The 230,686-nt window shown below is 63.5% G+C and carries 199 protein-coding genes, 4 other RNA genes and 6 pseudogenes; 115 read left to right on the top strand and 94 right to left on the bottom strand.

All coding sequences use genetic code 11. The annotated features are described in order from the left end of the window. Positions 1 to 139 precede the first annotated feature (139 nt). The 4 genes and pseudogenes from NDY25_RS22865 to NDY25_RS07660 form a co-directional block, all read right to left on the bottom strand. Positions 140 to 2,367 (bottom strand): annotated as a pseudogene (locus NDY25_RS22865) (methyl-accepting chemotaxis protein). Next, positions 2,364 to 2,792: a type 2 periplasmic-binding domain-containing protein gene (locus NDY25_RS07670; protein ID WP_168957270.1), complete on the bottom strand. Its 429-nt coding sequence runs from the start codon at positions 2,790 to 2,792 to the stop codon at positions 2,364 to 2,366. Before NDY25_RS07670 ends, NDY25_RS22865 begins: the two are co-directional and overlap by 4 nt. Before the next feature lie 10 nt (positions 2,793 to 2,802). Further along, positions 2,803 to 3,987 carry a hypothetical protein gene (locus tag NDY25_RS07665; RefSeq protein ID WP_168957304.1) on the bottom strand — a complete coding sequence of 395 codons (1,185 nt, stop codon included), beginning with the start codon at positions 3,985 to 3,987 and terminating at the stop codon, positions 2,803 to 2,805. A gap of 505 nt (positions 3,988 to 4,492) precedes the next feature. After that, positions 4,493 to 4,894, bottom strand: a complete 402-nt coding sequence (locus NDY25_RS07660) for a Rid family hydrolase (protein WP_168957269.1) — start codon at positions 4,892 to 4,894, stop codon at positions 4,493 to 4,495. A gap of 127 nt (positions 4,895 to 5,021) precedes the next feature. Between NDY25_RS07660 and NDY25_RS07655 the strand changes: the two genes are divergently transcribed. Then, positions 5,022 to 5,948, top strand: a complete 927-nt coding sequence (locus NDY25_RS07655; protein ID WP_168957268.1) for a LysR family transcriptional regulator — start codon at positions 5,022 to 5,024, stop codon at positions 5,946 to 5,948. A gap of 70 nt (positions 5,949 to 6,018) precedes the next feature. Here NDY25_RS07655 and NDY25_RS07650 read toward each other — a convergent pair whose 3' ends face one another. Then, positions 6,019 to 7,755: a M14 family metallopeptidase gene (locus tag NDY25_RS07650; RefSeq protein ID WP_425526349.1), complete on the bottom strand. Its 1,737-nt coding sequence runs from the start codon at positions 7,753 to 7,755 to the stop codon at positions 6,019 to 6,021. A 225-nt stretch (positions 7,756 to 7,980) separates the two neighbouring features. Here NDY25_RS07650 and NDY25_RS07645 point away from each other — a divergent pair, with 225 nt between their 5' ends. The 4 genes from NDY25_RS07645 (at position 7,981) to NDY25_RS07630 (ending at position 13,673) form a co-directional block, all read left to right on the top strand. Continuing rightward, the gene (locus NDY25_RS07645; RefSeq protein ID WP_168957266.1) at positions 7,981 to 8,721 is read left to right on the top strand and encodes an ABC transporter ATP-binding protein; all 741 of its coding nucleotides are present in this window, start codon (positions 7,981 to 7,983) and stop codon (positions 8,719 to 8,721) included. A 10-nt stretch (positions 8,722 to 8,731) separates the two neighbouring features. Beyond that, positions 8,732 to 10,168, top strand: coding sequence for an ABC transporter permease (locus NDY25_RS07640; protein ID WP_256627859.1), 1,437 nt, complete (start codon positions 8,732 to 8,734; stop codon positions 10,166 to 10,168). Further along, positions 10,168 to 11,436 carry a DUF3526 domain-containing protein gene (locus NDY25_RS07635; protein WP_168957264.1) on the top strand — a complete coding sequence of 423 codons (1,269 nt, stop codon included), beginning with the start codon at positions 10,168 to 10,170 and terminating at the stop codon, positions 11,434 to 11,436. Before NDY25_RS07640 ends, NDY25_RS07635 begins: the two co-directional genes overlap by 1 nt. Positions 11,437 to 11,522: 86 nt before the next feature. Further along, the gene (locus NDY25_RS07630; RefSeq protein ID WP_168957263.1) at positions 11,523 to 13,673 is read left to right on the top strand and encodes a TonB-dependent siderophore receptor; all 2,151 of its coding nucleotides are present in this window, start codon (positions 11,523 to 11,525) and stop codon (positions 13,671 to 13,673) included. A gap of 28 nt (positions 13,674 to 13,701) precedes the next feature. Here NDY25_RS07630 and NDY25_RS07625 read toward each other — a convergent pair whose 3' ends face one another. The 5 genes from NDY25_RS07625 to NDY25_RS07605 form a co-directional block, all read right to left on the bottom strand. After that, on the bottom strand, positions 13,702 to 14,355 hold the full coding sequence (locus NDY25_RS07625) for a DUF2894 domain-containing protein (RefSeq protein WP_168957262.1): 654 nt from the start codon (positions 14,353 to 14,355) through the stop codon (positions 13,702 to 13,704). Then, complete coding sequence (locus NDY25_RS07620; protein ID WP_168957261.1) at positions 14,352 to 15,026, bottom strand: OmpA family protein; 675 nt, start codon at positions 15,024 to 15,026, stop codon at positions 14,352 to 14,354. The genes NDY25_RS07625 and NDY25_RS07620 overlap by 4 nt, the downstream gene beginning before the upstream one ends. Then, positions 15,023 to 17,704, bottom strand: a complete 2,682-nt coding sequence (locus NDY25_RS07615) for a DUF802 domain-containing protein (RefSeq protein ID WP_256627858.1) — start codon at positions 17,702 to 17,704, stop codon at positions 15,023 to 15,025. Before NDY25_RS07615 ends, NDY25_RS07620 begins: the two co-directional genes overlap by 4 nt. A gap of 10 nt (positions 17,705 to 17,714) precedes the next feature. After that, positions 17,715 to 18,452, bottom strand: a complete 738-nt coding sequence (locus NDY25_RS07610) for a DUF3348 domain-containing protein (RefSeq protein WP_168957259.1) — start codon at positions 18,450 to 18,452, stop codon at positions 17,715 to 17,717. A gap of 346 nt (positions 18,453 to 18,798) precedes the next feature. After that, positions 18,799 to 19,998, bottom strand: a complete 1,200-nt coding sequence (locus NDY25_RS07605) for an MFS transporter (RefSeq protein WP_180336500.1) — start codon at positions 19,996 to 19,998, stop codon at positions 18,799 to 18,801. 103 nt (positions 19,999 to 20,101) lie between these two features. On the opposite strand from NDY25_RS07605, the gene NDY25_RS07600 reads away from it, so the two are divergent. Beyond that, positions 20,102 to 21,013: a LysR family transcriptional regulator gene (locus NDY25_RS07600; RefSeq protein ID WP_256627857.1), complete on the top strand. Its 912-nt coding sequence runs from the start codon at positions 20,102 to 20,104 to the stop codon at positions 21,011 to 21,013. Between the two features lie 278 nt (positions 21,014 to 21,291). Further along, a complete protein-coding gene (locus NDY25_RS07595; RefSeq protein ID WP_168957257.1) occupies positions 21,292 to 21,504 on the top strand; it encodes a hypothetical protein in 213 nt (70 codons plus the stop codon). A gap of 177 nt (positions 21,505 to 21,681) precedes the next feature. Here NDY25_RS07595 and NDY25_RS07590 read toward each other — a convergent pair whose 3' ends face one another. Both NDY25_RS07590 and NDY25_RS07585 read right to left on the bottom strand, forming a co-directional pair. Continuing rightward, complete coding sequence (locus NDY25_RS07590) at positions 21,682 to 21,951, bottom strand: hypothetical protein (protein WP_256627856.1); 270 nt, start codon at positions 21,949 to 21,951, stop codon at positions 21,682 to 21,684. A gap of 9 nt (positions 21,952 to 21,960) precedes the next feature. After that, entirely contained in the window at positions 21,961 to 22,212 is a 252-nt protein-coding gene (locus NDY25_RS07585; RefSeq protein WP_006449501.1) for a YkgJ family cysteine cluster protein, read from the bottom strand. Between the two features lie 323 nt (positions 22,213 to 22,535). Between NDY25_RS07585 and NDY25_RS07580 the strand changes: the two genes are divergently transcribed. Further along, positions 22,536 to 22,703 (top strand): hypothetical protein, encoded by a 168-nt coding sequence (locus NDY25_RS07580; protein ID WP_167387198.1) that lies wholly within the window; start codon positions 22,536 to 22,538, stop codon positions 22,701 to 22,703. Positions 22,704 to 22,781: 78 nt separating this feature from the next. Here the strand turns inward: NDY25_RS07580 and NDY25_RS07575 are convergent, their stop codons facing one another. Beyond that, the gene (locus NDY25_RS07575) at positions 22,782 to 23,945 is read right to left on the bottom strand and encodes a zinc-dependent alcohol dehydrogenase (protein WP_168957255.1); all 1,164 of its coding nucleotides are present in this window, start codon (positions 23,943 to 23,945) and stop codon (positions 22,782 to 22,784) included. Between the two features lie 260 nt (positions 23,946 to 24,205). On the opposite strand from NDY25_RS07575, the gene NDY25_RS07570 reads away from it, so the two are divergent. Then, complete coding sequence (locus NDY25_RS07570) at positions 24,206 to 24,850, top strand: DUF4142 domain-containing protein (protein WP_168957254.1); 645 nt, start codon at positions 24,206 to 24,208, stop codon at positions 24,848 to 24,850. Between the two features lie 726 nt (positions 24,851 to 25,576). Here NDY25_RS07570 and NDY25_RS07565 read toward each other — a convergent pair. From NDY25_RS07565 to NDY25_RS07540, 6 genes are all read right to left on the bottom strand, one after another. Beyond that, positions 25,577 to 27,328 carry an ABC transporter ATP-binding protein gene (locus NDY25_RS07565; RefSeq protein ID WP_168957302.1) on the bottom strand — a complete coding sequence of 584 codons (1,752 nt, stop codon included), beginning with the start codon at positions 27,326 to 27,328 and terminating at the stop codon, positions 25,577 to 25,579. A gap of 26 nt (positions 27,329 to 27,354) precedes the next feature. Next, a complete protein-coding gene (locus NDY25_RS07560) occupies positions 27,355 to 28,506 on the bottom strand; it encodes a glycoside hydrolase family 1 protein (RefSeq protein WP_168957253.1) in 1,152 nt (383 codons plus the stop codon). Positions 28,507 to 28,597: 91 nt separating this feature from the next. Beyond that, positions 28,598 to 29,785: a UDP-galactopyranose mutase gene (gene glf, locus NDY25_RS07555; RefSeq protein ID WP_168957301.1), complete on the bottom strand. Its 1,188-nt coding sequence runs from the start codon at positions 29,783 to 29,785 to the stop codon at positions 28,598 to 28,600. After that, positions 29,782 to 30,966 (bottom strand): glycosyltransferase family 1 protein, encoded by a 1,185-nt coding sequence (locus NDY25_RS07550; RefSeq protein ID WP_168957252.1) that lies wholly within the window; start codon positions 30,964 to 30,966, stop codon positions 29,782 to 29,784. Before NDY25_RS07550 ends, glf begins: the two co-directional genes overlap by 4 nt. Positions 30,967 to 31,005: 39 nt before the next feature. Beyond that, positions 31,006 to 32,163: a UDP-glucose 4-epimerase GalE gene (galE, locus tag NDY25_RS07545; RefSeq protein ID WP_168957251.1), complete on the bottom strand. Its 1,158-nt coding sequence runs from the start codon at positions 32,161 to 32,163 to the stop codon at positions 31,006 to 31,008. A gap of 1,073 nt (positions 32,164 to 33,236) precedes the next feature. After that, positions 33,237 to 34,103: a glucose 1-dehydrogenase gene (locus NDY25_RS07540; RefSeq protein ID WP_115039637.1), complete on the bottom strand. Its 867-nt coding sequence runs from the start codon at positions 34,101 to 34,103 to the stop codon at positions 33,237 to 33,239. Between the two features lie 220 nt (positions 34,104 to 34,323). Between NDY25_RS07540 and NDY25_RS07535 the strand changes: the two genes are divergently transcribed. From NDY25_RS07535 to NDY25_RS07520, 4 genes are all read left to right on the top strand, one after another. Then, positions 34,324 to 34,965, top strand: a complete 642-nt coding sequence (locus NDY25_RS07535; RefSeq protein WP_104551126.1) for a DUF6766 family protein — start codon at positions 34,324 to 34,326, stop codon at positions 34,963 to 34,965. A gap of 141 nt (positions 34,966 to 35,106) precedes the next feature. Further along, complete coding sequence (locus tag NDY25_RS07530) at positions 35,107 to 35,292, top strand: hypothetical protein (RefSeq protein ID WP_168957250.1); 186 nt, start codon at positions 35,107 to 35,109, stop codon at positions 35,290 to 35,292. Positions 35,293 to 35,857: 565 nt separating this feature from the next. Then, complete coding sequence (locus NDY25_RS07525) at positions 35,858 to 37,138, top strand: sigma-54-dependent transcriptional regulator (protein ID WP_168957249.1); 1,281 nt, start codon at positions 35,858 to 35,860, stop codon at positions 37,136 to 37,138. Further along, positions 37,138 to 37,365: a hypothetical protein gene (locus NDY25_RS07520; RefSeq protein ID WP_168957248.1), complete on the top strand. Its 228-nt coding sequence runs from the start codon at positions 37,138 to 37,140 to the stop codon at positions 37,363 to 37,365. Before NDY25_RS07525 ends, NDY25_RS07520 begins: the two co-directional genes overlap by 1 nt. A 32-nt stretch (positions 37,366 to 37,397) precedes the next feature. Here the strand turns inward: NDY25_RS07520 and NDY25_RS07515 are convergent, their stop codons facing one another. Then, complete coding sequence (locus NDY25_RS07515; protein ID WP_168957247.1) at positions 37,398 to 37,781, bottom strand: response regulator; 384 nt, start codon at positions 37,779 to 37,781, stop codon at positions 37,398 to 37,400. A gap of 206 nt (positions 37,782 to 37,987) precedes the next feature. Here NDY25_RS07515 and NDY25_RS07510 point away from each other — a divergent pair, with 206 nt between their 5' ends. Together NDY25_RS07510 and NDY25_RS07505 are read left to right on the top strand one after the other, a co-directional pair. Beyond that, the gene (locus NDY25_RS07510) at positions 37,988 to 41,530 is read left to right on the top strand and encodes a CheR family methyltransferase (protein ID WP_168957246.1); all 3,543 of its coding nucleotides are present in this window, start codon (positions 37,988 to 37,990) and stop codon (positions 41,528 to 41,530) included. Between the two features lie 276 nt (positions 41,531 to 41,806). Beyond that, positions 41,807 to 42,379: a hypothetical protein gene (locus NDY25_RS07505; RefSeq protein WP_168957245.1), complete on the top strand. Its 573-nt coding sequence runs from the start codon at positions 41,807 to 41,809 to the stop codon at positions 42,377 to 42,379. Between the two features lie 527 nt (positions 42,380 to 42,906). On the opposite strand, the gene NDY25_RS07500 is transcribed toward NDY25_RS07505, so the two are convergent. The 3 genes from NDY25_RS07500 to NDY25_RS07490 all read right to left on the bottom strand — a co-directional run bounded on the left by NDY25_RS07500 (position 42,907) and on the right by NDY25_RS07490 (position 44,883). Beyond that, the gene (locus NDY25_RS07500) at positions 42,907 to 43,806 is read right to left on the bottom strand and encodes a manganese catalase family protein (RefSeq protein WP_168957244.1); all 900 of its coding nucleotides are present in this window, start codon (positions 43,804 to 43,806) and stop codon (positions 42,907 to 42,909) included. Positions 43,807 to 43,943: 137 nt separating this feature from the next. After that, positions 43,944 to 44,450 (bottom strand): YciE/YciF ferroxidase family protein, encoded by a 507-nt coding sequence (locus NDY25_RS07495; protein ID WP_074058568.1) that lies wholly within the window; start codon positions 44,448 to 44,450, stop codon positions 43,944 to 43,946. A 357-nt stretch (positions 44,451 to 44,807) separates the two neighbouring features. Next, positions 44,808 to 44,883: non-coding RNA, sX9 sRNA (locus NDY25_RS07490), on the bottom strand. A gap of 35 nt (positions 44,884 to 44,918) precedes the next feature. On the opposite strand from NDY25_RS07490, the gene NDY25_RS07485 reads away from it, so the two are divergent. After that, positions 44,919 to 45,125 (top strand): hypothetical protein, encoded by a 207-nt coding sequence (locus tag NDY25_RS07485; RefSeq protein ID WP_043907125.1) that lies wholly within the window; start codon positions 44,919 to 44,921, stop codon positions 45,123 to 45,125. Positions 45,126 to 45,147: 22 nt separating this feature from the next. Here NDY25_RS07485 and NDY25_RS07480 read toward each other — a convergent pair whose 3' ends face one another. Beyond that, positions 45,148 to 46,362 carry an FAD-dependent oxidoreductase gene (locus NDY25_RS07480; RefSeq protein ID WP_168957243.1) on the bottom strand — a complete coding sequence of 405 codons (1,215 nt, stop codon included), beginning with the start codon at positions 46,360 to 46,362 and terminating at the stop codon, positions 45,148 to 45,150. Between the two features lie 319 nt (positions 46,363 to 46,681). Here NDY25_RS07480 and NDY25_RS07475 point away from each other — a divergent pair, with 319 nt between their 5' ends. From NDY25_RS07475 to NDY25_RS07460, 4 genes are all read left to right on the top strand, one after another. Further along, positions 46,682 to 47,977 carry a sensor histidine kinase gene (locus tag NDY25_RS07475; RefSeq protein WP_168957242.1) on the top strand — a complete coding sequence of 432 codons (1,296 nt, stop codon included), beginning with the start codon at positions 46,682 to 46,684 and terminating at the stop codon, positions 47,975 to 47,977. Then, positions 47,974 to 48,750, top strand: a complete 777-nt coding sequence (locus NDY25_RS07470) for a LytR/AlgR family response regulator transcription factor (RefSeq protein ID WP_168957241.1) — start codon at positions 47,974 to 47,976, stop codon at positions 48,748 to 48,750. Before NDY25_RS07475 ends, NDY25_RS07470 begins: the two co-directional genes overlap by 4 nt. A 36-nt stretch (positions 48,751 to 48,786) precedes the next feature. Then, positions 48,787 to 49,158 carry a hypothetical protein gene (locus NDY25_RS07465; RefSeq protein WP_168957240.1) on the top strand — a complete coding sequence of 124 codons (372 nt, stop codon included), beginning with the start codon at positions 48,787 to 48,789 and terminating at the stop codon, positions 49,156 to 49,158. Between the two features lie 106 nt (positions 49,159 to 49,264). Continuing rightward, entirely contained in the window at positions 49,265 to 50,860 is a 1,596-nt protein-coding gene (locus tag NDY25_RS07460; protein WP_168957239.1) for an APC family permease, read from the top strand. A 523-nt stretch (positions 50,861 to 51,383) separates the two neighbouring features. Here the strand turns inward: NDY25_RS07460 and NDY25_RS07455 are convergent. Next, positions 51,384 to 52,076 carry a hypothetical protein gene (locus tag NDY25_RS07455; RefSeq protein ID WP_168957238.1) on the bottom strand — a complete coding sequence of 231 codons (693 nt, stop codon included), beginning with the start codon at positions 52,074 to 52,076 and terminating at the stop codon, positions 51,384 to 51,386. 315 nt (positions 52,077 to 52,391) lie between these two features. Between NDY25_RS07455 and NDY25_RS07450 the strand changes: the two genes are divergently transcribed. Next, entirely contained in the window at positions 52,392 to 53,321 is a 930-nt protein-coding gene (locus tag NDY25_RS07450; protein WP_168957237.1) for an oxygenase MpaB family protein, read from the top strand. Between the two features lie 137 nt (positions 53,322 to 53,458). On the opposite strand, the gene NDY25_RS07445 is transcribed toward NDY25_RS07450, so the two are convergent. The 5 genes from NDY25_RS07445 to NDY25_RS07425 form a co-directional block, all read right to left on the bottom strand. Beyond that, positions 53,459 to 55,528 (bottom strand): M13 family metallopeptidase, encoded by a 2,070-nt coding sequence (locus tag NDY25_RS07445; RefSeq protein WP_168957300.1) that lies wholly within the window; start codon positions 55,526 to 55,528, stop codon positions 53,459 to 53,461. Between the two features lie 147 nt (positions 55,529 to 55,675). Further along, entirely contained in the window at positions 55,676 to 56,371 is a 696-nt protein-coding gene (locus tag NDY25_RS07440) for a glycosyltransferase (RefSeq protein ID WP_168957236.1), read from the bottom strand. A 115-nt stretch (positions 56,372 to 56,486) separates the two neighbouring features. Next, a complete protein-coding gene (locus NDY25_RS07435) occupies positions 56,487 to 57,482 on the bottom strand; it encodes an aldo/keto reductase (protein WP_168957235.1) in 996 nt (331 codons plus the stop codon). Positions 57,483 to 57,705: 223 nt separating this feature from the next. Then, the gene (locus NDY25_RS07430; RefSeq protein WP_168957234.1) at positions 57,706 to 58,275 is read right to left on the bottom strand and encodes a flavodoxin family protein; all 570 of its coding nucleotides are present in this window, start codon (positions 58,273 to 58,275) and stop codon (positions 57,706 to 57,708) included. Positions 58,276 to 58,329: 54 nt separating this feature from the next. Beyond that, positions 58,330 to 59,265: a LysR family transcriptional regulator gene (locus NDY25_RS07425; protein ID WP_168957233.1), complete on the bottom strand. Its 936-nt coding sequence runs from the start codon at positions 59,263 to 59,265 to the stop codon at positions 58,330 to 58,332. A gap of 106 nt (positions 59,266 to 59,371) precedes the next feature. Here NDY25_RS07425 and NDY25_RS07420 point away from each other — a divergent pair, with 106 nt between their 5' ends. The 4 genes from NDY25_RS07420 to NDY25_RS07405 all read left to right on the top strand — a co-directional run bounded on the left by NDY25_RS07420 (position 59,372) and on the right by NDY25_RS07405 (position 64,165). Beyond that, positions 59,372 to 59,782, top strand: a complete 411-nt coding sequence (locus NDY25_RS07420) for a DoxX family protein (protein ID WP_006448565.1) — start codon at positions 59,372 to 59,374, stop codon at positions 59,780 to 59,782. A gap of 32 nt (positions 59,783 to 59,814) precedes the next feature. Next, a complete protein-coding gene (locus NDY25_RS07415) occupies positions 59,815 to 60,633 on the top strand; it encodes a DODA-type extradiol aromatic ring-opening family dioxygenase (protein WP_168957232.1) in 819 nt (272 codons plus the stop codon). A 317-nt stretch (positions 60,634 to 60,950) separates the two neighbouring features. After that, positions 60,951 to 62,195, top strand: a complete 1,245-nt coding sequence (locus NDY25_RS07410; protein WP_168957231.1) for a putative DNA modification/repair radical SAM protein — start codon at positions 60,951 to 60,953, stop codon at positions 62,193 to 62,195. Positions 62,196 to 62,725: 530 nt separating this feature from the next. Next, positions 62,726 to 64,165, top strand: a complete 1,440-nt coding sequence (locus tag NDY25_RS07405) for a UdgX family uracil-DNA binding protein (protein ID WP_168957230.1) — start codon at positions 62,726 to 62,728, stop codon at positions 64,163 to 64,165. 372 nt (positions 64,166 to 64,537) lie between these two features. On the opposite strand, the gene NDY25_RS07400 is transcribed toward NDY25_RS07405, so the two are convergent. Next, the gene (locus tag NDY25_RS07400; RefSeq protein WP_023905297.1) at positions 64,538 to 65,095 is read right to left on the bottom strand and encodes a fasciclin domain-containing protein; all 558 of its coding nucleotides are present in this window, start codon (positions 65,093 to 65,095) and stop codon (positions 64,538 to 64,540) included. 396 nt (positions 65,096 to 65,491) lie between these two features. On the opposite strand from NDY25_RS07400, the gene NDY25_RS07395 reads away from it, so the two are divergent. The 4 genes from NDY25_RS07395 (at position 65,492) to NDY25_RS07380 (ending at position 70,116) form a co-directional block, all read left to right on the top strand. After that, the gene (locus NDY25_RS07395) at positions 65,492 to 66,139 is read left to right on the top strand and encodes a hypothetical protein (protein ID WP_233366284.1); all 648 of its coding nucleotides are present in this window, start codon (positions 65,492 to 65,494) and stop codon (positions 66,137 to 66,139) included. A gap of 337 nt (positions 66,140 to 66,476) precedes the next feature. Next, the gene (locus NDY25_RS07390) at positions 66,477 to 68,114 is read left to right on the top strand and encodes a Na+/H+ antiporter (protein WP_043889481.1); all 1,638 of its coding nucleotides are present in this window, start codon (positions 66,477 to 66,479) and stop codon (positions 68,112 to 68,114) included. A gap of 299 nt (positions 68,115 to 68,413) precedes the next feature. After that, positions 68,414 to 69,358 carry an ABC transporter ATP-binding protein gene (locus NDY25_RS07385; RefSeq protein WP_168957229.1) on the top strand — a complete coding sequence of 315 codons (945 nt, stop codon included), beginning with the start codon at positions 68,414 to 68,416 and terminating at the stop codon, positions 69,356 to 69,358. Then, positions 69,355 to 70,116: an ABC transporter permease gene (locus NDY25_RS07380; protein ID WP_168957228.1), complete on the top strand. Its 762-nt coding sequence runs from the start codon at positions 69,355 to 69,357 to the stop codon at positions 70,114 to 70,116. The genes NDY25_RS07385 and NDY25_RS07380 overlap by 4 nt, the downstream gene beginning before the upstream one ends. 613 nt (positions 70,117 to 70,729) lie before the next feature. On the opposite strand, the gene NDY25_RS07375 is transcribed toward NDY25_RS07380, so the two are convergent. Further along, positions 70,730 to 70,996, bottom strand: a complete 267-nt coding sequence (locus tag NDY25_RS07375) for a DUF3297 family protein (RefSeq protein ID WP_006452586.1) — start codon at positions 70,994 to 70,996, stop codon at positions 70,730 to 70,732. Positions 70,997 to 71,160: 164 nt separating this feature from the next. Between NDY25_RS07375 and NDY25_RS07370 the strand changes: the two genes are divergently transcribed. Continuing rightward, a complete protein-coding gene (locus NDY25_RS07370; RefSeq protein WP_023902418.1) occupies positions 71,161 to 71,712 on the top strand; it encodes a DUF6630 family protein in 552 nt (183 codons plus the stop codon). A 410-nt stretch (positions 71,713 to 72,122) separates the two neighbouring features. Here NDY25_RS07370 and NDY25_RS07365 read toward each other — a convergent pair whose 3' ends face one another. From NDY25_RS07365 to msrB, 7 genes and pseudogenes are all read right to left on the bottom strand, one after another. Next, positions 72,123 to 72,407 (bottom strand): DUF4031 domain-containing protein, encoded by a 285-nt coding sequence (locus NDY25_RS07365; RefSeq protein ID WP_168957227.1) that lies wholly within the window; start codon positions 72,405 to 72,407, stop codon positions 72,123 to 72,125. Between the two features lie 8 nt (positions 72,408 to 72,415). Further along, positions 72,416 to 73,004 (bottom strand): annotated as a pseudogene (locus NDY25_RS22930) (hypothetical protein). A 409-nt stretch (positions 73,005 to 73,413) separates the two neighbouring features. Then, complete coding sequence (gene motB / locus NDY25_RS07360) at positions 73,414 to 74,628, bottom strand: flagellar motor protein MotB (RefSeq protein ID WP_168957225.1); 1,215 nt, start codon at positions 74,626 to 74,628, stop codon at positions 73,414 to 73,416. 10 nt (positions 74,629 to 74,638) lie between these two features. Continuing rightward, a complete protein-coding gene (motA, locus tag NDY25_RS07355; RefSeq protein ID WP_006452580.1) occupies positions 74,639 to 75,493 on the bottom strand; it encodes a flagellar motor stator protein MotA in 855 nt (284 codons plus the stop codon). Between the two features lie 161 nt (positions 75,494 to 75,654). Further along, on the bottom strand, positions 75,655 to 75,870 hold the full coding sequence (locus NDY25_RS07350; RefSeq protein ID WP_168957224.1) for a hypothetical protein: 216 nt from the start codon (positions 75,868 to 75,870) through the stop codon (positions 75,655 to 75,657). 52 nt (positions 75,871 to 75,922) lie between these two features. After that, positions 75,923 to 75,994: non-coding RNA, sX9 sRNA (locus NDY25_RS07345), on the bottom strand. A gap of 99 nt (positions 75,995 to 76,093) precedes the next feature. Then, entirely contained in the window at positions 76,094 to 76,558 is a 465-nt protein-coding gene (gene msrB / locus NDY25_RS07340) for a peptide-methionine (R)-S-oxide reductase MsrB (protein ID WP_168957223.1), read from the bottom strand. A gap of 379 nt (positions 76,559 to 76,937) precedes the next feature. Between msrB and NDY25_RS07335 the strand changes: the two genes are divergently transcribed. Then, positions 76,938 to 77,369, top strand: coding sequence for a hypothetical protein (locus NDY25_RS07335; protein WP_168957222.1), 432 nt, complete (start codon positions 76,938 to 76,940; stop codon positions 77,367 to 77,369). A gap of 113 nt (positions 77,370 to 77,482) precedes the next feature. Here the strand turns inward: NDY25_RS07335 and NDY25_RS07330 are convergent, their stop codons facing one another. Then, positions 77,483 to 77,962: an Lrp/AsnC ligand binding domain-containing protein gene (locus NDY25_RS07330; RefSeq protein WP_023902425.1), complete on the bottom strand. Its 480-nt coding sequence runs from the start codon at positions 77,960 to 77,962 to the stop codon at positions 77,483 to 77,485. Between the two features lie 149 nt (positions 77,963 to 78,111). Between NDY25_RS07330 and NDY25_RS07325 the strand changes: the two genes are divergently transcribed. Further along, the gene (locus tag NDY25_RS07325; RefSeq protein WP_168957221.1) at positions 78,112 to 79,401 is read left to right on the top strand and encodes a D-amino acid dehydrogenase; all 1,290 of its coding nucleotides are present in this window, start codon (positions 78,112 to 78,114) and stop codon (positions 79,399 to 79,401) included. Further along, positions 79,401 to 80,501 (top strand): alanine racemase, encoded by a 1,101-nt coding sequence (gene alr / locus NDY25_RS07320; RefSeq protein ID WP_168957220.1) that lies wholly within the window; start codon positions 79,401 to 79,403, stop codon positions 80,499 to 80,501. Before NDY25_RS07325 ends, alr begins: the two co-directional genes overlap by 1 nt. A 151-nt stretch (positions 80,502 to 80,652) precedes the next feature. On the opposite strand, the gene NDY25_RS07315 is transcribed toward alr, so the two are convergent. Continuing rightward, entirely contained in the window at positions 80,653 to 81,228 is a 576-nt protein-coding gene (locus tag NDY25_RS07315; protein ID WP_006452574.1) for a DUF3016 domain-containing protein, read from the bottom strand. 248 nt (positions 81,229 to 81,476) lie between these two features. Between NDY25_RS07315 and NDY25_RS07310 the strand changes: the two genes are divergently transcribed. From NDY25_RS07310 to NDY25_RS07290, 5 genes are all read left to right on the top strand, one after another. Next, positions 81,477 to 81,923 carry a hypothetical protein gene (locus NDY25_RS07310; protein WP_168957219.1) on the top strand — a complete coding sequence of 149 codons (447 nt, stop codon included), beginning with the start codon at positions 81,477 to 81,479 and terminating at the stop codon, positions 81,921 to 81,923. Further along, positions 81,910 to 82,200, top strand: coding sequence for a hypothetical protein (locus NDY25_RS07305; protein ID WP_168957218.1), 291 nt, complete (start codon positions 81,910 to 81,912; stop codon positions 82,198 to 82,200). The genes NDY25_RS07310 and NDY25_RS07305 overlap by 14 nt, the downstream gene beginning before the upstream one ends. A gap of 107 nt (positions 82,201 to 82,307) precedes the next feature. Beyond that, on the top strand, positions 82,308 to 84,341 hold the full coding sequence (locus NDY25_RS07300; protein ID WP_168957217.1) for a PAS domain-containing hybrid sensor histidine kinase/response regulator: 2,034 nt from the start codon (positions 82,308 to 82,310) through the stop codon (positions 84,339 to 84,341). A gap of 125 nt (positions 84,342 to 84,466) precedes the next feature. Continuing rightward, positions 84,467 to 84,775, top strand: coding sequence for a DUF3247 family protein (locus NDY25_RS07295; protein ID WP_168957216.1), 309 nt, complete (start codon positions 84,467 to 84,469; stop codon positions 84,773 to 84,775). 89 nt (positions 84,776 to 84,864) lie between these two features. Then, the gene (locus tag NDY25_RS07290; RefSeq protein WP_168957215.1) at positions 84,865 to 86,202 is read left to right on the top strand and encodes a PQQ-dependent sugar dehydrogenase; all 1,338 of its coding nucleotides are present in this window, start codon (positions 84,865 to 84,867) and stop codon (positions 86,200 to 86,202) included. 101 nt (positions 86,203 to 86,303) lie between these two features. On the opposite strand, the gene NDY25_RS07285 is transcribed toward NDY25_RS07290, so the two are convergent. Then, positions 86,304 to 86,564 (bottom strand): hypothetical protein, encoded by a 261-nt coding sequence (locus tag NDY25_RS07285; RefSeq protein WP_306308849.1) that lies wholly within the window; start codon positions 86,562 to 86,564, stop codon positions 86,304 to 86,306. Between the two features lie 567 nt (positions 86,565 to 87,131). On the opposite strand from NDY25_RS07285, the gene NDY25_RS07280 reads away from it, so the two are divergent. Together NDY25_RS07280 and NDY25_RS07275 are read left to right on the top strand one after the other, a co-directional pair. After that, positions 87,132 to 88,199: a class I SAM-dependent methyltransferase gene (locus tag NDY25_RS07280; protein WP_168957214.1), complete on the top strand. Its 1,068-nt coding sequence runs from the start codon at positions 87,132 to 87,134 to the stop codon at positions 88,197 to 88,199. Beyond that, entirely contained in the window at positions 88,196 to 88,909 is a 714-nt protein-coding gene (locus tag NDY25_RS07275) for a pseudouridine synthase (protein ID WP_168957213.1), read from the top strand. Before NDY25_RS07280 ends, NDY25_RS07275 begins: the two co-directional genes overlap by 4 nt. 147 nt (positions 88,910 to 89,056) lie before the next feature. On the opposite strand, the gene NDY25_RS07270 is transcribed toward NDY25_RS07275, so the two are convergent. From NDY25_RS07270 to NDY25_RS07260, 4 genes and pseudogenes are all read right to left on the bottom strand, one after another. After that, a complete protein-coding gene (locus tag NDY25_RS07270; protein WP_168957212.1) occupies positions 89,057 to 89,863 on the bottom strand; it encodes an SDR family oxidoreductase in 807 nt (268 codons plus the stop codon). A 125-nt stretch (positions 89,864 to 89,988) separates the two neighbouring features. Continuing rightward, positions 89,989 to 90,549: a DUF1415 domain-containing protein gene (locus tag NDY25_RS22925; protein ID WP_006450406.1), complete on the bottom strand. Its 561-nt coding sequence runs from the start codon at positions 90,547 to 90,549 to the stop codon at positions 89,989 to 89,991. A 60-nt stretch (positions 90,550 to 90,609) separates the two neighbouring features. Further along, a pseudogene (locus NDY25_RS22920) lies at positions 90,610 to 91,110 on the bottom strand (alpha/beta hydrolase); the annotation flags it as partial. A gap of 7 nt (positions 91,111 to 91,117) precedes the next feature. Further along, positions 91,118 to 91,603 (bottom strand): YajQ family cyclic di-GMP-binding protein, encoded by a 486-nt coding sequence (locus NDY25_RS07260; RefSeq protein WP_006450408.1) that lies wholly within the window; start codon positions 91,601 to 91,603, stop codon positions 91,118 to 91,120. Between the two features lie 107 nt (positions 91,604 to 91,710). Here NDY25_RS07260 and NDY25_RS07255 point away from each other — a divergent pair, with 107 nt between their 5' ends. The 5 genes from NDY25_RS07255 to NDY25_RS07235 all read left to right on the top strand — a co-directional run bounded on the left by NDY25_RS07255 (position 91,711) and on the right by NDY25_RS07235 (position 96,129). Then, positions 91,711 to 92,607, top strand: a complete 897-nt coding sequence (locus NDY25_RS07255; RefSeq protein WP_168957211.1) for a DMT family transporter — start codon at positions 91,711 to 91,713, stop codon at positions 92,605 to 92,607. Positions 92,608 to 92,769: 162 nt separating this feature from the next. Continuing rightward, on the top strand, positions 92,770 to 93,777 hold the full coding sequence (locus NDY25_RS07250) for a methionine ABC transporter ATP-binding protein (protein ID WP_023902439.1): 1,008 nt from the start codon (positions 92,770 to 92,772) through the stop codon (positions 93,775 to 93,777). Continuing rightward, entirely contained in the window at positions 93,774 to 94,469 is a 696-nt protein-coding gene (locus NDY25_RS07245; RefSeq protein ID WP_168957210.1) for a methionine ABC transporter permease, read from the top strand. Before NDY25_RS07250 ends, NDY25_RS07245 begins: the two co-directional genes overlap by 4 nt. Before the next feature lie 136 nt (positions 94,470 to 94,605). Further along, positions 94,606 to 95,409: a MetQ/NlpA family ABC transporter substrate-binding protein gene (locus tag NDY25_RS07240; RefSeq protein ID WP_006450412.1), complete on the top strand. Its 804-nt coding sequence runs from the start codon at positions 94,606 to 94,608 to the stop codon at positions 95,407 to 95,409. Between the two features lie 162 nt (positions 95,410 to 95,571). Next, entirely contained in the window at positions 95,572 to 96,129 is a 558-nt protein-coding gene (locus NDY25_RS07235) for a CcdC protein domain-containing protein (RefSeq protein WP_168957209.1), read from the top strand. A 366-nt stretch (positions 96,130 to 96,495) separates the two neighbouring features. On the opposite strand, the gene NDY25_RS07230 is transcribed toward NDY25_RS07235, so the two are convergent. The 3 genes and pseudogenes from NDY25_RS07230 to NDY25_RS07225 form a co-directional block, all read right to left on the bottom strand. After that, the gene (locus NDY25_RS07230; RefSeq protein ID WP_256627855.1) at positions 96,496 to 96,924 is read right to left on the bottom strand and encodes a hypothetical protein; all 429 of its coding nucleotides are present in this window, start codon (positions 96,922 to 96,924) and stop codon (positions 96,496 to 96,498) included. Next, positions 96,908 to 97,513 (bottom strand): annotated as a pseudogene (locus NDY25_RS23115) (hypothetical protein). The gene NDY25_RS07230 and the pseudogene NDY25_RS23115 overlap by 17 nt, the downstream one beginning before the upstream one ends. Positions 97,514 to 97,671: 158 nt before the next feature. Beyond that, a complete protein-coding gene (locus tag NDY25_RS07225; protein WP_006450414.1) occupies positions 97,672 to 98,343 on the bottom strand; it encodes an OmpW/AlkL family protein in 672 nt (223 codons plus the stop codon). 141 nt (positions 98,344 to 98,484) lie between these two features. Between NDY25_RS07225 and NDY25_RS07220 the strand changes: the two genes are divergently transcribed. The 6 genes from NDY25_RS07220 to NDY25_RS07195 all read left to right on the top strand — a co-directional run bounded on the left by NDY25_RS07220 (position 98,485) and on the right by NDY25_RS07195 (position 105,282). Next, a complete protein-coding gene (locus tag NDY25_RS07220) occupies positions 98,485 to 99,045 on the top strand; it encodes a DNA-deoxyinosine glycosylase (protein ID WP_168957207.1) in 561 nt (186 codons plus the stop codon). Between the two features lie 251 nt (positions 99,046 to 99,296). Further along, the gene (locus NDY25_RS07215; RefSeq protein WP_168957206.1) at positions 99,297 to 100,055 is read left to right on the top strand and encodes a DUF2884 family protein; all 759 of its coding nucleotides are present in this window, start codon (positions 99,297 to 99,299) and stop codon (positions 100,053 to 100,055) included. Positions 100,056 to 100,183: 128 nt separating this feature from the next. Next, positions 100,184 to 101,962 (top strand): dihydrolipoyllysine-residue acetyltransferase, encoded by a 1,779-nt coding sequence (locus tag NDY25_RS07210; RefSeq protein ID WP_256627854.1) that lies wholly within the window; start codon positions 100,184 to 100,186, stop codon positions 101,960 to 101,962. Beyond that, the gene (locus NDY25_RS07205; RefSeq protein WP_168957204.1) at positions 101,959 to 102,609 is read left to right on the top strand and encodes a hypothetical protein; all 651 of its coding nucleotides are present in this window, start codon (positions 101,959 to 101,961) and stop codon (positions 102,607 to 102,609) included. Before NDY25_RS07210 ends, NDY25_RS07205 begins: the two co-directional genes overlap by 4 nt. A gap of 16 nt (positions 102,610 to 102,625) precedes the next feature. After that, the gene (gene lpdA / locus NDY25_RS07200) at positions 102,626 to 104,458 is read left to right on the top strand and encodes a dihydrolipoyl dehydrogenase (RefSeq protein ID WP_115039682.1); all 1,833 of its coding nucleotides are present in this window, start codon (positions 102,626 to 102,628) and stop codon (positions 104,456 to 104,458) included. Between the two features lie 125 nt (positions 104,459 to 104,583). Beyond that, positions 104,584 to 105,282, top strand: a complete 699-nt coding sequence (locus NDY25_RS07195; RefSeq protein WP_168957203.1) for a DUF6624 domain-containing protein — start codon at positions 104,584 to 104,586, stop codon at positions 105,280 to 105,282. A gap of 77 nt (positions 105,283 to 105,359) precedes the next feature. Here the strand turns inward: NDY25_RS07195 and NDY25_RS07190 are convergent, their stop codons facing one another. Next, complete coding sequence (locus tag NDY25_RS07190) at positions 105,360 to 106,172, bottom strand: hypothetical protein (protein ID WP_168957202.1); 813 nt, start codon at positions 106,170 to 106,172, stop codon at positions 105,360 to 105,362. Between the two features lie 526 nt (positions 106,173 to 106,698). Here NDY25_RS07190 and NDY25_RS07185 point away from each other — a divergent pair. From NDY25_RS07185 to NDY25_RS07140, 10 genes are all read left to right on the top strand, one after another. Then, positions 106,699 to 107,064 (top strand): hypothetical protein, encoded by a 366-nt coding sequence (locus tag NDY25_RS07185; protein ID WP_005920882.1) that lies wholly within the window; start codon positions 106,699 to 106,701, stop codon positions 107,062 to 107,064. Positions 107,065 to 107,089: 25 nt separating this feature from the next. After that, positions 107,090 to 107,890, top strand: coding sequence for a F0F1 ATP synthase subunit A (gene atpB / locus NDY25_RS07180; RefSeq protein ID WP_104550628.1), 801 nt, complete (start codon positions 107,090 to 107,092; stop codon positions 107,888 to 107,890). A 72-nt stretch (positions 107,891 to 107,962) separates the two neighbouring features. Further along, complete coding sequence (gene atpE / locus NDY25_RS07175) at positions 107,963 to 108,265, top strand: F0F1 ATP synthase subunit C (protein WP_168957201.1); 303 nt, start codon at positions 107,963 to 107,965, stop codon at positions 108,263 to 108,265. Between the two features lie 113 nt (positions 108,266 to 108,378). Beyond that, a complete protein-coding gene (locus tag NDY25_RS07170; protein WP_006450423.1) occupies positions 108,379 to 108,849 on the top strand; it encodes a F0F1 ATP synthase subunit B in 471 nt (156 codons plus the stop codon). A gap of 3 nt (positions 108,850 to 108,852) precedes the next feature. Then, positions 108,853 to 109,380 carry a F0F1 ATP synthase subunit delta gene (locus NDY25_RS07165; RefSeq protein WP_006450424.1) on the top strand — a complete coding sequence of 176 codons (528 nt, stop codon included), beginning with the start codon at positions 108,853 to 108,855 and terminating at the stop codon, positions 109,378 to 109,380. Positions 109,381 to 109,427: 47 nt separating this feature from the next. After that, positions 109,428 to 110,975: a F0F1 ATP synthase subunit alpha gene (gene atpA / locus NDY25_RS07160; protein WP_055824757.1), complete on the top strand. Its 1,548-nt coding sequence runs from the start codon at positions 109,428 to 109,430 to the stop codon at positions 110,973 to 110,975. 113 nt (positions 110,976 to 111,088) lie between these two features. Then, complete coding sequence (gene atpG / locus NDY25_RS07155) at positions 111,089 to 111,952, top strand: F0F1 ATP synthase subunit gamma (RefSeq protein WP_006450426.1); 864 nt, start codon at positions 111,089 to 111,091, stop codon at positions 111,950 to 111,952. A 122-nt stretch (positions 111,953 to 112,074) separates the two neighbouring features. Continuing rightward, positions 112,075 to 113,481 (top strand): F0F1 ATP synthase subunit beta, encoded by a 1,407-nt coding sequence (gene atpD, locus NDY25_RS07150; RefSeq protein WP_023902450.1) that lies wholly within the window; start codon positions 112,075 to 112,077, stop codon positions 113,479 to 113,481. Between the two features lie 172 nt (positions 113,482 to 113,653). Then, complete coding sequence (locus tag NDY25_RS07145; protein ID WP_006450428.1) at positions 113,654 to 114,076, top strand: F0F1 ATP synthase subunit epsilon; 423 nt, start codon at positions 113,654 to 113,656, stop codon at positions 114,074 to 114,076. Positions 114,077 to 114,309: 233 nt separating this feature from the next. Next, positions 114,310 to 114,879: a chorismate mutase gene (locus NDY25_RS07140; RefSeq protein ID WP_168957200.1), complete on the top strand. Its 570-nt coding sequence runs from the start codon at positions 114,310 to 114,312 to the stop codon at positions 114,877 to 114,879. Positions 114,880 to 115,067: 188 nt separating this feature from the next. Here the strand turns inward: NDY25_RS07140 and NDY25_RS07135 are convergent, their stop codons facing one another. After that, complete coding sequence (locus tag NDY25_RS07135; RefSeq protein WP_168957199.1) at positions 115,068 to 115,451, bottom strand: GtrA family protein; 384 nt, start codon at positions 115,449 to 115,451, stop codon at positions 115,068 to 115,070. A 144-nt stretch (positions 115,452 to 115,595) separates the two neighbouring features. On the opposite strand from NDY25_RS07135, the gene glmU reads away from it, so the two are divergent. Continuing rightward, on the top strand, positions 115,596 to 116,960 hold the full coding sequence (gene glmU, locus NDY25_RS07130) for a bifunctional UDP-N-acetylglucosamine diphosphorylase/glucosamine-1-phosphate N-acetyltransferase GlmU (RefSeq protein WP_168957198.1): 1,365 nt from the start codon (positions 115,596 to 115,598) through the stop codon (positions 116,958 to 116,960). Between the two features lie 106 nt (positions 116,961 to 117,066). Beyond that, positions 117,067 to 118,032 (top strand): right-handed parallel beta-helix repeat-containing protein, encoded by a 966-nt coding sequence (locus NDY25_RS07125; protein ID WP_168957197.1) that lies wholly within the window; start codon positions 117,067 to 117,069, stop codon positions 118,030 to 118,032. A gap of 40 nt (positions 118,033 to 118,072) precedes the next feature. On the opposite strand, the gene NDY25_RS07120 is transcribed toward NDY25_RS07125, so the two are convergent. The 6 genes and pseudogenes from NDY25_RS07120 to NDY25_RS07095 all read right to left on the bottom strand — a co-directional run bounded on the left by NDY25_RS07120 (position 118,073) and on the right by NDY25_RS07095 (position 125,838). Continuing rightward, positions 118,073 to 119,425 carry a sensor histidine kinase gene (locus NDY25_RS07120; protein WP_168957196.1) on the bottom strand — a complete coding sequence of 451 codons (1,353 nt, stop codon included), beginning with the start codon at positions 119,423 to 119,425 and terminating at the stop codon, positions 118,073 to 118,075. An 8-nt stretch (positions 119,426 to 119,433) separates the two neighbouring features. Next, positions 119,434 to 120,775: pseudogene (locus tag NDY25_RS07115) on the bottom strand (sigma-54-dependent transcriptional regulator). A gap of 407 nt (positions 120,776 to 121,182) precedes the next feature. After that, positions 121,183 to 122,391 carry an ABC transporter permease gene (locus NDY25_RS07110; protein WP_168957194.1) on the bottom strand — a complete coding sequence of 403 codons (1,209 nt, stop codon included), beginning with the start codon at positions 122,389 to 122,391 and terminating at the stop codon, positions 121,183 to 121,185. A 63-nt stretch (positions 122,392 to 122,454) separates the two neighbouring features. After that, on the bottom strand, positions 122,455 to 123,753 hold the full coding sequence (locus NDY25_RS07105; RefSeq protein ID WP_168957193.1) for an ABC transporter permease: 1,299 nt from the start codon (positions 123,751 to 123,753) through the stop codon (positions 122,455 to 122,457). Between the two features lie 12 nt (positions 123,754 to 123,765). Then, entirely contained in the window at positions 123,766 to 124,485 is a 720-nt protein-coding gene (locus NDY25_RS07100) for an ABC transporter ATP-binding protein (protein ID WP_256627853.1), read from the bottom strand. Between the two features lie 81 nt (positions 124,486 to 124,566). Continuing rightward, the gene (locus tag NDY25_RS07095) at positions 124,567 to 125,838 is read right to left on the bottom strand and encodes an efflux RND transporter periplasmic adaptor subunit (RefSeq protein WP_168957191.1); all 1,272 of its coding nucleotides are present in this window, start codon (positions 125,836 to 125,838) and stop codon (positions 124,567 to 124,569) included. Between the two features lie 204 nt (positions 125,839 to 126,042). Between NDY25_RS07095 and glmS the strand changes: the two genes are divergently transcribed. Continuing rightward, a complete protein-coding gene (glmS, locus tag NDY25_RS07090) occupies positions 126,043 to 127,872 on the top strand; it encodes a glutamine--fructose-6-phosphate transaminase (isomerizing) (RefSeq protein ID WP_168957296.1) in 1,830 nt (609 codons plus the stop codon). Between the two features lie 291 nt (positions 127,873 to 128,163). On the opposite strand, the gene NDY25_RS07085 is transcribed toward glmS, so the two are convergent. Next, entirely contained in the window at positions 128,164 to 129,354 is a 1,191-nt protein-coding gene (locus tag NDY25_RS07085) for a hypothetical protein (RefSeq protein WP_256627852.1), read from the bottom strand. Next, positions 129,324 to 130,331 carry a hypothetical protein gene (locus NDY25_RS07080; protein WP_256627851.1) on the bottom strand — a complete coding sequence of 336 codons (1,008 nt, stop codon included), beginning with the start codon at positions 130,329 to 130,331 and terminating at the stop codon, positions 129,324 to 129,326. The genes NDY25_RS07085 and NDY25_RS07080 overlap by 31 nt, the downstream gene beginning before the upstream one ends. 736 nt (positions 130,332 to 131,067) lie before the next feature. On the opposite strand from NDY25_RS07080, the gene NDY25_RS07075 reads away from it, so the two are divergent. Both NDY25_RS07075 and NDY25_RS07070 read left to right on the top strand, forming a co-directional pair. Continuing rightward, on the top strand, positions 131,068 to 131,541 hold the full coding sequence (locus tag NDY25_RS07075) for a hypothetical protein (RefSeq protein WP_168957189.1): 474 nt from the start codon (positions 131,068 to 131,070) through the stop codon (positions 131,539 to 131,541). Between the two features lie 229 nt (positions 131,542 to 131,770). Continuing rightward, positions 131,771 to 132,913: a hypothetical protein gene (locus NDY25_RS07070; RefSeq protein WP_168957188.1), complete on the top strand. Its 1,143-nt coding sequence runs from the start codon at positions 131,771 to 131,773 to the stop codon at positions 132,911 to 132,913. Positions 132,914 to 133,085: 172 nt separating this feature from the next. On the opposite strand, the gene gloA is transcribed toward NDY25_RS07070, so the two are convergent. The 4 genes from gloA to NDY25_RS07050 form a co-directional block, all read right to left on the bottom strand. Next, on the bottom strand, positions 133,086 to 133,610 hold the full coding sequence (gene gloA, locus NDY25_RS07065) for a lactoylglutathione lyase (protein ID WP_168957187.1): 525 nt from the start codon (positions 133,608 to 133,610) through the stop codon (positions 133,086 to 133,088). A 221-nt stretch (positions 133,611 to 133,831) separates the two neighbouring features. Then, positions 133,832 to 135,172 carry a copper resistance protein B gene (locus NDY25_RS07060; RefSeq protein WP_251754770.1) on the bottom strand — a complete coding sequence of 447 codons (1,341 nt, stop codon included), beginning with the start codon at positions 135,170 to 135,172 and terminating at the stop codon, positions 133,832 to 133,834. Continuing rightward, the gene (locus tag NDY25_RS07055) at positions 135,169 to 137,004 is read right to left on the bottom strand and encodes a copper resistance system multicopper oxidase (protein WP_180336508.1); all 1,836 of its coding nucleotides are present in this window, start codon (positions 137,002 to 137,004) and stop codon (positions 135,169 to 135,171) included. The genes NDY25_RS07060 and NDY25_RS07055 overlap by 4 nt, the downstream gene beginning before the upstream one ends. 82 nt (positions 137,005 to 137,086) lie before the next feature. Next, positions 137,087 to 137,488, bottom strand: a complete 402-nt coding sequence (locus NDY25_RS07050; RefSeq protein WP_168957184.1) for a CopL family metal-binding regulatory protein — start codon at positions 137,486 to 137,488, stop codon at positions 137,087 to 137,089. A 133-nt stretch (positions 137,489 to 137,621) separates the two neighbouring features. Here NDY25_RS07050 and NDY25_RS07045 point away from each other — a divergent pair, with 133 nt between their 5' ends. Next, positions 137,622 to 138,725 (top strand): PLP-dependent cysteine synthase family protein, encoded by a 1,104-nt coding sequence (locus NDY25_RS07045; protein ID WP_168957183.1) that lies wholly within the window; start codon positions 137,622 to 137,624, stop codon positions 138,723 to 138,725. A 116-nt stretch (positions 138,726 to 138,841) separates the two neighbouring features. Continuing rightward, positions 138,842 to 140,866 carry a M3 family metallopeptidase gene (locus NDY25_RS07040; protein ID WP_168957182.1) on the top strand — a complete coding sequence of 675 codons (2,025 nt, stop codon included), beginning with the start codon at positions 138,842 to 138,844 and terminating at the stop codon, positions 140,864 to 140,866. 170 nt (positions 140,867 to 141,036) lie between these two features. On the opposite strand, the gene NDY25_RS07035 is transcribed toward NDY25_RS07040, so the two are convergent. From NDY25_RS07035 to fabA, 3 genes are all read right to left on the bottom strand, one after another. Beyond that, the gene (locus tag NDY25_RS07035; protein ID WP_233366290.1) at positions 141,037 to 141,492 is read right to left on the bottom strand and encodes a GIY-YIG nuclease family protein; all 456 of its coding nucleotides are present in this window, start codon (positions 141,490 to 141,492) and stop codon (positions 141,037 to 141,039) included. A 277-nt stretch (positions 141,493 to 141,769) separates the two neighbouring features. Further along, a complete protein-coding gene (fabB, locus tag NDY25_RS07030) occupies positions 141,770 to 142,978 on the bottom strand; it encodes a beta-ketoacyl-ACP synthase I (protein ID WP_256627850.1) in 1,209 nt (402 codons plus the stop codon). Then, positions 142,978 to 143,493: a 3-hydroxyacyl-[acyl-carrier-protein] dehydratase FabA gene (gene fabA, locus NDY25_RS07025; protein ID WP_104549324.1), complete on the bottom strand. Its 516-nt coding sequence runs from the start codon at positions 143,491 to 143,493 to the stop codon at positions 142,978 to 142,980. Before fabA ends, fabB begins: the two co-directional genes overlap by 1 nt. Before the next feature lie 205 nt (positions 143,494 to 143,698). Between fabA and dinB the strand changes: the two genes are divergently transcribed. From dinB to NDY25_RS07005, 4 genes are all read left to right on the top strand, one after another. After that, positions 143,699 to 144,778: a DNA polymerase IV gene (dinB, locus tag NDY25_RS07020; protein ID WP_104549311.1), complete on the top strand. Its 1,080-nt coding sequence runs from the start codon at positions 143,699 to 143,701 to the stop codon at positions 144,776 to 144,778. 183 nt (positions 144,779 to 144,961) lie between these two features. Further along, entirely contained in the window at positions 144,962 to 145,612 is a 651-nt protein-coding gene (locus tag NDY25_RS07015) for a phosphoglycolate phosphatase (protein WP_168957180.1), read from the top strand. A 232-nt stretch (positions 145,613 to 145,844) separates the two neighbouring features. Beyond that, on the top strand, positions 145,845 to 148,061 hold the full coding sequence (locus NDY25_RS07010; protein WP_484608296.1) for a TonB-dependent siderophore receptor: 2,217 nt from the start codon (positions 145,845 to 145,847) through the stop codon (positions 148,059 to 148,061). A 98-nt stretch (positions 148,062 to 148,159) separates the two neighbouring features. Then, on the top strand, positions 148,160 to 149,068 hold the full coding sequence (locus tag NDY25_RS07005; RefSeq protein WP_425510784.1) for an alpha/beta hydrolase: 909 nt from the start codon (positions 148,160 to 148,162) through the stop codon (positions 149,066 to 149,068). 112 nt (positions 149,069 to 149,180) lie between these two features. On the opposite strand, the gene NDY25_RS07000 is transcribed toward NDY25_RS07005, so the two are convergent. Both NDY25_RS07000 and NDY25_RS06995 read right to left on the bottom strand, forming a co-directional pair. After that, a complete protein-coding gene (locus NDY25_RS07000) occupies positions 149,181 to 149,573 on the bottom strand; it encodes a TfoX/Sxy family protein (RefSeq protein WP_168957177.1) in 393 nt (130 codons plus the stop codon). Continuing rightward, a complete protein-coding gene (locus NDY25_RS06995; RefSeq protein ID WP_168957176.1) occupies positions 149,570 to 150,052 on the bottom strand; it encodes a GAF domain-containing protein in 483 nt (160 codons plus the stop codon). The genes NDY25_RS07000 and NDY25_RS06995 overlap by 4 nt, the downstream gene beginning before the upstream one ends. Before the next feature lie 118 nt (positions 150,053 to 150,170). Here NDY25_RS06995 and bioD point away from each other — a divergent pair, with 118 nt between their 5' ends. From bioD to NDY25_RS06980, 3 genes are all read left to right on the top strand, one after another. Continuing rightward, positions 150,171 to 150,845, top strand: coding sequence for a dethiobiotin synthase (gene bioD / locus NDY25_RS06990; RefSeq protein WP_168957175.1), 675 nt, complete (start codon positions 150,171 to 150,173; stop codon positions 150,843 to 150,845). A gap of 138 nt (positions 150,846 to 150,983) precedes the next feature. Continuing rightward, positions 150,984 to 151,451 (top strand): helix-turn-helix domain-containing protein, encoded by a 468-nt coding sequence (locus NDY25_RS06985; RefSeq protein ID WP_168957174.1) that lies wholly within the window; start codon positions 150,984 to 150,986, stop codon positions 151,449 to 151,451. Positions 151,452 to 151,519: 68 nt separating this feature from the next. Next, a complete protein-coding gene (locus NDY25_RS06980) occupies positions 151,520 to 152,023 on the top strand; it encodes a PIN domain-containing protein (protein WP_233366293.1) in 504 nt (167 codons plus the stop codon). 199 nt (positions 152,024 to 152,222) lie between these two features. Here NDY25_RS06980 and NDY25_RS06975 read toward each other — a convergent pair whose 3' ends face one another. Both NDY25_RS06975 and queD read right to left on the bottom strand, forming a co-directional pair. Next, positions 152,223 to 152,585 carry a phasin family protein gene (locus tag NDY25_RS06975; RefSeq protein ID WP_006450461.1) on the bottom strand — a complete coding sequence of 121 codons (363 nt, stop codon included), beginning with the start codon at positions 152,583 to 152,585 and terminating at the stop codon, positions 152,223 to 152,225. Positions 152,586 to 152,778: 193 nt separating this feature from the next. After that, positions 152,779 to 153,132, bottom strand: a complete 354-nt coding sequence (queD, locus tag NDY25_RS06970) for a 6-carboxytetrahydropterin synthase QueD (RefSeq protein WP_043888904.1) — start codon at positions 153,130 to 153,132, stop codon at positions 152,779 to 152,781. 265 nt (positions 153,133 to 153,397) lie between these two features. On the opposite strand from queD, the gene NDY25_RS06965 reads away from it, so the two are divergent. Next, the gene (locus tag NDY25_RS06965; RefSeq protein ID WP_233366295.1) at positions 153,398 to 156,031 is read left to right on the top strand and encodes a TonB-dependent receptor; all 2,634 of its coding nucleotides are present in this window, start codon (positions 153,398 to 153,400) and stop codon (positions 156,029 to 156,031) included. Between the two features lie 111 nt (positions 156,032 to 156,142). Then, positions 156,143 to 158,428, top strand: coding sequence for a transferrin receptor-like dimerization domain-containing protein (locus tag NDY25_RS06960; protein ID WP_256627849.1), 2,286 nt, complete (start codon positions 156,143 to 156,145; stop codon positions 158,426 to 158,428). Positions 158,429 to 158,615: 187 nt separating this feature from the next. Here the strand turns inward: NDY25_RS06960 and NDY25_RS06955 are convergent, their stop codons facing one another. Continuing rightward, a complete protein-coding gene (locus NDY25_RS06955) occupies positions 158,616 to 160,004 on the bottom strand; it encodes a DEAD/DEAH box helicase (protein WP_168957170.1) in 1,389 nt (462 codons plus the stop codon). 308 nt (positions 160,005 to 160,312) lie between these two features. On the opposite strand from NDY25_RS06955, the gene NDY25_RS06950 reads away from it, so the two are divergent. Further along, on the top strand, positions 160,313 to 161,371 hold the full coding sequence (locus NDY25_RS06950) for a fumarylacetoacetate hydrolase family protein (RefSeq protein ID WP_180336499.1): 1,059 nt from the start codon (positions 160,313 to 160,315) through the stop codon (positions 161,369 to 161,371). Positions 161,372 to 161,426: 55 nt separating this feature from the next. Further along, positions 161,427 to 162,089 (top strand): maleylacetoacetate isomerase, encoded by a 663-nt coding sequence (gene maiA, locus NDY25_RS06945; RefSeq protein ID WP_168957168.1) that lies wholly within the window; start codon positions 161,427 to 161,429, stop codon positions 162,087 to 162,089. Between the two features lie 520 nt (positions 162,090 to 162,609). Here the strand turns inward: maiA and NDY25_RS06940 are convergent. Then, the gene (locus tag NDY25_RS06940; RefSeq protein WP_168957167.1) at positions 162,610 to 163,743 is read right to left on the bottom strand and encodes a PilT/PilU family type 4a pilus ATPase; all 1,134 of its coding nucleotides are present in this window, start codon (positions 163,741 to 163,743) and stop codon (positions 162,610 to 162,612) included. Between the two features lie 98 nt (positions 163,744 to 163,841). Between NDY25_RS06940 and NDY25_RS06935 the strand changes: the two genes are divergently transcribed. From NDY25_RS06935 to NDY25_RS06870, 14 genes are all read left to right on the top strand, one after another. Continuing rightward, a complete protein-coding gene (locus tag NDY25_RS06935; RefSeq protein ID WP_006449646.1) occupies positions 163,842 to 164,225 on the top strand; it encodes a DUF4398 domain-containing protein in 384 nt (127 codons plus the stop codon). Further along, positions 164,222 to 165,112 carry a hypothetical protein gene (locus NDY25_RS06930; protein WP_168957166.1) on the top strand — a complete coding sequence of 297 codons (891 nt, stop codon included), beginning with the start codon at positions 164,222 to 164,224 and terminating at the stop codon, positions 165,110 to 165,112. The genes NDY25_RS06935 and NDY25_RS06930 overlap by 4 nt, the downstream gene beginning before the upstream one ends. Positions 165,113 to 165,448: 336 nt before the next feature. Beyond that, positions 165,449 to 165,667 carry an HP1242/YdcH family protein gene (locus NDY25_RS06925; protein WP_168957165.1) on the top strand — a complete coding sequence of 73 codons (219 nt, stop codon included), beginning with the start codon at positions 165,449 to 165,451 and terminating at the stop codon, positions 165,665 to 165,667. 218 nt (positions 165,668 to 165,885) lie between these two features. Beyond that, complete coding sequence (locus NDY25_RS06920) at positions 165,886 to 167,256, top strand: pyridoxal-phosphate dependent enzyme (protein ID WP_074056614.1); 1,371 nt, start codon at positions 165,886 to 165,888, stop codon at positions 167,254 to 167,256. A gap of 89 nt (positions 167,257 to 167,345) precedes the next feature. Continuing rightward, positions 167,346 to 168,512, top strand: a complete 1,167-nt coding sequence (locus NDY25_RS06915; RefSeq protein ID WP_343243422.1) for a cystathionine gamma-synthase — start codon at positions 167,346 to 167,348, stop codon at positions 168,510 to 168,512. Between the two features lie 28 nt (positions 168,513 to 168,540). Next, the gene (locus NDY25_RS06910; RefSeq protein ID WP_168957163.1) at positions 168,541 to 169,923 is read left to right on the top strand and encodes a glycosyltransferase family 4 protein; all 1,383 of its coding nucleotides are present in this window, start codon (positions 168,541 to 168,543) and stop codon (positions 169,921 to 169,923) included. Positions 169,924 to 170,022: 99 nt separating this feature from the next. After that, positions 170,023 to 170,808, top strand: coding sequence for an ABC transporter permease (locus tag NDY25_RS06905; protein WP_023902501.1), 786 nt, complete (start codon positions 170,023 to 170,025; stop codon positions 170,806 to 170,808). Beyond that, the gene (locus NDY25_RS06900) at positions 170,805 to 172,091 is read left to right on the top strand and encodes an ABC transporter ATP-binding protein (protein ID WP_168957162.1); all 1,287 of its coding nucleotides are present in this window, start codon (positions 170,805 to 170,807) and stop codon (positions 172,089 to 172,091) included. The genes NDY25_RS06905 and NDY25_RS06900 overlap by 4 nt, the downstream gene beginning before the upstream one ends. 40 nt (positions 172,092 to 172,131) lie before the next feature. Next, entirely contained in the window at positions 172,132 to 174,525 is a 2,394-nt protein-coding gene (locus NDY25_RS06895; protein WP_168957161.1) for a methyltransferase domain-containing protein, read from the top strand. 51 nt (positions 174,526 to 174,576) lie between these two features. Then, positions 174,577 to 175,638, top strand: a complete 1,062-nt coding sequence (locus tag NDY25_RS06890; protein ID WP_168957160.1) for a glycosyltransferase family 4 protein — start codon at positions 174,577 to 174,579, stop codon at positions 175,636 to 175,638. Between the two features lie 20 nt (positions 175,639 to 175,658). Then, the gene (locus NDY25_RS06885; protein WP_256627979.1) at positions 175,659 to 177,410 is read left to right on the top strand and encodes a glycosyltransferase; all 1,752 of its coding nucleotides are present in this window, start codon (positions 175,659 to 175,661) and stop codon (positions 177,408 to 177,410) included. Beyond that, positions 177,407 to 178,051, top strand: coding sequence for a glycosyltransferase (locus tag NDY25_RS06880; RefSeq protein ID WP_256627848.1), 645 nt, complete (start codon positions 177,407 to 177,409; stop codon positions 178,049 to 178,051). The genes NDY25_RS06885 and NDY25_RS06880 overlap by 4 nt, the downstream gene beginning before the upstream one ends. A gap of 75 nt (positions 178,052 to 178,126) precedes the next feature. Further along, on the top strand, positions 178,127 to 179,161 hold the full coding sequence (gene gmd, locus NDY25_RS06875) for a GDP-mannose 4,6-dehydratase (protein WP_168957159.1): 1,035 nt from the start codon (positions 178,127 to 178,129) through the stop codon (positions 179,159 to 179,161). Beyond that, the gene (locus NDY25_RS06870) at positions 179,145 to 180,086 is read left to right on the top strand and encodes an NAD-dependent epimerase/dehydratase family protein (RefSeq protein ID WP_168957158.1); all 942 of its coding nucleotides are present in this window, start codon (positions 179,145 to 179,147) and stop codon (positions 180,084 to 180,086) included. The genes gmd and NDY25_RS06870 overlap by 17 nt, the downstream gene beginning before the upstream one ends. Positions 180,087 to 180,376: 290 nt before the next feature. On the opposite strand, the gene NDY25_RS06865 is transcribed toward NDY25_RS06870, so the two are convergent. The 7 genes from NDY25_RS06865 to NDY25_RS06835 all read right to left on the bottom strand — a co-directional run bounded on the left by NDY25_RS06865 (position 180,377) and on the right by NDY25_RS06835 (position 187,158). After that, on the bottom strand, positions 180,377 to 180,823 hold the full coding sequence (locus tag NDY25_RS06865; protein WP_218973899.1) for a hypothetical protein: 447 nt from the start codon (positions 180,821 to 180,823) through the stop codon (positions 180,377 to 180,379). A gap of 157 nt (positions 180,824 to 180,980) precedes the next feature. Beyond that, positions 180,981 to 182,531, bottom strand: a complete 1,551-nt coding sequence (locus tag NDY25_RS06860) for a hypothetical protein (RefSeq protein ID WP_256627847.1) — start codon at positions 182,529 to 182,531, stop codon at positions 180,981 to 180,983. A 677-nt stretch (positions 182,532 to 183,208) separates the two neighbouring features. Then, a complete protein-coding gene (locus tag NDY25_RS06855; RefSeq protein ID WP_023902509.1) occupies positions 183,209 to 183,625 on the bottom strand; it encodes a GtrA family protein in 417 nt (138 codons plus the stop codon). Then, complete coding sequence (locus NDY25_RS06850) at positions 183,622 to 184,572, bottom strand: glycosyltransferase family 2 protein (RefSeq protein WP_168957155.1); 951 nt, start codon at positions 184,570 to 184,572, stop codon at positions 183,622 to 183,624. The genes NDY25_RS06855 and NDY25_RS06850 overlap by 4 nt, the downstream gene beginning before the upstream one ends. After that, the gene (locus NDY25_RS06845; RefSeq protein WP_168957154.1) at positions 184,562 to 185,260 is read right to left on the bottom strand and encodes an NAD-dependent epimerase/dehydratase family protein; all 699 of its coding nucleotides are present in this window, start codon (positions 185,258 to 185,260) and stop codon (positions 184,562 to 184,564) included. The genes NDY25_RS06850 and NDY25_RS06845 overlap by 11 nt, the downstream gene beginning before the upstream one ends. Before the next feature lie 207 nt (positions 185,261 to 185,467). After that, positions 185,468 to 186,412 (bottom strand): electron transfer flavoprotein subunit alpha/FixB family protein, encoded by a 945-nt coding sequence (locus NDY25_RS06840; RefSeq protein ID WP_168957153.1) that lies wholly within the window; start codon positions 186,410 to 186,412, stop codon positions 185,468 to 185,470. After that, complete coding sequence (locus NDY25_RS06835) at positions 186,412 to 187,158, bottom strand: electron transfer flavoprotein subunit beta/FixA family protein (RefSeq protein WP_168957152.1); 747 nt, start codon at positions 187,156 to 187,158, stop codon at positions 186,412 to 186,414. The genes NDY25_RS06840 and NDY25_RS06835 overlap by 1 nt, the downstream gene beginning before the upstream one ends. Before the next feature lie 224 nt (positions 187,159 to 187,382). On the opposite strand from NDY25_RS06835, the gene rfbB reads away from it, so the two are divergent. Genes rfbB through rfbD form a run of 4 tightly spaced genes read left to right on the top strand, consistent with a single transcriptional unit; the run spans position 187,383 to position 190,838 of the window. Further along, positions 187,383 to 188,438, top strand: a complete 1,056-nt coding sequence (gene rfbB / locus NDY25_RS06830; protein ID WP_168957151.1) for a dTDP-glucose 4,6-dehydratase — start codon at positions 187,383 to 187,385, stop codon at positions 188,436 to 188,438. A gap of 53 nt (positions 188,439 to 188,491) precedes the next feature. Then, positions 188,492 to 189,379, top strand: coding sequence for a glucose-1-phosphate thymidylyltransferase RfbA (rfbA, locus tag NDY25_RS06825; RefSeq protein ID WP_168957150.1), 888 nt, complete (start codon positions 188,492 to 188,494; stop codon positions 189,377 to 189,379). After that, positions 189,376 to 189,933: a dTDP-4-dehydrorhamnose 3,5-epimerase gene (gene rfbC, locus NDY25_RS06820; RefSeq protein ID WP_168957149.1), complete on the top strand. Its 558-nt coding sequence runs from the start codon at positions 189,376 to 189,378 to the stop codon at positions 189,931 to 189,933. Before rfbA ends, rfbC begins: the two co-directional genes overlap by 4 nt. Then, a complete protein-coding gene (gene rfbD, locus NDY25_RS06815; RefSeq protein ID WP_168957148.1) occupies positions 189,930 to 190,838 on the top strand; it encodes a dTDP-4-dehydrorhamnose reductase in 909 nt (302 codons plus the stop codon). Before rfbC ends, rfbD begins: the two co-directional genes overlap by 4 nt. A 121-nt stretch (positions 190,839 to 190,959) precedes the next feature. On the opposite strand, the gene NDY25_RS06810 is transcribed toward rfbD, so the two are convergent. Next, on the bottom strand, positions 190,960 to 192,381 hold the full coding sequence (locus tag NDY25_RS06810) for a mannose-1-phosphate guanylyltransferase/mannose-6-phosphate isomerase (RefSeq protein ID WP_256627978.1): 1,422 nt from the start codon (positions 192,379 to 192,381) through the stop codon (positions 190,960 to 190,962). 27 nt (positions 192,382 to 192,408) lie between these two features. Next, the gene (locus tag NDY25_RS06805; RefSeq protein WP_168957146.1) at positions 192,409 to 193,755 is read right to left on the bottom strand and encodes a phosphohexomutase domain-containing protein; all 1,347 of its coding nucleotides are present in this window, start codon (positions 193,753 to 193,755) and stop codon (positions 192,409 to 192,411) included. A gap of 134 nt (positions 193,756 to 193,889) precedes the next feature. On the opposite strand from NDY25_RS06805, the gene NDY25_RS06800 reads away from it, so the two are divergent. Continuing rightward, positions 193,890 to 194,621, top strand: coding sequence for a CoA transferase subunit A (locus tag NDY25_RS06800; RefSeq protein WP_256627846.1), 732 nt, complete (start codon positions 193,890 to 193,892; stop codon positions 194,619 to 194,621). Further along, positions 194,621 to 195,259, top strand: coding sequence for a CoA transferase subunit B (locus NDY25_RS06795; protein WP_168957144.1), 639 nt, complete (start codon positions 194,621 to 194,623; stop codon positions 195,257 to 195,259). Before NDY25_RS06800 ends, NDY25_RS06795 begins: the two co-directional genes overlap by 1 nt. 23 nt (positions 195,260 to 195,282) lie before the next feature. On the opposite strand, the gene NDY25_RS06790 is transcribed toward NDY25_RS06795, so the two are convergent. Together NDY25_RS06790 and NDY25_RS06785 are read right to left on the bottom strand one after the other, a co-directional pair. Further along, positions 195,283 to 198,018 carry a rhamnan synthesis F family protein gene (locus NDY25_RS06790; RefSeq protein ID WP_180336507.1) on the bottom strand — a complete coding sequence of 912 codons (2,736 nt, stop codon included), beginning with the start codon at positions 198,016 to 198,018 and terminating at the stop codon, positions 195,283 to 195,285. Between the two features lie 109 nt (positions 198,019 to 198,127). After that, the gene (locus NDY25_RS06785) at positions 198,128 to 199,777 is read right to left on the bottom strand and encodes an electron transfer flavoprotein-ubiquinone oxidoreductase (protein ID WP_168957142.1); all 1,650 of its coding nucleotides are present in this window, start codon (positions 199,775 to 199,777) and stop codon (positions 198,128 to 198,130) included. A 126-nt stretch (positions 199,778 to 199,903) separates the two neighbouring features. Between NDY25_RS06785 and NDY25_RS06780 the strand changes: the two genes are divergently transcribed. Together NDY25_RS06780 and NDY25_RS06775 are read left to right on the top strand one after the other, a co-directional pair. After that, a complete protein-coding gene (locus NDY25_RS06780) occupies positions 199,904 to 200,512 on the top strand; it encodes an alpha-ketoglutarate-dependent dioxygenase AlkB family protein (protein ID WP_256627845.1) in 609 nt (202 codons plus the stop codon). Between the two features lie 530 nt (positions 200,513 to 201,042). After that, positions 201,043 to 201,119: non-coding RNA, sX9 sRNA (locus tag NDY25_RS06775), on the top strand. A gap of 22 nt (positions 201,120 to 201,141) precedes the next feature. Here the strand turns inward: NDY25_RS06775 and NDY25_RS06770 are convergent. The 4 genes from NDY25_RS06770 to NDY25_RS06755 form a co-directional block, all read right to left on the bottom strand. Next, positions 201,142 to 201,786, bottom strand: a complete 645-nt coding sequence (locus tag NDY25_RS06770) for an ABC-type transport auxiliary lipoprotein family protein (protein ID WP_023902523.1) — start codon at positions 201,784 to 201,786, stop codon at positions 201,142 to 201,144. Continuing rightward, a complete protein-coding gene (locus NDY25_RS06765) occupies positions 201,783 to 202,709 on the bottom strand; it encodes an MlaD family protein (RefSeq protein ID WP_023902524.1) in 927 nt (308 codons plus the stop codon). Before NDY25_RS06765 ends, NDY25_RS06770 begins: the two co-directional genes overlap by 4 nt. 2 nt (positions 202,710 to 202,711) lie before the next feature. Further along, complete coding sequence (locus tag NDY25_RS06760) at positions 202,712 to 203,548, bottom strand: ABC transporter ATP-binding protein (protein ID WP_168957140.1); 837 nt, start codon at positions 203,546 to 203,548, stop codon at positions 202,712 to 202,714. 93 nt (positions 203,549 to 203,641) lie between these two features. After that, positions 203,642 to 204,754, bottom strand: a complete 1,113-nt coding sequence (locus tag NDY25_RS06755; protein WP_006452291.1) for an MlaE family ABC transporter permease — start codon at positions 204,752 to 204,754, stop codon at positions 203,642 to 203,644. 203 nt (positions 204,755 to 204,957) lie between these two features. Between NDY25_RS06755 and NDY25_RS06750 the strand changes: the two genes are divergently transcribed. Next, entirely contained in the window at positions 204,958 to 206,217 is a 1,260-nt protein-coding gene (locus NDY25_RS06750) for a threonine/serine exporter family protein (protein WP_043888908.1), read from the top strand. Between the two features lie 59 nt (positions 206,218 to 206,276). Here the strand turns inward: NDY25_RS06750 and NDY25_RS06745 are convergent, their stop codons facing one another. Further along, the gene (locus NDY25_RS06745; RefSeq protein WP_023902528.1) at positions 206,277 to 206,741 is read right to left on the bottom strand and encodes an H-NS histone family protein; all 465 of its coding nucleotides are present in this window, start codon (positions 206,739 to 206,741) and stop codon (positions 206,277 to 206,279) included. A 144-nt stretch (positions 206,742 to 206,885) separates the two neighbouring features. Then, a complete protein-coding gene (locus NDY25_RS06740) occupies positions 206,886 to 208,580 on the bottom strand; it encodes a proline--tRNA ligase (RefSeq protein WP_168957139.1) in 1,695 nt (564 codons plus the stop codon). Between the two features lie 312 nt (positions 208,581 to 208,892). On the opposite strand from NDY25_RS06740, the gene NDY25_RS06735 reads away from it, so the two are divergent. Then, positions 208,893 to 208,971, top strand: a non-coding RNA gene (locus NDY25_RS06735) — sX9 sRNA. A gap of 4 nt (positions 208,972 to 208,975) precedes the next feature. Here the strand turns inward: NDY25_RS06735 and NDY25_RS06730 are convergent. After that, on the bottom strand, positions 208,976 to 209,380 hold the full coding sequence (locus NDY25_RS06730; protein ID WP_168957138.1) for a DUF4124 domain-containing protein: 405 nt from the start codon (positions 209,378 to 209,380) through the stop codon (positions 208,976 to 208,978). Between the two features lie 133 nt (positions 209,381 to 209,513). On the opposite strand from NDY25_RS06730, the gene pssA reads away from it, so the two are divergent. The 7 genes and pseudogenes from pssA to NDY25_RS06695 all read left to right on the top strand — a co-directional run. Further along, positions 209,514 to 210,287 (top strand): CDP-diacylglycerol--serine O-phosphatidyltransferase, encoded by a 774-nt coding sequence (gene pssA, locus NDY25_RS06725; RefSeq protein WP_023902531.1) that lies wholly within the window; start codon positions 209,514 to 209,516, stop codon positions 210,285 to 210,287. A gap of 51 nt (positions 210,288 to 210,338) precedes the next feature. Next, entirely contained in the window at positions 210,339 to 210,791 is a 453-nt protein-coding gene (locus NDY25_RS06720) for an alanine acetyltransferase (RefSeq protein ID WP_256627977.1), read from the top strand. Further along, positions 210,788 to 211,270 carry a ribosomal protein S18-alanine N-acetyltransferase gene (gene rimI, locus NDY25_RS06715; protein ID WP_023902533.1) on the top strand — a complete coding sequence of 161 codons (483 nt, stop codon included), beginning with the start codon at positions 210,788 to 210,790 and terminating at the stop codon, positions 211,268 to 211,270. The genes NDY25_RS06720 and rimI overlap by 4 nt, the downstream gene beginning before the upstream one ends. Before the next feature lie 116 nt (positions 211,271 to 211,386). Then, a complete protein-coding gene (locus NDY25_RS06710; RefSeq protein WP_256627844.1) occupies positions 211,387 to 211,602 on the top strand; it encodes a hypothetical protein in 216 nt (71 codons plus the stop codon). A 452-nt stretch (positions 211,603 to 212,054) separates the two neighbouring features. Then, complete coding sequence (locus NDY25_RS06705) at positions 212,055 to 213,188, top strand: pectate lyase family protein (RefSeq protein WP_168957135.1); 1,134 nt, start codon at positions 212,055 to 212,057, stop codon at positions 213,186 to 213,188. A 250-nt stretch (positions 213,189 to 213,438) separates the two neighbouring features. Then, positions 213,439 to 214,581, top strand: coding sequence for a pectate lyase family protein (locus NDY25_RS06700; RefSeq protein WP_256627843.1), 1,143 nt, complete (start codon positions 213,439 to 213,441; stop codon positions 214,579 to 214,581). A 171-nt stretch (positions 214,582 to 214,752) separates the two neighbouring features. After that, positions 214,753 to 214,942, top strand: a pseudogene (locus NDY25_RS06695) (pectate lyase family protein); the annotation flags it as partial. A gap of 960 nt (positions 214,943 to 215,902) precedes the next feature. Here NDY25_RS06695 and NDY25_RS06690 read toward each other — a convergent pair. The 3 genes from NDY25_RS06690 to NDY25_RS06680 form a co-directional block, all read right to left on the bottom strand. Continuing rightward, complete coding sequence (locus tag NDY25_RS06690; RefSeq protein ID WP_168957134.1) at positions 215,903 to 218,968, bottom strand: valine--tRNA ligase; 3,066 nt, start codon at positions 218,966 to 218,968, stop codon at positions 215,903 to 215,905. Between the two features lie 104 nt (positions 218,969 to 219,072). Continuing rightward, entirely contained in the window at positions 219,073 to 219,498 is a 426-nt protein-coding gene (locus NDY25_RS06685; RefSeq protein ID WP_023902615.1) for a DNA polymerase III subunit chi, read from the bottom strand. A gap of 121 nt (positions 219,499 to 219,619) precedes the next feature. Then, positions 219,620 to 221,104: a leucyl aminopeptidase gene (locus tag NDY25_RS06680; protein WP_168957133.1), complete on the bottom strand. Its 1,485-nt coding sequence runs from the start codon at positions 221,102 to 221,104 to the stop codon at positions 219,620 to 219,622. 107 nt (positions 221,105 to 221,211) lie between these two features. On the opposite strand from NDY25_RS06680, the gene lptF reads away from it, so the two are divergent. Together lptF and lptG are read left to right on the top strand one after the other, a co-directional pair. Then, positions 221,212 to 222,294: an LPS export ABC transporter permease LptF gene (gene lptF, locus NDY25_RS06675; RefSeq protein ID WP_006448521.1), complete on the top strand. Its 1,083-nt coding sequence runs from the start codon at positions 221,212 to 221,214 to the stop codon at positions 222,292 to 222,294. Continuing rightward, positions 222,291 to 223,397, top strand: coding sequence for an LPS export ABC transporter permease LptG (gene lptG / locus NDY25_RS06670; RefSeq protein ID WP_168957132.1), 1,107 nt, complete (start codon positions 222,291 to 222,293; stop codon positions 223,395 to 223,397). Before lptF ends, lptG begins: the two co-directional genes overlap by 4 nt. A 201-nt stretch (positions 223,398 to 223,598) precedes the next feature. Here the strand turns inward: lptG and NDY25_RS06665 are convergent, their stop codons facing one another. After that, entirely contained in the window at positions 223,599 to 224,066 is a 468-nt protein-coding gene (locus NDY25_RS06665) for an RDD family protein (RefSeq protein ID WP_168957131.1), read from the bottom strand. A 259-nt stretch (positions 224,067 to 224,325) separates the two neighbouring features. On the opposite strand from NDY25_RS06665, the gene xerD reads away from it, so the two are divergent. From xerD to purL, 3 genes are all read left to right on the top strand, one after another. After that, on the top strand, positions 224,326 to 225,297 hold the full coding sequence (gene xerD, locus NDY25_RS06660) for a site-specific tyrosine recombinase XerD (RefSeq protein ID WP_168957130.1): 972 nt from the start codon (positions 224,326 to 224,328) through the stop codon (positions 225,295 to 225,297). A 204-nt stretch (positions 225,298 to 225,501) separates the two neighbouring features. Further along, positions 225,502 to 226,299, top strand: a complete 798-nt coding sequence (locus NDY25_RS06655) for a DsbC family protein (protein ID WP_006448516.1) — start codon at positions 225,502 to 225,504, stop codon at positions 226,297 to 226,299. A 218-nt stretch (positions 226,300 to 226,517) separates the two neighbouring features. Beyond that, positions 226,518 to 230,564 carry a phosphoribosylformylglycinamidine synthase gene (gene purL, locus NDY25_RS06650; RefSeq protein ID WP_168957129.1) on the top strand — a complete coding sequence of 1,349 codons (4,047 nt, stop codon included), beginning with the start codon at positions 226,518 to 226,520 and terminating at the stop codon, positions 230,562 to 230,564. Positions 230,565 to 230,686: the final 122 nt, after the last annotated feature.

The raw sequence follows: 230,686 nt of genomic DNA, 5'->3' as shown, positions 1-230,686 counted from the left end.
CAACACTGCCGGATCACCACATCGCCTCAGCTTCGCAATCGCATGATCCCAAAACGAAAAACCCCCTCGTCTGCAGTGCGTGCAGAGAGGGGTGTCGAGCGTGCGGCGAGGCGTTCGGGTCGATCGATCGATCGACCCGCTATGCGACGTGTCGTACCAGCTGCTGTTCGGTGGCAGGCTCCAGTTGGAACTGCGAGACCAATTGCGTGAGCGTGCTGGATTGCTTCTCCATCGCCCGTGCCGCAGCCATGGCTTCTTCCACCAATGCCGCATTCTGCTGCGTGGTCTCGTCCATCTGGATGACGGTCTGGTTGACCTGCTCGATGCCGGCCGACTGCTCGCTGGAAGCCGCGGTGATCTCGCCCATGATGTCGGTGACGCGATTCACGCTGGCCACGATCTCGGTCATGGTGGTGCCGGCCTTGCGCACCAGTGCCGAGCCTTCGGCCACCTTGCCCACCGATGCAGCGATCAGCCCCTTGATCTCCTTGGCCGCACCGGACGAGCGCTGTGCCAAGGTGCGCACCTCGCTTGCCACCACGGCAAAACCGCGGCCCTGTTCGCCGGCACGTGCCGCTTCCACCGCCGCGTTCAAGGCCAGAATATTGGTCTGGAACGCGATGCCGTCGATGACGCTGATGATCTCGGCGATCTTCTTGGACGAGGTTTCGATGCCCGACATGGTGCCGACCACCTGGCTGACCACCTCGCCACCTTGCGAGGCCACGCCGGCAGCGCTGCGTGCAAGCGCGTTGGCTTGACGGGCGTGTTCGGCGTTTTGCTTGACGGTGGCGGTGAGTTCTTCCATCGAGGCAGCGGTTTCTTCCAGGTTGGCGGCCTGCAACTCGGTACGCCGCGACAGATCCTGATTGCCGGCGGCAATTTCACCGGCAGCGGTATCGATCTCCGAGGACGAATGCTGGATGCGCCCGACGATATCGGTCAGGCGATCCACCGTGGTGTTGGCATCGTCGCGCATGCGCGCAAAGACACCGGAAGAAGTGCCGTGCATGCGTGTGGTCAGATCGCCGCTGGCAATGGCCTGCAACACCTGCGACACCTCGCCAAGACTCTTGTCCGAGGTGCTCATCAAGTGATTGAGATCCACCACGATCTGGCGGAAATCGTGTTCGAACGCGGTCTCGTCGCCACGTGCGCTGAAGTCGCCCGCCGCCGCAGCCGAGGCCAGCCGCTTGATCTCGCCGTTGATGGACAACAGGCTGGCCCGCACATCGTTGATCGATTGGCTGATCACCGCTTTTTCGCCAGCGCAGCCGAGGCCAGCCGTTTGATCTCGCTGTTGATCGACAACAGGCTGGCCCGCACATCGTTGATCGATTGGCTGATCACCGCTTTTTCGCCCGGCAACGGCGCCAGCTGCTGCGACAGATCGCCTGCGGCATAGCGTTCGGTCAACGCAACGATCTGCATGGTCACTGCGAGATGGCTGGACACCAGCGTGTTGCTGGCGCGCACCATGCTGCCGAATTCGCCGGGAAATTCCTGCTCGGCAATACGGTGACTGACCATGCCGGCTTCGTGCTTGTCGCCCATCTCGGTCTGCGCCTGGATCACGCGACGCAGCTGACGCTGCATGCTGTCCATCGCCTGCAGGAGTTGGCCCACTTCGTCGTTGCGATCGATCGAGATGGTGTTCTCCAACTTTCCCGACGACACCGCATGTGCAATGCCGATCGCGCGATTGAGCGGCTGGGTGATGGCACGCGCCACGATCCAGCCAAAACCAATGCACACCACCGCGCCGACCAACCCCAGGATCAGGCCGCCCATGCTCGCGGTGATCGAACTGTCCAGTGCTTCCTGCACGGTGCCGCGAAACCGCGCATCGGCGCGCTTCTGCATGGCGGTGAGGGTGCTGCGATAGGTCTCCAGTGCCGGTGCCATCGCGCTCATCTGCTGCGCATCGGGCTCGCGCTGCTCCACGAACGCGGCAGCCACGCCGTGCGCAAGGCTGTAGTACTGATCGAACTCCTTGCCCAGGCGTGCCAGCTCTTTTGCATTGGCCGGGTCGGCCTTTTGCAATTTTATGTACGAGCCGTGGATCTCGTCGGCCACCGGCTTGGTGGCCGCCAACATATCGGCATCGCCCGCAGCGGCCGCGCCATTGAGCCCGTTAATGAGCTTGTCCAGCGCCGCCACGTTGCGCGTCATCGCATCGAGCATGGGGAAATGCACGTCGCGCACCGCTTCCAGCCGGTCGTTGTTGCGGTGAAACACCAGCGTACTGAAGGCCACATAGCTCGATAGGCAAATGGTCGCCACCGCTGCCGGCATCAGGATTTTCCAGAACAACGGTAGCGACAGAATGCGTCTCATGACTTGAGTCTCGAGCAGGTGGCGGGTCACGGCTTCAGGACGACCTTGACGCTGGCGTCCACTGCACTGGCGCTGATGTAACCGATGGCGCCCGGTGTGGCCGCAACGGCCTTCTTGACCGCGTCATCGCCGCTGACACGCTTGGGACGCTGCGCCTTGCCGGTGAACATCAGCTGGGACCAATACGACTTCAGCTGCGCCGAATCGCGCGAGGCCACTTTCTTGTAGAACTCATCGCGGGTGGCGACGCCTTCTTCCTGATCGATCGGCACGGCCGCGCCGCCGCCGGGCAGGCTGTTGGATTTGGCCAGGAAGATCTGCGACACCTGCGCAGCGCTCAGGCTGTCCGGGCCGCCCTTGGCCGACATCACCACCACGACATCGGCATTGGCACAGAACGCAGTCAGCGACAACGCAGCAAGCAGGGAGGCTGCAAAACACTTGGAAATGGTCATGGGGGCTCTCTTAGAACACGAAGTCGACGGACGCCGACAGCAGGTTGTAGCTGCCGCCCGGACGGAAGCCCGGCTGGATGTTGTTCAACGACCCGAACGAGCCCGCGTTGTTGTTGATGTGGCTGGCCTGCAACTTGAACGCGACGCTCTCACGCGCGTCCCAACGCAGCGCAGCGGTGAAGCTGTGACGGCCGCTTTCGGCCTGCGCCAGGGCGCGTGTCATCACCCCGACAGGATCCTGACCGGGGGCGATGGTCGGGCCTTTGCGATCGACATTGGCATAGGTGATCGACGGCGTCAGCGTGCCGAAACGCCCGCCCACACTGAGATAGCCGGAGGTGGTCTTGCCGTTGAGCGAAGGCGAGTAATCGGCGCGAATCACTTCGCTGCGCAGGAACCAGCTGCCCGGATCGTAGGCATAGCCAACGCTGGCGAAGCTGCCGTCCACGCCGTAGGTGGTCAGGCGGTCGGCCAACGCCGGGTTGATGCGCTGATAGACCGAGAACAGGCGGTCCAGCTGCGGGGTGTCGAAATCGGTGGTGCCCACGATGTAGGCGGCGCGGAACGTCGACGCACCGGATTCCAGGCCCAGCGCCAGGCCGCGCATGGCGTACACATCGGCCTTCTTCGAATTGATGCGGCCGTAAAAGCCCTGCACGCTGACCACGCTTTCGCCCGCATTGATGGTGTACACGCCTTCGACGCCGTCCATCGGCAGCAAGTAGTTGTAGACCTCGTAGGGCGGACGCACCCACGGCGTGGCGTAGCCGACGCGCTGGTACTCCGAGAGCATGTACAGCGGCGCAGTGATGCGGCCCAGGCGTGCGGCGAACTGCGGGCCGAACTGGTACTTCACATGCGCCAGTGTGACCTTGGGATCGTAATCGCCACGCTCGGCGTACTCACTGGTCACCTGCAACACGCCGGTGAACTTCTCGGTGAAGTTGGCATTGACCTGGCCGGCGATGCGCGAGTCCGGACGGGCCGAGGTGGAGTGACTGGCGCCTGCGCCTTCTTCGGTCTGGATGTCGGGCGTGAAGTCGGCCTGGTCCTCGGTCGAATGCATCACGCCCAGCGTGCCGAAGCCGCTGAAGGAAAACATCGCGTCCTGCTGCGCATAGGCGCAGGTCGACGAAACCAGGGCAATGGCGCCACTGAGAAGCTTGACGGTCACCTTATTGAAATCTCGGCTGATTGTGATGGACGCAGCGCCATGGCGGCGCGCGGGCAGAACGGTGATGGGCGTCGCAACACCCTGGATTGCGGTAGCGGCCGTCTGCATCGTTGCTTTAGCGAGATTTTTACAATTCAAATTGACTGGTTGAAATTTCGAAGGGCTGTAGAAATTGACGATAGTGATGCTCTATCGAGATGCCTGATTCACGGGTTTGAAACAGCTTGCGTCAGTATCTGCGGACATAATCGTCCGCAATTGTGGCCTGTCGGTTGCCGGCGCGATAAATGATGGAGTTAGAACGCCAAGGCCGTCTTTTATGCAGTCGAATTGGACAGTGCTGCTGTTGCCTTGAGCGCGCGCGATAACAAAATCGCCACGCACTGGCAAGCCAGGCGTGGCGATTCTTCGAGTTACTTCGATCGACCGTGTTAGTGATTTATCGCTAGTGGGAATTTCGCCATCAAGGACTTTTCAGTAGTACGCAGGAGCGACGAAGTAACCACCGACGAGTTACTGAAACCGGTTACTGCTGCTCCGCCGGCAGTTTGACCACCACCTTGATCTCGAACCGAAAACCAGCCAGCCAGGTCACGCCCACTGCGGTGACGGTGGGATAGGGCGCCGGGCCCCAGTAGCTGACCCACTTTTCCCACATGGCCTCGAAGACCACTTCCGGGTTGACCATGAACAAGGTGACGTCGACGACGTCCTGCGAGGTGCAACCGGCCGCTGCGAGGATGGCGTCGAGATTGTCGAAAGCGCGGGCGATCTCTGCGGCCAGCTCCGGTTCCGGCGAGCCGTCTTCGCGGCTGCCGACCTGGCCGGCGACGAACAACAAGCCCTCGGCGCGCACCGCCGGGGAATAGCGATGGCGCTCATACAGGGCGTGGCGCCCCTGCGGAAAAACAACGTCACGTGTTGCCATGGGGATCTCCATCAAGCGTCTAGTCGGAACAGACAGCCACGGTAAGCGCTTGCGCGGCTGTGATAAATCGGCAACCCCGGCCAACACTATTTGTAGAATCCAAACAATCTTGGAGTCGGGAGTGGCGATGGATCGGTTCGACGCGATGCAGGCGTTTGCGCGTGTGGTTGAGACCGGCAGTTTCACCAAGGCAGCCGAGACCTTGCACATGAGCCGGGCCAGCGTGACCCAGTTGGTGCAGCAGCTGGAGGCACGCCTGCGCGTGACCTTGCTCAACCGCACCACGCGCCGGGTGCATGTCACTGCCGACGGCGCGGCGTACTACGAGCGTGTGCTGCGGCTGCTGGCAGACATGGACGATGCGGAGACCAGCCTGTCGGATGCATCGGCGCTGCCGCGCGGGCGCTTGCGCGTGGATGTGCCCAGCCCATTGGCGCGCCTGATCCTGATGCCGGCGCTGCCGACATTTCATGCGCGCTATCCGGATATCCAGCTGGATATGGGCGTGAGCGACCGCCGCGTGGATCTGATTGGCGAGAACGTGGATTGCGTGGTGCGCGGCGGCATCATCACCGATCAATCGTTGATTGCGCGCCGTGTGGGCGACCTGCAGGCGGGTGTGTATGCGGCGCCTTCGTATCTGCAGCGGCTGGGCACGCCGGCGCACCCGCAGGAGCTGGAAAACACCCAGCATCGCTGTGTCGGTTTCATGCGTTGGAGCAACAACAAGACCGTGCCCTATGTCATGCAGCGCGGCAATGAAGCGGTGAATCTGCAGGGGCGTTACGTGGTGGCGTCCGACGATGGCAACGCCTATCTGGCCGCAGGCCTGGCCGGCATGGGCGTGCTGTGGTTGCCGGTGTACATGGCCAAGGCGCATGTCGCCAGTGGCGAGCTGGTGCAACTGTTCGACGACTGGTCACTGGAGCCGATGCCACTGTCGATCGCGTTCCCGCCCAACCGGCATGTCAGCGCCAAGCTGCGGGTGTTTATCGATTGGGTGATTGCGTTGATGGCCGAGCATGCACCGGTGGGGGCGCCTGCACTGCGGTGACCGGAGTGATGCGACAGAAACGCGCACTGCATTGCCGATCCCACACGATGGAATCGGCAATGCCGATGAATCATTCTGCCAGCTGACGCCGCACCGGATAACGCCAGCCATTGATCGCCGCATACGGCGAGCGTGCATAGATCCATTGCAAGCGTGCATCGCCATCGGCGCGGAATGCGGCATCGTCTGCAAGCTTGCGTTCGAACTCGGCGCGCAGGGTTGCGTCGCTGCGCAACACGCGCTCGGTGAAGTCCACCAGCTCGGCGCCGTACAAGCCACTGTCGGGGCTGCCCGCATTGCGGAAACGCCCGCTGGCCAGCAGCGAATCGCTGCTCTGCGGTTCCAGCAACGCTGCCGCCAGCATGCGCATCGGTTGATCGGCGGGCACGCGGATGCTGCCGGCGGCAAAGGTTTCCTGCAGGGTGTCGGCGTGCGGCGTCTGGATGCCGGCCTCCTTGACCACGCGGATCTGCTGCACCTTCACCTGGTGCGGTTGCTGCAAGCGTTCGAATGTAATGCCGTGTGCCTTGAGCAGTTCGACCACATCGTCGTTGCCGGGCGGAATCCACCAAGCGAGCGGGTAGCGCACCGCCTGGGTCTGGCGATAGCCGATCACCGGCATGGTCCAGGTTTCATCGCGGCCTTCCCAGCGCAGCTCCTGCCGGCCGGACACTGGCGAGAGCGCGCGGGTGTAGCTCACGCCTTTGAACGGCACATGGGCGATCGGCTGTTGCAGGCGTTCCCAGGCAACCATCAATTCCTGCGGGCGTGCGGCGCGATCGGCGCGCTTGGCTGCGTCGATTTTCCTGGCATCGCGGCCGACCACGCGCAGCGCTTCTTCCAGCAACACGTAGTCGCCGAGCACGCGCTGCCGGTACGACTTCAAACGATGGTTCTCCACCAGCACGGTGGGAATGCCGGCAAAATCGCCATACCCGGTGGAATAGCGCGGGCCTTCCGGTGCGTAACGCAGGCCCGAGCGCGGCTCGTCTTCGTCGATCAGGCTCGGGTAGATCGCAGGCTCATGGCCCTGGCTGCGCAGCGCGGTGTTCATTGCCGGCGTGAAGCGCTGCTGCAGCCAGTCGGCAGTGGCGCGCGAGCGTGCGTAGGTGCCCCAACCGGCGAAGGTAAAGGTGATGTCGTACTGATGATCCAGCCCGCCGCTGACATGCAGATCGATGTAGAGCGCCGGATCGAGTGTATGCAGCAACGCGACCATCGCGCGCGTTTCCGGCGCTTCCAGGTTGAGGTAATCGCGGTTGAGATTGATGCCGCGTGTGGTGGTGTTCCAGCCCATCTGTTGCGGGCCGCGCAGGGCGGCGCCGATCAGCGGGCCGCGTTGCTCGTGACCATCGGCATTGAAGATCGGCACGAACACGAAATCCACCTGGTCGAGCAGGTGATCTTTGCCGCGTTGGGCGATATCGCGCAGCAACATCAAGCCGGCATCCTTGCCGTCGATTTCGCCGGCATGAATGGCCGCCTGCGCCAGCACCACCGGCTTGCCGGGTGTGCCCTTGTGCGCGCGCACCAGCAGCAAATCGCGGCCCTCACTGCTCTTGCCGAATACTTCCAACGACAGCAGCGGCGAGGCGGCGACCAGGCGTTCCAGCCACGCGCGCGTTTCGTCATAGCTGGGCGTGCTGGCGAAATCGTTGCGCTCCACCGGCGTGCTCCACGGATCGCCCGGCTTGACGATCAATGCCTCGCTGGCGCCATGCCAGGCGCGCACCGGCGGCAGTGGTGCGCTGGTGTCGATGGTCTGCGCGTTGGCGTGTGCGGCAGCGAACAGCGTCGCCGCGAGCAAACTGGCGCAGGCGTGCCGGGAAGTACGGGCTGCGTGGGCGGTTGCAGCGTTGGCGGACGCGTATTGATTGCGTGGAGGGGCAGGTGAGCCGTGCAGGCAGGAGTGGCGCGTATCGGAGGTCATGTGCGGCGTAGGGGTCTCGATCGAAGGGGAAGAGCGCGGCGCTGCGCAGGCGCCTGCATCTAATGTGATAACATATCATTTCAGTAGGCGAGCTTTCTTATCATGCCCTTCAGCACTACACCGACCCCCGCGATTTGCGTCAGCAACCTCCACGTGGCCTACCGCGGCCGCGCCGTGTTGCAGGGGCTGAATCTGCAGGTCTGGCCGGGCAGTGTCTACGCCTTACTGGGCGGCAACGGCGCTGGTAAATCCTCCACGCTTTCCACCCTGCTCGGTTTCGTCAAACCCAGCTCCGGCAGCTTGCTGGTGGATGGCATCGACCCGGTCGCCACCCCCGGCGCTGCGCGTGCCCGGCTGGCCTATCTGCCGGAAAACGTCGCGCTCTACGAGCATCTGAGCGCAATCGAAAATGCCGACTATCTGCTTGCGCTCGCCGGCCAACGCCGCAGCCAAACCGAGATCGGCCAGGCGTTCGCCGCTGCCGGTCTGCAACGCGAAGCCTGGAGCCAGCGGCTGGCGGGATTTTCCAAAGGCATGCGCCAGAAAGTGGCGATCGCGGTCGCCACCTTGCGCCAGGTGCCGGTGCTGCTGCTGGACGAGCCCACCTCCGGTCTGGATCCGCGCGCCATCGCCGATTTCAACCGCCTGGTCAGCAGCGTGCGTGAGCGCGGCGGTGCGGTGCTGATGGTCACCCACGACCTGCTTGGTGCGGTGGATGTGGCCGACCGGATTGGGTTTCTGGAAAACGGACGTATTGCCGAAGAAATCGGCGCCGGCGACAGCGGCTTCGATGTGCGCACCTTGCATGCACGCTTCGCGCGCCCGCAGGATCAGGCTGCATGAGCGTTGCCGCATGAGTCCTGTGCTGTTGGTCGCGCGCGAAGAACTGCGCTTCATGGCGCGCAACCGTTCCGCCGCCATCGGTGTGGTGTTGCTGATGCTGCTCACGCTGGTGGCGGCGTTGACCGCCGCGCATCATCAGCGCGAGGTCGCCGAGTTCCGCGCGCGCCAGCAACTGGCCGCGCAACAGGCCTTCGAGGCGCAGCCGGATCGCCATCCGCATCGGGTGGTGCATTACGGTCACTTCATCTATCGCCCGCTGCCGGCTTTGGCCGCGTTCGATGCGGGCGTGGATGCGTTTACCGGCAACAGCATGTTTCTGGAAGGTCATCGCCAGAACACCGCCAACTTCGGCGATGTGCGTCAGAGCTCGCTGCTGGTGCGTTTCGGTCAATTGACGCCTGCCTTTGTGCTGCAGGTCTTGGCGCCGCTGATGCTGGTGTTTCTGGGCTATGGCGCGGTGGCGCGCGAGCAGGAAACCGGAACGCTGCGTGCGTTGTTGTTGCAGGGCGCGACGCGCCGGCAATTGTTCGGCGGCAAATATCTCGCGCTCGCCGCGGTGGCCGCTGCGTGCCTGTTGCCGGCCTTGGTCGGGCTGGTGCCCATCGCGTTGTTGCCGGGCCAGGCGCTGCGGGTCGCACTGCTGGTGCTGGCGTATGCGGTCTATCTGCTGGTGTGGTGCGCGCTGGTGCTGGCGGTGTCGATGCTGTGCCGGCGCGGCCGCGATGCGTTGCTGGTATCGCTGGCGGTGTGGGTGTGGCTGGCCTTGCTGGTGCCGCGCGTGGCACCGGATGTGGCCAGTGCCGCGTACCGATTGCCAACGCGCCTCGAAACAGACGTGGCGATCCAGCGCGATCTGCGCACGCTCGGCGACAGCCACAATCCCGACGACCCGCACTTTGCGCAGTTCAAGCAGCAGACCCTGACACGCTACGGCGTACAGCGCGTGGAAGACCTGCCGGTGAACTACAAGGGCCTGCTCGCACTGGAAGGCGAGCGGCTCACCTCCAGCCTGTTCGAACGGTATGCCGCACGCGATTCGGCCATCCAGCAGGAACAGAATCTGCTGGTGCGCACGTTCGCCCTGCTGAGTCCAACGGTTGCCCTGCGCGACCTCTCGATGACGTTGGCGGAAACCGATCTGCGCGCACATGAGCGCTTTCTTATCCAGGCCGAGCGTTACCGTTACAGGCTGGTGCAGCAGCTCAATCAACTGCAGGCCGACGCCGTGAGCATGGCCGACGACACCGCCCAGGATGCCGGCGCCGACCAACGCAAGCGCATCTCCTCCGCGCATTGGCATGAGATTCCGGTGTTCGCTTTCCAGCCCCCGGCCACAACAGAGGTGCTGCGTGCCGCAGGCATTACGCTTGGTCTGGTCGGTGCCTGGCTGCTGGCTGCGCTGTGCATGCTGATCGCAGCGGGCCGACGTGTGGGAGTGGCGCGCTGATGGTGCTGTGGAAGTACGAACTGCTGCTGTTGCTGCGCGCACCTGCCGCGGTGGCCGGATTGCTGTTGCTTGCCCTGTTGACGGTGTGCAGCCTGATCTCCGGCCAGCACGTCATCGCTGCGCAGCGCGACAACATCGCAGGCATCGCAGCGCTGCAGCAGGAAGACATCGCAGCGGTGGAGGACTATGTGGCGCGCACCAACGACGCTGGCAGCGCGGCTTACTACAGCTTCCACCCGACCTGGGATGTGCCCTCGCCATTGGCATTCGCCGCGGCGGGCATGCGCGATGTCTCGCCGTACATCCTGCGTGTTCGCGCGCTGGGTCTGGAGGCGCAGATCCACGATGGCGACAGCTACAACCCGGAGTTGGCATTGGCCGGGCGCTTCGACTATGCCTTTGTGCTGGTGTTTTTGCTGCCGTTATTCGTGATCGCGTTGCTGTTCGATCTGCGCTCGGGCGAACGCGAGGCTGGGCGCGCACGCATGCTGGCCGCGCTGCCGGGTGCCGGAGCCGCGTTGCTGGTGCGGCGCGTGGTGGTGCGTGCCGCTGCGGTGCTGGTGTGCCTGAGCGTGCCGTTTGCCATTGCCGCGAGCCTCAATGCAGTGCCGCTGCTGCAACAACTCGCGGTGCTGGCACTGAGCTGCGTCTATCTGCTGTTCTGGGTGTTGCTGGCGGTGCTGGTCGGGCGCATCCACTGGCGCCCCGCCGCGCATGCCACCGCCTTGGCGAGCTGCTGGGTCGTCTTGGCACTGGTTGCGCCGGCGCTGGCGCATGTGGCGATCAATCAGGCGGTGCCGGTCAACCAAGGCAGCGAGATCGCGCGGCTGCAGCGCGAGGCGGTCAACCACGCCTGGGATATTCCGCGCCAGGACACCATGCGGGCCTTCTATGCGCACAACCCGCAGTGGGCAGATTCTGCGCCGCTGACCAGCGCGTTCCATTACAAGTGGTATTTCGCCTTTCACGAAAACGGCGATCAGCAGGTGGCGCCGCAGGTTGCGGCGTATCGGCAAGGCCTGCAACGACGCGAAGCGCTGGCGCAGCGTGTGGCCAGCGTATTGCCGCCGGTTGCATTGCAGGCGGCGTTGACGCGCCTGGCGGATACCGATCTGCGTGCGCAATTGGCCTATCAAGATCGCATTCGCGCCTATCACCGGGCGTTGCGGACGTTCTACTACGGCTATCTGTTTCGCGACCGGCCATTTACGCGCGAGGACTTCGGGCGTGCGCCGCGTTTCGATGCAAGGGCCGATCCCGCGTCATAGCGGCAGTTGCGTTTCATCCATCACCTTTGGTTCTTTCACTTGCGCCCCGGGCATTGCGTGCCTGGGTCCTTCAGGAGTCCTGCCCGATGTCCGTGTTCTCGTCGCGCCAACGCATGCCACACACCGTGCCGTTGCTCAGCATGCTGGCCTGCGCATGCGTCATTGCCTGCGTCGACGCCGACGCCGCCGAGCCGCAGGCGCGCGATCTGGATGCGGTGCAGGTGCGCAGCCAGTACACGCCGTACCGCGCGTTGAGCGTCACCGGCGCCACCAAGACCGATGCGCCGTTGCGCGATCTGCCGATCAGTGCGCGCGTGCTCGATCAGACCTTGCTGGAGGATGCCGGCGTCAACGATCTGGCCGGCGCGCTGGAGATGGCCAGCGGCATCACCAAGGCCAATAACCTGGGCGGTCTGTGGGACAGCTACTCGATGCGCGGCTTCACCGGCGACCCGAATTTCAGCTCGGATTACATGGTCAACGGCTTCAATGCCAGCCGCGGTTACAACGGCCTGCGCGATGCGGCCAACACGCAAAGCATCGAAGTGATCAAGGGCCCGGCCTCGGCGTTGTACGGGCGCGGCGAGCCGGGTGGGGCAGTCAATATCGTCACCAAAAAGCCCTTGTTTCAGCCGCAGCACAGTGTGGATCTGTCCGCAGGGCGCTTCGACAGTTATCGCGCTGCGGTCGACAGCACCGGCCCGCTGGGCGAGAACCTGGCCTATCGGCTGAATGTCATGCACAAGGATCAGCACAGCTTCCGCGACACCGTCGACAGCGACAACACGCTGCTGGCGCCCTCGCTGCTGTGGATGCCCACGCCCGATACCACTGTATCCTACGAGCTGGAATTCGTGCGCATCCATGCGCCGTTCGATCGTGGCGTCACCGCCATCGATGGCGATGCCAATCGGCTGCCGGCGTCGCGCTTTCTGGGCGAACCGCGCGATGGCGATATCGATCTGCATTCCACCGGGCACCAGCTGTTTGTGGTGCACGGCTTGAATCAGACCTGGTCGTTGCAGGGCGGGGCGACCTATCGCGACAGCGGCATGCGCGGTTTTTCCACCGAGCCGTGGACGCTGCAGGCCGACGACCGCACGCTGCGCCGCGAGCGTCGCTACCGCGATTACCAGGGCCGCGATATCGCCGGGCGTGCCGAATTGCTCGGCACCTTGCAGGCGGGCAGCGTCACCCACAACGTGTTGTTCGGTGTCGACGGCAATCGCTTCGACGACAGCCGCTTTCAGCAGCGTGCCCGCTCGGCCGCCACGCCGTACAGCATTGATGTGCTCGCACCGCAGTACGGTGTGGCCCAGCCGGGGCGGCTGGCCACGATCACCGACACCGAAGAGCGGCAGCAGGTGTGGGGCGTCTATGCGCAGGACCAGATCGATCTTGGCGCGCGCTGGAAGGCCTTGCTCGGCCTGCGCTACGACCACTATCAGCAGGATCTCGACAACCAATTGCGCGGCACCACACAGCGCGCCTTCGATGGCGTGGTCAGCCCGCGCGCGGGCGTGATCTTCCATGTCGACGATGCGTTGTCGCTGTATGCAAGTGCGGCGGCGGGCTTTCGCCCCAACAGTGGCGTGGGTGCGGACGGGCAGAGTTTTGCGCCGGAGAAAAGCCGTTCGCTGGAAACCGGGCTGAAATACGTGCAGCCCGGCGATGGCCTGGAAGCCACGTTGGCGGCATTCCGTATCGACAAGAAAAACGTGCTGAGCCTGGATCCGGCCGACACCAGTTTTTCGCTGCCGGTGGGCGAGATGCGCAGCCAGGGTGTGGAGCTGGATCTGCTCGGGCGGCTGACCCCGCGCCTGGCCGCGTCGGTGGGCCTGGCTTACACCGATTCGCAGGTGACGCGCAGCAGCGAGGCTGCCGCCGGTACCGGCCTGGCCGAGGGACGACGTTTTCCGAATGTGCCGCGTTTCAGTGGCAATGCCTTCGTCAACTACGAGCAGCCATTGACCGGCAAGCGCAGTGCGGCGGTGGGCGTGGGCGTCTCGCATACCGGCGAGCGGCTGGGGTCGGTGGATAGCAATACCGATTTCGTGCTGCCTGCGTATACCGTGTGGCGCCTGGTCGGCCACTACGATCTGAGCGAGCGGCTGCGCCTGTATGCCAAGGTCGAAAACCTGACCGACCGCCGCTACGCCGCGTTCTCGTACAGCGAGCAATGGGTGTATCCCGGCGCGCCGCGCAGCTGGACGGTGGGTGTGCGGTTGCGGTTCTGAGACGGACCGTGGGTTCGATCGGTTGCTCTTAGCTGCGACGCGTGGACGGACGCTTGCTGCGCTTCTTGCCAGGCGCGGCGGGTGCGGCGTCATCGCTGGCCAATGCGCCGCCGCTGTGCAGTTGCTCCAGCCACGACAGCGCGTCGACATAGCCGAGGAAGTGCTGCAGATAACCGGGCGAGCATTCGCGCATCAGGCTGATGCAGCGATGCACCAGCACGCTGGAATTGAGCGGGCCGGCGTCCTTAGGGGCGTCCTGCAGCGATTGCCGCACCTGGCTGGCGGTGCGCACGGTGGTCCAGGTGCGACGGAAATCCTCCAGCGCCGGCAGCTCGGGAAACAGCGTGGCATCGGGTGTCGCGGTCTTTCTGCTGTCCACCTCCATCAACGCCGCATGGCCTGCCATCTGGTCGGTCAACGCGCCCAGCGCGCTGCGTTGCAACGCACTTGGAGCGACATCGCTAGCTGCACGACGGCGCGATGCTTTCTTGACTGTCGCTGCATATGCATCGATCAAGTTGCCCAGCTTTTCTTCCAGCACTGCGCGCACCGCATCCGCCTGCATGCCGGCGCGCGCGGCCAGCGTTTCCATCAGATGAAAGCTCACCGGATCCAGCCGATCGGCGCCCTGGCTGCGCCAATGCTCAAGTCGCGCGTGTGCGGAGGTCGCCTGCATGCTCATCGCGTGGTTGCAGCCGGCGTTGGCTGTGACGTGGCGGAAGCGCGCGAGGTGGAAGGCCGCGCGATCGGTGCGATCTCCACACGCCGGTTCCTGGCGCGGCGCGTTTCATCGGCATTGGAATCCACCGGCTGTTGCGAGCCGAACGCCGCAGCGAACACTGACGACGCCGGCACGCCCTCGGCGATCAATGCACGCGTCACGGTGAGCGCACGCTGCGCGGACAGTTCCCAGTTGTCGGCGTAGCGGCGATTGCCACCCAGCACCGGGCGGTCGTCGGTAAAGCCGCTGACCATCAGGATCTCTTCGCGCGCGGCCAGGTACTCCGTCAACGGCGCGGCCAGCGTCTTCAGCACCTCGCGGCCTTCCGGCTGCAACTGATCGGAATTGAACGCGAACAACACATTGCCGCGGATGCCGATGCGCCCATCGACCAGGGTTACGCGGCCGGCCGCCAGCGGTGCGGCCAGGGCTTGTTCCAGCGTCTTGCGACGCTGCGCTTCAACCTGACGTTGCTTGACCTCTTCGTCCAGGCGGCTGGAGAGCTGCAATTGCACACCGATCACCCCGACCAGGATCAGCACGAACGCGCCCAGCAATACCGACATCAGGTCGCCGAAGGCGGCCCAGATCGGTGTGCCCGATTCGCCGTCGATGTCGATCTCATCGCTCATGCCGTGGTGGCCTGGCTGCTATCGGCATCGCCTGTATCGCCGGCGTCGCTGCGACCGCGATCGAGCTGACGCAGTTCTTCGATGATCTGCTTCTGCGAAAGCATGCTGAGGTCGACCACTTCGCGCGCCTGCGCCACGTAATAGGCCAGTTGGTCGTCGCTGCGGGCGAGCGAGGCATCCAGTGCGCTGGCCACGTGCTGCAGGCGTTCGTTGAGCTCACTGGTAGAGCCGCTGAACAACTGCACCGCCATGCCGAACGCTTCGCCCAGGCTGGCCACTTCCACCGCACTGCCGCTGACATGCGCGGCCACTGCACCGAGCTTGCCGGTCTCGCTGCCGATCTGTTCGGTGAGCTGGGCGCCTACGCGTTGCAGCAGATCGGCCGAGTTGGTGACCAGCGCATCCACCGCTTCGCGTTGTTCGGTGGAGGCGTGATTGACCGCGTTGAGCAAGGTGTCCAGCGTGGCGAGCAGCTTGCTGCGTTCTTCCAGCATGGCGGTGTCGCGCACCATGCTCTCGGACAGGTTCTGGCGCAGCTCGGCCACCACGTCGGCGGCGGCCTTGGGCGCTTCGGAGGCGATCTGCATCAGCCGCGACACTTCGGCAATGGTGGCGCTGGCCTGCGCCTGCGCCTGCGTGGACAGCTCGCTGGCGGTGCTGGCCAGGGTGTCGCAGATCGCCTGTTGTTGCTGGGTCACGCGCTCGCCGGTGCGTTCCCACTGCGTGCTCAGGTCCGCGCTCATCGCGGTAAAACGCTCGCTCCACAGCGCCAGGCGCTGGGTGTCGCGGGCTTCCAGTGCGGCCTGCAGGTCGGTATGCGATTGCTGCAAGGTGCCGACCAGGGCAGCGGCATGCGCGTCGAAGCTGGCGGTGGCGGCAGCGAGTGCGTTCTGGTGCTGGCTTGCCAATGCCGCGCTGGCGTCATGTTGTTGCGCCAGAGCGGCGTTCCATGCGCTGGCGGTGTCGCTGCTGGACTGATCCATGCGCTTGGATACCGCATCGACCAAGGCGCTGGAGCGTGCATCGAAGGTGCTGGCGAACTGCGTGAGCGTGGTCTGCAATTCCTGCGTGAGCGCGTGATTCGAACGTTGCTGTTCGGCCACTGCCGCGGTCCACGTGGCGGCTGCAGCGGCGGTGCTGGTTTCCAGGCCGCTGCTCAGGCCAGCGAGTTGTTGCTGCACGGCCTGCTGCACGCCGTCCTGCAGTGCCGTGGTCTGCTGCGCAAGTTGCTCAAGCGTGGCGTGCAATTGCGTGCTCAACGCCGCGCTTGCGCGTTGCTGCTCGGCCAGCACTGCCGCCCAGTTGTCTGCAGTGGCGGCGTTGCTGCGTTCAAACCCGTCATTGAGTGCGCTCAACTGCTGCTGCACCGCCTGCGTCACGCCGTCCTGCACAGCGATGCTGCGCTGATCGATCTGTTCCAGCGTGTGCCGCAATTGCTCGGTGAGCGCTTGCTGCGCACGCTCCTGTGCGGCCAATGCACTTTGCCACTGCTCGGCTGCGCTCTGCGCACCGGCCTGGAAGCCCGCGTTGATGCCGTGCAATTGCTGCTGCACGGCCGTGCCCACGCCCTCCTGCAATGCGGTGGTCTGCTGGGCGATCTGCTCCAGCGTGGTCTGCAGTTGCAGGTTGAGCGCGTGCTGCGCGCGTTCCTGTGCGGCCAGGGCCGTGGTCCAGTGCTCGGCCGCTGCGCTGGCGCTGTGCTGGAAGCCGCTGGTGATGCCATCCAGCTGCTGCTGTACGGCATGCGTAACACGCTCCTGCAGCGCGGCGGTGTCGCGCGCGATGCTGGCCATGGTGGCTTCCATTGCCGGCTGCAACGCTACACTCACTGCGCGTGCGCTTTCTGCCACGCCGGCTTGCAGCGATTGCTCCATCGCCGTGGCCAGGCGCGCATACACCGCTTCGCTTCTGGCGTGGAACTCGGCCTGTTGTGCGGCCAGACGTTCATCGGCGGCGATGCTTTGCTGTTCGATGCTGCTCATCAGCGTTTGCAGCCGATCGATCAGCGTCGGCATCAAGGCGCTTTGCTGCTGCTGCAGCTTGAACACTTCGCCACGCTGATGCGCGTCCGAATGCGGATGCAGTTCGGATGCGATTTTCAGATCCAGCCGCTGCACAACCTGCAGCCGCTCGCGCCGGCACAATGCCGACAACAGCCCCAACATCGCCGAGGTCGCAACGCCGGCAATGGAGGTGCCGAACGCGAACGCCAGGCCTTCCACCGGTGCCGCCAGCGAGCCACGAATGGCCTGCAGGTCGGTGGCGCTCTGCAATGCGAAGCCGGTGCCCTTGAGCGTGGCCATCATGCCGAGCAAGGTGCCGAGCATGCCCAGCAACACCAGCAGGCCGACCAGATACGGCGTCAGCACCGGTGCGGACAAGGCCACGCGCTCGCCCTTGATGCGCAGGCGCACCGCATTGCGCAGGCTTGGATGCAGACGCTCCAGCCACTCGCTCAATGCCGATGGCGCGGTGGTCAGCGCCGCAACGGCTTCGTCCAGCGTCGCGCTAGCCTGGCGATAGCGGTACAGCTCCAATGCGCCGGCCACATAACAGGCGCCGATCACCGCTGCGATGCAGGCGCCCAGCGGATTGGAGCCGAGATAGCCGATGCCGACCCAGCAAACCGCCAACAGGCCGACGAGAAACACACACAGGTGGACGAGAGTTCTGAACATGAGGTCCCAGTTAGCGGGTACGAAGCGCTGCAAGCAGGCCTTCGATCGGGTGAAAACGAACATCCAGCTCGGCGAGCAACACGCTCTGCATGTCTTTGCGAAAGACATCCAGCCAGCCATCGGAGACGGCGCGTTGTGTGGCATCGCTATCGGCTGGCGAATGTTGGGTTTGCGCGGCATCGCGCAGACGCTCGAAATGTGTACCGAGCAGGCTCGGCACGGTGTTCAACAAGCTCTGCTCGCGCGGGCTCAGGGTGAGTTCCATTGCCGCATCCACTTCGGCCAGCCGCGCCATCTCGCCGGACGTCAGCGCCAGCATGTCGCGCAGACGGCCACGCAGATCGCCGGTGGCGGTGCGCATCGCGCGTTGCATGGCGAGGTAATGCTGCCGGAAGGGTGCGTAGTCGGGCATTGGGGCAGGCGTCTGGAGATCGGCGTCGTCGCGCGCCTCGGCACGCAGGCGCACGACCAGCGCATCCAGATCGGCCACGCTGCTGGTTGCCAACCCGGCGCGCACGCGTGCACAGGCCTGCGCATCGGCAGCACGCGGCTCGGGGAGATCGTCGGTCTCGGGCAGCTTGCCATCCAGCGCCTTTGACACCGCCACCGCGCGCGTCCAGTCGATCCACTGGCTCAGCCGGTCGGCGAGCGCGTGGTTGGACTGGGCAACGTGGACGTCGCTGAGGCGAGCAAGCAGGCGAATGAACGCCGGGCCCGAGAGGGGCGCCCGTGGAGAAACTTTCGCCATTCTTCCGGTCAAAGACCGCGCATTTTACACGGGAATGTGCGCCATTCGGCGCTTTGCGCGCCAGGGTCGGGCCTGCCGGAAGGCCCGACCCTGGCGGCATTCAGCCGGCCTGGTGTGGAGGCGGGCGTGGGATTTCAGTGCGCAGCGCGGCGATAGAAAGGATGCACAGCACTCGAACAGAGTCCCATCTGCAGCGATATCTGGCTCGGCACGCGCTCGCAGTCATGCATATCGAGCGAAACCACGGTTGCGGGCCAGACATCGCCTGGCCCGCAACGCGCCGATCCCGGCAAACAAGTCGTCACGCTCGCCCGGCGTGGTGGAGACCATCACCGGGGCTGACATCTCAACGCCGGGCGCGATGCACCAACGGAATCAGCACCACGCCCAGCAGTGCCACCGCAGCGGCCACATAGCCGATGCTGCCCAGGCCCCAGGCCGGAATCACCAGCCCGCCGATGATCGCGCCGATGCCTATACCTGCATTGGCCGCCGACACATTGGTGGTGCCGGCCAGCGCCTGCGAATGGGCCACCGAGTTCATCACCCGCACCTGGCTGATGGGAAACAGCGCGGTATAGGCAATGCCCCAGACCGCCAGGGTCAGATAGAGCAGCACCCCGGTCTTGGCCACCGGCACGCATAACGCCATGCCGAGTGCGAGCAGCAGCAGGAACACCGCGGTGGCGCGCAGCGGCGAGCGATCCACCACCCGGCCGCCGAGCCAATTGCCGATCAGACCGATCGCGCCAAAGCCCATCAGCCACCAGCCCACATTCGCCGCCGGCACGCCCACGCTGCGTTCCAGCAGGTCGGCCAGATAGGTGTAGGCGGTGAACATGGCGGTGAACACCACGACCGACAGCGCCACATTGGCCAGGAAAAAGCGCTCGCTGAAGATGCCGGCCTGCTGGCGCAGATTCACCCGTGCGCTGCGGGCCACCGTCGGCATCCACACCGCCAGCGCGGCGGCCATCGCCAGCGACAGGGCGGCCAGAATCCAGAACGCGCCGCGCCAGCCAATGCTGTTGGCCGCCACCGTGCCCAGCGGAATGCCGAACAACAACGCCGCCGAAATGCCCAGATACACCCGCGATACCGCGCGCCCGGCGTGCTGCGGCCCGGCCAGTTGCCCGGCGGTCTCGCTGGCGGTGCCCCAGAACACCGGCAATGCCAGCGCCGGGATAAAACGCGCCAAGGCCAGCACCCAGATGTTGGGCGCTAGCGCGGCCACCGCGTTGGAGACCGCAAAGACCAGCAGGATCGCGATAAACAGGCGCTTGCGATCCACGTGCGACAGCCACGCGGTCAGCGGCGGGCCGAACAGCATCACGGTGAAAGCGAACAGCGTCACCAACTGACCGGCAGCGGAAATGGAAATTTCCATATCGCGCGCAAGGCCGGGCAGCAGCCCGACGATCAGGTATTCGGTGGTGACGATCACGAACGCGGCAAACGCCAGGATAAAGATCGCCAGCCTGCTGCGCGCGGTGGCCGGCGCATTGGTGACAGACGCGGTGGACGTGGTGGAACGGACAGCAGACATGGCATGCGCCGCAGTGTGGGCTGGCCATGATAGGAAAGAATCCAAGTCGTATATCGGGAGTATTTTCCGTACATTGCGGATCTCATTTCTCGAATCCGCCGTTATGCATCCCTCCGAACGCGTCAAAGGCATCGACATCTTCGTCAGCGCCGCCGATGCCGGCAGCTTCACCGCCGCCGCCGAGCGGCTCAGCCTGACCAGCTCGGCAGTGGGCAAGGCCATCGCCCGCCTGGAAGCACGCCTGGGCGTGCGCCTGTTCGCGCGCACCACCCGGCGGCTGGCGCTGACCGATGCCGGCGCGGCGTTCTACCGGGTCTGCGTCAAGGTGCTCGACGAGCTGGAAGAGGCCGAGCACGTCCTGCGCGCCGAAGGCCAGGCGCCCACCGGCCGGCTGCGGCTGGACCTGCCGGTGAGCTTCGGCCGGCGCAAGGTACCGCCGGTGTTGCTGCCGTTCTTCCAGCGCTATCCCGGCCTGCAGCCCAGCATTTCGTTCACCGATCGCTTCGTCGACATGGCCGAAGAAGGCATCGACATCGCAGTGCGCATCGGTGGGCCGGATCAGTGGCACAGCAGTCTGGGGCATCGTTATCTGGGCCATGAAAAACGCGTGTTCTGCGCCGCGCCGCAGTATCTGGCACACCGTGGCACCCCCGACAGCATCGCTGCATTGCTGGCGCACGACGCGGTGCTGTATGGCCAAGCCAATCGCAGCAGTAGCCCGTGGTTGCTGCGGCATGGTGAAGGACCGGTGGAACAACGCGCGATGGACGCGCGGGTGGTGTTCGGCAATGCAGAAGCGCAGGTGGATGCGGTGGTGGCCGGGCTGGGTATCGCGCAACTGCCGACCTGGTTGATCGATCACCATCTTCAGCGCGGCAGCCTGGTGGCAGTGCTGTCGCAGTGCGATACCGAAGGCCTGCCGCTGCATCTGGTGTGGATGCGCGCGCGCCAGTTGTTGCCCAAGCTGAGCCGCTTGCTGGAATGTCTGCAGCAGGGCTTGCAGGATGCGGCGTGATGGCAGTGCGTAGCGAACTGAGGCATGCGCTGCATCGGGTTGTGCACCCTATGCATCCACGCGCGTTGGTTGCAGCGCAATTCAAGGTGCGCGTTGGTAAGCGCGTCATTACACGCAGCAGCACGTTGCAGCACGCCAGATCGAGCCACTCACGCCGGTGTGCGCGTGCTCTCTAACCAATTCAGTTTCAAATACGCTGACTCACGCTAGACCCTGTTTTGTAAGGTGAACGCGTGTAGGCTGCGGGCCGGGGACGACTCCCCAACGAGGTAACCGCAATGGATCGCTCCGACATGCAAGTGTCCGATCTCATGGTCCTGGAGTTGCAAGGGTTCCACGATGCCTATGGCAATGGACCAGACCTCTGGGACGCGTATCAACGCATCATGACCAGTGCCGCGCAAGCCGGCGGCGACGTGATCGAGCTGGCCAACGAAATGGCGTCCCTGGCGCAGGGGCTTGGCGCGATCAAGCGCGCGCAGCTGCTGTAACTACCGATTGCGCCGCCTGCCGGCGACGCAGATCTACCTGTCAGGCGCAGGCCCTTGTCGAAGCCGACGATGGCTGGCGCTGTCTCTTTAGCCGGCTGCAGCGCGCAGCAACATCCATCATCAACATCCAGCAGCGACAACTACAGCGCAGGTGGGCTTCCCACCGGGACGAGTGGCTTACTTGGCGTCGGTGGTTTCGGTTGTCTCTGTGGCTTCTTCAGACGCGTCGGTTGTCTCGACGGCCGGCTTTGCGACGACGGCTGCAGCCGGTGCAGCGTCGGACTCGCCGCGCTTCTTGTCACGACGCAGCGGCGTGTCGCCCAGACGCTCGATCGCGCCACCGGACTGCTGAAACGCTTCCAGATCAGCAGCCAGGCGCTGTTCGGACAAGCGCGGCTTGCCTGGCTGATTGCTCACGGTCATCGACTGGCGGCGGGAATTATTCATCGCGAATCCTCATGCGTTGTAGAGCGTCAAGGGAATGCCCCGGCGGCGCTGATCGTCGTAGGTGGCACGCACGTCGCGGCAATACGGGCCGGACATGACGAAACGGCGGCAGATCGCCGGCCGTGTGTCGTAGATCGAGCAACACATGCGCGCAGCATCGATGGCCACGCACCAGCCTTCCTCGTCACGCGCCATCACGTGCCAGCCTTGCGGCGTCACGGTGGTCAGATGGTTTGGAATGCGGTCGGTTGAGTCGACCATGACGGTGAGCCGGCAACAGACGGCGTCGCAGCGTTCGCAGAGATTCTTGATGGAGAAGGCCAGATAGTAGTGAAGGCGACACCGGGCTCCGGCCGCCTCTGCACCATACACCCTGGGCGTGCCGGGGTGTGAACCGTGCCCCTGGATTCGTTTTGCATAGCTTGGCGGTTACGCCTCGGCGCAGGCGATGCAGGCGCGCCGCGCAGCGGGCTTGTGCAATGCGTTGCCTTTGTCGCCTCGATGCGAAGACCGCTTTCACCTGCATCATCGCTGCATCGCCGTAGCGTGGCGCAGTCTGCATCCACCCAGCCAGGAAACCCTCGATGAGCACCTCGAATCAAACCGTGTCCACGCCCGACCACAGCAGCGATCACGACGACCAGCGCAGCGAGAAAGAAAAGCAGGATGCGCTGCAGGACGATGCGCTGGAAGAGACCTTTCCGGCCAGCGATCCGGTGTCGCCGTTCGTACCGGCCAAACCGCTGGATTGATCCGCATCCCAAACGAGTGAGATAGACAAGCGGCGCACTCATCGATTGCGCCGCTTGTGTTTGCCTGTTCGCCAGCGGTTACGGCGTCAGCACGACCTTGCGGCAATCGTCCTGCTTCTTGTCGAACAATTCGTAGCCGCGCGCTGCGTCTGCCAACGGCATGCGGTGCGAAATGATCGCGCTCGGCTTGAGGTCGCCGTTGCCGATATGTTCCAGCAACTGCGGCATATGTTTCTGCACATGGGTCTGGCCCATCTTGAAGGTGAGCCCCTTGTCGAAGGCATCGCCGAACAGGAAGGCGTGGATGAAGCCGGCATACACGCCCGGCACACTGACCACGCCGCAACGACGCGTTGCGGCAATGCATTGGCGGATCGCCACGCCGCTGCTGCCTTCCAGCTTCAAGGTGGTCAGTGCGGTTTCCACCGCGCTGCCTTCGGCCTCGAAGCCCACCGCTTCGATGCTGGCATCCACGCCGCGGCCATCGGTCTGCGAGACGATCACATCGGCCGGGTCGTCGATCTCGTCGAAGTTGATCGGGATGACGCCATACGCCTTGGAGGCGAAGTCGAGCCGATACGCGTGGTGGTCGACCATGAAGATACGTTCGGCGCCCAGCATGCGGCAGCACGCCGCAGCCATCAGACCGACCGGGCCGGCGCCGAAGATGGCCACGGTGGAGCCTTGTTTGACGCCGGCATCGACCACGGCTTGATAGCCGGTGGGCAAGATGTCGGACAGGAACAACACCTGTTCGTCATGCAGGACATCGGGCACCACCAGCGGCCCGACATTGGCCTTGGGCACGCGCACGTATTCGGCCTGCCCGCCCGACAGACCACCGTAGAGATGGCTGAAGCCGAACAAGGCCGCCGGTGGGCGCATGTCCTTGTGATTCAATGCCGCGCCCTTGCCGGTGTTGGTGGTTTCGCACGCGGAAAATTCCTGCAGTACGCAGTGGAAGCAGCGCCCGCAGGCGACCACGAACGGAATCACCACACGGTCGCCGGGTTTGACTGCAGTGACATCTGGGCCAACGTCTTCGACGATGCCCATGAATTCATGGCCGAGAATGTCGCCATGGCGCAGATCGGGAATCTTGCCGCGATACAGATGCAGATCCGAGCCGCAGATGGCCGTTGCGGTGACGCGCAGGATCAAATCGTCTCGTTCGACAAGAACCGGATCCGGCACGGTTTCAACCCGTACATCGCGTGAGCCGTGATAGTTGAGGGCAAGCATTGAGATCTCCCGAAAAGGCCGTCGATGCGCGGCAACCCATGCAGTGTTCGTGCAGCATCGTTAAGCCCATCAGCACACAGCGTGCGCATGGTGTGGACGCGTCCGATTGGCGACGCCGCGTTGATGCGCAAGTCACGTCTGGATAACCCTCGCACTCGCACCCTGAGATCACTCGTCAAATCGCTTGCAGTCATTCCACACATCGCGATGCGAACCCGACAATCAATGATCGCCAAGCAACGATCACTCAGGAGGCAGTAATGGGACTTTTCAAGATGGTAACCGCCGGCGCCGTGGGCTATGTGGCGTACAAGGCGTGGCAGCGTCGTCAGGGCCAATCGACCGATGCGACCAGCGACACCAGCAGCGACCGCGACATTCGGCAGACCACATTGACCGGACCTGCCGCAAAGAGTGCAACGCCACCGCATGGCGACCCACTGCGCACCGACGCCAACATCTCCACCGATCGCAAGCAGGCATTGGGCGCACTGGTCATCTTCAACGAGCAGGAGCGCACGCTGGCGCAACTGGCTGTGGTGAAAGGCATCGGCGGCGAATCGCTGCAGTTCGCACGCAAGATGGATGAAGCCCACAGCGCTGCGCTCACCGACCTCAGCCGTTTTGCGCCGGACCGCAATGGCACCCTGGCGCAAGCCGCATCCGCGCGTGCGGATGGCACCCGCAAGCGTCTGGACGGGTTGAACGGCAAGGAATTCGAAACGCAGTACCTGCAGGCTAGCGTGACCAGCCATGAGCAGGCGCTGGCACTGCTGGATACGCAATTGAGCAGCGAGCCGGGGTCGAGCGATCTGGGCAAGGAACTGCAGCGTGCCCGCGAAACCATTGCCCAGCACCTTGAACATGCCAAGGCGCTGCGCACCAAGTCGACCCAGCCGCATTGATCGATTGATTGCTGGTCGCTCTTGTGGCGGCCAACAAAACCACTGCGCTCACCGTCAGGTGGGCGCAGTTGTCTTTTTGTTTCCGGTTCGCAGATGAGCAGGTTGGAAGTGCGATGTCCTCATCGCTTGATTGGCTCTGCGGTGTCATAAGTGCCGGTACGTAGCAGTCTTGGGTGGATGCATGGTGTGTTCCGACACTGGATGTGGCACTACGCATCGACTATCGCCGTGCACGACGCCTGCCGGTTTTGCGAGGATGCTTCGGTTTGCTGCGGGCGCTTGCACGCGTACCGGCGTGGGACACGCCGCAAGTACGTCCATGTAGGCTCTTACGCGGCATCCATGCCGCGTAAGGTCCCACGCCGGTACGCGTGCAAGCACCATCCATCGTTGTCGGTTGCTGGAGGAAAATCCACCACTGGTGACTGATCGCGCTTTGGGTTGATCGCGGCTTAGAAAGTGTCCTTCGCTTGCGAAGTGCTGGATCTTTGTTCGGCCGCATCCGAGCGATGCCAAAAGCATCGCTCGGGCATCATTGCGAATCCGCAGACGTTACGCCCGGCTGATGACATTGCTTGTCGATCAGCAGCCGCAATGAGTGGAAGCGCGGTGTCGTATCCGGGGCGGGACCATGTGGCGGCATGGATGCCGCCACTGAGCCTCCACGGACGGATTCACGGCGTGTCCCGACACCGGATGCGGCGCCGCGCGCAGGCCGCATCATGCTTACGTCTCGTCAGGCGCTGCCTGCTCGAATCCGGCCGCCTGCCGCTGCCACAACCCATCGAAGACGCCGCCATGCCCGCGCAGCTGTGCAGGATTACCTTCTTCGACCACGCGGCCTTCCTGCAGCACCACGATGCGATCGAAGCCGATCACCGTGGACAGACGATGGGCTACCGCCAGCACGGTGCGGTCGCGCATCAGATGATCCAGCGCGGCCTGAATTTCCGCCTCCGATTCGCTGTCCAGTGCCGAGGTGGCTTCGTCCAGGATCAGGATTGGCGCGTCCTTGAGAAACGCACGCGCGATGCCCAGCCGCTGCCGCTGACCACCGGACAACATCACCCCGCGCTCGCCAACCTGGGTGTCGTAGCCTTGCGGCAGTTGCCGGATGAATCCATCGCAGAAGGCATGCCGCGCGGCCTCCTGCACATCTGCATCGCTGGCGTCCGGCCGGCCATAGCGGATGTTGTCGGCAATGCTGCGATTGAACAGCGCGGTTTCCTGCGGCACTACTGCGATCTTTTCGCGCAGGCTGTCCTGGCTGACACTGCGGATGTCCTGGCCGTCGATCAGCACGCGCCCGGATTCCACATCGTCCAGGCGCTGGATCAGCGCAATCAAGGTCGATTTGCCGGCACCGGACGGCCCGACGATGCCTACCTTCTGGCCTGAGGGAATATGCAGATTCAAGTCGTGCAGCACCGCAGGGCGATCGGGATAGGCAAAGCGCACATGTTCGAAACGCACATCGCCTTCGGCCAGCGCCAATGGCGCATCCGCATCCACCAACGCATGCGGCTGCAGGATGATCTGCAAGGTATCGGCGATCGCGCCCAGCTGCTGGGTGGTATCCACCAGCGTCAGCGCCAGATCGCGCGAGCCATGCAGGATGCGAAACGTCAGCGCGCTGACCAGCACCACATCGCCTGCGCTCACCGCGCCGGCACGCCACATGCCGATTGCCCAGATCAACATGCCGCCGGCCATCAACGACAGGCAGATGTCATGGATGACCCGGGCCTTTTCCACATACATCCAGCTGCGCCGGTGTGCGACCGCTTCATAGCCGATCTGTTCGGCCAGCCGTGCGCTTTCGCGATCGCGCGCGGCAAATGCCTTGATCGTCCATACATTCGACACCGCATCCACCAACTCACCGCCCACGCGCGCGGCCTGCGCGGCAAAGCGCTGGTGCTTGGCGCGGCCGCGGATGCCGAAGCTGGTGATGATGGCCGCCACAATCCCGATGAAGCCGACCAGCGTGGCCGCCATGCGCCAATCCACGGTCAGCAACAACACGATGGCGCCGATGAAATCCACGATCGGCGGCACGATCTTCCACGCCAGCCCGCCGTAGATCTGCCCGGCCGCACTGCCGAGCGCGGTGATGCGATTGCCCAGCGCACCGGCGAAATGCTCGCTGAAATAGCGCATGGGGTGCCCGGTGAGATGGCGGAACAGATCCACCCGGATATCCACCACGCTGGCCACCACGGTGCTGCAGCCCAACCAGCCGCCCAGGCGCCACAGCAGGTTTTCCACCGCAATCAGGCCGATGAACACGCCCAGCGGCCACCACACATTGGCCTGGCTGCGTTGATCGGTGGCCATCGCATCGACCAGCACCTTCATGCCGTACTGCACCGACACCGCGCAGCCGGCAGCGCCGATGATCAACAACAACAACCCACCGAAATGCCAGGGCCGCTGGCGCACGTAATGCCACAGAAAGCGTGCCGGCGTGTCCGGCAATAATTCCGGCTGGGCAGTGGGCGTTGTCACGTATCGATGTCGGCCAGTGCAAGCTGCGGCACCTGCAGGCCAAAGCGTTCGTGTTCGCGACGCAGTTGTCTGGCCAGCCCGGCATGCAGTGGACGCTCGCCCTGCTCATCGGCATAACCGAACAGGCCGGTGGGGCAATGGCGGTAGTTGTCCCAGCCCGGATAGTCCAGCACCGGGTAGAGGCAGATGCCTTCCATCGGCACGCCTTGCTGCATCGCCAGTGCCACTTCGCTGCCGACATGGTCCAGCCAGGGGCCGCGTTTATCGGCTTCGGCGCCGGTTTCGGAGACGAACATCGGGCGCCGATAGCGCTGCCAGAACTCGTCCATGATGGCCGAAAACGGGCGGTAATCCGCTGAGCTGCGCAGGATCGGTGTGCCGCCCAGATACCACTGATTGTCTGCGTAGTAGTTGAGGCCGATGATGTCCAGATGCTGCGGTGTGCCGCCCAATCCGGGCCATTGCTTGCCGCAGATCATGTCCCAGGCTTCGAACTGGGCCAGCCGCAGGCGTTCGGCTTCGCGGCGCGGGCCGGGACGGTCGTTGGAGGGAATCACATGAATGGCCGGGTCCACCTGCACGAAGCGCGCGCGCGGTTCCACCTGGCGTACCGCATCGATCGCGGCGATGGTGGCGCGTACCAGCTGATGCTTGAGCTCGAAGCCGCGCCCGCGTGCCTTTGGATACATGCCTGAGTGGTCGCCGCCGTTCCAGGCCCAGAACGAGATCTCGTTGACCGGGGCATAGAACGGCACCGCGTCGGTTTCGTTCTTGATGCATTGCGCGGCAGCAGCGGCAAAGCGTGCAAAGCGATCGACAAAGTGCGGCGACCAGATATCCACATCGTCCGGCCAGCCGTAATGGCACAGATCCCAGATCACCTGGGTGCCGGCAGCATTTGCCTCGTGCAGCATCGGCAGAAAGCTGGACCAATCGTAATGGCCGGGGCGTTGCTCGATCAGGTGCCAGCGCATGCCGTCGCGCACAGTACGCAAGCCGTGCGCCGAGACGGCGCGGTAATCGTTGGCAGCCCAGCGGTCGTGCTTGGTGCCGGCGATCAGATCCAGCCGGCGGCCATCGCGGCGGCGATGGGTCGAACACTCGAACCCCGCCATGAAAAAACTGTCGAACACTGTGGGGGTATGCATCTGACATCCTGCTGCACGACCGGTTGCACGCTGGCACCGACCATCGATGACTGCCCCGCAGCGCGAGGGCGGTGGGGCGGGGTGTTGCCGATCAGACAGCCAGTTCGGCGTGACGCTGGTGTTCTGCCTCTTCGATGCGCTTGAACAAGGCCAATGCCTGGCCGACCACTTGATCCATGTTGTAGTACTTGTAGGTACCCAGCCGCCCAAGGAAGGTGACATTGGGCGTCTCGGCCGCCAGGCGCTCGTAACGCCGGTACAGCGCGGCATTCTCCGCACGTGGAATCGGATAATACGGGTCGCCGTCGGCCGATGGGTACTCGTGGGTGAGGCTGGTCTTGGGATGTTGCTGGCCGGTCAGATGCTTGTACTCGGTGATGCGCGTGTAGGCCACATCTTCGGCCGGGTAGTTGACCGTGGCCACCGCCTGAAAGTGTTCCTGGTCCACGGTGCTGTGTTCGAACTTGAGCGAGCGATACGGCAGCTTGCCATAGCAATAGTCGAAGTATTCATCCACCGGCCCGCTGTAGACCAGTTGGTCGTAGTCCAGCTCGTCGCGGATCTCGCGGTAGTCGGTATTGAGCATCACCTTGATGTTGGGGTGATCGAGCATGCGTTCGAACATGCGGGTGTAGCCGTGCAGCGGCATCTGCTGGAAGGTGTCGGTGAAGTAACGGTCGTCGTCATTGGTGCGGGTGGGCACACGCGAGGTCACTGATTTGTCCAGCTGTGACGGATCCAGACCCCATTGCTTGCGCGTGTAGCCGCGGAAGAAGGTCTCGTACAATTCGCGGCCCACCTGGTTGATCACAACGTCTTCGCTGGTCTGGATATCGGCCACCGGTTCGGCGCGGCTGGCCAGAAATGCAGCGGCGTCGTGTTCGGTTGCGAGCTGCAAACCGTAGAGCCGGTTCAAGGTGGTCATGTTGATCGGGATCGGCACCTGCTGCTCGCCTACCTGCGCCAGCACACGATGCGCGTACGGCCGCCATTGGGTGAAGTTGGACAGGTAATCCACGATGCGCTGCGCATTGGTGTGGAAGATGTGCGGCCCATAGCGATGGATCAGCACACCGGCGTCATCGTGGAAGTCATAGGCGTTACCGCCGATATGCGGGCGACGATCCACCACCAGCACGCGCTTGCCCAGGCCTGCGGCCAGGCGCTCGGCCAGCACGCTGCCGGCAAAGCCCGCACCGATGATCAGGTAATCGAATCCGCGCCGGGTTCCGCCGAGGGTGCGGGTGCTCGCCAGCGGAACGGTGCCCGAAGGTGTCATTGCTTCCACGTGAGTTTCTCCTTCATCAAGTCATAGGTGTGGTCCCAGGACATATCGCCCAGCACTTGGTCGGCGGTCTCCAGCAGCTGCTCGCGGTCGGCGCCGTCGCGTAGCGCGGCTTCGCACGCGGCAACGAATGCATCGGGCGTGTCGGCAATGCGCACCACGCCGGTGTCGCCATAGGTGCGCACCACATCGTGGATGGGCGTGGAGACCACCGGGCAGCCGCCGGCCAGATACTCGGGCGTCTTGGTCGGGCTGATGAAGCGGGTGGAGGCATTCATTGCAAACGGCATCAACGCCACCTCCCAGCCGGACAGATAGCCGGGCAATTGGTCGTAGCTCTTGCCACCCAGGTAATGGATGTTGTCGGCTTGCGGCAACTCGGCCGGGTCGATCTTGACCACCGGGCCGATCATCACCCACTGCCAGTGCGGGCGTTGCGCGGCGATGCTGCGCAACAGCTCCACGTCGAAGCGTTCGTCGATCACGCCATAAAAACCCAGGCGCGGATGCGCAATGTCGGCTTGGTCGGCAGGCTCCTGCTGGGGCACGCGTGCCGCAGCGAAATGCGCCACCTCCACACTGCTGGGAAAGGCATGTGCGTTTGCGTGCAGCGCGCGTTTTGCTTCCCAGATGCTGTAGCCACCGGTGAACACCACATCGGCGCGCTGCAATAGTTCGCGTTCGCGTTGTACCAGTTCGGGCGGCGCACCGCGAAATGCCGACAGCTCGTCCATGCAGTCGTACACGATCACGCGCGGGTGCAGATGCGCGCTGAAGCTCTGGCTCATCGGCGTGTAGTACCACAGCACCAGATCGTCCACACCGAGTTCGGCCAGATAGCCATCCAGCAACTGGCGTTGAATCTGCACGGCCGCCTCGCCTTCGCAACCGGCCGGCAGGCGGGGCACCAGCACATGCAGGCCGCCTGCTTCGCCACGCACCTGCAGCCACGGCTCGGGTTCCTCGCAGGCGATGGGCTCCTCCCAGAACAGCAGATTGAAATCACGCGCAAAGCGCGACATCAGATGCTGTGGGCGCTGGTACACAAAGCTCCAGCGCAGATGCGACAAGCACAACAGCGTGGGTCGCGATGGGTCGAACTGCGGGGTGTTGTCGGATGTGACAGCGCGGCGGGTGTTGCCGATGTCGTAGTGAAACTGACCAGCCCAGCTCATGGAATGCCCTCAATCAAAAAGGAAAGGAACCAGCGCGCATCACGCGCGCGAGAGACGGTCTGCAGGCAGCAGGGTGCGAGCCACCTCGTTGCGGCGGCGTCCCTCTGCCGTTGGCAACAAGCGACGTGACGGTGTGACCAGCTCGCGCTCGGGCACGGTGTTCGGGGTACGCAGTCTGGTCAGGCGCGAGGTCGCATAGCCGTCCGGATGCAGTTGCTGCCAACGCCAGGTATCGCGACACATGCGGTCCAGGTCGTATTCGGCCTTCCAGCCCAATAGCCGATTGGCCAGCGTGGCGTTTGCGTAATACACCGCCACATCGCCATCGCGGCGCGGTGCGATGCTCAACGGGATGCGGCAGCCACTGGCACGCTCGAATGCGGCAGCCACCTCGCGCACGCTGTGGCCGCGTCCGCTGCCCAGGTTCACCACCAGTCCTTTGCGCTCGCGCTGCAGGTAGTCGATGGCATCCACATGCGCGCGCGCCAGATCCATCACGTGCAGATAGTCGCGCACGCCGGTGCCGTCGGCGGTGGGGTAATCATCGCCGAACACTTGCAGCGCAGCGCGGCGGCCGACGGCCACCTGCGCGATATAGGGCATCAGATTGTTCGGCACGTCGCGCGGATCTTCGCCCAGATACCCGCTGGGATGCGCACCAACCGGGTTGAAGTAACGCAGCAGCGCAGCATTGAATTCGGGCCACGCGATGCTCAAATCACCGATCATTTCTTCCATCATCAGCTTGGTGCGGCCGTAGGGATTGATCGCCTTCAACGGCGCGCTTTCCTCGATCGGGCTGATGTTTTCATCGCCATACACGGTGGCCGAGGAGCTGAACACCAGGTTGGACACCTCGGCGGTGCGCATCGCACGTAACAGCGCCAGCGTGCCGGTAACGTTGTTGTTGAAATACAGCAGCGGCTCGCGCACCGATTCGCCAACGGCCTTGAGTGCGGCAAAATGCAGCACGGCATCGATGCGCTTGCTGCTCAGCAACTCAGCGAGCTCTGGTGCGCGCACATCCATGCGGTGAAACTCCGGTCGAGCTCCCATCAGATACTGCAGATGGTCGAGCACGCGCTCGGATGAATTGCTCAAATTATCGATAATGCACACGTCGTGCCCACGTCGCGCCAGTTCCACACAGGTATGTGAGCCGATATAACCGGTGCCGCCGGTGACCAAAATTCTCATTGATTGCCTGCCTTGTGGAGGGCGCTGAGGCGCCGGCTTACCCAGGACGCGGATCACCACCGCGCACGTTTGCCTGCGTGTTGGGTGATGTCATCGCGCCGGCAGCGTGCTAATGAGCAGCCACGCATTGGGCGGCAGCCAGGTCTGGGCGAGCAGAGGGCTAAATGCATCACTGTCCAACACGATCTACGGTAGGTGGCAGAACGTGAGAACAGGCGCAGGGATAGGTGTGTGCCACGCGAGTGAGGCGTTGACTATTTACTCACCGGCGCTGTGTGTTTTTAGTCGCGCACACTGAGTGCCAGGAGTGGCTGGCAAAACTATTTCCCGGCGATTTATTGCTGAGCTTGGGAGTTGGGTCTTCAGTGAAGAGCGGCTGATCTGCGGTTTGGCTGCAGGGTCCTTGCCCGCCCACCATCGAAGGACACGCCGCAAGTACGTCCATGTAGGCTCTTACGCGGCATCCATGCCGCGTAAGGTCCCGCGACGGTGGGCGGGCAAGGGCCAGTCGAGTTGATCGGTACGCATGGTTTTTAACAAAGCAGCCAGCGACCTGTCTGGTGCGATGTCCTCGCTGCGCTCTTGATGCTGTGAGTTTGCTGCAGGGTCCTTGCCCGCCCACCATCGCAGGACACGCCGCAAGTAAGTCCATGTAGGCTCTTACGCGGCATCCATGCCGCGTAAGGTCCCGCGATGGTGGGCGGGCAAGGACCATCGAAGATGGTCGGTGTGCGTGGTTGCAAGCAGTGCATTACGTGCGTTGTTCGGATAACGGAGGCGCATTCGATCAGCTTCGCAACGCAAGGCCGTCAACAGACAGCTTTCAACAAAGCAACCTGCAAACTTCCTGGTGCGGTGTCCTTGCCGCTTGCGGGACCATGTGGCGGCATGGATGCCGCTACTGAGCCTCCACGGACGGATTCACGGCGTGTCCCGTGAGCGGCAAGGGCACCGCGCGCTCGGCCAACCAAGCCTTTGATCGAATCTGAAATGCACATGCGGCACGCTGCTGCACACAAAAAAACCCGCGTTGCTGCGAGAGCAACGCGGGTTTGGTGACAACGTAGAGCGGCCTACAGAGTGACGGCGCCACCGGCAATGGTCAGCAACGTGCCGGAGGTGTAGCTGGCAGTGTCGGCCGCGAGCATCACGTAGGCCGATGCCAGCTCGACCGGTTGGCCGGGCCGCCCCATCGGGGTTTGGCTGCCGAAGTTTTCCACCGAGTCTTCGTCCATGCCTGCCGGAATGAACGGTGTCCAGATCGGGCCGGGCAGCACCGCATTGACGCGAATGTGCTTGTCGGCCAGCACGCCGGCCAGACCAATGGTGAGGTTGGCCAACGCGCCCTTGGTGGCGGCATAGGGAAGAATATTCGGCGTCGGTTTCTTGGACTGCACCGAGGCGGTATTGATGATGGAGCCACCGTCCTTCATCAACGGCACCGACAGCTGCACCAGATGAAACACCGCATGCACATTGGTGTCGAAGGTCTTGCGCCATTCGTCCAGCGTAATGTCTTCGAAATTCTCGAAATACTTCTGGTAGCCGGCGTTGTTGACCAGAATGTCCAGTCCGCCGAAGGCGCTGTTGACCTGTTCGATCAATGCTGCAGCCTGGTGCGGGTCGCTGATATCGCAACCGACCAGTAGCGCTTTGACGCCGGCCTTTTCGATCAGCGCACCGATCCTGGCCGCGTCTTCCTGCTCATCGGGCAGATACGCGATGGCCACGTCGGCGCCTTCGCGTGCATAGGCAATCGCCACCGCAGCGCCAATGCCACTGTCGCCACCGGTGATCAGCGCGCGCTTGCCTGTCAGCTGCCCATGACCGACGTAGCTATCTTCGCCATGGTCCGGGCGTGGATCCATCTTCTCGGTCCGGCCGGGGAAGCCCTGCTGCTGCGGCTTGAACGGCGGGCGTGGGTAATTGGGGACGGGCATGGGGGCCTCCTGACGGTGTGGATCACTACAAGATGAGTGTCAGTGTGGTCATGCAGACGTAAACGTCCGGGCTAGACGATGTCGCCGGCATGTGTGCTGCGCGCGGCGCGTTCACGTTGTCAGCAAGCACGCCAGCCGACCTCGCGGCGGGCAGTGCGCGCAGGCTTCATGCGCTTTTGCCGATCACGCTCGATACTGCGCGCATCGTCAGGAGTTACGCATGTTCTTTCGTCGCAATGGGTTGTCGTTGTGTCTGCTTGCGCTGACGCTGCTCTTCATCGGCTGCCAGATCTATGCCGGCCTGCATGCCTACAACGCGGAGTTGACGGAGCAGGGCCAGCCAACGCTGCTGCTGGCCGCGTATCTGCACAGTCCGCATTTTGTCTCGGCCCTGTTCGAGAACTGGGAGAGCGAGTTCCTGCAAATGGGCATGTATGTGCTGCTGACCGTCAAGCTGCGCCAGGTGGGCTCGGCCGAGTCGCGTCCGCTCGATCCTGCTGAAGAAAGCGCCGAGATCAAGCCGGGCCAGACGCCGTGGCCGGTGCGTGCCGGTGGGCTGTGGCTGCGCGTGTATGAGCACTCGTTGGCGCTGGCATTTGGTGCACTGTTCCTGATGAGTTTTGTCCTGCATCTGCTTGGCAGCTGGCGGCTTGCGTTGCTGGAGCGCATACAAAAGGGGTTGCCGCCGATCAGCATCCTCGACCATTTCACCGACGCCGGGTTCTGGTTCGAATCGATGCAGAACTGGCAGAGCGAATTCCTGGCGGTGTTCGCGCTGGTGGTGTTGACCATCTGGCTACGGCAGAAGGATTCGCCGCAGTCCAAACCGGTGGCGGCACCGCATTCGCAAACCGGTGGCTGAGCATGTTTGGATCACGCGTACTTGGCGTTCTCGGCGGGGCCATCTGCGCAATCACTTCACACGGTGACGCAGGTTTGTTCACCAGCTTGGAATGCCCGTCTGCCTAGCGTGGTGACACGACAATCAGGCAGGAGAACCGCGATGGCTAGCGAACCCAAGAAGCCGTGGGGTCCGGACGATGATCAGAGCAAGCCGTTCACGCCACAAGAGCAGCGCAACGAAAATGCCGAACGGAAAGTGCACGACATGCCCGACGAAGACCGCGACGTCAACAAGGCGGACCCGGAGCATGACTACGAACGCCCGGATGGGTCGGAAAAACGCTGAGTCCTCCGCGATGCGATACCGATGAAGGCGCCCGCAGTTGCGGGCGCTTTTAGTTTCAACAGCCCCAAAGGGCGCGGGGTTGAGCGATCTGTACACACGCTCTCCACGATGAGTGCGTAGGCTGTGGATAGCACATCGAACCCGACCGGCCCTGCTGGAACGGTTCGCCCAACGCCTCGCATGGCGCTGGCCCAGGTCAGCACCAGCTGACACCTAGATCGCGATGTAACAGCGCAAGCGAGCTGATCCAGTGGCTCATCAATGATGGCATCCGCCTCGGACTGGCGTGGCAGCCATCGCAAAACCTTGCACTTCGTGGCGTTTTGGCATTCGCGCTGCGGCGACCGAGCCCAACCGTGACGCTTGGCACTGGCGTAACCAGGATTTGCCATGCGTACTTCGGTCAAAATCGGCACGGCGGGCTCGACATTGGGGAAAGAGCTACGCTCGGCCCTGATGGTGATGACACCGGTGTGCCATTCGACGTGGTGAGCGGCGCTTCTTTCGCGTCGTCGTCACAATTCTCAACTGAACATGTATCAGCACTTTGCGGACAGAAGCGCCCATGGACCGTCTTTCCTGCGCCATCATCGACGACGACGTGGAGTTCTGCGATCAGGTGGTGGAGTTAGCCACCGATAGCGGCTTCCGGGCCAAGGGCATGCACACCCTTGGCGAAGCCAGCCGTTGGCTGGACAGCAATTTCCCCGACCTGTTGGTCGTGGACGTTGGCCTGCCCGACGGCAGCGGTTTCGATCTCATCGAACGGCTCGACCCGGATCACTCGCCACAGATCGTGGTGGTGTCGGGCGATTACGCCCATGAAACCCAGGGCCGCGCACGGCAGTTCGGGGTCAGCGAGTTCCTGACCAAGCCATTCGCGCCGGAACGCCTGGAGCGTGTGCTCGGCGGTCTGCGTGAAGCGCAGCAGGGCAACCTGGGCATCGTCGGCAACAGCGACAGCATCGTGCTGTTGCGCAAGGACATCGTGCGTGTGGCGCCAACCGACTTGAACGTGCTGGTGACCGGCGAGACCGGTACCGGCAAGGACCTGGTCGCGCGGGCCATCCATCGTGTCTCCGGTCGTCGCGGTCGCTTTGTGCCGGTCAACTGCGGCGCAATCCCGGAAGAGCTGCTGGCAAGTCAGCTGTTCGGTCACGAGCGCGGCAGCTTCACCGGCGCCGATCGTCGCCATGCCGGATTTCTGGAGCAGGCTGCCGACGGCACGCTGTTTCTGGATGAAATCGGCGAAATGCCCAAGCGTCTGCAGGTGTATCTGCTGCGGGCGATCGAATCGCGCAGCTTCATGCGCGTGGGCGGCAACGAAGAGATCCCGCTCGATGCGCGCGTGGTTGCTGCCACCCACCAGCATGTGCAGCGCGAGCAAGCGGTGCTGCGCGAAGATCTGTTCTACCGGCTCAACGAATATCCGATCCAGGTGCCGCCACTGCGCGAACGGCGGGGCGATGCGCGGTTGTTGGGCTTGCGTGTGATCGACGAACTCAATGTCAAATACGGCACGCGCAAGTTGCCGACCAAGTCATTGCTGCGCTATCTGGCGTACCACACGTGGCCGGGCAACGTGCGCGAGCTGCGTTCGTTCATCCGCTATCTGTATCTACGCTCCGATGGCGACCTGTTGAGTGCGCCGGATGTGGAGCAGACCGTGCCGCAGGCCGACGAGAACGGATTGTTGATTCCCGCAGGCTGGACCATGCGCCAGGCCGAGGACGCGATGATCGAGGCAGCATTGGCACGCACCCGCTTCAACAAGAAGGCCGCCGCACGCGAGTTGGGCATCAGTGTGCGTACCCTGCACAACCGGCTCAGCGACAAGGACGCGTAGTGGCCGATGCATCCGATGGACAGCGGCGTGAGCTGCTGCACCAATTGCGCAACCGCCTCAACGTGATGGGATTTGCGCTGTATGCCTTGCGCAACGAGGCCTCCAAGCCACTGGAGACCTTGCGCAGCGCGCACCAGTCAGCGGTGGAGCTGCTCAATCAGCTCGGCGAAGAAGAGCGCGCCCGGCAGCAGATAAAAGACACCCAGGCCGACACTTCCGATCGGTGACGGGTTGTCGGTGAGATCCGATCAGATGATGATCAATAATGCTCGGCCGGTTGAGCCTGGTCGCTCAGCAACGTGGTGATCGCGCGCGGGTTGTACGGCTTCATGCAGTACGACAGATGCGCAAAGCGCGCCGGCAGCGTGTAGCGGTCATAACCGGAACAGAACGAGAACGGGACCCCGCGCTCCAGCAATGCATCGGCCACGGGAAACACCGGCTGCCCTCGCACATTGACGTCGAGCAACGCACCATCGATCTCCTCGCCTGAAGTCACCAGCGAAAGCGCGTCGGATACATTGCCCACCGGTCCGACCACGCGGACACCGGCTTCGATCAGCAAGTCGTTGAGTGATTGGGCGAGCAGATAATCGTCCTCGACCACAAGAATGCGGCGGCCGTGCAGCGCTGTGTTGGACATAAAAACTCCGGAACTAAAATGCGGTCTGACGACGCACGCCGGCATCGTGCGCGCACCCCGCGTTAATAACGCGCGTAAGCAAGCGCTTCAAAGAGCGATCTCTTCAACGTTCAGGGACATATGCACGCGCGCGTAGATGTCTACCTTGCTTTACCTCATGATCAGCGAGGATGGTTCCGTCCCGCACCGACGATGTGATGTCTGTTATGACCAACAACCCTGCTGCCCAGGAAGACGCGCTGCCCGATGCTCCGGCGCAGGCGCCCTTGTTCGTTCTCGGGATCGGCGCAGCGGGGCTCGATGCTGCCCGCCTGGCCGAACTGCTGGAGACAGTGGCGGGGGCATCCAACCTGGCCATCATGCTGTTGCTGCGCGATCGCCAGCTGCTGGACGAGGACCTGCTGCGCGAACTGCTTGGCGATCAGGCCAGCCTACTGCTGGTGCCCAATGACGGCGACCAACTGCAGCCGGGGCACTTCTATCTGCCGCACAGCGACACGCTGGTGACGTTGGAAGAAAACCGCGTGCGTCTGCGCGCGCTGCTGGAAGGCGAAAGCGATCATGGTGTGATCGACACCTTCTTCGTATCGATGGCGCACGACCAGGACGGCAACGTGATCGGTCTGATCATGGGCCGCTTCGATGGTGACGGCACGCTGGGCACTGCAGCGATCAAGGAATGCGGTGGGCTTGCGCTGGTGGTGGACGATCCTGCGTTGCAGGCGCTGGATCTGCGCAGCGCAAGCAACGCGGCCGCAATCAGCGACGACATTCTGCCGCTACCGGCTGTGGCCGCGCGTATCGCCGCACACATGCAGCGCCATCACGGACTCGGTCATGCCGCCCCAACTGGCGTGCGCACTGGCAGCGAGAACGATCAACTGAGCCAGGTGGCGGGCATCTTGCGTAACACCACCGGGCACGATTTCCATGGTTACAAACGCGCCACGTTCCTGCGCCGCGTGCAACGGCGCATGCAGGTCGTGCAGGTGGATACGCTGGAACACTATCTGGATGCGCTGCGCAATCGCTTCGACGAACCGCTGCAGCTGTTCAACGATCTGCTGATCGGTGTGACCCAGTTCTTTCGCGACCGCCGCGAGTTCGAGTTCCTGGAGCAGCAGGTGATTCCACGCCTGTTTCAGGGCAAGCACGTGGGCGACAGCCTGCGCGTCTGGGTGCTGGGCTGCTCCACCGGCGAAGAAGCGTATTCGTTGGCGATGCTGCTGCGCGAGCACGCCGAAACGCTGGATTCCCCACCCCGCATCCAGATCTTTGCCAGCGATATCGATGGACGTGCGCTGGCGGCGGCACGGGTGGGACGGTATAGCTCGAGTATCGTTGGCGAGGTTGCGCCGGCGCGCCTGCGGCGTTGGTTTGTCAAGGAAGGCGATACTTATGTGGTGAGCAAGGAACTGCGTGAGTTGTGCGTGTTTTCCCAGCACAGCATCGTCAAGGACCCGCCATTCTCGCGGCTGGACCTGGTGTCGTGCCGCAATCTGCTGATCTACCTGGATGCCGAGCTGCAGAACCGGGTGATCCCGATCTTTCATTTCGCGCTACGGCCGGGTGGGTACCTGTTCCTGGGGAATGCCGAAAACGTCTCGCGCCACGCAAAGTTGTTCGTGCCGGTGGAACGCAGCTTCCGCGTCTTTCAGCGTATCGATGCCGAGAACAACGTGCATGCCACCTTTCCCAACATGCCGCTTGCCGCAGCGGGCAGGGTGCCTGCACCGCCGCAGCGGCAGCGCACCTCCAGCGATGCCTTGGTGCGTGCCGGCGAGCGCATCGCCGATCGGTACGCGCCGGCATATGCGGTGCTGGACGAGCATTTCGATGTGCTGCATTTCTCCGCGCAGGCCGGGCGTTTCATTCGTCCCGGCAGTGGTGCGCCCAGCCTCAACCTGCTCAACCTGATCCATCGCGATCTGCGCCTGGATCTACGCAGTGCGCTGAGCCGCGCCGAATCGGACCAGTCGCCTGTGCATGTCAACGGCATCCAGGTGCATGAGGACAACTCGACCTGGGCGGTGGATCTGTTCGTGGAGCCGACCTCCTCCTCGGAGGTGCCGCGCGGGTATGTGGTGCTGTTTCAGGAAGTGGAAGCGCGCGAACCGGTGGAGCTGCCCACGCCACGCGACACTGCCTCCACCGATGCGCAGATGCAGGTGCTGGAAAACGAGTTGCGCATCACCCGTGAGCGGCTGCAGTCGATGATCGAGGAGCTGGAGAGCACCAACGAAGAGCTCAAGTCCTCCAACGAGGAATACCAGTCGCTCAACGAAGAGATGCAGAGCGCCAACGAGGAGCTGGAAACTTCCAAGGAAGAGCTGCAGTCGGTCAACGAAGAAGTCACCACGGTCAACGGTGAGCTGGCCCACCGCGTACAGGAACTTGCGCAGACCAACAGCGATCTGAAGAACCTGCTGGAAAGCACCCAGATCGCCACGGTGTTTCTGGATAACGAATTGCGCGTCACCAACTTCACCCCTGCAGTCACCGATATCCTGCCGTTGGTGGAAAGCGATATCCATCGGCCGATCAGCAATATCAAGCTGCACGTGGACTACGACGAACTGCAGGACGACGTGCACCGGGTCATCCGCACGCTGGCGGTGCTCGATCGTGAGGTGGAAAACCCCACCACCCACGCACGCTACATGGTGCGTGTGCTGCCGTATCGCACCGTGCACAACTTCATCGGTGGCGCGGTGCTCACGTTTATGGACGTGACCCCGCTGACCCTGGCCGAGCAGGCCTTGCGCAGCAGCGAGCAACGCCTGCGCACTCTGATGGAAGGAATTCCGCAGTTGGTGTGGCGCTCGCTCGATGGCGGGCACTGGACCTGGTCCAGCCCGCAGTGGTCGCGCTATACCGGGCAAAGCGATGCCGACGGCCTGGAACTGGGCTGGCTGCAGGCAGTGCATCCGGACGAACGCGCGCTGACAATGGTTGCCTGGCACGACAGCCGGCACACCGGTGAACTGGATGTGGAGCATCGCCTGTACAACGCTGCCGAGCAGAGTTATCGCTGGTTTCATACCCGTGGCTCGCCGGTGCGCGACGAGCGCGGCCAGGTCGTGGAATGGCTGGGCACGTCCACCGAATCAGACAATTTACGCCGCCTGCAGGAAGAGCAGCGCGTGCTGGTGAGCGAGTTGCAGCACCGCACCCGCAACCTGATCACGGTGGTGCAATCGGTGGCCAGGCAGACCGTGCAGACCAGCCAGAGCATGCCGGAGTTCATCGGCAAGTTCGACGACCGGTTATCGGCCCTGTCGCGCGTGCAAGGCCTGTTGTCGCAGTCGGATGCGATGCCGACCACCATCGGTACGCTGCTGCACATGGAACTGGATGCGCTCGGTGCCGAACCGGATCAGCGGCGCATCCGGGTCGAAGGCCCGGACGTGGCGTTGCGCAAATCCACCGTGCAGACGCTGGCGCTGGCATTGCACGAATTGGCCACCAACGCACTCAAGCATGGCGCGCTTGCGGTGGAGACCGGCACCTTGTCGATCCGCTGGGATGTGGTGTCCGGCGAGGACGCCCCCGCGCGGCTGGTGCTGCATTGGGTCGAGGAAGGCGCAGTGAAAAAATTGCGCCACGACCGCGATGAGGCAAGTGGGTTCGGCCGTCGCCTGATCGAAAAAGCCTTGCCTTACAGCCACGGCGCGCAGACGCGTTACGAGCTCAGCGATACGCGACTGGAATGCGAAATCCAGCTGCCGCTCAATTCGATGCATGGGTGAGATGCATCGCACACGGTCTAAGAGCGGCTAACAAAACGTAGCGAGCTCCGTCGCGTTGCACTGCAACTGCATGCAGACCTGCATGCAAACGTACCCCCGTCACGGAAAAATCTGCGCACCAGTGCACATCTTGCGACCTGTTGGATCGTCGCTAAAAAGAGTGTGCAGCTGAATTCAACGAGATCCTTGCAGCACCGGTGTCCACGTCAGTCATAAACTTGGCGCGCATTGTGCGTATCGACCCCGAGTCCTTGAGACGTACACAGTGGAGTAGTCATGATTACGCGCATTCTTCAGTTGTCCGCCCGCGTGGCGAGCAACGCATGGGTCGAGGTCGGCGTGGGCGCCGATGCGGACATTCTGATCGCCGATCGGGGCGGCAAACGCGAAGAACGTGCCACCTTCGGTCGACGCGCTCCCGGACAGCAGCGCTCGATCCACATGCAGGAGCCGAGCTGGCTGGGCGGCGTGGATCTGGCGATCTGGGAAACACAGCGCTGTGCGATTCCGCTATGCGGATTCGTCTGCACGGCCTCTGCAGATGGCAGCACTGCCGCCACCTGGTTGAGTCAGGACAATGGCGAGGTGTACGCAGCGGGCCTGCGCAACGTGATGGATATCGGCGGCCGCCTGCAAATGGGGTTCTCCTTGCTGGTGGCCTCGTCGGCCAGCATGCCCACGCATCGTCCGCTCTGCATCGATGGCGATGTCAAACAATGGCTGCAGCTCGGCGGCAAAGTGGCCATGCTGCATCTCACGCCTTGGCAGTTGAATCGCTATACGACTGCAGCCGGCGTACGGCCGGACTGGACCAGCGAAGAGCACTCGGCGCAGATCGCGCGCGTTTAAGTGGGAATGTCAGGCAGCAAACATAAAGGGGCCCCTGGGGGCCGTCGTCGTTCTGGTCGTGCGATGTTGTTTCAGCTACGGAAGGCGGCATGGTCATGCGTCATGCATTTCGCATGCATCGCACACGGCTAGGGCATCAAGCCTTCAACCAGTTTGGCTTGGAACATCCGACTCATGTTGAAGCTCCGGTCTTGGTGGCTTTGAGCGTTGATTGAATGGTGTGGGTGCGTTGGGGGCAGAGCGGTTGATCTGCTGGTTTGCTGCAGGGCCCTTGCCCGCCCACCATCGCGGGACACGCTGCAAGTACGTCCTTGTAAGCTCTTACGCGGCATCCATGCCGCGTAAGGTCCCGCGACGGTGGGCGGGCAAGGACCAGTGGAGATGGTCGGTGTGCATGTTTTCAAGCAGCCTACGCACTGTCTGGCGTGGTGCAGCTTATGCCGTCATTGCTTGATCTGTCGTCGCACTAAAAAGCCCGGGTCGCGAACGACCCGGGCCAATGCTGGGTGCGCTGGCACTCAGCAGGTTCAGCGCTGGATGTCGCCGGTGGTGGAGCCGGCACCCGGGCCTGCGCCCAGGTCGGCACCGGTCACGCGATCGAGCTCCGGATTGGAGAGCAGACGCAACGACATCGCGTCCAGTGCGTCGGTCTGGGTCGCGTCCAACGCAACCGTGGCCGAGCCGTCACCGCCATCGACTGCAGTCTGCAGTTCGCGGTCTGCAACCACGTCCCATTGCTCGCCGGCATTCCACGGACCCACCATGTCGCCTTCGCCCTGCGACATGTTGTAGTAGGTGTCGGTGAAGCGCGGGTCGCCCGGCAGCTTGCCCGGCGGGAAGTTCGGCTCGATCGAGTACAGCGCTTTCTCGAACGACTTCTGATGCGCCACCTCGCGTGTCATCAAAAAGCGCAGCGCATCCACAATGCCCGGATCGTCGGTGACGGTGATCAGACGCTCGTACACCAGCTTGGCGCGTGCTTCGGCGGCGATGTTGGAACGCAGGTCGGAGGTCGGGCAACCGATCGAGTCCACATACGCCGACGTCCACGGCACACCGCTGGAATTGACCAGCGCCGGGCCACCACCGTACAAGATCTGCTGGGTGTGGCTGGTGCTGTTCTGGGTCATGGAGCGCATCTCCATGGCCTCTTCCATGCCTTCGGACAACACCGCCTTCGGTCCCTTGTTGAGCATGGCGATGATCGAGCCGATGATCTCCAGGTGGCTCAGTTCTTCGGTGGCGATATCGAACAGCAAATCCTTGCGGCCCGGATCGTCTTCGCCCAATGCCTGGGTGAAGTACTGCATCGCAGCGGCGAGTTCGCCCTGCGGTCCGCCAAACTGCTCGAGCATCAACGTGGCCAGATCCGGATTCGGTTCGGCAACGCGGACGGTGTACATCAACCGCTTGTTATGCATAAACATGGGTCGTGCTCCATGGCTGGCGCCCGGGATGACTGCCACTCGGTAAACGGACAGCAAACACGGGGCTCTGGCTTTCGGGGGGTGATGCCCGCAGACGCGGGCAGACGCAGCGCGGCAGTGCCGCACTGCGCGATGCATCAGGCCGCTTTACTGGTCTTGGATGCTTTTTGGTTGCCACCTTGCTCTGCAAGCAGGGTCAGCTTTTCATCGGTGGCTTTTTCTTCTTCCAGGGTTGCAAGCAACAACGTGATCGCATCGGAGTAACCGAGCTGCTTGGCGATGGCCGCGATGGTGCCGTACGAAGCGATCTCGTAATGCTCCACCTTCTGTGCGCCACCGATCAGTGCCGCATCGCGCACCGGACCGGCTTCGATCTCTTCGATCACCTCACGGCCTTCTTCGACCAGGCCTTCCATCGCTGCACACTTGATGCGCTTGAGCTTGATGCCGAGCAGTTCGACGATCTGGTCGATCCGTTCGATCTGGCCCTGGGTTTCTTCCAGATGCACCTTGAATGCCTCGACCAGCTTGGGCTCGGTCGCCGCGCGTGCCAGGCGCGGCAGCGATTTGGTCAGCTGCTTTTCTGCGCTGTAGATGTCCGACAGTTCGTGGATGAAAAGCTCTTCAATTGTCTTGATCGCCATGGGCGGCTCCTTCGAGTGGATAGGTGGGTCAACAGTGCGGTGCACCGTGTGCGTGTCATGCCTTCAACTGCCTGCGAGCCAGCGGCTTCGTCACGTCGGCATCGCAGTGCACGGGCATGACGCACGCCAGTGCTGCAAGGTCGCGGTGACCGGATTTCAAGCTGTCTCGCATGGGTCGCTAAGCTAGTCACCGACGTGTTAGCGGGATCGGTGGATGCGGTGATCCCGATGCGATGGCGGCCTGTGCCGTGGCCCTGCAGGGAGGCTGCAAAAACAGCGCCGTGCAGGCATCGCGATGCGCTACAACGGTGGTCCACTACTGCGCGAGACGTTGGCATGACGCCATTGGATAAGAGCGGCTAAAAAAACGTAGCGAGCAGCCGTCAGGCGGGTGCGGACGGCGCGCAGGAACCGGAGTGTACGAGTGGTACATGAGGATTCCGAGCACCGGCCGCGCCCGCCTGACGGCTGCGCAGTAGTTTTGTTCGCCGCTCTAAACCGCTACGCCGAGAACTGCACATCGGCGCGTCGACCTACACCTTGATCATCGACCCGCAGGGCTTGAAGCTGGTCGAAAAGGGCAAGCGCAAGGGTGTGGTCTTGCGTTGGGATGAATTGGTCAGCGGCGATGCCGCACTGGCCCGCGCATTGCAGGCCTCACTCAGCGACGCGTGAGTGCTGGCGCTCGCGCAACAGCTCACGCCGAGGGAAACAGACGCGCCAATTCGCGCACCGCCGCTGCAGAGGCTGCGTGATCCGGCGTGGCATCGGCATTGTTGAAATCGTTCGCGCCTTGCGCTTGCACCAGCAGCCCATCGCGGCGTGGCACCACATTGAGATTGTGGCCACGCCAGACCAGCCCGTAGGTGACTTCCGGTTGCGGAATCAGGCGCGCGGTTTGCCCACGCACCGGGATGACGCTGTCGTCGCCAAGCAACGCACGCGCACCGTAGCCGGTGGCATTGACCAGGATCTTCTCGCGCAGATCGCCGAACTGGCGCGGGTGCTCGAAGCTGCAGGTGTACAGCTCGCCGCCGGCCTGCAGAAAGTCGTCCATCAACAATCGTGCATAGGCGCTGAGGTTGAAGGTCAGCTGGCTATAGCGGCGCACGAACGGCACCGGGAACGGATGGCTGCCGGGAGCGACCGGCTGCGAGCGCGGGCCGAGGTCATGGATCAATTCGCGCTCCAGCGGCGGATAGTCCGGCTCGTGCGCTTCTGCCGATGGAATCGGTTGGTCGAACGGCACATCCGATAACGCGTAGCCATCGCGCCATTCGATCGGCTCGCCCGGCAGGCCGAGCGAGGTCTGGTAGCGGCGAAACGAGATGCGCGCCATCTCTTCCCAGCGTGTCTTGAAGTCGGCCGTGGCGTGCTCGCTGGTGCACACGCGCGAATCCGGCGACCACACCCCTGTTGCGTAGAACGAACGCACATCCGGCAGGCGCTCGCGTGCATAGATGCGCACGCGCAGGCCGGCGCGTTGTGCCACCAGCGCGGTGGTCAGCCCGATCGCGCCGCAGCCGATCACCGCCAGCTCACGCGCCTCGGCATCGGCTGCACGCACCAGCCGCAGCGCGTGTTCGGCCGCACCCCACGACAACGACCATCCGCTGCCGCCATGCCCGTAGTTGTGCACCACCGTCTTGCGACCGATGCGCTCGGCCTCGATGCGCGGCCCCTGCGCACGGAACGGCCGCGTGCAGCCGTTGATGGCAATGATGCGATCGACCGAGGCGTGGATCGGCGCCAGCGGCGGCGATGCGGCGAACTGGCTCGGCAGCGCGCCAGGCGCCGCAGCCGGCAGCGGCGAAGAAGGTGCTGCACTGGCAGGGCCGGTCGCGGCCCAGCTAGTGGTGGAAGCGGCCGCAAGCGCAAGGCCGGCGCTCTGCAAAAAATGACGACGGTGCATGCGACTCCCAAGTGTGTGGTGGATGGCAAGGCGATAGAGGGCAACGCGGCTTGCGCATGGAAGCAACATGCCCGGCGCGGCATCTGCACACGCCAGGCCTCTTTCATGCACGGTAGCCGGCATCTTCAAGGCACAGGGCGCAGCGCCGCAGACGCCGAGCATACCGCGCACCTGCATGCCTGCCACTGCCGGGAAGGCCGGGTTTCGTGCCGCGATCCAGGCAATTGAGGCGCCGCTGGCGGCCATTCGTCGCTTCGGGCTTTCGGCTGCGCACTTGCCGGCTATGCTCGCCGCGTCCCAACCCAACGAGCTCGCCCCCGTGTCTGCCAGCGTCTTTCTGATCGTGCGTATCGTGTTCGCCTGGGCTGCCGCGTTGGTGGTGGCCGGGATCATGTGGGCGCAGCTGTTCGGTTCCACCGGCGCATTCTTCGGGCTGATCTGCGTGGTGCTGCTGACGCTGGCCTTGATGAGTGCGATCACGCATGTGCGGCGGGTGCGGCTGATCGCCGGTCGTCTGGATCACGACACCTTGTCCACCCGCCAACGGCGCCAGATCGAAGTGCCACTGGACGTGCAGGCCAGCTTCGCCGTCGTCGAAGAAGCGGTGCGCGCACTGCCGCGCGTGCAGGACATCGAATGCGCACCGGGCAGCCTGCTGATCCGCGCCAAGGTGCGCCGTATCGATCCCTATGAAGGACGTCAGCCCTCGCGCTGGAATCTGTTCGCGCGCTTTGCGATCAAGCGCAATCAGGTGCTGGTCACGATCACGCCGGGGCAGGGCACCAGCAGCGTCACCGTGTTATGCGAACCCGATGCCGGCGCCTGGGTCGATTTGTTCGCAGTGGACGAGGGCAGCAATTTCGAGAACGCCGAGGCGATCAATCGTGCGGTGGTACGCCGGGTTGGCGAGCAGCGTCGCGACGAGCAGGCCGCGGCCGAGCAATCGGTGATGGAGAAGGAACTGGCGGTGGCACGGCTGAATCTGCTGCATGCGCAGGTCGAGCCGCACTTTCTCTACAACACGCTGGCCAGCGCGCAGGTGCTGGCGCGCACCGACCCGCCGCGCGCCGAGATCATGATCGGGCACCTGATCCAGTACCTGCGCAGCTCGTTGCCCAGTGCCGACGGTGCCATCTCCAGCCTGGGCGAAGAACTCGAACGCACCCAGGCCTATCTGGAAATCCTGCGCATCCGCATGGGCGCGCGGCTGGCCTTGCAGGTGGAAGTGCCGTACGAGCTGCGCGCGCTGCAGCTGCCCTCGATGATGTTGCAGACGCTGGTGGAAAACGCGATCAAGCATGGCCTGGAACCCAAGCCCGGCGGCGGCACGGTGTGGATCCTGGCGCGTCGCATCGACGACCATGCCACGCTCACCGTGGCCGACGATGGCCAGGGCTTCAACACCCACAGTCAGGGCACCGGCATCGGTTTGAAGAACCTGCGCGAGCGGCTGCAGCTGATCTACGCCGGCAAGGCCAGCTTCGCCATCGTCTCCAACTTCCCCAGCGGGGTGGCCGCCACGATCAGCTTGCCGCTGCCCGCGCATATCGCAGCGGTGAGCATGCCGCCGCCATTGCCCAACCCGCAGACACACACCACGCAGGTGCAGGCATGAGTGCGTTACGTGCGGTGATCGCCGAAGACGAGGCATTGCTGCGGCAATCGTTGCTGCAGTTGCTGGCGCAGGTGTGCCCGCAACTGCAGATCGTGGGCGAATGCGAGGACGGCGCCAGCGCGCTGGAAACCATCGCCGCGCAACAACCCGATGTGGTGTTTCTGGATATCCGCATGCCCGGCCTCACCGGCATCGAAGTGGCACGTGCGATGCGCGAGAGCAGCCCGCACACCCAGGTGGTCTTCGTCACCGCCTACGATCAGTACGCCATCGATGCGTTCGAACACGGCGCGGTGGATTACCTGCTCAAGCCGATCGCCCGCGAGCGCCTGCAGGCCACCTGGCAGCGCGTGCAACAGCGCGCCGCCGCCGGCCAGCCGGATGGCAGCGTGCTGGAGGCCCTATTGCAGCGCCTGTCCGCACGCCCGGCTGCGCCCAGCGCGCAACCGCCGCTGGCCTGGCTCACCGCCAGCAGCGGCCGCGAGACACGTCTGATCGCGCTGGACGAGGTGGCGTACTTCCAGGCCGATCAGAAATACACCACGGTGATGACGGCCGCCGGCGAAGCGATCCTGCGCACACCGCTGCGCGAGTTGCTCGACGTGCTGGACCCGCAGGTGTTCAAGCAGATCCACCGCTCCACCATCGTCAACATGAAGGCGGTCGCCTCGGTGGTACGCGACGACACCGGCAAGGGGCGGCTGGCCCTGCGCGGGCGCAGCGAAACGCTCACCGTCAGCCAGCCGTTCATGAGCCTGTTCCGTGGCATGTAGTTCCCCCCAATCGCATCGACTGAAAGGATTGCCTCAATGCGCCTGATCGCCTCCCTCGTGTATTGCCTGCTTGCGTTGGCCGGCTGCCACGACCGTAACGGCACCACTTCCATCACCCGCACCACCAGCAATGGCCAGGACGTGATCTTCAGCAAGACCCTGGCCACCGCCACCGAAACCAACGTGCATTGCCTGGCCAGCAGCAGCGGCCACTGCCATTACCTGGTCTATGAAGAACACTGCGCCGCGCGCACGGCCGGCGCTGCGGCAGCCACACCGGCCTGCGCACGTACCACCCTGGACAGCTTTGCGTTGGCCCCAGGGCAGGTGCGCGCACTGCGTGGCGTCCCGCGTGAGGCGCATACCTGCGTGGATGCCAAGGCACCCAGCACCGATTGCCACGGCTAGGTGGTTGTCGGACACAAGCCTGAATACGCACTGACGATGAGCGGCCGCTTCTGCGATCATTACAGGCTTGTTGCCGGTTCACGGCGTCCTCACAGCCAGGCTCTTCATGTCCGAACAATCGCTACGCCGCGACGTTGGCCCCTTCGCCCTCATGCTTACCGGCCTGGGCTCGATCATCGGCTCCGGCTGGTTGTTTGGCGCCTGGCGCGCCGCCGGTCTGGCCGGCCCCGGCGCGATCTGGGCCTGGATTCTGGGCGCGGCGATCATCACCACCATTGCACTTTCCTACGCCGAACTAGGCGCCATGTTCCCCGAGTCCGGCGGCATGGTGCGTTACAGCCATTACTCGCACGGCTCGCTGGTGGGCTTCATCGCCGGCTGGGCCAACTGGATCGCGATCGTCTCGGTGATTCCGGTCGAGGCCGAGGCCTCGGTGCAATACATGGCCTCCTGGCCGTGGGCGTGGGCGCAAGGCTTGTACGTGCAGGCGCCCGGTGGAGCAGGGGAGTTGTCTGTCCCCGGCCTGCTGATCTCGGCGGTGCTGGTGCTGGTGTATTTCTTCCTGAATTTCTGGAGCGTCAAGCTGTTCGCGCGCTCCAACACCTTGATCACCGTGTTCAAGCTGGTGGTGCCGGCAGCGACCGGCGTGGCCTTGATCGCCAGCGGCTTCCATAGCGAAAACTTCAGCGTCGGCATCCACGGCGACGAACACGTGATCGACCTGGCGGCGGTGCTCACCGCCGTGGCCACCGCCGGCATCGTCTTCAGCTTCAACGGCTTCCAGAGCCCGGTGAACCTGGCCGGCGAGGCGCGCAACCCGGGCCGCAGCATCCCGTTCGCGGTGCTGGGCTCGATCGCGCTGGCCACGGTGGTCTACGTGATCCTGCAGGTGGCCTACATCGGCGCGGTGCCGCCGGAGTTGCTGGCCAAGGCCGGCTGGCACGGCATCGATTTCCGCTCGCCGTTCGCCGAGCTGGCCATCATCGTCAACCTGCATTGGCTGGCGATGCTGCTGTACATCGATGCCTTCGTGAGTCCCAGCGGTACCGGCATCACCTATACCGCCACCACCGCGCGCATGGTCTACGGCATGGAAAAGAACGGCACCATGCCGTCGGTGCTGGGCAAGCTGCACCCGGTCTGGGGCGTGCCGCGCATGGCGATGTTCTTCAACCTGGCGGTGTCGTTCGTGTTCCTGTTCTTCTTCCGCGGCTGGGGCACGCTGGCGGCAGTGATCTCGGTGGCGACCATCATTTCCTACCTCACCGGCCCGATCAGCGCGATGGCGCTGCGCCGTCATGCCCCGGAGCTGCATCGCCCGCTGCGCATCGCCGCGCTGCCGGTGCTGGCCGGTGTGGCCTTCGTGATGGCCACCGAGCTGCTGTACTGGGCGCGCTGGCCGCTGACCGGCGAGATCATCCTGCTGATGGTCGTGGCGCTGCCGGTGTACTGCTACTACCAGGCCAAGCAGGGCTGGCCGGATCTGGGCCGCAACCTCAAGGGCGCCGCCTGGATGATCTGCTACCTGCCGATGATCGCGCTGCTGTCCTGGGCCGGCAGCAGCGACTTCGGCGGGCATGGCTATCTCAGCTACGGCACCGATCTGGCGGTGGTCGCGGCGGTCGGCGTGGTGTTCTACATCTGGGGCGTGCGCAGCGGTTGGCGTACGCCGTCGGTGGAACAGGCGGTTGCGCGGGCTTGAGTGGGGCTGCGCATCTTCCTTAGAACGCAATTCCGAATCCGCGCAAGATTGTTCTGCATTCACTGCACGGCGAACGGCCAGGGCTAGCAGCTCTGGTCGTCGACTGGATCGCTGAAGGTGTCAACTACGTCGGTGTAGTCGGCGTCGATGCAGACCGCATCGAGAACCTGATCGATGACTTGTGCGTGGGAGATGGCTCGGCACCGTATTCCATGCTCACCGCGGCGCATGGCCCGGATGAGTCTCTGGAGGATGCTGTGTTCTTGGCGGAGCTACTGTCCGATGAGTTTGCAGGCCCTGTTCGTGTGATTGAGTTCTAGTCGTTCGAACCCGCTGGCGCCACCGCGTCATTCGACTCCTGCTTCAAAGGCTCACTAAGGCCATGACACAGCGACTCGACGCACCTGGCGTGCGTCCGAATCAGGGCGAATTGTCGGTGCTGAATGCAAAACGGCCGATGGAGCTGCATCGGCCGTTTTGCATTCGAATTGCGCGTTCTCTTCTGTGATCGGTGCTCAAGGCTTCAGGCGTTGGCCACCAAGCGCGGCGCGCCGTCGAAACGGTCCAGATCGCGCAGCAATTCGGTGTAGCGGCGTAGCCGGCCCATCTCGCGCATGTTGACGATGTCCTCATGGCGCAGCTCGCGCCTGGAGGTCACCTCCTGCTTGTAGCGCAGCACTTCCGGGTAGCTGCGGGTCATGTCCAACGCATCGGCGACGCATTCGACCGAATCGGCGTCCGGCGTCAGCCGCGCGCGGCTATTGAAGGCGCGTAACCAGCGTTCGAAACCGGCGCTGTGATCGAACAGATCGGCGATGTACCACATGACGAACAGGATCGACGCCCACGAAGTAAAGATGATCACCACGCGGCTGAAGGTCAGGTGGTAGTCGTTCTGCCACAGCTGGTGCGTGATCACCCCCAGCAGCACCAGCGAGATCGCCTGCCAGCCGATGATCGAGGCGATCACCCATTGTTTCTTCGCCACCGTGAGCAAGGCGAGCTCCTCGTCGAGCTGCTGGTCGGTCTTTTCGCGCCACTTGGCGACCTGCTCGTCGAAGGAGAGGCGATGGAGTGCGTTGTCCTGCAATAGCAGGCCCAAACCCTGGAACAAAGCGATCATGACAAGCTCCCGACGGATGGCTGGTACGAACGACTTGCTGCACTGGCGATTGCCAGATGCGCTGGAGCGACCGACCCAACACCACACGATCATGCGGCGTTTTGTCAGACGGCCTTAGTTCTAGCACTTTCGCTGTGCATGGCAATGCCCGATGCGAACCAATCGCCATGCATTCCTGCGCACTCGCGCACAAATCGCAGTATTCAGGCGGTCTGCCGCGTTCTGATCCGCAGGGCGGCCACGCTGCGGCCCGTTTCTTGCTGCACTGCACACCTGCGCGCGCGTGGAGAACGCGTGCTGCGGCAGCCGGCCAACCCCTGCACGGACCAGCCCGCCGCAGTGCCGCCGTGAGCGGAAACGCAGCGCAACCACGACATGGCGTTGCAAACGGCTGCGTATCATCGCCGCATGTCTACCGTCTTGCGTACCCTCACCGCCCCCGCCGCCGAACAGATCCGCCGCTGGGTGCTGGGCGCGTTTCCACGTGGCCAGAGCAGTATCGAATACGACCAGCCGTTGGGCGATCCCGGCATCTTCGGGCCCGACAGCGTCACCTGGCGCGTGCATTCGGAGTTCCCCGGCATGCTGTCCGGCGGGCTGTGCGCGTTGATGCTGCAGCTGCTGCACCCGCGCGCGCTGGCCGGGGTCTACGACCATTCCAACTTCCGCGCCGACCTGATCGGGCGGCTGCGCAGAACCACCAATTTCGTTGCCGGCACCACCTACGCACCGCGTGCGGAAGCCGAGCAATTGATCGCCCGCGTGCGCACCATCCATACGCATATCCGCGGCCATACCGCCGACGGCGTGGCATACGAGGCCAACGATCCACAGCTGCTGACCTGGGTGCATGTCACCGAGGCCTACGGCTTTTTGCAGGGCTGCCGGCGCTATTGCCGCGACGTGCCGGTTGCCATCGCCGACCGCTATTACGACGAAGCGCGACGTGTGGCCGAAGCGCTCGGCGCCACCGACGTGCCAGCCAGCGAGGCGCAGGTGGATGCGTATTTCGCCGGCGTGCGCGGGCAACTGCGCATGGACGCACGCTCGCGCGAGGTGCTCGACATTCTCACCAGTATCCAGCTGCCGGTGCCTGCGGCAGGTTTATCGCGCGGTGTGTTTCTCGGCGCCGGCACTGCCCTGCTGCCGGGCTGGGCCAGCGACATGCTTGGCCGCACCACACTGCAACGCACGCAGGCGCGTGCCTCGGCGCGTCTGTTGCGCAGCCTGTCGCCACTGTTTCGCACTGCGTTACGCCGTGATGGATTGTCTGCGCGTGCGTGTCGGCGGATGCAGTTGCCGCCGACGATGTTGTTGCAGTGGCCGGGAGAGGGGTGAGCGCTCGCTCAGCGCTTTAGCCCCTCTCCCCGCGGGAGAGGGGTTGGGGTGAGGGTACGGCGAAGAGGCACATGCTCCAGACCCACAAATCCCGCTCTACGTCTTGCATGGCAATAGTCGTTACTGTCCGCCACCACCTACCAAATCCGCACCCGCTGCTCTGGCGCCAGATACAACTGCTCGCCCTGCTTCACATCGAACGCCGGATACCAGGCATCGAGATTGCGCACCGTCTGCGCGCGGAAGCGTCCAGGCGCGTGTACGTCGGTGAGCACCGCGTTGCGTAGCGCAGCGTCGCGGTACTTGCTGCGCCAGGCCTGCGCAAAGCCCAGGAAAAAGCGCTGATCCGGGCTGAAGCCATCGATGGTGTGCGGCTGCTTGCCCTGCAACGACAGTTGATACGCGTCGTACGCAGTGGCCAGACCGGCAACATCGGCGATGTTCTCGCCCAGCGTCAGCTTGCCGTTGACCGCCAGGTCGTCGAATGGCCGGTAGGCGCTGAACTGCGCGGCAAGCGCATCGCTGGCGGTCGCAAATTTTTTCAGATCCTGCGGCGTCCACCAGTTGTGCAGCTCGCCATGTTCGTCGAACAGCGCGCCCATATTGTCGAAGCTGTGGCTGATCTCATGACCGATCACCGCGCCGATCGCGCCGTAGTTCACCGCATCGTCGGCGGCCGGGTCGAAGAACGGCGGCTGCAGGATCGCGGCCGGAAACAGCAGGCGGTTTTCCAGCGGGACGTTCAGTGCGTTGACTTCCTGCGGCAGCATGTACCACTCGCGGTGATCCACGGCCTTGCCCAGTTTGGCCAGGTTACGGCGGTACTCGAACAGTTTGGCGCGCTCCGCATTGCCCAATGCATCGTCGCGGCGCACGTCCAGGCCGCTGTAGTCGCGCCAGGTATCCGGATATCCCACCGCCACCGTCAACCCGGCGATCTTCGCCTTGGCGTGCTGCTTGGTCTCCGGGCTCATCCACGCCAATGCATCGATGCGCTGGCCGAAGGCGGTGACGATGTTCCTGACCATCTCTTCGGTGCGCGCCTTGGTCTGCGCGCTCACGTACTTCTGTACGTAGCGTTTGCCGACCGCCTCGCCCAACGCCGCATTGGTCGCATCGATGGCGCGCTTCCAGCGCTGGCGTTGTTGCGGGGTGCCCTCCAGCGTGGTGCCGTAGAACGCGAAGCGTGCATCGGCGAAGGCCTTGGACAGATACGGCGAGGCGCGATCCAGCTCACGAAAGCTCAGATAGTCCTTCCAGGTCTGCAGCGGCTGCGACTGCACCAGCGCCGACAACCCGGCCACCGCCTGCGGCTGCCAGACGATGAAGTCCTGCTGCGATTTCAAGCCCGCCGCCTCGAAGAACAGCGTCCAGTCCAGACCCGGTGCGTGACGTGCGAAATCGGCCTGTTTCCACGCATTGGCGCCGGCCGGCACGTTGTTGGTCTGTTCGGCGGTGGCATGCACATGCGCCATCGCGGTTTCCAGCGCCAGGATGCGCTCTGCGCGGGCTGGTGCATCGCTGATGCCGGCCAGATGCAACAGCTTGACGATGTACGCGCGGTAGGCATCGCGCAGTTGCGGCATGCGCCCGCCATCCAGATAGAAGCTGCGGTCGGGCATGCCCAGGCCGCCCTGCACCAGATACGGCACATAACGCCCGGGGTGATGCAGGTCCTGGGTGATCCACAGCCCGAACAGCCGGTCGGTGTAGAAATTGGTGGAATTGAGCAGGTCCACATCGGCGCGCAATTGGCCGCCCAACGTGCGCGCCAGCGCCTGCTTGTCGTCCAGTTGCGCGATCGCATCCAGTGCCGGTTGCACCGGGCGCACGCCCTTGGCCTCGATGCCGGCTTCGTCCATGTAGGCCGCGTAGTAATCGCCGATCTGCTTGTCTTCGCCGGTGACGCGGTCGTTGGCGGCCGCGCCTTCGATGATGTCGCGGCTGTGCCGCTCGGTCTCGATGGCAATGCTGGCGAAGCTGTTGTAACTGGAGCGGTCGTCGGGAATCTGCGTGGTCTTGACCCAGTTGCCGCTGGCATACCCGAAGAAGTCGTCGCCCGGCGCCACGCCGCGATCCATGCCCGCCACATCGAAGCCGAAATCGCCCAATTTCGGCGTGCTGGGTGCCGGCTTAGTGGTGGCTGTGGAGGCAGGTGTGCTGCCATCGCGGTGACACGCGGCGGTGCTCAGCAGCGCCGCAGACAGCGCAGCGATCAGGACAGGGCGGTACAAATGGGCCATGCGGCGCAGCTCGAAACCGGGATAGACATCGCAGTGTAAGTGGCTGCCAGCGTCACGTCCCGGCTTGTAGACGACGCTGGACATACGCCAGCATGGGTGGACACGCCCGGTTCAGCGCCGGCGCTGATACCAGAAGCCGAGCGCATCGCGGGTCTGCAGCATGCGCCGCCCGCGCCAGAGGAAACGCAGCAGCAAGCCCAGGTGTTCGCGCTTGGAAAAGCTGCGCAGCTTGCGGTCTGAGGTATGCACGGTCTGGCGCAGGATCACGAACCGCCCGCAGCGTGCCAGCGCACGGCTCAACGCCACATCCTCACCGGCGTAGTAACGCGTATCGAAGCCACCCGCGCTGACGAACGCCGCGCGCGTGCAGAACAGAAAGCAGCCGGGCGCAATGCCGCTGACACGAAACAACCAGCCAAAGATCGCCTGTGCGGTGCGCTCGGACCACACGCGCCTGCCCTGCAGGTGCACCTGCGCGCCACCGCCCACGGCACCGGCCTCCAGCGCCGCCAATGCCGCGCCCACCACCTGCGGGTTGATCAGCGTGTCCGCATCCAGAAACAACAACTGCTCGCCGCATGCCAATTGCGCGCCGGCATTGCGGGTGGCGGCGATATGGCGCAGTTGTACCTCCAGCACCTGCGCAGCATGCGCACGCGCGATGGCTGCGGTGTCGTCCTCGCAGGCATCGGCCACCACGATGACCTCGTAGTCCAGCTGCATGGTCCGCGCGCAGCCATGCAGGCACTGCAGCGTGTCGCCGATCAGCGCGGCTTCGTCGTGGGCGGGGATTACGAAAGACAGCATCTGACGCGCGGCCCAGGTGAGGATGCGCCAAGTGTGCGAGCCACGCCGATGCAATGGCGTGAGTGCCTGCGGCCGCCACAGCGGGTGCGACCGCAGGCAGGATGCGAAGGCCGGCTCAGCGGTTGACGGTGGCCATCATCGCTTCCGGGTAGCGCGTGCCGGCCGCGGCCTGTGCCGGGAAAATCGCATCGATGCGTGCCAGCTCGTCCGGCATCAGCGCCACCTCGAGCGCGCCGATGTTTTCTTCCAGATAGGCCAGACGCTTGGTGCCCGGGATCGGCACCAGATCCTGGCCTTGCGCCAGTACCCAGGCAAGCGCCAGCTGTCCGGGTGTGATGCCCTTGTCGGCAGCGATCGCCTTGACCTGTTCCACCAGTTGCAGGTTGCGGGTGAAGTTGTCGCCCTGGAAACGCGGCGAATGGCGCCGGTAATCGTCGGCGTCGAAATCGTCCGGCGAGGAGAACGCGCCGGTAAGAAAACCGCGCCCTAGCGGCGAATACGGCACGAAGCCGATCCCGAGCTCACGCACCGCAGCGAACACGCCGTTGTCTTCCGGCTCGCGCGACCACAGCGAGTATTCGGTCTGTACGGCAGTAATCGGATGCACCGCATGCGCACGTGCAATGGTGTCCGCAGCCGCTTCGGAGAGCCCAAGAAAACGCACCTTGCCCTGTTCGACCAGACGCGCCATCGCACCCACGGTGTCTTCGATCGGCACGTTGGGATCCACGCGGTGCTGGTAATACAGGTCGATATGCTCCACCCCCAGGCGGCGCAGGCTGGCTTCGCAGGCCGACTGCACGTACGCCGGGCTGCCATCGATACCGCGCACCGAGGGGTCGTTGGCATCGAGCTTGATGCCGAACTTGGTGGCCAGGAACACTTCATGCCGGCGCGAGGCGATCGCCTTGCCGACCAGGATCTCGTTGGTGTGCGGGCCGTACATGTCGGCGGTGTCGAGCAGGCTGATGCCCTGATCGAGCGCGCGATGGATCACCTTGATCGAGCCGGCCTCGTCGCTGCGATTGCCGTAGAACGCGCTCATGCCCATGCAGCCGAGGCCGAGTGCAGAGACGGTGGGGCCGGAACGGCCAAGCGTGCGGGTTTGCATGGTGGGGGAACTCCGTGCGGTCAAAAGGGCGGGGCCAAGCATGGCGTGGGTGGCGTTAGGGCGATGTGGCTCGACCGGTGAAGCGTCGCGGTTGCGGCCGTTGCAGGCCGTTGCGGCATGGCAACCGCACCGATTGCGCCACGACGCAAAAGCCCGCGCATCCCGGCAGACCGAAGCCTGCCGCCATGCACGGGCCTTTACGCGGACGCAACTACCTGCCGCGTCAGCCCTTGAGCTTGCCGGCGAATTCGGCAATGCGCTTGCCGAGCAGCTTGGCGGTTTCAAGATCGCCGCTGCGCGGCGCTTCTTCCGGCGAGGCATCGGAGGGCGAGATCGCCAGTGCGCCTGCCGAGCCGGCGGTCCAGTTGATGTCCTGCGGGCCGTGTGCCTTGGTGTTGGCCGGCAGCAAGCCGGTGCCGATCCAGACCTGGCCGTGCTGCTGGGACAACGTCCAGAAGTACTGGATGGTGGCGTACTTGTCGCCGTTGACCGACGCTGAGTTGGTGAAGCCGGCCGCAATCTTGTCCTTCCACGCCTGCGCAAACCACGGCTTGGAACTGGTGTCGGCAAATTTCTTGAACTGCCACGCCGGCCCGCCCATGTAGGTGGGGCTGCCGTAGATGATGGCATCGGCCGCACCGATCGCCTCCCAGGCGTCGTCGGGCAGGTTGCCGTCCTGGTCGATGCGATACAGCGTGGCCTCGCCGACGCTGGCGGCGCCGGCCTGCACGGCTTCGGCCAGTTTGACGGTGTGGCCATAGCCGCTGAAATACACGATAGCGATCTTGTTCATGGGCAGTCCTTGAACCGAGGGGATCAGGATTGTGCGCACACGTGGGCCGACAGGTTAATGACCACTGCCGGGACGAACTGTTGCCGAGGCCGCCAGACCAGGTGCGCAATCGCCCATCGTCTCGACCAGGTAATCGATGAAGCTGCGCACCTTCGGCGCCAGATGGCTGCGGCTGGTATAGACCGCGAAGATGCCGATATCGGCCAGCTCGTACTCGGGAAGAATGCGTACCAGGCGCCCGGCGGCGAGGTGGTCGTCGGCCAGAAAATCCGGCTGCATCGCAATGCCCTGGCCGGCCACCGCCGCCGCGCTCAACACATGCCCGTTATTGGCACGCAGCCCGCCGTGGATGCGCACAGTGGTATCGCCATCGGGGCCATGGAAGCGCACCTCGTCGCCATTGGGCGAGTAGTGATAGAGCAGACATTCGTGGCCTGCCAGGTCGGATGGATGCCTGGGCGTGCCCGCGCGTGCCAGATAGGCCGGCGCCGCACACGTGAGCAGCCGCACCTTGCCCAGCTGGCGGGCGATCAGCGTCGGCGCGGGCTGGCGGGTGATGCGGATGGCCACATCGAAGCCTTCTTCGACCATGTCGACCAGGCGGTCGGACAGCGACAGGTCGAGCTCCACCTGCGGGTAGCGCGTGCGAAAACCCGGCAGCAACGCGGCCAGCCGTTCGATACCGTAGCTCACCGGCGCGTTGACGCGCAGCACTCCGGCCGGTTCCAGCGCCTGGGCGCCCACGGTGGCCTCCAGGTCGTCCAGATCGGCCAGCAGCTGCAGGCAGCGCTGGTAATACGCGGTGGCGGCGCTGGTCAGGCTGACCCGCCGGGTGGTGCGGTTGAGCAGGCGGGTGCCCAGGCGCTGTTCGAGCGCGGCGACCTGGCGGGTGACGCTGGCGGTGGAGCGGTCCAGCGCATCGGCCGCAGCGCTGAAGCCGCTACGTTCGGCCACTGCGGTGAATACGCGCATTGCGTCGAGGGTATCCATGGCTGATCCGATTATTGCTTTGATCGCAATAAATTATCCGAATCAAGACTATTTATCAGAAATTTGTAAGTAATAGGCTGTGCAGGTCCTCACCGGAGTCTGTCGAATGTCCACTTCCCTTGCTTCCCCGCGTACCGCCGCTTACGGCACGGCCCTGTTGCGCATCAGTCTGGGCGCGCTGTTCCTGGTGCACGGCCTGACCAAGCTGCTGGTGTTCACCCCGGCCGGCACGGCGGCCTATTTCCAGTCGCTCGGCCTGCCCGGCGCGTTGGGCTACCTCACCATCGCATTGGAACTCGGCCTGGGCCTGTCCCTGCTGTTGGGCATCTACGCGCGCTGGGTTGCGCTGTTGGGCGTGCCGCTGCTGTTGGGCACCATCGTCAGCGTGCATGGCGCCAATGGCTTCGGCTTCTCCAATCCGGGCGGCGGCTGGGAATATCCGGCGCTGTGGGCGGTGTTGCTGATCGTGCAATCGCTGCTTGGCGATGGCGCCCTGGCGTTGAAGCCGGCGCGCTGAGGCGGTTGTTTTTTATTCACGAGGAGTTGTCCATGACCCGCTTGCCTTCCCTGTACATCTCGCATGGATCGCCGATGACTGCGCTGCAGCCGGGGCAGGTCGGCGAGCGCCTGGCCGAGCTTGCGCAGACCTTGCCGCGGCCGCGCGCGATTGTCGTTGCGTCGGCGCATTGGCTGGGCCGCCGCCCGCTGATCAGTGGTGCTGCGCGGCCGGCCACCATCCACGACTTCGGCGGGTTTCCTGCGCCGCTGTACGAGCTGGAGTATCCCGCGCCCGGCGAGCCGGCACTGGCGCAGCAGATCCTGCGCCGGCTGGAGCAAGCCGGCCTGCATCCGCACCTGGACCCGCAGCGCGGCTTCGATCATGGCGTGTGGGTGCCGCTGCGCCTGCTGTACCCGGCTGCCGAGATTCCGGTGGTGTCGGTATCGATCCAGCCAGAGCTTGGCCCGGCCCACCAATTTGCGGTTGGCCGCGCGCTGGCACCGTTGCGCGATGAAGGTGTGCTGGTGATCGGCTCGGGCAGCATCACCCACAACCTGCACGACGCGCGCCAGGGCTACAGCGCCGAGCGCGAGGCGCCGTACGTGCGGCCCTTCATCGAATGGACCGAACGCAAGTTGGTCGACAACGACATCGCCGCGCTATTGGACTATCGCCGCCAGGCACCGCAGGCCGCACGCGCGCATCCCACCGACGAGCATCTGCTGCCGCTGTATGTGGCGATGGGCGCCGCCGGCGGCGACCGGCTCGGCGCGCAGCGCATCGATGCCGGTATCGATGCCGGCCTTCTGGCCATGGATATCTACCGGTTCGATGGGGATCGCGCGCTGGCGGACCCGGTTGCCGCATGAGTCCACCGTGCTTGCAGCACGCCGGCATTGTGGCCGACACGTAAAGTGCCGGCAGCATGCCGATACCGTTGCCATCAGGCATGTGCCGGTGACACGCTGGCACCATAGGCATCACGCATGGCTCAGACGGCGCGCCGCCCCGCAGCAATGACGTAGGGCGGCGGCGGGCTGGACACCACCGCCATCAGGTATGGCGACGGTAGCCAGCCAGCCGCACAACGCCAAGGCATGGCGCCCGCACCACAGCGCTCTGAAGCATTCACGATGCGTGCGGGGCAGTCTCACAGACTGAGACGCCATCGCTGCATGCTGCTTGCGTGAAAATCCTCGACAAGCTCGCCGTCCTCGCCGACGCCGCCAAATACGACGCCTCCTGCGCCTCCAGTGGCGCCAACAAGCGCAATTCGCTCGGCACCGGCGGCATCGGCAGCACCGAGGGCATGGGCATCTGCCACTCGTACACGCCCGATGGCCGCTGCGTCTCGCTGCTGAAGATTTTGCTGACCAACTTCTGCATCTTCGATTGCGCGTACTGCGTCAATCGGGTGTCCAGTAACGTGCGCCGCGCGCGCTTCACGCCGGAAGAAGTGGTCACCTTGACGCTGGATTTCTACAAGCGCAATTACATCGAAGGCCTGTTCCTGTCCAGCGGCATCATCCGCAACTCCGACTACACCATGGAGCAGATGGTGGAAGTGGCGCGGCAGCTGCGCGAGGTGCATCACTTCGCCGGTTACATCCATCTCAAGACCATCCCCGATGCGACGCCGGAGTTGCTGGCGGCGGCCGGTCGCTACGCCGACCGCCTGAGCATCAACGTGGAGTTGCCGACCGAGCAGGGCTTGACCTTGTTGGCCCCGGAGAAAAGCGTCGGCGGCATTCGCGCGGCGATGGGCGAACTGCGTTGGCGCATCGAAGAGAATCAGATCGAGCGCAAGGCCGAAAAAGTGCGCCGCGCCAAGCCGCCGCGCTTCGCCCCGGCCGGGCAAAGCACGCAGATGATCGTCGGTGCCGACGACGCCAACGACCGCAGCATTCTGGACACCAGCCACAATCTCTACGGCAATTACCGGATGCGCCGTGTGTATTACTCTGCCTTCAGCCCGATCCCGGATGCCTCGTCCAAGTTGCCGCTGCAGGCACCACCGTTGCAGCGCGAGCATCGGCTGTATCAGGCCGACTGGTTGTTGCGCTTCTACGACTTCAGCGTGGAAGAGATTGCGCCGGCGCAATCCAGCGGCATGCTCGATCTGGACGTGGACCCGAAGCTGGCGTGGGCGTTGCGCAATCCGGAGCGCTTTCCGGTGGATTTGAACGTGGCACCGCGCGAGATGCTGCTACGCGTACCCGGCCTGGGCACGCGCAATGTGGAGCGCTTGTTGCTGTCGCGCAGGCATGCGCGCTTGCGGGTGGGAGATCTGGCGCGCTTGCGGGTGCCGATGAAGAAGCTGCTGCCGTTTGTGAGTGTGCTGGATCATCATCCGCGCCAGCGCTTGGACGATCCGGTGCGGTTACGCGCGCAGTTGGCGCCCGCGCCACGGCAGGCAAGTCTGTTCGATTGACGCTTGTCCCTTCTCCCATCGGGAGAAGGTGCCCGAAGGGCGGATGAGGGTACGGTTGCGCGCGATCATGGGTGCTTGTGTCTTGTTCGATTCATCAAGTGCAGAGCTTTCGCGCCTGTCGGCGCGAGTCACTTTTGTTTCGGCAAAAGTAACCAAAACCGCTGTCGCCTGACGCGATCCGGTGCGATACAGCCGCACCGGTGCCCTGTGCTCCTCGCCATGCGCGGCACGGCGCCCAAACTCGCTGCGCTCAGACAGGGCGCCTCTTCGGCCACGCATGGCTGCGGTGCGCGGCTCGCTCTAAGGCGACTTGGTGCAGCAAAATCAACGGCGACAAGCGACAAGCGACAAGCGACAAGCGACAAGCGACAAGCGACAAGCGACAAGCAACCAGCAACCAGCAACCAGCAACCAGCAATATCAGTAGCAGCAATAGCCGCAAAAGCCCGCGAAAAAATTGCAACAACGCAACGAGAGTGCCGCCAGTAGAGCGGTGGCGAGATCGGAAATCTTGAGGTCAGGTGTAAGCGATGTTCAGCGCTGAAGTTGAGCCAGGTTGGAGTCTTGATGCATGGCGTGCGCTGGCGCGGGCGGGGTGGTGCGCGCAGGTGGAGCCTGACTCCATTGCGTGGAATGGCGGGGCACAGGGTGGCTTGTTGATGGGGCAGGGTCTGCTGGACCTGCCGGCGGTGGCTGCCCCGCCGCGTGTGTCGGCAGAGTTTTTGCAGATGGCGGGCTCGGTACTGTGTCATCGCGACCCGCAGCGCTATGCGGTGCTGTATCGCTTGTTATGGCGGGTGGCGTCCGGCGAGCGGGCGTTGCTGGAGCGGGCGACCGATGTCGATGTGCACCGGGTGGCGCAGTGGCAAAAAGCAGTGCAGCGCGACACCCACAAGATGAAGGCGTTCGTGCGCTTTCGGCGCTTGCCGGTGGAAGAGGAAGACTTCGTGGCGTGGTTCGAGCCCGAACACTGGATCGTGGATCGGGTGGCGCCGTTCTTTGCGCGCCGTTTCGCCGGAATGCGCTGGGCGATTCTGACTCCGTATCGCAGTGTGCGGTGGGACGGCGAGGCGTTGACGTTCGGCGAGGGTGCGGTGCGTACGCAGGTGCCGGCCGCCGATGCGCAGGAGACGCTGTGGCGCACCTATTACGCGCACATCTTCAATCCGGCGCGGCTCAATCCCACCATGATGCGGCAGGAGATGCCGCAGAAATACTGGAAGAATCTGCCCGAGGCGAGCTTGTTGCCGGAGCTGATCCGCGAGGCCGGCGTGCGCGTGCGCGAGATGGCCGAGCGTGCGCCCGAACCGGTGCGGCGGCGAGTGCCGGTCGCGCCAGCGCCGGTCCCGGAAGTGGCCACGCAAAGCCTGGCGCAGTTGCGCGTGGCCGCGCGCGATTGCCGGCGTTGCGCGTTGTGGCAACCGGCAACGCAGACGGTGTTCGGCGAAGGTCCGAACGATGCATCGGTGATGGTGATCGGCGAGCAGCCGGGCGACGAAGAGGATCTGAGCGGGCGTCCGTTCGTAGGGCCGGCCGGGCGTTTGTTCAATATGGCGCTGGGCGAGATCGGCATCGATCGCGCCACAGTCTATGTGACCAATGCGGTCAAGCATTTCCGTTTCGAGCAACGCGGCAAGCGGCGTCTGCATCGCAACCCGGAACGTGCGCATGTGCAGGCCTGCAGTGGCTGGTTGCATGCAGAGCGCGCACAACTGCGTCCGGCACAGATCGTGTGCCTGGGCGCGACCGCGGCGCAAGCGGTGTTGGGAAGCGGCTTTCGCTTGATGCAGCAGCGCGGCCAATGGCAGCGCCTGGACGACGGCACGCCGGTATTGACCACCGTGCATCCGTCATGGGTGTTGCGCCAGCCATCGACTGCGGCGCGCGAAGAAGGCTATCGCGGGTTTGTAGAGGATCTGCGCCAGTTGCTGGACGCGCCGATGTCGGCGGGCAGCTCGCCCGCGCCATAAACACCGCGCCATAAAAATACGCGCGCAATGGCACGCGTACGGTGTCGGAGAACAAAGACACCAAGTGGAGCCACTGAGAAACCAGTTGCTCCATCACCGCCGCTTCGCGGTTAGGTGGCGAGACCTGGAACGTGGTTCCAGGCACAAGCGGATTGGCCTACAAAAATCGTGCGTACACGTCGAAGTACACCGAGATGCAACGCGATTGACCGGTGACGCTCGCAGTCAAATTTATCGAGAACGCCAGCGCACTTGGCTGTTGCGCCCCATCGGCGGAATGACCCTCCATTCCGCCGATGGATTACCTGCGCATGCGATCAACAACAACCGACTGCAATCAACAACAACCGGCTGCACTGCAGCCAGATGCAATTACGGCATCAGCACCTTGTCGACCACGTGGATCACGCCATTGCTCTGCACCACATCGGCGATGGTGACGTTGGCGGTGTTGCCCTTGACGTCGGTGATGGTGACCTTCTTGCCGTTGAGCTTTGCGGTGAGCGGCTCGCCCTGCACGGTGGTCAGCGTCGCGCTGCCGCCGCCGGCCTTGATCTTGGCGATCAGCGAAGCGGCGTCAACCTTGCCCGGCACCACGTGATAGGTCAGCACCTTGGTCAAGGTGGGCTTGGATTCGGGCTTCAACAAGGTGTCGACAGTGCCGGCCGGCAATGCGGCAAATGCGGCGTTGGTCGGGGCGAACACGGTGAACGGGCCCGGGCCCTTCAACGTCTCGACCAGGCCGGCGGCCTTGACTGCGGCGACCAGGGTGGTGTGATCCTTGGAGTTGACCGCGTTGTCGACGATGTCCTTGGTCACCAGCATCGGCGCACCGCCCACCATCGGGTTGGACGCCGCGTAGGCGGGAGCCATCGCGCTGGTCAGGGCAATGGCGGTGGCAATGGCAAGCGACTGGAATGAGGTCTTCATGAGGCATCGATCCTTTGGGTAGGCGATCACCTGGATGGCAATCGTATAGCTGGATACGCGGCCGGATGCGGCGCGGATGCATCACGCGTTTTTTACATGGCGATGCTGTGCTGCAACGCCATCGCACATCCATCCTGGCGACTGCAGATCGGTGGCCTGCGGTTGAGTCTGTTCGAGTCGCGCTGGCCACATATGTCGACTGACGGTTTAAGCACTCTATGGCGAACCAGCGATGCAGGGGCCGCGCGATCAGCCGTTACCAAGCCCATCGGGTCGCAACCGTCGCACGACCACCCTAATGCTGCACGAATGTTCGCGATTGGCAGAAGGAGCGCTGGACAGTGCAATTACCATTCATGCCCTTGCGTGATGATCAGTGCTCAGAGGCTGTAGAACATGAAATCCAAAAAGAGTGAATTCAATCGATTGGTACTGCCGGCATGGTTGGCGGTAGGTGCGCTGGCGTTATCCAGCACTGCACAGGCAGCAGCCGTCACGCCAACGCCGACGCATGCGCCGTCAGCGACCGCTACTGCCCCTGCGAGTGACATCTATCGGCCAGGTCAGAAATGGATCGTCCCCGGCGAGTGGGAGTTCACGGTGGATTCCGCACGCGTGGCCAAGGTGAAAATTCCCAATTACGGCGGTGGCTCCTGGGTTCCTACGCAAGTGATCCTGCTGACCTATAGCTATAAAAATATCGGATTCGGCGACAGCGCCAACTACAAGGGCGGCGGTCCGTCGACGCTGGCGTTTTCGAAAGCGCATATCGATGTGTTCGATGCCAACGATGCGGACAACGGTGGCGCAGGCAATTACCCTGTGCGCATCAAACTCGTCGGAGACGCTGACGGTCAGAAGCCCGGGCAGCAGATGGTCGGCGCGCAGTGGACGTACGCGTTCAAGAAGAAGGTCAAGGCGGTCAAGGTGACGGTGGGTCACTACGATTCCACGCTGAAACTGCATGAAGCGACCTTCCTGGTCCCGGTCGAGGGCACTGGGCCATCGAAGCCGCACGCGAACAAGCGCGCTCACCACCGCTGATCCCGTCTTGCGAATCTGCGTGGCACGCAGCCGGCAACGTGACCTAGCGAGCGATTACGTTGCCGGCTGCGTCGCGCCGACCTATCGGATCTGCGTATCGTGGTGGAGTGGAGCTGCTTGTCCATCCGGCAGCGTATCCAACAGCGTTTAATCGACAGACACCCCACAGAGCTGCAGCACGACACCCTCTGGGCGGTCACCGCACAGGACTGCGCCAGGCCCAGACCGCGCGGTGGTTTCATCGCCGCCTGCAAACCGGTATGTTCCCTTCGGCGCGTTAGTTGTGCGTTGCACGATGCGATGCCGTACGCGCACCGTTTCTTCTTCCGGGTTTTTCATGCATTCGATCGATGTCGTCCTCGCCATGTTGCTGGCGGTCGCGGCCAGCGGTTATCTGATCCGCATCCTGCCGTTCTCGTTGCCTTTGCCGTTGGTCCAGATCGCGCTCGGCGCGGTGGTCTCCGGTGTGTTCGATGCCGGGCACGAGCTGGAACCGGAATTGTTCTTTCTGTTGTTCCTGCCGCCGCTGCTGTTTCTGGATGGCTGGCGCATTCCCAAACAAGGCCTGTTCCGCGACAAGGCGGCCATCCTGGAACTGGCGCTGGGCCTGGTGGTGTTCACCGTGGTCGGCGCGGGCCTGCTGATCCATTGGTTGATCCCGGCGATGCCGCTGGCGGTGGCCTTCGCGCTGGCCGCGATCATCTCGCCGACCGACCCGGTGGCGGTGTCCTCGATCGCCTCCAAGGTGCCGATTCCCAAGCGGCTGATGCACATCCTGGAAGGCGAGTCGTTGCTCAACGATGCCTCCGGTCTGGTGTGCTTCCAGTTCGCAGTGGCGGCGGTGCTGACCGGCAGCTTCTCGATCGCCACCGCCTCGCTGACCTTCCTGTGGGTGGCGCTGGCCGGGCTGGCATTGGGCGTGGCGACCACCTTCGGCCTGAGCCGCATCCAGGCCTGGATCTGGCGCCACTTCGGCGAGGAGCCGGGTTCGGCGATCCTGGTCAACCTGCTCACCCCGTTCGCGGCCTATCTGCTGGCCGAAGCCTTCCATGCTTCGGGCATCCTGGCTGCCGTGGCCGCCGGCGTCACCATGAGTTACGTGGAAATGGCCGGCAACGCGCCGGGCAATATGCGGCTGCAGCGCTCGGCGGTGTGGGACACGGTGCAGTTCACCTTCAACGGCATCATCTTCGTGCTGTTGGGCGAGCAGTTGCCGGGCATCCTGGACGGGGCGGTGCGCAGCGTGCAGGAAGCCGGTCACCTCAATCCGTGGTGGCTGGCGGTGTACGTGGCCACCATCAGCGCCAGCCTGATGGCGTTGCGCTTCGTATGGGTGTTCCTGTCGCTGCGCTGGAACATCTTCAAGGCGCAGTGGCGCGGCGAGCAGCATGTCAGCCCGCCGTGGCGCATCGTGGTGGCGGTCTCGCTGGCCGGCGTGCGCGGTGCGATCACCCTGGCCGGCGTGCTCACGTTGCCGTTGATGCTGGAAGACGGCTCACCGTTCCCGGCCCGCCAGTTGGCGATCTTTCTGGCCGCCTCGGTCATCCTGGTCTCGTTGCTGGTCGCCAGCGTGGCGTTGCCGCCGCTGCTGCGCGGGCTGGAGCTGCCCGAAGAAGAAGACGAACAGCTCAAGGAAGACCTGGCGGTGAAGGCCGCCTCGCAGGCCGCGCTGGAAGCGGTGGAAAAACTACGCCAGCGGCTGGTGGATGGCAGCAAGCATGCCGAGCGCTACAACGCGGCGGCCAATCAGGTCAGCCAGCGCTATCAACGCAAGCTCGGCGCGGTGGACATGGCCGAGACCGATCCGGAAGAGGCCGGCGCCTACGAACAGGCGCTGCGCCAGTTCCGTCATGCCGCATTGGTGGCCGAGCGCAACGAGTTGTTCAAGCTCGCGCGCCGCCGCGAGATTTCCGACGACCTGTCGCGCCGGCTGGTGCGCAATCTGGATCTGATCGAGTCGCGCAAGCGGGCGTGACGCGCTGATGCGCGCGGGAATAGAGAATCGGGATTGGGGAATCGCAGGAGCCGCAGCGGTCGTGCCGCCCGGGTTGTGTAGGAGCGCGCTTGCGCGCGATGGGGCATTGGCGGGAAAGCCTCATCGCGCGCAAGCGCGCTCCTACATGAAGATGCGCACAAACAGACGCAGCAGGCGTGCGCGGTCCAGTTCGCTGACGCTCCTCGTCGCACGTCGGGAGACACCATCCCATGCACACTGCTCCCATCTTCATGGCGCACGGCCTACCCTGTGCGGCTGATCGTTCCAGTGCAGAACACATGACTCCAATCGTTTCCATCCAGGGATTGAGCAAGACCTACGCTGGCGGTTTTCAGGCGCTCAAGCACGTGGACCTCGAAATCCAGCGCGGCGAAATCTTCGCGCTGCTCGGTCCCAACGGTGCCGGCAAGACCACGCTGATCAGCATCATCTGCGGGCTGATCAATCCGAGCACCGGCACCGTGCTGGCCGATGGCCACGATATCGTGCGCGACTACCGCGCCGCGCGTGCCAGCATCGGTCTGGTGCCGCAGGAACTGGCCACCGATGCGTTCGAAAGCGTCTGGGCCACCGTGCGTTTCAGCCGCGGGCTGTTCGGCAAGCCGGCCAATCCGCAGTATCTGGAAACGGTGTTGCGCGAACTCTCGCTGTGGGACAAGCGCAACAACAAAATTTCCACGTTGTCCGGCGGCATGAAGCGGCGCGTGCTGATCGCCAAGGCGCTGGCGCACGAGCCGCGCATTCTCTTTTTGGACGAGCCCACCGCCGGTGTGGACGTGGAGCTGCGCCACGACATGTGGCAGATGGTGCGGCGGCTGCGCGAGCAGGGCACCACGGTGATCCTGACCACCCATTACATCGAAGAAGCCGAAGACATGGCCGACCGGGTCGGGGTGATCAATCGCGGCGAGCTGGTGCTGGTGGAAGACAAGCACACGCTGATGCGCAAGCTCGGCAAGAAGCAGCTCACGCTCAGCCTGCAGGCGCCGCTGCAGGCCATCCCGGCCGCGCTTGCCGATCTGCCGCTGGAACTGTCGGCCGACGGCAACAGCCTGATCTACACCTTCGACACCCAGGCCGAGCAGACCGGCATCGGCGGGCTGCTGCGCCGGCTCAACGAGCAGGGCATCGATTTCAAGGATCTGCATTCCAGCGAGAGTTCGCTGGAAGAGATCTTCGTCAATCTGGTGCACGGTGCACGCCAGCAGGAGGTGCGCGCATGAATCGGCATGCGATCGGTGCGATCTACCGCTTTGAAATGGCGCGCGCGTTCCGCACGCTCACCCAGTCGATCGCCTCGCCGGTGTTGTCGACCTCACTGTATTTCGTGGTGTTCGGTGCGGCGATCGGCTCGCGCATGGGCGATATCGACGGCATCAGCTACGGCGCCTTCATCATTCCCGGCCTGGTGATGCTGTCCTTGCTCAACGAGAGCATTTCCAACGCCTCGTTCGGCATCTACATGCCGCGCTGGGCCGGCACCATCTACGAGGTATTGTCGGCGCCGGTGGCGTGGTGGGAGATCGTGATCGGCTATGTCGGTGCGGCCGCCACCAAGTCGGTGTTGCTGGGCTTGCTGATCCTGCTGACCGCGCGGCTGTTCGTGCCCTACGAGATTGCGCATCCGCTGTGGATGCTGGGCTTTCTGGTGCTCACCGCGCTGACCTTCAGCCTGTTCGGTTTCATCATCGGCATCTGGGCCGACGGCTTCGAAAAGCTGCAGGTGATCCCGCTGATGTTGGTGACGCCGCTGACCTTCCTGGGCGGCAGTTTCTACTCGATCAACATGCTGCCGCCGCTGTGGCAGAAGGTCACCTTGTTCAATCCGGTGGTCTATCTGATCAGCGGCTTCCGCTGGAGTTTCTACGGCAAGGCCGACGTGCACATCGCAGTGAGCACCGGCATGACCTTCCTGTTCCTGATCGTGTGCCTGGGCGTGGTGGCGGCGATCTTCCGCAGCGGTTATCGGCTCAAGGCGTGAGTGGTGAGTGCAGTGGTGTTGTCGGCCGCATGCTGGTTGATGCCGTCGGAAGTTCAGGTCAAACGCGGACGTCCAGATCAAACGCTGAGTGGGTCGAGGGCGCGGTGCCCTCACCGCTCGCGGGACACGCCGCAAGTACGTCCATGTAGGCTCGGTGGCGGCATCCATGCCGCCACACGGTCCCGCAATCGGCGAGGGCACCGCGCCAGAAAGTTTGCCGGCTGTTTTATTGAAAACCATGCACACCGACCATCTTGACTGGTCCTTGCCCTCCCACTGTCGCGGGACCTTACGCGGCATGGATGCCGCGTAAGAGCCTACATGGACGTACTTGCGGCGTGTCCCGCGATGGTGGGAGGGCGAGGGCCCTGCAGCTAGGGCACAGATCAGCTGCTAATGCGGCAGTCATCGCCGCTACACGAACGTACTTGCAGCGTGTCCCGCGATGGTGGGCGGGCAAGGGCCCTGCAGCCAAGTCGCAGATCAGCTGCTAATGCGGCAATCATCGCTGCTACACGAACGTGCTTGCGGCGTGTCCCGCGATGGTGGACGGGCAAGGACCCTGCAGCCAAGTCGCAGATCAGTCGGCCTAAAGTAGTTTTGTCAGCCGCTCTTACTCGGCAGCAGGCTTGGCGTCGCTCTTGGTGTCCAGGAAGTAGGCCACCACCTCACCCTTGATCTTCATCGTCATCGGGTTGCCGCGACGGTCGCGCGCCTTGCCGACCTGCACCTTGATCCAGCCTTCGCTGACCGAATACTCCTCCACGTTGTCGCGTTCGACACCGTTGAAACGCACGCCGATGCCGCGGTTGAGTGCATCGGCATCGTGGAACGGGCTGCGCGCATCGATGGCCAGATGATCGGGAGGGGTATCGCTCATGGGAAAGGCGTCATGGCGGCCGGGATGGCCGTCTTCGGCCGCACAGGATACGGTCCTGCGCCGCGAAGACCAGCCCCTTCCGATGAATCCGCACGCGCCGGTTGGTTTGCTTGCGCGGCGCCAGGCCTCACACTTCACGCCTGCAACCCTTGAACGAGACCGCCATGCCCGACAACAGTGCCGATTACGAAGACGACGAAGGCCTGCAGCCCGAAGGCGACGAAGACGATGTCGACGATCATCCGGGGCGGGTGTGGAATCTGCTGCTGCTGATCAATCCCGGCGACGAAGAAACTGCGCTTGCCCAGTTCGATGCCTGGCGCGAAGCGCAGGCCGACCTGGATGAAGACGAAGGCGACGATGCCTGGCTGTGGGCGTTGAAGGACGCGATCGACTGGCGCTCGGGCTTCTTCGTCGACTGGAAGGACACCGACTCATTCATTGCCGCCATCGACGAACTCAGCGCGCGCTGGAACCTGCGCATCGCCTGGGGCGGCGACCTGGACGACGAAGAGTTCGCCAACGGCCTGAGCGTGCCCGATCTGATGGCGGTGGCCTTCGATCGCCTGCGCGAACATGGCTATTCGCTGTGGAACTGGAACACCGGTGGCGACGCCTACGCCGGCTGGATCGCCCTCAGCCGCGACGATGAAGCGATGATGGCACTGACCTCGTTGCTGGACGTGGAAGTGCGGTTGGGGAATGAGGCGTTCTGAGGATTGGGGATTGGGGAATCGGGATTGGGGATTCGCGAGAGCGGTCTTGGGGTGTGTCGGGGTCGGGTTGAGCGGTGAGTTGTGCGCGCTGGCGCGGCAGGACGCGAAGCGTGTGGTCTGGCGCAGGCATTTAACGGCCCACCGACTGCCACGTAGGAGCGCGCTGGCGCGCGATGGGGCGTTAACGGGACAGCCTCTCGCGCGCAAGCGCGCTCCTACAGAGGCATGCCGTTTGGAAATGGAAGAAGACCTCCAGGTCAGAACATCTGTCACGTAGGAGCGTGCCTGCGCGCGACAGGCATTACCGGGACAGGGTCATCGCACGCAGGTGGGGCTACTCAAGCACGCCGCCGATCAGGCCGCAGCCACCGCCGTTGCGAATCCCCACTCCCGATTCCCCAATCCCCGCTTCACGGCACCTCGCCCAGCGCCTGCGCACGCGCGTTGGCGATCAAGGCCTTGAGCAGTACGCGATCGGTGTGACGGGAGATGGCGATGGCACCGAGCGCGATCGCCTCGATGCGTAACGGTGCCGGCACGTCGTAGTGCGCGCCGCTGAGTTTGTTCTGGAAGGCGCGGCGGGGAATGCCCAGCCGCGCCGCCATCGCATGCAGTTCGTCCAGCGTATCGCCGAGCAGGTGCGCCCAGCGCTGCTCGCGCCACAGATGCACCGCATCGTCGACGTAGACGGCCATCGGCCGGGTCAGGCCTTCTTGGATTTCTTCGGCTTCTTGCCGGCCGTCTCGCCGTCGGCGTCGTCGGTTGCGGCATCGCTGGCGTCTGCGTCTTCCTGCCGCGCTGTCGTCGTCGCTGGCAGCGTCGTCGCCAGCCGCATCTTCCGCAACGGCGTCGGTGCCGGCGTCGGCGGCTGCGTCTTCTGCAGCGTCATCGCCGTCTTCATCGGCATCGGCGTTTTGGAATTCGGCCACCAGCGTGGTCAGGTATTCCTCGGCGGTCTTGCCGTCTTCGGCGGCCAGGTCGTCGATCATCTGCTGCAGCTGGGTCGAATATTCCAGCGAGATGGTCTTGCCTTCGGCTTCCTGCAGGTTGGCCAGGTGCTTGAGCATGGCCAGCATCGGGACCGGGTTGTCGGCGCTGCCCATGGTCTGGCCGCCGATCGACAGCATCCACTCGCTGCCACCCTGCAGACCGATCGCAGCGACCACGCGACCATCGGCATCCTGCAGCACGGCGTGGTTGGTGACCTGTGGCGCCTGGTCCAGACGGACGATCGGACGCTTGGGGAGCTGCTTCTTGCGCTTGTCGCGCTTGGCCTTTGAATTGCGGGACACGGTGTTCTCGACGCTGGGAATGGCCGGCCATTCTAGGCGCTTGTGCGTGACCCGGCTTGCTCGACGCCGTCAGGCCCGTCAACGGCGGCCTTCCGGGCCGATGCATCGATCGATCCGGTCGCGTGATGGAGTCAGCTAATGCCGGGGTCTGGGACAGCCTGAAGGGGCTGACACAGCGGGTGCGCTCACCGTCAGGCGGCGCGGAGGCCTGTCAGGATCGGTATGTAAGACGACGCGCCGCCCGCAGCCATCTCACAACTCCTGGGGAGGCGTTTTCAGACGCTCTCAGCAACACCGGCGCGTCTCGCTTGCAGCGGTGCGCGGCGCGGATCCTGGTCAGCAGCTGCATGCAAGACAGCGCGCCGTCTTCAGCCACCTGACACCTGCTGCCAGGTGTCGCGCAACGCGGTCAGCGCTGCTCGGGCGCAGTGCTGACCGCAGTGCGCGGCGCCGCAGCCACAGCGGCCTCGGCAGCCTTGGCCAGCGCGGCAGCCGAGGCGACCTGGGTACGTGTGGAGATGCGCGGTGCAGCCGGCGCTGCGCCAGTGGCCGTGGTCGCTGCCGCAGCCGGTGTGCCGGTTGCGGTTGGCGCCGCTGCCGCCGCACCCGGACCCACCGATACACTCGCCGCCTTACCCGCAGCAGGCACCGCAGCCGGCGTGCCCACAGAAGCAGTCCCGGTGGCCGCCGCCGCACTCAGATCCGGCACATGGGTGTCGGCATCGTGGGTGGATTTACCTAGCGCCACGCCCTGGCCGGCGCCGGCCAACGCGGTCTGCTCGGCGTCCTGGGTCATCACCACGATGCTGATGCGGCGGTTGATCGGATTCTGCGGGTTGGTCTTGTCGAACAGCACCGACGAGGACAAGCCCACCACACGGGTGACCTTGGCATCGGCCATGCCGCCGCCCACCAGCGCACGGCGCGCGGCATTGGCGCGGTCGGCACTGAGTTCCCAGTTGGTGTAACCGGCATCGCTGCTGTAGGCGGTGGTGTCGGTGTGGCCGGTGATGCTGATGTGGTTGGGCACCTGATTGATGAAGCTGGACAGCTCGCGCAGGATGTCCACCGTGTACGGCTTGAGCTGATCGCGGCCGATGTCGAACATCGGGCGGTTCTGCTTGTCCACGATCTGGATGCGCAGGCCATCGGGCGTGAGGTCGAGCAGCAACTGGTCCTTGAACGGCTCCAGCGCCTGGCTCTTGTCGATGGCTTCCTTCAGGTCCTGCATCAGCGCTTCCAGGCGCTTCTTGTCCTTGGCGCGGCTGTCTTCGGTGGTATCCGCAGCGTTGTCGCGCTTGCGGCCCATTTCGTCCTTCTGCCCCTTGGCCATGTCGGCGGTGCCGCCGAGCTTGATCATCGAGGTGCTGGCACCGCCCGGCCCGTTCATGCCCGGCGAAGGCGCCAGCGACTTGCCCGACAACGGGCTGGGATTGCGGAAGTATTCCGAGATCGCCGCGCGCTGCTCCTTGGTGGTGGCGGCCATCAGCCACAGCACCAGGAAGAAGGCCATCATCGCGGTCACGAAGTCGGCAAACGCCACTTTCCAGGCGCCGCCATGATGGCCGCCGCCCTGCACCTTCTTGACACGTCGGATGACGACGGTGGATTTGCCCTCGGCCATGACTGCGGCCCTACTTGATCGTCTTCAGGTGCGTTTCGAAATCCGCAAAGCTCGGACGCACGTTGGAGGGCAGCGTCTTGCGCGCGAATTCCAGCGCAATCTTCGGGTTGTAGCCGCGCAGGCAGGCCAGCAGCGCGGTCTTGACCGCCTCGTAGATGCGCCCGTCCTGATCGGCACGCGCTTCCATCGCCGCCGACAACGGCGCCACGAAGCCATACGCCAGCAGGATGCCGAGGAAGGTACCGACCAGTGCGGCACCGACGTGGTGGCCGATCTCTTCGATCGGGCCACCGATCGAGCCCATGGTGATCACGATGCCGAGCACGGCGGCCACGATACCGAAGCCGGGCAGGCCGTCGGAGACCTTGCTCAAGGCATGCGAGGGCGCCATCGCCTCGTGGTGGTGCTTTTCCAGTTCCAGTTCGAGCAGCGGCTCCAGCTCGTGCGGCTCGATATTGCTGCCGATCATCAGGCGCAGGCAGTCGGTGATGAAGTCCAGCAGGTGATGGTCGGCCACCACCTTGGGATAGTTGCCGAAGATGGTGCTGTCCTGCGGTTTTTCGACGTGATCTTCCAGGGCCATGAAGCCGTCGCGGCGGGCCTTGTTCAACAGTTCGTAGACCAGGCTCAGGGTGTCCTTGTAGTCCTCGGACTTGTACTGCGGGCCCTTGAACACGCCCAGGACACTACTGAAGGTTTCCTTGACGATCTTGCCCGGCGTGCTGACCAGAAACGCGCCCAACGCCGCGCCGCCGATGATCAACAGCTCGTACGGCTGCCACAACGCGCCCAGCTTTCCGTGCGACAGCACATAGCCGCCGAGGACACTGACGATGACGACGATGAAGCCGATGATGATGAGCATGGCGCAGCCAAAAGCAAACAGGGTTGCTATTGTTTCGGCGCGCGCGGCGGATTCTTGAAGTGCACGGCGTGAAGGTGTGCGCTGTAACTGAACGATCGGGTGGTGCGATGACGGCTTCACATAGGGCGATCAGCGGCATCGCGCTTACTGCGGCAAGGCGTTCACCGCAGTGGGGCTTGTGATGAAAAGGTCTGCCTGGTTGGGCTTGCGATCTGCATCGATTGCTGTGCGCGTCGAGACAGCGCATTGCAGCAAGCGGCCTCTGCATTGGCGGTGGCACCAGCATCGGCGGACTTGATGCGCAGGTTGCGCTCGGCAGCAAACTTCAGCGTCTGCACCACGTCCCGGATGACCCGCCGCCGAGCGTCGAGCGTCATTGTCGTGGCAGTTTCTAGCACTACAGCGAGCAATGGTGTGGGCAGTAAGAGCGGATAACAGAACGTAGCGAGCGGCCGTCAGGTGGGTGCGGACGGCGCACAGGAACCGAAATGAACCGTGCATGCCGATCCGAGCGCCGACCGCGCCCGCCTGACGATTGCGCTGTAGTTCTGTGAGTCGCTCTGAGTGGGTCGCCACTGCTTTCTGGGCGGCCTCGCCAGGTCAGGCCGGTTGCGCCTCGGCACCGTCGCGTTGCAGCGGGTTCGGCAGTGCGTGGCCATCTTCGGTGAAGCCCAGCGAGACCGAGTTGAGGCAATGCCGTTCGCCGGTCGGCGGCGGGCCGTCGGGGAACACGTGGCCGAGGTGGCTGTCGCAGCGCGCGCAGACGATCTCGGTGCGGATCATGCCGTAGCTGATGTCGCGGATCTCGCGCACATGGGCGGCGTCGTACGGGGCGAAGAAGCTCGGCCAGCCGGTGCCGGATTCGAACTTTGCGCTGGAACGGAACAGCGGCAGCCCGCACAGGCGGCAGGTGTAGACGCCCTCCAGCTTGTTGTCCAGGAACACCCCGCAGAACGGCGCCTCGGTGCCGTGCTGCAGCAGCACGCGCTGTTCCTCGTCGCTGAGCCCGGCGATCAGGGCATCGCACTGGGCGGGGGAGGGCGGTGTCAGATCGAACTGGCTCATGAAGGCTCTCGCATGCGCGCGCTGGCGGTGTGCCGCGTCTGCACCCGTGATGTGGGCGTTGGCGGCGTGGTTCAAGCTTGCGGGGACGAAGCCCCTCTCCCGCGCTACGCGCCACCGGAGACGAGTAAGCCCCTCTCCCTCCGGGAGAGGGGTTGGGGTGAGGGTACGGGGCGAAGCCACATCGGGTAGGTGAGAACACGAGGCTTCGCACGTACCCTCATCCGGCGCTGCGCGCCACCTTCTCCCGATGGGAGAAGGGACTCTTCGCACTGCAATCACCTCGCGAACGCGTTCATCCCCTAGCCAATCCCATGCATTGCCGCGACACATCGGCGCCCCCACCCAATCAGTACCCCTCAAACCAGTCACGGTGCCCGTCATGGCGATCCATTCTTCAACGCGCGGCCTGCTGCTGTGCGGCCTGCTGGCGATTGCCGGCGCGGCGCTGGCGCAATCGGCCACTACCACGCGCTCGTCCAACACCTTGCAGCCGATCACCACGCCGGCTCCGGCTCAGCCCACGCTGACCGCGCCGCGCGCAGTGCAACCAGCGCCAGGCACCAGTCCGGTGCCGTCTCAGCTCGGTCAGCGCCCGTCCGCGCCGACCATCCCCACCCGTGGCCCGGCACAGACACCGGTGGCTCTGGCCGGTAGCCAGGTGTTGCCTGCCAGCGCGCCGATGGTCTACGACCGCAATGGCCGCTTGCTGCAAGGCATGCAGCCAGCCGGCGCCAACCGGGTGCTGGACACCAAGACCGGGCGTTATTACGACGCGGTTCCTGCCGGCGACGGCATGCGCGTGGTGCGCTGACATCCGGCAGCAGTCGATGTCTGATCCGCAGCAATCAGATCGGTCTCCATCCAACCGCCGTCCCAAGCTTCGCTGCGTCGCCGACCACGAATCCCCAATCCCCAATCCCCGCCTCAATCCGCAATCGGCAACGCCAACGTCTCCTTGACCTCTTCCATCACGATGTAGCTCTTGGACTCGCGTACATGCGGCAAGGTCAACAAGGTGCTGCCGAGCAGCTTGCGATAGGACGCCATCTCGCTGATGCGCGCCTTGAGCAGGTAATCGAAATCGCCCGAGACCAGATGGCATTCCAGCACGTTGGGCAGCTTGAGCGCGGCGCGGCGGAACTCTTCGAAGATGTCGCCGGACTTGTAGGCCAGGCTGATCTCCACGAATACCAGCAGGCTGGCCTTGAGCATGTGCGGGTCCAGCCGCGCGTAATAGCCGGTGATGGCGCCATCGCGCTCCAGCCGGCGTACCCGTTCGGTGCAGGGCGTGGTCGACAAGCCCACCCGTTCGCCCAGGTCGGTGAAGGAAATCCGCCCCTCCTGCTGCAGGATGCGCAGAATCTTGCGGTCGATCTTGTCCAGCTCGCGCACACGGGTGGCCATGAGGTCTGTCTCCCTACAGATTTGGCAGGAAATTTCACTGCGAAGTAGCGCCGATTCCAGAAACGGCACTGCCTGGCTCGCAATATACTGCGTCTAACTGTCTCCCTCGGCGCGTGGTTGTGGGGGAATACCCTTTCCAGGAGAACGACATGCGGGTGCTCATTCTCGGTAGCGGCGTCATCGGCACCACCACCGCCTGGTATCTGGCGCAGTCCGGCTGCGAGGTCACCGTGGTGGACCGCCAGCCGGCCTCGGCGCTGGAAACCAGCTACGGCAACGCGGGCCAGCTGTCGTTCGGCTACACCTCGCCCTGGGCCGCCCCTGGCGTGCCGGGCAAGGCGATGAAGTGGTTGTTCGCCCAGCACGCGCCGTTGTCGATCCGGCCCACCCGCGATCTGCGCCAGCTGGCCTGGCTGACCCAGATGCTGCGCAACTGCACCGCCGAGCGCTATGCGGTGAACAAGGCGCGCATGGTGCGCATGTCCGACTACAGTCGTGATTGCCTCAATGAACTGCGCGCCAGCACCGGGCTGGAATTCGAAGGCCGCCAACTCGGCACCACCCAGTTGTTCCGCACCCAGCAACAGCTGGATGCCGCCGCGCAGGACATCGAAGTGCTGGCCCAGTACGGCGTGCCGTACGAGTTGCTGACACCCGCGCAGATCGCCCAATTCGAACCCGGCCTGGCCGGTGGCGGTGCGCAGATGGCCGGTGCACTGCGCCTGCCCGAAGACCAGACCGGCGACTGCCGGCTGTTCACCCAGCGCCTGGCTGCGCTGGCCGCGCAATCCGGTGTGCAATTCCGCTACGGGCAGCAGATCGAGCATCTGCAGCACGACGGCCGCACCGTCACCGGCGTGCAGATCGATGGCCGTCTCGAAACCGCCGACCGCTATGTGCTGGCGCTGGGCAGTTATTCGGCCGACCTGCTGCTCTCGCTCGGCATGCATCTGCCGGTGTATCCGCTCAAGGGCTATTCGCTGACCATCCCTATTGTCGACGCGCAGCGCGCGCCAACCTCCACGGTGCTGGACGAGAGCTACAAGATCGCCATCACCCGCTTCGACGAGCGCATCCGCGTCGGCGGCATGGCCGAGGTGGCCGGGTTCGATCTGTCGTTGAATCCGCGCCGCCGCGCCACCCTGGAAATGGTGGTCAACGACCTGTTCCCGGGTGGCGGCGATCTGGCCAGGGCCGAGTTCTGGACCGGCCTGCGCCCGGCCACGCCCGATGGCACCCCGGTGGTCGGTGCCACGCCGTATTCCAACCTGTTCCTCAACACCGGCCACGGCACCCTGGGCTGGACCATGGCCTGCGGCTCAGGCCGCTATCTGGCCGACCTGATGCAGGGCCGCAGCCCCGACATCGATACCGAAGGCCTGGATGTGTTCCGTTACCTCTCGCCACGCAGCGCCCGCGCGCAGCAGGAGGCCGCGTAGTGCGTCCTGCGCAAGCGTTGATCGATCTGGATGCATTGCGTCACAACTACCGCCTGGCCAAGCGCCTGGGCGGCAGCAAGGCCCTCGCGGTGGTCAAGGCCGATGCTTACGGGCACGGCGCGGTGCGCTGCGCGCAGGCGTTGGAGCCCGAAGCCGACGGCTTTGCGGTTGCCTGCATCGAAGAGGCCCTGGAGCTGCGCCAGGCCGGTATCCGCGCGCCGATTTTGCTGCTGGAAGGTTTTTTCGAACACGACGAACTGCGCCTGATCGCCGAGCACGATCTGTGGACGGTGGCAGCCACCACGCAGCAGGTGCGCGCGCTGGCCGACTTTCAGAGCCCACGCCCGTTACGGGTGTGGTTGAAGCTGGACAGCGGCATGCATCGGCTGGGCTTGTCGCCGGAAGATTTTCGCGCCGCCTGGTTGCGCTTGCGCGGGCTGCCGCAGATCGCCTCGCTGGTGCTGATGACCCACCTGGCGCGCGCCGATGAACTGGACTGCAGCCGCACCGACGAACAGGCGGTGGCCTTCGCGCTCACCGCCGGCGGCATGCGCGCGGAAACCAGTCTGCGCAATTCGCCCGGCCTGCTCGGCTGGCCGGCGCTGCGCAACGATTGGTCGCGCCCCGGGCTGATGCTGTACGGGGCAAACCCGTTCCCGCAGGAAACCGAGAGCACCGCGCAACTACGCCCGGTGATGACGCTGCGTTCGCGCATCATCTCCGTGCGGGAGCTGCCGGCCGGCGAGCCGGTGGGCTACGGCGCCCGCTTCGTTGCGCAACGGCCCACGCGCGTGGGTGTGGTGGCGATGGGATATGCCGACGGCTATCCGCAGTTCGCACCCAATGGCACGCCGGTGCTGGTGGATGGGCAGGTCTGCCCGTTGATCGGTCGCGTCTCGATGGACATGCTCACCGTAGATCTCACCGAGCATCCGCAGGCGGAGATCGGCGCGCCAGTGCAGCTGTGGGGCGATGCGCCGCGGGTCTCCCCGTTGGCCACGCAGTGCAATGTCAGCGCATATCAGCTGTTGTGTGGACTCAAGCGCGTGCCGCGGACGTATGTGGGTGAGGCGGCGGTGGGCGATGAAGTGACCCGGTAAGTTGCATCCCTTCTCCCATCGGGAGAAGGTGGCGCGCAGCGCCGGATGAGGGTACGAGCGAAGCCTCGTGCAGTCGGAACAACACGAGGGCTTCGCCCCCGTACCTCACCCCAACCCCTCTCGCCCCGCAGGAGAGGGGCTCAAGCGGAGCTCACACCCCAGCCGTACTCCGATCGCCACGAAACTGCTTGCGCACCCAGTCGTCGATCATGGCTTTTTCGAAGCGCAACGGGTCGCTGTCGGTCAGGCGTGGGCCGCTCATCAAAAACGCCGAATCCACCAGCTTGCGCTCGCCCTGATCGATCACCTCGCCATTGGCGCCGGTCAGCGTGTAGCTGAAGCTCAACCGCGGCGGGTAGATGTCCTTGACGATACGCACGTCCTGCATGCGCGGGCCGTGCCAGGGCTCGTACTGGCCGGCGCGGCGGATGTCGGTGATGGTCACGCTCAGGTGTTGGCCGTCGGGAAGCCGGCGGGCGGCGCTCTGCTGGAAATGGGTCGCCAGTTGGGTCACCCAGTCGCCGCGCTGCGCCTCCCAGCGGTTGCCGCTGAAGCGCATTTCGGCAAACTGCGCCGGGTCGGTCCAGCGCACATCCACGTTTCCTTCGCTGCTCAGCGCACGTGGCGCTTGAGGGTCGGTGACATTACGCACGCGGGCCTGCACACCGGTCGCCGCGAGCAGTCCTGCCAGCAACAGGCTGGCGCCGTAAAGGCTGGAACGTTTCATGGAAAGTCTCCAAGCGGAAGGTACATGGCGTACCGGGCGTTCCAGCAGTGTGGGGGTGCGCTGGATCGCCCGCAACGCGGCAGCAACCGGGCATGCATCGGTGTTGCCGCGCGGTTAATCCACGACCGCGCCGCCATGACGGCGGGTTCACTGCGCCTGCGCCCGCGCTTCACGGAGCGGACCGGATGATCGCCAGCATGGACACCCACTCTTTCCGCACAAAGTCAGCTTCCTCGGCGCCGGCACACATGCCGTCGGACGTGCGCCTGCAGTTCATCGACTGGGCAAAGCAGCATGGCCACAACCCGTCCACAGGTGCCGCCGCGTTCGTCGCGTTGCAAAGCGATGTGGATCTGGATCTGGCAACCCGCGGGATGCGTCTGGAGCCGGGTGCCGACCCACGGGATGCACTGCGTGAGCATCTGGCTGCACTGGCGCGGCAGGGCGATGTGGCGGTGCAGTTCCCGCCGGTCTATGCCTACACCTCGGCCAATGGGCTCGACTACCGTTACTCGTTGATGCTGGTCATTGCCGAGGATTGCGTCGAGTGGACCGGGCGGGTCTGGCAGGATCTGGATTACCAGGGAATGCTCACCGGTCGCGGCCAGGGCCCGCGTGCCAATTACACCCAACTGGCGCGCATGGCGCTGGAACACGAGCTGGATCAGGAGCGTCCGCGTTATGTCCAGGCCTGAACTCGAATTGCAGCTTCCGCTCGACGCCCAGGTCGCCAGCGGCGTGGACGGTTTCAGCCTGCGCTGTCGCAGCGAATGCGCCGAGCTGGGGCTATCGCGCGTGCGCTTGCTGTTGCTGGATGCCGACCATGCGCGCTCGACCGCCTGGCGCGAAGAAGCCCAACGCTGGATGGATGAGCAGTTGCGGCGCGAAGGGCAATGGGTCCTGCGCGGCATGATTGCCGGCATCGTGTTGCTGGCCGCCGCTATCGCGCTGTCTGCGGCCTTGCTGTGGTGAGGCGATTCGGGATTGTGGGTGAACCGTGAATCCGGTCAGTTGCCCGTGCACCCCCTGACGACATCGGGCGTGTTTTCATCTGCCCGTCATTCGCATCGGCATCACCCGTGGACCCCGATTTGAGCACTTCCAGTCCCAGCCCTGAATTGGCCGCCGGCCTGCCTGCCGCCATCGCCGAGCCGTTCCTGGATCCTGCGATGTACCACGAGATCTTCCATAACGTGGACGCGGGGTTCTGCGTCATCGACATGGTGTTCGATGGCGACAAAGCCGTCGATTACGTGATTCGCTCGACCAATGGCGCGTTCGAGCGCTACACCGGTCTGACCAACGCGGTGAATGTCTCCGTGCGCGGCATGCTCGCCGAGCATGAGCAGGAGTGGTTCGACCGCTACGGGCACGTTGCCCGCACCGGCAACCGTATCCATTTCGAAATGCAGGCCAAGGCGTTGCGGCGCTGGTATTCGGTGGACGCGTTCCGGGTCGGGCAACCGGAGCAGGCGCGGGTGGCGGTGCTGTTCATGGACATCACCGAACGCAAGCGCGTCGAGCGCGAGCTGGCCGAGAGCGAGGCGCGCTTCAGCGCACTGGCCGATGGCTTGCCGATGCCGGTCTGGGTGCTGGACGCGCAGGGTGTGGTGCGTTTCGTCAACAGCGCTTACGGCGAATTTTTCGGCATCGATATTTCCAGCGGCACGGTCTCGGCGTGGAGCGAATTGCTGCATCCGGACGATCTGTCGATCTTCCAGTTCGAACTGGCCGCTTCCCTGGAAGAACAGCGCGCGTTGCATGCGCTGGTACGTGCGCGCCGCCACGATGGCCAGTGGCGCTGGATCGAAATGGCCGCCACGCCGCGGTATTCGGCCGATGGTCGCTTTATCGGTCTTGCCGGCAGCAGTCCGGATGTCACCGAACAGCGCGAAATCGAATTGGCGCGCGAACAACTGCTCGAGTCCGAGCGCACTGCGCGCAACGAGGCCGAGAGCATGGCGCGGTTCAAGGACGAGTTCCTGGCCACGCTGTCGCACGAATTGCGCACGCCATTGACCACGATTCTGGGCTGGAGCGAACTGCTGCTGCAGCGGGTCGAAGAAGGCCAGCCCACCTACAAGGGCCTGTCGGTGATCGCCAGCAGCGCACGCGCGCAAAAGCGGCTGATCTCGGACATGCTCGATCTCAGCAGCATGCTGCTGGGCAAGGTGCAGCTGGAGGTCGAATCGCTGGATCTGGCCGAGCAGGTGCACGAAGCGCTGACTACCCAGGAACTGGCTGCCGAAGGCAAGGACCAAGTCCTGGAGGTGCACGTGCCGGCCACTCCGTGCCTGGTACTCGGCGATGCCACGCGGCTGCAGCAGGTGTTGTGGAATCTGCTCTCCAACGCGATCAAGTTCACGCCGGCACACGGCCGCATCGACGTCACCATCGAGCGCGACGACGGCCATCTGCTGGTGTCGGTACGCGACTCCGGCGACGGTATCGCCGCCGAATTCCTGCCGCATCTGTTCGGGCGCTTCCGCCAGGCAGACGGCACCACCACGCGCCAGCACGGCGGTCTGGGCCTGGGCCTGGCGATCGTGCAGCAATTGGTGGAAATGCATGGCGGCCAGGTGGGCGCCACCAGTGGCGGGCGCGGCAAGGGCGCCACGTTTACCGTGCGCCTGCCCGAGCACATTCCCGATCAGGCCAAACGGCCGCGGCGCGAGCTGCGTCGGCGGCTGATGTCCGAGCAGATCATCGAAGCACGTGCGCTCAATGGCCTGCGTCTGCTGGCAGTGGAAGATCAGCCGGACATGCTCGATTACCTGCGCCGCCTGCTGGAAGAGCAGGGCGCCGAAGTGGTCACCGCCGGCAGCGCTACCGATGCACTGGCGCTGATCGATCATCGCGGTTACGCACGCTTCGATCTGATGCTCACCGACATCGGCATGCCGGGCATGGATGGCTACGGACTGATCCGCACCGTGCGCGAAAACCTGGGGCTGGACGCCAGTGCATTGCCGGCGGTGGCAGTGACCGCACTGGCACGCGACGACGATCGCAAGCGCGCGCTGGACTCCGGTTTCCAGGAGCATCTGGCCAAGCCCTACAGCGTTGCGCAACTTGTCACCGCTGTGCGCGCGGCGCGCGAATCGGTGGATTGACCCACGCGCGGCATCCACGTCGCGCGATCATGCGTAGCCAGGCAATTGCATAAGCAAGACGCTGTTTTGTGCGTCTTTCACAGCCAGTGGCCTAGCGTGGCAACTTCTTCTTCGGAGATGCCACGATGTCCAAATACGCCCCGCACGTTTATTCGGAACAGGTACAGATCGCAACGCTCGAACACTGGGTGTCGCTGCTCGGTGGTCAGGAGCGTGTGCAGATCGAACTGGACGATGGCAGCACCATCAGCGGCACGGTTGCCGTGCGCCCGACCATCCAGACCTATCTGGACGCTCAGCAGCGCGAAGGCATCAACGGCCAATTGCGCCTGGATCATCTGGATGCAGCGCAGGAACCGCAGTGGATCTGGATGGATCGCATCGTGGCGGTGCACCCGCTCCCAGTGGGCGCCGCTCCGCAACCTACGCCCTGAAACGCCTGCATTGACGATGTGTTTACTTCTCAACGTGGTGTTGACGGCATGATGGCCGATTGTCGCAACTGTTCAGGATTGCCCTCGCAATGAATGCACCCTCGTTGAAGCTCGCTCGTTGGCCGCTGTCGTTACTGACTGTCGCCGTTCTCGCCGCCTGCGGCGATACCGCCACGCTTGCCATCGAACAGGGAACCGGACCCAACCCGCAATTGCCCGAGCCGGTCAAACGCCTGATCCCCACGGTCAAGGTGGCGCCGGTCAAACGCTGGACCGAGAATGCCAAGCCGATCGCTGCCGACGATCTGCAGGTCGCCGCGTTCGCGCGCGATCTCGACCACCCACGTTGGGTTTATGTGCTGCCAAATGGCGATGTGCTGGTGGCCGAAACTGCAGAACCGCCCAAGCCGGACGATGCCGAAGGTGGTGGCGGGATCCGCAAGAAAGTGCAGGGCGCGATGATGAGCAAGGCCGGCGCCGTGGTGCCCAGCGCCAATCGCATCACGCTGCTGCGCGACGTCGATGGCGACGGTGTGGCCGAGGTGCGCACGCAATTTGTCAGCGGCCTGTTTTCGCCGTTCGGCATGGCCTTGGTCGGCGATCGTTTCTATGTCGCCAATGCCGACGCGCTGGTGAGCTTTCCGTACAAGGCCGGCGACACGCATATCACCGCCAAGCCGACCTTCGTGGCCAATCTGCCTGGCGGTCTGAATCACCATTGGACCAAGTCGCTGCTGGCCAGCGCTGATGGCAGCAAGCTGTATGTGGGCGTGGGCTCCAACAGCAATGTGGCCGAAAACGGCATGGAAGCCGAGCTCAACCGCGCGGCGATTCTGGAGATCGACCCGGCCACCGGCAGCAGCCGCGTGTTCGCCAGCGGCCTGCGCAATCCGGTCGGCACCGCGTGGGAGCCGCAGAGCAAATCGCTGTGGGTGGTGGTGAACGAGCGCGATGAAATCGGCAGCGATCTGGTGCCTGATTATCTGACCTCGGTGCGCGATGGCGGCTTCTACGGCTGGCCTTACAGCTATTACGGCCAGCACGTGGACGAGCGGGTCAAGCCGCAGAATGCCGAACTGGTGGCCAAGGCGATCAAGCCCGATTACGCACTCGGGCCGCATACCGCCTCGCTCGGTCTGAGCTTTGCCAGCGGTACGTTGCTCCCCGAGCGCTTCCGCCAGGGCGCTTTCATCGGCCAGCATGGCTCATGGAATCGCGATCCGCCCAGCGGCTACAAGGTGCTGTTCGTGCCGTTCGTCGACGGCAAGCCCAACGGCACGCCGATCACCGTGCTGGACGGTTTTCTCGACGCCGAAGGCAATGCACAGGGCCGTCCGGTCGGCGTGGCGCCCGACAATAGCGGCGCGCTGCTGGTGGCCGACGATGTGGGCAATGTGATCTGGCGGGTGACTCCGAAGGCACGCTGATCCCAATGCGCTGATCCAGGCGTTCAAACAAAAAACCGGGCCCGGGCCCGGTTTTTTCATGCGCGTTCTCACTCAAACACAATCAGGTCGCTTAAGCGCAATTAGCGCGGCGCCTCCGGAGACGCACTGAAGCGACGCGCGTAGCCACGCTCCTCGGTGATCCGGCTGATGTCATCGTCGGCCATTTCCGGTGCGCCATAGACCGCATAGGCCAAGCTGCCATCGTCGCGTTCGCCCACCTGATGCAGGCGATAACGCGGCCGGCCGGCGCCGGTGTTTTCGGGGTAATGCAACGGTGGCGGGGTGTCGTCCAGATCCATTTCGCTGTTGTCGACAACTCCACCTACGAACAAGGCTCGCATCGCGTCTCTCCGGTGTGGGCGTGCTTTCAGCCTAGGCGGGCAGATGTTGCGTACGCATCAATAGTCCGTATAGACATTGGAAGGCATGCCGCTGCTAGGTCACGCAATTGGAATCGGCTTGGAGTGGCTGACAGAACTATTTCACGTTGGTCGATTGCAAAGCGGAGGATTTGGCCTTCCCTGCAGAGCGGCTGATCTGCGGGTTTGCTGCAGAGCCCTTGCCGGCCCACCATCGCGGGACACGCCGCAAGTACGTCCATGTAGGCTCTTACGCGGCATCCATGCCGCGTAAGGTCCCGCGACGGTGGGCGGGCAAGGACCAGTGGAGATGGTCGGTGTGCATGTTTTCAAGCAACCAACAAACTTTCTGGTGCGGTGTCCTCGCCGCTTGCGGGACCGTGTGGCGGCATGGATGCCGCTACCGAGCCTACATGGACGTACTTGCGGCGTGTCCCGCGAGCGGTGAGGACACCGCGCATTCGACCACCAGGCTTGATCAAGCGGCGGCGCCGGGTAGCCGGCAGCGGTCCCTTACAATGGCCGCCTGTTTCCCGACCCGATGATCCGATGGCTGGCCCGCACGACGCCCCGCTTCAAACCCTGTTCCTGCCCTTCGCCCAGGGTGTGCTGCCGTGGCCCAACGGCCCGGTGTTGTTCCTGCGCGCGCGTGATGGCTTTGCGCTGAGTGAGCATGCCGCCGCCGATACGCTGACCTGCGAGCAGAGCTTTCGGCCGTTCGCCGAGGCGCTGGAGCGTAGCGGCTGGAACGTGCGCGAAGAGAGCGAGATCGAAGCCGACAGCACGCGCTACGCACTGGTGCTGGTGCTGCCGCCGCGTCAGCGCGAAGAAGCGCGTGCGTTGTTTGCGCGCGCCGTGGCGCTGACCGCGCCGGGTGGCCGCGTGGTGGCCTGCCAGTCCAACAACGAGGGCGCGCGCTCGGGCGAAGCCGATCTGCGCCAGCTCACCGGCCTGGCCGGGAGTTTGACCAAGCACCATTGCCGCACCTACTGGAGCGCCCCGCTGCCTGCCGACACCGATGTGGCGCTGCAGGCGCGCTGGGCCGCGCTGGATGCGCCGCGCAAGATTCTGGACGGGCGCTTCGTCAGCCGCCCGGGCGTGTTCGCCTGGGACCGCATCGATCCTGCCTCTGCGCTGTTGGTCGAGCATCTGCCGCCCACGCTGGCCGGGCACGGCGCCGATCTGGGTGCGGGCTTTGGCTATCTGTCGGCCGAAGTGCTGGCGCGCTGCCCCAAGGTCACCGCGCTGGATCTGTACGAGGCCGAGGCGCGCGCACTCACTCTGGCGCAGCGCAATCTGCAGGGCATCGCGCATCCGGCGCAGCTGCAGTACCACTGGCACGACGTCACCGCCGGCCTGGTGGCGCAGTACGACTTCATCGTCAGCAATCCGCCGTTCCATACGCCCTCGCGTGCCGATCGCCCGGATATCGGGCAGCGCTTCATTTCGGTGGCCGCGCAGGCGCTGCGCCCGGGCGGGCAGTTGTTGCTGGTCGCCAACCGGCATCTGCCTTACGAATACGTGCTCAACGAAAGCTTCGGGCAGGTACGCGTGGCCGCCGAACGCCACGGTTTCAAGCTGATTTCTGCCATCCGCGGCCGTGGAGCGCGCGCATGAAGCTGGTCAAGCACATCGCCAATCTCGGTTATGGCAGCCGCAAGCAGGTGACCCAGCTGTTTCGCCAGGGCGCGGTCACCGATGTCCAGGGCGAGGTGCTGTATGCCGACGACCAGGTGGAGCACGACGCGATCCGCATCGATGGCGAGCCGCTGGATCCGCCGCCGGGTTTCAGCCTGTTGCTGCACAAACCCAGCGGCTACACCTGCTCGACCAAGGACACCGGCCGGCTGATCTACGAGTTACTACCACTGCGCTTCCGTTCGCGCGCGCCGGTGCTGGCACCGGTGGGGCGGCTGGATCGCGAAACCAGCGGCATGCTGCTGATGACCGACGACGGCGCGCTGCTGCACCGGATCATTTCGCCCAAGTCCGCATTGGACAAGGTGTACGACGTCACCCTGACCGAAGACTTGCGTGGCGACGAAGCTGCGCTGTTTTCCAGCGGCACATTGCTGCTGGAGGGCGAAACCAAACCATTGCTGCCGGCCGAACTGGATGTACTCGGGCCACGCGAAGCGCGCCTGACCTTGCACGAGGGGCGCTACCACCAGGTGCGGCGCATGTTTGCCGCCGCCGGCAATCATGTGGTGGCGCTGCACCGCAGCCGCATTGGCGGGCTGTCGCTGGAAGGCCTGCCGTCCGGGCAATGGCGCACGCTGGAAGCGCCCGATCTTGAGGTGTTGTTCGGCCGCAGCGAGCAGGCATGATCCATCCGCCAAAGGTCCCGCAAACAGTGAGAACACCGCGCCGCCAAGGTGTTCGTGTGCTGATGGGAACCAGGAAGACGGCCGCGCTCGCCTGGCGGTGCACGTCATTTTGTCGCCCCGCTCCAAGTAGCTGACCTGCGCCAGACTTTAGACGTACTGCATCTTGCGCGACATGCCGCCATCGACGACGAAATCCTGGCCGGTCACAAAGCCGGACAGCTGCGGCGACAGCAGATACACCGCCAGCTGCGCGATGTCTTCCGGCGTGCCCACCCGGCCGGCCGGGTGTTGTGCATGGTCGCGACGCGACAGTTTGGGCATGCGCCTGCGCTGCGGTGCACGCCAGGCATCGGTGCTGATCCAGCCCGGGCTGATGCTGTTGACGCGCACTTGCGGGCCTTCGCTCAGCGCCAATGCGTGGGTGAAGGCCACCAGGCCGCCCTTGGCGGCGGCATAGGCTTCGCTATGCGGCTCCGATTGCCAGGCGCGGGTGGAGGCGATATTGACGATCGCGCCGCCGCCCTCGGCTTGCGCCAGTGCGGGCAAGGCCTGCTTGCTGCACAAAAATGCGCCATGCAGGCTCGCCAGCCGGCGATTCCACTCGTCCCACTCCAGTTGCGGCAATGGCGCGACATGCGGATCGGCCACGCCTGCGTTGTTGACCAGGCCATCGAGGCGACCGAAGCGTTTCAGTGCGGCGGCGATCAAGCGTGTTGCCTGGGGTTTGCGCGCCGCATCGCAACGGACGAAGGCGCTGCGTTGCGGCAGTGCCCATTCGTGCAGACAGGCCTTGCCGGCCTCCGCATCCAGATCGCCGATCACCACGCTGCCGCCTGCGCCCAGCACCGCCTGTGCAATGCCGCGGCCGATGCCTTGCGCGCCACCGGTGATCACTACCACGCGGTCCTGCAGCGGGGACGGGTTCCATGCGGAAACAGCCGGAATCAAGGGCATCGGAGCATCGCGTCAGTGAGTTGGTCGGCACTGTAACGCGTGCGTTGTGGTTGCCGCAGCAAGACGTGCGCGGGGTCTGTCGCTGCATCGGCGGCGCCCGCCTGCGTGGGCCTTGTCTCGGCTGATCAGTGCGTCGATGCGTTCAACAGACGTTCCCAGCCGTCCTGGCCCAGGCGTTCCAGCGTCTCGATATTGCGCTCGACGATTACGTCCGGGTCGGGGAAGGCGGCCACCGCACGCTCCACGCTGTCTTCGCGCAGCAGGTGCAAGGTGGGGAAGGGCGAGCGGTTGGTGAAGTTGGCCACATCGTCCACGGCCGCGCCTGCGAACTGATAGTCCGGATGGAAGCTGGCCACCTGCAACACGCCATCCAGATCCAGCGCTTCCACGGCCGCATCGGCGTTGTCGAGGAAGTCGTTGTAGTCCAGGAAATCGGTGAGCACGTCCGGGTGCACGATCAAGGTTGTGTCGATCTGCTCGGCCGGGGTGTCGCGCAGCAACACCAGTTCTTCGGCCAGTTGTTCGAGCAGCGCTTCGGGCGTGCTGGCGTCGCTGAGGACCAGGCGCACCTGCTCCTTGACGTAGACCGCCTTGGCGAACGGGCACAGGTTCAAACCGATCACCGCGCGCTCGATCCACTGGCGGGTGGCGGTCAACGGGTCAAGCGTGGAAGGCGTGGACGTCATCGTGGCGGCGGCGGGATGGAGCGCCAGTGTATGCGATCGGTGTTTTCGCGGCCGCGCGCGGATGATGTTCGACCAGAATGCCAAGGATGCGGCGTTGCGCGGGCGTGGATCGGTCAATGGCGCCTGCGCCGCGCAGACCTGATCGAGCAGTGCAGGGTCGGCGGGCCGGATGCCGGGCGACCATGCGACGACCGCAGCTACCGCATCGGGCTGTTGCGCCGCAAGCCATAACCCCAGCGTGCCGCCCATGGACGAGCCGACGATCGCCACGCGTTCGCCCATCCGCTGCGCCTGCGCAAACGCCTCCAGAGCAGAGGCCTGCAACGCGGCAGGCGTGAGTCCTTGCATCGCATCGACTGCGCTGCATCCATGCCCAGGCCAACGATGCACGTACAGGTTGGCGCCCAACGCATCGGCCATCTGTTCGGGCAGTGCGCCGGCCTCGCCCGGGCTGGCGGTGAAGCCGTGCAGGTACAGCAGCGCCAGCGGCGTGCGTGTCTGCGCCGCATGTTGCCAGTGGCAGCGTGCGGCGTTGCCAGGCTTGAGGTCAGTGCTGTCGATGGTTAGCTCAGTCGCGGAAATTATCGAACTGCAGCGGAAGCTCGAAATCGGCCTTCTTCAGCAGCGCCATCGCATCTTGCAGATCGTCGCGCTTCTTGCCGCTCACACGCAGCTTGTCGCCATTGATCTGCGCTTCCACCTTGAGCTTGGCTTCCTTCAATTTGGCCACCAGCTGCTTGGCCTGCTTCTGCTCGATGCCCTGCTTGACGGTGACCTTCTGGCGCGCACCGGCCAGATTGGTTTCCATATCGCCGAACTCCAGGCAACGCACGTCGATGCCGCGGGCCAGCAGGCGTGCGCGCAGGATGTCGGTCATCTGCTTGACCTGGAAATCGCTGGGCGCGGACTGGTTGATCACCTTGTCGTCTTCCAGCTCGAACCTGGCTTCCACGCCCTTGAAATCGAAGCGCGTATCCAGCTCGCGATTGGCCTGATCCACCGCATTGGTCAGTTCGTGCTTGTCGACTTCGGAGATCACGTCGAAGGAAGGCATGCAAAGCTCCTGCTATCTGAAAACAGACGCCATTCTAGGGCATCGCGTCGTGCGTACTGTCGAGGCGGATGTTGGCGGTCGGTGCGCAGGCGCAGCGATAATGCGCCATGCCCAACACCCGTTCTCCGCTTCCCGCCATCGCCTGGATGGTGGCCGCCGTGGCCTGCTTCTCGCTGATGGATGCGGGCATGAAGCTGCTGTCTGCGCATTACCCACCGCTGCAGGTCACCTTGTTGCGTGGCGCCGCATCGCTGCCGTTCGTGCTGGTGTGGGTGTTCGCCACCGCCGGGCCGCGTTCGATCGTGCCGGTGCGCTGGGGGCTGCATCTGCTGCGCGGGGTGCTGGGCATGGTGATGATCGGCTGCTTCGTCTACGGCTTGAAGCGCATGCCGTTGTCCACCGCCTACACGTTGTATTTCGTCGCCCCGTTGCTGGTGGCGGCGCTGTCGGTGCCATTGCTGGGCGAGCATGTGGGCCCGCGACGCTGGACCGCCATTGGTATTGGCCTGGTCGGGGTCATCGTGGTGCTGCGCCCCGGGGTGGACGGGCTGATCTCGCTGCCCGGCCTGATGGTGCTGCTGGCGGCCACTGCCTACGCCATCGCGGCCATCACCGTGAGCTTGCTGACGCGTACCGATACCCCGCAGGCGATGGTGGTGTGGTTTTTGCTGTTCATGGCGATCGGTGCCGGCCTGCTGGCCATTCCCGGCTGGGTGCCGTTGCGGGGCGAGCACGCCTGGTTGATCGCCGGTATGGGCCTGGCCGGCGCGCTGGGGCAGATTGCGCTGACCCAGGCCTTCCTGCGCGGCGAGGCCTCGATGATCGCGCCGCTGGAATACACCGGCCTGGTCTGGGTGATCGGCTGGGATTGGCTGCTGTGGCAGACCCTGCCAGACAACTGGATCTGGACCGGCGCCGGCATCATCGTCGCCAGCGGGCTGTATTTGCTGCGCCGGGAGCGGATTCGGAAGGCCGACAGGCCGCCATCGTTGGATAGGCCGTGATTGGGGGATTGGGGATTGGGGATTCGCTAGAGCAACGGCAAGGCGCTTTGGCTGTTACGAATCCCTAATCCCGGATCCCCACTCCCTACCTTAGAACTCAATGGAATATCGTCCGCAAACATTGACTGGTAGGCTTCACGGCCCCCCAATCGGCCACGCGCGGTGATCCAGTTTCAGCGCCTGCACAAGTCTTATTCCGTTGACGGTCGCCAGATCGTGGCGCTGCACCCGCTCGATCTGCGGATCGGCCCCGGCGAAGTGTTCGGCATCATCGGCCATTCCGGCGCCGGCAAATCCACGTTGATCCGGCTGATCAACCGGCTGGAAGAACCCAGCGGCGGGCGCCTGCTGATCGGCGACGAGGACGTCACCGCGCTGGACAGCCAGGGCCTGCGCACGCTGCGCCGGCGTATCGGCATGATCTTCCAGCACTTCAACCTGCTGTCTTCGCGCACCGTGGCCGGCAATGTGGCGTTTCCGCTGGAACTGGCCGGCACCCCGCGCGCGGAGGTCGATGCGCGTGTGGCCGAGTTGCTGGCGCGGGTGGGGCTGGAACAGCACGCCAACAAGTACCCGGCGCAGTTGTCCGGCGGGCAGAAGCAGCGCGTGGGCATTGCGCGCGCGCTGGCCACCCGGCCGCAGATCCTGCTGTGCGACGAGGCCACCAGCGCGCTGGATCCGCAGACCACCGCCTCGGTGCTGCAACTGCTGGCGCAGATCAACCGCGAGCTGGGCCTGACCATCGTGTTGATCACCCATGAGATGGACGTGATCCGCCGCGTCTGCGACCGCGTGGCAGTGCTGGACGCCGGCAAGCTGGTCGAAACCGGGCCGGTGACCGAGGTGTTTCTGCATCCGCAGCATGCCACCACCCGGCGCTTCGTCTCCGAAGCCGAGCACGTGGACGAAGCCGAGCTGCATCGCGACTTCGCCGCGGTGGGCGGGCGCATCGTGCGGCTGACCTTCCTGGGCAACGGCACCTATGAACCGGTGCTTGGCCGCATCGCGCGCGAGACCGGCGTTGACTACAACATCCTGTCCGGGCGCGTGGACCGCATCAAGGACACCCCGTACGGCCAGCTCATCGTCGCCTTGACCGGCGGCGACCATAACGCGGCACGTGCCGGCTTCGTCGCAGCCGGTGTGCAAGTGGAGGATCTGCGCGTATGACTCTGTTGATCGCCGCTGCCGATGGGTTCTTCCGCAATCTCGATGCCGGCAAGTGGGGCGATATCGGCCAGGCCACGCTCGACACCTTGCTGATGCTGGCCGGCGCGCTGCCGCTGACGTTGTTGATCGGCCTGCCGCTGGGCGTGGCGCTGTTCCTGTGCGGCGCGCCCCAACTACGCCGCCGCCCGGTGCTGTACGGCGCACTCGCGGCGCTGATCAATCTGCTGCGCTCGGTGCCTTTCATCATCCTGATGATTGCGATGATTCCGCTCACGCTAATGCTGATGGGCACCTCGCTGGGCGTGCGCGGCGCGATCCTGCCGTTGGTGGTCGGCGCTGCACCGTTCTACGCGCGGCTGGTGGAAACCGCCTTGCGCGAGGTGGACCGCGGCATTATCGAAGCCAGCCAGGCGATGGGCGCCACCACGTGGCAGCTGGTGTTGCGCGTGCTGCTGCCCGAAGCGCGCCCGGGCCTGATCGCCGGCGCCACCGTGACCACCATCGCGCTGATCGGCTTCACTGCGATGGGCGGTGCGATCGGCTCCGGCGGCCTGGGCGATGTGGCCTATCGCGAAGGCTATTTGCGCTCGCATTCGGATGTCGCGCTGGTCACCGTGATCGCCTTGCTCGTGCTGGTGCAGCTGCTGCAGATGCTGGGCGACCGGCTGGTGGCGCGTTACAGCCGGCGCTGAGGTCGGCTGCGACCGGGTGCCGCGTGGCGCGGAGGGTCACGCACGAAACATGGGCTTGCGAATCGCCGCTGCACCCGCGGTCTGCTAGGTTTACCTCTTGCGGCAGTGCCGCATTCCTCCTCCCACGGATCCCTACATGAGCACATTCGCGTTTCGTTCCCTCCTGGCTGCGGCCACGCTGGCGTTGGCCTCCTGCGGCGGTAACGGTGGCAGCAGCGGCGGTGACACGCTGACCGTGGCCGCCACCGCAGTGCCGCATGCCGAGATCCTGGAGGTGGTCGAACCGCTGCTGGCCAAGCAGGGCGTCAAGCTGGACGTGCGCGTGTTCAACGACTACGTGCAGCCCAACGACCAGGTCGTACAGAAGCAGATCGACGTCAATTACTTCCAGACCGAGCCCTATCTGGACGCCTACAACCGCGACCGCAAGAGCCAGCTGGTGACCGTGGTCGGCGTGCATATCGAACCGTTCGGTGCGTATTCGCGCCGGTTCAAGACGCTGGCCGAACTGCCCACCGGCGCGGACGTGGTGATTCCCAACGACCCGAGCAACAACAGCCGCGCGCTGATCCTGCTCGACAAGGCCGGCGTGATCAAACTGAAGGATCCGAGCAACGCCCTGTCCAGCCAGCGCGACATCGTCGAGAACCCCAAGCAGCTGAAGTTCCGCGAGCTCGATTCGGCAATGCTGCCGCGCGTGCTCGATCAAGTCGATTTGGCGCTGATCAACACCAACTACGCACTCGACGCCGGGCTCAATCCGACCCGCGACGCGCTGGCGATCGAAAGCAAGGACTCGCCGTACGTGAACTTCCTGGTGGCCCGCCCGGACAACAAGGACGATGCGCGCGTGCAGAAACTCGCCAAGGCCTTGACCAGCCCGGAAGTGAAGGCCTTCATCGAGCAGAAGTACAAAGGCGCGGTGTTGCCGGCGTTTTAAGAGCGGTCATCAACACGGCTGTGCAGTGGCCAGGCGGGTGCGATCGGTAGCCGTCGCGGCATACATTTCTCGTGCACTGCGGTTCTGAGCGCGCCGTCCACCTCCGCCTGACGTGCGCCCCGCGACTTTTGCTAACCACTGTTCGCCGCAACTGAGCATCTGATGCCACTTCTCCTCGCTATTCCGCTGGCCGTGATCATCGCTCTGGCGGTGTTCGCGGTGCTGTTTCCGTTGTCGCTGGTGCAGCGCTTCCGTGTCGGTACTGCGCGGCGACAGGCCCGTAGCTGGTTGTTGATGATCAATCTGGCCTCGGCTGCGCTCTCCAACGTGTTGTTCGTCATTTTCGCGCTGGTTGCTGCGGCGTTCTGGCCCGGCGCGATCAGCCACGCCGCATTCGGCTGGGCCTGCGGGCTGGCCTTGGGTCTGCTGGCATTGCGGTTGACCCGCTTCGAACGTACCCAGCAGGGCCTGTTTTACCGGCCCAATCTGTGGCTGGTGCTCGCAGTGACGGCGTTGGTGGTGGTACGCGTCATCGCCGGCATGGTGCAGGGCTGGCGCAGCGCCTGGCAGGGCGTGGCCTGGCCCACGGAAGGCTGGCTCAGTCATGCCAGTCTGCTGGGCGCGGCCGGCGTATTGCTTGGTTATGCGCTCGCGTATGCCACCTTGCTGTGGTGGCGTTGGCGCAGTGCGCGCCTGCGCGGTAGCGTTTACTGGCGGTGATCCTTAAATTGAAGCCTTACCAACGCACAATTCCGAAATAACTGGCGTTTCTACAAACCTCGACTTTCAAGAAGTGCTCAGATTGTATATCACTAGGTACCATTTATCCGGTCAGGATGAGTAGTACTAAGGTGTAACCACTGTTACTGCCAGCCCTCTCGGTGCTGGCAGTAACAATTTCAAGTATGCCTAATTAATTAAATGCTTCCGCAGCTTTGAGCATCTGCGCGTCTGCTGGTGCTATGCGAATGGCACTTAGGCAATCTGGAGAGGTTTCCGGGAACGAGAACTCCATCTTCTCCTGGATTTTAACAACGGCTAAAGTTAATGTTTCTGAACTACTCTGTCCTCTCGGAATATTTGAAATCAGATAATTTGGGTATTGGCTCTTAAAGTCCTGGCGAGAGACGCAGGAACCTTCCAGACTGAGTAAGACTGATTCGATATTTTTTTATCGGCTGATATTGATATGGAAGAGTCCTTGGCAGTCAGATGATCGCCTATTTTTAATATTCCTCCGCTAACTTTATACGTTCCTTCGTTTTTCAGGCTCGGCATCGAAATTCTGGCTCCAGGCCATGAATTAATAAATTCAGAGGGTGATTTTTTGAGATTTCTCGAAATTTCTTCGGCTAGTTCAAACGTACGAGCAGCATCCGCTGCTGTCGCTGCTGTCGCTGCTGTCGCTGCTGTCGCTGTTGAAATCTTAGTTGCATATAATGAAGGTGCAATCAGAGCAGCAAGCAGCGTTATTGTAAGGCGGGAATATGATGATCTGTTAAGGAAGTTTGTCATACTGCTCTCCATAATATACGTTATAGTTCTGTCCTGTGGTTGAGGTTACGTTGTTCGCGCAGAAAGATTTTCCAACGTTTGATGCGACATTAGGTCCTCCAGCATAGTAAACCCCAAAAAGCTGATCGGGATTTGATGCTGCAAGCTTAATGTCTATGCTATTTTGAGTGGAACTCCATATTTCATTCCTTGCAACTATCTTATTTGTTACGGCAAGTCCTTCCATCTTGCATGCTTCATCTATATATGCTTACCGAGTCGTTTTGGCAAACGAATAATTGAATTTCACATGGCCAAATTCATGGGCTAGGGCTGAGACTGTAAAATACATGCCCGGCATATCTTGACTCGCGCAGCTATAATTTCGGATATATACAACTTTATTTGGCATGTCCGTATAGCTGGCCGAGCCGTAAGCGATCTTGAAAGTGGTGCTGCTGTTTATCTGTCCAGTAAGTGTCGTTGATTGGGAAGTTATAAAGTCAATGCAGGTTCCAAGTCCTGTGGTAGGGACGGTTGTCTGAGCCTGAGCTCCAAAGGAAACGAGTGCAGGAAGAAATATCGCTGCCGCATGGCATCTTATTCTCATGGTATATCCATATTTAATTGAAGAAGTCGCGCTGATTTCTACGCGATCTACCCCCCGCAACGAAATCCTAAACGTAAAATTCCCTTCGAACTGAGGTTTTGATCAAAAAACAGGCCCTTGCGGGCCTGTTTGGTGAGGTGCTTAGTCAATCGGTGTGCTTAGAAGCGCGCGCCGACACCGAAGCCGACGGTCCACGGATCCAGTTCCAGCTCGCTGCCGGTGCCCTGGCCGCCTTCGCGCAGTTCCGGACGCGAACGCATGTAGCGGGCGTCGGCACGTGCAAACCAGGTGGAGTTGATGTTCATGTCCACGCCGACGGTGCCGATGACACCCTTGGCGGTGTCCAGGCCCACGTGCTGGCCGCTGGCCGAGGCCGCGTCGATCTTCTCGTTGCTGAAGTTCGACTCGTAGTAGCCCACGCCCACGAACGGACGGAACACGTTATCGGCCTGACCGAAGTGGTACTGGCCGCTGATGGCGATCGGCTGCTGCTCGACGGTACCGACCTTGCCCACGCCATCGGCGTTGACGCGGTGGTTGAACTTGTCGGCTGCGCCCCACAGTTCAACGGCCCAGTTGTCGTTGATGTAGTAGCTGGCGCTCAGCGTCGGCGCCGGGCCCCCATCGACGTCCAGGCCCGGAGCCGGGTCGTTCTTCGGCTTGATCAGGGCCACACCGCCGACCACTGCCCAATGCTTGCCAGAGGCGCTATCGGCGCTGGTGGAAGCCGAGGAGGTGTCACCGGTGTAGGTGGTGTCTTGTGCAAATGCAGACGGCGCAAACGCAAGTGCGGATACGGCAGCCAGGCTCAGGATGGAAATGGAACGCATTGGGGGTCTCCTCGTGTTCTTGTTGGGCCCGTGGAGTGGGCCGCGCCAAAGCTATTCCTGAAAATCTGAATCCACGCCCACCCGCAGCTCGCTAAAATTTCGTTTGTTCAGCAAGTTTCCGAAGAAGGCCGTGGTTGCGACATGCAAGCTGAAAAAGACATTCACCCAGGTGCGGTCGCCGTGACGAAAAACGACGTGTTGCAAGGCCTGCCAGCGCACATTCCCGGCGATTGCCGTGTCTTGGTGCTCGGTTCGATGCCTGGCAACGCCTCGCTGGACGCGGCGATGTACTACGCGCACCCACGCAATCGGTTCTGGCCGTTGATGCAGGTTTTGCTGGGTATCGATGCAAGCGTTGCGTATGCCGAACGTCTGGAGGCGTTGGCGCACTGCGGCGTCGGTTTGTGGGATGTGATCGGCCAATGCGAACGGCGCGGGAGCCTGGATACGGCCATCGTCGCTAGCAGCATCGTGGTCAATCCGTTGGCGGCGCGCATGGCAACGCTGCCGCAACTGCGCGCGGTGGCCTGCAATGGTGCCGCTGCGGCGCAGGCATGGCGTCGGCACGTGCAGCCGCTGTTGCCAACGCAGTTGCAGGCAGTGCCGGTCTGGGCGTTGCCGTCCACCAGCCCGGCCAACGCAGCGTGGTCGTTGCAACGTTTGTGCGACGCCTGGCAGCCGTTGCGCGATGCCTTGGACTAGCGACATTGGCCAGGCATGCATCGACGTCGTGATCGAAGACATGCCCATGATCGAGACACGAGCGAGGCGCATGGTGCCGGTCGAGCGATGTGCACGCGTTTTAGCCGCTTGAACCAACGCGCATACCAACTGCGGCGCCGATTTGACCGGCTGCGGCACCGCTATCAGCCATAAGTCATGCCAGCGTCCGGCACAGGCACGCGTCCGGCACGCGCGGGCATGCTGCACCCAATGCACAACGGAGCAGCGCGATGACGAGCAAGCACGGATTGATGATGGCGCTAGGGCTGCTAGCAGGCATGTTCGGTGTCGTGGACGCGGCAGCGGCCGAGGACCTGCACTGCGAGGTCAGCAGCGACTACGACCTTACGCTCAACCCACGCAGCCTGATCCTGATCCGCGAATCGGGCACGCCGCAGCGGCTGGTGATGCGCCAGGGCGCGTTGTTCGTTGACGACGGCTGGGTTGACTTGAGCTCGGACGATCGCGCCCGCTTGACCCAGTTCGAGCGCCAGACCCGCGACGTGGTACCGCTGGCGCAAGACGTCGGGCGCGAAGCGGCCGACATCGCCGTCACCGCGCTGGGCGAGGTGGCGGCCGGCTTCAGCCGCACCCCGGAGGCCACGCGCACCCAGATGGCAAACGTGCGCGAGAAGATCGATACGCGCTTGAAGCAGAGCTTCAGCAAAAGCCAGCTCACCACGATCGACATCGATGACGACATCGGCGCCATGGTGGCCGAGCTGCTGCCGCAACTGATCGGCGATGTCGTCGCCGGAGCGGTGCAGTCGGCATTGACCGGTAACGATGTGCAGCTGCGGTCGCTGGACGGCGTGGAAGCGCGCATCGAGCGCCTGATCGAGCCGCAGGCGCGTGCGTTGCGGCCGCGCGCGCAGCAGTTGTGCGAGCGGGTGGAAGCGCTCGATGGCTTGGACAATGCGCTGGCGTATCGTTTGCCCTCGGGCGAGCCACTGCAACTGTTGCGGGTGGATCGACGCGCCTCGAAATGATCCAGCGCGTGCGTGCGCAAACGCTGCATCCCACCCGGCGTGCGACTTTTTCCACGGCAATGGTTGGCGCTGCGGCCCGCAGCCGGCCACAATAGGGGTTTCCCCATTCTGTTGCCGGAGTTCCCCGTATGGCCGAAATCAAGGAAGCACTTGTCCCCGATATCGGTGACTACAGCGATGTCCCGGTAATCGAAGTGCTGGTATCGGTCGGCGATACGGTCAGCAAGGACCAGAGCCTGGTCACGCTGGAATCGGACAAGGCCACGATGGAAGTGCCCTCGTCGGTGTCCGGCGTGGTCAAGGAGATCAAGGTCAAGGTCGGCGATTCGCTGTCGCAAGGCGCGCTGGTCGCGTTGATCGAAGTGGCCGATGCCGGTGCCGAAACCGCGGCTGCCCCCGCTCCGGCGGCTGCGCCCGCTGCTCCGGCCAAGGCCGCGCCTGCTGCCGCCCCGGCGCCTGCCGCCAAGGCCGAGCCGGCCGCGCCTGCCGCATCCTCGGAAGGCGGCCTGGTCGAGGCGCTTGTGCCCGATATCGGCGACTACACCGACATCCCGGTGATCGAAGTGCTGGTCGCCGTCGGCGATACCGTCGCCAAGGACCAGAGCCTGGTCACGCTGGAGTCGGACAAGGCCACGATGGAAGTGCCGTCCTCGGCCGCCGGCGTGGTCAAGGAACTCAAGGTCAAGGTCGGCGACACGCTCTCGCAGGGCAATGTGGTCGCCATCATCGCTGCCAGCGATGGCGATGCCGGTGCGGCGCAGTCCCCGGCCAAGCCCACCACCGATACCGCCGAAACCGCGGGCAAGGTCGAACCGGTCGCGGTGTCTGCTGTGCCGGACAAGCTGGCCCAGCGCGAGATCGCGCAGGTACAGGGCGCGCGCTCCAGCGAGGCTTCGCAGCCTGCACAGGGCGGCCAGCCATCGGCCGGCAACCCGAGCAGCCCGCCGGTGACCTTCGACGCCGACAGCGTGCTGCCGTCCAAGGTGGCCTACGCCAGCCCGGTGGTGCGCGTGTTCGCACGCGAGCTGGGCGTGGATCTGAACCAGCTCAAGGGCAGCGAAAAGGGCGGCCGCATCACCCGCGAAGACGTGCAGCGCTTCGTGAAGGCCGCACTTAGTGGCGGCGCGCCTGCCGCAGCCGGTGCTGCGCCGGCCGGTGGTGGCAATGGGTTGAACCTGCTGGCCTGGCCGAAGGTGGACTTCAGCAAGTTCGGCGAGACCGAAACCCAGCCGCTGTCCCGCATCAAGAAGATTTCCGGTGCCAACCTGGCACGCAACTGGGCGATGATTCCGCACGTTACCCAGTTCGAATCGGCCGACATCACCGACCTGGAAGCCTTGCGCGTGGCGCTCAACAAGGAAAACGAGAAGGCAGGCATCAAGCTGACCATGCTCGCGTTCCTGGTCAAGGCCAGCGCCGCGGGTCTGAAGAAATTCCCCGAGTTCAACGCCTCGCTCGATGCGGCCGGCGAAAATCTCACGCTGAAGAAGTACATCAACATCGGCTTTGCCGCCGACACCCCGAACGGCCTGGTCGTGCCGGTGATCCGCGATGTTGACAAGAAGGGCGTGCTGCAGATTGCCCAGGAAAGCGGCGAGCTGGCCAAGAAGGCGCGCGACGGCAAGCTCGGCCCGGCCGACATGAGCGGCGGATGCTTTTCGATCAGCTCGCTCGGCGGCATCGGTGGTACGGCGTTCACGCCGATCATCAATGCGCCGGAAGTGGCGATCCTGGGCGTGTCCAAGTCGGCGATGCAGCCGGTGTGGAATGGCAAGGAGTTCGCGCCCAAGTTGATGCTGCCGCTGTCGTTGAGCTACGACCACCGCGTCATCGATGGCGCGCTGGCTGCACGCTTCACCACCTACCTCAGCCAGGTGCTGGCCGACATGCGACGCGTCCTGCTGTGAGAGCAGCGCTGCTGACGCTCGCCCTGCTGGGCGTGCTGCCGTGCACGGCTGCGGCGGCACGCGAGTGCGAGAGCACGCTCGGGCGCGGCTGGCCGCCGGCGGTGGGCAACTACGGCACCGCGGTCACCACGCTGCTCGATGCTGGCGGCAAGCCAAGCTTGTCGTTGCTCACGCTGCCCACCCGCGGCGTGGAAAGCGGCGTCTCGCTGCTGCCGGGCAAGGACGGCGCAACCGACTGGACCCTGCGCCATAGCCGCGCCGACGAGCGCGTCTACAGCTGGGTCAGCCAGAGCGATCGCGGCAGCGTGCAGTTCCGTACCGAGCAGATCCCGGAAACGGTGGAGATTCCGATTCCGGCAGCGTTGGCAAAGCGACTGGTCAGCAACTGGACCGCCGCATTGACCCAGCTCGCACCGACCGGACGCACCGCGCCGGTGAGCGAGGGCGAGGTGCTGTCGTTCCAGGTCGATGGCGTGCGTTACAGCGGCGCGCGTCCGGGCTGCGGCGCCGGCGAGTTGCTGGTGCAGCAGGCCGCGTTGCTGATCGAAGCCAGCGAAGGCAAGGAAAAGAAGCGCGACAAGCGCTGGACCCAAATCGAATCGTCGCTGGATGAACTCCAGCAGACGCTTGCCGGCACGGCCGGTTGAGCCACAGGAGAAGCAAATGGCGGTCATTGAAATCAAGGTTCCAGACATCGGCGATTACAGCGATGTCCCCGTCATCGAAGTGCTGGTCGCCGTCGGCGACAGCGTGGTCAAGGATCAAGGCCTGGTAACGCTGGAGTCGGACAAGGCCACGCTGGAAGTGCCGTCCTCGGCTGCGGGCGTGGTCAAGGAGCTCAAGATCAAGGTCGGCGACAACCTGTCCGAAGGGGCGGTCGTGCTGCTGCTGGAAACCGAAGGCGAGGCCGCCGCACCGGCTGCGCCCGCCAAGGCCGACACCAAGCCTGCGCCGGCTGCTGCTGCACCGGCCGCCGCGCCGGGCAGCAAGCCGCCGGTGACGCCGTCGCATCGTGCCCCGGCCGAACCGGCGCCGTCCAAGCCGGCGCTGGCCAGTGGCAAGCCGGCCGATATCGAATGCAAGATGGTGGTGCTCGGCGCCGGCCCCGGCGGCTACACAGCCGCGTTCCGCGCCGCCGACCTCGGCCTGGACACCGTGCTGATCGAGCGCTACGCCAGTCTTGGCGGGGTCTGCCTCAACGTTGGCTGCATCCCGTCCAAGGCGCTGCTGCATGCCGCTGCGGTGATCGATGAAGTGGCCCATGCCGGCGATTTCGGCGTGGACTTCGGCCAGCCCAAGATCACCCTGGACAAACTGCGCGAGTACAAGGAAAAAGTGGTCGGCAAGCTCACCGGCGGCCTGGCCAGCATGGCCAAGCAACGCAAGGTGCGCACCGTCACCGGTGTGGCCAGCTTCGTCTCGCCCAACGAGCTGGAGATCGTCGGCGACGACGGCAAGACCCAGCTGCTGCGCTTCGAGCACTGCATCATCGCGGCCGGCTCGCAGGCGGTGAAGTTGCCGAACTTCCCGTGGGACGACAAGCGCGTGATGGACTCCACCGACGCGCTGGAGCTGCACGACATCCCCAAGACCCTGCTGGTGGTCGGCGGCGGCATCATCGGCCTGGAAATGGCCACGGTGTACAGCGCGCTGGGCAGCAAGGTCACCGTGGTCGAGTTCATGGACCAGCTGATGCCGGGCGCCGACAAGGACCTGGTCAAGCCGCTGGCCGACCGCTTGAAGAAGCAGGGCGTGGAGGTCCATCTCAAGACCAAGGCCACCGACGTCAAGGCCGACGCCAGCGGCATCACGGTGTCGTTCGAAGCCGCGACCGAAGGCGAAAAGCCGGGTCTGCAGGCAACCGCCTACGATCGCGTGCTGGTCGCTGTGGGCCGCACGCCCAATGGCAAGAAGATCGGCGCCGACAAGGCCGGCGTCACCGTCACCGAGCGCGGCTTCATCCCGGCCGATCGGCAGATGCGCACCAACGTGCCGCATATCTTCGCCATCGGCGACATCGTCGGTAACCCGATGCTGGCGCATAAGGCCACCCACGAAGGCAAGCTGGCCGCCGAAGTGGCTGCCGGCGAGAAGAAGGAATGGGTGGCGCGGGTGATTCCGTCGGTCGCCTACACCAACCCGGAAATCGCTTGGGTCGGCGTGACCGAAACCGAAGCCAAGGCCAAGGGCCTGAAGGTCGGCGTGGCCAAGTTCCCGTGGGCCGCCAGTGGCCGCGCAATCGGCATCGGCCGCACCGAGGGCTTCACCAAGCTGATCTTCGATGAAGAAACGCACCGGGTGATCGGTGGTGCCATCGTCGGCGTGCATGCCGGTGACCTGCTGGCCGAAATTGGTCTTGCCATCGAGATGGGTGCGGAAGCCGAAGACATCGGCCACACCATCCACGCGCATCCGACCCTGAGCGAATCGGTCGGCATGGCCGCCGAAGTCTACGACGGCACCATCACCGACCTGTACATCCCGAAGAAGAAGTAAGCCGCGCACACGCGGCACTGCCAACGACGCCCCGCCTTGCGCGGGGCGTCGTCGTTTAGGCATGCTGCCAGGACGGGCTGCACGGTATGCCAAGGGATTGCAGCCGATACATGGAGAGACACTGCATGCGCTACGGAATGCTGGGAATGGTGATGCTGTGCAGCATCGCGGCGGTGTCTGCCGCCCGCGCGCAAGAACCGGAAGATCCTCAATTGGCCGCTGCGTTGGCGAAGTGCCCGGGGGCCGAAACGTTCGGTCGTGCGCAACGGCAGGCAAAAGCGCGTGCCGAGGCAGCGCATGCATCCGGACTCGCAACGCCTTCCGATCCGGCGCTACGCGCGCGTCTGCTGGAGATGGAGCGCGCCGACCAACTGGTCCGCAATGGCGATTGGTCGCAAGCGGCCGTGACCAAGATGGCCGCTGTGGATGCCGCGCATCTACCGCAGATTCGCCGTATCGTTGCCGAGCACGAAGGCCTGCCGAGCGCGGCCCAGGTGGGGCGCGATGGTGTCGCTGCAGCCTGGCTGCTGGTGCAGCATGCCGATGCCGATCCTGCGTTTCAGGAGCAGGTATTGAGCACGCTGGCACAACACGTTACGCGCGGCGAAATTCCGGCACGCTCTCTGGTGCTGTTGACCGACCGCGTCCTTGTCGGCAACGGCAAGCCGCAACGCTACGGCACTCAGCTGGCCGCACAGCAGGGCCGCTGGGTGCCCAAGCCCATCGAGGATCCGGATCGCGTAGATGTGCGCCGTGCGGCTGTGGGCGAAATGCCGCTGGCCGATTACATCTGCGTGGCCGCGCAGCTCTTTCCGGCGCCATAAAAGGCCTCCACACCAAAGCCCCAAAAACGCAAAGGCCCGCAAAAAGCGGGCCTTTTGGGTTCAACGGTGGGTGTAACTCAGAACGCGAACGTCACGCCTGCAACCGGGCCCTTGAACTCCTGCTTCAGGCCGATCAGGCCATCGCTGCCGCGCTGGTCGACATCGAGCTTGAACCAGTCGTAGCCGGCGAACAGGCCGAAGTTCTTGGTGAAGCGGTATTCGGCAATCGCGTTGGCGCGGCTCAGGTCGCCCTTGTAATCGTCGAAGTTGCCCCAGCTGGTGTTGAGGTACTGACCCTGCACATTGAACAGCCAATGCTCGCTCGGCCGCGCGGTGAAGCGGATACCGACCACCGGCGCAACGCCGTCGGCCTTCTCGTCGAGCACGTCGCCGCTGAACACGCTGCCCAGATCGGCATAGGCGTTGGCTTCGACCTTGGCGTATTCGGCACCGAGCTGCAGGCCCAGGCTGAATTCCGGCGAATCGATGACCGAGTAGTCGTACACCAGGGTGGCGACCTGGTACTTCAGCTCACCCTTGATGAAGCTGCCCGTCGGCACGGTGATGCCGCCGCCGCTCAGATCCTGGGTCAGGGTCTCGCGGCGATCCTTGTCGTACTTGAAGTAATCGAAGATCAGGCGCTGACGGGTGCTGATGCGGAACACGCCATCGATGCGCGGCTCCCATTCCTTGCCGCCGAGCTTGAAATCTTCGTTGACCGACACGTTGTTGCCTGCCACCAGCGTGTTGCCGCGGATGGTGTTGTCGTTGTCGACGTTCATCGCACCGAGACGAATCTGGAAGCGGTCATCGGTGTCTTCGGCATGTGCAGGCGCGGCGTAGGCGGCAGCCAGTACGCACGGAATGACCAGTGCGAGAAGGTGTTTCATGGGGAGCTCCGTAGTTCTTAGAAAGGCAGGCAACCGACCTGTGGCGCGCACTATCGATAAAACGGCGTCGTTCACAAGTGAACGAGCTGTCGATTCGATGTGAAGGCCGAAATAGCAATCGGACAAAACAGTTCGCTTTGGCAAGCCGGCTTTTTGTTCTGCGATGCGCAATCGAGGTGCGGATTACGAAGCGACGCGGCGGATGCAGCGCAACAGACGTGCCGATTGGACCGCCGATGGGAAGGTCGCAGGGTGCGACAAAATGCGTAAAAAGCAGGAGCCCCGGTCTCCCAGGGCTCCTAGACGCAGCCTGCGGCAGTACCTTTCGACGAGGATGTGCAGGCCTCGTAGGTTATGACCGTCTGTTTGTGGCAAAGTTCCCACCCGTTGCCGCAGCACCTGTATGGTGCGCCGCAGCAGCCAGTGACTTCTGCCGGTTGTCTCGCAATTTGTCCCATTGCTATACTTTCGCGGCTCGACGAGGCGCATCTGCGCTTCCCACTCATTCTCACGCAAGGTAACCGTAGTGCTGAACTCCGTTGACGCGGGTCGGCGGTTGATGCTGCGCGCTGCGGTATATCCGCTTGCCGCTGTAGCTATAACCAGTCTGGGGTTGCTGTTGGTCGGTCCCCGTTACGCTGCCGGCCTGGCGTTGACCGGATTTGCGACGGTACTGGGCGGCTGGGTCGCAGCACGGACCGCGCTAGGGGGCGGGATCCAGGCGGCAGGTATTGCCATGGTCCGGTTGATCCTGGCGATGGTGTTGAAGTGGGTATTGGTTTTCGTGGCGCTGGCGCTTGGCTTCGGCCTGTGGCGGCTGCCTCCTCTGGCTTTGTTGGCGGGTATCGCCATCGGGCTGATTTTTCAGGTTCTGGCTCTGGCCAGGCGTTGATTCGAACTTAAAGGGCTCCGGACACATGGCGGGCGAGGCAGCAACACCTACCTCCTATATCCAGCATCACTTGCAGAACCTGATCTATCCGGTTCGCGAGGGTGGCGGTACGTTTTGGACCATTCACGTCGACACCCTGGTCATGGCCGTGTTGATGGGCCTGGTGATGGTCATCGGCTTCTGGACGGCGACCCGCAATGCCACCGCCGGCGTGCCCGGCAAGTGGCAGGCGTTCGTAGAAATCTGCCTGGAGTTCGTCGACCGGCAGGCCAAGGACACCTACCACGGCACCAGCAAGCTGGTGACGCCGATCGCGATCACGATCTTCTTCTGGATCCTGTTGATGAATCTCATCAAGATGATCCCGGCCGACTTCATCGCCATCCCGCTGGGCTGGGCAGGCATCCACGCCTGGAAGCCGGTGCCGACCGCCGACGTCAATGCCACCTTGGGCATGTCGATCAGCGTGTTCTTCCTGATGATCTTCTTCTCGCTGCGCTCCAAGGGCGTGGGCGGCATGACCAAGGAATTCCTGACGGCGCCGTTCGGCAAGTGGATGATGCCGTTCAACCTGCTTTTGAACATCGTCGAGTGGCTGAGCAAGCCGATTTCGTTGGCGATGCGACTGTTCGGCAACATGTTCGGCGGCGAGATCGTCTTCCTGCTGATCTGGGTGCTGGGCGGTGCGGGCATCGCCGGCATGGTTGCTGGCGGCGTATTCGGCCTCGGCTGGATGCTGTTCCACCTGTTGGTGATTCCGCTGCAGGCCTTCATTTTCATGATGCTGTCGATCGTGTATCTGAGCCTTGCCGAAGACAGTCACTGAGTTCGCTGCACCCTTCATCTGCTTCATCCCGATTCATCCATCACCCTTAGAAACTTTCGTTCGGAGATCACCATGTACCTCGCCGTCCTGACCAACCTCGCTCAAGTCCAGAGCTCCACCGTCCTCGCCGTCGGCATCATGATCGGCCTGGCCGCGCTGGGTGCCGGCCTCGGTCTGGCCATCATGTCTGGCAAGTTCCTGGAATCTGCCGCGCGCCAGCCGGAACTGATCCCGGTGCTGCAGGTTCGCATGTTCATCACCGCCGGCCTGATCGACGCCGCGTTCATCATCAGCGTCGCTGTCGGCCTGCTGTTCGCCTTCGCCAATCCGTTGGTCGGTGAGTTCGTCAAGCGTCTGCCGCAGGTCGCCGGCTGATCCAGCGGTAGCACCGTGTGGAGGCAACCGCGTGCGGTTGTCTCCGCGGATGAAGGTCGGAAAGCGTCGCCATGCGGCGGCGCTTTCACCCCTAAAGAGCGATTGAGCGACCCATGGACATCACCCTTACCATCTTTGCCCAGGCGCTGGCCTTCGCCGGTCTGATCTGGATCGTCGCGACCAAAATCTGGCCGCCGCTGCTGCAGGCGATCGAAGAGCGTCAGCAAAAGATCGCTGAAGGTCTGGCTGCGGCCGATCGCAGTCAGAAGGATCTGGCGCAGGCGCAGGAAAAGGTCAACGAAGCACTGAAGGACGCACGCACCAAGGCCAACGAGATCATTGATCAGGCCCATGCGCGCGCCAACCAGATCATCGAAGCGGCCAAGCACGAGGCAATTGCCGAAGCCAACCGTCAGAAGGATCTGGCGCAGACCGAAATCGACGCATCTGCCACCCGTGCCCGCGAAGAACTGCGCAAGCAGATCTCGGTGCTGGCGGTCAGCGGTGCCGAGAAGCTGCTCAAGCGCGAAATCGATGCCAACGCCCACAAGGCGCTGCTCGACGAGCTGGCGGCGGAGATTTAATCGATGAGCCAGGCCCTCACACTTGCCCGTCCCTACGGCCGTGCCGCGTTTGCGATCGCGCGTGAGGGCGGTACCTTCGCACTCTGGTCCGATGCGCTGGCGTTCTCGGCGCAGGTGGCCGGCGACCCGCGCGTGGCTGCATTGCTGCTCAACCCGGCCTTGCGCCAGGAACAGGCAGTGACGTTGCTGGCGCCGCCAACGGCGAGCGAAGACTATCTGCGTTTTCTTGGCCTGCTGGCCGATGCGCAGCGTTTGTCGGTGCTGCCGGAAATCGCAGGCTTGTACGAACAGCTGCGCGCCGAGGCCGAACATGTCGTCAAGGCGACGGTGACCTCGGCAACTGAAATGACCGCGACCGAGCTGGACACGATCGCTGCTGCGCTGAAGAAGCGTTTTGGCCGCGAGGTGGACATCACCACCGCGGTGGATGCTTCGTTGATCGGCGGCGCGGTGATCGACACCGGCGACGTGGTCATCGACGGCTCGCTGAAGGGCAAGCTCGCGCGTCTGCAAAGCTCGCTCGCCCACTGAATTCACATAAACGCATGGCCCTCGCGGCCGGCACCTAGGACTGAACGATGGCAACCACGCTCAACCCCTCCGAAATCAGCGACCTGATCAAGACCCGCATCGAGACGGTCAAGCTGTCCGCGGAGTCGCGCAACGAAGGCTCCGTGACCAGCGTGTCCGACGGCATCGTGCGCATCTTCGGCCTGGCCGACGTGATGCAGGGCGAAATGATCGAACTGCCCAACAACACCTTCGCGCTTGCGCTGAACCTGGAGCGTGATTCGGTCGGCGCCGTGGTGCTGGGCGATTACGAGAACCTGCGCGAAGGCGACGTGGCCAAGACCACCGGCCGCATCCTGGAAGTGCCGGTGGGTCCGGAGCTGCTCGGTCGCGTGGTCAACGCGCTCGGCGAGCCGATCGACGGCAAGGGTCCGCTCGGCGCGACCCAAACCGCACCGGTGGAGCGTGTTGCGCCGGGCGTGATCTGGCGTAAGTCGGTCGACCAGCCGGTGCAGACCGGTTACAAGTCGGTCGATGCGATGATCCCGATCGGCCGCGGCCAGCGCGAGCTGGTCATCGGCGACCGCCAGACCGGCAAGACCGCGCTGGCGATCGATGCGGTGATCAACCAGAAGGGCACCGGCATCAAGTGCGTGTACGTGGCGATCGGCCAGAAGGCCTCGACCGTTGCCAACATCGTGCGCAAGCTCGAAGAGAACGGCGCGCTGGCACACACCGTGGTGGTGGCGGCGACCGCGTCCGAATCGGCCGCGATGCAGTACATCAGCCCGTATGCCGGCTGCACCATGGGCGAGTACTTCATGGACCGCGGCGAAGACGCGCTGATCGTGTACGACGATCTGTCCAAGCAGGCCGTGGCCTACCGCCAGATCTCGCTGCTGCTCAAGCGCCCGCCGGGTCGCGAAGCCTATCCGGGCGACGTGTTCTATCTGCATAGCCGTCTGCTCGAGCGCGCTGCGCGCGTGTCCGAGGAATATGTGGAGAAGTTCACCAACGGTGCGGTGACTGGCAAGACTGGTTCGTTGACCGCACTGCCGATCATCGAAACGCAGGCTGGCGACGTCTCCGCATTCGTGCCGACCAACGTGATTTCGATCACCGACGGCCAGATCTTCCTGGAAACCGACCTGTTCAACGCCGGTATCCGTCCGGCCGTGAACGCCGGTATCTCGGTGTCGCGCGTCGGTGGTGCGGCCCAGACCAAGATCATCAAGAAGCTGTCCGGCGGCATCCGTATCTCGCTGGCGCAGTACCGTGAGCTGGCTGCGTTCGCGCAGTTTGCCTCGGATCTGGACGAAGCCACCCGCAAGCAGCTCGAGCGCGGTCAGCGCGTCACCGAGCTGATGAAGCAGAAGCAGTACGCGCCGATGTCCATCGCCAACCAGGCGCTGTCGATCTATGCCGTCAACGAGGGCTACCTCGATGAAGTGCCGGTCAACAAGCTGCTGGCGTTCGAAGAAGGCCTGCACGCCCACTTCGCCAACACCCAGGGTGAGCTGATCTCCAAGATCAACACCACCGGCGGTTGGGACAACGACATCGAAGCCGGCTTCAAGAAGGGCATCGAAGAGTTCAAGACCACGGGCAGCTGGTAAATCCAGCTGCGGGAATCGGGAATAGAGAATAGGGAATCGTCAAAGCGGGTTGGCTGTGCCAATTCCCGACTCACGATTCCCCATTCCCCACTAAGCGAGCGAAGCGAGCGAGTATGGCAGGCGGACGCGAAATCAAAACCAAGATCAAGAGCGTGCAGAACACCCGCAAGGTGACGCGCGCGCTCGAAATGGTCTCGGCCTCCAAGATCCGCAAGGCGCAGGACCGCATGAAGACCTCGCGCCCCTACGCGCAGGCCATGAAGCAGGTGATCGGGCATCTGGCGCAGGCCAGCACCGACTATCAGCATCCGTTCCTGATGGAGCGTGCGCAGGTCAAGCGGGTCGGCTACATCGTGATCTCTTCCGACCGCGGCCTGGCCGGCGGTCTGAACAACAACCTGTTTCGCAAGATGCTGGGCGAAGTGCGCCCGTGGCAGGAGCAGGGCGCCGAGATCGACGTGGTGACCATCGGTCAGAAGGCCTCGGCGTTCTTCCGTCGCATCAAGGTCAACATGGTCGGCAGCGTCACCCATCTGGGCGACAGCCCGCACATCGAGCAGTTGATCGGTGTGATCAAGGTGATGCTGGATGCCTTCACCGAAGGCAAGGTCGATCGCGTGTATCTGGTCTACAACCGCTTCGTGAACACGATGACGCAGAAGGCCAGCTTCGATCAGCTGCTGCCGCTGCCGGCCGCCGAACACAAGGTGGCCCATCACGATTGGGATTACCTGTACGAGCCCGATGCCGCAAGCGTGCTGGAGCACGTGATGACGCGCTACATCGAGTCGCTGGTGTACCAGGCCGTGCTGGAAAACGTGGCCTCCGAACATGCCGCGCGCATGGTGGCGATGAAGGCCGCCAGCGACAATGCCAACAAGATGATCGGCACCTTGCAACTGGTCTACAACAAGGCGCGTCAGGCGGCGATCACCCAGGAAATTTCGGAAATCGTCAGCGGCGCGGCCGCCGTATAGCCGGGAATAGGGAATGGAGAATCGGGAATGGTCGAAGCAGCAGCACTTGATCTTCCCATTCCCTATTCCCGTTTCCCTATTCCCGACACCAGAATCGAACAGACATTAGTGGAGTTATCCAAATGAGTCAGGGCAAGATCGTTCAGATCATCGGCGCGGTCGTCGACGTCGAATTCCAGCGCCATGAAGTGCCGAAGGTCTATCACGCGTTGAAGGTCGAAGGCACCGAAATCACCCTGGAAGTGCAGCAGCAGCTCGGCGATGGCGTGGTGCGCACGATTGCGCTCGGCTCCACCGACGGCCTAAAGCGCAACCTGCTGGCCACCAACACCGAGCGCGCCATTTCGGTGCCGGTCGGCGCCGGGACGCTGGGCCGCATCATGGACGTGCTGGGTCGCCCGATCGACGAAGCTGGCGAGGTGCAGGCGTCGGACCATTGGGAAATCCATCGCGCTGCGCCGTCGTATGAAGACCAGTCCTCCAGCACCGAGTTGCTGGAAACCGGCATCAAGGTCATCGACCTGATGTGCCCGTTCGCCAAGGGCGGCAAGGTCGGCCTGTTCGGCGGCGCCGGCGTCGGCAAGACCGTCAACATGATGGAACTGATCAACAACATCGCCAAGGCGCACTCGGGTCTGTCCGTGTTTGCCGGCGTGGGCGAGCGTACCCGTGAGGGCAACGACTTCTACCACGAGATGAAAGACTCCAACGTGCTGGACAAGGTCGCGATGGTGTACGGCCAGATGAACGAGCCGCCGGGCAACCGTCTGCGCGTTGCGCTGACCGGCCTGACCATGGCCGAGTACTTCCGTGACGAGAAGGACGAGAACGGCAAGGGCAAGGACGTGCTGCTGTTCGTGGACAACATCTACCGCTACACGCTGGCCGGTACCGAAGTGTCCGCGCTGCTCGGCCGCATGCCGTCGGCAGTGGGCTACCAGCCGACCCTGGCCGAGGAAATGGGCGTGCTGCAGGAGCGCATCACCTCGACCAAGAGCGGTTCGATCACCTCGATCCAGGCCGTGTACGTGCCTGCGGACGACCTGACCGACCCGTCGCCGGCGACCACCTTCGCCCACCTGGATTCGACCGTCACGCTGAGCCGTAACATCGCCTCGCTGGGTATCTACCCGGCCGTGGATCCGCTGGATTCCACCAGCCGCCAGATGGACCCGCTGGTGATCGGCCACGAGCATTACGACACCGCCCAGCGCGTGCAGCAGACCTTGCAGAAATACAAGGAACTGAAGGACATCATCGCGATCCTGGGCATGGACGAGCTGAGCGAAGAAGACAAGCAGTCGGTATCGCGCGCACGCAAGATCGAGCGCTTCTTCAGCCAGCCGTTCCACGTGGCCGAAGTGTTCACCGGCTCGCCGGGCAAGTACGTCTCGCTGAAGGACACCATCCGCGGCTTCAAGGCGATCTGCGACGGCGAATACGACCACCTGCCGGAGCAGGCGTTCTACATGGTCGGCAGCATCGAAGAAGCCGTCGAGAAAGCCAACAAGATGAGCGCCAAGGCCTGATGCGATCCCAGCCGCTGTGCGGCTGGAATCGGGAATCGGGAATCGGGAATCGATCGTAAAGGCGGGTTGTAGGCGAGTCGGAAATGTGGGAACCAGGAAGCGTACGCAGCCAGCGGCTCTTCCCATTCCCGATTCCCGATTCCCGATTCCCCGCCTCACAGAGTGAGGCACCATGAGCACTATCCGTTGCGACATCGTCAGCGCCGAGAAGGAAATCTTCCACGGTGAGGCGACGCTGGTCGTGGCCACCGGCGAGTTGGGCGAGCTGGGCATTGCGCCCAAGCACGCGCCGCTGATCACGCGCCTGAAGCCGGGCAAGGTGGTGGTCACCACCGCCAGCGGCGAGCAGTTGGACTTCGCCATTTCCGGCGGCATCCTGGAAGTGCAGCCGCAGGTGGTGACCGTGCTGGTCGACACCGCGGTGCGGGCCCAGGACATCGATGAAGCCGCGGTACGCAAGGTGAAGGAAGAGGCCGAACGTCTGCTGGCCAACCGTGGCGACGCGGTGGATGTGGCGGAAGCGCAGCGTCGGTTGGCCGAGGCGACCGTGCAGTTGCAGGCGCTGGAGCGCTTGCGTCGTACGCTGAAGCACTAAGCGCACGATGGCGTGCGCCTTCGCGGCGCGTGCAAGCGTGATAACAGATGTACAGCCACACGCATGTGTGGCACTGGAAACGCCGACCATCGTGTCGGCGTTTTCGTTTTTGGAGATGCGCCTGCGTGGCGCGGTCCACCTGCACCGGGGGAGCAGGCACACTGCGTGCCTTGCGCGATGCCGCCTTCTGCAGGCGGCGCGGCCTCTCACCCATGCACGTTGAGGAACACCCAATGACCCGCACGATCGATGGCTTTAGCAGTTACGCGCTGACCGGCCTGCTGGCCGTCGCACTGCTGGGCTGCGCACTGCCGGCGCGTAGCCAGCCGCCGCTGGATCCGTTGCTGGATCGCATCGTGCAGCGCAATGCGATCGGCGATGCGGTGGCGCTGAGCAAGTGGGACAGCGGCAAGCCGGTGCTGGATCAGACCCGCGAGGCGGCGGTGCTGCAGAGCGTGCGCGATCAGGCCGCTGCGCACGGGCTGGATGCCGAGGATGCGGCGCGGTTCTTTGCAGCGCAGATCGAGGCCAACAAGGCAGTGCAGTACGCACTGTTGAATCACTGGCGCGAACGCGGACGCGCGCCGGACACCGCACGTCCGGATCTGGCGACGTTGCGTGTGCGTCTGGATCAGCTGCAAGGACAATTGCTCGATGCATTGGCCGACGTTGCACCCTTGCGCGCAGCGCCCGGGTGCCCGGCCAGCACCGCGCGCGCAGCAGCGCATTACGCCGCGCAATGGCAACTGGATGCGCTGCATCGCGCCGCACTGGTACGCAGCCTGGGCGACTTCTGCCGCTAAACCCCGTACCGCCACCAGCACTCAAGCACCGATCGTCCCCTCAGGAGGGTGACGCTCTACCGAGCACGCGATCAGCGATGCGCTAAACGTGTATTGGCTGATCTGCACCTGGCGGCGACATGGATCGCGTTTTCTTCAGCCGAAAGCAGCAGCGTCTTCGGTCACTGCGTTAGTGTCAGTGCGCTCGCTCAGCGATACACCACATGCCGGCCAAGAAAAAACGACACGATCGCCAACCCGCCTTCCACCAGCGGTTTGGCCAGCCAGGCCTGACGCAGGCCGACCAGATCCACCGTCGCCGACAGCAGCCAGGTGCTGATCAGTGTGAGCACCAGCCACATTACCGCAAAGCGGCGGAAGCGCTGCCAGCCCAGACGTGCACCACCTTCCTGGGCGAAGGTGTAGCGGCCGTTGAGCCAGAAGCCAAGCACTGCACCGCTGATGCGCCCGAGCAGATTGGCAGGCACTGTCGGCATGCCCGCCGCCGTGGCGGCAATGAAGATGCCGCAATCCACAGCCAATTGCAGGGCGCCAATCAGGGTGAACTGGCTGCCTTGGCGGAACAGACTCATGCGGGCCGGGTGATCGTGAGAGGGCGCTCATGCTAACGGCAGCGGCGCTTAAAAATCGTAATCACCAAAAGACGGCGATGCGGTAACGACGCGCTGCCGAGACAGCGACTAGAATTTGTCCATCTTACGTTTTGGAACGCTTCGATGACTTTGCCCCTGCACGTCGTGATCCTGGCCGCGGGAGAGGGCAAGCGCATGCGCTCGTCCCTGCCCAAGGTGCTGCAGCCGCTTGCCGGCCAGCCGATGCTGGCGCACGTGATCGCCACTGCGCGGCAGTTGCAGCCAGCCGCGATCCATGTGGTGCACGGGCACGGTGGTGAGCAGGTGCAGGCGGCGTTCGCTGCGCAAAGCGATCTGCATTGGGCCGAGCAACGTCAGCAACTGGGCACCGGGCATGCGGTGCAGCAGGCGATGCATGCGATTCCGGACGCAGCCACGGTGCTGGTGTTGTACGGCGATGTGCCGCTGATCCAGTCCAACGACTTGCTGCAACTGCTGCACGCACCCGGGCGCATGGCGGTGCTGGTGGCCGATGTGCCCAATCCCACCGGTTACGGCCGCATCCTGCGCGATGCCGAAGGCAAGGTCGCCGCGATCGTCGAGCAGAAGGATGCCAACGACGAGCAGCGCCGCATCCGCACCATCAACACCGGCATCCTCACCGCCGAGTCCACGGCGCTGCGTCGTTGGCTGAGTGGTTTGTCGAACCAGAATGCGCAGGGCGAGTTCTACCTCACCGATGTGTTTGCCAGCGCCGCGGCCGATTTCACCCCGGCCGACATGGTGCATGTGAGTGATCCGCAGGATGTGGAAGGTGCCAACGACCTGTGGCAACTCGCGCAGCTCGAGCGCGCCTGGCAGACACGTGCGGCACGTGCGCTGTGCCTGCGCGGCGTGCGCATGGCCGACCCGGCGCGCGTGGAGCAACGCGGCACGGTGACAGTAGGCAATGACGTGCAACTGGATATCGATGTGATTCTGGAAGGCGAGGTGACGCTGGGCGATGGCGTGGTGATCGGCCCGTTCGTACGGCTGCGCGATGTCACGCTCGGCGCCGGTACGCAGGTACGCGCGCACTGCGATCTGGAAGGCGTGGTGACCGAGGGCGCAGCGATGATCGGCCCGTTCGCGCGGCTACGTCCCGGCACCGTGCTTGCCGATGGCGTGCATATCGGAAATTTCGTCGAGACCAAAAAGGTCACGATGGGTGTGGGCAGCAAGGCCAACCATCTGACCTATCTGGGCGATGCGGTGATCGGCAGCAAGGTCAACATCGGCGCCGGCACCATCACCTGCAACTACGACGGCGTGAACAAGTCGCAGACCACCATCGGCGATGGCGCCTTCGTCGGCTCCAACAGCGCGTTGGTGGCACCGATCGTCATCGGTGCCATGGCCAACATTGGCGCGGGCTCGGTGATCACCCGTGATGCGCCTGCCGGCCAGCTCAGCGTGGCGCGTGCGCGTCAGACCGTGATCGAAGGCTGGGAGCGTCCGACCAAGAAATAGCGGTGGGTGCATGCGGCTTGGTCGTACTGCACCGCATGCTGCACCTGTGCTGTGCAGTGACGACACTGGCAGACCACGCACGTCGCCAACGATTACGAGGTGCCCAATGCAAACGCGACGCTACGCACTGCTATTGATGGTGTTCTTGGCAGCGCTGCTACCAGGGGCGGTATCTGCACAGACCTTTCGGCTGTATCTGGCGCCAGATGGCAACGACGCCGTTGCGGGCACCAGTGCCTCGACGGCGTTGCGTAGTTTGAGTGCCGCCCAACAACGCTTGCTCGAACGGCGCCCCACCGGCGCGGTAGATGTGGTGATTGCCGCAGGCACGTATCTGCGGCAGTCGGTGCAATGGACATTCACCAACGGCGCGTCCATTCGCTTCATCGCAGCATCCGATGCCGCCACGCCACCGTGGTTCGATGGACGCGGTGGCGCTACCTGGTTCACGCTGAAGGGCGGCGGCAATGCCGCCACGCGGCTGACCTTTACCGGTTTGAAAGTCAGCAATTACTGGATGGCAATGGACCTGGGCAGCAGCAAACGCAGCCAGGATGGCAACAGCGGCAACGTGATCCGCAATATGAGCTTCGAGCGGATCGGTGGCATCCATGGCAGCAGCAGCGAGGCTGCGTACTCGTTCGCAGCAATTCGTTTGCAGAATTCGCGCGACAACCGCATCGAACGCAATCGCTTCGTGTCGATCGAAAACGACACCAAGACCTCAGGGTTCATCCATGCGCTGTATCTGGCGCGTCACTCCTCCGGTAACCGCATCGAAGGCAATACGTTTACCGACGTCAACGGCGATGCGGTACGCACCCGCGATGCCTCGGACAACACCTATGTCGGTGCCAACCGCTTCGTCCGGGCCGGCAAGTACGCGGCGTTTTCGGACTGGATCAAGCCTGAAGGCGAGTGTCCCTCGCAAGGCGGGCAGTTCTTCGACAACACGGTGGGTGCTGGCTATTACGGCGCGATCGACGCCACGCGAACGACGGGTGCAGACGATGCCTGTGGTGCGTTGAAGAAACCGCGAATCGAGGAGCGTGGCACGCTTCGCGGCGGGTGAAGCCGTTATCAAACGGTTGTTCGCTACAGCTTGCAGCGAACTAACCGGCCGCCGCAGACGGCAGCAACAAGGTGACGCATAACCCGCCGTGTTCGCGATTGTGCAGCGAGATGCGTCCGCCGTGGGCTTCGGCGATCTCGCGGGTGAGCGCAAGTCCGAGCCCGGTGCCGTTGCGCTTGGTCGAGTAGAACGGCATCAGTGCGTTATGCAGTACGGCCTCGTTCATGCCGTTGCCGCGGTCCAGCACCTCGATACGCAGCCATTGCGGCACGCGGGTGACGCGTACGGCGACATCGCTGTTGGGCGGCTGCGCCTCGCTGCAGGCCTCGTGTGCATTTTTGAGCAGGTTGAGCAATGCCTGCTCGATCTGCGCCGCATCGATGCGGCTGGAGACATCCGCCAGCGCGCCTTGCAGCTGGAAGGGGATCTGTTGCCGCAAACGCTCCAGAAACGGCGCCCATTCGATGGTCTGCAGCTGCGGCTGCGGCAACTTGGCAAAGCGTGCGTAGCCGCGGATGAAGCCTTCCAGATGGCGTGCGCGCTCTTCGATGGTTTCGAACACGATGCCGAGCCGGTCGGTACGTTCGCGACGCAGCAGCTCGGCGCCGGAATGTGCCAACGAGGCGATCGGTGCAAGCGAATTGTTCAACTCGTGGCTGATCACGCGGATCACCTTCTTCCAGGTCTGCACTTCCTGGCGGCGCAATTCGTTGGTCAAGGTGCGGATCAGCAACAGCTCGTGGCCGCGTCCGTTGAGATGAAAACTGCGGCGGGAGAGGTGATAGATCTGCTCGTCGTCTTCGTCATCGCCGTCTTCGCGTACTGCGAACAGACAATCGCCTCCACGTGCCAACGCATCGCGCAATTCGTTCGGCATGCGGCCGAGCACATCGTCCAGATGCTGGCCTTCGAGTTTGCGGCCGTCATGCAGCAGCTTGCGCGCAGCGTTGTTGGAAAAACCAATGCGGCGCACACCATCGCCACCGGCCACCACCAGCAACATCGCCACCGGGGTGTTCTGCAACATGGTGTCGAGCATCAATTCACGCTGTACCAGATTGCGCCGTTGCGCGCGCAGCACCTCGCCCAGTTCTGCATGCGCCTGCACCAGCTGCGCCAGTTCGTCGGTGCCGCGCCAGTACACGCCGAAGTTGTATTCGCCATCGCGGTAGCTGCTGGTGGTGCCGGCCAGTGCACGGAACAGCGAGCGCATCGGCGCTGTGGCGCGACTGAGGCTGAACCACATTGCCGACAACAGGACCACTGCCGATAACACCGCCACTTCCCAGCCACGGTCCAGCCAGTACGCCGTGAACCAGGGCAGCGCGGCCGCCAGCGCCAGCACCGGCAACAGCCGCAAAAACAGCGAGAAAGTGAAGGAACGCTGCCACATGCCGGGGATCATTCCGAAGTAATGCCGTAGCGGTCCATGCGCCGATACAGGGCCTGTCTGCTCAGGCCCAGCTCGGCGGCGGCCTGAGCGATGACACCGTGTGCGCGCGCCAGTGCCTGTTCGATGCGGGCACGATCCGGTTCGCCTGCCGCCGGCCACCGGGCGCGGTGCGGCTGCGCGTGGCAAGTTCAGATCGCTGGCCTCGATGCGCACACCTTGCGCGAGCAGGGACGCACGTTGCAGCACGTTGCGCAGCTCGCGCACGTTGCCGGGCCAGGCATGCCGCTGCAGCGCATCGCGCGCCTGCGTGGACAGCGGTTTATCGCCGGCCAGAAAGTGCTCGGCCAATGGCCCGATATCGCCGGGGCGTTCGGCCAGTGCAGGCAGCGCGATTTCCACCGTGTTGAGGCGGTAATACAGATCCTCGCGGAAGCTGCCCTCGCGGATCATCGTTTGCAGATCGGCATTGGTGGCGCTGATCACGCGCACCTTGGCGTGGCGTTCGCGATTGGAGCCCAGGCGCTCGTAGCGACCGGTTTCCAGCACGCGCAGCAGCTTCATCTGACCTGCCAGCGGCAGGTTGCCGATTTCGTCGAGAAACAGCGTGCCGCCATCGGCCGCTTCGAACTTGCCTTCGCGCGCCTTGTTCGCGCCGGTGTAGGCACCAGCCTCGGCACCGAACAATTCTGCTTCGATCAATTCACCGGGCAGTGCGCCACAGTTGAGCGCGATGAACGGGCCGTTCTTTGCCGGCGAGTTGGCCTGGATGATCTCGGCGATCTTCTCCTTGCCGCTGCCGTTGGGGCCGGTGATCAGCACCGGCAGGTCCGAGCGTGCGACCTGGCAGGCGAGCGCGATCGCGCGTTCGCTGGCCGGGTCGGCGAACACCGCGCCGCGCAGGTCGTAACGTTGGGTCAGCTGCTCGCGACCGCGCCGCTCGCGTTCGCGGCGGCGTTCCAGTTCGCGGCGTGCTTCGGAAAGTTCAAGTAGATTGTTGACCGTGGTCAGCAGCTTGGTGTCGTCCCATGGCTTGGCGATATAGTCCGCCGCACCGGCCTTGACCAGGCCTACCGCGCTGCCCAGATGGGTCCAGGCGGTGAGCAGGATCACCGGCAGATCCGGGTGGCGCTGGCGGATCTGCGCGAACAACGCTTCGCCTTCTTCGCCGGAGGTGGTGTCGGCGGTGAAGTTCATGTCCTGGATCACCAGATCGAACCCTTGCTCATCCAGCAGTGCCAATCCGGCCTGCGGCGAATGCGCATGCCGCGCGTCGATGTCGTGCAACGAAAACAGCACCTCCAGCGCAGTGGCCACAGCGGTGTTGTCGTCGATGATCAGGATTTGCGGCATCGCGTTGCTCGATGATGGGCCGGGTGGGAAGGACTATCAGAACAGGATTCGGTGCGTGGCGGAACTGTGCGAGCAACGGAGTGCGTGTGCCTGACAGACCTCAGCCAGACGGGGCTGATTCCGGCAATGCAGTGATCGTCTGATCAGTGCAATGACGTTGGCAACACAGATACGTCGATGCCGACCTCAAGCGCATGTCCTGGCGCCATGTCGGACCTCAGGGCGAGGCAGGAGCCTGTGACGCAGGCGCCTTGGGTAGAGAGGGCGGTGGTGGCGGAATCAGCGTTGCATAGGCGACCGCTGTCCATGTCACGCTGCGTGATGTCATCTGGCAGGATCTGCGCAACATCGCTGCGTTCTGCGCGCCAGCGGGTCGACATAGCGACCGCTGACGCACCATCATCCCCTCACGCGCTACGCGTGGCCACCGCTGGCGGCACCATCGCGGCGCGACGTGCAGGCCAGAACACGGCCAGCTGACCCAGTGCCCACAACAACAATGCGCCGATCGGCAAGTACATGACAGGCAAGCGTGGCAGCTCGTAGCGCGCCATCAGCCAGAGGTTGATCGAGTAGGCCATCAACATGCCGAGCACGATGCCGATTGAGGCTAACAGGAAGTTCTCGATCTGGAAGTAGCGCAGGATCTGTCCGCGTGTGGCACCCAGTGCGCGGCGGATGCCGATCTGCTTGGTGCGTTGCTGTACCCAGAAACTTGCCAAGCCAACGATGCCCAGCGCGGTGACGATCAGCAGGGCAATACTCATTGTGACCAGTAGCCAGGACATAGCGCGATCCTGGCGATAGTAGTCGCGACGCATGTCTTCCAGCGTCTTCTGCTCCTGGATGATGCGGCTTGTGCTGTTCTTCTCCAGAATTGCAACCGCTTGACGCAGTACCTCCTGCCGTCGTTCTGGATCCGTCCGTAGCAGGTAGCGATGCCCGTCCTTATAGGAGATTTTGATGGGAGACAGCATCGAGTCGTCATAGACGGCATCACCGCCGAAGTCGTTGACACGTGCGAAGTGCTCCACGATGCCGACGATCTTGCTCGGCGTGTCTCCGGTGTAGATGGATTTGCCCAAAGCCGATTGCCCTGGAAACAACTTTTCTGCTGCGCTCTTGCTAAGAATGACGCTGGGAACCTTAGCCTTGTCATCATCATTCCAGCTGAATTCACCTTCGGTGAAACGTCGTCCCTGCACCAATCTCAAGCCGAGCGTATCGAGCGTCTGAGCATCGCCATTGTAAGAGTTGACGTCGAGGGTCGAGACCCGTTGATCAGCGGTCAATTTGAGGCCTGTGACCCATAAGCTATCGCCAAAAGGGACCTGGCTGACAGAGGAGGCGAACTTGACGCCGGGGATCCTGCGTAGCGCAGCCAGGTCCGTTTCGGTCAGTGCATTTGCGTTCTCGTCGAGCCCGATGCCGGCGATACTGATGCTGACGATCTCATTTTCGGCCAAACCACTGGGACGTTGTATGCGCTCCAGTCGGTTACCGATGAGGAAGAGCGCATTCGAAACGATGGCGCAGCTGAGCGCAACCTCTAGGACGATCAGCGCGGCGGCCGTCTTATGGCGCCGCAGCGTGGACAGGATGGGGCGGATTTCCATGGAAGGTTTCCTTGATGGTTGCTGGCTGCGGCCGGCGGCGTAAAACGCGCTCGGCCGAAGGCATCACTGAGACTTGAGTTGGATGGCAGGAGCGACCTGACAGGCACGCCACGCCGGCAGCATTCCCGCCAGTACGCTCGCCAGCAAGGCCAGTAGGAATGTGGTGAGCAACATGGCCGGATCCAGGTGGGCAAGATCTGCGTAGCTGGTCGGCTGTTGTCGCATTCCCCAAAGTCCAAGACCGGCCAGGCCGAGACCGAGAATCCCGCCGGTCAATCCGATCGCTCCTGCCTCCACCAATGCCTGTGTGAAAATGCTGCGCTTGGTGGCACCCAGAGCCCTGCGTACCCCGATTTCTCCACTGCGCCGCATGAACTTGGCCAGCATCAGGCCCACGGTGTTGACAAGGCAGACCAACAGGAAGCCGAATGCCAGCCAGGTCTGCAGGCGGACATCGCTCGGTACCACTTTCTTGAAGTCCAGCCATTCCATCAGACTACGTAACTGCACATTGGTAGGTCGCTCAAAGCGTCCTGCTCGCCGTTGCAGCTCCGAGTAGTTCTCCAGATATTGCAGATACGCGGCAGCCTTCTGCGGCGTTTCCAGCTGTACCCAGTACTGGATCCAGACACAGGGCTCATTGATGTCGTCCCCACTTACGCTACCTCCCGCCCCCCAGCAGGAACGCGAGCCGCTCGTCGCGAACTTCTGTTCGATCGCCGTGCTGAAAGGGATGAAGATCTGCTCCAGTTTGGCGTAGCCACCGTTGTTGAGGTCATAAAATTTCGGCGTGAGACGCCAGTCGCGCAGAACACCGACGATGCGTAAGTCTTTGTGATCCACACGCACGGTGCGTCCCACGCTGTTTTCGCCATTGAAGAGTTTTTTGTTCAGCGCTTCGGACAGAACCGTCACGCGCGCACGGTTGCTGTCATCGCTCGTTGACCAAGCGCCCCCATAGAGAAAAGGGGTGTCGAACATCGGGAAAAAGTCGGTTGACGTATAGCGTGCGTCAAGCGAGAACGGGCGCAGGGAAGCGTTGTCTGGCTCCACAGCGACGTTGCCGCCACTCATCATCGCCTGGCGATCGGCGCGTTTCTCGCGCAACAGGGCCTCGGCATCGAAGCGGGTCAGTTGCTCAAGTGCTTCCGTACTGCGGTGATCACGTGAGCGGGCATCCAATTGCGGGATGAAAATTGTTTGGCTTCGGCCGGGCAACGGATCACCAGACAGAACATAGAACACCGTCAACGTGGTCATGCTGGCGCCGATGCCGAGTGCGATCGCCAGCACCATCAGCGCGGTGAGTATCTTGTTGCGGCGGAAGCTGCGCACCGCCAGAGTGAAGTAATAGCCGAACATGAAAGTCTTCCTTTAGTCGGCCAGGGTGGGCGCTGTCACGGGCGCACGCATCAGGCTGGGATTGCGTTCCAGATCGGTGGCCTGGCCGTCGACAATATGTACATTGCGCTGCGCGCGTGCGGCCAGTTCCGGATCATGGGTGACCATCACGATGGTGGTGCCCTGGCTGTTGATCTCTTCCAACAGTTCCATCACCCCGCGTGCCATCTGCGAGTCGAGGTTGCCGGTGGGTTCGTCGGCCAGCAGCAGACGCGGGCTGCCGGCCAATGCGCGCGCGATCGCGGCGCGCTGCTGCTGACCACCCGACAACTCGGTGGGGTAGTGCTTCAGGCGCGAGCCCAGGCCGACCTTGGTCAAGGCTTCTTCGATGCGCTGTTTACGCTCGGCCGCCGCCATGCCGCGATAACGCAACGGTACATCGACGTTGTCGAACAGGTTGAGGTCGGGGATCAGATTGAAGCCCTGGAAGATGAAGCCGATCTTCTGATTGCGCAGGCGCGAACGCGCGTCGTCGGACAGGTGGCTGACGTCTTCGCCATCGAGCAGGTACCGCCCGCTGGTGAAGGTTTCCAGCAGCCCGGCCAGGTTGAGGAAGGTGGTCTTGCCCGAGCCGGAGGGGCCGGTGACCGCGACGAATTCGCCTTCGCGCACATGCAGGTCCAGCGAGCGCAGCGCGTGCGTTTCCACCTGTTCGGTGCGGAAGACCTTGGAGACCGATTGCATCTTGAGCATTGCCGAGTCCTTTGCGAAAAGTGGTGTGTGCGAAAGAGATTTAGAGTGGCTAACAAACCGCAGTAAGTTTGCTGGCCGCTCTTAGTGAACAGTGACGCGTGGCGCATCGCCGAAGTTATCTGCACCGGACACCACCACGCGGTCGCCCGCCTGCAGCCCGGAGAGCACCTGCACTTCGCCGAGGCTGCTGACGCCCATGCGCACCGGGCGGCGCACCGCGGTGTTGCCGTCCATCACATAGGCGTAGCTGCCGCCGGATTGTTCGACGAACGGGCCGCGCTCGACCTTGAGCACGTTGCGGCGGGTGTCCATCACCACGCGCGCGCTCATGCGCTGGCTCTGGCGCAAGCCCGGCGGCTGCTTGTCGGCAAAGCGGATGCGCGCGGTGACTTCGCCGTTGACCACTTCCGGCGACACCGCCGAGATGGCGCCGGGGAACGGTTCGCCGCTGCCGCTGGTGAGCTGCGCCGGCATGCCGATCGCCAGATCGCGCGCGAAGCTCTCCGGCACCTTGATCTCGACTTCGAACTTGGACAGATCCACCACGCCCAGGATCGGCGCATTCGCCACGACCTGGGTGTGCTGCACCGCCTGCACCTGGCCGACCTGGCCGTCGAACGGCGACAACAACGTGAGTGCATCGACCTGGCGCTGCACCTCGGCCACCACCGCGCGTTGGCGGTCGGCGAGCAGGCGCTTGTTGCGCGAATCCAGATCCGCGCCCTGGCTCTTCAGCGATGCATCGCGCTGCGCGTGCTGCAGGTCGATATCGGTCTTCTTCAAGGTGTCCTGCGCCTTGGCCAGTTCCACCTGCGGCACGGCGCCGCCATCGTAGCCGCGCTGATAGCGCTCCAGGTCGCGTGCGGCGGCCTGCTTGTCGATCTTGGCCTGGTCGGTGAGCTTGCTGGCGTTGGCACGGGCCAGCGTGGCATCCAGCCCGGCGCGGCTGGATTCGGCTTCCAGACCGGCCAGCGTGGCCTGCTCCTGCGCCAGCTTGCTGCGTAGCTCCGGGCTGTCGATGCGCGCCAGCTCCTGGCCCTGCTTGACCACATCGCCGGCCACCACGCTCAGCGTCACCGTGCCGGCCGAGATGGCGTACAGCACCGGGCTGTTGGCGGCGATGACGCGGCCGTCTGCGGCGATGTCGCGCACCAGATCCCCCTGGCTGACGGTAGCGATGCGCACCCGGCTGGCATCGAACGAGCGGCTGCCGGCACTCCACGCGGTGACCGCCCAGCCAATGCCGGCCAACACGGCGACCGCAGCGATGCCGGGCCACAGCCAACGGCGCCACGGCGCGCGCTGGGCGGATGTACGGAGAACCTGGTCCTGGGCAGAGGTATCGCGAATCATGATCGGCTGGCTCGATGGCGTCACTGCGATAAAGCAGAACCTGTGCCAATTGCCAAGTGGTTGAAAGTAAAAGTCTTTGTGTTCGGGTCGCAGGTGTCCGCAGTGTCCGCGGACACCAACGCGGACACGCTGTCCGGGCACGGTCATGCAGCGGGCAAGAGCGGACACGCTAAAATGCGCGCCTTCGTCTTCAAGGGTTGTCCTATGTGCGGCATTGTCGGAGCGATCGCCGGGCGCGATGTGGTCCCGGTCCTGATCGAAGGACTCAAGCGTCTTGAGTACCGTGGCTACGATTCCTCCGGCATTGCGGTACTCGATGGCGCGCAGCTGCGCCGCGTGCGTCGCACCGGGCGCGTGGTGGAGATGGCGCAGGCAGCGCAGGCCGAGCAGTTCGGCGCGACGCTGGGCATCGGCCACACCCGCTGGGCCACCCATGGCGGCGTCACCGAGGCCAACGCGCACCCGCATATCAGCGCCGGCGTGGCGCTGGTGCACAACGGCATCATCGAAAACCACGAGCAGCAGCGCGAGAAGCTGCGCGCGCTCGGCTACACCTTCGAGTCGCAGACCGATACCGAAGTCATCGCGCATCTGATCCATCACCATCTGGGCAGCGCAGGCGATCTGCTGATCGCGCTGCAGCGCACGGTCAAGGAACTCACCGGTGCTTACGCGCTGGCGGTGATGAGCCAGGCCGAGCCGGAGCGCTTCGTGTGCGCGCGTATGGGCTGCCCGTTGCTGATCGGCGTGGGCGAGGGCGAGAACTTCGTCGCCTCCGATGTCTCGGCGATCGTGCAGGCCACCCGCCAGGTGATCTTCCTGGAAGAGGGCGATACGGCCGAACTGCGCCGCGACGGCGTGCGTATCTTCGATGGCAACGACGCGCCGGTCGAACGCCCGCTGCATCTGTCGGATGTGTCGCTGGCATCGCTGGAGCTCGGTCCGTTCCGGCATTTCATGCAGAAGGAAATCCACGAGCAGCCGCGCGCGCTGGCCGACACCATCGAGGCGGCGATCGATGCCAAGGGATTTCCTGCCTCTCTGTTCGGCGCGAATGCCGAAGCGGTGTTGCGCGACATCGAAGGCGTGCAGATCCTGGCCTGCGGCACCAGCTACTACGCCGGCATGACCGCGCGTTACTGGATCGAAGCCATCGCCGGGTTGCCGTGCAGCGTGGAAATCGCCAGCGAATACCGCTACCGCGCCGCCTACGCCAACCCCAAGCATCTGATCGTCACCATCTCGCAGTCCGGCGAAACGCTGGACACGATGGAGGCGCTGAAATACGCCAGATCGCTGGGACATCTGCACACGCTGTCGATCTGCAACGTGCCCGAAAGCGCGATCCCGCGCGCCAGCGAACTGGTCTGCTACACGCGCGCCGGCGCCGAGATCGGCGTGGCCTCGACCAAGGCATTCACCACGCAGCTGGCGGTGTTGTTCCAGCTCACCATGGTGCTGGGCAAATTGCAGGGCCGCATCAGCGAGGCAGATGAAGCCGATTATCTGGAGCAGCTGCGCTTTCTGCCCGGCAGCGTGCAGCACGCCTTGAATCTGGAGCCGCAGATCATGGCCTGGGCCGAGCGCTTTTCGGTCAAGGAAAACGCGCTGTTTCTCGGCCGTGGCCTGCATTACCCGATCGCGCTGGAAGGCGCGCTCAAGCTCAAGGAAATCTCCTATATCCACGCCGAAGCGTATCCGGCCGGCGAGTTGAAGCACGGCCCGCTGGCACTGGTGGATGCGGCGATGCCGGTGGTGGTGATCGCACCCAACGACCGCTTGCTGGAAAAGGTCAAATCCAACATGCAGGAAGTGCGCGCGCGTGGTGGCGAGCTGTTCGTGTTTGCCGACCAGGACAGCCACTTCAGCGAGTCCGAAGGCGTGCACGTGATCCGCACTCCGCGCCACGCCGGCGTGCTGTCGCCGGTGATCCACACCATCCCGGTGCAACTGTTGGCGTATCACACCGCGCTGGCACGCGGCACCGACGTGGACAAGCCGCGGAATCTGGCCAAGTCGGTGACGGTGGAGTAAGCGCGGTTGATCGAAAGGCTGCGCTCACTGCAAGAAGGGCGCAGCCGGCGCTGGGAATCCTGCCGGCGATTGTTCGCCCGATGGTGTTATCCCATCGGCGATGTCAGCGCAACGCGCCTATTGCGGCGGCTGCGCGATGAAGCCGATACGCTGCGACCCGATGGGCGCAGCGTATCGGTAGCTGCGTTGGCTACGGCACGATCAGATTGCCGTTTTCCGGGCGAGGCTCATTCATGATCACCGGCGCCGGTTGCCCGCTCGCGGTGCGATTTCCGCGGACCAACGCATCCTTCACGTTTCCGTTCTGGATGCGGACTTCCGGGGTGGTGTTGTTCTCGACCAGCGAGTTTTTACCCGATCCCACAAGCCCACGCTTCCGGTCGCACCTGCAGCGAAGCGATTATTGCGAATGATGCCGGTGCTGGTGACGGCATCGGTGTACCAGGCATTTTCCCGCTTGCCTTCGCTGATCATGAGATTGCTTCCCTGCAGGTTGAATACTGCCGTCTGGCCACCGATCGAGGACGGGTTGGCAACCGCATCTGCAGTAATTTCATTATTGAGCATCTGCGAATGCCAGCCTGCCAGTAGCGAGTTGGCATCGGTATAAAACCCGGTGGGCTGCACGATTCCAGCACCAAAGCGATGCAGCCGGTTGTATGCATGGATGACGTCGGCGGATGGAAAGAAGTTGGTGATCGGGCCGGCGCCACCATGGTCGTTATTGACGAACAACATCCGCCCGTTGGTGGTCACGATGGTGACGATGGAGCTCTGATCGGGCGGGATGTCCCATGCGCGGTCCAGGTTCACGCGGTTGCCCAGCGGCGATGTATTGCCCATCAGGTAACGCATCTGGCCGGCACCCTTGCCGGAAACGATCATCACCGAGTTGCCATCGGGATCGCACAGATACGGAACGTCTTTTGCATTGTTGGCCAACGTCAGCGTCGTCCCCGAACTGGCAGCGACCTTGCCGAGATAGTTGCCGATTCCCTCGTCCATCGTCAGCTGCCAGGTTTGCTGCGCATCCTGCGGATACTGGCTGGCATTGTCTGCGTAGTACACATCACGACTGGGCGCCGCGAAACCCAGTTCCGAGGGCGTTTGATGATAAGGCGCACCGGCGGACAGATGCCGGTTGTGCGTGATGAGCGCGTTCTGCACATCGTGATTGAACGTCAGTGCCAGCTCGTGCCAACGCAGTGTGTTGTTTTGCACGGTGGCGCCGTAGACATGTTTATCCATGGTGATCGGCTTGCTGGCAGTGATATCGTTTCCGCTGATTTGCAGGTTGGAGATAGTGCTTGCCTGGATGCCGGTCGTGAGCGGCCCGCTGGCCGTGCGGTCGGTTTGCTTGCCGAGGGTGAGCCGGACATCGCGCACGAACGGCACAGAACGCAGATCCAGCAACGACATATGCTCGAACACGATGCCGAAACCTTCGCGCATCATCGGTGCTTCGACGGCCAGGTCGCGCACGCCGAACAGGTTGGCGGCCCAGCTGATCGGCTGGCCGCACTTGGTTGGCGTGGCGGCGTGTAATAGACGCCGTTGCCCTTGAACAAGGTGGTGTTGTTGGCGGTTGGGAAGGACAGCACCGTGGCATCTTTGCCCGCGCCGGCGATCACCACGTGGTTGGGAATCGTCTGATTGAATCCTTGTGCGTATTGCTGCGACAAGGTGTATCTGCCGGCGGGAATCGACACAACACCGCCATTGGCCGCGCAGGCGAATGCGGCGGAAAAACTCGCATCGTCCGGTGCGCCGTTGCCGATCGCCGGGGCCACCCTGCACTGGATGTTCGGCCAGTTGGTCGGATAGGCAATGCTGACGGTGGTGATGGTGCGACGTGGGGCGGTGCGATCTGCGCCGACGCCGAAATTCTGATAGCGGCTCCATGCGCTGGGACCGCCGGAACCATTGTGCAAATACAGCTCGTAGTCGCCTTCGGGCATGTCGGCCGGAATGGCGAAGCTCTGTGCATACATGCCTTCTTTGGGGTTCGATTCGTCGGCGATCACGATGCGCTGCACGGCGCCATTCTGGACCAGCGCAAGCCGCACCGGCTGGCTCGATGCCGACATGCTGCCCAAGGCGGTGCCGAACACATTGAGCCTGCCACGCGGCGATGCACCGCCGCCGACATTGCCCTGCACGAACCAGATATCCGGCGCATTCACCAGCGTCGTCGCCCCCGCACCGCTGCCGGTGACGATCTGATACGCATAGACGCCGCGCGCACTATCGGGAAGCTGAAACTTGAGCGATTGCTCGGTGGCCTGCGTCGGTGTCACGCTGCTCCAGCCGTTGTTGGTGCTGTCTGTCGCCTCCAACGGACTGCCCACCGCGCCATCGTCGAGCCGCGTGAGGCGCACCGTGGCGCTGGGGCCGATGTTGCCACCGCTGACTACCACCGTCTCGTTGCGGTCGACCGGCTGCGATGCCCAGAACGTCATCGCCGTGCCGGCTGGCACCTCTGTCGGACCTGGATACGCCGCGGACGCAGGACCGATCGCGGTGGTTTTGCTGTTGCTTGCAGGTGTGCGCGTCTCCAGCGGGCTGCCAGGCCGTGCAGAGGCGTGGCCATCGCTACTGGACAGCCACAGCGTGGATGCCAGGAATAGTGAAACGACTGACGTTTTTACACCCATGTCGGATGACTCCTGTTACAGAAGCACAAGGCTTCCGGGAATTGCGGGAGCGTGCCAAACCACTGCGCATTGATCCCGCTGGGAAGTTCTGCGACCGCCGATGCAGCACGGCAAGGGCTGGGCGTCATGCATGTGCATCGCGCCTCCACGACCGCAGAACCTGGATGTCCAGCGGCATCGGGCGCGCCGGGCAGCGGCCATCCTAGAGAGGCACACGCGTTTGAATGCGAACATGGATCACACAGTCGCGTTCGTTTGATGCCAATGTCTCGCTGCGCGAGGCAAGTCACTTTTTCGGACAAGTCGTGCTGTTGCGCGCTTTCGTCGACATGCCGAGCATCGACACAGTGAGGTGTCTCGGATCCACCCGGCCGTTGCGATAGACATGCGGCTTCGATGCCGCTGGCATGTGGCCACGCACCATGCCGCCATCTGCGCTCGTCGGCACGGGTCGCATTAGCGCTCGACACCCGGCACTGCCAACCGTTTGGCCCGGAATATGCTTCTGTCTTGGCGAGGGTCCCACCACGTAGGAGGACGTATGCACGAGTCTTTCAAACAGGGCGCGCCGGCCGAGTTGTGGCAGGCGTTGGTACGTGAGGCAGGGCAGCGCATCGCGCGGCCGCTGGACGAGTCGCGCGAGCATTATCTGGTGTTCGTGTTGCTGCGTTTCCAGCGCGATGCGCATCTGCTTTCGCGCACGCAGGCATTGGCGTGGTTGCACGCGCAGGAACAGATCGGCAGTCTGCGTGCCGATCTGTTGCGCGATGTGGGCGACGGTTGTTTGCTGATTGCCGGGCTATTTCCTGGCGTGGCGCAGCGTCGCCGGCTCAGCGTGGACTACTTCATCGACCTAGGGCGCGGTGCCTATTCCGATGTGGCCGATACCCGTTGCAGCGATGCCAGCCTGTTCGCACAACTGTCCGACAGCTATCGCGAGTTGGTCCACACGCTTGCCGCACTGCGCCCGCCGCGCGAGTGGCAGCGCAGTACTGGCGGACTGTTGCATGCATAGATAACCGCCACTTCCAGGGCGGTCCCTACAGATGTGGGGACCGCCCCGACTGCCAAGTGCGCGTGATGCGCCCACACTATGTTCGCAAGTGAGCGTTCGAGCCGACTGCGGATCGTTGTCTGATGGACCAAGCACTGTGCTGTTGGCCGCTGTCCGCGCGGTCTGACAGTGTCTTGTCGCATTGCGTGGGGGACACGCAATGCGACGCCATTTCCAGTGGAAGGACTCTATGAAAGCATTGATTGCAGTGGCGATCTCGGCACTGAGCGGCGTTGCGATGGCTGGCGATGTTCCGCCCGGTTATGCGGGGGTGGGCGGCATGACCTTGCAAGAAATCGACCCGGCCATCTACGCCTACCACTACGACCACGGGTTCGTGGGCGAAGACGCGATGGGATGGGATCCTGCGCTGCAGTTCGCCTGGTCGCGCATCGCCGCGGCCAAGGTCTGCGGCCAGCAGCCGGTCGAGCAGGAGGCCATCGTTGCCAAGCTGGTGGCGCAGTACGGCCAGGATGCGGTCGTACATCAGATCAACGGCATCGAATTTCATGAAGTACAGATGCGTGCTTCCAGCGCGTTCTGCACGGCCACGCGTGGGGCAGAGGCGGTGGCGGTGGTGCCTGCATTTGCCACTGGCGATTTTTCGACAGCGACGGCCTATGCCGCCGCTGCGGCTGCCGGCACGGTGTTGGTCGCTGCAACAGAAGAGCAGCCCGCTTCACAAACGCAAGGTGATGCCCTCATCGCATCGTCGGCGGATTGGGCGTTGCAGCTTCCGTTGCATGCCAGCATGCGTGTTGGTTCCAACGGCCTACCCAATGGCGACGAAATGTTGCGCGTGGTGCGGCGCGGACACACTGGGGCGGTGGTGGGATTGCAGATCGCCACCAGCCTGTTCGCGCGCGGCATCGCAGTGTCGTCCTTTGGTAAGGGCCAGCTGAAAGGCGAGAAGATGGAGGCCGTAGGGAATCCGGGATATCAATTGCAGCGCGATGCGGTCAATGCGCGTCTGAAGAGCTACTTCACCGGGCATCCGGCAGCACTGCCGGTGGATCCGTTCCCGCTGCAGGTGCTGATGTCCGACTGGCTGCTTGTCTACCAGAGCCTGGCCGATACCACGTCGCCCTACGAGCTGCGCTATGCAGTGACGATTGGCGGTGAGCGTTCCGGCCTTCTGAAGCGCAAGGCAAGCCCGGTCAATCTGGACTGTGCACCGACACCGCGTACCGCCTCGCTGGAGCAGTGGGAAGCCAACGACTACGCGCTGGTGAAAGAGGCTGCTCGGGCGTACAGCGAGGAATGTGCCGCAAAATTTGCCGAGCAGTTGCCGCAATGGTTTCCGGACAGAGAGGCTGTTGCCGCTTCCAACTGATGCAGTGCGCCGCGCTGGATGGCGGCTGCCTCTGAGCGCATCGGGTTCGTTCAAAGGTGCTGGTAGTGTTCTTTGCTGCCGCACGTTGCTCGAACGGGCCGTTTTGTAACAACTGCCGATAGCTCGCACGCATAAAAAATGCCCGGGAATTCCCGGGCATTTTTGTTCTGCGTTAGGCCAGGGGCGTATTGGAAATGATCTCTACCCAATAGCCGTCCGGGTCCTTGATGAAGGCCAGGTGCTTCATGCGGCCATCTTCCAGGCGCTTCTGGTACGGCACGTCGAGGGCGTCGAAGCGGGCGCAGGCGGCGTGGATGTCGGGCACCGAGATGCAGATGTGGCCGAAGCCGCGCGGCTCGCTGTTGCCGTCGTGGTAGACCGGGCCGTCCTGGGTTTCGGTGCCGTGGTTGTGTGTGAGTTCCAGTACGCCCGGGATGCCGGCCATCCACAGACGACGTTCGGTATCTTCTTCGGGGATTGCGGTGTCTTGCGGCAACAAGGCGAGAAAGTACAGGCTGAACTTCGCATCGGCAAAATCGCGCGCATCCAGCAGGCGGAAGCCGAGCACACGGGTGTAGAAATCCAGCGAACTCTGGGCATCCTTGACGCGCAGCATGGTGTGGTTGAACACGAAGCCGCCGGTCTCGGCGGGCGCGGCGCTGGCGCCGGGAACGTGTTGCAGATCGGTCAAAGGCATTGCGGTCTCCTTGATGGAATGGGGGGAGCAGGTCTGACTGCGTTGGGCGCCGATGTTAGCGAGGCAATGGTTGTCGGTATGTCTGTATTGCGGGAGGCGGTGATCCGACTGCGCCGCTTTCTGGTTGATCGCGGCAGAGAGCATGACCTGCACGGCTCAAGGTAGTGGCATGGGCCCGACTCCGACTCCGAACGGTCGGGCCCATGCGCACAGCGGCTGTCTCAGAACCAGATGCGCACGCCGGCAACGAAGCGGCTGTCGCGCGCCGGTTCGTCTTCGATCGCGGCGCGTCTGGCGGTGTCACCGAAGCTGCGGCTGTGTACCCAGCCGATGTAGGGCGCGAAACGGCGGGTGATTTCGTAGCGCAGCCGTAGGCCAAATTCGGCCTGCTCCACTCCGTTGTCAATGTTGCGCCGGTCATCGTCGGTCAGGGCGATACTGACTTCCACGCGTGGTTGCAGGATCAGCCGGTTGGTCAGCAGCACCTCGTACTCGCCTTCCAGTCGCAGTGCGGCACGGCCGCCGCTGCCGATGTAGAGCGTGGCTTCGGTCTCGAACTTGTACGGTGCCAGTCCCTGCACGCCGAAGGCGGCCCAGCTGCGATGTGCGCCCGCGCCGATGTCCTGACGTGTGCCAACCAGTACATCCCACCATGGCGAGATGGCGTGACCGTAGAACGCCTCCAACGAGGCGTCCTGCGTGCGCCCGTCGTGCCGCTCGCCTTCGCTGCGCAGCCAGAGCCTGTCGATGTCGCCGCCGATCCAGGCGCGTGCTTCCCAATCCTGACCACTGCCGCGGTTGGTATTGGACGCTTCCAGTCGATCGAGCAACACGTAGTGATTGATGCCTGCCGTGTGCATCGCATGGTGCTGCAGAGGTGCAAATGCCGCAGCGATCTCCTCGGCAGTGGGCTTGGGGATAGGCTCGCGCGGCAGTGCGCTGGTGGTAGGCGATGCCGGCGTTTGGGTCGCCGCTTCGGTGTGCAGTGCGTGCTGCATGTTGGTGTGATCCATCGGCCCATGCTGCGCTGGTCCATGTTGCATCGGGGCGTGCTGCATCGACGCGTGGTCCATCGACGCATGGTCCATTGCCCCATGGTCCATGTCCGTCTGGGGCTGCTGGCTGTGGCCCGGTTGTGGCTTCGTAGAGGCCTGGTGTGCGGCATGCTTGACGTCGGCGTGCTGCATGCCTGCGTGATGCATCGATGTCGGCGATGCCGAAACGTCGGCTTGCACCGGGCGTTGCGCAGGCGTGCTGTCGGCAGCGTTTGCCGATAGCGATGGCGATGGCGATGGCGATGGCGATGCAGCGCCAGTGTGCTGCAGATGCGCGTGATCCATCTGCATCGCATGTGCGGTCTCCTGCGCAGATGGCGGCGATACATCTGTCGCGGTGGACGTCTGCGGCTGGGCAGCCGTTGCGTGGTCGGCCAACTGCAGTGCATGCGTGCCATCGGCATGCGCGGATGAATCCATCGCCTCAGGCACATGCTCCTGTGCGGTAGCCGATGCGCTCAGCAGCAGTGCGAGCAGCACCACGTCTTGCGTACGAAGCGCGCTCATGCTTCCACCCGCACTTCGCGCATCATGCCCGCTTCCATGTGGTAGAGCAGATGGCAATGGTAGGCCCAGCGGCCCAGCGCATCGGCGCGCACGCGGTATGTGCGGCGGGTGCCTGGCGGCATGTCGATGGTGTGCTTGCGTAGCTGGAAATTGCCGTCGGCATCTTCCAGGTCGCTCCACATGCCGTGCAGATGGATGGGGTGCTGCATCATGGTGTCGTTGACCAGCACGATGCGCAGCCGCTCGCCGTACTGCAGCCGCAAGGGCTCTGCCGAAGCAAAGGCGATGCCGTCGAAGGACCAGGCGAATTTTTCCATATGCCCGGTCAGATGCAGCTCGATCTCGCGCCCGGGCTCGCGTCCATCCGGATCGTCGAACACGCTGTGCAGGTCGGCGTAGCACAGCACGCGGCGGCCGTTGTCGCGCAGGCCAACGCCGGGGTCGTCCAGGCGTGGCGCAGTGGCATTGCTGCGCATGTCGATCAGCGGATTACCGTCTTCGCTGGCGGGGTGGTGCGGTGCTTTGTTCTGCGCAGTCTGGTTCGCATGCCCGTGCATGTGTGTTGCCGCCATCGGCATTGCCATCGCGTGCGCTGCGTGTGGATCGCCCTGCATCGCATCACCGCCGTGCATGGCGTGATCTGCATGCGCCATGCCATCGCCATTGCCCATATCCTGCATGGTCAGGATCGCGCGCGGATCCAATGCAGGAATCGGCGCCTGCAAGCCATGCCGCACCGCCAGCGTGCCGCAGGCAAATCCGGTGCGACCCATGTCCTGCGCGAACAACGTAAATGCGTCCTGCCCGATGGGTTCGACGATCACGTCGAAGGTTTCTGCAGCAGCAATGCGCAGCTCGTCCACGCTCACCGGGTGCACGTATTGGCCATCGGCGGCCACCACGGTCATGCGCAGGCCGGGGATGCGGATGTCGAAATAGGTCATCGACGAGCCGTTGATGAAACGCAGCAGTACCTTCTCGCCGGGCTTGAACACCCCGGTCCAGTTGCCGGCCGGGGCGACGCCGTTGAGCAGGTAGGTGTAGGTATTGGCGTTGACATCGGACAGGTCGGTCGGGGTCATGCGCATGCGTCCCCACATGCCGCGATCGGCCAGCGTTGCGCGCATGCCGTCTTCGCGCGCATCGCGCAGGAAATCGCCCACGGTGCGCTGTGCGTAATTGTCGTGGCTGGGCATCTGCTTGAGCCGGCGGAACAGCGCGGCCGGCTCCAGATCTGTCCAGTCCGAGAGCAGCACCACATGTTCGCGATCATGCCGATACGGCGGCGGTGTCAGCGGGTCGATGACGATGGCGCCGTACAAGCCGGCCTGCTCCTGAAACATCGAATGGCTGTGGTACCAGTAAGTGCCGGACTGGCGCAGCGCAAAGCGGTAGTGATACTCCTGGCCCGGCGCGATGCTGTCAAAGCTCATGCCCGGCACGCCATCCATATTGGCCGGCAGCAACAGGCCGTGCCAATGCACCGAAGTGGGTTGGTCGGCTAGCGCGTTGCGTACGCGCACGCTCACCATGTCGCCCTCGCGCCAGCGCAGCGTGGGCGCGGGCAGGCTCTGGTTGACGGTGATGGCGGTGCGCGCGCGCCCGGTGAGGTTGACCGGCATGCGGCCGATCTGCAGTGATTGGCTGCTGCCGCGCAGGACCGGCGTGTTCACCGGGTTGGACGCACGCGCATCGCTGCGCCACAGGCCGGTGGTGGCGGCAACACCGCCCAGGGTGATGCCCTGCACGAAGCGGCGTCGGCTCAGGCCGCCGTTGGAGGGTGGATCGAAAGAATTGGGATCGAAAGACATGACATCTCCGCTGCGGCCCACCGATGAAGGCGGACGCATCGCATCGCTTAGAAACCCCGCGCAGCAAGCACGCGGGCCCGATGACGGCGCAAGCCGTCAGCGCTCAGGCGATGGGAGGTCGAACCGGTTGCTCGGGCAACGGGCTGCTGCGTCCTTCGGCCAGGTTGGCCGGCAACGCCGAGTGACCGAGCAGACCTGCGGGCACCGCAGGCAGGGTCAGCAGGGCGAGGCTGCAGTGCTGCAGGCAGTCGCAGCTACCCAGCTTGCAGCAATCGGCTGCGTGCGCATGCTTGTCGTTGTCGTGGGTAGGCACGGCGGCAGTCGGCTGCATGTCGGCATGGCACGGCATTGCGGCCGGCATGGAAGCCTGCGCAGCTGACGCAGCCTGCGCCATCGCACCCGAGGCCATCGCCGGCATCGCCATGCCCACCGATGCCCACGCGCCGGTGGCCGTATTGGCAACCAGGCACAGGCACAGCAGCAGGCGGAGCAGGCAACGCAGCACAGGCGGTCAGGGCAGGCGAACAGGTGCGATCAGCATAGCATCGGCTCCCAGCTGTCCGCCCGATGACCCGCCGGCCGTGGCCGCGTGCCTGGCAGCGGTAGAATTGGGGCTTCCTTCGCCGCACAGTCCTGCCATGTCGCAGCGCCAGTGGGTGGCCGCCGCCATCCAGAAGATCGAAGCCGATTTCAACCGTTCGGCAGACACCCACCTGATTCCGATGGACCTGCCGGGCTATCCGGGCATCGACCTGTATTTCAAGGACGAGTCCAGCCACCCCACCGGCAGCCTCAAGCATCGGCTGGCGCGCTCGCTGTTTCTGTACGCGCTGACCAACGGCTGGCTGCGTGCGGGGCGGCCGGTGATCGAGGCCTCCAGTGGCTCGACTGCGATTTCCGAAGCGTATTTCGCACGCTTGCTGGGTGTGCCCTTCATCGCGGTGATGCCGGCCTCGACCTCGCCGGAAAAGATCGCCGCGATTCAATTTCATGGCGGCCGCTGCCATCTGGTCGAGCGTGCCTGCGATCTGGACAGCGCCTCGCACCAGCTCGCGCGCGAGACCGGCGGGCACTTCATGGACCAGTTCACCTACGCCGAGCGCGCCACCGACTGGCGCGCCAACAACAACATCGCCGAATCGATCTTCAAGCAACTGGCCGACGAACCGCACCCGATTCCCGAGTGGATCGTGTGCAGCCCCGGCACCGGCGGCACCAGCGCCACGCTTGGCCGTTACGTGCGCTACCGGCGCCACGCCACCCGCATCCTGTGCGTGGACCCGGAGGTGTCGGTGTTCTTCGACGGCTATTGCCGCGCGGTGGACGGGCAGTGCCCCAAGGAGCTGGCCATCACCGGCGGCTCGCGCATCGAGGGCATCGGCCGCCCGCGGGTGGAGTCCAGCTTCATCGCCAGCTGCGTGGACATGATGATCAAGGTGCCCGACGCCTTGAGCCTGGCGGCGATGCGCCACGTCAGCGCCACGCTCGGCCGCCGCGTCGGCGGCTCCACCGGCACCAATTTCGTCGGTGTGCTGCAGGCGGCCCAGCGCATGCGCGAGGCCGGCCGTAGCGGCTCCATCGTCACCATCCTGTGCGATGCCGGCGAGCGTTATGCGCACAGCTATTACGACCCGGCCTGGTACGTGGCGCGCGACATCGACGTTACCGACAGCGATGCGGCCATTGCCATCGCAGTCAGCGGCGGCGACTTGCCCACGCTGCCTTGTGCGGCGCTGGAATGACCGCCATATCCTTCTGAGCCGTTATCAGAACTGCTGCGCATCGCGAAGTTTTGCTAGCCACACGTGTTGATTCTTGATCCAGTCACCCGTCATCCAGTCCACCGCCGGAGCGCTCCATGACCAACCCGCTGCTCGACCTGTCCGGACTGCCGTCCTTCGATGCGATCCGCCCCGAACACGTGGGTCCGGCAATCGATCGCCTGCTGGCCGATGCCGAGGCTGTGGTGAAAACGGCCGAACAGGTCAGCCCGGTCAGCTGGGACAGCTTCGTGGTGCCCCTGGACGATGCCACCGAGCGGTTGTGGCGCGCGTGGGGGCAGGTGGGCCATCTGCAGGCGGTGGTCAACACGCCGGAACTGCGCGAGGCCTACAACAGCAATCTGCCCAAGTTAAGCCGCTTCGGCAGCGCGCTGGCGCAGAACCTGGCGTTGTACGCGCAATACAAGGCGCTCGCGGAATCACCGGAAGCGGCGCACTACGACGCGGCACGTCGCAAGGTGCTGGAAAACGCGCTGCGCGATTTCCGCCTCGGCGGTGCCGAGCTGGATGACGCGTCCAAGGCGCGCTTTGCGCAAGTGCAGGAAGAGTTGTCCGCGCTGGCCGCCAAGTTTTCGCAGAACGTGCTCGATGCCACCGATGCATGGTCGTACGTGAGCGAAGACGAAAGCGAGCTGTCCGGCCTGCCGGTCGAAGTGGTCGCCGCCGCGCGCGCTGCTGCCGAAAAAGACGGCGTGCCAGGCTGGAAACTCACCTTGCAGATGCCCTGCTATCTGCCGGTGCAAACCGATGCGGACCATCGCGAACTGCGCGCGCGGCTGTATCGCGCCAATGCCGAGCGCGCCTCCGAATTCGGCGATGCTGCGCTGGACAACAGCGCCAATATCGATCGCATTCTCGCCTTGCGCGCCGAGCTGGCGCAGCTGCTCGGGTTTGCCAGCTACGCGGAGTATTCGGTCGCCACCAAGATGGCGCAAAGCCCTGATGAAGTGATGGGCTTCCTGCGCGATCTGGCGGTGCGCGCCAAACCGTATGCGCAGCGCGATCGTGCCGAACTCGAAGCCTTTGCGCGCGACGAACTTGGCCTGGACGAATTGCAGGCCTGGGACCTGGCCTACGCCAGCGAAAAACTCAAGCAGGCGCGTTACAGCTTCTCCGAGCAGGAAGTGAAGCAGTATTTCACCGAGCCCAAGGTGCTGGCCGGCCTGTTCGATGTCATCCACAGCCTGTACGGGCTCACCGTCAAGCCCGATAGCGCGCCGGTCTGGCATGAGGATGTGCGTTTCTATCGGTTGGAAGATGCGCAGGGCGAGCTGGTTGGGCAGTTCTATCTGGATCTGTACGCACGCGAAGGCAAGCGCGGCGGTGCGTGGATGGACGATTGCCGCAATCGCCGCGACACCGCCAACGGCGTGCAGACCCCGCTGGTGTATCTGGTGTGCAACTTCGGCCGCGGCAGTGGCGATACGCCGGCCACGTTCCGGCATGGCGAAGTCACCACGCTGTTCCATGAAATGGGCCACGGCCTGCATCAGTTGCTCACGCGCATCGGCGAGCTGGGTGTGGCCGGCATCAACGGCGTGGAGTGGGATGCGGTGGAACTGCCGAGCCAGTTCATGGAGAACTTCTGCTGGGAATGGGAGCGCGTGCAGGCGATGACCGCGCATGTGCGCACCGGCGAGCCGTTGCCGCGCAATCTGTTCGAGCGGCTGCTAGCCGCACGCAATTTCCAGAGCGGCATGTTCACCGTGCGCCAGCTGGAATTTGCGCTGTTCGACATGCAGCTGCACAGCAGCTTCGACCCGCTGCAGGACAGTGTGCTGCAACTGATCGAGCGCGTGCGCGACGAAGTGGCGGTCAATCGCCCGCCGGCGTGGAATCGTTTCCCGCATCAGTTCAGCCACATCTTTGCCGGTGGCTACGCGGCTGGCTACTACAGCTACAAGTGGGCCGAAGTGCTCAGCGCTGACGCCTACGCCGCCTTCGAAGAAGCACCCGAGCAGGTTGCCGATACCGGCGCGCGCTTCCGCCATGAAGTGTTGTCGCGTGGAGGCAGCCGTAGTGCGGCCGATAACTTCCGTGCCTTCCGTGGGCGTGCGCCGAGCATCGATGCGCTGTTGCGGCATAACGGCATGGCGGGCTGATCGCAGGCGTTTACGTTGTTTCGCCAACACGTTGTCAGCTGCGCGGCGCACCGCATCCGGATGCGGTGCATTGGCGTGCGCAAAGGTCTAGCGGACGCAGTGCATCGGACATCGTGTGTCCTTGAGTTCGAGCGCGTCCCATCGTGCTGCAGGACCAGGCACCCGCTCGCTCAGGTGCCCTCTACATCTTCAGGATTCTGCAAGTCGCGGCACTGGGCATGGCGTTCGCCCACCTGCGCCAGTGCGCCAGGAAATCCCAGGGCATAGGCATCCAGGTCGATCCAGGCAGGGTTGAGCGTCTCCACCAACTGCCGCCGCCAGGCATGCGGCCAGGCGCGAAGTTGCTTGGCGCGGGCCTGGGCAGCTGCCAGATCGGTGCAGGCCTCGAACCACACCAGCAGCAGCGGCATCACGCGCTCCCTGGGCAAGCTGGCTTCCTGCTGCGCGATGATGCGCCGGCGCGTGTCGCTGATTGCGCCCAGACCACTTGCCACGTCGATGTAAAACGCCTCCCGCCGCGCATGCGCCAGCAGGTAAACCACCGATGGGCCATGAAACAAGCTATCCCAGTCGGCATGCGCAAGCGCCGCGAATTCCGATCTCACCGGAGAGCGCGTGTCAGCCATCTTCGCTACCTCCATCTTCGCCATGCACCATGGGCCAACCCGAGCGCGACCGTCGCGATGTTGGCATAGTGCAATTGCAGGCTAGCAAAGACGCGGCGATCTCGCTCGATACGTAGTGGGATGCGCATTACCGCGGCCGTGCCTGGACCGAGCAGAGCGAGCGTGCCTACTGGCGCAAGTACCGGCCTGGCATGCCGCCGACTGCTTGCCGATGCGTGCCGTTGAGATGCCGAACAGGTCACGCGATCCTGTTCGGCTTCCGCCACGCCATCAATCGTCACACCCGGCCAAACACCAATGCGCCATTGGTGCCGCCGAAGCCGAAGCTGTTGGACATCACCGTGTTCAACGTTGCCTCACGCGTTTCGCGCAGGATCGGGAAGCCTTCGGCGCGCGGGTCGAGCTCGTCGATATGCGCCGAGCCGGCCATGAAACCGTCGCGCAGCATCAGCAGGCTGTAGATCGCCTCGTGCACGCTGGCCGCGCCCAACGAATGACCGGACAGCGCCTTGGTCGAGGACAACGGCGGTACGTTGTCGCCGAACACCTCGCGCACCGCGCCCAGTTCGGTGACATCGCCCAGCGGTGTTGAGGTGCCGTGGGTGTTGAGGTAATCGATCGGCTGGCTGAGGCCTTGCATCGCCATGTGCATGCAGCGCACCGCGCCTTCGCCGCTGGGCGCCACCATATCGGCGCCGTCGGAGGTCACGCCATAGCCGAGCAATTCGGCATGGATGCGTGCGCCACGGGCGATGGCGTGATCGTAGTCTTCCAGCACCAGCATGCCGCCGCCGCTGCTGATGACAAAGCCGTCGCGCTGCGCATCGTACGGGCGCGAGGCGACCGCAGGACGATCGTTGAAGCCGGTCGACAGCGCGCCCATCGCATCGAACATCACGCTCATGGTCCAGTGCAATTCTTCGCCGCCGCCGGCAAACATTACGTCTTGCGCGCCATGCCGGATCAGATCCGCAGCCGCGCCAATGCAATGCGCCGAGGTCGCGCAGGCAGCCGAGAGCGAGTAGCTCAGGCCGCGAATCTTGAACGCAGTGGCCAACGATGCAGACACCGCCGAACACATCGTGCGCGGCACCATGTACGGGCCGACCTTGCGCACGCCACGGTTGCGCAGCAGATCGGCAGTTTCCACCTGCCATTGGCTGGATCCGCCACCGGAGCCGGCAATCACGCCGGTACGTAATGCGCTGACCTGTTCGGCATCCAGCCCGGCATCGGCGATCGCATCGCGCATGGCCAGATACGCGTACGCCGAGGCATCGCCCATGAAGCGCTTGAGCTTGCGGTCGATCAGGCTGTCCAGGTCCAGCGCCACCGCGCCGCCCACCCGGCTGCGCAGGCCGGCGTCGGCGTGATCGGGCAATGCGGTGATGCCCGAGCGGCTCTCGCGCAGTGCAGTGGAGACGGTGTCCAGGTCATTGCCCAGACACGAGGTGATGCCCATTCCGGTGACGACGACACGGCGCATCAGAAATTCTCCGTTGAAGTGAACATGCCCACGCGCAGGTCTTTGGCAGTGTAGATCTCGCGCCCGTCCACCAGCATGCGCGCATCGGTCTGCGCCATCACCAGCTTGCGGTTGATCACGCGGCTGATATCGATCTCGTAGCTCACCAGTGTGGCGCTCGGCAGCACCTGGCCGGTGAACTTGACCTCGCCGCAACCCAGCGCGCGGCCGCGACCCGGCGCGCCGATCCAGGTGAGGAAGAAGCCGGTCAGCTGCCACATCGCATCCAGGCCCAGGCAGCCGGGCATCACCGGGTCGCCGATGAAGTGGCAACCGAAGAACCACAGGTCCGGGCGGACATCGAGTTCGGCGCGGATCACGCCCTTGCCATGTGCGCCGCCGGTGTCGTTGATCTCGGTGATGCGGTCGAACATCAGCATCGGGTCGTTGGGCAGGCGGGCACTGTCGGGTCCGAACAATTCCCCACGCGCGCTGGCCAGCAATTGGTCACGCGAGTACGCACTTTGACGAGTCATGACGAACGTTTCCTGCAAGAAGCGATAAGGCGAAGCCGGCAAGCGTGCATGAGGGCGCGCGGTTCAATCAAACGTTTTATCCGTACGCATGCGTGCTGTGTTCAACCGGTTGCGCGGTGCGGCAAGCGGTCTGTGCAGGCCGGATCAAGGCGTGAGACGCGGCTGATTTATCATGTGTCTACGCTTTTGGAGAGATGCCAGCTTGATGCGCAAGATCGTGCACGTGGACATGGATGCGTTCTACGCGTCCGTGGAGCAACGTGACGATCCATCGCTGCGCGGCAAGCCGGTGGTGGTGGCCTGGCGCGGTGCGCGCTCGGTGGTGTGCGCAGCCTCGTATGAGGCGCGTACCTTCGGTATTCGTTCGGCCATGCCGGCGATGCGTGCCGAGCGTCTATGCCCGGATGCGGTGTTCGTGCCGCCGGATTTTGCGCGTTACAAGGCGGTGTCGCGGCAGGTGCGCGAGATCTTCCATCGGCATACCGATCTGGTCGAGCCGCTATCGCTGGACGAAGCCTATCTGGATGTCACGCAAGCCAAGACCGGCATGCAACTGGCCACTGAAATCGCGCAACTGATCCGCACCCAGATCCGCGAGGAAACCCAGCTCACCGCATCGGCCGGCATCGCGCCGAACAAATTCCTGGCCAAGATCGCCTCGGACTGGCGCAAGCCCGACGGGCAGTTCGTCATCGCGCCCAGTCGTGTGGATGCGTTCCTGCTGCCGCTGCCGGTCAATCGTATTCCCGGCGTGGGCAAGGTGATGGACGGCAAGCTGGCCGCATTGGGGATTGTTACCGTCAGCGATCTGCGGCTGCGCCCCCTGGAAGAATTGCAGGCGCATTTCGGCAGCTTCGGGCAGAGCCTGTATCGCCGCGCGCGTGGCATCGACGAACGCCCGGTCGAACCGGATCAGGAGGTGCAATCGGTCTCCTCGGAAGACACCTTCAGCGAAGATATCGCGCTGGAGGCGCTGGATCCGCACATCCTGCGCCTGGCCGAAAAAACCTGGCTCGCCACGCGGCGCACCGAGCGTATCGGGCGCACGGTGGTGCTGAAATTGAAGACCTCGAACTTTCGCATTCTGACCCGCTCGTACACGCCGGAGCAGCCACCGGCCTCACTTGAGGCACTGGCGGAGATTGCATTGGCGCTGACCCGGCGCGTGGAGTTGCCTGCCGACACGCGCTATCGCCTGGTCGGTGTGGGTTTGAGCGGTTTCAGCGATGCGGAAGAGGGCGCGGTGCAGGGCGAGTTGTTCGGCGATGTGCCGCAGGCGCAGTGAGTGCAACGCGTCATGTCTGCAGTGCTTCGCCTTAGCGTATGGCATGCGACGATGACCGCAGCCGCGTCTGCATCGACGCCTGCATCGACGCAGCGTCGACACTCCGCATCGCGTCACGGTGACACGCTCTGAATCCTGCACTTCGTACACTGCGCCTCGCTCTCCCTACACAAGGCAGTCCGCATGTATCCGTATCCACTGGTGATTTTCGACCTGGATGGCACGCTGGTGGACAGCGCACCGAACATCGCCGAAGCGCTCAATGCCACCTTGCAGGAGCTTGGGCTGCAGCAGTTCAGCGAGGCGACGATCCGCAGCTGGATCGGCGAAGGCGTGCACGTGCTGCTTGCCACCGCGTTGCGCGAAGCCGGCGGCACGCACAATGCCGATACCGAAATGCCGGTGATGATGCGTCACTACGAAGCCTGCCTGCTGCACAACCCGCAGGTGTATCCCGGCGTTGCCGAGGCACTGGCCGGCTTGCGCGAGGCCGGCGCCACGCTGGCGTTGTGCACCAACAAGCCGTCGCGCTTTATCGCGCCGCTGCTGGAGCATCTGGGCATCGCGGCGCATTTCAGCACGGTGCTCGGTGGCGATTCGCTGCCGCAGCGCAAGCCCGATCCAGCGCCGCTGCTGCACCTGGCCAGGCAGTTCCGGCACACCCCGCAGCAGTGCCTGATGGTTGGCGATTCGGCCACCGATGCAGCCGCCGCAACTGCCGCTGCAATGCCGTTGGCGATGGTGCGTTACGGCTATCTGCGCGGCTTCGATGTACAGACCTCCGGCGCGGTTGCCATTGTCGATGACATGCGCGAACTGCTTGCGTTGAAGTAGCGCGCAGCAGCGCCACCGCAGATCGACCATTTGAGAATGAATCGCATCTGTGTAGAATGCGCGGACAATCTTGACTGCGTTGTAGCGCCTTGCACGTACCCAGTGCACGTTGCACGCATCACCCCCACCGTGTCACCTCAAGCCGTCGCCAGAGGTCTATCTCCTGTCGAGAGGTTTGAGAATGTCCGCATCACGCCGGTCATGGATGTCTGTGCCTGCACGTCGTCCCGTGTTGTCCCACCGTCAGCTGGTGCTGGCCATTGCCCTCGGTTGCGGCAGCTGCATTTGCAGCGCATCTGCCGAAGACGCTGTAGCCGATCCGCAATCGCTGGACACCGTGCACGTCACTGCCGCACAGATTGCACGCCAAGCACTGGGTTCGTCGGTGATCACGGCCGAAGACATCGAGCGGCGTCCGCCGGTCAACGATCTGTCGCAGCTGCTGCGCACCATGCCGGGCGTCAATCTCACCGGCAATAGTGCCTCTGGCCAGTACGGCAATAACCGCCAGATCGATCTGCGCGGCATGGGCCCGGAAAACACGCTGATTCTGGTCGATGGCAAGCCGGTGGGATCGCGCGATGCGGTGCGCATGGGCCGCAGCGGCGAGCGCAATACGCGTGGCGACACCAACTGGGTGCCGGCCGAAGCGGTGGAGCGCATCGAAGTGCTGCGCGGCCCGGCCGCTGCACGCTATGGCTCGGGTGCCTCCGGTGGCGTGGTCAACATCATCACCAAGAGGCCGACCGGCGATCTGACCGGCTCGATGACGGTGTTCGGTCTTGTGCCGCAGCACAGTGCCGAAGGCGGCGGCCAGCGTGCCGGCTTCCAGCTCAGCGGCCCGCTGTCCGACACGTTCTCGTTCCGTCTCTACGGCAACCTCAACAAAACCGATCCGGATTCGCTGGATCTCAATCGCCGCTTCGCCAACAACGCTGCCGCAGTGCCACCGGCCGGGCGCGAGGGCGTGCGCAACAAGGACATCAACGGCCTGCTGCGTTGGGACCCGATGGAAGGCCAGGTGGTCGAACTCGATGCCGGTTTCAGCCGCCAGGGCAATCTGTACGCGGGCGATCGCGCGGTCAGCGCCGACGGCTTGGCCGGCGCGGATCTCAGCGCCTTGTTCGGCAGCGAAACCAATACCATGATCCGCCGCACCGCATCGCTGACCCATCGCGGCACCTGGGCGCTGGGCACCTCGCGCCTCACCGCGGCCTATGAAGGCACCGACAACACCCGTCTCAACGAAGGCCTGGCCGGCGGGCCGGAAGGCTCCATCGCCGCCGGTCTGCTCAACTCCACCGCCACGCTCGATAACCTCAACATCGATGGCGAATTCAACATGCCGTTGCAGGCCTGGGCCGAACAGGTGCTCACGCTGGGCTTCGAGCGCCGCCAGAGCCGCCTCAGCGATGCGTATTCGATGTCGCAGGCCGTCACCGCCGGCGGTGGCTTCCCCGGCCTTGCCGCGGGCGCACGCAGTCCACGCAGCGAGGCCACGCTCAGCGCGGTCTATCTGGAAGACAACATCTACGCCACCGAGCGGCTGACGCTCACGCCGGGCCTGCGACTGGATCACCACAGCCAGTTCGGCAACAACCTCAGCCCCAGCCTCAACGTGCAGTACAAACTCACCGACGACTGGCTGCTCAAGGGCGGCATCGCGCGTGCGTTCAAGGCGCCCAACCTGTACCAGTCCAACGCCAATTATCTGTATTACACGCGCGGCAATGGCTGCCCGGTGCTGTTCCCCAATCTCGGCTCGGGCTGCTATATCCAGGGCAACGACAACCTCGATCCGGAGACCAGCATCAACAAGGAGATCGGCATCGAGTGGGCACCGCAGAGCGGTCACCACGCCTCGCTGACGTACTTCCATAACGCCTACGACGACAAGATCGTCGCCGGTATGACGCCGGTCAATATCACCGTCGACAGACGTGGGCAGGTGTTCCAGTGGACCAACGCATCGGAAGCGATCGTGCAGGGCGTGGAAGGCAATCTCACCTTGCCGCTGCTGGGCGAGCAGGGCCGCGAACTGAAGTGGAATACCAACGTCACCTACATGATCGAGAACAAGAACACCGCCACCGATCAGCCGCTGTCGGTGATCCCCGAATACACCGTCAACACCACGCTGGATTGGCAACCGACCCAGGCCTTGTCGCTGCTGCTCACCGGCACCTTCTACGGCAAGCAGGAATCGGCCACCCAATCGAGCACCAGCGGCGGCGCCATCGCTGCTGATACGCGCGACCCCTACGATCTGTGGGGCATCAGTGCGCGTTACCGCATCACCCGCAAGATCAGCGTGGGGATGGGCGTGGACAACCTATTCGATACGCGCCTGTTCCGCGAAGGCACCAACAACACCGGCGGTGCGGCGGGTGCGGCCACCTACAACGAACCGGGTCGCGCGTATTGGGCGAGCTTGAGTTTCGGCTTCTAAATGGCGATGCAGCGCCGCATACAAACGTGCGCGGCGCATGAGGAGAGCGTGCAGTGATGCGACATCATCGTTGGCGGCTTGCGTGCGCCGGTGTGCTGATGTGGATCGTCGGCATGACGCCATTGTTCGCACAGCCGGATCTGACCCACACGCTCGGCAGTACCGTCGCCGATCGTCCCAGCGCCTCGTATGTCTTCAGTGACTTGCGTCTGGACTCGGTCGATGGCCAACGCCGTTACCGCGTGCGGATTGCCACACCCAAGGCAGCAGCGCCCGCTGCGGGATATCCGGTGGTGTATCTGCTGGATGGCAATGCGGCATTGATGGAACTGGATGAGCGCCTGCTCGACAGCCTGTCCACGCACGGCGTTGCACCGGTGCTGGTGTTCATCGCCGACGACAGTGCGCTGCGCATCGATGCGGTGGGGCGCAGTCTGGATTACACGCCTGCGCGTTTTACCGATGGCCGTGTGGAAACCGATCCGCTGAATCCACAGCGCAGGACCGGCGGCGCGGCCGCATTCGCGCAACTGATCGCCACACGCATTCGCCCGCAGGTGGAAGCGCGCGTGTCGGTGGATCGTCAGCGGCAAACGCTATGGGGCCATTCGTATGGCGGGCTGTTCGTGCTGCAGATGTTGTTGACGCAGCCGCAGCTGTTTCAACACTACGTCGCGGTCGATCCCTCTCTGTGGTGGGGCGATGGGTTTATCGTCCAGCAGGCGCGGCGCGTGGTGGATCACGCACAAGCAGCTTCTGCAGACATGCAGCCATCGAAGCGTCGTTTGACGCTGATGGCAGGAGAGGGCAGGCCACCGGGACAAGATGCAACACCAGATCGTCCCGGGCGGCCACGTGCAGACCCACGCGCTGCACGGAATCTCGTCACGCTGTTGTCGTCGTTACCCGGCCTCACCGCCGAGTACCAACCGCTACCCGGCCTTAGCCATGGTCAGACGCTGGGTGCATCGCTTGCGCCAACGTTACGGGATGCAGCGACGCGTTGATGACGCCATCGAGCGATCGAAGATAGATCGCTCGAGAAATCAATAATCACGCTGCTGCCGAGCGCATCACTATCGCCCCGCGCGCACCGCTACTGCAACTCGGCACAGACGCTCAATCGTCGTGCGTCTCGCCTGTTGCCGCATCGTCATCGGCTGCCTCACGCATGTCGCCATGCGTATCGTCGTTATCGGCGCGCGCGTAGTGCACGGTCTCCACCGGCCCACCCACCGCGCGTCCACGCACCGGTAGCAGCGCGCTGGCCGCTTCGTACTCGGCCAGCAAGGCATTCCGCCGCGCTTCGGGCACCTCTTGCCAATGGCAGTCGGTCAACGCACCCTCGAGCGAATACAGCAGATTGAGGCTGGGCTTGAAGCCGGCGCGGCGCACTTTGACGAACGCGCCCACCGCCCCCACCGCCTGCAGATCCTCCTGCGTGCGCAAGCCGACCTGACGCAGCCACGCCGCACTTTTCGGGCCGATGTTGCGCAGCCGTTCGGTGGTCACGTCAGCGCGCCGACAAAGACTTGCGCAATGGCTTCCAGGCCGCGCTGATCGTCGGCATCGAAGCGATCCAGCTCCGGGCTGTCCAGATCCAGCACGCCGATCAGCGCATCGCCCTTGACCAGTGGAATCACCAGCTCCGAGCGCGACGCCGAGTCGCAGGCGATATGCCCTGGGAAGGCATCTACGTCGGCAATGCGCTGGCTCAGCCGGGTACTGGCGGCCGCGCCGCACACACCCTTGTCCAGCGGGATGCGCACGCAGGCCGGCAAGCCCTGAAACGGCCCCACCACCAGCTCGCGGCCGTCGTAAAAGTAGAAGCCGGCCCAGTTGAGCGACGGCAACGAATTGAAGATCAAGGCGGCCAGGTTGGCGGCATTGGCGATCCGATCCGGCTCGCCGTGCACCAGTGCCTGGGCCTGGGCGGTGAGCTGGGCGTATTGTTCCGGCTTGCTGCCGGTCAGCGAAGAAGTTGCGAACATGGTCGAAGTCTAGCAGCGGCCATCCGCAGGGTCGTTGCGACTCAGCGTTCCGTTCGGATCGGCACGCTATGCTGCGCGCCCTCACTGCAACCGCGGCGTGGCCGCAGGAACCAAACGCATGCAGCTTTCGGCGTTCTATGTCACCGGCACCGACACCGGCATCGGCAAGACCATGGGCAGCACCGCGTTGCTGCACGCATTGCGCGCACGCGGGCACACCGCCGTGGGCATGAAGCCCGTCGCCAGCGGCTGCGAGCAAACCGCGCACGGCTGGCGCAACGAGGACGCCCTGGCGCTGCAGGCCGCCAGCGACCCGCAACCCGACTACGCCACTCTCAATCCCTATGCCTTGCCGGCCCCGCTGGCGCCGGAGCTGGCCGCCGCCGATGTCGGCGTCACCTTGTCGCTGGAGCCGATCGCCCGCGCCTTCGCGCAATTGCGCGCGCAGGCCGAGGTGGTGGTGGTCGAAGGCGTCGGCGGCTGGGCTGCCCCGTTGAGCGCCGATCTGGACCAGGCCGATCTGGTCCGCAAGCTCAAGCTCCCCGTCATGCTGGTGGTCGGCGTGCGGCTGGGCTGCATCAATCACGCGCGCCTGACTGCCGCCGCCATCGCCGCCGATGGGCTGGACTGCATCGGCTGGATCGCCAACGAAATCGATCCGCAGATGGAGCGCATCGAAGAGAACATCGACATGCTGCGCCAGCGCCTGGCGATGCCGTGCTGGGGCCGGATCGCATGGCGTCCGGGTGCCGATGCTGCAACCCAGGCCAAGGGGCTGCAGCTGCCGCAGTGAGGTTGGGGCAATCAGGCGGGTAGCTATCTCAGGATGGCGAGAGAGAGCACGCCATCACAAGAAATGCGTTTCGTTTATTTCGGATATTCGGCATTTCGTTTATGCTGGACTCCGTTTCCGTTGCACCAGCGTGCTCACATGTCGAACATTGCTCCGTCCAAGATGGTCCTGCCTGTCGAGCGCGAGGTCGCCGCTGCAGTGCAAGGCCAACGCGCCTTGGCGGCCTACCTTGCCACCAGCTTCGAAACCCAGCGCATCCAGATCTTCGACGACCAGAACCAGGCCCATCAGGTGGAATTGCCCACCTCCGCACTGCGTCTGCTGATGGATATCCTGGCCGAGCTCGCCGATGGCAATGCGGTGCAGGTGGTGCCCATCCACGCCGAGTTGACCACCCAGGAAGCTGCCGATCTGCTGAACGTTTCCCGGCCGCATATGGTCAAGTTGATGGAAGAGGGCGCGCTGGCGTTCCACCGCACCGGCAGACATCGCCGCGTACGTTTTGCCGACCTGATGCAGTTCAAGCGCGAACGTGAGCGCGCCAGTGAGCAGGCCATGCAGGAACTGGCCACGCAGGCCCAGGAGCTGGCGCTGGGATATCAGTGAGGCATTCGCCATTCACCGCAGTCTACGATGCGTGCGTGCTTTACCCGGCGCCGCTCCGGGACTTGTTGATGTGGCTGGGACTATCGGGCAGGTTCCGTGCGCGCTGGAGCGTGCAAATCCACCAGGAATGGAAGCGCAATTTATTGCTCAACCGGCGCGACCTCACAGCAGAGCAGGTGGACCGTACCTCGGCGCTGATGGACCGAGCCATTCCGGATGCCCTGGTGACTGGCCACGAACCGTTGATAGCAGGGCTGCAGCTGCCCGATGCAGATGATCGCCACGTGCTGGCCGCTGCGATCCGCTGCAGCGCCAGCGTGATCGTCACCTTCAACCTGAAAGATTTCCCGTCCGCCACGCTCGCTCCCTTTGGGATCGAGGCGCAGCACCCGGACGAGTTCATTGAGAATCTGTTCGATCTGGACCAGGCGGCCGTTGTCTCTGCCGCTCAACGCCAGCGTGCACAGCTGACCAATCCAGGGATGGAAGTGGAGCGCTATCTGGAGGTGCTGCTACGGCAAGGACTCGTCCAGACCGTTAAAGCGTTGACCATTTACCGCACGGTTCTCTGACAGCCAGGTGGGCATCGCAAAGCGACACCGGCACGAAAAACCGTCGAGAGGCCGCGACTCTGTCTTGGTGACTGCATGGTCCGATGACTTGGGCTAAGCCAGCGATCAGACAATAAAAAGCCCGACAGAGGGAGGGATCTGTCGGGCCGGATTGCATGGGGGGAGGGACCCATGCAAAGACGCTGAATTTTGGTGGCGGTTACTTGCGCCGGGTGTTGCCTTTGCTCGCTTGCTCGTTGTTGGCGTCGAACTGCTGCTTGGCCAGTTGGCCGAGCGCATCGGAAGCCTTCAAGCCCAAGCCGACCACTTCCTGATTGACCGACGCCAGACGTTCCAGGTTGTCGCGGGCCAGTTGCAGCCCCTTCGGCCAGAGCGTCTGGTAGGCGCCCAGGTCGCGTGCCTGGGCAAACTCACCGAAGAAGCTGGTGGTCGCGCTCACGTTTTGCTCCAAGGTCTTGAGTTGCAGGCCAAACGCGTTTTCTGCGTGTTCCATCGCCAACTGGTTGGCGCGTGCCGCTGCGGAAGCAAAACTGCTGAAGCCGTTTTCGAACTGCGCCGACATTGCGAACCCCTTGGGGAATGCTGTGACCGTTTGTTGCGTTGCAGCATACGCGGATATTGTTGCGATGCAACACGTTTGCTGAAAATTTCCAAAACGGCTTCAAGAGGCTTTTGGGATCAACAAGTTATCCAGGCCGCAGAAACGGCAAAGCCGCCCAGTAGGCGGCCTTGCGTCACGCGATTGCGCCAGACGATCAGCCGCGATAACGGCAGCCGGACGTGCAGGTTTCGTGCACCACGATCTCGCTCAACTGCGGCAGCGCCGGCTTGAGCTGCTGCCAGATCCAGATCGCCAGACGCTCGCTGGTCGGGTTCTCCAATCCCTCGATGTCGTTGAGGTAGTGGTGGTCCAGGCGGTCGTAGATCGGCTTGAAGGCGGCCTTGATGTCGCCGAAATCCATGATCCAGCCGGTCTCGGCACCCGGCTCGCCGCTGACATGCAGCTCGATCCGGAAGGAATGCCCGTGCAAGCGGGCGCACTTGTGGCCGGGCGGCACATTGGGAAGCCGATGCGCGGCTTCGAGCGTAAAGACTTTGAAGATATCCATGCGCGCCATTGTAAGTGCGCCAGTGCTTTTCGGGCTGTGCCAATCGCAGCGAGACAGCCCATCTGCGAGCTCTTGAAGACAAACAGCAGCGCGTTGTTCTCGATGTGCTCAATCGCCACACGCAGCGCACGACGTCCGACGCGTGTCTTACCGCGTCTGGCCGCCAGCGTGTGTCACAGCGCGTCATATCCCTATGCAGTTATGTAATTTTTGTTAATCAATCGCGCATGGCCCACTGCAAAACCCCCATTCATGGATGCCGTGCGTGAAGCGCCCTACGCCTTACCTGCTGTCCCTTGCCATTCTCTCGGCGCTGATTCCCCTCGCTCATGCCGACGACGCGACACCCGACACGGGCAAGACTCTGGCCACCGTCAGCGTCACCGGCTCCAACATCAAGCGCACCGACAGCGAAGGCCCGAACCCGGTGCAGGTGATCGACCGCCAGCAGCTGGAGCAGTCGGGCAAGGTCACCGTGGCCGACGCACTGCGCTCGATCTCCGCCAACACCGGCAATGCCACCAACGAGACCACCAACAACGGGTGGGCCTCCGGCTCGGCCGGCATCGGCCTGCGCGGGCTGTCGCAGAAGAACACGTTGGTGCTGCTCAACGGACGCCGCCTGGCCAACTACGGCTTTCCTGCCAATGGCCTGGGCGACACCTTCGTCAACCTCAACGCGCTGCCGCTGGTGGCGGTGGAACGCATCGAAGTGCTCAAGGACGGCGCCTCTGCCGTGTACGGCTCCGATGCGGTGGCCGGGGTGGTCAACATCATCACCCGGCAGGATTTTCAGGGCGCCGAACTCGGCATCAGCGGCGGCACCTCCGATCAGGGCGGCATGGACACCCAGCGCGCCAAGTTCATCGGCGGCATCGGCGATCTGGACAGCGACGGCTACAACATCCTTTTCAGTTTCGACGCCTACAACCGCGACCGGCTGGATCAGGACCAGCGCGAACTGACCCGCTCGGGCATCTATACCGATCTTCCCGGCGGGCGCTGGAACGGCTGGTCAGCCAAGGGCGCGCGCTATCTGGTCGGCGGCCGCTCGGTGCCGATGCTGGATGCGCAAGGCAACTGCCCCACCGGCACGGTGCTCACCGCCAGCGCGCCGATCGACGGCCTGGCCGGCGACACCTGCGGCTTCAATCAGGCCCCGTTCACCACGCTGATCCCCTCGACCAAGCGCTATCAGGCCTACACCAACGCCACCTTCCGGCTCAGCGACACTGTCGAAGCGTTTGGCGAGGCGCTCTACAGCGAGGTCAAGGGCGTGTCGATCTTCGGCTCCAGCCCGTACTTCACCCTGGAAGGTGGCCGCTTCGCATTGAACGCCAGCACCGGGCTGGCCGAGCCGGTGTCCAATTTATTGCCGGTCTCAAGCCCGTACAACCCGTACGGCACCGCGGTGCCGATCGAATACACCTTCTTCGATCTGGGCCAGACGGTCAAAACCAATCGCTCGCAGTCCTACCGGTTTCTCGGCGGCGTGCGCGGCAAGACCGAACGCTGGGATTGGGAAGCGGCGGCGTTCGCCGCGCGCAGCACCGAGCACGAAACCGTGTCCGGTGGCTTCGCCAATCGCTTTACGTTGGCGCAGGCGCTGGCCGACGGCAGCTACAACCTGCTCGATCCATCGGCCACGCCGCAATCGGTGATCGACGGCATCAACCTCAGCACGCTACGCCCGGCGCAATCGACGCTGCGCGGCGTCGATGCAAAAGTGTCCGGGAATCTGTTCGAACTGCCGGCCGGCAGCGTCGGATTCGCCGCCGGTGCCGAATGGCGTCAGGAAGAATTGGTCTCGCGTAATCCGTTGCAGATCGATCAGGGCTTGCAGATCCGCCCAGCGATTGCCGCGGTGGACGGCGAGCGCAAGGTGTCGGCGCTGTATGCCGAGGTCAACCTGCCGCTGCTGCAATCGCTGGAACTGCAACTGGCCGGGCGTGGCGATCATTACAGCGACTTCGGCAATGCGTTTTCGCCCAAGGCCAGTTTGCGCTGGCAACCACTGGATGCCGTGCTGGTACGCGCGGCCGCCTCGCGTGGCTTTCGCGCACCGTCGCTGTCGGAGAATGCGGCCAGCACCAATATCTCCTACGGCTCGGTGGTCGATCCGTTCGATCCGGACGTGCCGGGCTCGCGCCAGAACCCGACCTTCTTCACCGTCGGCAACACCGAGCTCAACCCGGAGCGCACGCGCAGCTACAACTTCGGTGTGGTGCTGTCGCCGTGGGCCGACACCAGCCTAAGCGTGGACTGGTACAAGATTGAACTGGAGAATCTGGTCGGCACCGGCAACAACGCCACCATCGTGCAGAACAACAACCCGGCCGATGTCATCCGCAACGAGCGCGGCACGCTGGTGGCGGTGTACAACCGTTATCAAAACCTCAGCGAGCTGACCACCTCCGGTATCGATGTCGAATTGCGCCAGCGCTGGCGCACCGCAGCTGCCGGCAACTTCGGGCTTAATACCGCCTACACCCACGTGCGCGATTACCGCCGCCCCACCGTAGTCGGTGGCCCATTGCAGGATTACGCCGGCAGCAATCTCGGCCCGTCGTTGCCGCGCAACAAGGCGACCACCACGCTGGACTGGAATCTGGGCACGATCAGTGCAGCGCTGACCTGGTACTACACCGGCGGCTTCGACCAGAAGGCCAGCGCGGCGGCCAGTGCATTGCAGTCGCGCGTGGGCGACTACAACCAGTTCGATCTGTATCTGGGCTACACCGGCATCGACAAGCTCACGCTATACGCCAAGATCGAGAATCTGGCCGACAAGCAGCCGCCGGTGGATGCCTCGTTCCCGGGTATTCGCGCGCCGTACGACTTCACCCAGTACGACCTGCGTGGGCGCTATTTCACCGTGGGCCTGGACTATCGATTCTGATCGGCGCACGCACGGCCCGTGTGCGGCCGTGCGATGGTGGCTGTGTGCTCGCCAGCGCCCTGTATCAAACCAATCGCCGTTTACCCCGGACACTTTATTCAAGGAACTACGATGACCTCTTCGCAGCACGCCTGGCTACTCGCCCTGGCATTCGTCGCGCCTGCCCTGGCCGCACAACCTGCGGCCCAACCCGCCGCACTGCCGGGTTACGACGCCGCTGCCGCGCAGGCACAACGCGCGCTGGAAGCACGTTTCGATAGCGGATTGAAGGACGCCGATTATCGCGGCTGGTTGAAGCAATGGGCGTCGGCGCCCAACCACGTCGGCTCGCCGCATAACCTTGAAAACGCCCGCGATCTGCAAACGCGCCTGCGCGCCTACGGCTGGGATGCGCGCATCGAAACCTTCGAAGTGTTGTGGCCCTCGCCCAAGACCTCGCAGCTGGAACTGCTTGGCGCCAAACCGTATGTCGCCCGTCTCAAGGAGCCGCCGCTGCCGGGCGACAGTACCTCTACTCAGACCGACAACGTGCTGCCACCGTATGTGATCTATGGCGGCAATGGCGATGTCACCGGCGACCTGGTCTACGTCAATTACGGCATCGCCGAAGACTACGAAGCGCTCGCGCGCAACGGCGTGGATGTACGCGGCAAGATCGTCATTGCCCGCTACGGCAAGGGCTGGCGCGGGCTCAAGCCGCGGCTGGCACAGGAGCACGGCGCGATCGGCGCGATCATCTATTCCGATCCGCGCGACGACGGCTACTTCCAGGATCAGGCGTATCCGGATGGACCGGCGCGCAACCAGTGGAGCGTGCAACGCGGCTCGGTCGCCAACTTCGCGATCTATCCCGGCGATCCGCTCACCCCGGGCATCGGCGCCAGCAAGGGCGCCAAACGCCTGAAGATCGAGCAGGCCGGCAGCGTGTTGAAGATTCCCACGCTGCCGATCAGCTGGGGCGACGCGCAGCCCTTGCTGGCCGCGTTGCGCGGGCCGGTGGCACCGGAAGACTGGCGCGGCGCCTTGCCGATCACCTACCGCATCGGCGGCGATGACACCGCGCGCGTGCATCTCAAGGTCGATGCGGATTGGGGCAGCAAGACCATCTACAACGTCATCGCCACCCTGCGTGGCAGCGAGTATCCGGACCAGTGGGTGGTGCGCGGCAATCACCGCGACGGCTGGGTGTTCGGTGCGGCCGATCCTTTGTCGGGCACCACCGCATTACTGGCCGAAGCCAAGGCAATCGGTGAGCTGGCCAAGCAAGGCCAGCGCCCCAAGCGCACGCTCGTGTATGCCAGCTGGGACGGCGAAGAAGCCGGCCTGCTCGGCTCCACAGAGTGGGCCGAACAGCACGCCGACGAACTGCGCCGCAAGGCGGTGCTGTACGTCAACACCGACGGCAATGGGCGTGGCTTTCTCAACGCCGGCGGCAGCCATGCGCTGCAGCGGCTGGTCAACGGCGTGGCAGCGGATCTGCGCGACCCCGACAGCGGCGTGAGCGTGCTCGAACGTCAACGCGCACGTGCCCGTATCGATGCCTTGGCACCCACCGCCAAGCCGGCGCAGAAGGACATCGCCAAGCAGGTCGCGGCCGGTGGCGATGTGCCGCTCAAGGCGCTGGGCTCGGGCAGCGACTACAGCCCGTTCCTGCAGCATCTGGGATTAGCGACGCTGGATCTGGGCTATGGCGGGCAGGGCGGCGGGAGCGGTGTCTATCACTCGCTGTACGACTCCTACGATTACTTCGCGCGCTACATCGACCCGGACTTCAGCTATCTGCCGCTGCTGTCGCAGACCGTAGGCCGCACCGTGTTGCGCGTGGCAAATGCACCGGTGTTGCCGCAGCGTTTCGGCGATTTTGCCGATGCGGTGGCCGGTTACGCGCAGGAGCTCAAGCAGCAGGCCGATAGCGACCGCACTGCCGCACGCACGCAGGCCGAGTTGTTGCAGGCCGGTGCCTACGCCGCGGTCGACAATCCCAATCGCCCGCAACGTGCCCCCGAGCCGAAAGCCGCGGTGCCGCAGATCGACTTCGCCGCATTGGATCAGGCGATTACGCGCTTGCAAACCAGCGCCAAGCGTTACGACGATGCACTCGCATCGCGCGGCGGCAACCTTGATGCAGGCGTGCGCGGCAAGCTCAATGCCTCGCTGCAGCGCATCGACCAGACCCTGCTGGCGGAAGGTGGTTTGCCGGGCCGGCCGTGGTACCGGAACCTGATCTACGCACCGGGCCTGGCCACCGGCTACGAGGTCAAGACCTTGCCGGGTATTCGCGAAGCGTTGGAAGACCGGCGTTGGGACGATCTGAGCAAATACATCGTGCAGACCGCCGCAGTGCTGGATAGGTATCGCGAGGCGATCGATCGCAATACGGCGTTGATCGAAGGCTAGGCAGCGCGCGCGCGGGCTGGCATGTGCCATCCGTGTGGAAGCAAGCTGCGTCGCACACCTTTGGAATGCGCCGTTAGCGTCATGCCCACATTGCCCCGCTTGCGCCCACAAAAAAGCCGCCCCGAAGGGCGGCTTTTCCTTTCAGTTCACCGCATGCCTAAGCGCCGGTCGCACCGGCGCGCAGGATTCAGCGCGTGCCGCTCGGACGCTGACCACCACGGCCACCATCGCGACGGCCTGCGCCGGCACCGGCGGCAACACCGGCCTGACGCGGACCGCTGCTGCGCTGACCACCTGGCTTCTTCGGGCCGGCATGCGCATGCGCCTGACGCGGTGCCTCGCCATGCGGACGACGGGCGTGGCTCTTGCGCGGCGCGCGATCGCCACCCGGCTGTTCGGCACGGCCCGGGGCGCTGTTGCCCCAGCGGATCGGGGTCTGCGGCTCGTAGCCCGGCACGTCGCGGATTTCCACGTCGCGGCCCAGCATGCGCACGATCTGGCGCAGCAGCTTGGCCTCGTCCTGCGCCACCAGCGAGATCGCCTCGCCGGTGGAGCCGTTACGGCCGGTGCGGCCGATGCGGTGCACGTAATCCTCGGCCACCATCGGCAGGTCGTAGTTGATGACCTTCGGCAGCTCGTTGATGTCGATGCCGCGCGCGGCGATATCGGTGGCCACCAGCACGGTCACGCGGCCGGCCTTGAAGTCGCTCAGGGCACGCATACGCTGACCCTGGCTCTTGTTGCCGTGGATCGCCGCGGTCTTGATGCCGGATTTTTCCAGGAACAGTGCCAGCTTGTCGCTGCCGTGCTTGGTACGCGCGAAGACCAGGGTCTGCTCGCGGCTGTCCTGCGCCAGCAGGTGCAGCAGCAGATCACGCTTGCGCGCGCCATCGACCGGGTGCACGCGGTGGGTGATGCTCTCGGCCACGGTGTTGCTCGGGGTGACCTGGATCTGCATCGGGTTGCGCATGAATTCCAGCGCCAGCTGCTTGATGTTCTCTTCGAACGTGGCCGAGAACAGCAGGGTCTGGCGGTCCTGGCGCGGCAGCTTGGTCAGGATGCGCTTGATCGACGGCAAAAAGCCCATGTCGAGCATGCGGTCGGCTTCGTCCAGGATCAGCACTTCGATGCCGGACAGGTCCACGCTGCGACGCTCGATATGGTCGATCAGCCGGCCCGGGCAGGCGATCAGCAGGTCTACGCCACGACGCAGAGTGTCGAGCTGGTTGCCCATGCCCACGCCGCCGTAGATCACCGCGCTCGGAATGCGCAGGTACTTGCTGTAGCCGCGCAGGCTGTCATGCACCTGGGTGGCCAGCTCGCGGGTGGGGGTCAGGATCAGCGCGCGCGGCTTGCGCGGGCCGTTGACCGGCTGCGGCGTGGTGCCCAGGTGCTGCAGCAGCGGCAGGCCGAACGCGGCGGTCTTGCCGGTACCGGTCTGTGCGCCGGCCAGCAGGTCGTGACCTGCCAGCACCAGCGGGATTGCCTGCTGCTGGATCGCGGTGGGGGTTTCATAGCCCTGCTCGGCCAACGCGCGCAGCAGGAAGGGCGCAAGGCCCAGGGATTCAAAAGACATCAGGAAGCTCCAAGTAAAGCGTCGCCACCAGGCAGAGCCCGGAGCGCAGACGCATTGCAGATGCAAAAAAGTGAGGCTCGGAGCGTTCCCGTGAACCGCGCTGCGAGATGGTGGAACAACCCAATCAAAGAGCGATGGGTTTGTCGGCACCACGAAAGGCGTCGGGTGGGGCGGGCGAGCGGATCGATCGATCCTGGCCTCGCCGGCTGTCCCTAAGGGAAACGGACGGCCGCATGCAGACCCGGCAAGTGTACGCGCGTTTGGCGCGCTGCACAAAAGGCGAGTTCATCGGTTGGGCTACGGGTCAGTTGTTTCAACTTCAACCAGTGTTGCAGCAGGCCGTACAATCGGCCGATCAGCCACAGCACAGGATGGTCATGAAGCTAGGTTCCCTGAAGGAAGGCGGCCGCGATGGCAGCCTGATCGTGGTCTCGCGCGATCTGCGCACGGCGGTGCGCGCCACCGGTATCGCGCCCACGCTGCAGCGCGCGCTGGAGGACTGGAGCAATGTCGCGCCGCGCCTGAATGCCTTGTCGGCCTCGCTCAACGAGGGCAGTGCCGATGGCGTGTTCGATCTGGATCTGCAGGCGCTGGCCGCACCGCTGCCGCGCGCTTACGAGTTCGTCGATGGCAGCGCCTACCTGCCGCATGTGGAGCGGGTGCGCCGTGCGCGCAATGCCGAGGTGCCGGAGAGCTTCTACACCGACCCGCTGATGTACCAGGCCACCAGCGCGGGCTTCTACGGCCCGCGTGACGCCATCAAGGTGATCAGCGAGGAGCACGGCATCGATCTGGAAGCCGAGCTGGTGGTGATCACCGACGACGTGCCGATGGGCGCATCGCCCGAATTGGCCGCAGCGCACATCCAGTTTGTCGGGCTGGTCAATGACGTTTCGCTGCGCAACCTGATTCCGGCCGAGCTCGCCAAGGGCTTCGGTTTCGTGCAATCCAAGCCGCGCTCGGCGCTGTCGCCGGTGTTCGTCACCGTCGATGAGTTGGACGAGGCGTGGCGCGACAACAAGGTGCATCTGCCGCTGGTCACCCACGTCAACGGTACCTGGTTCGGTGCGCCGGAAGCCGGCAACGACATGCAGTTCGACTTCGCACAGTTGATTGCCCACGCTGCCAAAACGCGGCCGCTGTCGGCTGGCACCATCGTCGGATCCGGCACCATCGCCAACCAGGACACCACGCTGGGCGCCTCGTGTTTTGCCGAACAGCGCGTGGTGGAGACCTTGCGCGACGGTAAGCCGAGCACACCGTTCATGTCCTTCGGGGATGTGGTGCGGATCGAAATGTTCGATGCCGATGGCACCAGCATCTTCGGTGCGATCGAACAGCGCATCGAACGTCAGCCGCTGCCATGACAGCGGCAAAGGCGTCTGCGAAGGTCGCTACGAATAACTGCACGCGGGGCAGGGCATGAGCGCGCCACTGGAATTGTTTTCGTACTGGCGCTCCAGCGCCGCGTATCGCGTGCGCATCGGCCTGCAGTTGAAGGCGCTGGCCTACATCGCGCATCCGGTGCATCTGGTGCGCGATGGCGGCGAGCAGCACGCGCCGGCGTATGCGCAGCTCAATCCGCAGGAACTGGTGCCCACGTTGCGGCATGGCACGGTGGTGATTCCGCAGTCGCTGGCGATCCTGGAATATCTGGAAGATGCGTTCCCGGACAGTGCGCGGTTGCTACCCGCCGCGCCGGCCGAGCGCGCCCGCGTGCGTGCATTGGCGCAGGTCATCGCCTGCGATGTGCATCCGCTCAACAATCTGCGCGTCACCCAGTTTTTCGAACGCGAATGGCAACTGGCTGCCGCACGACGCCAGGAGTGGACGCAGCACTGGATGCAGCGCGGGTTTGCGGCACTGGAAGCGCAGTTGGGCAATGACCTGCACACCGGCGCGTTCTGCCACGGCGACACGCCTGGTCTGGCCGATTGCGTGCTGATTCCGCAGCTCTACAACGCGCGCCGTTTCGCCGTCGATCTGACGCCGTATCCAACCCTGCAACGTATCGAACAGGCGTGCCTGGCACTGCCGGCGTTCGATGCGGCGCGGCCGGAAGTGCAGCCTGACGCGGCAGTGTAGAAACGGGGAGTTGCCGGCCGCATCTGCCCTTCGGGCAGTCTCCCGCAATGCAGAGGGCGCGCCAAGCCATCGACGTGCGGCCGCTGATGCTCACGCCGGTCTACTGCAGGGTGCTGATCTGCGGCAGTGCTGCAGGGCCCTTGCCCGCCCACCCTCGCGGGACACGCCGCAAGTACGTCCGTGTAGGCCCTTACGCGGCATCCATGCCGCGTAAGGTCCCGCGACGGTGGGCGGGCAAGGACCATCGGAGATGGCCGGTGTTTATGGCTTTCAACAAAGCAATCAACAGACTTTCTGGTGCGGTGTCCTCGCCGATTGCGGGACCATGTGGCGGCATGGGATGCCGCCACTGAGCCTCCATGGACGGATTCACGGCGTGTCCCGCGAGCGGTGAGGGCACCGCGCTCTCGACCCGACTAGGCGTTTTGCTCAGGACTTTTGACTGCATCCAACAAGATGCGACCAACAAAACCACTGCGCTCAACGCCATGCGGCCGCACGCTACATTTTGTTGGTCGTTCTAAACAAACCCGTGGCTAATCTTGGGCGTTGCGGCCGTTTCGTAATCCGCATACGGGTCGTGCTCGCCGGAGCCGCCTTCGGACAGGCGGAACTTCAGCGCCAGACCATCGCGCGAGTCGGCGGCGCGCAGCGCTTCCTCCTGCTCGATCTCGCCTGACTTGACCATGCGGAACAGGCATTGGTCGAAGGTCTGCATGCCTTCTTCCAGCGATTCTTCCATCGCCGCCTTGACCTCGTGCACCTGGCCGCGTCGCAGTAGGTCGCGAATCATCGGGGTGTTGAGCAAGACTTCGGTGGCGGGGCGGCGGCGTCCGTCCTGGCCCTTGACCAGGCGCTGGGAGACCACCGCACGCAAATTCAGCGCCAGATTCATCAGCACGTTCTTGTGCGCGCTTTCCGGGAAGAAATTGAGAATGCGCTCGATGGTCTGGTCGGCATTGTTGGAGTGCAGTGTTGCCAGGCACAGGTGGCCGGTCTCGGCGAAGGCGATCGCCGCCTCCATGGTCTCGGCATCCAGGATTTCGCCGATCAGGATCACGTCCGGCGCCTCGCGCATCGCGTTCTTCAGCGCGCTCTGGAAGGTGTGGGTGTCCAGGCCGACTTCGCGCTGGTTCACGATCGACATCTTGTGCTTGTGCAGGTATTCGATCGGGTCCTCGATGGTGAGGATGTGCCCGGTGGTGGTGCTGTTGCGGTGGTCGATCATCGAGGCCAGCGAGGTCGACTTGCCGGAACCGGTCGAGCCGACCAGCAGCACCAGGCCGCGCGGCGTCATGATGACGTCCTTGAGCACCTGCGGCAGATTGAGCTCTTCGATGCTCGGGATCCGGCTGCGGATGGCGCGGATCACCATGCCTGCTTCGCCGCGCTGCTTGAACACGTTCACACGGAAGCGTCCGGCGTCGGGCAGCGAGATGGCCATGTTGAGTTCCAGGTCGCGCTCGAACTGCGGCACCTGGCCCTCGTCCATCAACGAGTAGGCGATTTTCTTGACCATCCCCGGCGGCAACCCCGTATTGCCGAGCGGGTAGAGCTTGCCTTCGATCTTGATGTACACCGGCGCGCCGGTGGTCAAAAACATGTCCGAGGCATTCTTTTCGGTCATCAGCTTCAGGAAGTAGCCGATATCCATGCGCAATGGTTCCCCAACAAACAGCAGCGTCTCGTTGCAAGTCCGCCGCAGGCTTCCGACAATGGCCGTGCTCGAGACTTCTCGCTACGGCTCCCCTAATGACGGCTAGCTTCGCATACTTGCGGCGATCCCTGTATGGCATCGCCTGTTTCATGGTTCTTTCCTCTCCCGCCGCCGCCCAGGTGGCACCGGAGCTCACCGCCGCCGAACAGGCCGTGCAACGCGCCACCCAGGCCGATGCCGACCAATACGCCCCCGATCTGGTCAATCTGGCCCGACAGGAACTGATGCAGGCCCAGCAGGCGCAACTGGACAAGCGCCAGCGCAAGCAGGTGCCGCAGATCGCCTTGCGCGCTGCTGCCGATGCCGATCTGGCCAAGGCCCGCAGCGAAGAAGCGGTGGTCACCGCCCAGCTGGAACAGCGCCGCAAGGAAGTGGCGCAGCTGCAGAACAGCCTCAACACCGGGGAGGGCGGCCGATGAAACTGCGTCCTCTTCTTTATATCGGTGTAATGAGCCTGGCCACACTGCCGTCGCTGGCGATGGCCGCCAAGGACGACCCGCAGGCCGACGCGCTCAACCGGCGCCTGGCTGCGCTGCAGAACGACCCGCAGACCAATGAACTGGCCCGCTTCGAGCGGCTGCAGGCGCAGCAGATCGTGGCGGCGCTGGCCGAAGCCAAGCGGCGCGACCGCGACGAACTGGTATTTCTGGCCGACCGCCGGGTCGAAATCGCCGAACGCACCGCCCGCACCGCACTGGCACGGCGCGAGCTGGACCGGCTGGAAGGCACCCGCAACGATCTGCTGATCGAAGCCAGCCGCCGGGATGCCTCACGCGCCCGGCAAGAGGCCGAGCGTCTGCGCGTGCAGGCGCAGATCCAGGCCGAAGAGGCCGAGCGCATGCGTCAGGCGGCCGAGCAGGAAACCCTGGCCCGCCAGGACGCCGAGCTGGCGCTGACCAGCGTGGCCGGCAAGCAGACTGCCAAGCTCAATGCGGCTCAGCAAAAAGCCGTGCAACTGGCGCACGAAGAAGCCGAACTGGTGTCCGGGGCCAAGTTGCCCTCCGCCAGGTTCGAACCCCGCGGCGAAGTGTTTTCGTTGGGCAGCGGCGCGTTTGGCGGCAAGACCGCGCTGTCTGGCGATGCTGCAGGTCAGGCCAAGGCGCTGGCCGAGTATCTGAACATCGGCAAGAAGGGTCGGGTGAGCATTGTCGGTTTCGACAGCGATGCAGCCACGGCCAAGAAGCGGGCCGAAGCGGTGCGCGATGCGCTGGTCGCCGCCGGGGTGGCCAGTGCACGCTTGCAGGTCAGCGAGACCAAGGCTGCCGCCAGCAAGACGCGCGCTGCCGAGGTGGTTGTCTCGCCGTAATGCAAGTGGTTGGAAGTTAAGGTCTTTTAACCCGGGCATGACGCCCGGTTGAACCGCGGTCACTGATTGACACAGGGAACGGCAAAAGCAGCCGTTCTGGCCTTGAACCCCCTCCGCGACCGGCGTAGGGTCGTACTCCCGGGCAGCACTCCGCTGCCTGGAAGTACGGAGGGCCGGGCCAGTGACGCAAGGGCACGCAACAATGCAATTCGGTGGGAAGGTTGTTGGTTCCGCCAGTGCGCCTGCCATTGTGATCCGCGAGTCTTCCATCCCCAAGCTGCGCCCCGTGCCATCCGTGGCCGGGGCGTTCTTGTTTTAAGTGAAGGAGGTAACGCCATGTTCGAAGGGCAACCGCAGACCGAAATCGACGCATTGGTCAAGTCCGATCCCGAGTTCAAGCAGCTGTACCAACGCCACAAGCTCTTGAACAAGAAATGCATGGATGCCGAACTCGGGGTGCTCCCGATCGACGACGTGACCTTGGGCCAGATGAAACGCGAGAAATTGCAGGCCAAAGAAAAGCTCACCCGGATGTACGACCAGCGCACGCACTGATCCTTCCCCACATCCAGAACAAGTTCACCGCCGCGGGCGGTGGCAGCCTCCTCGTCGGCTCGCCACCGTCCGCGTCTTTATATGTGCGGCCGTTGGAGCGGCGGCTGAGCACGCTCGTTCATAGGCGAGCGCGATCGTTTCCAGTCTGAATGAGCATTCCCCAGCCGTTCGTCGGATAATGGGCGGCCTAGCCCACGCGGCGCAGCGACGATATCCCGATGGCGATCCACTCCTCCGTACTCGAACTGATCGGCAACACGCCGATCGTCAAGGCACAGCACCTGGACACCGGCGTCTGCGAGCTGTTCTTCAAGCTGGAGGCGGCCAACCCCGGGGGATCGATCAAGGACCGTATCGGCCTGTCGATGATCGAAGCGGCCGAACAGCGCGGCGATCTGACGCCTGGCGCCACGCTGGTCGAAGGCACCGCCGGCAACACCGGCCTGGGTCTGGCATTGGTGGCGCAGCAGAAGGGCTACAAGTTGATCCTGGTGGTGCCGGACAAGATGAGCCGCGAGAAGATCTTCAACCTCAAGGCCATGGGTGCCCAGGTGGTGCTGACGCGCTCGGACGTGGCCAAGGGCCACCCGGAGTACTACCAGGACCTGGCCGCCAAGATCGCCGCCGAGACGCCCGGCGCCTACTTCATCAATCAGTTCGGCAACCCGGACAACCCGGCCGCGCACGAATTCGGCACCGGGCCGGAAATCCTGGCGCAGATGGACGGCAATCTGGACGCGATCGTGTTCGGCTGCGGCAGCTCCGGCACCATGACCGGCCTGTCGCGCGCGTTCGCCACCGCCTCGCCGCATACCGAGCTGGTGTTGGCCGACCCGGTCGGCTCGATCCTGACCCAGTACATCGAAGAAGGCACCGTCAGCGAGAAATCCGGCAGCTGGCTGGTCGAAGGCATCGGCGAGGACTTCCTGCCGGATATCTCCGACTTTTCGCGGGTCAAGAAGGCCTATTCGATCACCGACGCGGAAAGCTTTCACACCGCGCGCGAATTGCTGGCCAAGGAGGGCATCCTCGGCGGCTCGTCCACCGGCACCTTGCTGGCCGCGGCGCTGAAGTATTGCCGCGAGCAGACCACGCCCAAGCGCGTGCTGGTGTTCGTCTGCGATACCGGCAACAAGTACCTGTCCAAGATGTACAACGACTACTGGATGCTGGACAACGGTTTTCTGGAGCGCCCGCAGCACGGCGATCTGCGCGACCTGATCCTGCGCCCGTACAACAAGCGCGACACCGTGGTGGTCGGCCCGAAAGACCTGCTGACCACCGCCTATCAGCGGATGAAGCTGTACGACGTTTCGCAGCTGCCGGTGATCGATGACGGCGAGCTGGTCGGCATCGTCGACGAAAGCGACGTGCTGCTGCATGTGTACGGCGACGAGGCGCGTTTCCGCGACCCGATCTCCACCGCCATGGTCAGCAAGCTCGATCGCCTGGATGTCGCCTCCCCGATCGAAGCGCTGCTGCCGGTGTTCGACCGCGGCCAGGTCGCCATCGTCATGGACGGCAACCAGTTCCTGGGCCTGATCACCCGTATCGACCTGCTCAACTACCTGCGCCGCCGCGTGCAGTGATCGGGTAGCGCCGCGCGCCCGGATGAGACGCGCGGCACCGGCCATTCAGACCTGCTTGTTACAATTCGCCACTTTTTCCGGGAACCTCCATGTCCAATCGCACCACAACCGGCCACGATGGCGAGCGCGAACTCTCGCTTGCCACGCTGGCGATCCATGGAGGGCAGTCGCCGGACCCCAGCACCGGCGCGGTGATGCCGCCGATCTACGCGACGTCCACCTATGCGCAGTCCAGCCCGGGCAAGCATCAGGGCTTCGAGTACTCGCGCACCCACAACCCCACGCGTTTCGCCTATGAGCGCTGCGTCGCCGCGCTGGAAGGCGGCACGCGCGCGTTCGCGTTCGCCTCCGGCATGGCCGCCACCTCCACCGTGATGGAATTGCTGGATGCCGGCAGCCACGTGGTGGCGATGGACGATCTGTATGGCGGCACCTTCCGCCTGTTCGAGCGCGTGCGCCGCCGCACCGCTGGCCTGGACTTCAGCTTCGTCGACCTGACCGACCCGGCCGCCTTCGAAGCTGCGATCCGCCCCGACACCAAGATGGTGTGGATCGAAACCCCGACCAACCCGATGCTCAAGCTGGTCGACATCGCCGCCATTGCTGCTATCGCGCGCAAGCACGGCCTGCTGATCGTGGTCGACAACACCTTCGCCTCGCCGATGCTGCAGCGCCCGCTAGCGCTGGGCGCCGATATCGTCGTGCACTCGGCCACCAAGTATCTCAACGGCCACTCGGACATGGTCGGCGGCATCGCAGTGGTCGGCGACAACGCCGAACTGGCCGAGCAACTGGCGTTCCTGCAGAACTCCATCGGCGGCGTGCAAGGGCCGTTCGACAGCTTCCTCGCCCTGCGCGGCCTCAAGACCCTGCCGCTACGGATGCGCGCGCATTGCGAGAACGCCCTGGCGCTGGCGCAGTGGCTGGAAACCCACCCCGCGATCGAAAAGGTGATCTACCCCGGCCTGAGCTCGCACCCGCAGCATGCATTGGCCAAAACGCAGATGTCCGGATTCGGCGGCATCGTCTCGATCGTCCTCAAGGGAGGCTTCGATGCGGCCAAGCGTTTTTGCGAACGCACTGAACTCTTCACCCTGGCCGAGTCGCTCGGTGGCGTGGAAAGTCTGGTGAATCATCCTGCGGTGATGACGCATGCCTCCATACCCGTGGCCCGCCGCGAACAGCTTGGGATCAGCGATGCGCTGGTCAGGCTGAGTGTGGGTGTTGAGGACGTGGGGGATTTGCGGGGGATTTAGAGCGTGCGCTCGCGGCTTCCGGTTCTCCATGACGGCGTCTCCGCGACGTCAGGGCATCTCTGCTTCCTGGCGAACCGGGCTGGCGGGACTTCAGCTGCAGGCATGGGTACGTCAGCAGTCCTGGCTGCAAAGCATCTATCGGTTGTTTCCGCGCAGTTTGCGCGATCGCGTATCGGCAGCTCTGTCTGCCCGCTCCATTGTCCAGACGCGCTTTCGGCGCACGGATGCCTGGGAGCAAGCCCCAACCGGCAACGATGCGTCTTGGCGGGTCGAGAAAGAGAGCGTCCCGCCCACGTTCGATGCGTCAGCGGGAATCAATATCCTTGGCTATATTCGCGGCGAGTTCGGGTTGGCAGAGAGTGCCAGGATGTATGCGCGCGCGCTCATCAATGCAGGGGTTCCAGTGTCGTTGTATGACCTGGAAATAGGGCAGCCACACTCCTGCCAGGACCGGAGCATGGATGGCTTCATTGATCAGCGCATGCCGCACCGGGTTAGCGTCGTGTTCGTGAATCCTGACTACCTGGAGGCCGCGTTCGAGCACGTCGGTCGCGCGAGAATGAAGGGACACTACGTGATCGCCTGCTGGTTCTGGGAGCTTGAAGTGGTTCCCCAGAGCTGGCTAGGTGCCATCGCGCTAGTGGACGAGATCATGGTTGCCTCACAGTTCATCGAGAACGCCTTCCGACGCATCACAGACAAGCCAATCATGCGGCTGCCTCTGCCGTTGTCCGACTGCCGCGATAGTGGCCTGCAGAGGCATGACTTCGGGCTGGAAGTCGACAAGTTCGTCTTTCTTTTCACTTTCGACTTTCATTCTTTTGTCACCAGAAAGAATCCCCAAGCCGTTGTGCATGCATTTCAACAGGCATTCCCACGCGACCGTGACGATGTTCGTCTCGTTTTGAAGTCAAGCAACGGCCACATGTACCTGGAGCAGATGCGTGAACTCCTCACACTTGTGGTGGGAGATTCACGGATTCTGTTACGTGACGAGGTGATCGACAAAATGCATGTGCGTGCACTTCAGCGATGCTGCGACGTCTATGTTTCGTTGCATCGTGCTGAAGGTTTCGGACTGGGGCTTGCCGAGTGCATGTCGCTGGGTAAGCCCGTCATTGCTACCGGATGGTCGGGCAATATGGAATTCATGACCGAGAGCAACTCGTGTCTTGTAGAGTACGATTTGGTCTCAGTTGCCGGGCAGTATCCCGATTCGAACGGCGCGCGCTGGGCCGAGCCGCGAATTGAAAGTGCAGCTGATGCCATGCGTCGCCTTGCCGACGATCCAGAGCGCGCGCGCGCGCTGGGCATGGCGGCAAGAGACGATATCCGCTTGCGACTTTCACCAGAGCGTGCGGCGCGACACCTGTTGGCAAGGGTCGCGGAAGTAACCGAAGTAATGGACTGACCGCACAGGCAACATTGTGGCCTTAACCAGGCATGCATCGATTTGCGTGCACCTGCTTCAACAAAGTGCTGAACAATTTCTGAGGTAGCAACGTTGGACATGATCCGGTCCGTATGGGCCTTCCGTTACTTCATCCTGTCGTCGATCAGGAACGATCTGCGTCTCCGTTTTGTGCAGAGCAAGCTGGGCGCATTGTGGATGATCATCCATCCGCTCATGCAGGTACTGATCTTTGCGACGATCCTCTCTGAGGTTCTTGCGGCGAAGCTGCCCGGTGTCAACAACAAGTTTGCTTACGCGCTGTACCTGATGGCCGGAACGCTTTGCTGGACCCTGTTTGCCGAATGCATCGGTAAATGTGCTTCGTTGTTTGTGGATAACGGCAATCTCATGAAGAAGCAGGCCTTTCCGCGGATCTGTCTTCCGCTCATTGCAGGTGGCACCGTTATGGTGAACAACCTTCTGCTATTCCTGGCGATCTTCATCGTTTTCGCTATTTTGGGGCACACGTTGGGGCCGCAAGCAGCATGGCTGCCGCTGCTGATGCTGCTGACGCTGGCTTTTGCGATGTCGATCGGACTGCTGCTTGGCGTCTTCAATGTCTTCGTGCGCGACATTGGGCAGGTTGTACCGGTCGTTCTGCAGGCGATGTTCTGGGTGACACCTATCGTCTACACCATCGATATCCTTCCAGAGCAGACGCAGCAATTGTTCAAGCTCAACCCGCTGTTTCCGCTCGTTAGCGCATATCAGCAGGTCCTACTTTACGGGCGCTCTCCCGAGTGGATCGACCTTCTCCCGTTGATGGCGGCGACAGCGGTGCTGGGCGCTTTGTCTCTGGTAGTTTTCCGCCGCGCAAGCGCGGAAATGGTGGATGCACTATGAGCGCAATGTTGACGGTTGAAGGACTGGGGAAATCCTATCGCGTCTGGGGCAGCGAATGGCTGCGTGCCGCCAGCTGGTTCGGTCTGCAGGTCAAGCCACGCGAGGAGCACTGGGTTCTGAGAGACGTCGGTTTTTCGATTGCTGCCGGCGAGTCGATCGGCATCATGGGACGCAATGGTGCCGGCAAAAGCACGCTGCTCAAGCTGATCACGGGAACTTCCCAGCCTACCGAGGGGCGAATCGTGCGTCGCGGGCGTATTGCCGCGATCCTGGAACTTGGCATGGGGTTCAATCCTGAGCTCAGTGGGCGGGAGAACGCGCGCCACTCCGCAGGCCTGATGGGATACGCGCGCGATCAGATCGATGCAGTATTGCCACAGATCCAGGATTTCGCTGAGATCGGAGAGTACTTTGATGAACCGGTGCGTACCTATTCCAGCGGCATGCAGGTGCGTGTTGCCTTCGCCGTTGCTACTGCTTTTCGTCCCGACATCCTGATTGTCGACGAGGCATTGTCGGTGGGCGATGCGTACTTCCAGGCCAAATGTTTCAAACGCATCCAGTCATTTAAGGACGAAGGCACGACCCTCATTCTCGTTAGCCATTCGGCGGGTGATATCGTCAAGCATTGCGATCGTGCAATCCTGATCAAGGAAGGCCGGGTTTATGCCGACGGACCCTCCCGCGATGTATCCAATCTTTATCTGGACGAGCTGTTTGGTCAGAAGCCCGCCTCACTCCAGGCCGATACCAAGGACGCGCCGCAGGCGATGGCCGGCGGCAGCGAAGATGTGTTTCACACCCGGCCCTACTACAACGCAAATGAGCACCGTTGGGGACATGGCGGCGCAAGAATCCTCGATTACTTGGTTGTCAGCGAAGGGCAGGAGTTTCCGCCGCGGCTGGAGAGCGGCTCAAGGACGGCGTTCTATGTGAAGATCGCGTTTGACCGCGATTTCGATAATGTTGTTCCAGGCTTTCTCGTAAAAACGCTCGAAGGATTATTTCTGTACGGGACCAACTCCTTCCTGTCCAGTGAGGGAAGAGTAGGCATGGCCGTCAAGGCTGGCGATGTAATCGTCTGCAAGTTCACCATGCCGCTGGACCTGAATGAAGCAAATTATCTGGTGTCGCTGGGCGTGTCCAGTGGCGACCCAATGACCGAATTGGTGCCATTGGACAGACGTTATGACTCGATCGTGCTCGATGTCGCCAGAGCCATGTTGTTCTGGGGAATGATGGACCTCAAGGCAGATTTCGAGATCGTGGAGGCATCTGCATGAGCCTCTGGCGTTTTCATATCAACTCAAAGATCAAAGAGTCATGACCGAATCAGAAAGTATCAGCGCGCTGGTGACGGCGCTGCCGGAAAAGTACCAGCCGATCTTCGGGCACCCGGAACTTTCGGAGGGAAGCTCAAGGGGGTGCGAAGACAGACTCGTGCTGATTGCCCAATGCGCGAAGCGAATGCAGGACGCGCTTGGACGCCCACTCCGCGTGCTCGACTTCGGCTGTGCTCAGGGTTTTTTCTCCCTGAGCCTGGCCGCCGAAGGCCACCGGGTGCATGGTGTGGATTTCCTTGATCGGAACATTGCGCTGTGCCAAGCGCTTGCTAGCGACAACCCTGCACTTGAAGCCAGCTTCGAACATGCAACGGTCGAGGAAGTGATCGAGCGGCTTGAAGACAGGGAATACGACCTAGTGCTGGGTCTGAGCGTGTTCCACCACCTGGTACATGCCCAGGGCGTTGAGCGCGTCCGCGGGTTGTGTCAAAAGCTTGCCGATTCCACCGAAGCGGGCATCTTTGAGATGGCCTTGCGCGAGGAGCCGCTCTATTGGGCCGCCTCTTTGCCTAGCGATCCAGCGGAACTGCTGGCTGGCTATTCCTTTACCCGGTTGTTGTCCCGGCAGACGACTCACCTGTCGGCGATCGCGCGGCCGCTGTATTTTGCGAGCAGCAGGCTGTGGTATGTGGACGAGGTCGTTGGGAAATTCAATTCGTGGTCAGGCGAATCGCATGCCCATGGCAGGGGCACCCATCAATACAGCAGGCGCTATTACTTCGGCGACGGCGTGTTTGTGAAGAAGATGACGCTCGGCATGGGCGACCGCGCGGAGATCAATCTCAAGGAGTTCCATAATGAGGTCGATTTTCTTCGAAACCCACCCGACGGTTATCGTGCTCCCCGGCTGATTGCAGCGCTGGATGACCGCTCCGACCTTTTCCTTGCCAGGGAGATGATGAAGGGTCGCCTGCTGTCGGAGCTGATTGACGACGAGACGCTCTACGATGCCGACCGGGTCGTATCGGAACTGTTGGATCAGCTCGTGGCGCTTGAGCGCGCGGGTCTGTATCACAACGATGTGCGCTGCTGGAACGTGATCATGACCCGGGACGGGGATGCTGTCCTGATTGATTACGGTGCCATTTCTTCCGAAGCGACGGATAGTTCCTGGCTGGACGATCCGCTGCTGGCTTTCCTGATTACTGTGAAGGAGATTCTCGAACGTCACATCGTGCCTACCAGCCCGAGCCGAGAGCCTGCGCTGGACCTGATGTCGTTGCCTTTCCGGTATCGGAATGCATTCATGCGCTTGTTCGGGCGAGCACAGACGCACTGGACCTTCAAGGAGCTACAGGACAATCTGGCGTTGCCGGAGTCGGTATCCGATGAAGTGCCGGAGTGGATGTCGATCTATCAGTACCTGCAGCGATCCCTGCGCACCTACAGCGGATATGTGCGTGCACTGTCTACACAGAGCGAGCACGAACACGCCGCATTGATGGCAAGCGAGTCTTCGCTGGCGCGCGTTCTCAGCGACTCGCAGCAGGCACAGGAGAAGCTTGTCGCGCTTCAGGCCGAGATCGAGATGGCGGCTCACCGTTATCTCGATCTGGAGGGGAACAGCCTGCGCATGGCCGAGTGGTCCAAGGAACTCGAAGAACACGCGAAAGAGCTCGAGGAGCGTGCGAAAGTGCTAGAAAAAAGCACTGGCCAGTTGAGTGAGCAGGCAGCGGCAATGGAGAGTCGAGCCCTTGAGGCTGAGGCGGGCAGGGACGGGTTCCGCGAACAGGCCGCCGAACTGCAGGCGCGCGCTGCAACGTTCGAGGCCAACAACCTGGAGCTCTCCCGTCGCATCACCGAACTTGAGGTTGAGCTGGAAGAACGGCAGCGCGCCCGCGAGCTCGCGGAGTTGTTGGCAGCTGATGTAGGCAGATTGACGGCAGAACGAGACCAGTTGCAGGAGGAAGCGGCTGAAAAGCGGTTGTCCAATGAACGCCTGGAAGCCAAGGTTGTGGAGCTTCAATCCAATGTGGATTCCCTCCTGCAGCGGATTGAGCGCTCCGAAACATCCGGCGAACACGATCGGCGTCGGCTGAATGAGCTGCAGGCCAATCTGTCGCAGCGCAATCAGGACGTGGAAACGTCGCGTGCTCGGATTCGCGAACTTGAGTACATTGTCGGTGGATTAGAGGGGCTCATTGCCGATTTCCATACCAGTCGTTCGTGGCGCGTTACTGCGCCGCTGAGATGGGTGACCACCAAGGTGCTCAGGCGAGATGAACCTTTGGCACAGATGGTGCCCAGAAAGACGGAACCGACCAATGCCATCGCTTATGGCGAGGACCTGCCAAGTCCTGCTGATGCTGCGCTGGAGAAGCGGCTGGCCGCGCTCGACCAAATCGGGCGCCGAGTAAGGAAACCCGAGCAGTAATTCACGGAAGTCATCGCAGTGGCAAGGGCAATATCGAAAGGGGACTCAGTTTTGAAAAGAATTATCGTACTTGGCGCGCAGGTGCCGTTTGTTCGCGGAGGCGCCGAGCTCCTCAATGAAGAGTTGGTGCGTCAGATCAATCTGTGGGGCAAGCAGCGCCAGGTCGTCGCTGAGCTGGTGCAACTACCCTACAAGTGGTATCCGGAAACCGAGATCCTCTCTGCGATGCTTTCCTGGCGGCTGCTGGACCTCAGCGAGGCCAACGGGCAGAAGATTGACTTGTGCATCTGCACCAAGTTTCCGACCTACGCTGCGTCGCATGCCAACAAGACGCTGTGGCTTGTGCACCAGCACAGGGTGCTTTACGACCTCGCACATACGCGCTTCGATCAGCCCCATTTGAGCAGCAGGGATTCTGCGGTGCGCGATGCATTGCGTTTGTCGGACAAGGAGATGCTGTCCGACATTGATTCGCGGTTTACAATTTCCCAGACGGTTACTGACCGGCTGAAGCAGTATTGCGGCCTGTCTTCGGAAGTGCTGTATCCGCCGTCCAAGCTGGCGCCACACATTAAGTCGGGCGAATACGGGGATTTCGTACTGTGTATCGGTCGTCTTGAATCGATGAAGCGGCCGGACCTGTTGATCCGGGCAGCCCAGCACGTACCACATGCAAAGGTGGTCATCGCCGGAACCGGTGCAAGCGACTACGCCCGCTCACTGGCCCCGCTGGTGCGCGAGCTGGGCCTGGAAAACAGGGTCGAGCTGGCCGGCTTTATCGAAGATGTCCGCTTGCTCGAGCTGATCGCCAATTGCCGCGCGGTGTTCTATTCGCCAGTCGACGAGGACTATGGTTTCGCGACTCTCGAAAGTTTCGCCGCGCATAAGCCGGTGATTACCGTTGATGACAGCGGCGAAGTGTGCCGTATCGTGAGGTCCACCGGTAGCGGCTGGGTGACCGCTCCGACACCGGAGGCCATTGCCGAGAGCCTGCTGGACTGCTATGTCAAGACACCCGCCCAGCTTCGCGTGCTGGCTGAGGAAGGACATCGCCTCAGCGAGACCATCACCTGGGACCGCGTGATCCGTCACCTCGTGGAGAGCAGGCTTTGAGTGCTCCGTTCCGAGTCGCAATGGTCGGGCCCCAGCCTACTGATCGGTCCGGCATTGCCGAGTACGCGGCTGGCCTGGTCGACATGTTGCGTGATTGTGGCCTGTCGGTTGAGACGGTCACTGTTGCGGATGTCGAGCAGAAAGGCGCGTCGCAGATCGTTGCCAGTCTGCGCGCGGCAGACGCCGTCGTGTATCAGATGGGAAACCACCCGACGTTCCATGGCTGGATGCTTCCCCTCATGGCAGCCGTGCCCGGAATCGTGCATTTGCATGACTTGGTGCTTCACCATATGGCGGCTGGCGTATTGAGCGATGCGGGGCGACTGGACAGCGCCAGTTACGGTGGCTTGCTGGAAAAGTGGCATTCAACATCGCAGGTCAGAGCCGCAACGGTGGCTCTTCGTATCGGCACGCCGATATGGAGCCGCGCCCAGGTGGTTGATTATCCGCTGCATCAGGTGGCAACCCAGTATGCGACCGAAATGGTCGTGCATTCCCGGTACTCTGCGGACCGGATCGCAAAGGATTTTCCTTGGCTCCCCATCACGGTGGTGCCGCAGCTCTATCCGATAGTGGCACCCCACCGCGTCCGCGGCCGGCTGAATACCATCGCGCTTCTTGGCGGAGGTCAGGTAAACCGCCGCTTTGATTGGGTTGTGCAGGCACTGGCCATGATCGACGAGGTGCTGGACGAGCCGCTCACGCTGGAGATCGCAGGAGATGTCGAGCCTGCGGTGGCGAGCCAGCTTGAGGCGTTGACAGGGCTACGTAACGTTCGATTGATCAACCATGGCCGTGTCGACGACGAAAATTTCTGGAAGGTCTTCGAACGGGCCGACCTGATGATCGCCTTGCGGCAGCCCACCATGGGCGAAGCGTCTGCTGTGGTCTCCAAGGCCATGCAGGCCGGACTTCCGACAATCGTGTCCGACCATGGCTGGTATGCCGAGCTTCCCGGATGTGTAAAAAAGATCGTTCCCGACAATGACTGTGTGATCGCGCTGGCGGAACTGCTACTGCATCTAGCGCAGTATCCCGAGTCGTATGCCCGCTGGGCAGAGGAATGTGCCGATTCTGCAGGACGACCTTCGTTGGCCCCCATTGCTGCGGCGGAGCAGTATGCGCGGCTGTTGCGCACCCATCGCGTCTTCTCCGATTTCCGCGACAGGGTGGCAGACGCGATAGCGAGCATGAGGGTGGACGCCAACTCCCCGCTCGGCAGTGAGCTGCAGCGCATCGACGTTCGCGCCGGCCTGAAGGGGGATCGCTGGGTGGATGCGGCGTTGGCAGTTCTTGACGACCAGAAGCTGGACTCGCATGCGCGGATCACCGGCGAGACGGTCGGGCCGTATCCTTATACAGAGCCCCTGCCTGACACGGCATTCCAGGGTTCCGCAGCTGTTGTTGACGCTGATATCAGCGTCGTGGAGGCCTCGAACGTGATTCCCTTGCGCGTTCAGCTTACCAATGAGGGGGACTTCCCCTGGCTCAGCCCGTCCGACCACACTATCAAGCCCTTTGGAATATATCTGGGCTACTTCTGGCATTCGTCCGACCCTTCGCTGGAGCAGGTCGAGCAGGCCCGTCATTTTCTGGAGGATGTAGTACGCCCGTCGTCATCCGGTATCCATGAGATCATTATCCGTGCGCCTGACGTTCCTGGGGAGTATCAGCTGGAAATTGATCTCGTTCAAGAATCTGTCTGCTGGTTCAAGTACAAGGGCTTCACGCCTGCGCGGGCCAGCGTGCAAGTAGAGGCGGCCTCGCCATGAAAATCTTATCTATCCACAAAAAGTCCCCAATCATGAAAAAAATGAACAAATCCCGTCGTGTCGTTGGCGCAGCTATCGCGCTGGCTGCGGCGATCGCTGTTACTGGCTGCTCCAAATCCCCGAACGACACCGCCCAGCCGGTAGCTGACGCACAGCAGCCTGCTGCGGCGGCGGCGGCTCCGGAAGTTGAAGGCATCTCGGCCCCGATCCCGCAGGATCAAGTAGGCGCCCAATATGCCGTTTCGGCCGAGCCTGTGCTGGTTAGAAACGGTGAGATCCTGAAAGTTGTGGTCAATGTCACCAACACCGGAAAGGTCGCGGTCAACTCGAAAGGCAAGATGCCGGTCAACCTCGCGATCTCGCTGGTTGATGGTGCCGGCGCGATGGTAAAACAGGAGTTCGTGCGCGCTACGCTGCCGCCGCAAGGTATCACTGCTGGCGGATCTGCTGACGTCGTCGCCGAGGTTCCGGCCCAGGCCGTGGCAGGCAACACGCTGCGCTTCGGTCTCGTACAGGAGGCGGTCGCATGGTACAGCGACTACAAGATCCAGCCGTTGGACTACGGCCCGTTTAATAGCTGCGAAGATCAGGGCAAGCCTACCCTTTGCGGCAAAGATGGAAAGCCGCTCACTATGCAGTGACGGTAACGCCATCGACGCGAGCCTGCTGCGCCAGGCTTGGAACTGGAACTATTTCGTAAATAAGAGACTGTGTTAATGAAGACTGCGTTGATTACTGGAATCTCTGGTCAGGACGGGGCTTACCTGGCCCAATTGCTCCTGGACAAGGGGTATCGTGTGTTCGGCACCTATCGCCGAACGAGTTCCGTCAATTTCTGGCGGATCGAGGAGCTGGGAATCGCAGCCCACCCGAACCTTCATCTGATCGAATACGATTTGACCGATCTGGGTTCAAGCATCCGCATGCTTGAAAGCGCTGGCGCCACAGAGGTCTACAATCTGGCTGCTCAGAGTTTCGTCGGTGTGTCGTTCGACCAGCCGACGACTACCGCGCAGATTACCGGTATCGGTCCGGTTCACCTGCTCGAAGCGATCCGCCAGGTTAATCGGGATATTCGTTTTTACCAGGCGTCGACTTCGGAAATGTTCGGCAAGGTGCAGGCGGTTCCGCAGATCGAGACCACGCCGTTCTATCCGCGTAGTCCTTATGGCGTGGCCAAGCTTTATGCGCACTGGATGACCGTTAATTACCGCGAAAGCTACGACATCTTCGGTTCGAGCGGCATCTTGTTCAATCACGAAAGCCCACTGCGTGGACGCGAGTTCGTGACGCGCAAGATCACCGACTCCGTCGCGAAGATCAAGCTCGGCCTGCTGGACTGCATGGAGCTGGGTAATCTCGACGCGAAGCGGGATTGGGGTTTTGCACGCGAGTATGTCGAAGGAATGTGGCGGATGCTTCAGGCAGACGAGCCGGACACCTTTGTGCTTGCGACGAATCGCACCGAGACCGTGCGTGATTTTGTCAGCATGGCGTTCAAGGGCGCCGGGATCAATGTCGAGTTCCGCAACAGTGATGTGGACGAGATTGCTGTGGATGTGCAGACGGGTAAGACGGTGATGAAAATCAATCCGAAGTTCCATCGTCCTGCCGAGGTGGAATTACTCATCGGCAATCCAGAAAAGGCCGAGCGCGTACTGGGCTGGCGTCCTGAGACGAGCCTGGAGTCGCTTTGCCAAATGATGGTGGAAGCAGATCTGAAAAGGAACGAACGTGGTGCTTCCTTCTGATATTGCTGGAAAGCGGGTATTGGTTACTGGCGCGTCCGGTTTTACCGGCCGCTATGTGGCCGATGAACTAAAAAACTTGGGCTGCGAAGTGCTGGGGCTTGGCGGGTCTGATCAGCCCGCACCGCGCTGGGCCAGCGCCTTGGCGCCGGTCGACCGTCATTACCAGGCCGACCTGCGTGATCAGGATGCTTTGCGTGAGGTGCTGAAAGAGACTTCTCCCGACATCATCATTCACCTAGCCGCGCTTGCGTTTGTGGGGCACGGCAGTGCGGATGATTTCTACAATGTAAATCTGGTGGGTACGCGCCACTTGCTGCAGGCAGTGGATGAGGCTGCAATCTCGCCTGGGCGCCTGCTTATCGCCAGCAGCGCCAACGTTTATGGCAACTCCTCGGAGGGACGCTTGGACGAGTCGGTGGTCCCGGCGCCGGCAAACGATTACGCCATCAGCAAACTGAGCATGGAGTACGTGATTCGGCTTTGGCAGAGTCGGTTGCCCATCATCGTGGTCCGGCCGTTCAACTACACCGGCAGGGGGCAGTCGGAAAACTTCCTGATCCCCAAGATCGTCTCGCACTTCGTCAGGCGGGAGCCGCGGATCGAGTTGGGAAATCTGGATGTGTCGCGTGATTTCGGCGACGTCAGGGCGGTGGCATCCGCCTACGGCAAGCTGTTGCAGTCATCCGACGCCATCGGTCGTACGGTCAATGTGTGCTCCGGAACGGCCTATTCCCTTCGGGACGTGATCGACCTGTGCACACAGATCACTGGCCATTCGTTGGAAGTCTCGGTGAATCCGAAGTTCGTCCGTAGCAATGAAGTCAAGATGCTATGCGGCGATAACCGGTTGCTGCAGGAACTTGCAGGAAGTTGGACGTCTCCGCCGCTGCGCAAAACCCTGGAATGGATGCTGGAAGAGGGCTGAGCGAAGCTCGGCAGCTTGCTGGGCTTGGTGATCTATCTGCGCGTATGTACGGCGCAGACGCAGAGAAGCTTGAAGTACGATGATTGATGCGGCCAGACGGTCTGCGTCACGTTGAGTCTGACGTGACGCAGGCTTGTTGATTGGTCGGCAGGCATACGACCAACTGGTTGACCTGGAAATTTGACTCCACCGCGCGCGCTGTCAGCCACGTTCAGAGGCGCCCAACAACTACATCTAGTGAGTCAGGTGCAAGTGTCCTTGGTGGCTTGCCCAACCATGGCCAGCGGCTACTAGGGCGTGCGGGCTGCCAGCTGCAAAGACCTGAGTGAGATGCCCAGAGTACGCGTGTCCGAAGACAGTCCAAGTTCAACTGGGGAGGCGGGGCGATCGTAGTGCAGTTCGACCCTGACCTCATCGCCAGCCGCCAACGTTGGCAAGGCAACGCTGATCTGCTGCGGCTCTGGCGCGGATGCTGTCAGCGTTTGATGCTGCCAGTTTCCGCCATTGACGCGAATGCTGACCTCCATGGATTGGCGTTGCGGAGCCCATAGGCCGCCAACCTGCAAGACAAGCTGGGTGCCCGCTGCCGCCGATTTCTCGATTCGCACCAAAAGCCCCGAATCTTCGCCGATGGACCATACTCCGAATGGTTCATCGCTGGACCAGCCATTTGTCAAAAAGGGCCGCAAATCAGCAGGACCTACTGTCTTACCTGCCGAAAGCATGGCGGGTTTCATCGAAGCGGCATCCAGGGAAGACTCGGTCTCCCTCGCCGTACAGCCAGGAAGTAACACGCATAAGACGGCAGCCAGCACGGCAACCCTAATACCGTGGTTTGCGGTAATCATTTTGAATCCTGGCGGCTAATGATGTGGGAAGGAGTGCGCATGTCTTTTAGTTGGCCGACTCTATTGGCGCGACCTTGATCCAATCGAAAGCCATACCGATTCCGTAGGAGTGATTATCGACGGCGAGCAGGAAGGTAGCCCGATTGTCGCCATTCTTCAGGAAGGACGAGGGCAATTCCCCATAAAATTCATTGGCATTGATCCAACGTAGTGGGATCACATGGTCGTTCACTGAAACGGCGAGCTGCTCGGGGTGTATCCCGGGCGCAATGGCCCTGACCTTTCCGCGAACCCGATATGTCCCGCCAGCAGGTTTGAGGCGGAATTGAAGCCACGGATTCTCCACCACGTTCCACGAGAACGAAGCCCGTTCTGCGGAACCTTCGGGTTGCCACTGGGCATCCTGCCACCCTCGACCGGGTGCAGGCACATCCAAGTTCCACCAGCGGCCGAAATCCCACCTGAAGCTGGTCTCTTGGTCCCTGTGGCGGAACTGATCGAAAGCCAGAAGCCAGGGGGACGGAGCGAGCATGGCGCGATAACGTCGCGAAACGGTGTCGTTGCGCAAGGAAAGCTCGTCTTTACGTGCACCGACCAGCGGCACGATGCCGTTTTCGGGAATGCGTACGACCTGCGTCGTGCTCTTGTCTGCGCGATAAAGAACGCTTTGCGGCGGCGACGTATAGCCGGGCCCATCAACGGTTGCGCCTGAGCTGAACTCCCAGTGGTCGGGGTACTCGGCACATTGGCCGGTGCGACCTCTTTCATCCGTGCGTTGCCAGTCGTTCTCAGGCTGATTGCAGATCTGCACCCGGTTGATCGGCTTCCCGTACAAGTACGTCAGCGCGTTCATCATGTTTTCCCGGAGCATCCAAACGCTATTGATCCGGTGGGAGCCATCGAGAATGAGGAGATCGCGCTCGTTGGCAATGTCCGGCAGGCTTACCGCCACGTTCTTGAGGACCTCGCGCTCTGTATCGGAGATCTGTTCGTAGTGATGGAACTGGAACATCTGCGCCGCCATGCCCAATACGATCAGCACGGTTCCCAACAGCACCGCCAAGGTTCGACGCCCTCCAGAGAAGAGCATGACCAGAGCCACAGTTGCCAGTGCCCCGCCTGGCGTAGCGAAAAGGAAGGTGCGTTGACTGATGCTGGTATGCGCTGGAGACGCAAGAAAGGGAAGATAACCGACGGCAGCAAACACCACGCCAGTGAAGAGCACCCGCAGCGACCAGAGTACGCCGATGTGCTTTCCCGACGTTGGCGTTGACGCAGGCTCGCGCACGTAGCGGAGCAGAGCCACTGTCATCAATGCAATGGCTGAGAGATACCAGAAGCTGCGGTACTCGACGAAGAGAATCCGCGCCGCGTCGATCCAGCCGCCCACCACGCTGCGCCCGATGCCCGTGTAGAACATCACGTGCGCGCGGTCCTTGAGCAGGGCAATACCACCCGCCTGACCCTTCAACACGTCACCCTGGTAGGTCGAGCCGTGTTTGGCAACGTAGTAGATGTAAGCCGCACAAGCCAGGACGCCGATGCACCAGACCAGCGAAACGTGCCAGCGGCGTAACAGCACCCGGATCGTTTCCACCAACCCCAACCAACCGACACCACAGCAACAGCAGGGGCAAGATTGCGTATGCCAACGCCAACTCGTAGATCAGCGTGGCGACGACGAGCATGGCGGTGGACAGCAGCGACAACAGGATCGCTTTGGTCCTGCTGGCCATCCGTTCACTTTCATATGCATGCACGATCCCGATCACGCCGGCCAAGGCCAACCCGACAGACCAGTTGATATGGAAGGAGCGGAACGACAGCTGCATCGTATCGGCGGGATAGATGACCACCAGCAGCGCCAATAACACGGCATAGAGCCGCGAGCGCAGTAGCCACCACCCCATGATTCCGCCGCAAACGCCCTTTAACACCAAGGCCAGCATCTGCAGTAGATGCATGGCGAAAAAGGAATTGGGCGATAGTTGGTATGCGATCGCATTCGGCAACAGCATGAGAGGCCGCATGCGGTGAGTGGGAAGCGGCCCGCCCTCGCCAACAACGTAGAACACGCCGTGGCGAGTGAACAGGCTCAGAAGATCCCATTCCTCGATATGCCCCATCATGTTGAAGCCGAAGGGAAGCCAAAGCAGCATGACGATCGCTATGGAGCAAGCGATGAACAGCATGGTGCGTTGGGAAACGTCGTTGCGGTTAAGGAGGTTGGACATTCGATGGCTTGTTTGGTTGCAGTTGCGGCGTAGGTTGGATTTAGACGTGATCGCGACGTCGGTCCCGGTTGAAGACCCAGAAATTCATCACGAGAAATACCACGACAGGCACGACGACGGCCGAGAACGCAATGCCCCACGCGTAATGCAAGTGCAGACTGTTCACAGCCACGCCCATCCCGATGATGGACAAGGCAAGGTTGAAGCTGTGCAGCAAAATGAAGCGCAAGCCTTCCGAGCTCAGATGGCCAGAGGAGACGAACGTGAAGCTGCGGTGCGCGACGAAATTGATTGGCACCAACACCAGGTAGCAGAGCGCCGTCGCCATGGTCGGCTGCATGCCGAGCTTTGATACAGCCAACCAGGTGAGCGCACTGAAGGCCACGGTACTGGCGCCGCCAACGATGCAAAAGCGCAAAAAGCGTGCGGCCAGGGCGCGGTGGCGCTGCGGTATCACTGCACGTTCTCTTGCTCTTGGCCTACGTTGAGCTGTTGGCCCTTTATGTATTGGGGGCGATTGCTGACGTTCAGTAGCACGCGCCCCACATATTCGCCCACCACGCCCAGCGCGAGTAGCTGGATGCCGCCCATGATCAATACCGCGACGATCAATGAGGTCCAACCGATGACGGTGTGCGGCCAAAGCAGCTTTTGCAAGATCAGCACGATGGCGCACAGGAAGCCGAGGCCGGAAGAGACGATTCCTGTCAGCGACGCGACCCGTAATGGCGTGATCGAGAAGCTCGTGGCCATCTGCATCCACAGCGAGATTGATTTGCGCAGGCTGTATCCAGACTTGCCGTCGCTTCGGGCGTGGTGCTCCGCTTCTATGGTGGTGATATTGCTGGTGCTCTGGACGATAAGCCCATCGACATAGACGAAGGGGCCACCGTAGCGCAATATTTCGTCACGTACTTCGCTGATCAAGCCGCGAAATGGCGAAAGATAGAGCCCGCGAGGTTTTGCAAGCAGCCACGAAGCCATGCGGTCGTTGAACTGGCTGCCGAGGCGCTTCCAGAGAGCGTGTCGCCGGCTTTTGAACTGCACGTAGCAAACATCCGCTCCATTGCGCAGCTCTGCCACGACGCGCCCGATGTCGGAGGGCGAGTGCTGCAGATCGTCATCCATGGTGACGATGTAACGGCCGCGTGCCACACCGAATCCAGCCATTAACGCATTGTGCTGCCCCGCGTTCTTGCGCAGCCGGACTCCCTTCAACCAGGGCCGGGAGGCGCACAGGGCTGTTATGACCTGCCAGGAACTATCCGGGCTGCAGTCGTACACCAGTACAACTTCGAACTTCTCGGTGAGCTCAGTCAGCGACTCCTCGAGTTTCTCGGCAAGCGTGGGCAGGATGGTGGCGCTGCCATAGACCGGGATGACGACGGAAATATCAGGTTGCATCGCTCGTTCCGTAGTATTTGCGGATCAGCCTGGCGATGTATCCTGGGGAGGAATCAATGCCGGTGGCAGTTGCATAACGAACAAACGGCGCCGAATCAGGCGTGGCACCGCCGCCTCGGTTCACAAAGTCGATGGTTGCCTTCTTGCCCAGCGTGGCCTCCAGCATTGAGACCAGCTCGAGCAGGGTGACGTTTTCTGGCGGAGCCAGATCCAGCACGGCATTGCTCTCGAGGCGATTCTCAACCAGATGAAGGGTCAATCGGGCGACATCTTCCACGTCGATCAGGCAGCGTACTGCCTTGACCCAGATGCGCAACGGTTCTGCGTTGCGGATACCACTGGCGAGATAGTTGGACAGGGTGTGAGGGTTGTCGGTGCGTCCCACGACTTGAGGCAGGCGCAGAATCAGAGACTCGTCCCGTTCTGCGATCAGCTGTTCCATTTTCAGCTTGTGACGGACGTAATGGGTTTCGGCACGGTCGGGGTCTGTCACGCTGCAGGTGCTGAAGTAGACGAACCGGCCCTGCGCGTCGTCCAGGGCCTTGACCAGCAGACGTGCTTCCCTTTCGAATGCCGCAGGATCGGTCTCAGATGAATTGGACACCCCGGAGGCGAATACCGTGGCGTTGAGCTCAGCGAGCCTATCTGCTGCGAAGGATCTGGCCAGCAGGCCATTACCGATGATCACTTAATTACCACTTCCCATTTATCGACTTTGTCCTTACACAGCACCGGACAACTACAAGGCCGCCAGCGCTATACGATCGTCCCGGGCCAGCATTCGCTCCGACCGTAGCGTGCCCCCATCATAAAAAGCGGCAAGCAGTGCCACCGCCACGTTGACGGCGCAGTATACCGTCCACTGTGGCGGCCGTCGTAACCCTGCGCGTAGCCATTAGCCCAAAGCCTGTTCCAGCTCCGGCAACAACGTAAAGAGATCCCCCACCAGCCCGATATCTGCAATCTCGAAGATCGGCGACTCCGGGTCCTTGTTGATCGCCACGATCGTCCCTGCGTCCTTGATGCCGGTCAGATGCTGGATCGCGCCGCTGATGCCGATCGCCACGTACAGCTCGGGGGCGATGATCTTGCCGGTCTGGCCGACCTGCAGTTCGTTCGGCACGTAGCCGGCGTCCACTGCAGCGCGCGAGGCGCCCACGGCCGCGCCGAGTTTGTCGGCCAGGCTGTAGATGTGCTGGAAATTCTCGGCCGAGCCGACGCCGCGGCCGCCGGAGACCACGCGCTTGGCGCTCTGCAGGTCAGGGCGATCGGAGCTGCCTGCGGCCAGGCCGACGAAGCGGGTGTGGGTCGGCAGCGCGGCATCGACAGTGACTGCCTCGACCGTCGCACTGCCGCCGGCTGCCGCTTCCGGCCACGAAGCGCTGCGCACGGTTGCAACCACGATCTGGTCAGCCGGCGCTTTCACGGTGATGATCGCGTTGCCGGCGTAGATCGGGCGCTTGAAGGTGTAGGCATCTTCGACCGACATCAGGTCGGAGATCTGGTTCACGCCCAGCAGCGCGGCCACGACCGGCATCAGATCCTTGCCGAAGGTCGTGGAGGGGCCGAACACATGGCTGTAGCCCTGGCCCGCGAGCTGTGCGATCTGCGGGCCAAGCACCTGGGCGACGGCGTGTTCGTTGGCGGCGTTTGTCACCGTCAGTACGCGTGCGACACCTGCCAACTGCGCGGCCTGGGCGGCAACCGCAGCCGGATCGGCCGCCAGCACAACAATGTCGATGGACTCGGCCGACACCGCCAGCGCGGCGCTGAGGGTCTTGGCGGTGGCCGCATTGAGCTGGCCGTTGAGATGTTCTGCGACGACGAGGATCTTGGCCATTACAACAACCCCTTCTGCTTGAGTGCGGCCACCAGTTCGGCGGCGTCCTTGACCATCACGCCACGCCTGCGCTTGGACGGCGCGGCGTAGTGGGTGGTGCTGAGGCTGTCGTGCGCATCGACGCCCAGGTCGGCAAAGGCCAGCGTTTCCAGCGGCTTGCTCTTGGCCTTCATGATGTCCGGCAACTTGATGAAGCGCGGCTCGTTCAGGCGCAGGTCGGTGGTGATCACCGCCGGCAGATCCACTTCCAGCGTTTCCAGGCCGGCATCGACCTCACGGGTCACGGTGGCCTTGCCATCGGCGACGACCAGCTTGCCGGCGAAGGTCGCCTGCGGACGGCCCCACAGCGTGGCGAGCATCTGACCGGTCTGGTTGGCATCGTCGTCGATCGCCTGCTTGCCCAGGATGACCAGGTCTGGCTGTTCTTTCTCGACCAGCTTGAGCAGGGTGCGCGCTGCGGTCAGCGGCTGGATCGCAGCGTCGGTGACCACGTGGATGGCCCGGTTGGCGCCCATGGCCAGACCGTTGCGCAGATGCGCGGCCGCGTCGGCCGGCGCCAGCGTGGCGACTACCACCTCGGTGGCGATGCCGGCATCGCGCAGGCGCAACGCCTCTTCCAGGGCGATTTCGTCGAACGGGTTCGGCGAGAGCTTGACGCCGTCGGTGACCACGCCGGAGCCATCCGGCTTAACCTGAATGCGGACGTTGTAGTCCACCACGCGCTTGTAGGCGACGAGGATTTTCATCGTGTACGAGATCCTTCAGCTGTTGCGGGAAGGCCCGGCCGCGGCGGCAGGCTCGGGAGTGCCACCATTCTAACCGGGCAGGGTGCACCATGCGATGGCGTATGGATGCTGCGCTGCGGTAGTCGGACGCAGCGATGTGGGCGATGCTTAAGCTCGGCCCGGACCATATATCCTGTGTGGTTTGAAAATGCAGCGCGGGTGCGCGCGACCAGGAGGGGTAGACAGTGGCGACTTGGCTAGTAACCGGCGGGGCCGGCTTTATCGGCGGAAATTTTGTTCTGGAGGCTGTCTCTCGTGGGATCCGCGTGGTCAATCTGGACGTGCTCACTTATGCGGGCAATCTGAACACGTTGGCGTCGCTGGAAGGCAATGCCGACCATGTCTTCGTCAAGGGCGACATCGGCGACGGCGCGCTTGTGACTCGCCTGCTGCAGGAACATCAGCCGGAGGCGGTGCTGAACTTCGCGGCAGAAAGCCATGTCGATCGTTCGATCGAAGGCCCTGGCGCCTTCATCCAGACCAACGTGGTCGGCACTTTGGCCCTGCTTGAAGCAGTGCGCGACTATTGGAAAGCGTTGCCGGATACGCGCCGTGATGCGTTCCGCTTCCTGCATGTGTCCACCGACGAGGTCTATGGCACGCTGGGTGAGACCGGCAAGTTCACCGAAACCACGCCCTACGCCCCGAACTCGCCGTACTCGGCCTCCAAGGCAGCGTCGGATCACTTGGTGCGCGCGTTCCACCACACCTACGGGCTGCCGGTGCTGACCACCAACTGCTCGAACAACTACGGTCCGTACCACTTCCCCGAAAAACTCATTCCATTGGTCATTGCCAAGGCGCTGGCCGGCGAGCCGCTACCGGTGTACGGAGACGGCAAGCAGGTGCGCGACTGGCTGTTCGTCAGCGATCATTGCGAAGCGATCCGCACCGTGCTGGCCAAGGGCCGGGTCGGCGAGACCTACAACGTGGGCGGCAATTCCGAGCGCCAGAACATCGAAGTCGTGCAGGCGATCTGCGCACTGCTGGATCAGCATCGTCCGCGCGAAGACGGCAAGCCGCGTGCAAGCCAGATCACCCATGTCACCGACCGCCCCGGGCACGACCGGCGGTATGCAATCGATGCGTCCAAGTTGAAGAACGAGTTGGGCTGGGAGCCGGCGTACACCTTCGAGCAGGGCATCGCGCAGACGGTGGAGTGGTACCTGACCAACCAGGCGTGGGTGCAGGGCGTGCTGGATGGCAGTTATCGTCTGGAACGGATCGGCGCCGCGGCATAACGCGCGTCCCTTGCAAGAGCCTGCGCGCGCGCGGGCCTCAACAGGAGTACCTCATGACACAACGTAAAGGCATCATTTTGGCGGGCGGGTCAGGCACGCGCCTGTATCCGATCACCAAGGGCGTCAGCAAGCAGCTGTTGCCGGTGTACGACAAGCCGATGATCTATTACCCGCTGAGCGTGCTGATGCTTGCGGGCATTCGGGACATTCTGATCATCAACACGCCGCATGAGCAGGCGCTGTTTCAATCGCTGTTGGGCGATGGCTCGCAGTGGGGCGTCAATATCCAGTACGCCGTGCAACCCAGCCCGGACGGGTTGGCACAGGCCTATCTGATCGGACGCGACTTCGTAGACGGCAAGCCGAGTTGCCTGGTGCTGGGCGACAATATTTTCCATGGGCATGGTCTGACCGAGACCTTGCGCCGCGCCGATGTGCGCGAGCAGGGCGCAACGGTGTTCGGTTATTGGGTCAACGATCCGGAGCGCTACGGTGTTGCCGAATTCGATCAGCAGGGCAAGGTCATCGACATTGCCGAAAAGCCGGAAAAGCCGCGTTCCAACTATGCGGTCACCGGCTTGTATTTCTATGATGGCAAGGCCAGTGACTATGCGGCTGCCTTGAAGCCGTCGCCGCGCGGCGAATTGGAAATCACCGATCTCAATCGTTGCTATCTCGATGCCGGCGACTTGCATCTTGAGCCGCTGGGGCGCGGATACGCGTGGCTGGATACGGGCACGCATCAGTCTTTGCACGAAGCGGCCAATTTCATCGAGACCATCCAGATGCGTCAGGGCCTGCAGGTGTGCTGCCCGGAGGAAATCGCATTTGGGAAGGGCTGGATCGATGCTGCGCAGCTGGAGCGCCTGGCCGCGCCACTGCTGAAAAACGACTACGGAAAATATTTGAATGCATTAGCCAAGCGCGGGGTTGTCCCTTGAAAGTGATCGAAACGACGTTGCCCGGCTGCGTCGTCATCGAGCCTGCAGTCTTTGGCGATGAGCGCGGTTATTTCTTCGAAACATGGAATGCGGAGCGTTTCGGACAGCACGGCCTACCGACAAATTTTGTGCAGAGTAACGTCTCAACATCTGCCAGGTGCGTACTACGCGGTCTGCACTATCAGTGGCCTCGCCCGCAGGGCAAATTGGTGAGCGTGCTTGAAGGCGAGGTCTACGACGTTGCAGTGGACATCCGCAGTGGATCTCCTCACTTCGGGCACTGGACCGCAGTCTTGCTGAGTGCAGAAAACCGACGTCAAGTCTGGATACCTGAAGGCTTTGCGCATGGCTTCGCGGTGCTTTCGGAGAAAGCATTGTTCAGCTATCTGTGCACCGACGTGTACGTCAAGGAGGCTGATGCTGGCGTGCGCTGGAATGACGCGGAGATCGGGATCGATTGGCCGATTAGCGATCCATTGCTGTCAGCCAAGGATGCCAACGCACCGTTCCTGAGCGATGTGCCAGTCGATCGCTTGCCGGTGTATACGCCGTGACCACTTTGGTCTTCGGTGCAAACGGGCAGGTCGGGACGGAACTGCTGCGCGCACTGGCGGCCGATGGCGCGGTGCAGGCGACGACACGCAGTGGCCGGTTGCCTGATGGCAGCGTGTGCGAGACGGCGGACTTCGACGCACCGGAAGCTCTGCCAGCCTTGCTGGACCGGATTGGCCCTTCGCGTGTGGTCAACGCTGCAGCCTATACGGCAGTAGATCGCGCCGAGCAGGATCGCGATAGCGCCATGCGGGCGAATGCGCTATCGCCTGGCGTCATTGCGGCATGGTGTGCTGCCCGTAACGTGCCACTGGTGCACTACTCGACCGACTACGTCTTCGACGGCCATGGCAGCGCCCCCTATCTGGAGGATGCACAGACCTCGCCGCTAGGCGTGTATGGCGAAACCAAGCTTGCTGGCGAGGACGCCATCCGCGCCTCCGGTGCGCAGCATCTGATCCTACGCACGGCCTGGGTGTACGCCTCGCATGGCGCCAATTTCCTGCGCACGATGTTGCGTGTCGGCGCCGAGCGCGATGAGCTGCGCGTGGTGGCCGATCAGATCGGAACGCCGACGCCGGCGGCATTGATCGCCGATGTCACCGCGCAGTTGCTGCGCCAACGCACACCCGACACCTCGGGCACATGGCACCTCACGGCTGCAGGACAGACCAGTTGGCATGGCTTTGCCGAGGCGATCTTCGAAGAAGCCGTGAGCGCAGGTTTGCTGCCGCGTGCGCCGCGCGTGGTGCCGATCACCACTGCCGACTACCCGACGCCTGCTAAGCGGCCGGCGTATTCGCGGTTGTCGATCGAAAAACTGCAGCGCGATTTCGACATCGTATTGCCGGAATGGCAGCTTGGCTTGCAGCCCGTGATTGCCGAAATCGCCGCTGCCAGACGGTAGAAGTCGCGGCTCAGATCGGTGGCAATCACGCTACCTGCCGACGAAATGAAAGCCGCAAACACAAACAGCCGGGAATCCCCGGCTGTTTGCTTATGTGTTGCAGAAACCTGCAAGCGACCGATCAGGTGCGCCCGTAGGTGTCTTCGAAACGCACGATGTCGTCTTCGCCCAGATAGCTGCCGGACTGCACTTCGATCAGTTCCAGCGGCAATTTGCCTGGATTGCGCAGGCGATGGGTCACGCCAAGCGGAATATAGGTACTCTGGTTCTCGGTGAGCAGCAGCACCTCTTCGCCACGCGTGACTTCTGCGGTGCCGCTGACGACGATCCAGTGCTCTGCGCGGTGGTGATGCATCTGCAGACTGAGCACGGCACCGGGCTTGACGGTGATGCGCTTGACCTGGTGACGTTGACCCATGTCGATCGAATCGTAAGCACCCCAGGGACGATAGACCTTGCGATGCCAGGTCGCCTCGGAGCGACCGTCGGCCTTGATCCGGCCGACCACATCCTTTACTTCCTGGATGCGATCGCGGTGACCGACCAGAACGGCGTCTGGCGTCTCCACCACAACCACGTCCTCCAGGCCGACCATGGCGATCAGGCGCGAGCCATACGCATAGGTGTTCTTGCAATCGAGCTGGATGACATCGCCATGATGCGCGTTGCCCTGGCCATCCTGCTCGGAGACGTCCAGCAACGAGGACCATGAGCCAACGTCATTCCAGCCGGCATCCAGCGGCACCACGACCGCATCGGCAGTCTTTTCCATCACCGCATAGTCGATCGAATCCGATGGGCTGGAGGCGAACGCATCTTTGTCCAGACGGGTGAAGTCGGCATCGCGCTTGCCGCCTTCCCACGCCTTCTGACACGCGTCGGCGATGGCGGGATGGAATTTGTGCAGTTCTTCCAGATAGCGCGAGGCACGGAACAGGAACATGCCGCTGTTCCAGTAATACTCGCCGCTGGCCAGATAGCCTTGCGCCGTAGCCAGGTCGGGCTTTTCGACGAAGCGCTCGACCGCGGTGGCGCCGGTACCGGCACCGGCCTTGATGTAGCCATAGCCGGTTTCAGGCGCGGTCGGCTTGATGCCGAAGGTGACCAGCTTGCCCTGTTCTGCGGCAGCTGCCGCGACGGTCACGGCAGCCTGGAAGGCGGCCTCGTCACGAATGACATGATCGGACGGCAGCACCAGCAACAGCGGATCGCCACCGTTACGGGTGGCTTCCAATGCAGCGACGGCAATTGCCGGGGCAGTGTTGCGGCCCTTGGGCTCAAGCAGGATGGCCGACGGCTTCACGCCCAGCTGCTGCAACTGCTCGGCGGCCATGAAGCGATGTTCTTCATTGGCCACCACGATGGGTGCATGCGCCGCTACCGGAGCGGAACGCAGCCAGGTGGCCTGCAGCATGCTGTGCTCGCCGACCAGCGGCAGGAACTGCTTCGGGTACGATTCGCGCGACAACGGCCAAAGGCGCGTGCCGGAACCGCCGGACAGAATAATCGGAAGGACGTCGCTCGCGAGCGGGGGAAACTCCAGTGCGTCAAAGTGGGGGATGATGGTAAATCAGCCGCGTAGCAGATCGGAAATCTCCTGTGTACGCGTTTCCAGCAGTGCGGCATCGCCGCGGGTTTCCACGTTCAGACGCAGCAGTGGTTCGGTATTGGAACTACGCAGGTTGAAACGCCACTGGCCGAAGTCCGCGCTGATGCCATCGGTGTAATCCAGCTCGGGTGACAGCGACGCGTAATGCTCCATCACGCGGGCAACCGCCGCCTTGGCATCGTCCACCTTGAAGTTGATCTCGCCGCTGCAAGGGAACTTCTGCATGCGTGCTTCGACCAGATCTGCCAGCGAACGACCGGACTGAGACACCAGCTCGGCAATCAACAGCCACGGAATCATGCCGGAGTCGGCGTAGGCGAACTCGCGGAAATAATGGTGCGCGCTCATTTCGCCGCCATACACGGCGTTTTCGCTGCGCATCTTTTCCTTGATGAAGGCATGCCCGCTCTTGCACAGCACCGGAATACCGCCGCTGTCTTCGACCATCTCCACGGTGTTCCAGGTCAGGCGCGGGTCGTGCACGACCTTGCCTCCCGGCTGCTTGGCCAGGATTGCCTGCGCCAGCAGGCCGACCAGGTAATAGCCTTCGATGAAGCGGCCGCTGTGGTCGAAGAAGAAGCAACGATCGAAGTCGCCATCCCATGCAATACCGAAATCGGCGCCGTGTTCCTGCACCGCCTTGGCGGTGGCAGCGCGGTTTTCCGGCAGCAACGGGTTGGGAATGCCGTTGGGGAAGTTGCCATCGGGTTCGTGGAAGACGCGCACGAATTCGAAGGGAAGATGCGGTGCGAGCAGATCGACGATCAGACCGGCGCCACCGTTGCCGGCGTTGACCACCAGCTTGAGCGGCTTGAGCGTGCTGCGGTCCACGTAGCTGAGCAGGTGCTCCAGATAGGCGGTCTTGTCGGTACGGCTCTGTTCGCTCGCAGTGGGCTCACCCGGTGCGGCGGTATCGGCGGCGACAGTGTCGCGAATCGCGAACAGGCCGGTATCTGAGCTGATCGGTCGCGCCTGCTCGCGCACCAGCTTCATGCCGTTGTAGTCCATCGGGTTATGGCTGGCGGTGACCATCACGCCGCCGGCCGCCTTGAGATGATCGGTCTGGAAATAGACCTCCTCGGTGCCGCACAAGCCGATATCGATCACCTCGCGGCCGCTGGCGCGCAGGCCGGCCGAGAGCGCTTCCTGCAAGCCGGGGCTGGCCAGACGCACGTCATGGCCCAGGACCACGGGCCCTTGATCCAGCTGCGCCGCCAGCGCCACGCCGATGCGGCGAGCCAAGTCCTCGTTGAGTTCATCCGGCACGCGGCCGCGAATATCGTAGGCCTTGAAGGCGGGTAGCGTCATGGGCAATTCCTGGGGTGGGGGACGTCCGAGTTTAGCGGCTGCGCCGTGTCTTGGGTGTGGCGGAATTGCGAACGGGGACAGGGAACAGTCAGCGGCTAGAATGGCTGCTTCACATCAGCGAGGCGAGGGCGGTGATGCGCAATAGTGGACGTGGTAAGGCAAGCGGCAAACGCTACGCCGATGCCGGAGCGGCGTTGGACGGGGTGCTGGCCGACGGCCAGACCCTGGCGGTGGGCGGCTTTGGCTTGTGCGGAATCCCCGAAGCGCTGATCGCGGCAGTGCGCGAAAGCGATGTCAGCGGGTTGACGGTGATCTCCAACAACGCCGGGGTCGATGGATTTGGGCTTGGCCAATTATTAGCCACCCGGCAAATCCGCAAGATGATTTCGTCGTACGTGGGCGAGAACAAGGAGTTCGAACGCCAGTATCTGGCCGGTGAACTGGAGCTGGAGTTCAACCCGCAAGGCACGCTGGCCGAGCGCTTGCGTGCGGGCGGTGCAGGAATTCCTGCGTTTTACACCGCAACCGGCTACGGCACCATCGTCGCCGAGGGCAAGGAAACCCGCGAATTCAACGGCAAGCACTATGTGCTGGAAACCGCGCTGCAGGCCGATGTGGCGTTGGTCAAGGCATGGCGTGCGGATACGGCCGGCAATCTGGTGTTTCGCAAGACCGCGCGTAATTTCAATCCCGCCTGCGCCATGGCCGGTCGCGTCTGCATTGCCGAGGTCGAGGAGATCGTGGCGTTGGGCGCGATCGACCCTGACCATGTGCATCTGCCCGGCATCTATGTCGACCGCCTGGTACTCAACGCCACGCCGGAAAAACGCATCGAACAGCGCACCGTGCGCGAAGGACAGCAGTGATGGCCTGGACCAGAGATCAGATGGCCGCACGCGCGGCGCGCGAATTGACGGACGGCGCCTACGTCAACTTGGGCATCGGACTGCCGACACTGGTGGCCAATCACATTCCCGATGGCGTGGACGTGTGGCTGCAATCGGAGAACGGCCTGCTCGGTATCGGCCCGTTTCCCACCGAAGACCAAGTGGATGCAGACCTGATCAATGCCGGCAAGCAGACCGTCACCGCGCGTACCGGTGCCAGTTATTTCGGTAGCCACGATTCGTTCGCGATGATCCGCGGCGGCCATATCGATCTGGCGATTCTCGGTGCGATGCAGGTCACCGACCGTGGCGATCTGGCCAACTGGATGGTGCCAGGCAAGATGGTCAAGGGCATGGGTGGCGCGATGGACCTGGTGGCGGGGGTCAAGCGCGTGGTGGTGCTTATGGAACACGTCGCCAAGGACGGCAGCCACAAGATCCTGCCCGAGTGCGACTTGCCGTTGACCGGCGTCGGCGTGGTCGATCGCATCATCACCGACCTGGCAGTGTTCGATGTCACCGATGGTGGGTTGGTGTTGGTGGAGGCCGCAGAAGGTGTGGAGTTGGATGAGATGCGTCAGAAGACCGGTGTGGCGATCCGGACGCCTCAACCGTGAGGCGAGGCTGGACGGCCGTCAGGTCATCCAGCCCGGACCGATCCGCGTCCAGTGAAGCGATCGTCCAGTTGCAGCTCTGCCAGCCACGGCGCCTGCCAGCGTCCGGAGCCGACGCACTGCAGCGGGATCTGGACCGAGGCTCGATCGAAGTCCAGCAGGTAGCTTTCGTCCTGCGCAACCTGACAGACGTCTGCAATGAACGCTAACGCACCTTCATGCACCTGCGCGATCGTCGCCCATTGCGCTGGCGATAGCTCCTGACTGGCGTAGACCGCAGTCGGAATCTCGGTGGTGCCTGTGAAGTAGGAAAACTGCGGCGAGGGAGCGGTGAGAAGTGTTTCCAGCAGCAGATCGTGGCGCAGGATCGTGGATTGCTCCGGATCACCCTCGGTACGGCCATCAAAATAGCGGGCGGCGGCCCAACTCTGGGCAGTGATCTTTGTCGCGCGCCCGTTCAATGCAAAATAGGCGCCACCCAGCGGCTGCCCAGTCAATCTTGCAAGGTTGGCTTGGATGCTGCCGGAGTAACCTATATCGGCCACCATGGCTGCACCGTTACCTGCGGTCGCTCCCCAGTAATGCAGGTAGGCCGTCCTTTCAGTTTCGGCAAGCGCCAGCAGTTCATCTATTGCTGGAGCTATCAGCTCTAGAAGTTCGGCGTGCATCTCCGGCAGGTAGACATCGCGTTGCATGACCGATTGGCCTAATCGATGCTCCAGAATATGTGCCGCGGCATCTCCCAGGCGGGCCTGCACCAGGTTGCCCAGCGTCCCGGTGTAGGTACTGTCCAACAGCAATGCAAGATCGTCCGGCGTGTGTAGCGAGGGTGTTCCGGTTCCCCGCCGCGATGCGAGCAGATACTTGCCATGAAGCTGGTCAAGCGCCGGGGACGTTTGTTTCACGAGCTGAAAAGCCTGCTCCAGCAGGTAGCCTTCTCGGCTCAAGAATAAAATCGTTTCGATGTTGGTTTGCTTCGCCATGCGGACCAGCCAAGCGAGATAATCGAAGATCAACGGGCCGATGACCACGTAGCCAAGACTTGCCGGGGAGAGTGTCGGCAACGGCATCAATGTTTCCGGCTGCCGGTCGGCAAGATCGGCGAACCGATTAGCCAGCAAGCCAAGCCATAACTGGTCCTGCCACCGCGTTGCCGCACCCAACGGTGGCCGAAGCGGGCGCAATGCAGGAACCACATCCAGTAACGCAGATGGGCGAAGCACATGCACTGGAGTCAGTAATTTGTGCATCTGTGGACGCTGGATATCGCCGTGTTCGTTGTCGCCGACATGCAGCCACTGCGAGGTGTCGATTTTTTCAATGTCTGGCAGCTTCTTCCAGGCACTGTCAGCATCTTTGCGCCAACCCGTCTCGCAGGAGACATACCAGGCCGCTGGCAGCGCGCTGGCCTCGGGCGGCAGGATCTGCTGCAGCAATGTGCTATCCAGATACATGTCCGACAGCGCAACCAGGCGGGTGCCGCGTTGCTGCAACTGTGTAGCTGCTGCGATCACAGCGCGACGTGGTTGTAGCAGTCTGGCTTCCAGCGCCACTTCCAATGCCTGGAGGGCGCCGATTGGGAGTCCTTCCGCATCAGGTAGGCCAGACAGGGTGTTGTAGATGCTCGATAGATCGACATCGGCGCCACGTTGATGGCGTGCCTTGGACTCAGCAAGGTCGCGTAGTTCAAGAAAGTTCTCGACCCCGAATTTGCATGCTACCAAGTGGGCAAGATAGGCGCGAGCACCCGCCGGAAACAGGAACGGTCTCACCACCAAGGTGTCGAAGATGTCCAATGACACCAGTCGAGCTTGAAGAGAGGACAGTGTGAATCGCGTGGCGATCGGCGTTTCGAACGCAGCCTGCCAGTTGCGCCCACCTTCGCCGCTGAGCGCCAGCGTGCCGTCTTGCGGCAATATGCCGATGCGATACTGCTGGTGCCGCACGATGGCGACGAACATGCGCTCCATTGCGTGGTGCAAGGTGCCATCGATCTGGCCGCGCTCTTCGGGAAAGTCCTTCAGCTCAAGGTCCAGCGCGTACAACGGCCGTAGTGCATCCACCTTCGCCCAAAACATCGATCCTGCAGGGAAGTCGATGTACTCCGAGGCGCTGATATCGAATCCGAGACGTTGGGCCAGCGCGCGGCAAACCTCAAAATTACTCAGCCAGGTATGTGCCCATAGCGGCACCCGTTCGTAACTTTCGGGGTAAAGCATGCCAAGGCGCGGCTCGGCCTGAAACATTCCCAGTTGCCAGGCGATGCGCTCCGGGCTCCCCATCAGGGACGAGACCAGGTAGCGGCGCCACTGGCCTTGCTCGCTGCCGGTATACAGGGACTTTTTTGTATGCAGATGGCCGACAACATCCAATGCCAGGATCTGCTCACGGAACGTCACCACCATTGGCGCGATATCACGGCCTCGGTTGGACACGATGCGCACATCCAGTTTCTCAACATGCGATAGCTTGGAAAAGCGGGCGCGCGCGTGATCTGCGGCGGCTTCGTCCATCACAGAGACCAGCAGGTCATAGCCAACCGGCATTTGCTGGAGTGACTGTGCGAATTCGTCGATCAGATCAGGATAGAAGACGTGCACCATCACGCCGACTTTTAACTGCAGCTGCGATAAGGGCACAGGCGCGACGAACGGCGCTTGGTCCGACAGGCGTGAAGCCGTCGGCTGCTTACGTCCGGCCAATCGCACTCGCCCAAGAAATCCGCGTATTCCGAGGGCGCGGATCACTTTGAACGCCCGCATCGCAACTGCAGTTGCGCCGGAGAAACCGCCGCCATGGAGCTCTACCGAGCGACGTGCCGCAACCACAAGTTTGGAGAGACTGCTAGTCACGCGGCATGCCAGTCGTTGCTCATAGATTCTGGTAGTTCGGCCCGGAACCACCCTCCGGTGTGACCCAGGTGATGATCTCGTAGGGGTCCTTGATGTCGCAGGTCTTGCAGTGCACGCAGTTGGCGGCGTTGATCTGCAGGCGTTTGCCGGAGGGGCTGTTGGTATCTGCGACCATTTCGTAGACGTTGGCCGGGCAGAAGCGCGTGCAGGGGTTGTCGTACTCGGCCACGCAGCGGGTGGCGCAGATGTCGGTGTCGAGCACTTTCAGATGCACGGGCTGGTCTTCGTCGTGCTCGGTGGCGGCAAAGTAGACCGCCTGCAGACGGTCACGTGGTGCGAGTTCGCGCGTGCCGTAGTCGCGCTTGGGTTGCTCGTACTCGCCGATCTTGTGCAGTGCCGACCAGTCGGGCTTGTTCTTCAGCGTCCAGGGCGAGGCGCCCTTGAGCGCGGTTTCCCAAGCCGCGTTGAGCAGGCCGAACCATAGGCCTTTCTTGAAACCGGGCTTGATATTGCGCACTTCTTTCAACTCGGCCATCGCATCGGAGGCGCGCAGTTTTGCGTCGAAGCCTTGCGGGGACAGTTGCGATTGCACCAGATGTTCGGCGGCCAGCATGCCGCTGCGGATCGCCTGATGGGTGCCCTTGATCTTGGGCACGTTGAGCAGGCCGGCGGTGTCGCCGATCAACAAGGCGCCGGGCATGTCCACTTTCGGCAGCGACTGCCAGCCGCCGGTGACGATCGCGCGCGCGCCGGCCGACAGAATGCTGCCGCCTTCCAGCAACGACTTGATCAGCGCGTGGTTCTTCCATTGCTGGAAGGCTTCCCACGGCTGGTATTTGGGGTCGCTGTAGTCCAGGCCGCTGACATAGCCGAGCGCGATCTGATTGTTGTTCAAGTGATACAGGAAGCTGCCGCCGTAGGTGCGGTTGTCGGCCGGCCAGCCGAGCGTGTGCACGATCTTGCCGGGGCTGACGCGCCCCTCCGGCACCTGCCACAGCTCCTTGATGCCGATCGAATAGCCCTGCGGGTCGGCGTCGGCAGTGAGGTCGAAGCGTTCGAGCAGGCGCTTGGTCAGATGGCCACGGGCGCCCTCGGCCAGCACGGTGACCTTGGCGCGGATGTCGATGCCGGCGGTGTAGCCGGGCTTGTGCGATCCATCCTTGGCCACGCCCATGTCGCCGATACGCACGCCGATGACCTGGTCGTTGGCGTCGTGCAGCGTTTCGGCGGCGGCAAAGCCGGGGTAGATTTCCACGCCCAGCGCTTCGGCCTGCGGCGCCAGCCAGGCGCACATCGCCCCTAAGCTGACGATGAAGTTGCCGTGGTTGCGCATGCCCGGCGGCACCACCGGGAACTTGCGTGCACTGTCCTTGCCGAGAAACCAGAATTCGTCGTCGGTGGCGGCCACGCAGATCGGCGGCGGGTTGTCGCGCCAGCCTGGCAGCAAGGCATCCAGCGGGCCCGGTTCGATCACCGCACCGGAGAGGATATGCGCGCCGATGGTGCTGGACTTTTCGATCACGCACACGCTGATGGCCGGATCGAGCTGCTTGAGCCGGATCGCAAACGCCAGCCCGGCCGGACCGGCGCCGACGGTGACGACGTCGTACTCCATCACGTCGCGCTCGACCGTCTCTGACGCATGTGCGCCGACTCCTGCTTCCGACATTGCTCCGCTCCCGTTGGCTCGATGGCTAACGCGCATTTTCCGGGATTCGATGTGACGGCGGCAAATCGGATCGATTCATCCGCACTGCGCGGCGCCGCTCAGCCTGTGCGTGCTAGCGTTTGCCGAATGAAGATTCGGGTTGCGTTGCCGGGAGCGGAGATCGGTTGGTGTCGCGGCTGGTTACAGGCGGCGCAGGCCGATGTGCTGATGCAGGCGCTCTTGCAGCAGGTGCAGTGGGAAGTGCACCGCATCCGGATGTTCGGGCGTCTGGTGGATTCGCCACGCTTGAGTAGCTGGATCGGCGATGCGGAGGCGAGTTATCGCTATTCGGGCACCCGGTTTGCGCCGCAGCCGTGGCTGGACGCGCTGCAGCCAGTGCGAACGCGCCTGCAGGATGAAACCGGGCATCCGTTCAACAGCGTGTTGGTCAACCGCTACCGCAGCGGCAACGATGCGATGGGCTGGCACAGCGACGACGAACCGGAGCTGGGCGCGCAGCCGCTGATCGCCTCAGTGAGCCTGGGCGCGGCGCGGCGGTTTGCGTTCAAGCATCGCGACGATGCGGCATTGAAGCAGACGCTGGAGCTGGGCCACGGCGATCTGCTGCTGATGGGCGGCGATACCCAGCGCCATTACAAACACTCCTTGCCGCGCATCGTAAAGCCAGTCGGCGAGCGCATCAATCTGACCTTTCGTCAGATTGCGATGCGCGTGTCCAGCGATAAGAGCGGCTAACAAACGTAGCGAGCGCTCGGCTGGCGGGGAGCGCAGTGGTTTCGTTGGCTGCATCTTGTTGGATGCAGTCAGAAGCCAGGTCAAACGCTGGATCGGTCGAGGGCGTGGTGCCCTCACCGCTCGCGGGACACGCCGCAAGTACGTCCATGTAGGCTCGGTGGCGGCATCCATGCCGCCACACGGTCCCGCAAGCGGCGAGGACACCGCACCAGAGAGTTTGTCGGCAGCTGGATGAAAGCCGGTCATCTCGCGACTTGCGTTGGCTTGCAGGCATAGTTCGCAGAACACGATAGCTGGCGAATTAGAAGCACGTCACGCACTGCTTGCAACCGTGCACACCGACCATCTCGACTGGTCCTTGCCCGCCCACCGTCGCGGGACCTTACGCGGCATGGATGCCGCGTAAGAGCTTACAAGGACGTACTTGCAGCGTGTCCCGCGATGGTGGGCGGGCAAGGGCCCTGCAGCCAGGCCACAGATCAACCGCTCTGCGGCAGCCACCAGGCCGGCGGCCGGTGCTCGGAATCGGCATGTACCACTCGTGCACTCCCGGTTCCTGCGCGCCGTCCGCGCCCACCTGGCGACTGCTCGCTACGTTTTGTTAGGCGCTCCAGGTCTGTCGCTTGCGCTTACAACGAACGCGGCAGGTTCTGGCTGTCCTGCTGACCGGTGATCAAGGTCCAGCCCACCAGCTCGGTGGTGACCTGCGTCATCGCCTGCTCGAAGGCTGCGGCGACCGTCGCGGTGTCGGTACCCGTGGACGGGCGTGCAACCAGGAAGGTACGCGAGGCCACCACGCGCTGATCGGCGGCGTGCAGCAGTTTGGCGTTGAGTTCGATGGTGGCCGAGGGCAGCGATTGGCCCGCATAGTCCGACTCGAAGCGGCGCAGGTCGATTACCAGCTTGTAGTCGGAGCGGATGCCGGTGCCGATGCGGGCGACCGCCGCGATCTTGCCGGAGTCTTCGAACGCGCGCACCACGCTGTCTTCCAGCATGTCGGTGGCCGGTTGTGCCCAACCGGCGCCGTGATAGACCTGCAGCTCGCCCGGTGTCGGGCGCACGTTGATGCGCGGGCTGTCGATCACACGCGCGGCGCTGGGCTTGGCAACCGAGAGTTGCCAGCTCACCTGCGGCCAGGACGGGTTCGGCGTGATCCGCACGGTGGGTGCGTAGATCGTGGCCGGTTTCTGGTCGCCGCCGGTCAGCAGCGAGCAGCCGCCCAGCGCCAGCAACGAGACGCACAACAAGGGACGCAACAGGCGCATGGCAGTCATTTCGGTTCGAACTCCTTGGGTGCGTCGCGGCCGAGCAGGTAGCGCGCAGGGTTGTTGTCCAGTTTGTCGCTGACCCGGCGCAGGTCGCGGATCAGACCGCGCAACTCGGTGAGCGTGGGCCCGAGCTGGCCGAGGCCATCGTTGGCGAAACTATTGATGGCCGCGCGGTTCTCGCCAAGGATGTTGTCGGCGTTGCCGGCGGCCGAATCCAGCTTGACCAGCGTGGCGTCGAGCTTGGCCAGGATGCCCGGCAGCTGCTGCACCAGGTTCTGATCCAGCCGCTTGATGGTGCCGTTGGTGGTGGTCAGGGTGGTATCCAGATTGCGTGCGGCATCGCGCGCGCTGACGATCAGCGCCTGCATGCCTTCATCGCGATCGGCGATGCCGCCGCTGATCTTTTCCAGGTTCTGCAAGGTGGCGGTGATGCTGGCCACGTTCTTGTCCGAGAGCATCTGGTCCATGCGCTCGACGATGCGGTTGGCGGTGTCGGTGATGTTCTGCAGCGCCGAGGGCGTGGTCTGGATGATCGGCGCGTCGCTCTTGTCGATGGTGGTCAACGACGGTGCTTCGGGCGTGCCGCCGGAGAGCTGGATGATCGACGGGCCGGTCAGGCTGGTGATGGCCAGCTTGGCGCGCGTATCGCTCTTGATCGGCGTGGTGGAGTTCACCCGCACGTGCGCCACGACCTGGCGCGGGTCGTTCGGCGCCAGCGTCAGCTCGGTGATCGAGCCGACCGCGATGCCGTTGTATTGCACCGGGCTGCCGACCGTCAGGCCGGTCACTGCCTCGCGAAACACCACGCGATATTGCTGCCAGGTGCGGTCGGAGGAGTATTTGGCCGCCCACAGCCCGAACAGCAGCAAGGCCAGGCCTGCCACGATGGTGAAGGCGCCGATCAGGACGTAATTGGCTTTGGTTTCCATGCTCAGGCGGTCTCGGTGGAGTCGGTCTTGGCCGCGCGCGCGGCGCGGGCGCGCGGACCGTGGAAGTATTCCTGGATCCAGGGGTGGTCGAGCTGTTCGACTTCGGCCAGCGGTGCGTTGGCGATCACCTTGCGATCGGCCAGCACCGCGATGCGGTCGCAGATGGCGTACAGCGTATCCAGGTCGTGGGTGATCAGGAACACGGTCAGGCCCAGCGCCTGCTGCAAGGTCCGGATCAAACGGTCGAAGGCGGCCGCGCCGATCGGGTCCAGGCCAGCGGTGGGCTCGTCCAGAAACAGCAGCGGCGGGTCCAGCGCCAGTGCACGCGCCAGGCCGGCGCGCTTGCGCATGCCGCCGGACAATTGCGAAGGCAGCTTGTCCAACGCATCGGCCGGCAGGCCAGCGAGCTTGATCTTCAACAGCGCCAGTTCGAAATACCAGCGCTCCGGGAACTCGCCGTGATGCTCTTTCAACGGCACCTGCACGTTCTCGCCAACGGTCATCGACGAGAACAGCGCGCCGTCCTGGAACAGCACGCCGGTGTTGCGGGTGATGTGCTGGCGGTCGGCGAAGCGGCCCGAGCGCGCATCCGCGCCCAGCACCTGGATGCTGCCGGCGTCCGGCTCGCGCAGGCCCAGGATGCTGCGCATCAGCACCGATTTGCCGGTGCCCGAGCCGCCGACCACGCCCAGGATCTCGCCGCGGCGCACGTCCAGGTCCAGCTCCTCGTGCACGACCTGGCTACCGAAGCGGTTGGTCAGCCCGCGCACCGAAATCGCCAGTTGGTCGTCGTCGGTATCGATTTCGGGATCGGTGATTGGGGATTCGGGATTCGTCACAGTGCGTCTTCCCTATGAGTCCGGGCACGCTGCACGCGCCCGCTTTGGCGAATCCCCAATCCCGAATCTCGACTATCCAATCCCTGCCTCACCTCACCACCCCATCTTCATGAACCACAGCGCGGCAATCGCGTCGAGGATGATGACCAAGGAAATCGTCTGCACTACCGAGGAGGTGGTGCGCTCGCCAACCGACTGCGCGGTGCCGCTGACCTTCAAGCCTTCCAGACAGCCGATCAGGCCGATCACCAGCGCAAACAGCGGCGCCTTCGACAGCCCGACCAGAAAATGCCGCAACTGGATGGTGTCGTGCATGCGCGCCAGGTACATCTGCGGCGGGATATCCAGATCGAACGCGCCCACCGTCACACCACCGGCCAGGCCGGCGATCATCGCGATGAAGGTCAGCAGCGGCAGGGTGAAGATCAGCGCCAGCAGGCGCGGAATCACCAGCAGGTCGATCGGGTCCAGGCCCAGGGTGCGGATGGCATCCACTTCCTCGCGCGATTTCATCGCACCGATCTGCGCTGTGAAGGCGCTGGCGGTGCGCCCGGCCAGGACAATCGCGGTCAGCAGCACCGCGAACTCGCGCAGGAAGGCGATCGAGACCAGCTCCACGACATAAATTTCCGCGCCGAAGTCGCGCAGGATGGTCGAGCCCAGGAACGCGATCACCGCGCCCACCAGATACGACAGCAGCACCACCAACGGCACTGCATCCAGGCCGACCTGTTCCATGTGGTGCACGGTAGAGGTCAGGCGGAAGCGGCGCGGCTCGTGGATCAGTCGCGCAATCTTGACCAGGTTCTCGCCCAGAAAGCTGTTCAGCTCCAGAATGCCCTGGCCCACGCCATGCGTGGTGCGGCCCAGACGGTCCAGCGCGGCGACAAAGCCGTAATCTCGCTTGGGTTTGGGGCGCTCGTCGTTGAGTTCTTCGATGGTGCACACCAGGGCCTGGTGCTCATCGCGGAAATCGATCGCGTCTTCCTTCAAACCCATGCGGCTGGCGAAGCGCAGCAACTGCAGCACGCCGGCCGAATCCAGTTGCGCGATGCCGCGCGCGTCGATGCGACGAATGCCATCGGGCACGGCCTGCAGCAGTTCTGCCTGCGGCAATGCGGTCGCCAGGACCCAACTGCCGGCAAGGCGGACCTGTGCGTGATCCTGCGAGTCTTGTTCGATGCGTGGAGGTTGCGGTTTGATCATGGGTGGCCTGTCCGTGGCGCCAGCATACCGCGCCCGGCGTGAGCGAATGTTGGGGACGCTTCGCACCTGCGGCTCCGGCATGGGCGATCGGGACGCTTCGCACCTGCGGCTCCGGCATGGGCGATCGGGGCGCCGGCCACGCGCACTGCGGCATACACTGGCGGCCTCGCCAGACGGCGTTTCTCCGATCCGACCCGCTACGCATGTCCGCCGCCACCCTCGTCCAACCGTCCGCCAGCGCCACCTACGCGCAGCGCGTCGCCTTCGTTTCGGAAATCGCCGGGCGCCTGCATACCTACGGCACCACCGCGCAGCGGCTGGAGGCCGCGGTGGTCGGGCTGTCGCAGAAGCTGGGGCTGGACTGCGAGCCCTGGTCCAATCCCACCGGGATTATTTTGAGCTTCAGCGACCCGACCAAGTCGATCGGCTCCAGCGACATCACGCGGGTGATCCGGCTGGCCCCGGGCGAGAACGATCTGTACAAACTCAGCGTGGCCGATTACATCGCCGACAGCGTGGCCAATGGACGCATGAGCATCGCGCAGGGGCACACGGCGCTGCGCCGGCTGGACCGCGAGGTCGACCGGCGTGGCAAGACCATGCAGGTGTTGGCCTTCGGGCTGGCCGCGGCCGGCGTGGCCGGGCTGTGGAAATTGCCCTGGCTGGATATCGCCACCGCTGGCGCGATCGGTATGTCGATCGGGCTGCTGACCCAATACACCGATAAACGCCCGGCCACCAAGGAGGCCGGAGAAGCATTGGCCGGCTTGCTGGCCGGCGTGGTGGCCACGGTGGTCGGCTCGCTGCTCGGCCCGTTGAATCTCAATACGGTGATCATCGCCTCGCTGGTGGTGCTGCTGCCCGGCATGTCGCTGACCAATGCCTTCAACGAGCTGGCCAGCCAGCACTGGGTCTCAGGAACCGCGCGCCTGGCCGGCGCGGTGACCACGGTGCTCAAGCTCACCGTCGGTGCGGTGATTGCCGTGACGCTGACGCAGCTGGTCGGCTTGCAGCCACAGCTCGCCGCGGTGCGTCCGCAGGCCAGTTGGGTGGAATGGGCTTCGCTGCTGGTGGCCGCTTATGCGTTTGCAGTGTTGTTCAAGGCCAGTCGACGCGATTATCCCTGGATCATGGCTGCAGCCATGTCCGGTTATGTCATTGCGCGTTATGCGGGGCATGCCTGGGGCGGCCCGGCCGGCGTATTCGCCTCGGCCATGGCATTGACTGCCGCCGGTAATCTATTCGGGCGGGTGGTGCAAAGACCCGGTGCATTGATTCGTTTGCCGGGCATCATCATGCTGGTTCCGGGTAGTACCAGCCTGCGCGGATTTCTCACCCTGGTGCAGCAACAGGATGTCAGTGTCGGGCAAGCGGCACTATTGGCAGTGACCAATATCGTGATGGCATTGATGGCCGGATTGCTGTTCGGCAATCTGTTGATTCCGGCCCGCAAGAATTTATGAGGTGCAGGAAACGCGCGCAATAAAAACGCCGGCAATGCCGGCGTTTTTATTGGTTTGAATCAAGCGGCCTTGGACTTCTTGGTGGCGCGCTTGGTGACAACTTTACGTGCCGAGGTCTTCTTGGCCGGGGTCTTCTTGGCGCCAACCTTGCTGATCAGAAAGTCTTCGACTTTCTTGCCGGCGGCGGTCAATTCGGCCAGCCAGCGCGGCTGCTTGCCACGGCCGGTCCAGGCTTCCTGGGGATTTGCCGGATTGCGATACTTCGGCGGCACCTTGCCCAGCTTGCGGCCGGCGCGCGGGCCCGGCTTGGCAGCGGCAGCCGGACGACCCGGACCAGCGCTGGCAGTGGCAGAAGCGCCAAACAATTCTTCAATGGAATAACCATGCGCTTTTGCGGCGCGGGTCAGCTGGGTGCGGACCTTTGCGATCGGGGTGCGCTTGGCAACCACCGTCTGCTGCTTCTTCGCATTCTTGATCAGTGCACCCAACTGCTTGGCCGACAGGCCGCTAAGATCGATCGACATCACTACTCCGGAAAATGAGAGAGAAAAGAATGCCGGTCCGTGGCAGCGCTGGCCATCATAATGTCAGAAAACCCGCGTGACAAATGCGCCGAAATAATTCGGCGCCTTGTGTTCATCTGTTTGAAGCGGGTTCGGGGTGTTTGATCAACGTTCCAGGCGGGAGAATAACCCGGCCTTATCCAGGTTTTCTGCTGCCTCGGCGGTGCGCGCGCGATATTCAAATGTGCCAGCCGCCAATCCGCGTTCTGAGACCACCACCCGATGCGGAATGCCCAATAGTTCCATATCGGCAAACATGGCGCCCGGACGCAAACCGCGATCGTCCAGTGCGGCTTCGATCCCTGCGGCAATCAATTCGTCCAACAGCGCACCTGCTGCGGCAATCACCTGTGGGTCCTGTTTCGGGTTGATCACGCACACCACCACCTGCCATGGCGCCATCGGTGCGGGCCAGATGATGCCGGCCTCGTCGTGGTTCTGTTCGATCGCCGCAGCCACGATGCGCGAAATACCGATGCCGTAGCAGCCCATCTTCATCACCGCGACCTTGCCGTTCTCGTCGATCACGGTGGCCTGCAATGCCTGTGCGTACTGGCTGCCAAGCTGGAACACATGGCCCACTTCGATGCCACGGGCCAACCGCAGCTCGCCGCCATCGGCCGCACGTTCGCCTTCGATGACGTTGCGCACATCGGCCACGGTGTCCGGCTCGGGCAGGTCGCGGCCCCAGTTGACGCCTGCCAGATGCGCGCCGGACACATTGGCGCCGACCACGAAATCGGCCAGCGCCGCGACATCGCGGTCGGCCACCACGCGCACCGGGCGCGCGGTGTTCACCGGGCCCAGAAAACCCGGCTCGCAGCCGAGGTGGTCGCGGATTTCGGCCTCATTGGCCATCCGGTAACCGGCCAGCCCGGCGACCTTGCCCAGCTTGATCTCGTTGACCGCGTGGTCGCCACGGACCAATACCAGCACAAAGCCGGCCTCGGTCATCACCGCCACCGACTTGACCGTGCGCTGCAGCGCGATGCCCAGCAACTGGGCGACGTCTTCGCAGGTCTTCTGGGTGGGCGTTGCGACCTGGCGCATCGCCTCGCCAGCTTCGGCGCGCGGGGCGGGCAGGGCGGCACTGGCAGTTTCCACGTTGGCGGCGTAATCGGAAGCCGTGGAGAACGCCAGCGAGTCTTCGCCGGAGGCGGCGATGACGTGGAATTCCTGCGAGGCGTCACCGCCGATGGCGCCGGAATCGGCCTGCACGGCGCGGAATTCCAGCCCCAGGCGGGTAAAGATGCGGGTGTAGGCCGCGCGCATGTTGTCGTACTCGCGCGCCATGTCCTCGTCGGTGAGATGAAACGAGTAAGCGTCCTTCATCAGGAATTCGCGCGCACGCATCACCCCGAAGCGCGGGCGGATTTCATCGCGGAACTTAGTCTGGATCTGATAGAAATTCAGCGGCAGCTGCTTGTAGCTGTTGATCTCCTGGCGCGCGAACTCGGCCGCAGCTTCCTCGGCGGTAGGGCTGTAGCAGAACTCCTGTTCCTTGCGGTCCTTGATCTTGAGCAACTGCCCGCCGAACTTTTCCCAACGCCCGGTGGCGTCCCACAACTCGCGCGGCTGGATGGTGGGGAACAGCACTTCCACCGCCCCGGCGCGGTTCATCTCTTCGCGCACGATGGCCTCGACCTTGCGCAACACGCGCAGGCCCAGCGGCGACCAGGTGTACAGCCCGGAGGCCAGCTTGCGGATCATGCCCGCGCGCAGCATCAGACGGTGGCTGACCAGCTCGGCGTCGGCCGGGGTTTCCTTGGTGGTGTGCAGGTGAAACTGGGAAAGACGCATCGGGCTTCGCTTGGGCGGAAAGCCCATAGTTTGCCAGTGTCGCGCCCTGGCGGTCATCGGCGAGGGCGCTGCCCCGTCTCGGCAGGGCGGGAAAGACCGGTGCGTGAGTGTTGTGGCCAAGCGCCATTCACCCAAAGACGCGTGGCCGGCGTTCTGAAGCGGCCAGTGCTGAAATCGGCGTGTGCCATGCGTAGACGGCGGTTGGTCCGCAGCGTCCGTCCAGCAGAGGGCCGCCACGTGTTTTGGACTTGGAGCAGCTAACAAAACTCCTGCGCGGCCGCCAGGCGGGCGCGGTCGGTGCTCGGAATCGGCATGTACCGCATCTCGTACACTCCGGTTCTGAGCGCGCCGCCCGCACCCACCTGACGACCGCTCGCTACCTTTGTTAGCCGCTCTCAGGTGGCCGGGCCGCTGCTGGTCGGTGCCGGCTTGCAATAGGCCTTGGCGGCCGCTTCGGCGAGGTTGCGCTGTGCGGTGCGGGCGTCCGGGTCCAGCGGGGTGCCGGGCTTGCCGTCGGCGCCAGCGCCCATGGTCACCTCGCCCGTGCCGCTGAGCAGCTCCAGGTTGCGACGTGCGGTGAGGCAATCGGTCGATTCGGGTGCGGCGGTCTCCGGCGCGGCGATGGCGGCGGTGCCGCTGCGGGCGTCGATCCGGCGCGATTCGTAACGCTGGCCGGACGGCGGCGGGGTTTCGGTGTAGTGGGTCACGCTCTTGGCGTCCTTCCACTTATAGAGATCGGTCGCGCCGGCGCCGGCGCTGACCAGCATCAACAGGGCGCAAAGCCCGGACGACAGCTGCATGTGGCTTCCCCTGGATGATTCCCGCGGCGATTGCAGCATCCGCGGCCTGCGCTGGCAAGTGATGCCGCCCGGCGTACGCGTCAAGGGCGGGGCGCGCTACCGCCGAACGGACCTCAGGCCCTACACTTGTCGCATGGATGAAATGAGACCGCCCCCGCGCTCGCGCACGATCTACCTGCTGCCGAACCTGTTCACCACCGCCGGGCTGTTTTCCGGTTTTTACGCCATCATCGCGGCCGCCAATGGGCAATTCGTCCAGGCGGCCATGGCGGTGTTCGTGGCTGCGGTGATGGATGGGCTGGACGGCCGGGTCGCGCGCCTGACCAATACCAGCAGCGAATTCGGCGTGCAGTACGACTCGCTGGCCGATCTGGTCAGCTTCGGCATGGCCCCGGCATTGGTGATGTACCACTGGTCGCTGTCGGCGCTGAAGTACGACAGCAACGTGATGGGCCGGGTCGGCTGGTCGGCTGCCTTTCTATATGCGGCCTGCGCGGCATTGCGGCTGGCCCGCTTCAACACGCAAGTAGGCGTGGTCGACAAACGCTGGTTCATCGGCCTGGCCAGTCCGGCGGCGGCCGGCTTGATGATGGCGTTCGTGTGGGCGTTTGCCGACGACAGCCTGGGCTTCGATGGCGAGCAGCTGCGCTATCTGGCATTGGCGATCACGGTGGTCTCTGCCTTGTTGATGGTCAGCCGGATCCGCTTCTGGAGCTTCAAGGGCGGTGCGCGTGGGCCGCGTGCCGACCGTGTGCCGTTTCTGGCGCTGGCGATCGCCACGGTGGTGATCGCGCTGCTGGTGATCGATCTGGCCCGTTCGCTGCTGGTGATCGGCGTGCTGTATGCGCTGTCCGGCCCGGTGATGTGGCTGTGGCGGCGCTGGCGGCGCGTCCCCGAGCTGCCATGAGCCCGGCTGTGATGAGCAACCTGTCGCGAGCGTGCTGTCGTGAGTGAGATGGTGTCCGAGCCGATGTGGTCCGATCTGCAGGTCTCGTATCTGCAGGCGTTGGGGCACACCGTGTATCTGGATCGTGACACGGTGGATGCATTGCCTGCGCCTGCCGAGGTGGTCGAGAGCGCGCCGATGCGCGTCGAGCGGGCGACGCAGGCGCCATCGGTGGCGCACGCTGCGGCGCCTTTAGCACGTCGCACCGCACCGGCTGCACCCGCCGAGGCGCCACGTGCGCCCAACACCGCGCCGTCGGCCGCGCCGCCGCGGCGTAGTCGTGTCGGCCTGCCGGATCGTTTGCAGATCGCGCTACTGCGCGCTTCCGGCTGCAACCCCGGCGACCCGAATACCCAGGCCTTGATGGCCACCTGGCCGCTGGCCGAGTTGCGTGGCAACCCGGCAGCCAAGCGCGCGCTGTGGCCGCAGTTGCGTGCGCTACGGCGGCGTCAGGACCCGGCGTGAGCGCATTGAACGCACCCCTGCCCACAGCGCTGCGCGCGATGCGCGAGAGCGATCTGGACGTGGTGATGGAGATCGAGCATCGCGCCTATCCGTTTCCGTGGACGCGCAACATCTTTCGCGACTGCCTGCAGGCCGGCTACCCCGGCTGGGTGATGGAGCAGGGTGGCCAGGTTATCGGCTACGGCGTGATCAGCATTGCCGCCGACGAGGCGCACGTGCTCAACGTCTGCATCGCGCCAGAAGCCCAATCCCAAGGCCATGGCCGCGTGTTGCTGCGCGCGCTGATCAAGGGTGCCTGCGATCGCGGCGCGCGGCGTGCGTTTCTGGAAGTGCGCCCGTCCAACCCCTCGGCGATCGCGCTGTATCACTCCGAAGGCTTCAACGAAATCGGGCGGCGCCCACGCTACTACCCCTCCAACACCGGGCGCGAGGATGCGTTGGTGATGGCGATCGAGTTGTTCTTCGAAGGGTTCTCCTGAGCGCCATTGGCAGTTGCTGACCGCGTTCGTCGATGGACTGCGTTGGTGACGCTTGATGTGATGCGTGCTGATGCCTGCGTGCATCCATTGCTGTTGTGCTCTAGCTCACGTGCGCAATGTCCATCGCAGCAACAGGCTGCGCCTGCGATCGGATGCCGTTACCGCATGCCGCCACCGACGATGTCGCCGTCCGCAACCAATCGCTCGCCGTCGCTTTGACTCAGGCTGTCGCGTGGTTGCAATCGATGGCATTGCGATGCGCGCAACTGCTGCACTCGATTGATTGCCCGTCGTGCGCGTGGTCCAACGTGCAGCGTGGCGTGCCGCGCTGATCGATGGCGATATTTTCGCCATATTCCAATTTTCTTTTTCGGTTGCGCTGATCGCATAAGCCCGATCGCAGTGCGTGCGTTGCGGTGTCGATACGTCGCATCGCAACACGCATGGACGTCGAAGAAAACACGCAGCACGTGATCGCAGCGGCACACCGTACTGAACCTGCGTCCATCTGCATAGCGACTCGAATCATGCTGCGCTGCAGTGTCCTTGTCGCTGTCTCTGCGTGTCTTGAGTGCAGCGTTTTGTCTTCTCTTGGGTGTCTCGCAACCGTTTGCGTGACTGCGCATCCACATCGATACATCGGCTAGATACAAGCGATTGCGATGCTCCTAGTATCGGTTTCGCGGAACTGAACATTACATAGATGAAAAGTATGTTCCGCGCCTGTTAGACGAGGGGTGTGCCGCCGCGCGGCGCATCGAACCTATCCGAGGGAGACATCAAGATGAAGCCGAAATTTTCAACGGCGGCCGCCGCGTCGCTGTTTGTCGGGTCGTTGCTGGTCGTTGGCGTTGCCTGCGCCGATCCTGCACTGGAAGTTGCAACCACTGGTTGGGCAACACAGAACGGTGGGACCAAAGGCGGCTCCAAAGCGGCCGCTGCCAACATCTACACGGTCAAGAATGCCGCCGAGCTGAAGAACGCGCTGAAGGCCAGCGTGGGCAGCAACGGACGCATCATCAAGATCAGCGGCATCATCGATGTCAGTGAAGGCAAGCCCTACACCAAGACCTCGGATATGAAGGCGCGCGCGCGTCTGGACGTGCCGACCAAGACCACGCTGATCGGCATCACCAGCAACGCGGAAATTCGCGAGGGCTATTTCTACGTCAAGGCCAACGACGTCATCATTCGCAATCTCACCATCGAAAATCCGTGGGATCCGGAACCGGTCTGGGATCCGGACGATGGCAGCGCCGGCAACTGGAACGCCGAGTACGACGGCTTGACGGTGGAAGGTGCCACCAACGTGTGGGTGGACCATGTCACCTTCACCGATGGTCGCCGTACCGACGATCAGAACGGCACCGCCAATGGCCGCCCCAAGCAGCATCACGATGGCGCGATGGACGTCAAGAAAGGCGCCAACTTCGTGACGATTTCCTACTCGGCGTTCAAGTCGCACGAGAAGAACGATCTGATCGGTTCCAGCGACAGCGCCTCCAGCACCGACAGCGGCAAGCTCAAGGTGACCATCCACAACACCTTGTTCGAAAACATCTCCGCACGTGCGCCGCGTGTGCGCTTCGGCCAGGTGCATCTGTACAACAACTACCACGTTGGTAGCACCACCCATCCGGTCTACAAGTTCTCGCATGTGCATGGTGTGGGCAAGGAGTCGAAGATCTTCTCCGAGCGCAATGCCTTCGACATCAGCGGTGTGAGCGGTTGCGACAAGATCGCTGCCGATTACGGCGGCACGGTGTATCGCGATCAGGGCTCGCTGCTCAACGGCAAGGCGCTGACCTGCACGTGGAATACCAACATCGGTTGGACCCCGCCATATACCTACAACCTGCTGTCGGCGGACAAGGTCGCTGCAGACGTCAAGGCAAAGGCCGGCGCCGGAAAGCTGTAAGCGTTCTCAACGCAACATCGAATGCAGCGCCTGCAAAACGGGTGCTGCATTTGCGTGGGTACGATGCATGCGAAGTACACTCACACAGAAAAATAATTTTCAAAAATAGACTATTCAATAGTTTTCATAAGCATTAGGATCTAGTCGCGTTCGCTAGGGGACTGGCCTCGATGGCCTGGGCGATCGCATCGGGGAGCGCGTCGTCTCATGCGGCGCGCCATGCGTCACTCATTCAAGAGAATTCATCACCATGTCGAAAGCATCGACAGTCGTTGGTCGTACCGTTGTGGGCGTCGTTCTGGGCGCTGCGTTGTTGTCCCCCGCAGCGTACGCTGCAGATCCCTCCTTGGAAGTGGCCACGACCGGCTGGGCGACCCAGAACGGCGGCACCAAAGGCGGCTCCAAGGCGGCAGCTGCAGACATCTACACCGTCAGCACGGCAGCGCAGTTGAAGGCCGCGTTGAAAGCCAAGGCCGGCAGCAATGGCCGCATCATCAAGGTCAAGGGTGTCATCGACATCAGCGAAGGCAAGGCCTACACCAAGACTGCGGACATGAAGACCCGTGCGCGCCTGGACATCCCGACCAAGACCACGCTGATCGGCGTTGGCACCAATGCGGAAATCCGCGAGGGCTATTTCTACGTCAAGGCAAACGACGTCATCGTGCGCAATCTCACCATCGAAAATCCGTGGGATCCGGAGCCGAAGTGGGATGCCGACGACGGCGACAACGGCAACTGGAATTCCGAATACGACGGCCTGACCGTGGAAGCGGCCACCAATGTGTGGGTGGACCATGTCACCTTCACCGATGGTCGCCGCACCGACGATCAGAACGGCACCGCCAACGGGCGCCCGAAGCAGCATCACGATGGTGCGATGGACGTCAAGAAGGGCGCCAACTTCGTCACCATCTCGTACTCGGCGTTCAAGTCGCACGAGAAGAACAGCCTGATCGGCTCCAGCGACAGCGCCTCCGGCACCGACAGCGGCAAGCTCAAGGTGACCATCCACAACACCTTGTTCGAGAACATCTCGGCACGCGCGCCACGGGTGCGTTTCGGCCAGGTGCATCTGTACAACAACTACCACGTCGGTAGCACCGGCAATAAGGTGTACCCGTTCTCGCACGCGCATGGCGTGGGCAAGGAGTCGAAGATCTTCTCGGAGAACAATGCATTCGACATCAGCGGCGTGAGCAGTTGCGACAAGATTGCCGGCGATTACAAGGGCAGCGTGTATCGCGACCAGGGGTCGTTGATCAATGGCAAGGCGTTGACCTGTTCGTGGAACAGCAACATCGGCTGGAAGCCGCCGTATACCTACAACCTGCTGGCTGCCAACAAGGTGGCTGCAGACGTGAAGGCAAAGGCCGGCGCAGGCAAGCTGTAAGGCGTCTGCGCCAGGCACTGCTGCGATGACTGCAGCATGGCATGAGCTCCTACAACTCCCGCAGCGATGCGGGCGTTGTGCGTTTGCGCGATGTCCTCATTGATGTCTCGATGTTCCGCGACATCGGCTGTGTCTGCAACGCAATGAGAGAGTGGGGCATTGCCTGGCTACATCGGTGTGGGCGCGGACGCCTGGATCATCGAAGGTTATCTGCTGTTGAAGGGCAGCGATGTCATCATCTGTAACCTCAATATCGAAAATCCCTTGGATCCCGGAACCTTTTTGGGATCCGACCGATGGCAAGCTGGGTAACTGGAATCCGGAGTTCGATGGCCTGACTGTCTACGGTGCGATGTGGGTGCATCGATTGCAGGGCGACAAGGCTGTGACTTCGTAGCTGGGTCCGCCCGCCCACCATCGCGGGACACGCCGCAAGCACGTCCGTGTAGGCTCTTCTGCGGCATCCATGCCGCATAAGGTCCCGCGCCGGTGGGCGGGCAAGGACCAGTCGCGATGGTCGGTGTGCATGGTGCAGGCAATGCACGATGCATGTTGTTCGATCACCGTGGTTTCGGTTTGCTTTTCAACGCAAGCGGAGCAACCAACAAGCTTTTAAGAAAGCAACCGACTCACTCTCTGGCGCGGCGTCCTTACCGGTTGCGGGACCGTGTGGCGGCATGGATGCCGCAACCGAGCCTCCAAGGATGGATTCACGGCGTGTCCCGCGAGCGGTGAGGACACCGCGTTCTCGACTAACCAAGCTTTTGACCTGAGCTTCTAACAGCATTTAAACGCCGTCATTACCGGAATCTCGGCTGTATTGGACTTGTTGAGCAGTGTGGATAGATCACTTGTAAAGCGGCTGATCTGCAGCTTGGCTGCAGGGCCCTTGCCCGCCCACCGTCGCGGGACACGCCGCAAGTACGTCCGTGTAGGCTCTTACGCGGCATCCATGCCGCGTAAGGTCCCGCGACGGTGGGCGGGCAAGGACCAATCAAGATGGTCGGTGTGCACGGTTGCAAGCAGTGCATGACGTGCTTCTAATTCGCCAGCTATCGTGTTCTGCGAACCATGCCCGCAGCCAACGCAAGTCGCGAGATGACCGGCTTTCATCCAGCTACCGACAAACTCTCTGGTGCGGTGCCCTCGTCGATTGCGGGACCGTGTGGCGGCATAGATGCTGCCACCGAGCCTACATGGACGTACTTGCGGCGTGTCCTGCGAGCGGCGAGGGCACCGCGCGCTCGACCATCTGATTGATCGTTTCTTCGAATACCGACTGCGATCGCCTGGTGGCGATGCAGTCGGCTGATCGACTGCGTTAGATCTTGGCGCGTTGCTCGCGCAAACCGGTCAACTGCGTGGTCCAATCGTTCAAGCGCGCGCGTTCCTGTTCGACCACCACGGCCGGTGCGTTTTCCACGAACGTGGCGTTGCCGAGCTTGCCGTTGCACTTGCCGATTTCGCCTTCCACACGCTTGATTTCCTTGTCCAGACGCGTGCGTTCGGCATCCATGTCGACCAGGCCTTCCAGCGGCACCAGCAGCGTGAGCTCGCCGACGATGGCGGCGGCCGATGGCGGTGCCTCCTGACCGGCGTCCAGCCAGTCGATCGTTTCTAGCTTGAGCAGGAATGACAGCTGCGAGGCGAAGCGGGCAACGCGGGTGCGATCGTCCTGCGTGCCGGCCTGCAACAGCAGGCGTACCTGCTTGGAGGGCGGCACGTTCAACTCGCTGCGCACGCGGCGCAGCGCCGACACCATCGACTTCAGCCATTCGACATCTGCCTCCGCGCTGGCATAGCCGCGGGTGTCGATATCGCCGGCCTGCGGGAACGCCTGCAACGAGATCGTCGCGGCGGTGATGCCCAGGCGCGGTGCGACTTGCTGCCACAGTTCTTCGGTGACGAACGGTGTGAGCGGGTGCAACAGACGCAGCAAGGCTTCGAGCACATAGAGCAGGGTGTGACGCGTGCTGGCGGCATCTTCTGCGTGCTCAATCGCTTCCGGCGTGCTGCCTGCAGCGGCAAGGGTGCTGTCCTGCACCGCGCCGTTGAGTGCGGGCTTGGCCAGTTCCACGAACCAATCGCAGAACGCATTCCAGGCGAATTCGTACAGCGATTGGGTGAGCAGGTCGAAACGGTAGTTGGCGTAGTGCGCGTGGGCTTCTGCGGTGACCTTGTCCAGACGGGCCAGGATCCACTGCTCCGCTTCGGTACGCGGCTGCGGCACACCGTTGAAGCGCGCGCCTTCGGTGTTCATCAGCACAAAGCGCGTGGCATTCCACAGCTTGTTGCAGAAGTTTTTGTAGCCTTCGGCGCGGCCCAGATCGAACTTGATATCGCGGCCATGCGTGGCGAGTGCGGCGATGGTGAAGCGCAGCGCGTCGGCACCGTGCGCGATGATGCCGTCCGGGAATTCCTTGCGCGTGGCTTTTTCGATCTTGGGCGCATCCTTGGGCTTCATCAGGCCTGTGGTGCGCTTGGCGACCAGCGCCTCGATGCTGATGCCGTCGATGATGTCGAGCGGATCGAGCACGTTGCCCTTGGACTTGGACATCTTCTGGCCTTGCGCATCGCGAATCAGGCCGGTGATATAGACATCGCGGAATGGTACCTGGCCGGTGAAGCTGTCGGTGGCCATGATCATGCGCGCCACCCAGAAGAAGATGATGTCGAAACCGGTGACCAGCACCGACGACGGCAGATAGCGCTCGAAACCGCGCTCGGCCATCGCGTTCGCATCCGGCCAGCCCAGCGTGGAAAACGGCCACAGTTGCGAGGAGAACCAGGTTTCCAGCACGTCGCTGTCCTGAAAAAGACCTCCGCTACGGATATCTTGAGCTATCTGAAGCTGCCTGATTTCAGACGAGTTTGGTCCTGGAATTCGGTTTTCGATCTCCTTCAGTCTCTTCTCGAATTTCTTATGTGCCTCAGCTTCAGTGTGAGCTACATAGATGTTTCCACCATTGTCGAACCACGCCGGAATCCGGTGACCCCACCACAGCTGGCGGCTGATGCACCAATCCTGGATATTCTCCATCCAGTGGCGGTAGGTGTTGATCCAGTTCGGCGGCACGAACTGGATCTGGCCGCTTTCGACCAGCTCCAGGCCGCGCTTGGCCAGTGCGTCCATCTTCACGAACCACTGGTCGGTGAGATAGGGCTCGATCACCTGGCCGGTACGGTCGCCACGCGGCACCTGTAGTTTGTGCGGTTTGGTTTCGACCAATACGCCCAGGTCTTCCAGTTCGGACAGCACCAGCTTGCGTGCGTCGTAGCGATCCAGGCCGACATACTGCATAGGGATTCTATAGGCGAGATGCTGACCAAGACGCTTCCGTTGGGTTTGGCTTAGATCACGAACATGAATCCCCTGCACAAATGGATATTCGTCGTCAGGGTACTGTTGACGAGGATCAAGGATCTTTGCTTCAGACGTGAATAGATTCACAAGTGGAAGATTGTGCCTTTCGCCCACCGCGTAATCGTTGAAGTCATGCGCAGGCGTGACCTTGACCACGCCGGTACCGAAGGCGCGGTCGACGTAATCGTCAGTGATCACCGGCACTTGCCGGCCGGTCAGCGGCAGCACGATGCGGGCGTTGTGCAGCGTGGCGTAGCGCGCGTCTTCCGGGTGCACCATCACGGCGGTATCGCCCAGCATGGTTTCCGGACGCGTGGTGGCCACCACCAGATAATCGCGGGTTTCGCGCAGCGTCTCGTTGCCGTCGGCATCGTGCTCGACGTGCTCGTACGTCACGCCGTCGGCCAGCGGGTAGCGGATCGACCACAGAAAGCCGTCTTCTTCGACGTTTTCCACTTCCAGATCGGAGATGGCGGTTTTCAGCACCGGGTCCCAGTTGACCAGGCGCTGGCCGCGATAGATCAGGCCCTGTTCGTACCAGCGCACGAACGCCTCATTGACCGCGGCCGAGGGCTGCGGGTCCATCGTGAAGGTGCTGCGCGACCAGTCGCTGGAGGTGCCCAGGCGACGCATCTGGCGCTCGATGGTGTCGCCGGATTCGGCTTTCCATTCCCAGACCTTGGCGATGAAGCCCTCGCGCCCGAGCGAGTCGCGCGTGTCGCCATTGCCTTCCAGCGCCAGATTGCGCGACACCACCATCTCGGTCGCGATGCCGGCGTGGTCGGTGCCCACCTGCCACAACGTATCGAAGCCGCGCATGCGGTGATAGCGCACCAGCGCATCCATCAGCGTCTGCTGAAACGCATGGCCCATGTGCAGCGTGCCGGTCACGTTCGGCGGCGGCAGCAACACCGTATACGGCTCTCCCTTACCGGACGGCACGAAATAACCGGCGGCCTCCCACTGCGCGTACAGGCGCGATTCGAAGGAAGAGGGGTCGTAGCTGGAGGCTAGGGTGGTCATAAGGCGGGGAATGGAGAGTCGGGAATAGGGAATGGGTAAAGCGGGTGCGCTGATCGGTGATGGTCTAATGGGAGGGAGCCGATTTTCGATTCCCGATTCCCGATTCACATGTCGTACTTGGTCAGTTCCAGGCCCAGGGCCTTGTACTGCTTCCAGCGTTCGCGCAGCGGTTCGCGGGCGGCGGGGTCGGCGGGCACCACTTCCAGCACCCGGTCGCAGGCGCCCAGGTAAGGATCGTCGCGCAGGTTGATCACCAGCGGGCGCGAGGGCGCGGTGAACTCGGGGGCGGCGATCAGCACCGGGGCGAGTTCGTCTTCCTCGTCGGTGCCGGCGATCTGATGCGGGATATAGGCCTCGTCGTCGAACGCCCACAGCAGGTCGTCCAGCGCTTCGGCCTGTTCGGCATCACGCGCCAGGATCAGCGTGGAAAGGTTGGCGTCGTAGGCCTTGCGCGCCAGCTCGCAGACCAGCCGCAGCGGTTCGTTGAGGAAGCGCGGTTTGGCGATCAGGTAGAAATCGGCACGGGGCATCAGGGCAGGGATTCGTTAAGGGGGATTCGGGATTGGAAACAGCAGGTCATGGCCGTCCGCATGCTGCTACGGACGGCGGGATGCGTGTGCTTTGCACGCATCCCGAATCTCCACTCCCCAATCACGCTGCGCCGCTTGCGGCGCGGTCGAGCAACCACTGCGTCAACAGCCCGACCGGGCGGCCGGTGGCCATGCCGCGCTTGCCTTCGTCGCTGGCCACGCCGGCGATATCCAGATGCGCCCAGCGCTGGTTTTCGGTGAAGCGCGACAGGAAGCAGCCAGCAGTGATCGCGCCGCCCCAGCGGCCGCCGATGTTGTAGACGTCGGCGAAGCTGGAATCCAGCAGGCCCTGGTATTCGTCCCACAGCGGCAGGCGCCAGGCGCGGTCGAACACGTGCTCGCCAGCGGCCAGCAGTTCGTTGGCCAGGTCGTCGTGCTTGCTCATCAGGCCGGCGGTCTGGTGGCCGAGCGCCACCATGCAGGCGCCGGTCAGCGTAGCCACGTCCACCAGTGCTTCGGGGTTGAAGCGCTCGGCGTAGGTCAGCGCATCGCACAGGATCAGGCGGCCTTCGGCGTCGGTATTGCCGACCTCGATGGTCTTGCCGGACATGCTGGTGATCACATCAGAGGGGCGATACGCATTGCCGTCGATGGCGTTTTCCACCGCCGGCACCACCACCACCAGATTGATCGGCAGCTCGGCCTTGACCGTGGCCACGAACGTGCCGATGACGTTGGCGCCGCCGCACATGTCGTACTTCATTTCCTCGATGCCGCCCTGCGTCTTGAGGTTGACGCCGCCGGTATCGAAGGTGATGCCCTTGCCGACCAGCACATAGGGGCGCGCATCGCCGCCACCGTTCCACTTCAGCACGATCAGGTGCGGGCGGTTGGCCGAGCCGCGCGCCACCGACAGCAGCGAGCCCATGCCGAGCGCTTCCATCTGCGTTTCGTCCAGAATCTCGGCTTCGGCGCCGGGGAACTTGCCGGTAAACGCAGCGGCGGTCTCGGCCAGGTAGGCCGGGGTGCAGTAGTTCGGCGGCAGGTTGCCCAGCTCGCGGGCGAACTCCACGCCCTCGGCGGTAGCCACGCCAACCGCCAGTGCGCGGGCGTCGTCGCCGGCGATCGCCAGCGTGGTCAGGCCGGTCTCGTCGACCTTCTTCTTGCCCAGCGTGGCGGTGTAGCGGTAAGCGGCGTGGTCGCTGACGACGATCGCCTGGCGGATGTTCCACGCGCTATCGCGCGCCTTGATCGGCAATTCGGTCAGGGTGAGCAGGGCGGTGCCGACCGGGCCGGTCTTCAGCGCGCGGGTCGCATCGCCGATCGCCTTGAGGTAGGGCGCCACGCCGAACTTGCCGGCATCGCCCAGCCCGACCACCAGTACGCGCGGGGCGGCCATGCCGGGCAGGTCGTGCAGCAGGCTGGTGCTGCCGGTCTTGGAGGCCACATCGCCGCGTGCGACCAGTGCCGTCAAACGGCCCTGGCTGGCGCTGTCCAGCGCCTGGGCGGCGGGCGAAAGGGTCTTGTCGGCGAACACGCCAACCACGATGCAGTCGACGTGGGCGCTTGCCGGCGCGTCTTGGTTCAGGGTGAATTGCAGGGCCATTGATCAGATTCCGTAGGCAAATCCGTACAATCGCGGACTGTTTACGCCAACCTGACTAGGCTGGCGATGCCGCGAACGAATCCGAGAGTTTAAAACAAGCCCACCCCATGCCGAAGCTCGATCGATACCTGCTTAGCGATTTCACCCAGAGCTTCCTGGCCACCTTGATCGTGCTGCTGGTCGTCAGCGTGGGCGGTGTGCTGGTGGATATCCTCGGCAATATCGCCGATGGCCGCATCCCCGCTCGCTTGTTGCTGTCTCAGGTGGGCCTGCAATTTGTGGCCTACCTGCCGATCATCCTGCCGCTGGCGCTCATGCTCGGCCTGCTGCTGGCACTGGCGAGGCTGTACCGCGATTCAGAAATGGCCGTGATCACCGCCATTGGAGTCGGCCCGCGGCGCATGTTGCGCCCGATCCTGATGCTGGTGGTGCCGGTGGTGGTGCTGATCGGGCTGTGCTCGCTGTGGTTGGGCCCGTGGGCCAGCCGCACCGCCGAGACCATGCTGGAAGACGCCAACCGCAGCGTGCTGATGGCCGGCCTGGAGTCGGGCAAGTTCACTCCGCTGTCCGGCGGTGGGGTGGTCTATCTCACCACGATCTCGGCCGACGGCAAGGGCCTGGGCAAGGTGTTCATGCAGCGCCAGAAGGACGACCGCATCGATGTGGTCACCGCCGAGCGTGGCGCGATGTTCTTCGAAGGCAAGGCCAACCGCTACCTGCGCCTGGAGGACGGTTACCGCATCGAAGGCCCGGCCGCCGGCAACACCCTGGACTACCGCTTGATGAAGTTCGCCAGCAACGACGTGGCCTTGCCCGACCGCAGCCAGGTGCACGATGCCAACGATCCGGAAGTGATGTGGACCACGCAGCTGCTGTCGGACGAACGCCCGGCTGCGCGCGCGCAGCTGCATGAGCGTCTGGCGCCGCCGCTGCTGGCGCTGGCGTTCGCGCTGCTGACCCTGCCGCTATCGCGCAGTGCGCCGCGGCAGCAACGTTACGGCCGGATCATGCTGGCGTTCCTGGCGTACATGGTGGGTACCAACCTGATGATCGTCGGCACCCAGTGGATCGCCAACGGCAAGACGCCGGCCGCGCTCGGTCTGTGGTGGCTGACGCTGCCATTGCTGGCAGTGGCGATCTGGGCGTATGCACGCGATGGCCGCGTGCGTCGGCCGAGGGTGCGCGCATGAGGCTGATGCCACGGGTACACGATTGGTACGTCGGGCGCGCGGTGTTGTTCACCGTGCTGCTGACCTGGGCCGTGCTGCTGGGGCTGGATCTGGTCAACGCGTTTGCCAGCGAGGCCAAGAATATTGGCCAGGGGAGCTATACCTTCGGTCATGCGTTTGCTTATGTGGCGTACACGGTGCCGCGCCGGGCCTACACCTTGTTCCCCACTGCGGCAGTGATCGGTGCGTTGATGGGGCTGGGCCAATTGGCGGCCACTTCCGAGCTGACCGCCTTGCGCGCGCTGGGCGTGTCGCGCAAGCGGATGTCGGCCTCGGTGGTCGCGGCGATGGCGTTGCTGACCGCCGGCATGGTGATCAGCGGCGAGACCGTGGGGCCGTGGGCACAGAACCAGGCCGATACGCTCAAGACCAGCGCCCGCTACAACAGCGATATGGCAATGGCGCGCTATTCGGGCCTGTGGGCGCGCGAAGGCGACACCTTCCTCAATGCGCTGAGCGGCGAAGAGAAGCTGCTCGACGGCGGCGGTACCGCGCTGGATCTGCACGATGTGCGGCTGTATCACCTCGATGCCGGCGGACGCCTGCAGCAGCTGACCTATGCGGCATTGGCAGAAAATCGCAATGGCGCCTGGACGCTGCGCCAGGTGCGCCGCGATACCTTCCAGGAGCGCTCGGTGCAGCGCGAAACCTTCCCCGAGCTGCCGTGGCAATCGCAGCTCAGCCCGGCGGCGCTGGCGGCGGGGCTGGCCAAGCCGCGCAACCTGTCCGCGCGCGATCTGGAACAGAGCATCGAGTACCGCCGCCGCAATGGCCTGGACGCGCGCGACTACGAAGATCAGTACTGGAGCCGATGGTTCTATCCGCTCAACGTATTGGCGCTGTGCCTGGCGGCGATTCCGTTCTCGTTCGGTTCGCTGCGTAGCGGCGGTCTGGGCAAGCGTCTGTTCCTGGGCATCCTGTTCGCGCTGGGCTTCTGGCTGCTGCAACTGTTCTTCGGCCGCATGGCCGGTGCGCTCAAGCTGGATTACCGCATCGCCTATGCACTGCCGCCGATGGTGATGCTGGGGGTGTCGGCATGGTTGTTCCGGCGGCGCAGTAGCTAGAGCGACTAACAAAACGACAGCGCTCACTGCCAGGTGGCGCGGCCGTTGCTCGGGATCGGCATGTAATACGCATGCACGTCGCCTGCTCCGCGCCTTGAACATCCACCTGGCGACCGCTCGCTACGTTGTGTCAGCGATTCTCGGTCGCGCCGCCTTGCATCAGTGGCTTGTGGCGGCGGCCATGCGCTCGCGTGATCGAGCTTATTTCTTCGGTTTGGGAATCCTCTGCAGCCGCGTGCCACTGGCACGGTCGTGCCACGCCAGTCCATCACGATCTACCCACGCCCACCAGAATCCCAGTCCGCCCAGGGCAAGCGACAACGTGCCCACGGCATAGCGGATCCATAGCGCGCGCCACGAGGCTTGCGGGCCGATCAGCGACAACCGCCATGGGCGCATGCCCAGGGTCTGGCCGCCGCGCCGCCAGCTCACCGTGGCGTAGATGCCGGCGGCGATCCAGCAGCACAGCCACAACAGCCATTGCCAACCGCTGAAAGGGGCGATGTTTTCGCGTGCGGGATGCCCGGCAAGCGTGAAGCCCAGGGTGAAAGCGGCGGAAATCAGCATCCATAGCGCCAGCACCGGCCAGGCGTCGTAACACATGGCCAGCAGCCGCCAACCGACCAAGGCAGGGGCGCGTGCAGTGCGAGGCGAGGGAATCGAGGTCATGCCGCGAGCATAGCCGGCACGGGCGATCGAGCAACGCCGCGTTGCGGCAGCGCCGCGCTGAAGAATACGAGCGACCAAGTGGCTGGTGAACTTCATCAAGCGGTCGTCCGAAGGTGTTGCCGGCGGCCGGCAAAGCAACTGCGCAGAGTGTGGGCGTGCAGCAACGGCGGCTCGTTACGCCAAGGAGCGCGCTGCCAACACTTCAATCATCGCCAACGCATCGCATCGGATCCTGCGCGACAGGCTCTATGCTGTTGCGATGTCTGCCAGCAGTCCTGCCGAACGTCGCCAACTCGCCCAACAGCTGCCACCTTTGCAGGCAGCCGATGCTGCCGCCATCGAGCGCTTCCTGGATCGTTTCTGGGCCGAGAACGGCGTGGCGCGGCAGACCCTGGACAGCTATCGGCGCGATCTGGAAGGGCTGGCGCGTTGGCGCGACGGGGCCGGCGGCGGGCTGCTGGGCGTCGATCGGGCTGCGGTGTTCGACTATCTACGCTGGCGCTCCGAGGCGCGCTATTCGCCACGCAGCACGGCGCGGTTGTTGTCGACGCTGCGGGCGTTTTACGGGCTGTGTCTGCGCGAGGGCCTGCGCAGCGACGACCCGACCGCGCTGATCGATCCGCCCCACTTGCCGCGCAGCCTGCCCAAGGCGCTGACCGAAAGTCAGATCGAAGCACTGCTGGCCGCTCCCGACATCGACAGCCCGCTGGGCCTGCGCGATCGCGCCATGCTGGAGCTGATGTATGCCGCCGGCCTGCGCGTCAGCGAGCTGGTCAACCTGCCGGCGGTGGGGGTCAATCTGCGGCAGGGCGTGCTGCGGGTGACCGGCAAGGGCAGCAAGGATCGGCTGGTGCCGTTGGGCGAGGAATCCCAGCATTGGCTGGAGCGCTATCTGCACGAGGCGCGCCCGCTGCTGGCCAGCCACAAGCCGGTGGCGCCGGTCGATGGGCAGGTGCCGCTGTTCATCGACGCCGCACGTCAGCCGCCCAGCCGCCAGCAGTTCTGGGCGCTGGTCAAACGTTATGCGGCGGTGGCCGGGATCGACCCGGACACGGTTAGCCCGCACGGGTTGCGCCACAGCTTCGCCACTCATCTGCTCAACCACGGCGCAGACCTGCGCGTGCTGCAGATGCTGCTCGGCCATAGCTCGTTGTCGACCACCCAGATCTACACGCTGGTGGCGCGCCAGCATCTGCAAAAGCTGCACGCCAAGCATCATCCTCGCGGGTGAACGGTTACTGCGGCAGGCCGGTGGTGATGCATCTCGCCAGGTAAGGGGCTGCCAGCGAGCCGGTCAATGCGCAATCGCCACGACGCGCGCGCCGATCCCTGCAACGAACCGGCGCTCCGGGTCGCCAATAAACTGAGCCGGGCGTTGCCTTGCTTCATCTGCGCTGTGCGAGAATCCAGGTACCCCATTCCACTGGATGCGTGAATGTATCGTCTTGCCATCGCCGCGCTGCTGGGCGCGATCAGTCTTACCGCCTGCGCACAATCGTCGCAGCCTGCGGCGAGCAATGCCGGCGCCAAGCCAGCCGCCGCGCCTGCCGCCACCGGCAATGTGGATCAGCGTGTGAGCACGGCGCTCAAGGCGCTGGACCCGGACTTCAAGCCCGATTACATCGGCGCCGCGCCGTTTCCCGGTTTCCGCGAAGTGGTGGTGGGCGGGCAGGTGCTGTACGTCAGCGACGACGGCCGTTACCTGATGCAGGCGCAGCCGTTCGACATCCAGAACAAGCAGTTCGCTGCCAGCGCCGGCTTGCTGGCCTACCGCCGCAAGCAGCTGGAAACCATCCCCAAGGCCGACCGCATTGTGTTTGCGCCGGCGAATCCGAAGTATGCGGTCACCGTGTTCACCGACGTGGAATGCGGCTACTGCCGCAAGCTGCACAGCGAGATCGCCGAGCTGAACAAGCAGGGCATCGCGGTGGAATACGTCGCTTTCCCGCGCATGGGCCTGGGCAGCCAGGACTACAAGGACATGGTGGCGGTGTGGTGCTCGGCCGACCGCAAGCAGGCGCTGACCAATGCCAAGTCCGGTCAGTCGGTGAGTTCCAAGGACTGCAAGAACCCGGTGTCGATGGAGTACACGCTGGGCCAGCGCCTGGGCGTCAACGGCACTCCGGCGATCTTCGCCCCCGACGGCACCCAGCTCGGTGGCTACCTGCCGCCGGCGCAGCTGCGCGAGGCGCTGGAAAAGCGCGCCGTCACCACGGCGGGCGGAAGCCGCTGATGTCTCTGCAAGCGGCGTTGTGATACCGCTTCGGCGCTGGTGGCTTCGACCGCCAGCGTGATCGCTCAAAAGGCCGGGGTGCGCATGCATTCCGGCCTTTTGCGTTGCAGGGCGGGTGTTACCCAGCCGATCACCGGCCGGCCCATGCTCGGCCGGGCGCTGAGCCCCTCAACCTCCGTTACAATCTGCAGCCCCGTTTCTGACACGGTTCCCCGGACATGATGGTCCTCAAGGGCGCTTCCGCCCTTTCGCCGTTCCGCCGCGCTCGGCTCGAAACCCGCCTGCAAACCCTCGTCCCCGCGCTGCGCATCACCGGCGCCTGGCACGTGTACTTCATCCGCGTCGAGGCCGGGCAAGCGCCCGATCAGGCCACCTTGCAGCGGATTCTGCAGGCCGAAGCGGCGCCCGCGCCGCGCGCCGAAGACGCCTCCTCGCGCTATGTGGTGCCGCGTCTGGGCACGCTGTCGCCGTGGTCGAGCAAGGCCACCGAACTGGTGCGCGGGGCCGGGCAACCGATCCAGCGTGTGGAGCGCGGGACCCGCATCGATCTGGCCGGCTGGCCCGACAACGACGCCGACCAGGCCGCCGTGGCCAAGCTGCTGCACGACCCGATGACCCAATCGCTGCTCGGTTCGGCCGCCGCCGCCGAGGCGCTGTTCAACGAGCCGGATCGTGGCCAGTTGCAGCACGTGGCGCTGGATGCGCTGGAGCAGGCCAACCGCGCGCTGGGCCTGGCCCTGGCGCAGGACGAGATCGACTACCTGCGCGAACGCTTCGCCGCGCTGGGCCGCGACCCGACCGACGTCGAGCTGATGATGTTCGCCCAGGCAAACTCCGAGCATTGCCGGCACAAGATCTTCAACGCCAGCTGGAGCATCGACGGCAAGCCGCAGGAACGCTCGCTGTTCCGCATGATCAAGCACACCCACCAGCAGACCCCGCAGCACACCTTGTCGGCCTATAGCGACAACGCCGCGGTGGTGGAAGGCGTGCCGGCCGCGCGTTATCGCCCAGATCCGGCCAGCGGCGAATACCGCAGCGAAGCGGTGTTGCCGTCGGCATTTGCGATCAAGGTGGAAACGCATAACCACCCGACCGCGATCGCGCCGTTTCCTGGCGCGGCGACCGGTGCGGGCGGCGAGATCCGCGACGAAGGCGCCACCGGCCGCGGCGGCAAGCCCAAGGCCGGTCTGACCGGCTTTACGGTGTCGCATCTGCGTATCCCGACCCTGCCGCAGCCGTGGGAGGCGCCGCGCGCGCTGAACCCGCGCATGGCCCCGGCGCTGGACATCATGCTCGAGGGCCCGCTCGGCGGCGCCGCGTTCAACAACGAATTCGGCCGGCCGAATCTGCTCGGCTATTTCCGCAGTTTCGAACTCGCCGAAGGTGAGGGTCTGACCCGCGCCTACGACAAGCCGATCATGCTGGCCGGCGGCCTGGGCGCGATCGACCGCACTCAGGTCGAGAAGCTGCGCCTGCAGCCGGGCGATGCGGTGATCGTGCTGGGCGGGCCGGCGATGCTGATCGGCCTGGGCGGCGGCGCCGCCAGTTCGGTGGCGGCCGGCGATAGCGCCGAGGCGCTGGATTTCGCCAGCGTGCAGCGCGAAAACCCGGAGATGGAACGCCGCTGCCAGGAGGTCATCGACCGCTGCGTGGCGCTGGGCACGGACAACCCGATCCGCTGGTTCCATGACGTGGGCGCGGGCGGCCTGTCCAACGCCATTCCCGAGCTGCTGCACGACTCCGGCGTGGGCGGCATCATCGACCTGGGCCGCGTGCTCACCGACGACCCCTCGTTGTCGCCGCTGGAACTGTGGTGCAACGAATCGCAGGAACGCTATGTACTGGGCGTGCCGCAGGCGCGCCTGGACGAATTCGCCGCGATCTGCGCCCGCGAACGCTGCCCGTTTGCGGCAGTGGGCGTGGCCACGGCCGAGGAGCGGCTGGTGGTTGGGTATGGCGTCTTCGACGCCGGGAATGGGGAATCGGGAGTCGGGAATCGTAACGGCGCGTTGCCGGCTGCCGATGCCGCTTCTCACTATTCTCAATTCCCCACTCCCGATTCCCAGCTCCCGATCGACCTGCCGATGGACGTGCTGTTCGGCAAAGCGCCGAAGATGCATCGCGATGCGGTGCATCCGCCGGCGCCGCGTTGGCCGGTGCTGCAGACCGCCACGTTGGACCTGCAGCAGGCCGGTCTGCGCGTGCTGGCGCATCCCACGGTGGCGTCCAAGAGCTTTCTGGTCACCATCGGCGACCGCAGCGTTGGCGGCTTGACCGCGCGCGAGCAGATGATCGGGCCGTGGCAGCTGCCGCTGGCCGATTGCGCGATCACCCTGGCTGGATTCGAGACGTTTGCTGGCGAAGCGATGTCGATCGGCGAGCGCACTCCGCTGGCGTTGTTGAACGCTGCGGCGTCGGCGCGCATGGCGGTGGGCGAGGCGATCACCAACCTGTGCGCCGCACCGGTGCAGACGCTGGACAGCATCAAGCTCTCGGCCAACTGGATGGCCGCCGCCGGTCACGCCGGCGAAGACGCCTTGTTGTACGACGCGGTGCGCGCGATCGGCATGGAACTGTGCCCGGCACTCGAATTGAGCGTGCCGGTGGGCAAGGACTCGCTGTCGATGCAGGCGCAGTGGCCTGCCGGGAATCGGGAATCGGGAATCGGGAATGGTGAAACGCCACAGCCCTCCGCTCTTGCCATTCCCGATTCCCGACTCCCCATTCCCGGTGAAACGCTGAAAAGCGTTTCACCTGTCTCGCTGATCATCAGTGCGTTCGCACCGGTGGGTGATGTGCGCACGCAACTGACGCCGTTGTTGCGCAGCGACGAAGAGAGCGAGCTGTGGTTGATCGGGCTGGGTGGCGGCAAGCAGCGCCTGGGCGGGTCGGTGTTGGCGCAGGTATATGCCGATGATGCGGCGCTGCCGGCCTTCGGTGGCGAGGTGCCGGATCTGGACGATGCGCAGCGGCTGCGTAGTTTCTTCGAACTGATCCGTGCGGCGCGCGAGAGCGGCTTGTTGCTGGCATATCACGACCGCAGCGATGGCGGTGCGTTTGCGGCGCTGTGCGAAATGGCGTTCGCCTCGCGGCAGGGTCTGGATATCACCCTCGATGCGTGGGGCGACGATGCGTTCCGCAGTCTGTTCAACGAAGAACTGGGTGCGGTGGTGCAGATCGCCAGCGAGGATCGCGCCGCGTTCGCCGATCTGGTCGAGCGGCATGCCTTGACCGAATGCGCGCAGCGCATTGCACGCCCCACCGGTGCGCCGCGTATCCGCGTGAGCGGGCAGGGCCGGGTGCTGGCTGAGTGGCGTTGGGAAGAGTTGTTCGATGCCTGGTGGTCGGTGACGCACGCCATGCAGAAACTGCGCGACAACCCGGATAGCGCCGATGAAGAGCGCGCGCTGGCACGCGACTTCAAGGCGCCGGGCCTGCGTCCGAAGCTGGTGTTCGATCCATCCGAAGACGTGGCCGCGCCGTTCGTGGCGACCGGTGCGCGGCCCAAGGTGGCGATCCTGCGCGAGCAGGGCGTCAACGGGCAGATCGAGATGGCCTACAACTTCGAGCGCGCCGGTTTCCGTGCGTTCGACGTGCATATGAGCGACCTGATCGAAGGCCGTGTGGATCTGGCGCAGTTCTCCGGTTTCGCGGCCTGCGGCGGTTTCAGCTACGGCGACGTGCTGGGTGCCGGGCGCGGTTGGGCCACCTCGATCCTGGAGCGGTCGGCCTTGCGCGATGCGTTTGCCGACTTCTTCGCGCGCAGCGACACCTTCGCGCTGGGCGTGTGCAACGGCTGCCAGATGCTCAGCCAGCTCAAGGACATCATTCCCGGTGCCGAGCATTGGCCGCGTTTCCTGCGCAATCGTAGCGAGCAGTTCGAAGCGCGCACCGCGTTGCTGGAAGTGGTGGAATCGCCGTCGCTGTTCCTGCGCGGCATGGCCGGCTCGCGGATTCCGGTGGCGGTGTCGCATGGCGAAGGCCGCGCCGAGTTCGACACCGTGGTGGATCAGGCGGCCGTGCGTGTGGCCCTGCGTTTCATCGACGGCGACGGCGCAGTGGCGTCGCAGTACCCGCTCAATCCGAACGGTTCGCCGGACGGTATCACCGGCCTGACCAGCACCGACGGCCGCGCCACCATCCTGATGCCGCACCCCGAGCGAACCCCGCGCACGGCAAACCTGAGTTGGCACCCGGCCGACTGGGGCGAGGACTCGCCGTGGCTGCGGATGTTCCGCAATGCGCGCGTGTGGTGTGGTTGATGCTGTGCAGCTCCGCGGGGTGAGTTAGAGCGCCCGCAGCAACCGCTTGATTCGACGGCCGTGTGCAGCGATGCACACGGCCGTTGTCGTTTCTGCTGCTGCGTGCATGCATCTGCACGCGG

Source organism: Xanthomonas hortorum pv. pelargonii (genome assembly GCF_024499015.1).
GTDB classification, from domain to species: Bacteria; Pseudomonadota; Gammaproteobacteria; order Xanthomonadales; family Xanthomonadaceae; genus Xanthomonas; species Xanthomonas hortorum_B.
The sequence above is the reverse complement of the archived record's forward strand: the minus strand, read 5'-3'. Positions and strand labels throughout refer to the sequence as shown.

Coding starts and splice junctions, on each gene's coding strand:
- xerD (WP_168957130.1), top strand. CDS start 224,326: ATGTCTGCCAGCAGTCCTGCCGAACGTCGCCAACTCGCCCAACAGCTG.
- NDY25_RS07630 (WP_168957263.1), top strand. CDS start 11,523: ATGTCCGTGTTCTCGTCGCGCCAACGCATGCCACACACCGTGCCGTTG.
- NDY25_RS07610 (WP_168957259.1), bottom strand. CDS start 18,452: ATGGCGAAAGTTTCTCCACGGGCGCCCCTCTCGGGCCCGGCGTTCATT.
- NDY25_RS06665 (WP_168957131.1), bottom strand. CDS start 224,066: ATGACCTCGATTCCCTCGCCTCGCACTGCACGCGCCCCTGCCTTGGTC.
- NDY25_RS06915 (WP_343243422.1), top strand. CDS start 167,346: ATGTCCAATCGCACCACAACCGGCCACGATGGCGAGCGCGAACTCTCG.
- NDY25_RS07140 (WP_168957200.1), top strand. CDS start 114,310: ATGACCCGCACGATCGATGGCTTTAGCAGTTACGCGCTGACCGGCCTG.
- NDY25_RS06800 (WP_256627846.1), top strand. CDS start 193,890: ATGCGCAATAGTGGACGTGGTAAGGCAAGCGGCAAACGCTACGCCGAT.
- NDY25_RS07215 (WP_168957206.1), top strand. CDS start 99,297: ATGACGAGCAAGCACGGATTGATGATGGCGCTAGGGCTGCTAGCAGGC.
- NDY25_RS06710 (WP_256627844.1), top strand. CDS start 211,387: ATGTCCATCGCAGCAACAGGCTGCGCCTGCGATCGGATGCCGTTACCG.
- NDY25_RS07305 (WP_168957218.1), top strand. CDS start 81,910: ATGTCCAGGCCTGAACTCGAATTGCAGCTTCCGCTCGACGCCCAGGTC.
- NDY25_RS06925 (WP_168957165.1), top strand. CDS start 165,449: ATGTTCGAAGGGCAACCGCAGACCGAAATCGACGCATTGGTCAAGTCC.
- NDY25_RS07295 (WP_168957216.1), top strand. CDS start 84,467: ATGTCCAAATACGCCCCGCACGTTTATTCGGAACAGGTACAGATCGCA.
- NDY25_RS07145 (WP_006450428.1), top strand. CDS start 113,654: ATGAGCACTATCCGTTGCGACATCGTCAGCGCCGAGAAGGAAATCTTC.
- NDY25_RS07230 (WP_256627855.1), bottom strand. CDS start 96,924: ATGACAAACTTCCTTAACAGATCATCATATTCCCGCCTTACAATAACG.
- NDY25_RS07380 (WP_168957228.1), top strand. CDS start 69,355: ATGAATCGGCATGCGATCGGTGCGATCTACCGCTTTGAAATGGCGCGC.
- NDY25_RS06680 (WP_168957133.1), bottom strand. CDS start 221,104: ATGGCCCTGCAATTCACCCTGAACCAAGACGCGCCGGCAAGCGCCCAC.
- gmd (WP_168957159.1), top strand. CDS start 178,127: ATGAAGACTGCGTTGATTACTGGAATCTCTGGTCAGGACGGGGCTTAC.
- msrB (WP_168957223.1), bottom strand. CDS start 76,558: ATGAGCCAGTTCGATCTGACACCGCCCTCCCCCGCCCAGTGCGATGCC.
- NDY25_RS06805 (WP_168957146.1), bottom strand. CDS start 193,755: ATGACGCTACCCGCCTTCAAGGCCTACGATATTCGCGGCCGCGTGCCG.
- NDY25_RS06975 (WP_006450461.1), bottom strand. CDS start 152,585: ATGTCGGCGCAGTTCGAAAACGGCTTCAGCAGTTTTGCTTCCGCAGCG.
- NDY25_RS07335 (WP_168957222.1), top strand. CDS start 76,938: ATGGCGATCCATTCTTCAACGCGCGGCCTGCTGCTGTGCGGCCTGCTG.
- NDY25_RS07225 (WP_006450414.1), bottom strand. CDS start 98,343: ATGCGTTCCATTTCCATCCTGAGCCTGGCTGCCGTATCCGCACTTGCG.
- NDY25_RS07535 (WP_104551126.1), top strand. CDS start 34,324: ATGTTCTTTCGTCGCAATGGGTTGTCGTTGTGTCTGCTTGCGCTGACG.
- NDY25_RS07235 (WP_168957209.1), top strand. CDS start 95,572: ATGCCACTTCTCCTCGCTATTCCGCTGGCCGTGATCATCGCTCTGGCG.
- NDY25_RS07435 (WP_168957235.1), bottom strand. CDS start 57,482: ATGCAAACCCGCACGCTTGGCCGTTCCGGCCCCACCGTCTCTGCACTC.
- NDY25_RS07595 (WP_168957257.1), top strand. CDS start 21,292: ATGGATCGCTCCGACATGCAAGTGTCCGATCTCATGGTCCTGGAGTTG.
- lptG (WP_168957132.1), top strand. CDS start 222,291: ATGAGGCTGATGCCACGGGTACACGATTGGTACGTCGGGCGCGCGGTG.
- fabB (WP_256627850.1), bottom strand. CDS start 142,978: ATGCGCCGTGTCGTCGTCACCGGAATGGGCATCACCTCGTGTCTGGGC.
- NDY25_RS06685 (WP_023902615.1), bottom strand. CDS start 219,498: ATGCCCCGTGCCGATTTCTACCTGATCGCCAAACCGCGCTTCCTCAAC.
- NDY25_RS07260 (WP_006450408.1), bottom strand. CDS start 91,603: ATGCCTTCCTTCGACGTGATCTCCGAAGTCGACAAGCACGAACTGACC.
- NDY25_RS07165 (WP_006450424.1), top strand. CDS start 108,853: ATGAGCCAGGCCCTCACACTTGCCCGTCCCTACGGCCGTGCCGCGTTT.
- glmS (WP_168957296.1), top strand. CDS start 126,043: ATGTGCGGCATTGTCGGAGCGATCGCCGGGCGCGATGTGGTCCCGGTC.
- NDY25_RS07125 (WP_168957197.1), top strand. CDS start 117,067: ATGCAAACGCGACGCTACGCACTGCTATTGATGGTGTTCTTGGCAGCG.
- NDY25_RS07315 (WP_006452574.1), bottom strand. CDS start 81,228: ATGAAACGTTCCAGCCTTTACGGCGCCAGCCTGTTGCTGGCAGGACTG.
- queD (WP_043888904.1), bottom strand. CDS start 153,132: ATGGATATCTTCAAAGTCTTTACGCTCGAAGCCGCGCATCGGCTTCCC.
- NDY25_RS07395 (WP_233366284.1), top strand. CDS start 65,492: ATGAAATCCAAAAAGAGTGAATTCAATCGATTGGTACTGCCGGCATGG.
- NDY25_RS07495 (WP_074058568.1), bottom strand. CDS start 44,450: ATGGCGATCAAGACAATTGAAGAGCTTTTCATCCACGAACTGTCGGAC.
- NDY25_RS07635 (WP_168957264.1), top strand. CDS start 10,168: ATGGTGCTGTGGAAGTACGAACTGCTGCTGTTGCTGCGCGCACCTGCC.
- motB (WP_168957225.1), bottom strand. CDS start 74,628: ATGGCCGAGGGCAAATCCACCGTCGTCATCCGACGTGTCAAGAAGGTG.
- galE (WP_168957251.1), bottom strand. CDS start 32,163: ATGAGAATTTTGGTCACCGGCGGCACCGGTTATATCGGCTCACATACC.
- atpB (WP_104550628.1), top strand. CDS start 107,090: ATGGCGGGCGAGGCAGCAACACCTACCTCCTATATCCAGCATCACTTG.
- NDY25_RS07390 (WP_043889481.1), top strand. CDS start 66,477: ATGCATTCGATCGATGTCGTCCTCGCCATGTTGCTGGCGGTCGCGGCC.
- NDY25_RS07240 (WP_006450412.1), top strand. CDS start 94,606: ATGAGCACATTCGCGTTTCGTTCCCTCCTGGCTGCGGCCACGCTGGCG.
- NDY25_RS06900 (WP_168957162.1), top strand. CDS start 170,805: ATGAGCGCAATGTTGACGGTTGAAGGACTGGGGAAATCCTATCGCGTC.
- fabA (WP_104549324.1), bottom strand. CDS start 143,493: ATGACTCGTCAAAGTGCGTACTCGCGTGACCAATTGCTGGCCAGCGCG.
- NDY25_RS07275 (WP_168957213.1), top strand. CDS start 88,196: ATGAAGCTGGTCAAGCACATCGCCAATCTCGGTTATGGCAGCCGCAAG.
- NDY25_RS06730 (WP_168957138.1), bottom strand. CDS start 209,380: ATGCAGCTGTCGTCCGGGCTTTGCGCCCTGTTGATGCTGGTCAGCGCC.
- NDY25_RS07350 (WP_168957224.1), bottom strand. CDS start 75,870: ATGACGCTCGACGCTCGGCGGCGGGTCATCCGGGACGTGGTGCAGACG.
- NDY25_RS07505 (WP_168957245.1), top strand. CDS start 41,807: ATGATTACGCGCATTCTTCAGTTGTCCGCCCGCGTGGCGAGCAACGCA.
- glf (WP_168957301.1), bottom strand. CDS start 29,785: ATGACACCTTCGGGCACCGTTCCGCTGGCGAGCACCCGCACCCTCGGC.
- atpD (WP_023902450.1), top strand. CDS start 112,075: ATGAGTCAGGGCAAGATCGTTCAGATCATCGGCGCGGTCGTCGACGTC.
- NDY25_RS06745 (WP_023902528.1), bottom strand. CDS start 206,741: ATGTCGATCGATCTTAGCGGCCTGTCGGCCAAGCAGTTGGGTGCACTG.
- NDY25_RS06850 (WP_168957155.1), bottom strand. CDS start 184,572: ATGCAACCTGATATTTCCGTCGTCATCCCGGTCTATGGCAGCGCCACC.
- NDY25_RS06770 (WP_023902523.1), bottom strand. CDS start 201,786: ATGACTGCCATGCGCCTGTTGCGTCCCTTGTTGTGCGTCTCGTTGCTG.
- NDY25_RS07005 (WP_425510784.1), top strand. CDS start 148,160: ATGTGGATCGTCGGCATGACGCCATTGTTCGCACAGCCGGATCTGACC.
- NDY25_RS06880 (WP_256627848.1), top strand. CDS start 177,407: ATGAAAATCTTATCTATCCACAAAAAGTCCCCAATCATGAAAAAAATG.
- NDY25_RS06785 (WP_168957142.1), bottom strand. CDS start 199,777: ATGTCGGAAGCAGGAGTCGGCGCACATGCGTCAGAGACGGTCGAGCGC.
- NDY25_RS07120 (WP_168957196.1), bottom strand. CDS start 119,425: ATGTGGCAGCGTTCCTTCACTTTCTCGCTGTTTTTGCGGCTGTTGCCG.
- NDY25_RS22925 (WP_006450406.1), bottom strand. CDS start 90,549: ATGACGTCCACGCCTTCCACGCTTGACCCGTTGACCGCCACCCGCCAG.
- maiA (WP_168957168.1), top strand. CDS start 161,427: ATGAGCGCGCCACTGGAATTGTTTTCGTACTGGCGCTCCAGCGCCGCG.
- NDY25_RS06780 (WP_256627845.1), top strand. CDS start 199,904: ATGAAGATTCGGGTTGCGTTGCCGGGAGCGGAGATCGGTTGGTGTCGC.
- NDY25_RS07510 (WP_168957246.1), top strand. CDS start 37,988: ATGACCAACAACCCTGCTGCCCAGGAAGACGCGCTGCCCGATGCTCCG.
- NDY25_RS07530 (WP_168957250.1), top strand. CDS start 35,107: ATGGCTAGCGAACCCAAGAAGCCGTGGGGTCCGGACGATGATCAGAGC.
- NDY25_RS07045 (WP_168957183.1), top strand. CDS start 137,622: ATGTCGCAGCGCCAGTGGGTGGCCGCCGCCATCCAGAAGATCGAAGCC.
- NDY25_RS06655 (WP_006448516.1), top strand. CDS start 225,502: ATGTATCGTCTTGCCATCGCCGCGCTGCTGGGCGCGATCAGTCTTACC.
- NDY25_RS07670 (WP_168957270.1), bottom strand. CDS start 2,792: ATGACCATTTCCAAGTGTTTTGCAGCCTCCCTGCTTGCTGCGTTGTCG.
- pssA (WP_023902531.1), top strand. CDS start 209,514: ATGGATGAAATGAGACCGCCCCCGCGCTCGCGCACGATCTACCTGCTG.
- NDY25_RS07280 (WP_168957214.1), top strand. CDS start 87,132: ATGGCTGGCCCGCACGACGCCCCGCTTCAAACCCTGTTCCTGCCCTTC.
- NDY25_RS07365 (WP_168957227.1), bottom strand. CDS start 72,407: ATGGCCGTCTACGTCGACGATGCGGTGCATCTGTGGCGCGAGCAGCGC.
- NDY25_RS07460 (WP_168957239.1), top strand. CDS start 49,265: ATGTCCGAACAATCGCTACGCCGCGACGTTGGCCCCTTCGCCCTCATG.
- NDY25_RS07310 (WP_168957219.1), top strand. CDS start 81,477: ATGCCGTCGGACGTGCGCCTGCAGTTCATCGACTGGGCAAAGCAGCAT.
- NDY25_RS06865 (WP_218973899.1), bottom strand. CDS start 180,823: ATGAAACCCGCCATGCTTTCGGCAGGTAAGACAGTAGGTCCTGCTGAT.
- NDY25_RS06895 (WP_168957161.1), top strand. CDS start 172,132: ATGACCGAATCAGAAAGTATCAGCGCGCTGGTGACGGCGCTGCCGGAA.
- NDY25_RS07270 (WP_168957212.1), bottom strand. CDS start 89,863: ATGCCCTTGATTCCGGCTGTTTCCGCATGGAACCCGTCCCCGCTGCAG.
- NDY25_RS06690 (WP_168957134.1), bottom strand. CDS start 218,968: ATGACCACCCTAGCCTCCAGCTACGACCCCTCTTCCTTCGAATCGCGC.
- NDY25_RS07455 (WP_168957238.1), bottom strand. CDS start 52,076: ATGATCGTGTGGTGTTGGGTCGGTCGCTCCAGCGCATCTGGCAATCGC.
- atpG (WP_006450426.1), top strand. CDS start 111,089: ATGGCAGGCGGACGCGAAATCAAAACCAAGATCAAGAGCGTGCAGAAC.
- NDY25_RS07385 (WP_168957229.1), top strand. CDS start 68,414: ATGACTCCAATCGTTTCCATCCAGGGATTGAGCAAGACCTACGCTGGC.
- NDY25_RS07255 (WP_168957211.1), top strand. CDS start 91,711: ATGCCCAACACCCGTTCTCCGCTTCCCGCCATCGCCTGGATGGTGGCC.
- NDY25_RS06905 (WP_023902501.1), top strand. CDS start 170,023: ATGATCCGGTCCGTATGGGCCTTCCGTTACTTCATCCTGTCGTCGATC.
- NDY25_RS07540 (WP_115039637.1), bottom strand. CDS start 34,103: ATGCCCGTCCCCAATTACCCACGCCCGCCGTTCAAGCCGCAGCAGCAG.
- NDY25_RS07370 (WP_023902418.1), top strand. CDS start 71,161: ATGCCCGACAACAGTGCCGATTACGAAGACGACGAAGGCCTGCAGCCC.
- NDY25_RS07075 (WP_168957189.1), top strand. CDS start 131,068: ATGCACGAGTCTTTCAAACAGGGCGCGCCGGCCGAGTTGTGGCAGGCG.
- NDY25_RS07465 (WP_168957240.1), top strand. CDS start 48,787: ATGCGCCTGATCGCCTCCCTCGTGTATTGCCTGCTTGCGTTGGCCGGC.
- NDY25_RS07330 (WP_023902425.1), bottom strand. CDS start 77,962: ATGGCCACCCGTGTGCGCGAGCTGGACAAGATCGACCGCAAGATTCTG.
- NDY25_RS06935 (WP_006449646.1), top strand. CDS start 163,842: ATGACGGCTAGCTTCGCATACTTGCGGCGATCCCTGTATGGCATCGCC.
- NDY25_RS07060 (WP_251754770.1), bottom strand. CDS start 135,172: ATGAGCGCGCTTCGTACGCAAGACGTGGTGCTGCTCGCACTGCTGCTG.
- NDY25_RS07525 (WP_168957249.1), top strand. CDS start 35,858: ATGGACCGTCTTTCCTGCGCCATCATCGACGACGACGTGGAGTTCTGC.
- NDY25_RS07220 (WP_168957207.1), top strand. CDS start 98,485: ATGCAAGCTGAAAAAGACATTCACCCAGGTGCGGTCGCCGTGACGAAA.
- NDY25_RS07375 (WP_006452586.1), bottom strand. CDS start 70,996: ATGAGCGATACCCCTCCCGATCATCTGGCCATCGATGCGCGCAGCCCG.
- gloA (WP_168957187.1), bottom strand. CDS start 133,610: ATGCCTTTGACCGATCTGCAACACGTTCCCGGCGCCAGCGCCGCGCCC.
- NDY25_RS07015 (WP_168957180.1), top strand. CDS start 144,962: ATGTATCCGTATCCACTGGTGATTTTCGACCTGGATGGCACGCTGGTG.
- NDY25_RS06910 (WP_168957163.1), top strand. CDS start 168,541: ATGACGGCGTCTCCGCGACGTCAGGGCATCTCTGCTTCCTGGCGAACC.
- NDY25_RS07590 (WP_256627856.1), bottom strand. CDS start 21,951: ATGAATAATTCCCGCCGCCAGTCGATGACCGTGAGCAATCAGCCAGGC.
- NDY25_RS07440 (WP_168957236.1), bottom strand. CDS start 56,371: ATGCTGTCTTTCGTAATCCCCGCCCACGACGAAGCCGCGCTGATCGGC.
- NDY25_RS07290 (WP_168957215.1), top strand. CDS start 84,865: ATGAATGCACCCTCGTTGAAGCTCGCTCGTTGGCCGCTGTCGTTACTG.
- NDY25_RS06700 (WP_256627843.1), top strand. CDS start 213,439: ATGTCGAAAGCATCGACAGTCGTTGGTCGTACCGTTGTGGGCGTCGTT.
- rfbA (WP_168957150.1), top strand. CDS start 188,492: ATGACACAACGTAAAGGCATCATTTTGGCGGGCGGGTCAGGCACGCGC.
- NDY25_RS07070 (WP_168957188.1), top strand. CDS start 131,771: ATGAAAGCATTGATTGCAGTGGCGATCTCGGCACTGAGCGGCGTTGCG.
- NDY25_RS07285 (WP_306308849.1), bottom strand. CDS start 86,564: ATGCGAGCCTTGTTCGTAGGTGGAGTTGTCGACAACAGCGAAATGGAT.
- NDY25_RS07620 (WP_168957261.1), bottom strand. CDS start 15,026: ATGAGCGATGAGATCGACATCGACGGCGAATCGGGCACACCGATCTGG.
- NDY25_RS07655 (WP_168957268.1), top strand. CDS start 5,022: ATGGATCGGTTCGACGCGATGCAGGCGTTTGCGCGTGTGGTTGAGACC.
- NDY25_RS06765 (WP_023902524.1), bottom strand. CDS start 202,709: ATGGAAACCAAAGCCAATTACGTCCTGATCGGCGCCTTCACCATCGTG.
- NDY25_RS06740 (WP_168957139.1), bottom strand. CDS start 208,580: ATGCGTCTTTCCCAGTTTCACCTGCACACCACCAAGGAAACCCCGGCC.
- NDY25_RS07400 (WP_023905297.1), bottom strand. CDS start 65,095: ATGAAGACCTCATTCCAGTCGCTTGCCATTGCCACCGCCATTGCCCTG.
- bioD (WP_168957175.1), top strand. CDS start 150,171: ATGCAGCTTTCGGCGTTCTATGTCACCGGCACCGACACCGGCATCGGC.
- dinB (WP_104549311.1), top strand. CDS start 143,699: ATGCGCAAGATCGTGCACGTGGACATGGATGCGTTCTACGCGTCCGTG.
- NDY25_RS07575 (WP_168957255.1), bottom strand. CDS start 23,945: ATGCTTGCCCTCAACTATCACGGCTCACGCGATGTACGGGTTGAAACC.
- NDY25_RS07500 (WP_168957244.1), bottom strand. CDS start 43,806: ATGTTTATGCATAACAAGCGGTTGATGTACACCGTCCGCGTTGCCGAA.
- glmU (WP_168957198.1), top strand. CDS start 115,596: ATGACTTTGCCCCTGCACGTCGTGATCCTGGCCGCGGGAGAGGGCAAG.
- NDY25_RS07450 (WP_168957237.1), top strand. CDS start 52,392: ATGTCTACCGTCTTGCGTACCCTCACCGCCCCCGCCGCCGAACAGATC.
- NDY25_RS07585 (WP_006449501.1), bottom strand. CDS start 22,212: ATGGTCGACTCAACCGACCGCATTCCAAACCATCTGACCACCGTGACG.
- NDY25_RS07645 (WP_168957266.1), top strand. CDS start 7,981: ATGCCCTTCAGCACTACACCGACCCCCGCGATTTGCGTCAGCAACCTC.
- atpE (WP_168957201.1), top strand. CDS start 107,963: ATGTACCTCGCCGTCCTGACCAACCTCGCTCAAGTCCAGAGCTCCACC.
- NDY25_RS07625 (WP_168957262.1), bottom strand. CDS start 14,355: ATGAGCATGCAGGCGACCTCCGCACACGCGCGACTTGAGCATTGGCGC.
- NDY25_RS07415 (WP_168957232.1), top strand. CDS start 59,815: ATGACCCGCTTGCCTTCCCTGTACATCTCGCATGGATCGCCGATGACT.
- atpA (WP_055824757.1), top strand. CDS start 109,428: ATGGCAACCACGCTCAACCCCTCCGAAATCAGCGACCTGATCAAGACC.
- NDY25_RS07105 (WP_168957193.1), bottom strand. CDS start 123,753: ATGTTCGGCTATTACTTCACTCTGGCGGTGCGCAGCTTCCGCCGCAAC.
- NDY25_RS07100 (WP_256627853.1), bottom strand. CDS start 124,485: ATGCTCAAGATGCAATCGGTCTCCAAGGTCTTCCGCACCGAACAGGTG.
- NDY25_RS06835 (WP_168957152.1), bottom strand. CDS start 187,158: ATGAAAATCCTCGTCGCCTACAAGCGCGTGGTGGACTACAACGTCCGC.
- NDY25_RS06755 (WP_006452291.1), bottom strand. CDS start 204,754: ATGATCAAACCGCAACCTCCACGCATCGAACAAGACTCGCAGGATCAC.
- NDY25_RS07245 (WP_168957210.1), top strand. CDS start 93,774: ATGACTCTGTTGATCGCCGCTGCCGATGGGTTCTTCCGCAATCTCGAT.
- NDY25_RS07550 (WP_168957252.1), bottom strand. CDS start 30,966: ATGAGCTGGGCTGGTCAGTTTCACTACGACATCGGCAACACCCGCCGC.
- NDY25_RS07470 (WP_168957241.1), top strand. CDS start 47,974: ATGAGTGCGTTACGTGCGGTGATCGCCGAAGACGAGGCATTGCTGCGG.
- NDY25_RS06960 (WP_256627849.1), top strand. CDS start 156,143: ATGACCTCTTCGCAGCACGCCTGGCTACTCGCCCTGGCATTCGTCGCG.
- NDY25_RS07430 (WP_168957234.1), bottom strand. CDS start 58,275: ATGAACAAGATCGCTATCGTGTATTTCAGCGGCTATGGCCACACCGTC.
- NDY25_RS07170 (WP_006450423.1), top strand. CDS start 108,379: ATGGACATCACCCTTACCATCTTTGCCCAGGCGCTGGCCTTCGCCGGT.
- NDY25_RS07195 (WP_168957203.1), top strand. CDS start 104,584: ATGCGCTACGGAATGCTGGGAATGGTGATGCTGTGCAGCATCGCGGCG.
- NDY25_RS07425 (WP_168957233.1), bottom strand. CDS start 59,265: ATGGATACCCTCGACGCAATGCGCGTATTCACCGCAGTGGCCGAACGT.
- NDY25_RS06840 (WP_168957153.1), bottom strand. CDS start 186,412: ATGGCCAAGATCCTCGTCGTCGCAGAACATCTCAACGGCCAGCTCAAT.
- NDY25_RS07560 (WP_168957253.1), bottom strand. CDS start 28,506: ATGCATACCCCCACAGTGTTCGACAGTTTTTTCATGGCGGGGTTCGAG.
- NDY25_RS07210 (WP_256627854.1), top strand. CDS start 100,184: ATGGCCGAAATCAAGGAAGCACTTGTCCCCGATATCGGTGACTACAGC.
- NDY25_RS07615 (WP_256627858.1), bottom strand. CDS start 17,704: ATGTTCAGAACTCTCGTCCACCTGTGTGTGTTTCTCGTCGGCCTGTTG.
- lptF (WP_006448521.1), top strand. CDS start 221,212: ATGCCGAAGCTCGATCGATACCTGCTTAGCGATTTCACCCAGAGCTTC.
- NDY25_RS07080 (WP_256627851.1), bottom strand. CDS start 130,331: ATGACGTTCTGGGCATCGCAGCCGGTCGACCGCAACGAGACGGTGGTA.
- NDY25_RS07325 (WP_168957221.1), top strand. CDS start 78,112: ATGCGGGTGCTCATTCTCGGTAGCGGCGTCATCGGCACCACCACCGCC.
- NDY25_RS06940 (WP_168957167.1), bottom strand. CDS start 163,743: ATGGATATCGGCTACTTCCTGAAGCTGATGACCGAAAAGAATGCCTCG.
- NDY25_RS07570 (WP_168957254.1), top strand. CDS start 24,206: ATGGGACTTTTCAAGATGGTAACCGCCGGCGCCGTGGGCTATGTGGCG.
- lpdA (WP_115039682.1), top strand. CDS start 102,626: ATGGCGGTCATTGAAATCAAGGTTCCAGACATCGGCGATTACAGCGAT.
- NDY25_RS06750 (WP_043888908.1), top strand. CDS start 204,958: ATGTCCGCCGCCACCCTCGTCCAACCGTCCGCCAGCGCCACCTACGCG.
- NDY25_RS06955 (WP_168957170.1), bottom strand. CDS start 160,004: ATGTCTTTTGAATCCCTGGGCCTTGCGCCCTTCCTGCTGCGCGCGTTG.
- NDY25_RS06795 (WP_168957144.1), top strand. CDS start 194,621: ATGGCCTGGACCAGAGATCAGATGGCCGCACGCGCGGCGCGCGAATTG.
- purL (WP_168957129.1), top strand. CDS start 226,518: ATGATGGTCCTCAAGGGCGCTTCCGCCCTTTCGCCGTTCCGCCGCGCT.
- NDY25_RS06930 (WP_168957166.1), top strand. CDS start 164,222: ATGAAACTGCGTCCTCTTCTTTATATCGGTGTAATGAGCCTGGCCACA.
- NDY25_RS07405 (WP_168957230.1), top strand. CDS start 62,726: ATGTTCAGCGCTGAAGTTGAGCCAGGTTGGAGTCTTGATGCATGGCGT.
- NDY25_RS07600 (WP_256627857.1), top strand. CDS start 20,102: ATGCATCCCTCCGAACGCGTCAAAGGCATCGACATCTTCGTCAGCGCC.
- NDY25_RS07035 (WP_233366290.1), bottom strand. CDS start 141,492: ATGGCTGACACGCGCTCTCCGGTGAGATCGGAATTCGCGGCGCTTGCG.
- NDY25_RS06790 (WP_180336507.1), bottom strand. CDS start 198,018: ATGCGGGCGTTCAAAGTGATCCGCGCCCTCGGAATACGCGGATTTCTT.
- NDY25_RS06885 (WP_256627979.1), top strand. CDS start 175,659: ATGGTCGGGCCCCAGCCTACTGATCGGTCCGGCATTGCCGAGTACGCG.
- NDY25_RS06995 (WP_168957176.1), bottom strand. CDS start 150,052: ATGTTCGCAACTTCTTCGCTGACCGGCAGCAAGCCGGAACAATACGCC.
- NDY25_RS07480 (WP_168957243.1), bottom strand. CDS start 46,362: ATGCACCGTCGTCATTTTTTGCAGAGCGCCGGCCTTGCGCTTGCGGCC.
- NDY25_RS07190 (WP_168957202.1), bottom strand. CDS start 106,172: ATGAAACACCTTCTCGCACTGGTCATTCCGTGCGTACTGGCTGCCGCC.
- NDY25_RS06705 (WP_168957135.1), top strand. CDS start 212,055: ATGAAGCCGAAATTTTCAACGGCGGCCGCCGCGTCGCTGTTTGTCGGG.
- NDY25_RS07135 (WP_168957199.1), bottom strand. CDS start 115,451: ATGAGTCTGTTCCGCCAAGGCAGCCAGTTCACCCTGATTGGCGCCCTG.
- NDY25_RS07660 (WP_168957269.1), bottom strand. CDS start 4,894: ATGGCAACACGTGACGTTGTTTTTCCGCAGGGGCGCCACGCCCTGTAT.
- NDY25_RS07095 (WP_168957191.1), bottom strand. CDS start 125,838: ATGATTCGCGATACCTCTGCCCAGGACCAGGTTCTCCGTACATCCGCC.
- NDY25_RS07420 (WP_006448565.1), top strand. CDS start 59,372: ATGTCCACTTCCCTTGCTTCCCCGCGTACCGCCGCTTACGGCACGGCC.
- NDY25_RS07110 (WP_168957194.1), bottom strand. CDS start 122,391: ATGGAAATCCGCCCCATCCTGTCCACGCTGCGGCGCCATAAGACGGCC.
- NDY25_RS07640 (WP_256627859.1), top strand. CDS start 8,732: ATGAGTCCTGTGCTGTTGGTCGCGCGCGAAGAACTGCGCTTCATGGCG.
- NDY25_RS06985 (WP_168957174.1), top strand. CDS start 150,984: ATGTCGAACATTGCTCCGTCCAAGATGGTCCTGCCTGTCGAGCGCGAG.
- NDY25_RS07040 (WP_168957182.1), top strand. CDS start 138,842: ATGACCAACCCGCTGCTCGACCTGTCCGGACTGCCGTCCTTCGATGCG.
- NDY25_RS06920 (WP_074056614.1), top strand. CDS start 165,886: ATGGCGATCCACTCCTCCGTACTCGAACTGATCGGCAACACGCCGATC.
- NDY25_RS07605 (WP_180336500.1), bottom strand. CDS start 19,998: ATGTCTGCTGTCCGTTCCACCACGTCCACCGCGTCTGTCACCAATGCG.
- motA (WP_006452580.1), bottom strand. CDS start 75,493: ATGCTCATCATCATCGGCTTCATCGTCGTCATCGTCAGTGTCCTCGGC.
- NDY25_RS07580 (WP_167387198.1), top strand. CDS start 22,536: ATGAGCACCTCGAATCAAACCGTGTCCACGCCCGACCACAGCAGCGAT.
- NDY25_RS07515 (WP_168957247.1), bottom strand. CDS start 37,781: ATGTCCAACACAGCGCTGCACGGCCGCCGCATTCTTGTGGTCGAGGAC.
- NDY25_RS06980 (WP_233366293.1), top strand. CDS start 151,520: ATGTGGCTGGGACTATCGGGCAGGTTCCGTGCGCGCTGGAGCGTGCAA.